This is a genomic window from Nesterenkonia marinintestina (assembly GCF_025420485.1).
GTDB classification, from domain to species: domain Bacteria; phylum Actinomycetota; class Actinomycetes; order Actinomycetales; family Micrococcaceae; genus Nesterenkonia; species Nesterenkonia marinintestina.
On record NZ_JAOEFD010000001.1, the window covers coordinates 115343 to 346028 of the forward strand.

At 70.6% G+C, this 230686-nt stretch carries 193 protein-coding genes, 9 tRNA genes and 1 riboswitch (2 of these 203 cut by a window edge); of the genes, 42 read left to right on the forward strand and 160 right to left on the reverse strand.

What is annotated here, in order from left to right; genetic code table 11:
- Positions 1–247 carry the 5' end (the start) of an endolytic transglycosylase MltG gene (gene mltG / locus N7E59_RS00470; RefSeq protein ID WP_261622944.1) on the reverse strand. It extends 1271 nt beyond the left edge of the window, so 247 of the gene's 1518 nt are visible here — the first part of the coding sequence; the start codon lies at positions 245–247; the stop codon falls past the left edge of the window.
- Between the two features lie 161 nt (positions 248–408).
- Positions 409–1686 carry a DUF349 domain-containing protein gene (locus tag N7E59_RS00475; RefSeq protein ID WP_261622945.1) on the reverse strand — a complete coding sequence of 426 codons (1278 nt, stop codon included), beginning with the start codon at positions 1684–1686 and terminating at the stop codon, positions 409–411.
- 174 nt (positions 1687–1860) lie between these two features.
- Here N7E59_RS00475 and hisS point away from each other — a divergent pair, with 174 nt between their 5' ends.
- Positions 1861–3207 carry a histidine--tRNA ligase gene (gene hisS, locus N7E59_RS00480; protein WP_261622946.1) on the forward strand — a complete coding sequence of 449 codons (1347 nt, stop codon included), beginning with the start codon at positions 1861–1863 and terminating at the stop codon, positions 3205–3207.
- A 138-nt stretch (positions 3208–3345) separates the two neighbouring features.
- Entirely contained in the window at positions 3346–5112 is a 1767-nt protein-coding gene (gene aspS, locus N7E59_RS00485) for an aspartate--tRNA ligase (RefSeq protein WP_261622947.1), read from the forward strand.
- Positions 5113–5115: 3 nt separating this feature from the next.
- Here the strand turns inward: aspS and dtd are convergent, their stop codons facing one another.
- Entirely contained in the window at positions 5116–5601 is a 486-nt protein-coding gene (gene dtd / locus N7E59_RS00490; RefSeq protein ID WP_261622948.1) for a D-aminoacyl-tRNA deacylase, read from the reverse strand.
- A gap of 84 nt (positions 5602–5685) precedes the next feature.
- Here dtd and N7E59_RS00495 point away from each other — a divergent pair, with 84 nt between their 5' ends.
- Positions 5686–7083 carry a replication-associated recombination protein A gene (locus N7E59_RS00495; RefSeq protein ID WP_261622949.1) on the forward strand — a complete coding sequence of 466 codons (1398 nt, stop codon included), beginning with the start codon at positions 5686–5688 and terminating at the stop codon, positions 7081–7083.
- A gap of 110 nt (positions 7084–7193) precedes the next feature.
- On the opposite strand, the gene qcrB is transcribed toward N7E59_RS00495, so the two are convergent.
- From qcrB to ctaE, 4 genes are all read right to left on the reverse strand, one after another.
- Entirely contained in the window at positions 7194–8912 is a 1719-nt protein-coding gene (gene qcrB / locus N7E59_RS00500) for a cytochrome bc1 complex cytochrome b subunit (protein WP_261622950.1), read from the reverse strand.
- Positions 8909–9967: a cytochrome bc1 complex Rieske iron-sulfur subunit gene (gene qcrA, locus N7E59_RS00505; protein ID WP_261622951.1), complete on the reverse strand. Its 1059-nt coding sequence runs from the start codon at positions 9965–9967 to the stop codon at positions 8909–8911. Before qcrA ends, qcrB begins: the two co-directional genes overlap by 4 nt.
- A 73-nt stretch (positions 9968–10040) precedes the next feature.
- Entirely contained in the window at positions 10041–10835 is a 795-nt protein-coding gene (gene qcrC, locus N7E59_RS00510) for a cytochrome bc1 complex diheme cytochrome c subunit (RefSeq protein WP_261622952.1), read from the reverse strand.
- Positions 10836–10950: 115 nt separating this feature from the next.
- Positions 10951–11598 (reverse strand): aa3-type cytochrome oxidase subunit III, encoded by a 648-nt coding sequence (ctaE, locus tag N7E59_RS00515; RefSeq protein ID WP_261622953.1) that lies wholly within the window; start codon positions 11596–11598, stop codon positions 10951–10953.
- A 344-nt stretch (positions 11599–11942) separates the two neighbouring features.
- Here ctaE and trpD point away from each other — a divergent pair, with 344 nt between their 5' ends.
- Positions 11943–13028, forward strand: a complete 1086-nt coding sequence (gene trpD, locus N7E59_RS00520; protein ID WP_261622954.1) for an anthranilate phosphoribosyltransferase — start codon at positions 11943–11945, stop codon at positions 13026–13028.
- Here the strand turns inward: trpD and def (N7E59_RS00525) are convergent, their stop codons facing one another.
- The 5 genes from def (N7E59_RS00525) to N7E59_RS00545 form a co-directional block, all read right to left on the reverse strand.
- Positions 13029–13652 (reverse strand): peptide deformylase, encoded by a 624-nt coding sequence (gene def / locus N7E59_RS00525; RefSeq protein WP_261622955.1) that lies wholly within the window; start codon positions 13650–13652, stop codon positions 13029–13031.
- A gap of 121 nt (positions 13653–13773) precedes the next feature.
- On the reverse strand, positions 13774–14175 hold the full coding sequence (locus N7E59_RS00530) for a cytochrome c oxidase subunit 4 (protein WP_261622956.1): 402 nt from the start codon (positions 14173–14175) through the stop codon (positions 13774–13776).
- The gene (gene ctaD / locus N7E59_RS00535; RefSeq protein WP_261622957.1) at positions 14175–15899 is read right to left on the reverse strand and encodes an aa3-type cytochrome oxidase subunit I; all 1725 of its coding nucleotides are present in this window, start codon (positions 15897–15899) and stop codon (positions 14175–14177) included. The genes N7E59_RS00530 and ctaD overlap by 1 nt, the downstream gene beginning before the upstream one ends.
- Before the next feature lie 2 nt (positions 15900–15901).
- Complete coding sequence (ctaC, locus tag N7E59_RS00540) at positions 15902–16771, reverse strand: aa3-type cytochrome oxidase subunit II (RefSeq protein ID WP_261622958.1); 870 nt, start codon at positions 16769–16771, stop codon at positions 15902–15904.
- A 354-nt stretch (positions 16772–17125) separates the two neighbouring features.
- Entirely contained in the window at positions 17126–17515 is a 390-nt protein-coding gene (locus tag N7E59_RS00545; protein ID WP_261622959.1) for a HesB/IscA family protein, read from the reverse strand.
- 159 nt (positions 17516–17674) lie between these two features.
- On the opposite strand from N7E59_RS00545, the gene N7E59_RS00550 reads away from it, so the two are divergent.
- Positions 17675–18271: a DUF3043 domain-containing protein gene (locus N7E59_RS00550; RefSeq protein WP_261622960.1), complete on the forward strand. Its 597-nt coding sequence runs from the start codon at positions 17675–17677 to the stop codon at positions 18269–18271.
- Between the two features lie 2 nt (positions 18272–18273).
- Here the strand turns inward: N7E59_RS00550 and N7E59_RS00555 are convergent, their stop codons facing one another.
- On the reverse strand, positions 18274–19410 hold the full coding sequence (locus tag N7E59_RS00555) for a quinone-dependent dihydroorotate dehydrogenase (RefSeq protein ID WP_261622961.1): 1137 nt from the start codon (positions 19408–19410) through the stop codon (positions 18274–18276).
- 69 nt (positions 19411–19479) lie between these two features.
- Between N7E59_RS00555 and N7E59_RS00560 the strand changes: the two genes are divergently transcribed.
- On the forward strand, positions 19480–20493 hold the full coding sequence (locus tag N7E59_RS00560) for an alpha/beta hydrolase (protein ID WP_261622962.1): 1014 nt from the start codon (positions 19480–19482) through the stop codon (positions 20491–20493).
- Between the two features lie 43 nt (positions 20494–20536).
- On the opposite strand, the gene N7E59_RS00565 is transcribed toward N7E59_RS00560, so the two are convergent.
- From N7E59_RS00565 to hrcA, 10 genes are all read right to left on the reverse strand, one after another.
- Positions 20537–21352 carry an isoprenyl transferase gene (locus tag N7E59_RS00565; RefSeq protein ID WP_261622963.1) on the reverse strand — a complete coding sequence of 272 codons (816 nt, stop codon included), beginning with the start codon at positions 21350–21352 and terminating at the stop codon, positions 20537–20539.
- A 62-nt stretch (positions 21353–21414) separates the two neighbouring features.
- Positions 21415–22149: a DNA repair protein RecO gene (recO, locus tag N7E59_RS00570; RefSeq protein WP_261622964.1), complete on the reverse strand. Its 735-nt coding sequence runs from the start codon at positions 22147–22149 to the stop codon at positions 21415–21417.
- Between the two features lie 21 nt (positions 22150–22170).
- Entirely contained in the window at positions 22171–23913 is a 1743-nt protein-coding gene (gene leuA / locus N7E59_RS00575; protein ID WP_261622965.1) for a 2-isopropylmalate synthase, read from the reverse strand.
- A 279-nt stretch (positions 23914–24192) separates the two neighbouring features.
- Positions 24193–25173 carry a GTPase Era gene (era, locus tag N7E59_RS00580; RefSeq protein ID WP_261623277.1) on the reverse strand — a complete coding sequence of 327 codons (981 nt, stop codon included), beginning with the start codon at positions 25171–25173 and terminating at the stop codon, positions 24193–24195.
- Positions 25174–25238: 65 nt separating this feature from the next.
- Positions 25239–26636, reverse strand: a complete 1398-nt coding sequence (locus N7E59_RS00585; RefSeq protein ID WP_261622966.1) for a hemolysin family protein — start codon at positions 26634–26636, stop codon at positions 25239–25241.
- Positions 26633–27178 carry an rRNA maturation RNase YbeY gene (ybeY, locus tag N7E59_RS00590; protein WP_261622967.1) on the reverse strand — a complete coding sequence of 182 codons (546 nt, stop codon included), beginning with the start codon at positions 27176–27178 and terminating at the stop codon, positions 26633–26635. Before ybeY ends, N7E59_RS00585 begins: the two co-directional genes overlap by 4 nt.
- Complete coding sequence (locus N7E59_RS00595; RefSeq protein ID WP_261622968.1) at positions 27175–28254, reverse strand: PhoH family protein; 1080 nt, start codon at positions 28252–28254, stop codon at positions 27175–27177. Before N7E59_RS00595 ends, ybeY begins: the two co-directional genes overlap by 4 nt.
- 14 nt (positions 28255–28268) lie before the next feature.
- Complete coding sequence (locus N7E59_RS00600; RefSeq protein WP_261622969.1) at positions 28269–29063, reverse strand: 16S rRNA (uracil(1498)-N(3))-methyltransferase; 795 nt, start codon at positions 29061–29063, stop codon at positions 28269–28271.
- A complete protein-coding gene (gene dnaJ / locus N7E59_RS00605) occupies positions 29060–30181 on the reverse strand; it encodes a molecular chaperone DnaJ (protein WP_261622970.1) in 1122 nt (373 codons plus the stop codon). Before dnaJ ends, N7E59_RS00600 begins: the two co-directional genes overlap by 4 nt.
- Before the next feature lie 95 nt (positions 30182–30276).
- Entirely contained in the window at positions 30277–31302 is a 1026-nt protein-coding gene (hrcA, locus tag N7E59_RS00610) for a heat-inducible transcriptional repressor HrcA (protein WP_261622971.1), read from the reverse strand.
- 263 nt (positions 31303–31565) lie between these two features.
- Between hrcA and N7E59_RS00615 the strand changes: the two genes are divergently transcribed.
- Complete coding sequence (locus tag N7E59_RS00615; RefSeq protein WP_261623278.1) at positions 31566–32393, forward strand: DUF3097 domain-containing protein; 828 nt, start codon at positions 31566–31568, stop codon at positions 32391–32393.
- A 210-nt stretch (positions 32394–32603) separates the two neighbouring features.
- The gene (locus N7E59_RS00620; protein ID WP_261622972.1) at positions 32604–33038 is read left to right on the forward strand and encodes a DUF4870 domain-containing protein; all 435 of its coding nucleotides are present in this window, start codon (positions 32604–32606) and stop codon (positions 33036–33038) included.
- Positions 33039–33066: 28 nt separating this feature from the next.
- On the opposite strand, the gene hemW is transcribed toward N7E59_RS00620, so the two are convergent.
- The 7 genes from hemW to N7E59_RS00655 all read right to left on the reverse strand — a co-directional run bounded on the left by hemW (position 33067) and on the right by N7E59_RS00655 (position 41570).
- Complete coding sequence (gene hemW, locus N7E59_RS00625; protein ID WP_261622973.1) at positions 33067–34323, reverse strand: radical SAM family heme chaperone HemW; 1257 nt, start codon at positions 34321–34323, stop codon at positions 33067–33069.
- Between the two features lie 4 nt (positions 34324–34327).
- Positions 34328–36184 carry a translation elongation factor 4 gene (gene lepA, locus N7E59_RS00630; protein WP_261622974.1) on the reverse strand — a complete coding sequence of 619 codons (1857 nt, stop codon included), beginning with the start codon at positions 36182–36184 and terminating at the stop codon, positions 34328–34330.
- Between the two features lie 118 nt (positions 36185–36302).
- Positions 36303–36563 carry a 30S ribosomal protein S20 gene (gene rpsT, locus N7E59_RS00635; protein ID WP_261622975.1) on the reverse strand — a complete coding sequence of 87 codons (261 nt, stop codon included), beginning with the start codon at positions 36561–36563 and terminating at the stop codon, positions 36303–36305.
- 244 nt (positions 36564–36807) lie between these two features.
- Positions 36808–37830, reverse strand: coding sequence for a DNA polymerase III subunit delta (gene holA / locus N7E59_RS00640; protein WP_261622976.1), 1023 nt, complete (start codon positions 37828–37830; stop codon positions 36808–36810).
- 26 nt (positions 37831–37856) lie between these two features.
- Complete coding sequence (locus N7E59_RS00645; RefSeq protein WP_261622977.1) at positions 37857–38819, reverse strand: MaoC family dehydratase; 963 nt, start codon at positions 38817–38819, stop codon at positions 37857–37859.
- A 94-nt stretch (positions 38820–38913) separates the two neighbouring features.
- Entirely contained in the window at positions 38914–40266 is a 1353-nt protein-coding gene (locus tag N7E59_RS00650; protein ID WP_261622978.1) for a 3-oxoacyl-ACP reductase, read from the reverse strand.
- Positions 40267–40277: 11 nt separating this feature from the next.
- The gene (locus N7E59_RS00655) at positions 40278–41570 is read right to left on the reverse strand and encodes an acetyl-CoA C-acetyltransferase (RefSeq protein WP_261622979.1); all 1293 of its coding nucleotides are present in this window, start codon (positions 41568–41570) and stop codon (positions 40278–40280) included.
- A gap of 158 nt (positions 41571–41728) precedes the next feature.
- Between N7E59_RS00655 and N7E59_RS00660 the strand changes: the two genes are divergently transcribed.
- The gene (locus N7E59_RS00660; RefSeq protein WP_261622980.1) at positions 41729–43840 is read left to right on the forward strand and encodes an acyl-CoA dehydrogenase family protein; all 2112 of its coding nucleotides are present in this window, start codon (positions 41729–41731) and stop codon (positions 43838–43840) included.
- Between the two features lie 47 nt (positions 43841–43887).
- Here N7E59_RS00660 and N7E59_RS00665 read toward each other — a convergent pair whose 3' ends face one another.
- Genes N7E59_RS00665 through N7E59_RS00675 form a run of 3 tightly spaced genes read right to left on the reverse strand, consistent with a single transcriptional unit; the run spans position 43888 to position 47344 of the window.
- Positions 43888–44736 carry a transglutaminase family protein gene (locus N7E59_RS00665; protein WP_261622981.1) on the reverse strand — a complete coding sequence of 283 codons (849 nt, stop codon included), beginning with the start codon at positions 44734–44736 and terminating at the stop codon, positions 43888–43890.
- Entirely contained in the window at positions 44736–45671 is a 936-nt protein-coding gene (locus N7E59_RS00670; protein WP_261622982.1) for an alpha-E domain-containing protein, read from the reverse strand. Before N7E59_RS00670 ends, N7E59_RS00665 begins: the two co-directional genes overlap by 1 nt.
- Positions 45665–47344 carry a circularly permuted type 2 ATP-grasp protein gene (locus tag N7E59_RS00675; protein WP_261622983.1) on the reverse strand — a complete coding sequence of 560 codons (1680 nt, stop codon included), beginning with the start codon at positions 47342–47344 and terminating at the stop codon, positions 45665–45667. Before N7E59_RS00675 ends, N7E59_RS00670 begins: the two co-directional genes overlap by 7 nt.
- Positions 47345–47447: 103 nt before the next feature.
- Here N7E59_RS00675 and pepN point away from each other — a divergent pair, with 103 nt between their 5' ends.
- Positions 47448–50174 (forward strand): aminopeptidase N, encoded by a 2727-nt coding sequence (gene pepN / locus N7E59_RS00680; protein WP_261622984.1) that lies wholly within the window; start codon positions 47448–47450, stop codon positions 50172–50174.
- Positions 50175–50225: 51 nt separating this feature from the next.
- On the opposite strand, the gene tatC is transcribed toward pepN, so the two are convergent.
- The 12 genes from tatC to N7E59_RS00740 form a co-directional block, all read right to left on the reverse strand.
- Entirely contained in the window at positions 50226–50993 is a 768-nt protein-coding gene (tatC, locus tag N7E59_RS00685; protein ID WP_261622985.1) for a twin-arginine translocase subunit TatC, read from the reverse strand.
- Positions 50994–51094: 101 nt separating this feature from the next.
- The gene (locus N7E59_RS00690; protein WP_261622986.1) at positions 51095–51385 is read right to left on the reverse strand and encodes a twin-arginine translocase TatA/TatE family subunit; all 291 of its coding nucleotides are present in this window, start codon (positions 51383–51385) and stop codon (positions 51095–51097) included.
- The gene (locus N7E59_RS00695) at positions 51382–53598 is read right to left on the reverse strand and encodes a helix-turn-helix transcriptional regulator (protein WP_261622987.1); all 2217 of its coding nucleotides are present in this window, start codon (positions 53596–53598) and stop codon (positions 51382–51384) included. Before N7E59_RS00695 ends, N7E59_RS00690 begins: the two co-directional genes overlap by 4 nt.
- 8 nt (positions 53599–53606) lie before the next feature.
- A complete protein-coding gene (locus N7E59_RS00700; protein WP_261622988.1) occupies positions 53607–54011 on the reverse strand; it encodes an FKBP-type peptidyl-prolyl cis-trans isomerase in 405 nt (134 codons plus the stop codon).
- A gap of 15 nt (positions 54012–54026) precedes the next feature.
- Complete coding sequence (locus N7E59_RS00705; RefSeq protein WP_261622989.1) at positions 54027–55136, reverse strand: FKBP-type peptidyl-prolyl cis-trans isomerase; 1110 nt, start codon at positions 55134–55136, stop codon at positions 54027–54029.
- A gap of 121 nt (positions 55137–55257) precedes the next feature.
- The gene (gene pafA, locus N7E59_RS00710) at positions 55258–56775 is read right to left on the reverse strand and encodes a Pup--protein ligase (RefSeq protein ID WP_261622990.1); all 1518 of its coding nucleotides are present in this window, start codon (positions 56773–56775) and stop codon (positions 55258–55260) included.
- 4 nt (positions 56776–56779) lie between these two features.
- Entirely contained in the window at positions 56780–56983 is a 204-nt protein-coding gene (locus tag N7E59_RS00715) for a ubiquitin-like protein Pup (protein ID WP_261622991.1), read from the reverse strand.
- Positions 56984–56997: 14 nt separating this feature from the next.
- On the reverse strand, positions 56998–58710 hold the full coding sequence (dop, locus tag N7E59_RS00720; protein WP_261622992.1) for a depupylase/deamidase Dop: 1713 nt from the start codon (positions 58708–58710) through the stop codon (positions 56998–57000).
- Positions 58707–60437 carry a proteasome ATPase gene (gene arc / locus N7E59_RS00725; RefSeq protein ID WP_261622993.1) on the reverse strand — a complete coding sequence of 577 codons (1731 nt, stop codon included), beginning with the start codon at positions 60435–60437 and terminating at the stop codon, positions 58707–58709. The genes dop and arc overlap by 4 nt, the downstream gene beginning before the upstream one ends.
- The gene (locus tag N7E59_RS00730; protein ID WP_261622994.1) at positions 60427–61473 is read right to left on the reverse strand and encodes a tRNA (adenine-N1)-methyltransferase; all 1047 of its coding nucleotides are present in this window, start codon (positions 61471–61473) and stop codon (positions 60427–60429) included. The genes arc and N7E59_RS00730 overlap by 11 nt, the downstream gene beginning before the upstream one ends.
- A 152-nt stretch (positions 61474–61625) precedes the next feature.
- Positions 61626–62429 carry a site-2 protease family protein gene (locus N7E59_RS00735; RefSeq protein WP_261622995.1) on the reverse strand — a complete coding sequence of 268 codons (804 nt, stop codon included), beginning with the start codon at positions 62427–62429 and terminating at the stop codon, positions 61626–61628.
- Positions 62426–63097: an HAD family hydrolase gene (locus N7E59_RS00740; protein ID WP_261622996.1), complete on the reverse strand. Its 672-nt coding sequence runs from the start codon at positions 63095–63097 to the stop codon at positions 62426–62428. The genes N7E59_RS00735 and N7E59_RS00740 overlap by 4 nt, the downstream gene beginning before the upstream one ends.
- A 64-nt stretch (positions 63098–63161) precedes the next feature.
- Here N7E59_RS00740 and N7E59_RS00745 point away from each other — a divergent pair, with 64 nt between their 5' ends.
- The gene (locus tag N7E59_RS00745; protein ID WP_261622997.1) at positions 63162–64109 is read left to right on the forward strand and encodes a PAC2 family protein; all 948 of its coding nucleotides are present in this window, start codon (positions 63162–63164) and stop codon (positions 64107–64109) included.
- An 80-nt stretch (positions 64110–64189) separates the two neighbouring features.
- On the opposite strand, the gene mshC is transcribed toward N7E59_RS00745, so the two are convergent.
- Genes mshC through N7E59_RS00760 form a run of 3 tightly spaced genes read right to left on the reverse strand, consistent with a single transcriptional unit; the run spans position 64190 to position 66699 of the window.
- Positions 64190–65485 carry a cysteine--1-D-myo-inosityl 2-amino-2-deoxy-alpha-D-glucopyranoside ligase gene (gene mshC, locus N7E59_RS00750; RefSeq protein WP_261622998.1) on the reverse strand — a complete coding sequence of 432 codons (1296 nt, stop codon included), beginning with the start codon at positions 65483–65485 and terminating at the stop codon, positions 64190–64192.
- A 51-nt stretch (positions 65486–65536) separates the two neighbouring features.
- Positions 65537–66364 (reverse strand): undecaprenyl-diphosphate phosphatase, encoded by an 828-nt coding sequence (locus N7E59_RS00755; protein WP_261622999.1) that lies wholly within the window; start codon positions 66362–66364, stop codon positions 65537–65539.
- Positions 66365–66387: 23 nt separating this feature from the next.
- Positions 66388–66699 carry a primosomal protein gene (locus N7E59_RS00760; protein WP_261623000.1) on the reverse strand — a complete coding sequence of 104 codons (312 nt, stop codon included), beginning with the start codon at positions 66697–66699 and terminating at the stop codon, positions 66388–66390.
- 98 nt (positions 66700–66797) lie between these two features.
- On the opposite strand from N7E59_RS00760, the gene N7E59_RS00765 reads away from it, so the two are divergent.
- Entirely contained in the window at positions 66798–67016 is a 219-nt protein-coding gene (locus tag N7E59_RS00765) for a DUF5703 family protein (protein WP_261623279.1), read from the forward strand.
- Positions 67017–67063: 47 nt separating this feature from the next.
- Here N7E59_RS00765 and N7E59_RS00770 read toward each other — a convergent pair whose 3' ends face one another.
- Both N7E59_RS00770 and N7E59_RS00775 read right to left on the reverse strand, forming a co-directional pair.
- Positions 67064–68236: an acyl-CoA dehydrogenase family protein gene (locus N7E59_RS00770; protein ID WP_261623001.1), complete on the reverse strand. Its 1173-nt coding sequence runs from the start codon at positions 68234–68236 to the stop codon at positions 67064–67066.
- A gap of 33 nt (positions 68237–68269) precedes the next feature.
- On the reverse strand, positions 68270–69598 hold the full coding sequence (locus N7E59_RS00775; RefSeq protein ID WP_261623002.1) for a M20/M25/M40 family metallo-hydrolase: 1329 nt from the start codon (positions 69596–69598) through the stop codon (positions 68270–68272).
- A gap of 230 nt (positions 69599–69828) precedes the next feature.
- On the opposite strand from N7E59_RS00775, the gene N7E59_RS00780 reads away from it, so the two are divergent.
- Positions 69829–69914, forward strand: a tRNA-Leu gene (locus tag N7E59_RS00780).
- A gap of 78 nt (positions 69915–69992) precedes the next feature.
- On the opposite strand, the gene N7E59_RS00785 is transcribed toward N7E59_RS00780, so the two are convergent.
- The 6 genes from N7E59_RS00785 to N7E59_RS00810 all read right to left on the reverse strand — a co-directional run bounded on the left by N7E59_RS00785 (position 69993) and on the right by N7E59_RS00810 (position 74606).
- A complete protein-coding gene (locus N7E59_RS00785; RefSeq protein ID WP_261623003.1) occupies positions 69993–70538 on the reverse strand; it encodes a hypothetical protein in 546 nt (181 codons plus the stop codon).
- Positions 70535–71599 carry a lipoate--protein ligase family protein gene (locus N7E59_RS00790; RefSeq protein ID WP_261623004.1) on the reverse strand — a complete coding sequence of 355 codons (1065 nt, stop codon included), beginning with the start codon at positions 71597–71599 and terminating at the stop codon, positions 70535–70537. The genes N7E59_RS00785 and N7E59_RS00790 overlap by 4 nt, the downstream gene beginning before the upstream one ends.
- A 131-nt stretch (positions 71600–71730) precedes the next feature.
- A complete protein-coding gene (locus N7E59_RS00795) occupies positions 71731–71988 on the reverse strand; it encodes a type B 50S ribosomal protein L31 (protein ID WP_261623005.1) in 258 nt (85 codons plus the stop codon).
- A 157-nt stretch (positions 71989–72145) separates the two neighbouring features.
- Positions 72146–73018 carry a TrmH family RNA methyltransferase gene (locus N7E59_RS00800; RefSeq protein ID WP_261623006.1) on the reverse strand — a complete coding sequence of 291 codons (873 nt, stop codon included), beginning with the start codon at positions 73016–73018 and terminating at the stop codon, positions 72146–72148.
- Complete coding sequence (locus tag N7E59_RS00805; protein ID WP_261623007.1) at positions 73015–73824, reverse strand: sulfite exporter TauE/SafE family protein; 810 nt, start codon at positions 73822–73824, stop codon at positions 73015–73017. Before N7E59_RS00805 ends, N7E59_RS00800 begins: the two co-directional genes overlap by 4 nt.
- On the reverse strand, positions 73824–74606 hold the full coding sequence (locus N7E59_RS00810; protein ID WP_261623008.1) for an ABC transporter ATP-binding protein: 783 nt from the start codon (positions 74604–74606) through the stop codon (positions 73824–73826). Before N7E59_RS00810 ends, N7E59_RS00805 begins: the two co-directional genes overlap by 1 nt.
- 52 nt (positions 74607–74658) lie before the next feature.
- Here N7E59_RS00810 and serB point away from each other — a divergent pair, with 52 nt between their 5' ends.
- The 7 genes from serB (at position 74659) to pgl (ending at position 84129) form a co-directional block, all read left to right on the forward strand.
- A complete protein-coding gene (gene serB / locus N7E59_RS00815) occupies positions 74659–75651 on the forward strand; it encodes a phosphoserine phosphatase SerB (protein ID WP_261623009.1) in 993 nt (330 codons plus the stop codon).
- Between the two features lie 104 nt (positions 75652–75755).
- Positions 75756–77897, forward strand: a complete 2142-nt coding sequence (tkt, locus tag N7E59_RS00820) for a transketolase (RefSeq protein WP_261623010.1) — start codon at positions 75756–75758, stop codon at positions 77895–77897.
- Positions 77898–77966: 69 nt separating this feature from the next.
- Positions 77967–79091, forward strand: coding sequence for a transaldolase (gene tal / locus N7E59_RS00825; RefSeq protein WP_261623011.1), 1125 nt, complete (start codon positions 77967–77969; stop codon positions 79089–79091).
- A gap of 51 nt (positions 79092–79142) precedes the next feature.
- Entirely contained in the window at positions 79143–80774 is a 1632-nt protein-coding gene (locus N7E59_RS00830) for a glucose-6-phosphate isomerase (protein WP_261623012.1), read from the forward strand.
- Positions 80775–80783: 9 nt separating this feature from the next.
- Positions 80784–82328: a glucose-6-phosphate dehydrogenase gene (gene zwf, locus N7E59_RS00835; RefSeq protein ID WP_261623013.1), complete on the forward strand. Its 1545-nt coding sequence runs from the start codon at positions 80784–80786 to the stop codon at positions 82326–82328.
- Between the two features lie 28 nt (positions 82329–82356).
- Complete coding sequence (locus tag N7E59_RS00840; protein WP_261623014.1) at positions 82357–83295, forward strand: glucose-6-phosphate dehydrogenase assembly protein OpcA; 939 nt, start codon at positions 82357–82359, stop codon at positions 83293–83295.
- A gap of 36 nt (positions 83296–83331) precedes the next feature.
- The gene (gene pgl / locus N7E59_RS00845; protein WP_261623015.1) at positions 83332–84129 is read left to right on the forward strand and encodes a 6-phosphogluconolactonase; all 798 of its coding nucleotides are present in this window, start codon (positions 83332–83334) and stop codon (positions 84127–84129) included.
- A 30-nt stretch (positions 84130–84159) separates the two neighbouring features.
- On the opposite strand, the gene secG is transcribed toward pgl, so the two are convergent.
- From secG to uvrA, 11 genes are all read right to left on the reverse strand, one after another.
- Positions 84160–84411 carry a preprotein translocase subunit SecG gene (gene secG / locus N7E59_RS00850; protein ID WP_261623016.1) on the reverse strand — a complete coding sequence of 84 codons (252 nt, stop codon included), beginning with the start codon at positions 84409–84411 and terminating at the stop codon, positions 84160–84162.
- Positions 84412–84481: 70 nt separating this feature from the next.
- Positions 84482–85297: a triose-phosphate isomerase gene (gene tpiA, locus N7E59_RS00855; protein ID WP_261623017.1), complete on the reverse strand. Its 816-nt coding sequence runs from the start codon at positions 85295–85297 to the stop codon at positions 84482–84484.
- 49 nt (positions 85298–85346) lie between these two features.
- Positions 85347–86573, reverse strand: coding sequence for a phosphoglycerate kinase (locus N7E59_RS00860; protein ID WP_261623018.1), 1227 nt, complete (start codon positions 86571–86573; stop codon positions 85347–85349).
- A 106-nt stretch (positions 86574–86679) separates the two neighbouring features.
- Entirely contained in the window at positions 86680–87684 is a 1005-nt protein-coding gene (gene gap / locus N7E59_RS00865) for a type I glyceraldehyde-3-phosphate dehydrogenase (protein ID WP_261623019.1), read from the reverse strand.
- A gap of 217 nt (positions 87685–87901) precedes the next feature.
- Entirely contained in the window at positions 87902–88534 is a 633-nt protein-coding gene (locus N7E59_RS00870) for a superoxide dismutase (protein WP_261623020.1), read from the reverse strand.
- Between the two features lie 75 nt (positions 88535–88609).
- Positions 88610–89590 carry a DNA-binding protein WhiA gene (gene whiA, locus N7E59_RS00875; RefSeq protein ID WP_261623021.1) on the reverse strand — a complete coding sequence of 327 codons (981 nt, stop codon included), beginning with the start codon at positions 89588–89590 and terminating at the stop codon, positions 88610–88612.
- 112 nt (positions 89591–89702) lie between these two features.
- Positions 89703–90710, reverse strand: coding sequence for a gluconeogenesis factor YvcK family protein (locus N7E59_RS00880; protein WP_261623022.1), 1008 nt, complete (start codon positions 90708–90710; stop codon positions 89703–89705).
- On the reverse strand, positions 90707–91600 hold the full coding sequence (gene rapZ, locus N7E59_RS00885; RefSeq protein WP_261623023.1) for an RNase adapter RapZ: 894 nt from the start codon (positions 91598–91600) through the stop codon (positions 90707–90709). The genes N7E59_RS00880 and rapZ overlap by 4 nt, the downstream gene beginning before the upstream one ends.
- 11 nt (positions 91601–91611) lie before the next feature.
- Positions 91612–93585 (reverse strand): excinuclease ABC subunit UvrC, encoded by a 1974-nt coding sequence (gene uvrC, locus N7E59_RS00890; protein WP_261623024.1) that lies wholly within the window; start codon positions 93583–93585, stop codon positions 91612–91614.
- Entirely contained in the window at positions 93585–94262 is a 678-nt protein-coding gene (locus N7E59_RS00895) for a lysophospholipid acyltransferase family protein (protein WP_261623280.1), read from the reverse strand. Before N7E59_RS00895 ends, uvrC begins: the two co-directional genes overlap by 1 nt.
- A gap of 178 nt (positions 94263–94440) precedes the next feature.
- Positions 94441–97365, reverse strand: coding sequence for an excinuclease ABC subunit UvrA (uvrA, locus tag N7E59_RS00900; protein WP_390904988.1), 2925 nt, complete (start codon positions 97363–97365; stop codon positions 94441–94443).
- A gap of 140 nt (positions 97366–97505) precedes the next feature.
- Between uvrA and N7E59_RS00905 the strand changes: the two genes are divergently transcribed.
- Genes N7E59_RS00905 through N7E59_RS00915 form a run of 3 tightly spaced genes read left to right on the forward strand, consistent with a single transcriptional unit; the run spans position 97506 to position 102081 of the window.
- Entirely contained in the window at positions 97506–98183 is a 678-nt protein-coding gene (locus N7E59_RS00905; RefSeq protein ID WP_261623025.1) for an MBL fold metallo-hydrolase, read from the forward strand.
- Positions 98184–98194: 11 nt separating this feature from the next.
- On the forward strand, positions 98195–100768 hold the full coding sequence (locus N7E59_RS00910; protein WP_261623026.1) for a DEAD/DEAH box helicase: 2574 nt from the start codon (positions 98195–98197) through the stop codon (positions 100766–100768).
- Positions 100765–102081, forward strand: a complete 1317-nt coding sequence (locus N7E59_RS00915) for an alpha/beta hydrolase (RefSeq protein ID WP_261623027.1) — start codon at positions 100765–100767, stop codon at positions 102079–102081. Before N7E59_RS00910 ends, N7E59_RS00915 begins: the two co-directional genes overlap by 4 nt.
- Before the next feature lie 10 nt (positions 102082–102091).
- Here the strand turns inward: N7E59_RS00915 and N7E59_RS00920 are convergent, their stop codons facing one another.
- From N7E59_RS00920 to N7E59_RS00950, 7 genes are all read right to left on the reverse strand, one after another.
- Positions 102092–103348 carry a TerC family protein gene (locus N7E59_RS00920; protein WP_261623028.1) on the reverse strand — a complete coding sequence of 419 codons (1257 nt, stop codon included), beginning with the start codon at positions 103346–103348 and terminating at the stop codon, positions 102092–102094.
- Positions 103349–103553: 205 nt separating this feature from the next.
- Entirely contained in the window at positions 103554–104843 is a 1290-nt protein-coding gene (locus N7E59_RS00925; protein WP_261623282.1) for an MFS transporter, read from the reverse strand.
- Positions 104844–104856: 13 nt separating this feature from the next.
- The gene (locus tag N7E59_RS00930) at positions 104857–105543 is read right to left on the reverse strand and encodes a hypothetical protein (RefSeq protein ID WP_261623029.1); all 687 of its coding nucleotides are present in this window, start codon (positions 105541–105543) and stop codon (positions 104857–104859) included.
- The gene (locus tag N7E59_RS00935; protein WP_261623030.1) at positions 105540–106202 is read right to left on the reverse strand and encodes a SatD family protein; all 663 of its coding nucleotides are present in this window, start codon (positions 106200–106202) and stop codon (positions 105540–105542) included. The genes N7E59_RS00930 and N7E59_RS00935 overlap by 4 nt, the downstream gene beginning before the upstream one ends.
- 58 nt (positions 106203–106260) lie before the next feature.
- A complete protein-coding gene (uvrB, locus tag N7E59_RS00940; RefSeq protein WP_261623031.1) occupies positions 106261–108387 on the reverse strand; it encodes an excinuclease ABC subunit UvrB in 2127 nt (708 codons plus the stop codon).
- A 33-nt stretch (positions 108388–108420) separates the two neighbouring features.
- Positions 108421–109017: a dephospho-CoA kinase gene (gene coaE, locus N7E59_RS00945; RefSeq protein ID WP_261623032.1), complete on the reverse strand. Its 597-nt coding sequence runs from the start codon at positions 109015–109017 to the stop codon at positions 108421–108423.
- On the reverse strand, positions 109014–110804 hold the full coding sequence (locus N7E59_RS00950; RefSeq protein ID WP_261623033.1) for a BCCT family transporter: 1791 nt from the start codon (positions 110802–110804) through the stop codon (positions 109014–109016). Before N7E59_RS00950 ends, coaE begins: the two co-directional genes overlap by 4 nt.
- 134 nt (positions 110805–110938) lie before the next feature.
- Here N7E59_RS00950 and N7E59_RS00955 point away from each other — a divergent pair, with 134 nt between their 5' ends.
- Together N7E59_RS00955 and N7E59_RS00960 are read left to right on the forward strand one after the other, a co-directional pair.
- Positions 110939–111634, forward strand: a complete 696-nt coding sequence (locus N7E59_RS00955; RefSeq protein WP_261623034.1) for a YigZ family protein — start codon at positions 110939–110941, stop codon at positions 111632–111634.
- The gene (locus N7E59_RS00960) at positions 111631–112812 is read left to right on the forward strand and encodes a class I SAM-dependent methyltransferase (protein WP_261623035.1); all 1182 of its coding nucleotides are present in this window, start codon (positions 111631–111633) and stop codon (positions 112810–112812) included. The genes N7E59_RS00955 and N7E59_RS00960 overlap by 4 nt, the downstream gene beginning before the upstream one ends.
- A 78-nt stretch (positions 112813–112890) precedes the next feature.
- Here N7E59_RS00960 and rpsA read toward each other — a convergent pair whose 3' ends face one another.
- The 3 genes from rpsA to polA form a co-directional block, all read right to left on the reverse strand.
- Complete coding sequence (gene rpsA, locus N7E59_RS00965) at positions 112891–114369, reverse strand: 30S ribosomal protein S1 (RefSeq protein WP_261623036.1); 1479 nt, start codon at positions 114367–114369, stop codon at positions 112891–112893.
- Between the two features lie 262 nt (positions 114370–114631).
- Positions 114632–116005 (reverse strand): GNAT family N-acetyltransferase, encoded by a 1374-nt coding sequence (locus N7E59_RS00970; RefSeq protein WP_261623037.1) that lies wholly within the window; start codon positions 116003–116005, stop codon positions 114632–114634.
- Positions 116005–118833, reverse strand: a complete 2829-nt coding sequence (gene polA / locus N7E59_RS00975) for a DNA polymerase I (protein ID WP_261623038.1) — start codon at positions 118831–118833, stop codon at positions 116005–116007. Before polA ends, N7E59_RS00970 begins: the two co-directional genes overlap by 1 nt.
- Before the next feature lie 18 nt (positions 118834–118851).
- On the opposite strand from polA, the gene N7E59_RS00980 reads away from it, so the two are divergent.
- Together N7E59_RS00980 and putP are read left to right on the forward strand one after the other, a co-directional pair.
- A complete protein-coding gene (locus tag N7E59_RS00980; protein WP_261623039.1) occupies positions 118852–119367 on the forward strand; it encodes a hotdog fold thioesterase in 516 nt (171 codons plus the stop codon).
- Between the two features lie 62 nt (positions 119368–119429).
- A complete protein-coding gene (putP, locus tag N7E59_RS00985; RefSeq protein ID WP_261623040.1) occupies positions 119430–120938 on the forward strand; it encodes a sodium/proline symporter PutP in 1509 nt (502 codons plus the stop codon).
- Here the strand turns inward: putP and N7E59_RS00990 are convergent.
- Both N7E59_RS00990 and N7E59_RS00995 read right to left on the reverse strand, forming a co-directional pair.
- Positions 120922–122115 carry a glycosyltransferase family 4 protein gene (locus tag N7E59_RS00990; protein ID WP_261623041.1) on the reverse strand — a complete coding sequence of 398 codons (1194 nt, stop codon included), beginning with the start codon at positions 122113–122115 and terminating at the stop codon, positions 120922–120924. The genes putP and N7E59_RS00990 overlap by 17 nt on opposite strands.
- A 42-nt stretch (positions 122116–122157) precedes the next feature.
- A tRNA-Gly gene (locus tag N7E59_RS00995) sits at positions 122158–122228 on the reverse strand.
- Between the two features lie 134 nt (positions 122229–122362).
- On the opposite strand from N7E59_RS00995, the gene N7E59_RS01000 reads away from it, so the two are divergent.
- Positions 122363–125365 (forward strand): glycosyltransferase, encoded by a 3003-nt coding sequence (locus N7E59_RS01000; protein WP_261623042.1) that lies wholly within the window; start codon positions 122363–122365, stop codon positions 125363–125365.
- Positions 125366–125387: 22 nt separating this feature from the next.
- On the opposite strand, the gene N7E59_RS01005 is transcribed toward N7E59_RS01000, so the two are convergent.
- The 8 genes from N7E59_RS01005 to coaD all read right to left on the reverse strand — a co-directional run bounded on the left by N7E59_RS01005 (position 125388) and on the right by coaD (position 132956).
- Positions 125388–127589, reverse strand: coding sequence for a glycosyltransferase (locus N7E59_RS01005; RefSeq protein WP_261623043.1), 2202 nt, complete (start codon positions 127587–127589; stop codon positions 125388–125390).
- Positions 127586–128794, reverse strand: coding sequence for an LCP family protein (locus N7E59_RS01010; RefSeq protein ID WP_261623044.1), 1209 nt, complete (start codon positions 128792–128794; stop codon positions 127586–127588). The genes N7E59_RS01005 and N7E59_RS01010 overlap by 4 nt, the downstream gene beginning before the upstream one ends.
- 108 nt (positions 128795–128902) lie before the next feature.
- A complete protein-coding gene (mutM, locus tag N7E59_RS01015; RefSeq protein WP_261623045.1) occupies positions 128903–129802 on the reverse strand; it encodes a bifunctional DNA-formamidopyrimidine glycosylase/DNA-(apurinic or apyrimidinic site) lyase in 900 nt (299 codons plus the stop codon).
- Positions 129795–130544: a ribonuclease III gene (gene rnc, locus N7E59_RS01020; protein ID WP_261623046.1), complete on the reverse strand. Its 750-nt coding sequence runs from the start codon at positions 130542–130544 to the stop codon at positions 129795–129797. The genes mutM and rnc overlap by 8 nt, the downstream gene beginning before the upstream one ends.
- Before the next feature lie 16 nt (positions 130545–130560).
- The gene (gene rpmF, locus N7E59_RS01025; protein WP_070161041.1) at positions 130561–130764 is read right to left on the reverse strand and encodes a 50S ribosomal protein L32; all 204 of its coding nucleotides are present in this window, start codon (positions 130762–130764) and stop codon (positions 130561–130563) included.
- Between the two features lie 43 nt (positions 130765–130807).
- Positions 130808–131380 (reverse strand): YceD family protein, encoded by a 573-nt coding sequence (locus N7E59_RS01030; RefSeq protein WP_261623047.1) that lies wholly within the window; start codon positions 131378–131380, stop codon positions 130808–130810.
- 135 nt (positions 131381–131515) lie between these two features.
- On the reverse strand, positions 131516–132412 hold the full coding sequence (galU, locus tag N7E59_RS01035; RefSeq protein ID WP_261623048.1) for a UTP--glucose-1-phosphate uridylyltransferase GalU: 897 nt from the start codon (positions 132410–132412) through the stop codon (positions 131516–131518).
- A gap of 37 nt (positions 132413–132449) precedes the next feature.
- Entirely contained in the window at positions 132450–132956 is a 507-nt protein-coding gene (coaD, locus tag N7E59_RS01040; protein ID WP_261623049.1) for a pantetheine-phosphate adenylyltransferase, read from the reverse strand.
- 104 nt (positions 132957–133060) lie between these two features.
- Here coaD and N7E59_RS01045 point away from each other — a divergent pair, with 104 nt between their 5' ends.
- Together N7E59_RS01045 and N7E59_RS01050 are read left to right on the forward strand one after the other, a co-directional pair.
- Positions 133061–134386: an aminotransferase class I/II-fold pyridoxal phosphate-dependent enzyme gene (locus N7E59_RS01045; RefSeq protein WP_261623050.1), complete on the forward strand. Its 1326-nt coding sequence runs from the start codon at positions 133061–133063 to the stop codon at positions 134384–134386.
- Positions 134386–135171 (forward strand): spermidine synthase, encoded by a 786-nt coding sequence (locus N7E59_RS01050; RefSeq protein WP_261623051.1) that lies wholly within the window; start codon positions 134386–134388, stop codon positions 135169–135171. Before N7E59_RS01045 ends, N7E59_RS01050 begins: the two co-directional genes overlap by 1 nt.
- Before the next feature lie 70 nt (positions 135172–135241).
- Here the strand turns inward: N7E59_RS01050 and rsmD are convergent, their stop codons facing one another.
- From rsmD to N7E59_RS01070, 4 genes are read right to left on the reverse strand one after another with little or no spacing between them, the layout of a single operon-like run.
- Entirely contained in the window at positions 135242–135793 is a 552-nt protein-coding gene (gene rsmD, locus N7E59_RS01055; RefSeq protein WP_261623052.1) for a 16S rRNA (guanine(966)-N(2))-methyltransferase RsmD, read from the reverse strand.
- Between the two features lie 9 nt (positions 135794–135802).
- Positions 135803–138040, reverse strand: a complete 2238-nt coding sequence (locus tag N7E59_RS01060) for an ATP-dependent DNA helicase RecG (protein ID WP_261623053.1) — start codon at positions 138038–138040, stop codon at positions 135803–135805.
- Positions 138037–139053, reverse strand: a complete 1017-nt coding sequence (locus N7E59_RS01065; RefSeq protein WP_261623054.1) for a DAK2 domain-containing protein — start codon at positions 139051–139053, stop codon at positions 138037–138039. Before N7E59_RS01065 ends, N7E59_RS01060 begins: the two co-directional genes overlap by 4 nt.
- Before the next feature lie 20 nt (positions 139054–139073).
- Positions 139074–140108: an LCP family protein gene (locus N7E59_RS01070; protein ID WP_261623055.1), complete on the reverse strand. Its 1035-nt coding sequence runs from the start codon at positions 140106–140108 to the stop codon at positions 139074–139076.
- A 141-nt stretch (positions 140109–140249) separates the two neighbouring features.
- Between N7E59_RS01070 and N7E59_RS01075 the strand changes: the two genes are divergently transcribed.
- Positions 140250–140720, forward strand: coding sequence for a DUF3515 domain-containing protein (locus tag N7E59_RS01075; protein WP_261623056.1), 471 nt, complete (start codon positions 140250–140252; stop codon positions 140718–140720).
- A gap of 30 nt (positions 140721–140750) precedes the next feature.
- On the opposite strand, the gene N7E59_RS01080 is transcribed toward N7E59_RS01075, so the two are convergent.
- From N7E59_RS01080 to leuC, 6 genes are all read right to left on the reverse strand, one after another.
- Positions 140751–141902 (reverse strand): D-alanine--D-alanine ligase family protein, encoded by a 1152-nt coding sequence (locus N7E59_RS01080; protein ID WP_261623057.1) that lies wholly within the window; start codon positions 141900–141902, stop codon positions 140751–140753.
- Positions 141903–141906: 4 nt separating this feature from the next.
- Positions 141907–142953: an NAD(P)H-dependent glycerol-3-phosphate dehydrogenase gene (locus N7E59_RS01085; RefSeq protein WP_261623058.1), complete on the reverse strand. Its 1047-nt coding sequence runs from the start codon at positions 142951–142953 to the stop codon at positions 141907–141909.
- The gene (locus N7E59_RS01090) at positions 142953–143738 is read right to left on the reverse strand and encodes a lysophospholipid acyltransferase family protein (protein WP_261623059.1); all 786 of its coding nucleotides are present in this window, start codon (positions 143736–143738) and stop codon (positions 142953–142955) included. The genes N7E59_RS01085 and N7E59_RS01090 overlap by 1 nt, the downstream gene beginning before the upstream one ends.
- A gap of 8 nt (positions 143739–143746) precedes the next feature.
- A complete protein-coding gene (gene murA / locus N7E59_RS01095) occupies positions 143747–145069 on the reverse strand; it encodes a UDP-N-acetylglucosamine 1-carboxyvinyltransferase (protein ID WP_261623060.1) in 1323 nt (440 codons plus the stop codon).
- A 144-nt stretch (positions 145070–145213) separates the two neighbouring features.
- Positions 145214–145813 (reverse strand): 3-isopropylmalate dehydratase small subunit, encoded by a 600-nt coding sequence (leuD, locus tag N7E59_RS01100; RefSeq protein ID WP_261623061.1) that lies wholly within the window; start codon positions 145811–145813, stop codon positions 145214–145216.
- A gap of 61 nt (positions 145814–145874) precedes the next feature.
- Positions 145875–147347, reverse strand: coding sequence for a 3-isopropylmalate dehydratase large subunit (gene leuC, locus N7E59_RS01105; protein WP_261623062.1), 1473 nt, complete (start codon positions 147345–147347; stop codon positions 145875–145877).
- Positions 147348–147482: 135 nt separating this feature from the next.
- Here leuC and N7E59_RS01110 point away from each other — a divergent pair, with 135 nt between their 5' ends.
- Entirely contained in the window at positions 147483–148331 is an 849-nt protein-coding gene (locus N7E59_RS01110) for an IclR family transcriptional regulator (protein ID WP_390904984.1), read from the forward strand.
- Between the two features lie 27 nt (positions 148332–148358).
- A complete protein-coding gene (locus tag N7E59_RS01115; protein ID WP_261623063.1) occupies positions 148359–149696 on the forward strand; it encodes a UDP-glucose dehydrogenase family protein in 1338 nt (445 codons plus the stop codon).
- Positions 149697–149708: 12 nt separating this feature from the next.
- On the opposite strand, the gene thiL is transcribed toward N7E59_RS01115, so the two are convergent.
- The 14 genes from thiL to N7E59_RS01185 form a co-directional block, all read right to left on the reverse strand.
- Positions 149709–150776, reverse strand: coding sequence for a thiamine-phosphate kinase (gene thiL / locus N7E59_RS01120; RefSeq protein WP_261623064.1), 1068 nt, complete (start codon positions 150774–150776; stop codon positions 149709–149711).
- Between the two features lie 86 nt (positions 150777–150862).
- Positions 150863–150935, reverse strand: a tRNA-Glu gene (locus tag N7E59_RS01125).
- Positions 150936–151016: 81 nt separating this feature from the next.
- Positions 151017–151088 (reverse strand) — tRNA-Gln (locus tag N7E59_RS01130).
- Between the two features lie 151 nt (positions 151089–151239).
- Positions 151240–152772 (reverse strand): glutamate--tRNA ligase, encoded by a 1533-nt coding sequence (gltX, locus tag N7E59_RS01135; RefSeq protein WP_261623065.1) that lies wholly within the window; start codon positions 152770–152772, stop codon positions 151240–151242.
- Positions 152773–152818: 46 nt separating this feature from the next.
- Positions 152819–153592, reverse strand: a complete 774-nt coding sequence (locus tag N7E59_RS01140) for a fumarylacetoacetate hydrolase family protein (protein WP_261623066.1) — start codon at positions 153590–153592, stop codon at positions 152819–152821.
- 48 nt (positions 153593–153640) lie between these two features.
- Positions 153641–154723 carry a branched-chain amino acid aminotransferase gene (locus N7E59_RS01145; protein WP_261623067.1) on the reverse strand — a complete coding sequence of 361 codons (1083 nt, stop codon included), beginning with the start codon at positions 154721–154723 and terminating at the stop codon, positions 153641–153643.
- Between the two features lie 66 nt (positions 154724–154789).
- The gene (locus N7E59_RS01150; protein ID WP_261623068.1) at positions 154790–155860 is read right to left on the reverse strand and encodes a 3-isopropylmalate dehydrogenase; all 1071 of its coding nucleotides are present in this window, start codon (positions 155858–155860) and stop codon (positions 154790–154792) included.
- Between the two features lie 8 nt (positions 155861–155868).
- A complete protein-coding gene (metG, locus tag N7E59_RS01155; protein WP_261623069.1) occupies positions 155869–157473 on the reverse strand; it encodes a methionine--tRNA ligase in 1605 nt (534 codons plus the stop codon).
- Complete coding sequence (serA, locus tag N7E59_RS01160; RefSeq protein ID WP_261623070.1) at positions 157473–159074, reverse strand: phosphoglycerate dehydrogenase; 1602 nt, start codon at positions 159072–159074, stop codon at positions 157473–157475. The genes metG and serA overlap by 1 nt, the downstream gene beginning before the upstream one ends.
- A gap of 118 nt (positions 159075–159192) precedes the next feature.
- Entirely contained in the window at positions 159193–160218 is a 1026-nt protein-coding gene (gene ilvC, locus N7E59_RS01165) for a ketol-acid reductoisomerase (RefSeq protein ID WP_261623071.1), read from the reverse strand.
- Positions 160219–160295: 77 nt separating this feature from the next.
- Entirely contained in the window at positions 160296–160832 is a 537-nt protein-coding gene (gene ilvN / locus N7E59_RS01170; RefSeq protein WP_261623072.1) for an acetolactate synthase small subunit, read from the reverse strand.
- Entirely contained in the window at positions 160819–162675 is a 1857-nt protein-coding gene (locus N7E59_RS01175) for an acetolactate synthase large subunit (RefSeq protein WP_261623073.1), read from the reverse strand. Before N7E59_RS01175 ends, ilvN begins: the two co-directional genes overlap by 14 nt.
- A gap of 366 nt (positions 162676–163041) precedes the next feature.
- Complete coding sequence (gene ilvD / locus N7E59_RS01180) at positions 163042–164784, reverse strand: dihydroxy-acid dehydratase (RefSeq protein ID WP_261623074.1); 1743 nt, start codon at positions 164782–164784, stop codon at positions 163042–163044.
- Positions 164765–165745 carry an EamA family transporter gene (locus N7E59_RS01185; protein ID WP_261623075.1) on the reverse strand — a complete coding sequence of 327 codons (981 nt, stop codon included), beginning with the start codon at positions 165743–165745 and terminating at the stop codon, positions 164765–164767. The genes ilvD and N7E59_RS01185 overlap by 20 nt, the downstream gene beginning before the upstream one ends.
- A gap of 70 nt (positions 165746–165815) precedes the next feature.
- On the opposite strand from N7E59_RS01185, the gene N7E59_RS01190 reads away from it, so the two are divergent.
- Positions 165816–167021, forward strand: coding sequence for a LysR substrate-binding domain-containing protein (locus N7E59_RS01190; RefSeq protein ID WP_261623076.1), 1206 nt, complete (start codon positions 165816–165818; stop codon positions 167019–167021).
- A 40-nt stretch (positions 167022–167061) separates the two neighbouring features.
- Here the strand turns inward: N7E59_RS01190 and N7E59_RS01195 are convergent, their stop codons facing one another.
- Positions 167062–167685 carry an ANTAR domain-containing response regulator gene (locus N7E59_RS01195; RefSeq protein WP_261623077.1) on the reverse strand — a complete coding sequence of 208 codons (624 nt, stop codon included), beginning with the start codon at positions 167683–167685 and terminating at the stop codon, positions 167062–167064.
- Positions 167686–167785: 100 nt separating this feature from the next.
- On the opposite strand from N7E59_RS01195, the gene N7E59_RS01200 reads away from it, so the two are divergent.
- Positions 167786–167866, forward strand: a tRNA-Leu gene (locus N7E59_RS01200).
- Between the two features lie 223 nt (positions 167867–168089).
- Here N7E59_RS01200 and pyk read toward each other — a convergent pair.
- From pyk to N7E59_RS01315, 22 genes are all read right to left on the reverse strand, one after another.
- Positions 168090–169604: a pyruvate kinase gene (pyk, locus tag N7E59_RS01205; protein ID WP_261623078.1), complete on the reverse strand. Its 1515-nt coding sequence runs from the start codon at positions 169602–169604 to the stop codon at positions 168090–168092.
- 121 nt (positions 169605–169725) lie between these two features.
- Positions 169726–171192, reverse strand: coding sequence for a glutamate synthase subunit beta (locus tag N7E59_RS01210; RefSeq protein WP_261623079.1), 1467 nt, complete (start codon positions 171190–171192; stop codon positions 169726–169728).
- The gene (gene gltB / locus N7E59_RS01215) at positions 171185–175813 is read right to left on the reverse strand and encodes a glutamate synthase large subunit (protein WP_261623080.1); all 4629 of its coding nucleotides are present in this window, start codon (positions 175811–175813) and stop codon (positions 171185–171187) included. The genes N7E59_RS01210 and gltB overlap by 8 nt, the downstream gene beginning before the upstream one ends.
- A 216-nt stretch (positions 175814–176029) precedes the next feature.
- Positions 176030–177106, reverse strand: coding sequence for a prolipoprotein diacylglyceryl transferase (gene lgt, locus N7E59_RS01220; RefSeq protein ID WP_261623081.1), 1077 nt, complete (start codon positions 177104–177106; stop codon positions 176030–176032).
- Between the two features lie 48 nt (positions 177107–177154).
- The gene (trpA, locus tag N7E59_RS01225; RefSeq protein WP_261623082.1) at positions 177155–177958 is read right to left on the reverse strand and encodes a tryptophan synthase subunit alpha; all 804 of its coding nucleotides are present in this window, start codon (positions 177956–177958) and stop codon (positions 177155–177157) included.
- A complete protein-coding gene (gene trpB / locus N7E59_RS01230; RefSeq protein WP_261623083.1) occupies positions 177955–179244 on the reverse strand; it encodes a tryptophan synthase subunit beta in 1290 nt (429 codons plus the stop codon). The genes trpA and trpB overlap by 4 nt, the downstream gene beginning before the upstream one ends.
- 29 nt (positions 179245–179273) lie before the next feature.
- Complete coding sequence (gene trpC / locus N7E59_RS01235; protein ID WP_261623084.1) at positions 179274–180077, reverse strand: indole-3-glycerol phosphate synthase TrpC; 804 nt, start codon at positions 180075–180077, stop codon at positions 179274–179276.
- A 7-nt stretch (positions 180078–180084) separates the two neighbouring features.
- The gene (locus tag N7E59_RS01240) at positions 180085–180429 is read right to left on the reverse strand and encodes an HGxxPAAW family protein (protein ID WP_261623085.1); all 345 of its coding nucleotides are present in this window, start codon (positions 180427–180429) and stop codon (positions 180085–180087) included.
- Between the two features lie 136 nt (positions 180430–180565).
- A complete protein-coding gene (locus tag N7E59_RS01245) occupies positions 180566–181177 on the reverse strand; it encodes a Trp biosynthesis-associated membrane protein (protein WP_261623086.1) in 612 nt (203 codons plus the stop codon).
- On the reverse strand, positions 181177–182757 hold the full coding sequence (locus tag N7E59_RS01250) for an anthranilate synthase component I (RefSeq protein ID WP_261623087.1): 1581 nt from the start codon (positions 182755–182757) through the stop codon (positions 181177–181179). The genes N7E59_RS01245 and N7E59_RS01250 overlap by 1 nt, the downstream gene beginning before the upstream one ends.
- Positions 182757–183146, reverse strand: a complete 390-nt coding sequence (hisI, locus tag N7E59_RS01255; protein ID WP_261623088.1) for a phosphoribosyl-AMP cyclohydrolase — start codon at positions 183144–183146, stop codon at positions 182757–182759. The genes N7E59_RS01250 and hisI overlap by 1 nt, the downstream gene beginning before the upstream one ends.
- 58 nt (positions 183147–183204) lie before the next feature.
- Positions 183205–183987: an imidazole glycerol phosphate synthase subunit HisF gene (gene hisF, locus N7E59_RS01260; protein ID WP_261623089.1), complete on the reverse strand. Its 783-nt coding sequence runs from the start codon at positions 183985–183987 to the stop codon at positions 183205–183207.
- A gap of 10 nt (positions 183988–183997) precedes the next feature.
- On the reverse strand, positions 183998–184849 hold the full coding sequence (gene hisG / locus N7E59_RS01265) for an ATP phosphoribosyltransferase (protein ID WP_261623090.1): 852 nt from the start codon (positions 184847–184849) through the stop codon (positions 183998–184000).
- 53 nt (positions 184850–184902) lie between these two features.
- Positions 184903–185166 carry a phosphoribosyl-ATP diphosphatase gene (locus tag N7E59_RS01270; protein WP_261623091.1) on the reverse strand — a complete coding sequence of 88 codons (264 nt, stop codon included), beginning with the start codon at positions 185164–185166 and terminating at the stop codon, positions 184903–184905.
- Positions 185167–185225: 59 nt separating this feature from the next.
- Entirely contained in the window at positions 185226–185717 is a 492-nt protein-coding gene (ribH, locus tag N7E59_RS01275) for a 6,7-dimethyl-8-ribityllumazine synthase (RefSeq protein WP_261623092.1), read from the reverse strand.
- A complete protein-coding gene (gene ribB, locus N7E59_RS01280) occupies positions 185714–187789 on the reverse strand; it encodes a 3,4-dihydroxy-2-butanone-4-phosphate synthase (RefSeq protein WP_315942969.1) in 2076 nt (691 codons plus the stop codon). The genes ribH and ribB overlap by 4 nt, the downstream gene beginning before the upstream one ends.
- Before the next feature lie 4 nt (positions 187790–187793).
- Positions 187794–188954 (reverse strand): bifunctional diaminohydroxyphosphoribosylaminopyrimidine deaminase/5-amino-6-(5-phosphoribosylamino)uracil reductase RibD, encoded by a 1161-nt coding sequence (ribD, locus tag N7E59_RS01290; RefSeq protein ID WP_261623093.1) that lies wholly within the window; start codon positions 188952–188954, stop codon positions 187794–187796.
- On the reverse strand, positions 188951–189673 hold the full coding sequence (gene pnuC, locus N7E59_RS01295; RefSeq protein ID WP_261623094.1) for a nicotinamide riboside transporter PnuC: 723 nt from the start codon (positions 189671–189673) through the stop codon (positions 188951–188953). The genes ribD and pnuC overlap by 4 nt, the downstream gene beginning before the upstream one ends.
- A 143-nt stretch (positions 189674–189816) precedes the next feature.
- Positions 189817–189959, reverse strand: a riboswitch (FMN riboswitch).
- 97 nt (positions 189960–190056) lie between these two features.
- Positions 190057–190130, reverse strand: a tRNA-Gly gene (locus N7E59_RS01300).
- Positions 190131–190162: 32 nt separating this feature from the next.
- A tRNA-Val gene (locus N7E59_RS01305) sits at positions 190163–190234 on the reverse strand.
- A gap of 43 nt (positions 190235–190277) precedes the next feature.
- Positions 190278–190348, reverse strand: a tRNA-Cys gene (locus tag N7E59_RS01310).
- An 82-nt stretch (positions 190349–190430) separates the two neighbouring features.
- A tRNA-Gly gene (locus tag N7E59_RS01315) sits at positions 190431–190504 on the reverse strand.
- Positions 190505–190668: 164 nt separating this feature from the next.
- On the opposite strand from N7E59_RS01315, the gene N7E59_RS01320 reads away from it, so the two are divergent.
- The 5 genes from N7E59_RS01320 to rpe are packed head-to-tail and all read left to right on the forward strand — an operon-like array spanning position 190669 to position 195623.
- Positions 190669–191565, forward strand: a complete 897-nt coding sequence (locus N7E59_RS01320) for a cytochrome (protein ID WP_261623095.1) — start codon at positions 190669–190671, stop codon at positions 191563–191565.
- A gap of 10 nt (positions 191566–191575) precedes the next feature.
- The gene (gene def / locus N7E59_RS01325) at positions 191576–192193 is read left to right on the forward strand and encodes a peptide deformylase (RefSeq protein WP_261623096.1); all 618 of its coding nucleotides are present in this window, start codon (positions 191576–191578) and stop codon (positions 192191–192193) included.
- A gap of 46 nt (positions 192194–192239) precedes the next feature.
- A complete protein-coding gene (locus tag N7E59_RS01330) occupies positions 192240–193292 on the forward strand; it encodes a methionyl-tRNA formyltransferase (RefSeq protein WP_261623097.1) in 1053 nt (350 codons plus the stop codon).
- Positions 193285–194898: an RsmB/NOP family class I SAM-dependent RNA methyltransferase gene (locus tag N7E59_RS01335; RefSeq protein ID WP_261623098.1), complete on the forward strand. Its 1614-nt coding sequence runs from the start codon at positions 193285–193287 to the stop codon at positions 194896–194898. Before N7E59_RS01330 ends, N7E59_RS01335 begins: the two co-directional genes overlap by 8 nt.
- A 2-nt stretch (positions 194899–194900) precedes the next feature.
- Entirely contained in the window at positions 194901–195623 is a 723-nt protein-coding gene (gene rpe / locus N7E59_RS01340) for a ribulose-phosphate 3-epimerase (protein WP_261623099.1), read from the forward strand.
- 101 nt (positions 195624–195724) lie between these two features.
- Here rpe and nrdR read toward each other — a convergent pair whose 3' ends face one another.
- From nrdR to dinB, 24 genes are all read right to left on the reverse strand, one after another.
- Complete coding sequence (gene nrdR, locus N7E59_RS01345; protein ID WP_261623100.1) at positions 195725–196228, reverse strand: transcriptional regulator NrdR; 504 nt, start codon at positions 196226–196228, stop codon at positions 195725–195727.
- A gap of 124 nt (positions 196229–196352) precedes the next feature.
- On the reverse strand, positions 196353–199907 hold the full coding sequence (gene dnaE / locus N7E59_RS01350; protein ID WP_261623101.1) for a DNA polymerase III subunit alpha: 3555 nt from the start codon (positions 199905–199907) through the stop codon (positions 196353–196355).
- On the reverse strand, positions 199904–200860 hold the full coding sequence (locus N7E59_RS01355; RefSeq protein WP_261623102.1) for an RluA family pseudouridine synthase: 957 nt from the start codon (positions 200858–200860) through the stop codon (positions 199904–199906). The genes dnaE and N7E59_RS01355 overlap by 4 nt, the downstream gene beginning before the upstream one ends.
- A complete protein-coding gene (gene lspA, locus N7E59_RS01360; RefSeq protein WP_261623103.1) occupies positions 200857–201453 on the reverse strand; it encodes a signal peptidase II in 597 nt (198 codons plus the stop codon). Before lspA ends, N7E59_RS01355 begins: the two co-directional genes overlap by 4 nt.
- Positions 201454–201460: 7 nt before the next feature.
- Positions 201461–202459, reverse strand: coding sequence for a DivIVA domain-containing protein (locus N7E59_RS01365; protein WP_261623104.1), 999 nt, complete (start codon positions 202457–202459; stop codon positions 201461–201463).
- A gap of 144 nt (positions 202460–202603) precedes the next feature.
- On the reverse strand, positions 202604–202891 hold the full coding sequence (locus N7E59_RS01370) for a YggT family protein (protein WP_261623105.1): 288 nt from the start codon (positions 202889–202891) through the stop codon (positions 202604–202606).
- 55 nt (positions 202892–202946) lie between these two features.
- Positions 202947–203615: a cell division protein SepF gene (locus tag N7E59_RS01375; protein WP_261623106.1), complete on the reverse strand. Its 669-nt coding sequence runs from the start codon at positions 203613–203615 to the stop codon at positions 202947–202949.
- Between the two features lie 62 nt (positions 203616–203677).
- Complete coding sequence (locus N7E59_RS01380) at positions 203678–204460, reverse strand: YggS family pyridoxal phosphate-dependent enzyme (RefSeq protein WP_261623107.1); 783 nt, start codon at positions 204458–204460, stop codon at positions 203678–203680.
- A gap of 32 nt (positions 204461–204492) precedes the next feature.
- Positions 204493–205233, reverse strand: coding sequence for a polyphenol oxidase family protein (locus N7E59_RS01385; RefSeq protein ID WP_261623108.1), 741 nt, complete (start codon positions 205231–205233; stop codon positions 204493–204495).
- 73 nt (positions 205234–205306) lie between these two features.
- Positions 205307–206605 carry a cell division protein FtsZ gene (gene ftsZ / locus N7E59_RS01390; RefSeq protein WP_261623109.1) on the reverse strand — a complete coding sequence of 433 codons (1299 nt, stop codon included), beginning with the start codon at positions 206603–206605 and terminating at the stop codon, positions 205307–205309.
- A 419-nt stretch (positions 206606–207024) separates the two neighbouring features.
- On the reverse strand, positions 207025–208071 hold the full coding sequence (locus N7E59_RS01395; protein WP_261623110.1) for a cell division protein FtsQ/DivIB: 1047 nt from the start codon (positions 208069–208071) through the stop codon (positions 207025–207027).
- Positions 208068–209540 carry a UDP-N-acetylmuramate--L-alanine ligase gene (murC, locus tag N7E59_RS01400; RefSeq protein ID WP_261623111.1) on the reverse strand — a complete coding sequence of 491 codons (1473 nt, stop codon included), beginning with the start codon at positions 209538–209540 and terminating at the stop codon, positions 208068–208070. Before murC ends, N7E59_RS01395 begins: the two co-directional genes overlap by 4 nt.
- A complete protein-coding gene (locus tag N7E59_RS01405) occupies positions 209537–210670 on the reverse strand; it encodes a UDP-N-acetylglucosamine--N-acetylmuramyl-(pentapeptide) pyrophosphoryl-undecaprenol N-acetylglucosamine transferase (RefSeq protein WP_261623112.1) in 1134 nt (377 codons plus the stop codon). The genes murC and N7E59_RS01405 overlap by 4 nt, the downstream gene beginning before the upstream one ends.
- Positions 210667–212151: a putative lipid II flippase FtsW gene (gene ftsW / locus N7E59_RS01410; protein WP_261623113.1), complete on the reverse strand. Its 1485-nt coding sequence runs from the start codon at positions 212149–212151 to the stop codon at positions 210667–210669. The genes N7E59_RS01405 and ftsW overlap by 4 nt, the downstream gene beginning before the upstream one ends.
- 42 nt (positions 212152–212193) lie before the next feature.
- The gene (gene murD, locus N7E59_RS01415; RefSeq protein WP_261623114.1) at positions 212194–213762 is read right to left on the reverse strand and encodes a UDP-N-acetylmuramoyl-L-alanine--D-glutamate ligase; all 1569 of its coding nucleotides are present in this window, start codon (positions 213760–213762) and stop codon (positions 212194–212196) included.
- Positions 213744–214850, reverse strand: coding sequence for a phospho-N-acetylmuramoyl-pentapeptide-transferase (gene mraY, locus N7E59_RS01420; RefSeq protein WP_261623115.1), 1107 nt, complete (start codon positions 214848–214850; stop codon positions 213744–213746). The genes murD and mraY overlap by 19 nt, the downstream gene beginning before the upstream one ends.
- Entirely contained in the window at positions 214844–216355 is a 1512-nt protein-coding gene (locus tag N7E59_RS01425) for a UDP-N-acetylmuramoyl-tripeptide--D-alanyl-D-alanine ligase (RefSeq protein WP_261623116.1), read from the reverse strand. The genes mraY and N7E59_RS01425 overlap by 7 nt, the downstream gene beginning before the upstream one ends.
- Positions 216352–218019: a UDP-N-acetylmuramoyl-L-alanyl-D-glutamate--2,6-diaminopimelate ligase gene (locus N7E59_RS01430; protein WP_261623117.1), complete on the reverse strand. Its 1668-nt coding sequence runs from the start codon at positions 218017–218019 to the stop codon at positions 216352–216354. The genes N7E59_RS01425 and N7E59_RS01430 overlap by 4 nt, the downstream gene beginning before the upstream one ends.
- 65 nt (positions 218020–218084) lie before the next feature.
- The gene (locus N7E59_RS01435; RefSeq protein ID WP_261623118.1) at positions 218085–219866 is read right to left on the reverse strand and encodes a peptidoglycan D,D-transpeptidase FtsI family protein; all 1782 of its coding nucleotides are present in this window, start codon (positions 219864–219866) and stop codon (positions 218085–218087) included.
- Positions 219867–219924: 58 nt separating this feature from the next.
- Positions 219925–220563, reverse strand: coding sequence for a septum formation initiator family protein (locus N7E59_RS01440; RefSeq protein ID WP_261623119.1), 639 nt, complete (start codon positions 220561–220563; stop codon positions 219925–219927).
- Positions 220560–221681, reverse strand: a complete 1122-nt coding sequence (gene rsmH, locus N7E59_RS01445) for a 16S rRNA (cytosine(1402)-N(4))-methyltransferase RsmH (RefSeq protein ID WP_261623120.1) — start codon at positions 221679–221681, stop codon at positions 220560–220562. The genes N7E59_RS01440 and rsmH overlap by 4 nt, the downstream gene beginning before the upstream one ends.
- A 190-nt stretch (positions 221682–221871) precedes the next feature.
- Positions 221872–222303, reverse strand: a complete 432-nt coding sequence (gene mraZ / locus N7E59_RS01450; protein ID WP_261623121.1) for a division/cell wall cluster transcriptional repressor MraZ — start codon at positions 222301–222303, stop codon at positions 221872–221874.
- Positions 222304–222787: 484 nt separating this feature from the next.
- Positions 222788–223201 carry a DUF3040 domain-containing protein gene (locus tag N7E59_RS01455; RefSeq protein ID WP_261623122.1) on the reverse strand — a complete coding sequence of 138 codons (414 nt, stop codon included), beginning with the start codon at positions 223199–223201 and terminating at the stop codon, positions 222788–222790.
- A 173-nt stretch (positions 223202–223374) separates the two neighbouring features.
- Entirely contained in the window at positions 223375–224613 is a 1239-nt protein-coding gene (gene dinB / locus N7E59_RS01460) for a DNA polymerase IV (RefSeq protein WP_261623123.1), read from the reverse strand.
- A 131-nt stretch (positions 224614–224744) separates the two neighbouring features.
- Here dinB and N7E59_RS01465 point away from each other — a divergent pair, with 131 nt between their 5' ends.
- Together N7E59_RS01465 and N7E59_RS01470 are read left to right on the forward strand one after the other, a co-directional pair.
- Positions 224745–225827 carry a polyprenyl synthetase family protein gene (locus N7E59_RS01465; protein ID WP_261623124.1) on the forward strand — a complete coding sequence of 361 codons (1083 nt, stop codon included), beginning with the start codon at positions 224745–224747 and terminating at the stop codon, positions 225825–225827.
- 57 nt (positions 225828–225884) lie between these two features.
- Positions 225885–227498 carry a protein kinase domain-containing protein gene (locus N7E59_RS01470; RefSeq protein ID WP_261623125.1) on the forward strand — a complete coding sequence of 538 codons (1614 nt, stop codon included), beginning with the start codon at positions 225885–225887 and terminating at the stop codon, positions 227496–227498.
- On the opposite strand, the gene N7E59_RS01475 is transcribed toward N7E59_RS01470, so the two are convergent.
- Together N7E59_RS01475 and N7E59_RS01480 are read right to left on the reverse strand one after the other, a co-directional pair.
- Positions 227465–228832: a class II 3-deoxy-7-phosphoheptulonate synthase gene (locus N7E59_RS01475; protein WP_261623285.1), complete on the reverse strand. Its 1368-nt coding sequence runs from the start codon at positions 228830–228832 to the stop codon at positions 227465–227467. The genes N7E59_RS01470 and N7E59_RS01475 overlap by 34 nt on opposite strands.
- A 156-nt stretch (positions 228833–228988) precedes the next feature.
- Positions 228989–230686, reverse strand: the 3' portion of a protein-coding gene (locus tag N7E59_RS01480; RefSeq protein WP_261623126.1) for an AMP-dependent synthetase/ligase. It continues 111 nt past the right edge of the window; 1698 of the gene's 1809 nt are visible here — the last part of the coding sequence; its start codon lies off the right edge, out of view; its stop codon occupies positions 228989–228991.

Consider the following 230686-nt stretch of genomic DNA (forward strand, 5'->3'; position numbering starts at 1 on the left):
CATAGAAGAGCTCGGAGTCACGACCGCGGTCCGGAGCCGCAGCAGCCTCAGCATGGTCGTCCGTCGGGGCGTCCGCGGTGGGAGCGGGATCCTCGTCCAGCATGTCGTGCACGCCGGCGGACTCCTCATGGGGTCTGCCGGGCTCGGATCCCACGTCCGGGTGAGAGGCAGGCTCGGACCAGGCGGCGTCTTCGTGCCGCCGGTCGCCGGAGCCGGGCTGCGGCTCCGGGTGCTTCTCATCGCTCACGCGGTTCCTCACTGGTGTTCGACTGACGGGGTCGGCCCTCCGGTGCAGTCCACCGACGGCCCGCGACGTCCGTCCCGCATTCCCTCACCGGACGTCGCATTGATTGTAATCCATCCGTGATCCCGTATCTCGGAGATTCCACGGCGGAGAGTCCCCGCCGGTCAGGATCCCCGCGCGACGATGTCCCTCCAGGTCAGACGCGCATCGAGATCCTCCTGGGCCTTCCGGCGGGTCGCCTCGTCGCCGGCCTCCGCGGCTCGGCGCACCTTCTCCTCGAGGGAGGCGACGGAGGCGTCGATCTGAGCGAGCACGGAGTCCTGCCGGGCCTGGGTCTCCGGGTCCCCCCGGTGCCATCGCCGCTGCTCGGCCTCCCGGAAGGCGTCCTGGATCCGCGCGACCGCATCCTCGGTGCGACGCATCTCGCTGCGCGGCACCCTGCCCGCGGCGTCCCAGCGGTCCAGCAGGTCGTGGTAGCGCTCTCGGACCGCGTCGGGGTCGGTGAAGGGCATGAGGGCCTCGAACTCCGCCAGCAGCCCCTGTTTGACCTCGAGATTCCGGGCGTACTGACGATCGGTCTCGGCATTGGCGGCCTCGCGGGCCGCGAAGAACTCGTCCTGCGCGGCCCGGAACCGAGCCCACTGGGCGTCGTCCGTCCGACGGGACCCCCGCCCGGCGGCCTTCCAGTCCTCCATCAGGCGGTGGTAGGCCTTCGTCGTGGGACCGAAGTCGGTGCTGGTGCGCATCCCCTCGGCCTCCGCGATGAGGTGCTCCTTGGTCCGACGGACTTCAGCCTGCTCCTCGTCCCGTCGGCTGAAGAACGCACGACGACCCTTGTCGAAGGTCGTCCGGGCGGCGCGGAACCGCTTCCAGTACGGGTCCTCCTGCGCCTTGGTCAGCCGCGGAGGTCGCTTCTGCTCGGCCTTCCAGCGCTGGAAGAGCCCGTCCATCCGTGACTGGGACTCCTTCCAGTGGGTCTTGGCGGGGTCCTGGGCCGCGATCGCCTCGGCCTCCGCCACGATCTCCTCACGCCGGGCCAGATGTGCGTTCATGGCCTCTTCGGAGGCACGGCGCTCCTCTCCGCCCAGCTCAGCCACCGCTGCGCCGATCTCGGCGAGCACGGTGCGCACCGAGGCGACGTCGCCCACCCAGGCCTGCGCCTCGAGTTCGGACTCCAGGGCGTCGCGGCTCCGGCCCAGCGCCTCGGCCGAGTCGCTGCCGGCCCGGACCCGTGCCCGCAGCAGCAGCGCACGGTTCGCCAGTTCGTCGAACTTGCGGCTGAAGTACCGCAGGGTCTCGTCCTCGGAGGCTCCCGGGTACTGGCCGATGTAGGTCTGCTCCGCATCCCGGGCGTGGACGTGGCCCTCGGCGTCCACCGCGGCGGCCGCCCGCGCCTCGGCGAGTGTGGTCTCGTGATGGCCTGGTCTGACTGCGGCGCTCATGGAACCACCATACCGACCCGACACCGACCCGACACCGACCCGACTGCCGGGCGGGCCTGCGGATCGCTATGATGGTCGGGTCCGTCGCACCGGGTGATCGCCCGCCGTCGGGCGCCGCGCACCGCGACGCGCACCCCCACGATCCGTCGACGACCGAGGAGTCTCCCCTCCCCCATGGCACGCAAGAGCTCCCTCTCCGGCTTCACCGAATGGCTGCCCGAAGAGCGTCTGGTCGAGCTGCATGTGCTCGACACCCTGCGTGAGGTCTTCGAGCGACATGGATTCGCCTCCTTGGAGTCTCGGGCGGTGGAGACCGTCGACACCCTGCTGCAGAAGGGGGAGATCGACAAGGAGATCTACGCCGTCTCGCGGCTGCAGGAGGACGAGGCCGCGGCCGGGGAGGCCCGACTGGCCCTCCACTTCGATCTGACGGTGCCCTTCGCCCGCTACGTCACCGACAACGCCGGGCACCTCCACTTCCCCCTCCGCCGATACCAGATCCAGAAGGTCTGGCGCGGAGAGCGGCCCCAGGACGGACGGTACCGGGAGTTCACCCAGGCCGACGTCGACATCGTGGGCGACGGCTCCCTGCCCTTCCGCGCCGACGTCGAGCTCGCCGTCGTGATGGCCACGGCACTGGAGGCCCTGTCCGTCGGTGACTTCCGGATGCGCATCAACAACCGACGCCTCTCAGAGGGCTTCTATCGGCTCATCGGTCTGACCGACCCCGCCCCGGTGATGCGGGCGATCGACAAGCTGGAGAAGATCGGGGAGGAGAAGGTGGCTCAGGAGCTGCGTGAGCAGGCCGGAGCCGACGACGAGCAGGCCGGACTCGCCCTCGCCCTGGCCGGAATCCGCAGCGAGGGGCTGGGATTCGTCGACCGGGCGCGTCAGCTCGCCGCCGGGATCGAGGGGGACTCCTCCCAGTTCGAGGAGGGGCTGGCGGAGCTCGCAGACGTCATCGCCGCACTCGAGCGCCGCGTGCCCGGTCGGGCCGTCGCCGACCTGTCCATCGCGCGGGGGCTCGACTACTACACCGGAACTGTCTACGAGACGGTGCTCGTCGGCCATGAGGACCTCGGATCGATCTGCTCGGGGGGCCGCTACGAGTCGCTGGCCTCCAAGGGGTCCCGGACCTTCCCCGGCGTCGGGCTCTCCGTGGGCGTCACCCGTCTGGTCTCGCGCCTGCTCAGCACCCAGGGCCTGCGGGCCGACCGCTCGGTGCCGTCGGCGGTCTACGTCGCGCTGCGGGACGAGGACTCCTGGGCCGAGGCCCAGGACGTCGCCGCCGCCCTGCGCGACCGCGGCATCGCAGCGGAGGTCGCGCTGTCGGCCGAGAAGTTCGGGAAGCAGATCCGCCACGCCGACCGACGAGGCATCCCGTTCGTCTGGTTCACCGACGCCTCCGGCGCCCACGAGATCAAGGACATCCGATCCGGCGAGCAGGTCCCGGCCGACCCTCGGACCTGGGAGCCCCCGGCCGAGGACCGCTCGCCGCGGATCATCGCCGACCGTCCCTGAGACCACCGTCCCTGAGACCACCGTCCCTGAGACCACCGTCCCTGAGACCACCGTCCCTGAGATCACCGCTGCTGAGACCACCACCGAGACCACCCATGGAGCGCCCCGGCCGACGACCCGGGGCACAGGAAGGACATCGTGCTACGCACCCTGCACACCGGAGAGCTGAACGCCGCACACATCGGAGAGACCGTCACCCTCGCCGGATGGGTCGCCCGTCGCCGTGACCACGGCGGTGTGGCGTTCCTCGACCTGCGGGACGCCTCGGGCCTCGCGCAGGTCGTCGTCCACGACGAGGAGGTCTTCGACCCGCTGCGCAACGAGTACGTCCTGCAGGTGACCGGTGAGGTCCGCCGCCGCCCCGAGGGCAATGAGAACCCTCAGCTGGCTTCGGGCGAGGTCGAGGTCGAAGCGGAGTCCGTCACCGTGCTCAGCACCTCGGACGCGCTGCCGTTCCAGGTGGACGAGCATGTCGAGGTGGGCGAAGAGGCCCGACTGCGCCACCGCTACCTCGACCTGCGCCGCGAGGGACCCCAGCGCGCCCTGCGACTGCGCTCCGAGGCCAACCGCGTCGCCCGCGAGTACCTCCACGGGGAGGGCTTCACCGAGATCGAGACTCCGACGCTCACCCGCTCGACCCCCGAAGGTGCGAGGGACTTCCTGGTCCCGGCCCGCCTGTCGCCGGGCTCCTGGTACGCGCTGCCGCAGTCTCCGCAGCTGTTCAAGCAGCTCCTCCAGGTCGGCGGCTTCGAACGGTACTACCAGATCGCCCGGTGCTACCGCGACGAGGACTTCCGCGCCGACCGGCAGCCGGAGTTCACCCAGCTCGACGTCGAGGCGAGCTTCGTCGACCAGGAGGACGTGCTCGGCTGGTCCGAGGAGCTGGTGCGCCGCCTCTGGTCGCTGATCGACGTGGAGCTGTCCGCCGAGATCCCCCGCATCACCTACTGGGAGGCGATGCGCCGCTTCGGCACGGACAAGCCGGACCTGCGCGTCGACCTCGAGCTGACCGAGCTCGCCGACTACTTCTCCGACACCCCGTTCCGGGTCTTCCAGGCCGACTACGTCGGGGCCGTGGTCATGCCCGGCGGAGCCTCGCAGCCGCGCCGAACCCTGGACGCCTGGCAGGAGTGGGCCAAGCAGCGCGGCGCCAAGGGACTGGCGTACGTGCTCATCGGTGAGGACGGTGAGCTCGGCGGACCGGTGGCCAAGAACCTCTCGGAGACCGAGCGCGCCGGACTCGCCGAGGCGGTGGGTGCCTCACCGGGTGACTGCGTGTTCTTCGCCGCCGGTGAGGCCGCCGCGTCCCGCGCCCTGCTGGGAGCGGCCCGCGTGGAGATCGCCCACCGGACCGGTCTCATCGACCAGGCCGAGTGGTCGTTCGTCTGGGTGGTCGACGCTCCGATGTTCGAGCCCGCCGCCCAGGCCGCGGCCGCCGGCGACGTCGCCGTGGGTTCGGGGGCCTGGACGGCCGTCCACCATGCCTTCACCGCACCGAAGGCGGAGTTCGCCGACTCCTTCGACGCCGACCCGGGTGCCGCGTTGGCCGACGCCTATGACCTGGTCTGCAACGGCAACGAGATCGCCGGCGGCTCCCTGCGTGTGCACCGCCGCGACGTGCAGGAGCGGATCTTCGAGGTCATGGGCATCGGCCAGGAGGAGGCCGCCGAGAAGTTCGGATTCCTGCTGGAGGGCTTCCGCTTCGGCGCTCCCCCGCACGGCGGCATCGCCTTCGGCTGGGACCGCGTCGTCGCACTGCTGGCCGGTGAGGAGTCCATCCGAGAGGTCATCGCCTTCCCCAAGACCGGCGGCGGTTTCGACCCGCTCACCGCGGCGCCGGCCCCGATCACCGCACAGCAGCGCAGGGAGGCCGGCGTCGACGCGACGCCCGAACCCAAGGGCTGATGCTCACCGGCTCCGGGGTCGGCGCAGCTCGTCGGTGTCGACCACGAGGGTCACCGGCCCGTCGTTGACCAGGTCGACCTCCATGGCCGCACCGAAGTCGCCGGTGTGCACCTGGGCACCGCCGGCCCGGAGCCGCGAGACGAACTGCTCATAGAGCGGTCGGCTCACCGCGGGCGGTGCCGCCGCGCTCCAGGAGGGACGTCGGCCCCGACGCACATCTCCGTAGAGGGTGAACTGACTGACCACCACGAGCGGCGCGTCGGCATGGGCGCAGGAGCGCTCGCCGCGCAGGATCCGCTGGCCCCAGACCTTGTCGGCGAGCAGGTCCGCCTCCTCGACACCGTCGTCGTGCGTCACTCCGAGCAGCACCACCAGGCCCTCGCCGTCGAATCCGCGACGGGCGACGACGGCACCGTCATGGTCCTCCGCATCGGACTCGGACAGGATTCGGACCTCAGCGCGGCTGACCCGCTGGACGACTGCTCGCATGTCTGCCAGTCTCCCAGATCGCCGCTCCCCGGCAGGGATAGAGTGGTGGGGCCGAGGCGGTACGTCCGTGGGAGGGAGCCCGAGATGACCGGAGATCTGTTCTCCGCCGAGCACGGCGCGGACGAGGACGACTCCGAACCCTCACGTTCCGGCTCGGGCGGTCGTCCCCGGCGTCACGCGCCCCTGGCCGTGCGCATGCGGCCGCGCAGCGTCGACGAGGTCGTCGGACAGCAGCACCTGCTCGATGACGGCTCTCCGCTGCGCGTGCTGGCCGAGGGCGCACACGGACCCGCCGGCGCCTCCTCGGTCCTGCTCTACGGACCGCCCGGGACGGGCAAGACGACTCTCGCCCACGTCATCGCGCGCTCCCCCGACCGCAGATTCGTCGAGCTCTCGGCCATCCGCGCCGGAGTGAAGGATGTGCGCACGGTCATGGACCGTGCTCTGGAGGACCGGGACCTGCACGGTGTGACCACCGTGCTCTTCCTGGACGAGATCCACCGGTTCAACAAGGCCCAGCAGGACGCGCTGCTTCCGGGCGTGGAGAACGGGTGGGTCATCCTCGTCGCGGCGACCACTGAGAATCCCTCCTTCTCGGTGATCGCCCCGCTGCTCTCCCGTTCGCTGCTGGTGACGCTGCGCCCGCTGACCGAGTCGGACCTCGACGGACTCCTCGACCGGGCACTGCGCGAGCCGCACGGACTCGACGGCGCCTTCATCCTCGAGGACTCCGCCCGCAGCCATCTGCTGCGGATGGCCGGGGGCGACGCCCGCCGAGTCCTGACCACTCTGGAGGCCGCCGCGGCGGTCGCCTCAGGTCGGGCGGGAAGTGACGCGGAGGGACCCGTCCGCGTGGCCGCCGCAGACGCCGAGCAGGCCATGGACCATGCCGTCCAGCGCTATGACCGTGACGGCGACCAGCACTACGACATCGTCTCGGCGTTCATCAAGTCGCTGCGCGGCTCCGACGCCGACGCCGCCCTGCACTATCTGGCGCGCATGATCGTCGCCGGAGAGGACCCCCGCTTCATCGCCCGGCGCCTGGTGATCGCCGCCGGCGAGGAGGTCGGTATGGCCGACCCGTCGGCCCTGCAGACGGCCGTCGCCGCCGCCCAGTCGGTACAGCTGATCGGAATGCCCGAGGCGCGGATCCTGCTCGCTGAGGCGACTGTGCACATCGCCACCGCTCCGAAGTCCAACGCCTCCTACCAGGCTCTGGACGCGGCGATCGCCGACGTCCGCTCCGGTCGGGGCGGGGCGGTGCCTGCGCACCTGCGTGACTCCCACTACGCCGGAGCCGAAAGGCTGGGCCACGGAGCCGGCTACCGCTACGCCCACGACGCGGAGCACCATGTGGTCGGTCAGCAGTATCCGCCGGACGAGCTGGTCGGAGTCGACTACTACCGTCCCTCGACGAACGGCGCCGAGCGCACCGTCGCCGAGCGTCTGGCCCGACTGCGCTCCATCGTCCGCGGGGACTGACGAGGCGGCCGGTCTCCCCCGGAACGTGTGGCGAACCCACGACGACGGCGGGCCGCCTCCGAGCTGATGCTCAGGGGCGGCCCGCCGCATCGGTGCCGTCGGCCGAGGGGTCAGTGGTGTCGTGCACCGACCTGACCCTGGGAGGCCGACGCCTCGATGCCCGCGTCGTGGGGCTCGTGGTGGTCGTGGGAGAGCGCCTCGAGGTACTCCTCCCGCGACACCGGGGCCACACGGTCCTCGAAGAACCAGCGGTTCAGGCTCGCCCGCATCTTCTCGGTCCGGGTGACCTTGCCCTTCGCGTTCGGCACCGGGCCGCTCGGCTCCGGCGACTCGAAGGCCACGAGGGTGTACAGCTCGTAGTCGTTGAGGCGGCTGTGCTTCTCGCGGAACTCGCCGTGCGGGAGCACCTCGATCACACCCGCCTCATTGCCGTGGAGGACGATCTCCCGATCCTTGCGCTGCAGTGCCAGGCACACGCGCTTGGTCACGATGTAGGCGATGACCGGTCCGACGAAGATCAGCACCCGCGACCAGTAGGTGATGTCGTTCAGCGACAGCTGGAAGTGGGTGGCGATCAGGTCGTTCGCGCCCATGCCCCACATGATGCAGTAGAACGTGGCGACCGCGGAGCCGACGGCCGTACGGGTGGGCACGTTGCGCGGGCGGTCCAGCACGTGGTGCTCCCGCTTGTCTCCGGTGATCCAGGCCTCGACCCACGGCCAGATGAACAGGCCCAGGAACATGACGGCCACGGGGATCATCGGGATCAGCACCGGCAGGGCGAGGTTGTTCGCGCCCCACGGCATCGGCAGGAGCCACTCCAGGGAGAAGTCGCCCAGGTAGCCCGGCATCAGACGCAGCACACCTTCGAACGGACCGATGTACCAGTCCGGTTGGGCGCCGGCCTGGACCGGGGACGGGTCGTAGGGTCCGTAGTTCCACAGGGCATTGATCTGGAACGTCCCGGAGATGCCGGCCAGGATGCCGAAGACGATGAAGAAGAAGCCTCCGGCCTTGGCCGCGTACACGGGCCCGACGGGGTATCCGACCACATTGGTCTCGGTGCGGCCCGGGCCCGGGTACTGGGTGTGCTTGTGGATGACCACCATGAACAGGTGGATCGCGATGAGCACGAGGATGAGCGCTGGGATCACCATGATGTGCAGGGCGTACAGGCGCGGGATGACCTCGTTGCCCGGGAACTCCCCGCCGAAGAGGAAGAACGAGATGTAGGAGCCGACCACGGGCAGCGCCTTGATCATGCCGTCGATGATCCGCAGGCCGTTGCCCGAGAGCACCTCGTCCGGCAGCGAGTAGCCGGTGAAGCCGGCACCCATGCCCAGGATGAGCAGCGAGCAGCCGACGACCCAGTTGAGCTCACGCGGCTTGCGGAAGGCGCCGGTGAAGAAGACGCGCAGCATGTGGATCGCCATGGCGGCGACGAACAGCAGCGCGGCCCAGTGGTGCAGCTGTCGCATGAACAGGCCGCCCCGGACGTCGAAGGACAGGTCGAGGGCCGTGGCGTAGGCCACCGACATCTCCACGCCCTGCAGCGGGGCGTAGGAGCCGTCGTAGGTGGTCGACGACATCGACGGGTCGAACCAGAAGGTCAGGAACGTGCCCGAGAGGATCAGGATCAGGAAGCTGTAGAGCGCCAGCTCACCGAACATGAACGTCCAGTGGTCCGGGAAGATCTTCCGACCGAACTCACGGACGATGCTCGTCCCGCCGACCCGCTGGTCGACGTAGTCGGCGATCCGACCGGTCCGCGTCGCGGGCCGGTGCTCCTCCGCGACGGCCCCAGGAGACTCAGATGTGTGGGTGCTCATTTCTCGCCTCGCTCCCAGTATGTCGGGCCGACAGGTTCGGTGAAGTCGCTCTGCGCGACCAGGTAGCCCTCATCGTCCACGGAGATGGGCAGCTGGGGCAGCGGGCGCCCGGCCGGTCCGAAGATCACCTTGAACTCGTTGGCCGCGTCGAAGGTGGACTGGTGGCAGGGGCACAGCAGGTGGTGGGTGTGGCGCTCATACAGCGCCACGGGGCAGCCGACGTGGGTGCATACCTTGGAGCAGGCGATGATCCCGTCGTAGGTCCAGTCCTCGCGGCCCTCCGACACGGTCTCGATGTCGTCGGGGTTCATCCGCATCAGCAGCACGACGGCCTTGGCCTTCTCGGTCAGACGGTCACCGTGGCCGGGGACGTCGCGGAGGTTCTCAGGCACCACGTGCATGCTGGACCCTACGGTCATGTCGGCGGCCCGGATCGGAGTGCCGGTGGGGTCGCGGACGAGCCGGACCCCCTCGTCCCACAGCGAGTGGCGCATACGCTCGACGCCGAAGTCGTCGGACTGGTCGAGGTCGCGGAACATGACGATGCCCGGCAGCGGGGCCAGGAGCACCGCACCGATCAGCGTGTTGCGGATCAGCGGGCGCCGCTTGATGCCGGACTCCTCGAGCACGTCGCCGACGATCTTCTCCGCCTCCTGGCGCTCGGACTCCTTGCGCAGCGGCTTGCGGGCCTCCACCAGCTCGTGGTCCGGCATCAGCGTCTTCGCCCAGTGGACGACGCCGAGGCCGATGCCGAGCATCGACAGGGCGACGCCGACGCCCAGCAGCGTGTTCTGCAGGCGCAGCATCTGGAGGTCCTCGGTCAGCTCGATCGCGAAGTAGGCGACGAACACCGTGATGGTGCCGATGATCGAGAGGAGAAACAGCACGAAGACCTGGCGCTCGGAACGCTTGGCGACCTGCGGGTCTTCGTCGGCCAGCCGCGGACGGTGCGGCGGCAGCCCGGGGTCGGCGATGGCGTATCGGCCGGGATCCCCCTCACCGGCTCTGATGACGGCGCCCGGCTCGTTCGGGTCGCCGTGACCGTGCTCGCCCATATGGTTCTCGTCCTTTGCTTCAGTGTGTGCAGTGCGGGTGCGTGTGTGCGGTGCTGGTGTCCGCCGAGGGTGCTCAGGAGGAGCGTGACGTCAGCCAGACCATCGAGGCGATGATCACGGCGATGCCCCCCGTCCAGAGGAACAGGCCCTCGGAGACCGGACCCAGCGAGCCCAGGGAGAATCCGCCCGGCGTCCCCTGCGACTCGTAGGTCTTCAGGAAGGCGATGATGTCCTGCTTGTCCTCCGGCGGGATGTTCGCGTCGCTGAAGACCGGCATGTTCTGCGGCCCGGTCGTCATGGCCTCGTAGATGTGGCGCTCCTCGACGCCGTGGAGGCTGGGGGCGAACTTGCCCTCGGTCAGCGCACCGCCGGCCGCCGCCGCGTTGTGGCACATCGCGCAGTTGATGCGGAACAGCTCACCGCCGCGGGCGGGGTCGCCCTGGTCCACGTCGAGGTACTCGTCGTCCGGAACCGCAGGGCCGGCGCCGAGGGACGCCACATAGGCGGCCAGCTGCATGGTCTGCTCGTCGTTGAACTGCGGCGGCTTCTTCTGAGCCTGCGGACCGTGCATCTGCATCGGCATGCGCCCGGTGCCGACCTGGAAGTCGACCGAGGCCGCGCCCACACCGACCAGGGAGGGTCCGTTGTCGGTGCCCTCGGCGTTGATGCCGTGGCAGGTGGCGCAGTTGGCGACGAAGAGCCGCTCACCCTCGTCGACGTCGGCGCTGGAGTAGTCCTCGGTGCTGCTCGCCTGGGCCTCGTTGATCGTCGTGGCGGCGGCGTAGAGCCCGCCGGTGATCAGCAGTCCCAGGAGGAGCAGCGCCACTCCGGCGAACGGGTGGCGGCGCCTCTGCGAAAGTGCCTTCACGTGCCGTGTCCTAACTTCTCGGTGCGAGGTCCGTCTGTCAGCTCAGCGGCTGCGCTGCGGGCCGGGTGTGCGGTTGTCTGCGTCTGCGTCGGAGTCTCCGGGCTCCCGTCCGGTGCTAGACGAAGAACGGCAGGATGTAGACGACGCCGAAGAGTGCGATCCAGACGACGTCCACGAAGTGCCAGTAGTAGGAGACCACCACGGCGGCGCTGGCCTCCTTATGGGTGAACTTCACGCTGAAGTACGCGCGGGCGATCACGAAGAGGAAGGCCACCAGGCCGGCGATGACGTGGATGCCGTGGAAGCCGGTGGTGATGTAGAAGGCCGAGCCGAACGCGTCCGCCGGAATGGTGATCCCCTCGGACACCAGGACGGCGAACTCGTAGGTCTGCCCGGCGATGAACAGGGAGCCGAGGATGAAGGAGAGGATGTACCACTCGACCATCCCCCAGTGCTTGATGCTCATCATGGACCCCGTCCGGCGCGGCTGGTGGCGCTCGGAGGCGAACACCCCGAACTGGGCGGTGACCGACGAGGAGACGAGGATGACGGTGATGGTCAGGGCAAGCGGCACGTCGAGCAGCGCGCTGTTCTCGGCCCACATCTGGGGCTCTGCGGAGCGCAGGGTGAAGAACATCGCGAAGAGGCCGGCGAAGAACATCAGCTCGCTGGTGAGCCAGACCATGGTTCCGACGGACACCATGTTCGGGCGGTTCGGCAGGGTGCGAGCCGGAACATTGGGAGCTTGGGTTGCAGACGTCACGGACTCATTATGGCCCGAACCGTGACGTGTTCGCTAACGACGCACTGCGGCGTGGCGCGGCGACCGGGTCCGACACCGGGCCCGGTGCCCCGTCATTCCCAGCATCCGCCCAGCTCTCGCGCCCTCCGGGAGGCGCAGAAATTTCTACGAAACGTAGTAGATCGACCGATTGTGACGTCTCGGAGACCTTCGGCGACCGACGACTCTGCCGCCTCCCCGGGCGGCTCGGACCATCAGTGTGCCCGGCTCCCCTGGACATCGGCTGACGGACCGCTGATCCTCAGCTGTCGGCGCACCGTGCCTCACGGCCGGGCATCCGCGGCACGCGTACTAGGCTGGTGGCCGTGACTTCCTCCACCCCTGAAGGTCGTGGTCCTGTCCCGACGGCCGAGACCGCAGCCGTCGAGACCTGGCCGGGCCTGCTCGAACATCTGCTGCGCGGTCGGGACCTCTCGGAGTCCACCGCCTCCTGGGCGATGGACCGTCTGATGTCCGGCGAGCTCGGCGACGTCGAGGTGGCCGGGTTCCTCACCGCCCTGCGCGCCAAGGGAGAGACCCCTGAGGAGCTGCTGGGTCTCAGCACGGCCATGCTCCGTCATGCGGTGCCGATCAGCGTCGCGGGTCCCACTCTGGACATCGTCGGCACCGGCGGCGACGGCCTGGGCACGGTGAACATCTCGACCATGTCCTCACTGATCGCGGTCGGAGCCGGTGCCCGGATCGTCAAGCACGGCAACCGCGGCGCCTCCACCACCGCCGGCGCCGCGGATGTGATCGAGGCCCTGGGCGTGGACCTCTCGCTGTCCGCCGAGCGGCTGGCCGACTGCGCCGAGCAGACGGGCATCACCTTCCTCTTCGCCCAGCAGTTCCACCCGTCGATGCGGCACGTCGCCCCGGTGCGTCGTGGTCTGGGGGTGCGCACCGTCTTCAACTTCCTGGGTCCGCTGTCGAATCCCGCCCGGGTCTCGGCCCAGGCGCTGGGCTCGGCCCATGAGCGGCTCGCGCCCCAGATGGCCGAGGTCATGGCGCGGCGCGGGATCCGAGGGATGGTCTTCCGCGGCCGTGACGGCCGGGACAAGATCACCACATCCACCGAGACCGATCTCTGGGAGGTCCGCGGCGAGGGGGTGACCCACCACGTCATCGCTCCGGAGGACTTCGGACTCCCCCGCGTGGAGGTCGATGCGCTGCGCGGAGGCGACGGTGACCACAACGCGGCAGTGGTGCGCGGACTTCTGGCCGGTGAGGCGGGTCCGGTGAGGGATGCGGTCCTGCTCAATGCGGCCGCCGGCCTCACCGCGTGGTCACCAGACGCCGACGCACCCCTGACGGAACGCCTGCGCACCCATCTCGACGTCGCCGCGGAATCGCTGGACTCGGGGGCCGCGGCCGCCGTCCTCGACTCGTGGGTACGGTTCAGCCGAAGCTGATCACTGCCCGCCCGCGGATGCGGCGGACTCCTCGGGACGGTCAGGATCGTCATGGCCGAAGGGGTCCGGGTCCTCCCCCGGCATCCAGCTCAGTCCCGGAACTCCCCAGCCCTCTCGGCGACGGGCACGACGCCAGCGCCTGGTCCACTGGGGGTTCAGCCGGTCGACGTAGAGGAAGCCGTCGAGGTGGTCGTACTCGTGCTGCATGATGCGCGCGAACCATCCCTGCGCCTCGAAGCGCACCGCCGTCCCGTCGAGGTCGGATCCCATCAGCTCGACGTGCTCGCTGCGGCGCAGCGGGAAGCCGAGCCCCGGCACGGAGAGGCAGCCTTCGGTGTCTTCGTCGGCGTCGGGAGCCGTCTGTGCGGGTTTCGAGATCATACGCAGCCGCGGGTTGATGAGCACCCCCTGCTCGGGAACGTCCCCGGTCTCGGCGTAGCGATAGGTGAAGATCCTGAGCCCGACGCCGATCTGCGGCGCCGCCAGGCCCACGCCGTTGGCCGCGTCCATGGTCTCGTACATGTCGCCCACCAGACGCCGGATCCCGTCGTCGATCTGGTCGACCTCGTCGGCGCGGCGATGCAGGACAGGTTCGCCGCAGACGGCGATGGGACGGATGGTCATGGTCCACGATCCTATCGGCTCTGCGCGGCCCGGCGGACTCCGTCGGGCCGCGCAGGACGGCGTCGGGGCCGCCGAGGGCTCAGATGCCCTCGACGACCCCGACGGTCGACGGACCGAACGCTCAGTGTGCGTAGTGCTTGCGGTTGTACTCCATGACCCAGCCGACGGTGAAGAACAGCGTCGGCACCAGAGCGATGCCGACCACCCACCAGTCGTATGCCAGGCCGAGCACGAGGAACGCGCATGAGGCGCCGAGGCCCAGGGGCCACCAGCTCCACGGCGCGAACTCGCCGTAGTTGCCGCTCATCTCATAGATCTCCCCGTCGCTCCGGTCCGAGTCCATGACCTCGTGGTTCTTGGCCGTCATGCGGAGGTAGTACCAGAGCATGAAGCCCAGACCCGCGCTCAGCAGCAGCAGCGGGAAGCCGGCGAGCTCGTCGAACCCGGTGACGAATCCGTAGATGAACGCGACGATGAGCAGGAAGACCCCGAGGCCCAGGAAGACTGCGATGTTCGTCCTCATCAGATTCCTCCCTTGTCCTTCTGGTCAGCCGGTCCGAAGACCTTGCCGGCCGGTGACTGCAGCGTATGCCGTTCGGCGAGCTCCGGGTGGTGCAGGTCCAGAGCCGGACGCTCCGAGCGGATGCGCGGCAGCGAGTAGAAGTTGTGCCGGGGCGGCGGGCAGGAGGTCGCCCATTCGAGCGACCCTCCGAAGCCCCACGGGTCGTCGACCAGGACGCGGCGGCCCTTGCGGTGGGTGACCCACACGTTCCAGAAGAACGGGATCATGGAGGCGCCCAGCAGCATGGAGAACACCGTGGAGAACTGGTTCATCGCAGTGAACCCGTCCTCGACGAGGTAGTCCGCATACCGACGGGGCATACCCATCACGCCCAGCCAGTGCTGGATCATGAACGTCCCGTGGAAACCGATGAACAGCATCCAGAACTGGATCTTGCCCAGACGCTCGTTGAGCATCTTCCCGGTCCACTTCGGCCACCAGAAGTAGAACCCGGCGAACATCGCGAAGACCACGGTGCCGAAGACCACGTAGTGGAAGTGCGCGACCACGAAGTAGGTGTCGGAGAGGTGGAAGTCCAGCGGCGGCGAGGCCAGGATGACACCGGTCAGTCCGCCGAAGAGGAAGGTGACCAGGAAGCCGATGCTCCAGAGCATGGGGTTCTCGAAGGTGATCGAACCCCGCCACATCGTGCCGATCCAGTTGAAGAACTTCACTCCGGTCGGCACTGCGATGAGCATGGTCATCAGCGCGAAGAACGGAAGCATCACAGCACCGGTGACGTACATGTGGTGCGCCCACACCGTCACCGACAGCGCCGCGATGGCGATCGTCGCGTACACCAGGCCCTTGTAGCCGAAGATCGGCTTACGGCTGAACACCGGCAGGATCTCGGAGATGATGCCGAAGAACGGCAGGGCGATGATGTACACCTCGGGGTGGCCGAAGAACCAGAACAGGTGCTGCCACAGGATCGCACCGCCGGCCTCCGGGTCGAAGATGTGGCCGCCGAGGCGACGGTCCATGCCGAGGCCGAACAGCGCTGCGGCCAGCGGCGGGAACGCCATCATGACCAGGATCGAGGTGATCAGCGTGTTCCAGGTGAAGATCGGCATGCGCCACATGGTCATGCCCGGGGCCCGCATGCAGATGATCGTGGTGATGAAGTTGACTCCACCCATGATCGTGCCGAACCCGGTCAGGCCGAGGCCGAAGACCCACAGATCTCCGCCGACCCCCGGCGAATAGGTCGTATCGGACAGCGGCGCATAGGCGAACCAGCCGAAGGCGGCCGCACCCTGTGGGGTGAGGAAGCCGACCATGGCCACCAGCGAGCCGAAGAGGAAGAACCAGAAGGCCAGCGCGTTCAGACGCGGGAAGGCCACATCCGGAGAGCCGATCTGCAGCGGCATCATCACGTTGGCGAAGCCGGCGAACAGCGGTGTGGCGAACATCAGCAGCATCACCGTGCCGTGCATGGTGAACAGCTGGTTGTACTGCTCCTTGGTCTGCAGCAGCTGCATCCCCGGCTCGAAGAGCTCGGCCCGGATCAGCAGCGCCATGACGCCGCCGACGCAGAAGAAGATGAAGGAGGTGATCAGGTACATGTACCCGATGACCTTGTGGTCGGTGGTCGTCAGCCAGCTGACGACGATGCTGCCCTTGGAGCGGGGCACCACGCGCGGTCCGACCGCGCCGTCATCCGTGGTGTATTCCAGAGTCGCCACGATCAGTCCCCTTCGTCCGTGGTCACGTCGTCGTCCAGGTTCGGGTTGCGGTCGTACTCGTCCCCGAGCTGGCCCTCAGGCAGGGTCTGGAGGTACTGCTGGAACTCGTCGGCGGAGACGACCTCCACGTTGAACAGCATCTCCGAGTGGAACTCGCCGCAGAGCTCGGCGCACTTCCCCTGGAAGGTGCCCTCCTCCTGCGGAGTCAGGTCGATCCGAGTGGTCTTGCCCGGGATCATGTCCCGCTTCTGCAGGAACGCCGGCACCCAGAACGAGTGGATGACGTCGCGGGAGTTCAGTTCGAAGGTGACCGACTCGTCCACCGGCAGGTAGAGGGTCGGCAGGGTGTCCTCGACTCCCTCCTCACCGGTCAGGTGGGCCTGCACGCCGGCGTAGTACCGCTCTTCGTCGCCGTACTGGTAGTTGAAGTCCCAGGCCCACTGCTTGCCGCGGACGTCCACGACGAGGTCCGGGTCCTCGTTCGGCTCGTCCACGGAGCGCTGCACCTGGTCGGTGAAGTAGAAGAGCACGCCGACCATGATGATCGGGACGATCGTGTACATGATCTCCAGCGGGACGTTGTAGGCCAGCTGGCGGGGGTAGCCGGTCTCGCCCCTGCGGCGGCGATAGGCGACCATGCACCACAGCATCAGGCCCCACGTCAGCAGGCCCACGCCGAGTGCGGCGATCCATGAGTTGACCCACAGGTCCGTCAGCTCTGCGGTGTTGCTGGTGGTCTCCCGGCTCCCGGGCAGCCAGCCCCGCTGGACCTGCTCCGAGCATCCGGTCAGGACCAGCGCCGCTGCCGCGGCGGCCGTGATCCCTCGGGCTGCGCGGCGGCCCCGGCTGACGGTTCGCTTCTCCGAACTCACAGACGGCCCTTCCTCTTCTTGGTGTGCGATGTGATCGACGCGCCCGGTGCCGTGCTCCGCCCGCCTGAAGCGGTGCGTGCCGCGGGGTGGAGTGCGCCCCCGCACGTGTCGAGAACAAGATTACTACCAACTGTAGACGTTCGCTCCGACCGAACACATGCTGTGACACGGCTGAACGCGCAGCGCTGCGGTGTGTTCCGCAGCGCCCACGGAGGGGCCTGACACACGGAGAGGCCGCCGACCGCACCCCGCTCGGGGTTCCGGTCGGCGGCCTCGTCGTCGGCGGGCGTCGGCGGCGGCCGTCCCTCGTCGACGAAGATGTCGCGACTGTGACGGCGCCGACGCCGGGACGGCTCAGTGGAAGGAGTCGCCGCAGGCGCAGGAGCCGCCCGCGTTGGGGTTGTCGATGGTGAAGCCCTGCTTGGAGATCGAGTCTTCGAAGTCGATGGTGGCACCCTCGAGGTAGGGCACCGACATCTTGTCCACGATGACCTCGACGCCGCCGAAGCCGCGCACGGCGTCTCCGTCGAGGAGCCGCTCGTCGAAGTAGAGCTGATAGATCAGTCCGGAGCATCCGCCCGGCTGGACCGCGACGCGCAGACGGAGGTCCTGACGTCCCTCCTGCTCCAGCAGTGCGGCGACCTTCGCGGAGGCGGCGTCGGTGAGCTCCACCTGGTGGGACTTCAGCTGCTCGTCCAGCTGCCCGGTCTCGGCGCCGGCGGTGTCCTGGGTGGGAGTGGTCATGGGAGGTGCACCTCTCTCGGTTCGGCTCATCATCCCGTGGGGCATCTCGTCTTCACGGTATCAGGAGGTCCAACGCCTCACCGGCCGTCTCCATTCCCGCCGGACCCGACGCGGAGCGCCGCGGGGCCGGGGCGCCGCGGCACCGATAGACTGGGCCACGTGTTTGGACGTAAGAGGAGAACGGAAGAGCCCGCGCAGCCCGTCGAGGAGGAGTCGGTCGAGAACCCGGCAGCCCGCCGCGGACCCGAGCCGAAGGGCCGCCCCACCCCGAAGCGACGGGATCAGGTCGCCGCGCGCAAGCGACCCCTGGTGGCCGACGACCGCCGCGCGGCCCGAGAGTCTCAGAAGCAGCACATCCGCGAGATGCGCCAGAAGCAGCGGGTCGCGCTGGAGACCGGCGACGACCGCTACCTCCCCCCGCGGGACCGCGGGCCGCAGCGGCGCTTCGCCCGGGACTGGGTCGATGCACGCACCGGGCTGGGCGAATGGATGCTGATCCTGGTGCTGGTCTTCCTGTTCACCTCGCTGCTGTTGCCGGAGGACGCCCGGATCGTGATGAGCCAGGCCCTGTGGCTCCTGGTGCTGCTGGTCCTGGTGGAGTGCTGGTACGTCGCCCGGTCGGTCCGCAAGCGCGTGGAGGCGAAGTTCGGCGGGATGGAGCGGGGCATCCGCTTCTACGCGGCGATGCGGGCGCTCCAGATCCGTCGCCTGCGCCTGCCGAAGCCGCTGGTCGCCCGCGGCGAGTTCCCGGCCTGACCTCAGGTGCGCCGGCGCAGCCGGACCAGTCCCCGATTGATGCGGTGGGCCCACAGCGGCCCCCGGTAGACGAATGCGGTGTAGCCCTGGACCAGGTCCGCACCGCGGGCCAGCCGTTCGGCCACGTCGTCGGCATCGGTGACCCCGCCCACCGAGACCACCGCGACCTCCTTCGGGAGACGGTCGCGCAGCCGAGCGAGCACCTCCAGGGACCTTGCGGCGAGCACAGGGCCGCTGAGACCTCCGGCCCCGGCGTCGGCCACCGTGACGTCCGAGGCGGTGAGCCCCTCCCGCGAGACGGTGGTGTTGGTGGCGATGATGCCGTCGAGCCGCAGGTCCGTCGCCAGGTCCGCCACGGCGTCGACGTCGTCGTCGGCCAGGTCCGGGGCGATCTTCACCAGCAGGGGGACGTGGCGTGAGGCCGACCGGCGGGCGGCGTCACGGACCGCACCGAGGAGGGGACGAAGCGCCTCGATGTCCTGCAGCCGGCGCAGCCCGGGCGTATTCGGCGAGGACACGTTGACGACCAGATAGTCGGCCCACGGCGCCAGGGTCCGAGCCGAGGTCAGGTAGTCCTCGGCGGCCTCGTCGAGCGGAGTCGCCTTCGTCTTGCCGATGTTCACCCCGACCACCGGCGCATGACGCCCGGCGGCCCGCCGAGCCTCCGTCCGCGCACGCAGGGCCCGCAGCCTGCGGCCGACGGCCTCGGCGCCGTCGTTGTTGAACCCCATGCGATTGATCAGGGCCCGATCACCGATCAGCCGGAACAGCCTCGGCCGATCGTTGCCGGGCTGCGCATGGGCGGTGACCGTGCCGACCTCGATGTGACCGAAGCCGAGGGCCGCCAGGGGGAGGACGGCGTCGGCTCCCTTGTCGAATCCGGCGGCCAGGCCGAAGGGCGAGGGCCACCGCAGGCCCATCGCCTCGACCTCGAGATCGTGGGCGGGCCGGGTCATCCGCTCCAGCGGGCGCAGGGCCCCGCACTGCGCGGCGGCCCTGAGTCCGGCCACGACCAGCCGATGTGCGCTCTCAGCCTCCATCCGGGCGAACACCCGGCGGAACAGCACCCCGTAGATCCGCCCCCCATCCTCCGGGGGGCGTCGCAGGGACGGAGGCGCGTCGTCGATGCGGGCACTCATGGGTCCATCCTATGACCCGAAGAGGCCCTCTCCTCCGCCCCTCCACGGCGTCGTCCCTAGGATGGAGCCATGGAGGACCCTGAGACGCAGCTGTGGGAGGACTCGCCCGCCGGCGAGTGGGTGACCGATCTGCTGCCGGGGTGCTCCCGGATGACCCTGCCGCTCGGAGAGGATGATGAGGGGCCCGTCTCAGCCACGCTGGTGCGCCTGGACTCCTCGGTGACGTCGGCCGACTCCGCGACGGCGCCGGTGCTGCACCTGCACGGATGGACCGACTACTTCTTCAACCTGCCGATGGCCGAAGGCCTCGCGGCCGCAGGGCGACCGTTCTACGCCCTCGACCTCCGGAAGTACGGCCGCAGCCTCCGACACCACCAGACCCCGGGGTACGTCGACGATCTGCGGACCTACCAGGTCGAGCTCGAGGCCGCGGCCGAGGTCATCGCCGCCGCGCACCCCGGCGCGCCGGCGCCGATCGTCCACGGCCACTCCACCGGAGGACTCACCGCCGCACTGTGGGCGGCCGACCGTCCCGAGCGCCTCAGCGCGCTGATCCTCAACGCACCGTGGCTGGAGCTGCCCGGCGACGTGGCCGCTCGCACCGCGGTCGAGGGCCTGCTGGCGCCGCTGAGCCGCCTGGACCCCAAGCGCGCCCTGCATTCGCCGCCGGTGTCGACCTATTGGATGTCGCTCTCGGCGGAGTCGCACGGCGAGTGGCGGGTCCACCCGCTCTGGCGTCCGCCGCAGTCGTTCCCCATGCGGCCGGGCTGGCTGCGGGCCGTCCTGGCCGGCCACGGAGCGGTGTACCGTGGGCTCGGCGTCGCCGTGCCCGTCCTGGTGCTGCTCTCGGACCGGACCGTCTACCGCCGCGGATGGACCGAGGACATGCGGCACAGCGATTCCGTGCTCGACGTCGATCTGCTGGCCCGCCGGGCTGTTCGGCTCGGCCCCACGGTGACTGTGGCGCGCCTCCCCGGAGCCATGCACGACGCCTTCGCCTCGTCCGAGCCGATCCGGACGCAGGCCCTCGACGCCGTCCGCCGCTGGCTGCGCGCCTACGGCCCAGAAGTCACGCGGCCCTGACACCACGCGACCCTGGCACCACGCAGTGCTGGTCCTCGGCGCCTCAGGCCTGGGCCGGGACCTGGTCCACCGCGCCGCCGTACCGACGGTCGCGTCGTGCATAGATCTCCAGGGCCTGCCACAGGGTTCGGCGGTCCACATCCGGCCACAGCACGTCGAGGAACACGAACTCGGCGTAGGCCGACTGCCAGAGCAGGAAGTTGGAGATCCGCTGCTCGCCGGAGCTGCGGAGGAAGAGGTCCACGTCGGGGAGGTCGGGCTCGTCCAGGTGTGCGGCGATCGTCGCCTCTCTGATCCGTGCGGGGTCGAGGGTGCCCGCGGCGGCCCGGCGCGCGATCTCCCGGACCGCGTCGGTGATCTCCGCCCGTCCCCCGTAGTTCACGCACATGGTCAGGGTGCAGGTGGTGTTGTGTCGGGTGAGCTCCTCGGCCGCCTCGAGCTCGGCGATGACCGAGCGCCACAGCTTGGGCCGTCGTCCGTTCCACCGGATCCGCACGCCCCACGAGTCCAGCACATCGCGCTGGCGCCTCAGGACGTTGCGGGAATAGCTCATGATGAAGCGCACCTCCTCCGGAGAGCGCTTCCAGTTCTCGGTGGAGAAGCCGTAGACGCTGACATGCTCGACGCCGGCTTCGACGGCCCCGGCGACGACCTCCATCAGCGCGTCCTCGCCCGCCCGGTGACCCTCGGTGCGCGGCAGTCCGCGCTGATTGGCCCAGCGGCCGTTGCCGTCCATCACCACCGCCACATGGCGGGGCACCAGCTGGGCCGGGAGCCGCGGGGCGGTCTCACCCGACGGGTGGGGCGGCGGCGGGACGGGCGCGGCGGCGGATCCGGTGCGGGTGCGAGCAGAAGGCATGCGCCCCATTATGCCGCCCGGAGCCGGGCCCGCCGGCCCGGCCTCGCGGCGGGCGCGTCCGCTCATCGGACGCCGAGCCGCCGCTCCAGCTGATGCTGGGCGTAGCCGAGGACGACCTCGGCGGCCTCATGACGATGGGCAGGACCGGCCCCGCGGGCCCCGACCCAGTCCCCGGCCTGCAGCGCCCGCAGGAGCACCACCGTGCCGTGATCGACCCGAGGCGCGCCCGGAGGTCGGCAGTCCTCACAGGTGGGCCCGCCGAGGGCGGGGCTGAAGGCCGGCTGCTCCCCCGGAGTCCCGCAGGCCACGCATGCGTCCCAGGAGACCGCCCACCCGGCACGGGCCAGGGCGCGCAGCAGATAGGAGCTCTGCACCGCATCAGGGGGGTGGACGCCCCGCGCGAGCGCAGACACCGCTCCGTGCAGCAGGGCGAACTGTGCGCGGGAGTCGTCGACGTCGGTCTCGGAGAGTCGTTCGGCGGCCTGGGCCAACGTGTGCGCGGCCAGGTACTTCTCGTAGTCTGCGACGATGGCCGCCCCATAGGTGCCCTTCGACACGGCCTGGGTGACGATGTCCAGGCTCCGACCGTGCACGAACTGGACGTCGGCGGCCATGAACGGCTCCAGCGTGGCCCCGAACTTCGAGGTCGTCCGGCGCACACCTCTGGCCACCGCACGCACCAGGCCGTGACCGGGTGTCAGAGCGGTGATGATCCGGTCGGCCTCCCCCAGGTCGTGGGTGCGCAGGACCACTGCGGCGTCGCGGTAGCTGCGCGAGGCGAACGTGGTTCCGGCCATCGGTCCCGGCGCTCCTGAGCCTCAGACCTCGACGGTGCGCAGCGCCCGATTCGCCGCGGACACCACTGCCTTCAGCGACGCCGTCGAGGTGTTGTGGTCGAGGCCGACGCCCCACAGGACACGGTCGCCGATCGCGCACTCCACGAAGGCGGCGGCCTGGGCGTCTCCGCCCTGGCTCATCGCGTGCTCGGAGTAGTCGAGCACGCGCACGTCCACCCCTTCCCTGCCCAGCAGCTGGACCAGGGCGTCGACGGGCCCGTTGCCCTCGGTGCTGCGGCTTCCCCACTCGCCGTCCACCTGCAGGTCGAGCTCCATGGAGAACCGGCCCTCGGCCGTGGTGGTGGTCTCGACCCGGCCCAGGCGGAACCGTCCCCACTGCGGCTCGCCGTCGGAGGCCGGGAGGTACTCGTCGGTGAACATCCGCCAGATCTCGTCACCCGAGACCTCACCGCCTCCGTCGTCGGCGCGGCGCTGGATGACCGCGGAGAACTCCACCTGGGCGCGGCGCGGCAGGTCGATCCCGTGCTCGGACTTCAGCAGGTAGGAGACCCCGCCCTTGCCGGACTGGGAGTTCACCCGGATGACGGCCTCGTAGCTGCGGCCGACGTCCTTCGGGTCGATGGGCAGGTAGGGCACCGCCCACATCGTCTGCTCCACCGCCCGGCCGTCCGCCTCGGCCTTCCGTTCGAGATGCGCCAGGCCCTTGTTGATCGCATCCTGGTGGGATCCCGAGAAGGCGGTGAAGACGAGGTCGCCCCCGTAGGGCGAACGCTCCGGGACCGGCATCTGGTTGCAGTACTCCACGGTGCGCCGGATGTGCGCCATGTCCCGGAAGTCGATCTGCGGGTCCACACCCTGGCTGAAGAGGTTCATTCCCAGGGTCACCAGGTCCACGTTTCCGGTGCGCTCTCCGTTGCCGAACAGGCAGCCCTCGATGCGGTCGGCGCCGGCCATGTATCCGAGCTCGGCTGCGGCCACACCGGTCCCGCGGTCGTTGTGCGGGTGCAGGGACAGGATGACGGAGTCCCGGTGGCGCAGGCTGCGGTGCATCCACTCCACGGAGTCGGCGTACACGTTCGGCGTGGCCATCTCCACCGTGGCGGGGAGGTTGATGATCATCTTCTGCTCCGGTGTGGCCCCGAAGACCTCGATGACCTCGTCGCAGATCCGGGCGGCGAACTCCAGCTCGGTCCCGGTGAACGACTCCGGGGAGTACTGGTAGACGATGGGCGTCGACGAGGTCATCTGCTCCTGATACTTCAGGCAGAGCCTGGCGCCCTGGGTCGCGATGTCGACGATGCCGTCCTCGTCCTGGCCGAAGACCACCTCACGCTGCAGGATCGAGGTGGAGTTGTAGAGGTGCACGATGGCCCGGGGCGCCCCCTCGATCGCCTCGAACGTCCGCTCGATGAGGTGCTCACGTGCCTGGGTGAGGACCTGGATGGAGACGTCGTCGGGGATGCGGCCGCCGTCGATCAGCTGACGGACGAAGTCGAAGTCCGTCTGCGAGGCCGAGGGGAACCCGACCTCGATCTCCTTGTAGCCCATGGAGACGAGCAGTTCGAACATCCGGTGCTTGCGCTCCGGCGACATCGGATCGATGAGCGCCTGATTGCCGTCGCGCAGATCGACCGCGCACCACCGGGGTGCGTCGGTGATTACCCGGTCCGGCCAGGTCCGATCCGGCAGGGACACCGTGATCTGGTCCTGGAACGGCAGGTACCGGTGGTACGGCATCGGGGAGGGCTTCTGGTGGTTGCGCATGATCGTCATCCTAATGCGGTCGGTCCGTACGAGGTGGGGCCGAGCAGGGACTCCGGCGGGCCGGCGGGGTCCGCGGATCCGGTGGGGCTCCGCAGTCGGGGATTCGGCCGGGCAGGCGGCGCGTCGTCCGTCGGGGCGTGGGGCTCAGCGGCCCGGACGCATGCGCACCTGCGCATCCCCGCTGCGGCGGAGAAGTTCGCGTAGTCGTAGGGTGCGCAGGTGGTGACTCACAGGCGCCACGCTAGCATGCCGGGTGCGCGGTGCGGGACGCGGCGGCCCTCAGAATCCGAGGCGGCCGAGCTTCTTCGCGTCGCGCTGCCAGTCCTTGGAGACCTTCACGTGGACGTCGAGGTGGACCGGAGTCCCCAGCAGTCGGGTGATCCCCTGCCGGGCCTGGGAGCCGATGGCCCGCAGCCGGGAGCCCCCGCGGCCGATGATGATCGCCTTCTGCGAATCGCGTTCGACGTGGATGCTCACATGGACGTCGAGGAGCGGACGGTCGGCCGGACGACCGTCGCGGGGCAGCATCTCGTCCACGGTGACGGCGATCGAATGCGGCAGCTCGTCGCGCACGTCCTCCAGCGCCGCCTCACGCACCAGCTCCGCGACCATCACCGCCTCGGGCTCGTCGGTGAGCTCCCCCTCGGGGTAGAGGGGCGGGGACGTCGGAAGCATGGACACCAGCTCCTCGGCGACGACGTCGACCTGCTCGCCGGAGACCGCCGAGACGGGGATGATCGCGGCGAAGCCCTCGGACTGGGCCCTCTCGCCGGCCAGGTGCTCGCGGCCGAGCAGGTCGGCGGCGAGGAGCTGCTCGGCCAGGCGGTCCTTCGGGACCGTGTCGGTCTTGGTGACCAGGGCGACGACCGGCTGGTGGGGCACCTTGGTCAGCTGGGCGGCGATGAACCGATCGCCCGGACCGATCTTCTGGTCGGCCGGCAGGCAGAAGCCCACCACGTCGACCTCGGAGAGGGTGTCCACGACCAGATCGTTGAGCCGCTGACCCAGCAGCGTCCGGGGTCGGTGCAGCCCGGGGGTGTCGACGAGGACGAGCTGCGCATCCTCCCGGTGCACGATCCCTCGGATGGTGTGCCGCGTGGTCTGCGGCTTGGACGAGGTGATCGCCACCTTCTGTCCGACCAGCACGTTGGTCAGGGTGGACTTCCCGGCGTTGGGACGGCCGACGAAGCTGGCGAAGCCGGCTCGGAAGTCCTCCCCGTGCTCGGCGAACCGAGGGGCGGGCCCGAGGGCGGCCTCCATGCGGGCGTCGAGGCTCGCCGCCTCCGCCTCGCCGTCGGATCCCGAGGTGTGCTCTGCTCCGGTGCTCATCGTGCGCGGTCCTCCCCCGCCGTCGTCTCCTGCAGCGGCCTCTCGGCGTCGGCCGGAGCCTCCTCGTCCTCCGATGCGATCAGTCCCGTGCGCGCGCCGCGGTGCTCGTCGACCTCCCAGGCGAGGACGTGGCTGACCCTGTTCCGTCGTCCTTCGAGCCTGTCGGCCCGCAGCACCACACCCTGGATCTCCACCTCGGAGCCTGCGATGGGGACGCGTCCCAGGGACTTCGCCAGGAGGCCGCCGACGGTGTCGACCTCCTCCTCGTCGTCGAGGCGCAGGTCGTAGATCTCGGCGAAGTCGTCGACCGACATCCGGGCGGAGATCCGTCGACGTCCGTCCTCGAGGTCCTCGACGGGGACGTCCTCGGTGTCGTACTCGTCGACGATCTCGCCGACGATCTCCTCGATGAGGTCCTCCAGGGTGACCAGCCCGGCGGTGCCCCCGTACTCGTCGACCACCACGGCGACGTGTGTGGACTCCCGCTGCAGCTCGGAGAGCAGCTCGGAGACGGCCTTGGACTCGGGGACGAACCGCACGTCGCGCTGCAGCTCGTCGACGGGGATGTCGTCGGGGCTCCGCCCCTGGTGCTCATCGGGCGCCTCCCCCAGATAGAGACCGTGCTCCAGGAAGGCCACGTCCTTGAGGTAGACCATGCCGGTGACGTCGTCGGCGGAGTCGCCGACCACCGGCACCCGGGAGTAGCCCGAACGCAGGAACAGCTGCATGACCTCGGACATGGTGGTGCCCGCATCGACGGTGACCATATCGGTCCGGGGAACCATCACGGCGCGCACCCTGGTGGCCGAGAGGTCGAACACCGACTGGATCAGCTCCGCCTCGGCGTCCTCGATGATGTCGGTCTCGGACGCGCGGGCGACGAACTCGCGGAACTCGTCCTCGTCGTCGAAGAACCGATGGGCCGCACCCGAGGCTCCCGGGGCGATGCGCCGTCCCAGGTTCGGCAGCCAGCTCGGCAGCGGTCCCAGGATCAGCCGGAGGACGCGGACCAGCGATGATGTGGAGCGTGCGACGACGAGGTGGTGCTGGCGTCCGAGCCGGCGCGGGGAGACCACGGCCAGTCCCAGGCACAGCAGCGCCAGGGCTCCGACGACGACCAGTCCGGCGGCCGGGAGGCTCTCGAGCCCGCGGACCGCGGCCAGCGTCAGCAGCACCACTGCGGCCACGGTGCACAGGGCGCGCCAGATCTGCAGGGCCACGGTGTGGGTCTCGGGCTCGCGCAGGATCTTCGTCACCGCGGAGGCGGTGCGGTCGGCGGAGATCTCCTCGGCCTCGCGGCGACCCAGGCGCATGAATGCGGCCTCGGCCAGGGAGAGCACGGCCGCGGCGACGGCGCTCAGCGCGGCGCCCACGATCAGCAGCGTCAGGGTCATCGGCGGGCTCCGCCCTCTGAGTCGGTCGGAGCGCCGGCCGGGCCCGCCTCCGGCGGTGCACCGGCCTCGGTGGGCCGAGGCGCGGGCCGGCCCAGGAACTCCTCGAGGAGGGCCGTCTGCAGTGCGAACATCTCGGCCCGCTCCTCGGGGGTCGCGTGGTCGTGGCCCAGCAGGTGCAGGACGCCGTGGACGGCCAGCAGGGCGAGCTCGTCGTCGAGCCCGTGGCCGGCCGCATCGGCCTGACGTGCGGCGACCTCGGGGCTGATCACCACATCGCCGAGGACTCCCCCGTCGACCGGTCGCTCCGCGGTGCCCGGGGCGAGCTCGTCCATGGGGAAGCTCATGACGTCGGTGGTGCCGGAAAGGTCCATCCAGTCGAGGTGGAGCCGCTCCATGGCGTCGTCGTCGATCAGGGTGACGTCCAGCCGGACGGAGCGGTCCAGGTGGAGGCTGTCGAAGAGGAACGCCGTCAGGTCCTCCAACCGACTCAGGTGCTCGCCGGTCACCCGGGACGACCCGGAGGCGTCGGAGACGGTGATCATCCGCGGGTCTCCCGTCGGGCCGGCTGGGCCGCCCGGTGCGCCTCATAGGCGTCGACGATCCGCCCCACCAGCGCGTGACGGACCACGTCCTCGCTGCCCAGTCGGGAGATGGTGATGTCGTCGACGCCTTCGAGGATCCCCAGCACCGTGCGCAGCCCCGAGTCGGTGCCCCGCGGCAGGTCCACCTGGGTGATGTCGCCGGTGACCACGATCTTCGAGCCGAAGCCCAGACGGGTCAGGAACATCTTCATCTGTTCGGCGGTGGTGTTCTGCGCCTCGTCGAGGATGATGAACGAGTCGTTGAGCGTGCGTCCGCGCATATACGCCAGCGGGGCGACCTCGATGATCCCGGACTCCATGAGTCGCGGGATCGAGTCCGGGTCGATCATGTCGTGCAGCGCGTCGTAGAGGGGCCTGAGGTACGGGTCGATCTTCTCGTTGAGGCTGCCGGGCAGGAATCCGAGCCGTTCCCCGGCCTCCACCGCCGGCCGGGTGAGGATGATCCGGTTGACCTCTTTGGCCTGCAGTGCCTGCACGGCCTTGGCCATGGCCAGGTAGGTCTTGCCGGTGCCGGCGGGGCCGATGCCGAACACCACGGTGGACTCGTCGATGGCCTCGACGTACTCCTGCTGGTTCGCGGTCTTCGGACGGATGGTGCGCCCGCGATGGCTGAGGACGTTGGTCGTGACCATCTTCGCCGAGGCGCCGGCGCGGTCGGCGCGCACCATGGAGACGACCTGTTCGACCAGGTCCTCGTCGACGGTCGTCCCGGAGGCGGCCAGCGACTTCAGCTGGTCGAGCACCTCCACGATCCGCAGCACGTCGGCCTCGGAGCCGACCACGGTGAGGCGCTGGTCCCGCAGTCCCAGCGAGACGGCCGGCCAGACGCCCTGGAGGATCCTCACGGCGAGGTCCCGGGGCCCGAGGGTGCGGAACATGGCGTCGGAGTCGGGGAATCCGACGCTGCGTTCGATGCTGCCGAGTCGGGCGGCCGCAGCTCCGGCGGCGACCCCGCTGCGCTGGTCGGTCCGCGTGGTGGGACCCTGTTCTGGTTCCTGGTGAGGAGGCTGAGTCATCTCAGTGGATCAGTCTACCGCCCGGGCACGGTGCCGACGTCCCAGCGGCCCAGCAGGATCTGGACGGCGGCGAGCGCGGCGGGACCGGCGGTGGAGGTGCGCAGCACGTGGGGCCCCAGCAGCATGGGGACGGCTCCGGCCCGACGCAGCCGGTCGAGCTCCTCCTCGGAGACCCCGCCTTCGGGTCCGACGATCAGCATCAGCCGCCGCGGGCCGTCCCCTTCGGCGACGCCGAGGGACTCCAGGACCTGGCCCGGGCCCCGGTCGGCCTGCTCGTGGAGCACCGCCGCGGCGGTCCCGTCCACGTCGAGACGGTCCTGGATCAGCGCCCGGGTGCTGTGCAGCGCCTCGACCGGGGGGAGACCGGTGCGGCGGCTCTGCTTCGCGGCGGTGCGGACCGTGTTCTCCCACTCCGCGTGCTTCTTCGCCTCGCGCCCGCTCGGCCACCGGGCGACCGAGCGCGCGGCGCTCCAGGGGATGATGCGGTCCGCTCCGAGCTCCACGGCGGTCTCGACGGCCTGGAGGTCCCGACGGTCCTTCGCCAGGGCCTGCACGAGGACCAGCTCCGGGTGCGGTCGTCGATGTTCCTCCACGGACCGCACCTCGACCTCGAGTCCGCCGTCGACGAGACCGGACACCACCCCTGAGACACGGATCCGTCCGGTGTCGCTGAGGTCGATCCGCTCCCCCGGGCTGAGCCGCATCACCGTGGCCGCGTGGTGGCCCTCGTCGCCGTCGAGGGTCAGCCGGACCCCGACGGCGGCCAGGTCCAGACTCCCCGGAGGGAGGTGGAACAGCGGCGCCGTCACAGGGCGTCCCAGCGCTCCCGCAGTCTGGAGAAGACTCCGCGATGCTCGGTCCGACCCGGCAGCTGCTCCTCGCCGCGGACTTCGGCGAGCTGACGCAGCAGGTCGCGCTCGACGTCGGTGAGCTTGGAAGGGGTCTCGACCTTCAGGTGGACCTTCAGCGCTCCCCGTCCCGAGCCGCGCAGGTGGGTGACCCCGCGATCACGCACGGTGAGGACCTCCCCGGACTGGGTGCCGGAGTCCACGGTCAGCTCCTCGGTGCCGTCGAAGGACTCGAGGGACACCGAGGTGCCCAGGGCCGCCGCCGTCATCGGCAGCGTCACCGTCGCGTGGAGGTCGTCGCCGCGGCGGGTGAAGACCTCGTGGGCCCGGACGTCGACCTCGACGAAGAGGTCGCCGCTCGGACCGCCGGCCGGTCCGGCCTCGCCCTCGCCGGCCAGATGGATGCGGTTGCCCTTGTCGACCCCGGCGGGGATCTTCACCTTCAGGCTGCGGCGCTCGCGCACCCGTCCCTGACCGTCGCACTCCTGGCAGGGGTCCTCGATGACGGAGCCGAAGCCGGAGCATCGGCCGCACGCCTCGGTCTGGAGGACGGTGCCGAGGATCGAACGCATGGGGCGCTGGATGTGCCCCTGGCCGTGGCAGTCCCCGCAGGTGGCCGGCGCAGTGCCGCGGCGCGTGCAGGAGCCCTCACAGACGGTGCAGGTCACCGCGGTCTCGACCTCGATCTCCTTGGTGGTGCCGAACACCGCGTCGCGCAGGTCGATCCGGACGCGGATCAGCGAGTCCTGCCCGCGGCGCGTCCGGGAGGCCGGACCGCCGGCACCGCCTCCGAAGAACGTCTCGAAGATGTCGGAGAAGCCGCCGAAGCCGCCCTGCCCGAATCCGGCGCCGCCGAAGCCGGCCCGGCCGTTCGGGTCACCCGTGGTGTCATAGTTGCGTCGCTTCTCCGGGTCGGAGAGCACCTCATAGGCCTGGCCGAGGATCTTGAACCGTTCGGCGGCCTCCTCGGACGGGTTGACGTCCGGGTGCAGCCTGCGGGCCTGCCTGCGGTAGGCCTTCTTGATCTCGTCGGCCGACGCGTCCCGGCCCACGCCGAGCGCCTCGTAGTAGTCAGTCACCGTTCACCCTTCGATGATGGTCGTCTCGATGATGGTCGTCTCGATGATGGTCGTCTTCGTGCGGACGAGCGACCGTCCGATCACCCGGAGGATGATCAGCCGTCGTCCAGGATCTTGGACAGGTAGCGGGCCATGGCCCGCACCGCGGACATCGTGGTCGTGTAGTCCATCCGGGTGGGGCCCACGACGCCGAGCTTCGCACTGTCCCCGCCCTGCCGGGGGCCGTACTCCGCGGCCACGACCGAGGTCTCGAGCAGCGAGTCGTGCCGATGCTCCGACCCGATGAGGACCGACAGACCGCGGCGGTCCTCCTGCATCTCGGTGAGCAGCCGCAGCAGCACCACCTGCTCCTCGAGAGCTTCGAGGATGGGCCCGATGGCGGGTCCGAAGTCGCCTCCGGACCTGGCGAGGTTAGCAGTACCGGCCATGATGATGCGATCCACGCGGCCCGCCTCGAGGATGGATTCCACAGCGTGGACCACCAGGGCCGCCGCTGCGCGGAGGTCCGGGCTGACCGTCTCGAGGAGGTCCTGGACCGGCAGCGGCAGCGCCGTCGCGGAGCGGTCCGCCAACGAGGCCAGCAGCCGCATACCGACCGCGTGCAGGGAGTCCTCCTCCACCGGTTCGGGGAGGGTGACCATCCGCTGCTCGACCTTTCCCGAGGAGAGGATGACCACCACGAGGGCGCGGTGGGCGGACATCGACAGCACCTCGAGGTGCCGAATCCGAGCCCGGGAATGCTGCGGGTGCTGCAGCACGGCGACCTGATTGGTGAGCATCGCCAGCAGCCGGACCGTCTGCTCGAGCATGGCGTCGTGGTCGTCCGCGTTCTCCAGCAGCACGTCCATCGCCCGCCGTTCGGCCCTGCTCAGCGGACGGACGTCGCTGACCCGATCGACGAAGAGTCGGTAGCCGAGGTCCGTGGGGATGCGGCCGGCCGAGGTGTGCGGCGCCGCGATGAGCCCCTCCGCCTCGAGCTGGGCCATGTCGTTTCTGATGGTGGCCGGAGACACCTCGAGGTTGTGCCGTTCGACCAGAGCCTTCGAGCCGACCGGCTCACGGGTCTGGACGAAGTCCTCGACGATCGCCCGCAGGACCTGCAGGCGGCGCGTCTCAGACATGCTGCACTCCCTCCTCATCCGTCCGGGCACCTCGCCGTCCGTCGCACGCAGCGCATGACACAGCACGACGCTGCACGGCGCTGCACGGCGCGGGACTTCACGGCAGATGTCGAGTCTACCGTCGAATCCCATGCGGCCCCCTCGGACCGCCGGGTCCGACGCCGGCGGTTCTCCCAGAGCGGACGCGACGACGGTGCTAGGCTCCCCGGACTGTGACGCCCCCTCAGTTCCCCACCGACTGGTCCTCCTGGGGTCCCAGCCCCATGGAGGACCGTCGTCGTGCGCAGCGCCGTCAGGTGACGAGGACCCCGGCGGAGCGGGGTCTCGTCGTGGAGGAGACGGCCAGCGGCTGGGTCGGCGCGGTCCTCGGCGTGGAGGCCTCGGGCGGAATGCTCGTCGTCCGCCTGGAGGATCGTCGCGGACGCGTCCGCGCGTTCCCGATGGGGCACGGCTTCCTCTGCGGCGGAGACCCCGTGGAGCTCATCGCTCCGACTGCTCGGACCGCCGGCCCCTCGTCTCCCCGCCGCACGGCATCCGGCTCGCTGGCGGTCGACGGCGCCCGGGCCCGCACGGCGCGCGCCTCACGCATCTGGGTGGAGGGCCTCCACGACGCGGAGCTCGTCGAGAAGGTCTGGGGCGAAGATCTCAGCCTGGAGGGTGTGGTGGTCGAGCCGCTCCACGGCGCAGACGACCTCTCCGGAGCCCTCGAGGAGTTCGCCCCCTCGCCGCAGCGCCGTGTCGGGGTGCTCCTCGACCATCTCGTCCCCGGCTCGAAGGAGTCCCGGATCGCGGAACAGGCCATGCGCTCGCCCGGCGCCCGCGGCAACGTCCTCGTGCTGGGCCACCCCTACGTCGACGTCTGGCAGGCGGTCCGTCCGCACCGGGTCGGCCTCGACGCATGGCCGCCGATCCCCCGCGGCACGGACATCAAGGTCGGCACCCTGCAGGCGCTGGGATGGCCCCACCGCACGCGCGCCGACGTCGCGCAGGGCTGGAGACGGATCCTGGGCACCGTCCGCACCTATGCCGATCTGGAGCCTGCGCTGCTCGGTCGGGTCGAAGAGCTCATCGACTTCGTCACCGGCTCGTGAGCGTCGGGCACGAGCTGACACGAGCTGACACGAGCTGACACGCTCCGACACAGGGTGACATCAGGGCTGACATGAGGCGAAGCGGCGCCGCGATTCGCTAGAGTTGGACGATGGGTGTGACCTCGCACCTGCTCCGCAGCACCCGCATCGCAGCAACACCACGACAGCACCCGCGGCACATCAGCAGCCCAGACCCAGACCGGAGGATCCGTGGCGCAGTCCGAAGACCCCTCGGCAGGCAGGCCCCCTCGTCAGCGGCCCGACCGCAGCAGCTCGGAGCACCTTCAGGGCTCCTCGTCGGAGGCCCTCCCCCTCACGCCCGCCGAGGACCGCCGCTGGGCCACGCTGGCCCACTTCGGCGGCCTGATGGGCTGCGTGCCCTCCCTGATCATCTTCCTGATCTTCCGCGACCGCGGCCCGTTCACCGCCCAGGAGTCCAAGGAGGCGCTGAACTTCACGCTGCCCCTGACCGTCCTGCTGCTGGCCAGCTACATCCTCGCCCTGATCCCGGCCATCGGGTGGATCTTCGGCCTGACCGCAGTGCTGATCTGGATCATCCTCGCCGTCTCGGGACTCATCGCCGGCATCGAATGCAACAAGGGCCGCCCCTACCGCTACCGCTTCAATCTGCGGCTGATCCACTGAGCACGGCCGCACCGTCGTGCGGCACGGCTCAGAATCCGGCGAGCCGCCTGGTCACCGCGTCGGCCAGGAGCCTGCCGCGCAGGGTCAGCACCACGCGCCCGGCCTCCAGGGCCCCGGCCTCCGCCAGCCCGTCGTCCACCAGGGCCCGCAGCTCCGACTCCGCCAGCCGTCCGGCGCCGGGGAGCTCCCGATGGGCCTCGACGTCCAGCCCGTCGGCGATCCGCAGCCCGAGCATCAGATGTTCCAGAGCGGCGGCCTCCGCATCAGGGACCTCACGCCCGTGTCCGGGACTCAGGTCAGCGCTCAGCCGCTGGGCGTAGGCCGCCGGGTGCTTCACGTTCCACCAGCGCACTCCGGCCACGTGGGAGTGCGCCCCGGGACCGGCGCCCCACCAGTCGGTGTCGGTCCAGTAGTGCATGTTGTGGCGAGAGCGGGTGTGCTCCCCGGTCGAGTGGTTCGAGACCTCGTACCAGCGGTAGCCCGCACGACCCAGGAGAGCATCGGTCATCAGGTACTTCTCGGCCTGGTCGTCCGGGTCGACGTCGGGCAGCTCCCCACGACGGACCTTCGCCGCCATCGCCGTGCCCTCCTCGACGATGAGGGAGTATGCCGAGACGTGGTCGGGGGCCAGATCCACCACCGTCTCCAGGGTGTGCCGCCACTGCTCGAGGGACTCCCCCGGAGCTCCCGAGATGACGTCCAGACTCACCTGCATCCCGGCCGCGCGGACGGCGTCCACCGCACGTGACACGTTCGCCGGGTCATGGGTGCGATCCAGCGTCGTCAGGACCTCGGGGACTGCGGACTGCATACCGATGCTGACCCGGGTGAATCCGGCCTCGGCCAGGACGGCCGCAGACTCGGGGTCCAGGGTGTCAGGATTGGCCTCGGTGGTGACCTCGGCATCGGGCTCCACCCCGAAGAGGTCGCGCGCCGCACCCAGGATGCGGGCCAGGTCTTCGGCCGGCAGCAGCGTCGGGGTCCCGCCGCCGAAGAACACCGTGGACAGCGCGCGTCCGACGTCACCGGCCTCCGTGAGGACCCGTCGCGCCAGGCGGAGCTCCGAGATCAGCGTGTCGGGATAGGAGACGCGCGAGGCGCCGGGGCCGAGGTCCTCGGCGGTGTAGGTGTTGAAGTCGCAGTACCCACAGCGCACCGAGCAGAACGGGATGTGCACGTAGAGGCCCAGCGGCCGATTCCGACGGCCCGGCAGCCGAGCGGCCGCGGCCGACGGGAGGGATCCGTCCGCGGGGACCGGGTCCCCGACCGGCAGTGCGGAGGGCACGGGGCTACTTCTTGCCCTTCTCCGCGGCCGGCTCGTCCGAGGACAGGGCCGCGATGAAGGCCTCCTGGGGGACTTCGACGGTGCCGACCATCTTCATCCGCTTCTTGCCCTCCTTCTGCTTCTCCAGCAGCTTGCGCTTACGGCTGATGTCGCCGCCGTAGCACTTGGAGAGGACGTCCTTGCGGATCGCTCGGATGTTCTCACGGGCGATGATGCGCGAACCGATGGCGGCCTGGACCGGAACCTCGAACTGCTGACGCGGAATGAGGTCCTTGAGCCGTCCGGCCATCTTCACCCCGTAGGAGTAGGCGTGGTCGCGATGGGTGATCGCCGAGAAGGCGTCGACCTTGTCGCCCTGCAGCAGGATGTCCACCTTCACCAGATCGGCGGCCTGGTCTCCGGTGCCCTGCCAGTTCAGCGAGGCGTACCCCTTGGTCCGTGACTTCAGGTTGTCGAAGAAGTCGAAGACGATCTCTGCCAGCGGAAGGCGGTAGCGGATCTCCACCCGCTCCTCGGAGAGGTAGTCCATCCCCTGCATGTCCCCGCGCCTCGACTGGCACAGCTCCATCACGGGACCGACGTACTCGGCCGGGACGATGATCGTGGCGTCGACGATGGGCTCACGGATCTCGGAGAGCTTGCCCTCGGGGAACTCGCTCGGGTTCGTCACCGTATGGACCTCGCCGTCCTCGGCGGTGACCTCGTAGATCACGTTGGGCGCGGTGGAGATGAGGTCGAGGTTGTTCTCGGCTTCGAGACGTTGGCGGGTGATCTCCAGATGCAGCAGACCCAGGAAGCCCACACGGAATCCGAAGCCGAGGGCGGCCGAGGTCTCCGGCTCGAAGCTGAGGGCGGCGTCGTTGAGCTGAAGCTTCTCCAAGGCCTCGCGCAGCACCGGAAAGTCCGACCCGTCGATCGGGAAGAGACCCGAATAGACCATCGGCCGCGGCTCCTGGTAGCCCCCGATCTCCTGATCCGCCGGCCGGTTCAGGAGGGTGACGGTGTCGCCGACCTTCGACTGGCGCACGTCCTTGACGCCGGTGATCAGATAGCCGACCTCTCCGACCCCGAGTCCCGCGGTGGGCTCCGGCTCCGGAGAGGACACGCCGATCTCCAGCAGCTCGTGGTGGGCGCCGGTCGACATCATGCGGATCTTCTCGCGGTGGCGGAGCTTGCCGTCCATCACCCGGACGAAGGTCACCACGCCGCGGTAGGTGTCGTAGACGGAGTCGAAGATCATCGCCCGCGGCGGCACGTCGGCCTCGCCCTCCGGAGCGGGGATCTCGGCGACGATCCGGTCGAGGACGGCCTCGACGCCCTCACCGGTCTTCCCGGAGACGCGGAGCACGTCGTCCGGGTCGCCGCCGATCAGGTGGGCGATCTCCGCGGCGTACTTGTCGGGCATCGCCGCGGGCAGATCGATCTTGTTCAGCACCGGGATGATGGCGAGGTCGTGCTCCATGGCCAGATACAGGTTGGCCAGGGTCTGAGCTTCGATCCCCTGCGCCGCGTCGACCAGGAGCAGCGCCCCCTCGCAGGCGGCCAGGGAGCGGGAGACCTCGTAGGAGAAGTCGACGTGCCCCGGGGTGTCGATCATGTGGAATGCATAGGACCGGCCCTCGTACTCCCACGGCATCCGCACCGCCTGGGACTTGATGGTGATGCCGCGCTCCCGCTCGATGTCCATCCGGTCGAGATACTGATTCTTCATCTCGCGCGGCTCGACGACTCCGGTGAGCTGGAGCATGCGGTCGGCGAGGGTGGACTTCCCGTGGTCGATGTGGGCGATGATGCAGAAGTTGCGGATCGCCGAGGGATCGGTGTCGGCAGGCACCAGGGGGGTGCGGGCCTTGGGAGACACGGGTACGGACCGTCCTTCGCTCGATGGTCGGGCCCGTCGGGGTCGGGCCGGGGTCGGATGTGCGTAAGGCCCCGCGCCGTCGTCGGGACGGGCGGGGCCTTGCGGGGTCAGTCCTCGCTCAGAGGGCGTTGACCCGGGCCGCGAGGCGGGACTTGCGGTTGGCCGCCTGGTTCCTGTGGATGACGCCCTTGGACACGGCCTTGTCGAGCATGCGGGAGGCGTAGCGGTGGGCCACCACAGCCTCGTCCTTGTCGCCGGCGGCGACGGCGTTGCGGACCTTCTTGACCGCGGTCTTCAGCTGAGTCTTGACCGCCTGGTTGCGCTGGCGCGCCTTCTCATTGGTGATGACGCGCTTCTTCTGGGACTTGATGTTTGCCACGGGGACTCCTTCTGTCTCGTGTCACTTCTCTGGTCAGGGTCTCCCCTGAGCGCGGCAGAAGACAGACTTCAGAGGCGTGGGGTTGCCATGGCGAATGCACGGACGCCGTTCGGCCGGAGGGGACCTCGACGTCGTGCAAGAGAGCTCTCTGCCGCTCGGCCCGCGGAACTGTGCCGCGGGCACGACCCTCCATGCTACCAGAGGAACGTCGGGCGGGGGTCCATCGGCTCCCGGGCCGCGTCGGTCAGCGCCCGGCCGCCGCCGCGACGACGCCCAGGGCGCGTTCGACGGCGAACTCCGGGGTGCGCGAGGCGCCCTTCGCCTCGGCATCAGCTCGGGCGACCGCCTCCAGCGCACCGGCCGCCCGCTGCGGCTGCCACCGTCTCGCCGTCTCCGCCGCCTGCCGCAGCTGCCAGGGCGGCGCCCCCAGCACGGCGGCCAGCGAGTCGGGACTCCCCCGATGGTCGGAGAGCGCTGCGATCTGGCGTCCCTTCCGCGCCAGAGCCGCCGTCACCCAGATGGGTGAGACGCCCGTCGCCAGGGCATGCCGGTACAGACGCACGGCGGCGTCGGCACGACCCTCGAACGCCGCGTCGGCCACCTTGAAGGCGGTCGCCTCCACGCGGCCGCCGTGGTAGGTGTCGACGTGCTCCTCGGTGATCTCCCCGGGCACGTCGCGCAGCAGCTGTCGCAGGGCGCCGCCCAGGTCTGAGAGGGTGCCGCCGGCCGCGGCGAGCAGCGCCCTGGCCGCGTCGGGCCGCATGTCGCGCCCGGCCGCTCGGATCTCGCGGCGGAGGAAGTCCATCTTCTCGGCGTCGCTCTTCACCGCGGCGCAGTCGACCACGACGGCGCGGCCGGTCAGAGCGTCCAGCAGCTTCTTGCCGCGGTTCCCGCCGGTGTGCCGGAAGACCACCGTGACGCCCTCGGAGGAGTCCTCGAGGAACGCCAGGGCGTCGTTCAGCAGGGCGTCGGTGGTCTGCGCCAGGTCCTCGACCACGATCAGCCGATCCTCGCCGAACAGCGACGGCGAGGCGAGGGTCGGCAGCTCACCGGCGGCGGCCTGGGCGGCGTCGAGGCGCGTGTACTCCAGATCCGGGGTCCGCTCCCGCAGGGCCGACCTGATCCTGTCGACGGCGCGGGACGCGACGTAGTCCTCAGGTCCCCTGAGGAGCATCAGCGGGGCGGGCTCCACCGTGCGGAAGTCTTCGCCGACCGGAGCCCCGCGACCGCTCCCGCGTCCTCCGCGCCGCTGTGACTGTGCCGCCATGGGCACCATCCTACGGTCTGCCGCGCTCAGTCCGTCCCGACGGTCCCCAGGCTGAGGCGGCCTGTGAAGTGCGGGCGACCGGACTTGGGCGACCAGCCGGCGAACTCCGTCGCTCCGGGGCCCGCCGGACGCGCGGAGAACACGACGGCGGAGGGCAGCTTCACCGGCGCGGCGAAGCTGATGGACCACCGATGTCCGGCCTCCTCAGGCTCACGGCCTTCGAGCATCCGGGCCGCGGAGTACATCCCGTGGACGATCGCCCGAGGCATGCCCAGCGCCTTCGCCGTCGGGGCCGAGAGGTGGATGGGGTTGTAGTCCCCGGAGACCTTGGCGTAGCGACGGCCGACGTCTGCGCCCAGACGCCACAGCGCGGTCTTGCTCGGCGGGGCGAAGTCCGAGGCCGACGGAGCGGAGCCCCGTCCGGCGGACTCCGACCCGCCGTCGGCGGCACCCTCGGAGTCGGTCAGGCGGACGGCCCGCGACATGTAGGTCGAGACGCCGCGCCAGAGGACCTCTGCAGACTCCGAGGTCGGATCGGCGGAGTCGTCGAGCACTTCGGTGACCACGTCGAACTGCGCGCCCCGGCGGTGCGGCCGCAGCCCTTCGGCTCCGACCCGGATCTGGACGGGCTCATCCACGGTCAGGGGCCTGCGGTGGTCGACCTCGTTGTGCAGATGGACCATTCCCATCAGCGGCAGCGGGAAGTCCTCGGACCCCAGCAGCCCCATCTGGACGGGGAACCCCATGGTGTGCACGAACACCGACGGCAGCGACCGCCGGTGGGTGCCGTCGAAGGCCTCTCCCCCGAGCAGCCGCCGATAGGCCTCGACATCGGACCGATCGGCGCCGGGGTGGCGTGCCACCACGCGACGCTCGGGCAGCGCCGCGGTGGCTCCGCGGCCGCGCAGCCGGTCCAGGGCGGCGTCCGCCGCGGCGCGGCGGTACACGGCCCCGAGGCGGGGCATCTCGATCGCAGCGGTCGTCCTCACGTGTTCCTCCTGGTCGTCAGCGGTCTCGTCGTCAGCGGTCTCGTCGTGGTCGTCGTGGTCGTCGTGGTCGACCGTGCCGTCGGCGGTCGGAGCCTCAGGCCCCGACCAGGTTCTGACCGCACACCCGCAGGGTGAGTCCCGAGGTCCCACCGGCCGACGGGGAGGCCAGGAACGCGATGGTCTCGGCGACGTCGACCGGCAGTCCTCCCTGGTTCAGCGAACTGAGCCGACGGGCCACCTGCCGGGTGATCGGCGGGATCTTGGCGGTCATCTCCGTCTCGATGAAGCCCGGAGCCACAGCGTTGATGGTCCCGTGCCGGGATCCGAGCAGGTCCTGGGAGGCGGAGACCATGCCCATGACTCCGGCCTTGGAGGCCGCATAGTTGCTCTGACCGCGGTTGCCGGCGATGCCGGAGGTCGAGGCCAGCGAGACGATGCGCGGGCCGTGGTCGAAGAGCTCGGAGGCCAGCAGAGCACGGTTGATGCGCAGCTGAGACTCGATGTTCACGGCGATGACGGAGTCCCAGCGGTCCGGCGTCATGTTCGCCAGCAGCTTGTCCCGGGTGATCCCCGCATTATGGACAACGATGTCGAGCCGACCGTGGTGCTGGGCCGCGTGGGCCACGAGGCGTTCGCCGGCATCCTGGACTGTGACGTCGAGCTGCAGGGCCGTGCCCCGCACGCGGTTGGCCGTGGCCGCCAGCTGCTCCCCTGCGGCCGGGACGTCGACGGCGATGATCTCCGCGCCGTCACGACGCAGGACCTCGGTGATCGCCGCGCCGATGCCGCGGGCGGCTCCGGTGACCACCGCGACCTGTCCGGCCAGCGGACGGTCCCAGCCCTCGGCGCGTCGCGGCAGCTCGCCGTTGACCGTGTCCACGGTGAGGAACTGACCGGAGACGTAGGCCGAGCGCCCGGAGAGGAGGAAGCGCAGGGCTCCCGCCACGCCCGGCGCGTCGGCGTCGAGGTCCTCGGCGAGCTGGATTCCGTTGGCGGTCGCACCGCGGCGCATCTCGTGGGCCAGTGAGCGGGTGAGTCCCTCCACTCCCTGCCGGGCGGCGCGCGCGGCGGGGTCCGACGTGGCCCCCGGCCGACGGGACACGGTGATGACGCGCCCGGACGGGCCGACCTGCCTGAGCAGCCCGGAGAGCTCCATCACCGGTGCCGAGAGGTCGCCGGGGGCGGCGACGTCGTCGAAGCAGGCGACCACGGCGGCGATCCGTTCGCCGGGGTCCGGGTGGCGCCGGACGTCGAGGCCCCAGCCGAGCAGGACCTCTCCGATCCGGTCGGCCACGGTGGAGCGGCCCACCAGGGCCACCGGCCCGTCGATGACCGGGGCTCCCGGGCGGTGGCGGCGCAGCCTGCTCGGCTGCGGAAGGCCCAGGGCGCCGGAGATGCGGCGCCCCAGCGGAGTGTTGACGAGTTCGGTGTAGGTGTCGCGTGCCATCGTCGGTGGGTTCACCGTCCTTCCACGATCGCAGTGATGCCCTGGCCGCCCGCGGCGCAGACGGAGATGAAGCCCAGCTTTCCGGGCCGGCCGTGGAGCATCTTGGCCAGCGAGGCGACCACACGACCGCCGGTGGCCGCGAAGGGGTGGCCGGCGGCGAGCGAGGAGCCGTTGACGTTGAGCCGGGCGGGATCGATGCGTCCCAGGGGACGGTCCAGGCCCAGCTTGTTCCGGCAGAAGTCGGCGTCCTCCCAGGCCCGCATCTGGGCGAGCACGGTGGAGGCGAACGCCTCATGGATCTCGAAGTGCTCGAAGTCCTCGAAGGTCAGGCCGTTGCGCGCGAGCATCCGTGCCGCGGCGTAGGCGGGGGCCATGAGCAGACCCTCAGCACCGTCGACGAAGTCCACGGCGGCCAGCTCGTAGTCCACGAAGTTCGCCAGCTTGGGCAGGTCGTGCTCGTCGGCCCACTCCTCCGAGCCCAGCAGGACCGTCGAGGCGCCGTCGGTGAGCGCCGTGGAGTTGGCCGCGGTCATGGTCGCCTCGTCGCCCAGGTCGCGACCGAAGACCGGCTTGAGCCGCGCGAGCTTCTCTGCGGTGGTGTCGGGGCGCATGATCGTGTCCCGCTGGACGCCGCGGAACGGAGTGATCAGGTCGTCGAAGAATCCGCGGTCGTAGGCGGCCGCGAGGTTCTGGTGCGAGGCCGCGGCCAGCTCGTCCTGCTCCCCCCGCGTGATCCCCCACGCGTGGGCGGTGATCGCCATGTGGTCGCCCATGGAGAGTCCGGTGCGCGGCTCGGCGACGCCGGGGGCCTGCGGGGCCAGGTGGCCGGGCCGGATCTTGGCCAGCGCCTTCAGCCGCGCGCCGGTGGTCTTGGCCCGGTTGGCCTCCATCAGGATGGAGCGCAGCCCGTCGGTCACCACGATCGGAGCGTCGGAGATGGTGTCGACGCCGCCGCCGACCGCGGAGTCGATGCGGCCCATCCGGATCTTGTCCGCCAGCGATCCGATGGCCTCCATGCCGGTGGCGCAGGCCATCTGCACGTCGTATGCGGGCGTGTGGGGGTCCAGCGGCGAGCCGAGGACCGACTCCCGCATGAGGTTGAAGTTCTTCGAGTGCTTCTGCACCGCGCCGCCGGCGACGGCTCCGAGACGCTGCTCCTGCAGGCCGAAGCGGGCCACGAGGCCGTTCAGCGCCGAGGTGAACATGTCTTGGTTGGAGACGTCGGTGTAGGCGGTGTGCGCCTTGGCGAAGGGGATGCGGTTGCCGCCGACGATGACGGCGTCGCGAGCGTTGGCCTGAGCCATGGGGACCCTCCTGTGGGCGGTCTCGGGATGGGCCACGACGGAGCGTCGTGGATTTATTACTCGTCAGTACCTTAGACTAGCTGTGGCTGCGGTCACTGTCATCCTGACAGGCCGCAGCAGTCCGTCGGAACGCCCCAGGAACTGAAGGAGCGCAGGCCATGAGCCAGTCCACCGCACCGCTGAGCACCGACCCCCGGCCTGACCTCGACGCCGACGACGTCCCCCCGAGGATCGACGCCCCGGACGTCGCCGTCCTCGAGGAGCTGCTCCTCGGCCGTTGGGCCGAGGACCGCAGGGCCTCGCGGAAGCTGGCCGGCCAGGAGAGGTTCCACAAGATCGAGGGCATGAGCAGGGACGACCACCGCGAGAGGGTGCTCGGTCAGCTCTTCGACCTCGTCGCCGAGGGTGCCGTCCACCGCGCCTTCCCGGAGGAGTTCGGCGGCCGCGACAACCACGGCGGCAACATCGCCGCCTTCGAGGAGCTCGTCACCGCAGACCCCTCGCTGCAGATCAAGTCCGGAGTCCAGTGGGGCCTCTTCGGATCGGCCGTCCTGCACCTGGGCACCGAGGAGCACCACCGCCGGTTCCTCCCGGGCATCCTGGACCTCTCCGTCCCCGGTGCGTTCGCGATGACCGAGATCGGCCACGGCTCCGACGTCGCCTCGTTGGGCACCACGGCGACCTATGACCCGGAGGCCGAGGAGTTCGTGGTCCACACGCCCTTCGAAGCGGCCACCAAGCGATACCTCGGCAATGCGGCGCTGCACGGCAGGGACGCCGTCGTCTTCGCCCAGCTGATCACCCGCGGTGTCAACCACGGCGTCCACGCCTTCTACGTGCACCTGCGCGACGACCGGGGCGAACCCCTCCCCGGAATCACGGTCGGCGACGACGGCCAGAAGGGCGGGCTCAACGGCATCGACAACGGCCGACTCGCGTTCGACCGCATCCGCATCCCGCGGACGCATCTGCTCGACCGCTACGGCGCCGTCGCCGTCGACGGCACCTACTCCTCCCCCATCGAGTCTCCGGGCCGCCGCTTCTTCACCATGATCGGCACGCTGGTCCAGGGTCGCGTCTCCCTGACCGGGGCCGCCGTGGCCGCATCGAAGGTGGGGCTCTACGGCGCGATCACCTACGGCAACCAGCGTCGCCAGTTCAACGCCTCCTCCCCGATCGAGGAGGAGGTCCTCATGGACTACCAGCTGCACCAGCGGCGCCTGCTGCCGCGGCTGGCGACCACCGTGGCGCTCAACTTCGCCCATGAGGAGCTGCTGGCCAAGTTCGACGACGTGTTCTCCGGCGCCGACGACAGCGACGAGAACCGGCAGGAGCTCGAGACTCTGGCGGCCGCCCTGAAGCCCACCGCCACCCATCACGCTCTGGACGTGCTGCAGGAGTGCCGCGAAGCCTGCGGCGGGGCCGGGTACATCTCCGAGAACAGGTTCACCTCGCTGTACGCCGACCTCGACATCTATGTGACCTTCGAAGGCGACAACAACGTGCTGCTGCAGCTGGTCGCCAAGCGCCTGCTGCAGGACTACGCCGCCGAGTTCAAGGACGCCGACTTCGGCGTGCTCTCCCGCTACGTGGCCTCGCAGGCCCAGTCCACGGTGATGCACCGCTTCGGGCTGCGGCGGGCGCTGCAGTCGGTCCAGGACACCGGGGACGAGCGCCGCAGCGCCAACTGGTTCAAGCAGGCCGACGTCCAGCGGGAGCTGCTGGCCGAGCGGGTCCGGCAGTCGGTCGCCGACGTCGCCGGTGAGCTGCGCAGCGCGGCGAAGCTCCCCCAGGCGGAGCAGGCCCGCGTGTTCAACCGCCACCAGGCGGAGCTGATCGACGCCGCCCGAGCCCACGCCGACCTTCTGGTCTGGGAAGCCTTCGACGACGGGCTCTCGAAGGTCGAGCACGAGGGTACCCGTGAGACGCTGACCCGCCTGCGGGACCTCTACGCCCTGACCCGCATCGAGGACAGCCTCGACTGGTACCTGCTTCACGGGCGGATCTCGGTGCAGCGCGCCAGGACGCTGAGTCCGTACATCAATCGGCTGCTGGAGCGGCTGCGTCCGCACGCCCAGGATCTCGTCGAAGCGTTCGGATACACCCAGGACGAGCACGTGCGCATGGAGGTCTCCTCCGGTGCGGAGGCGCGCCGACAGGACGAGGCCTCCGAGTACCACCGGAAGCTGCGCGCCTCCTCCGAGGGTCCCGTCGACGAGAAGGTGCTGCAGCGACGGGCGGCGAAGCAGCGACGCGGCGCCCGACGCTGAGGAGGCGGTCGGCGCCGGCCCCGGCGTGTTGGCCCCGACGCGCCGGGTCAGGCGTGCCGGGTCACCTTGACCTCGGCGGTGAGCTGGGCCCGGCTCCCCGAGCCGGCCAGGATGCCCTTGAACGGCGTCACGTCGGCGTAGTCCCGCCCCCGACCCACGATGACGTGGTGGTCGGTGGCGGGGGTGTGGTTCGTCGGGTCCCAGCTGTGCCACCGGCCGTCCCACCACTCCAGCCAGGCGTGGGACTCGCCGCTGACCGTGGCGCCGAGCTCGGCCTGCGGGCGGGGATGGATGTACCCGGACACGTAGCGGGCCGGGATGCCCAGGCTCCGCAGCGCCCCGATCCCGAGGTGGGAGAGGTCCTGGCAGACGCCGCGGCGCTCGGCGAAGGCCGCCTCGGCGCTGTGATGGACGCCCGTGGCACCGCGCTCGTAGGTCATCTGCTCGCGCAGCCATTCGAACACCCCCGCCGTCGCCTCGGCGGGGGTCCTGCCGCTCAGGATCTCTGCGGCGGCCCCCCGGACCTCGTCGCCGGGCTCGGAGAGCCGGGTCTGCGGCAGATAGTCGCTGAAGCGGTCCACCACCTCCGGTGAGGCCAGGGCTTCGATGTCGAGGGAACCCTCGGCGTCGTCCTCGCGGCGCGAGACCTCGACCACGGAGGTGGCCACCACTTCGAGGTGGGCATGTGGGACGTGCAGATCGAAGGTGTGCACCTGAGTGCCCCAGTAGTCCCGGTGCACCTCGACGGCCGGCGGATGGGGGTCGATCCGCAGCGAGGACTCGAGCACCTTCTGCTCGGCGTCCGAACGCGGAGTCATGCGCGCCTCGCTGTAGGTGACGGACACCGCGGGGTCGTAGGTGTAGCGGGTGCGGTGCTCCACAGAGATCCGAGTCATCAGATGAGCTCTCCTGTCCAGGCCTGGGCCACGTCGTGGGAGAAGTACTTCGAAGTGATCGCGTCGGAGGCCTCCGCGCAGGCGGAGCGCACCCTGTCGAGGTGCTCCGGCAGCTCGCCGAGCAGATCCTCGGTGTGGTGGAACTCCAGGAAGGAGCGGGCCTGGCCGATGATCCGCAGCGAGGCGTCCATGTGTCCCAGTCGGCTGGGCACCGGGTCCAGGGAGATCAGCGACTTCTCAGCCCCGCGCAGCGAGGAGACGATGGAGCGGGGGAACAGGCCGTCCAGGAGGAGGAACTCCGCGGCGCTCGACTCGTCGAAGCCGGCCGGCCGGCTGCGCAGGAAGGACTCGTAGGCGCCGGCGCAGCGCAGCATGTTGGCCCAGGAGAGTCGGAAGGACTGCTCGTCGCCGGTGGCGAGCATCCGCGCGGTCATGTCCGCGCGCTCCAGGCACCGGCCCAGGGAGAGGAACTGCCAGGAGTCGTCGCGGCTCATAGTGGAGTCGGCCATGCCGCGCACCGTCGCGGTGCGCTCGACCACCCAGGTGCAGAGCCGGTAGGTGCCCACGACGTCCTGACGGTGGCCGCTGAGCCCGTTCCACGTGGTGTTCAGGGCCTCCCACACCGATGAGGAGACGGTCTCCCGCGCCCGTCGGGCATTCTCCCGCGCGGCGCCCAGGCTGCCGGCGATGGAGCTGGTCCGGCCGCGGTCGAACGCCAGACGGTGCAGCACTTCGCGCAGCCCGTCACCCTCGTCGCGGTCCTCCTCAGGGTCCGCCCCCATCACGGCCATGAGGTTGTCGGAGACGGTGGCGCGCTCCTCGGCCGTCAGCTGGTTCAGCCGCTCCAGGTGGACGTCGAGGATGCGGGCCGTCCCGTCGGCCCGCTCGACGTAGCGGCCGATCCAGAAGAGCGATTCGGCGATGCGGCTCAGCATGTCGGGGATCCTCCTGCGGCGTCGTCGGTGGTGGGGGCGTGCCGCCGGTCAGGCGCATCGGGCCCAGACGGTCCCGACGGCGCCTCGGAGAGGCCCTGCTGCTGCTGTTCGTCGTGGGGGTCGGGTCCCCGGTCCACGCTCTGGTAGGCCGAAGGCCACACGCGCGGCACCGTGCTGACCGGCCGCGGAGTCCACGGCACCGCGGACTGCGGCTCCGTGCCGTCGTCGGGGTCGCCGGCCAGCACCCAGGTGTCCTTGGACCCGCCGCCCTGCGAGGAGTTGACCACGAGGCTGCCCTCCTCCAGAGCCACGCGGGTGAGTCCGCCGGGGAGCACCCAGACGTCGTCGCCGTCGTTGACCGCGAAGGGCCGCAGGTCGACGTGGCGCGGACCGATCGCCGAGTCCGAGAGCGTGGGGACTGTCGAGAGCTGGAGGACCGGCTGGGCGATCCATCCTCGCGGGTCCTCCGTCACCCGGGCGCGCAGCTCGTCCAGCTCCTCCCGACTGGCCTGCGGGCCGATGACCAGGCCCTTGCCTCCGGAGCCGTCGACCGGCTTCAGCACGAGCTCGTCGAGACGGTCCATGACCTCCTCGCGCGCCTCAGCCTCCTCGAGCCGGAAGGTGTCCACGTTGGGGATGATCGGCTCCTCCCCCAGGTAGTACCGGATGATGTCCGGGACATAGGTGTAGACGAGCTTGTCGTCGGCCACACCGTTGCCCAGCGCGTTGGCGATCGTCACATGACCGGCGCGGGCGGCGTTGACCAGGCCCGGCACTCCGAGCATGGAGTCGGCACGGAACTGGAGCGGGTCGAGGAAGTCGTCGTCGAGGCGCTTGTAGATGACGTCGACGCGCTGCTCGCCCTCCGTGGTGCGCATGTAGACGCGGTTGCCCCGACAGACCAGGTCCCGACCCTCCACCAGCTCCACGCCCATAAGGCCTGCCAGCAGGGTGTGCTCGAAGTAGGCCGAGTTGAACACCCCGGGCGTCAGCACCACGACGGTGGGATCGTGCACACCGTCCGGGGCGGTGCGGCGCAGCGCGGAGAGGAGCCGGCGCGGATACTCCTCGACCGGTCGGATCGCCGTGCCGGAGAAGACCTCGGGCAGACCCTTGGCGATGGCGGTCCGGTTCTCCAGCACGTAGCTGACCCCGGAGGGGACGCGGACGTTGTCCTCCAGCACGCGGAAGTTCCCGGCGTCGTCGCGCACCAGGTCGATCCCCGAGATGTGCACGCGCACGCCGGCAGGGGTGGAGAAGCCGTGGACCTCCCGGTGGAAGTGTGCCGAGGAGGTGATCAGCGTGCGCGGGACCACCCCGTCGCGCACGACCTCCATCCGACCGTAGACGTCGTTGAGGAAGGCCTCCAGCGCGCGGACCCGCTGGGCCACGCCGACCGAGAGCGTGCTCCATTCACGGTCGGGGATGACCCGGGGCACGATGTCCAGGGGCCAGGCCCGCTCCTCGCCGGCGAAGTCGAAGGTGACCCCGCGGTCGAGGAAGCTGCGCGCCATGGTCTCCACGCGGGCCTCCACGTCGGACACGCTGAGCGTGGAGAGCACGTCGTCCACCCGGCGGTAGTCCTCACGCAGAGTCCCCTCACGGGTGAACATCTCGTCATAGGCCGTGGACCGCGCCATCCCGGCCGGATAGTCAGCGAAGAGATCTCCCATGGCTTCACCTTTCCATGTCCGCCGAACGATGTCATGTGGGCCGGCGCGCCGTCGGCAGCGTGTCGCACCGACGGTTTGATCCCGACGCAGGACCGCGGCTTGAATGAGCATCATGGTCACCGACGCACACCCCGCCGCAGAGCACGGCCCGCCCCCGTTCCCCCGCGCCGACGAGGAGAACCTCAGCCGTGACGAGGCCGCCGAGCGCTCCGCCCACCTGACCGTCCACGACTACGAGGCCGAGATCGACCTCTCGGGGGCCGCCGGGGCCGAGGCGCGGACCTACCCGGTGAGGGTGCGGATCCGCTTCGCCTCCGCCCGGCCCGGGGACTCCACGTTCCTGGACCATCTGGGAGAGGGCGTCGACTCCCTGGTCCTCAACGGCCGACCCCTGGACCTCGCCGAGCACGTGGGCTCCGCCCGGATCCTGCTGCCGGACCTGCAGGAGGAGAACGTCGTGGAGGTGCGGGTGCGATCCCGGTTCTCACGCTCCGGGGAGGGGATGCACCGGTTCGTCGACCCGTCGGACGGTCGGGTGTACCTCTATACGCAGTATGAGCCCGCGGACTGCCGTCGGGTCCTGCCCGTCTTCGAGCAGCCCGACCTGAAGGCCCGATTCCGCTTCTCCCTGATCGGCCCCGCCTCCTGGGAGCTGCGGTCCAACGGTGCCGAGAGCTCCCGCGAGGAGGTGCCTGGGACCGCGGCCGGCCTCGACGAGCCGCTGGTGCGCGTCCGATTCGCCGAGACCGAGCGGATGTCTACCTACATCACCGCCCTGTTGGCCGGGCCCTACCACCGAGTCGACGGGGTCTGGTCCGGCCGGGCGACGTCGGAGGCCCCCGCACGGCCGATCGACCTCGCGGTGCTCTGCCGCGCCTCCATGGCTCCGCACCTCGACGATGAGGAGATCCTCCGCCTCACCTGCGCAGGACTCGACCTCTTCCACGACGAGTTCGACGTGCCCTACCCCTGGGGCAAGTACGACCAGGTCTTCGTCCCGGAGTACAACCTCGGCGCGATGGAGAACCCCGGTCTGGTCACCTTCACCGAGGCCTACGTCTTCGACGCGGTGCCCACCGACGCCCAGCGGGAGACCCGCGCCAACACCCTGATGCACGAGATGGCGCACATGTGGTTCGGGGACCTGGTGACCATGCGCTGGTGGGACGACCTCTGGCTGAAGGAGTCCTTCGCCGACTACATGGGGTCCCTGGCCGTCGACGAGGCCACCTCCTGGGACACCTCCTGGATCAGCTTCGCCAACGCCCGCAAGGCGTGGGCCTACGTCCAGGATCAGCTGCCGACGACGCACCCCATCGTCGCCGACATCACCGACCTCGAGGCCGCCGACCAGAACTTCGACGGGATCACCTACGCCAAGGGCGCCTCGGTGCTCAAGCAGCTCGCCGCCTTCGTCGGACGGGATGCGTTCCGGGAGGCGGCGCGCCGCTACTTCCGGCGCCACGCCTTCGCCAACGCCTCCCTCGACGACTTCCTCGAGGTGCTCGAGGAGGTCTCCGGACGGGACATGCGTGCCTGGTCACGCGCCTGGCTGCAGACCGCCGGGGTGCCGGTGCTCGCGGCGGAGGTCGAGGACTCCGACCGGGGCCGCCGGGTGGTGGTGCACCAGCGGGGGACCGACCCGGCCACCGGTGAGGAGGTCGCCCGCCCCCACCTCGTCGAAGTCGGAGTCCATCTCCTCGACGAGCGGACCGGGACCCTTCGGCGCGCCGACTCGGTGCGCCAGACCCTCGACGCCGAGGCTGAGGGCGGACGCACCGTGGTCGAGGGTCTCACCGCACCCGAGGCCGAGGCGGTCCGGCTGATCCTGCCCGATGAGCAGGACCTCACCTACGCCAAGCTCAGCCTCGACCCCGAGTCGGTCGCGGCGGTCCTCCGCCACCCGGTCGAGGACCCGCTGGCGCGCGCCACGGTCTGGGCCGCCGTGTGGTCCATGGTCCGGGACGGCGAGCTGCCCGCCCGGGAGTTCGTCGAGGCCGTGACGACGCTGGGGCTGCGGATCGACGAGATCGTGGTGGTGCAGTCCCTGCTCCGTCAGGCCGACGCCGCGGTCGAGCGGTTCGCGCCCGTCGAGGAGCGTCGGGAGCTGACCGATCGGCTGGCGTCCCGACTCGCCGAGTTCATCACGGAGGTCGACGGCGGGGACCGACAGCGGGCGGCAGCACGCACACTGGCCTCCCTGTCACGCCGCACCGACTCCCAGCTGGACCTGCTGGGCGTGCTCCTGGACGGGGACGGCCCCTCCTCCGGGGTCACCGGACTCGAGGTCGACGACGAGCTGCGGTGGGCCTTCCTCCAGGCCTTCGCCGTGCACGGGCGGGTCGACGCCCGCCAACTCGACGCCGACCTGTCACGTCGCACCACCGCCCGGACCAGGATCGCCCATCGGCTGGCCCTGGCCGCCCGCCCTGAACGGCGCGTCAAGGATGACGCCTTCGAGCAGGCGGTCAGCGGCACCGACGCCGAGGGCGAGGAGCTCTCCAACGACCACCTCACCGCCGTGGTGGACGGGTTCCGTTGCGGTCCGCCCGAGCTCACCGCCGCCTACGACGAGGACTACTTCACCGTCCTGCGGGACGTATGGGATCGGATGAGTCAGGGGCAGGCCACCCGCGTGGTCGACGGACTGTTCCCGCTCGCCCAGGACCTCCCCGCAGGCACCGATCCCGTCGACCACCCCGTGGCCCGGCGCACCGCCCGATGGCTGGAGGAGCACCACGACGCCCCGGCTGCGCTTCGTCGGCTGCTGATCGAGTCCGAGGACGCCCTGCTGCGGAGCCTGCGGGCCCAGCGGGCCGCCCGGGGCTGAGACCCCCGGCCCTCCCCGGGAGCGGCGGACGAGGCCCGGAATCCGGCGCGGTCAGCGTCGGATGAGGGCCTCGTTCTCCTCCTCCCGGCGACGCTCGCGCTTGGCGCGACGCCGGTCGTTGAGCAGGCAGATCCCGATGGCGAGCGCGAACAGCAGGGTGAGCGGACCCATGATGAAGAACATCGTCATGGCCTCGCCGCCGGGTGCCGCCAGCGCGGAGACGATCGCGATGAACATGACGGTCCCCCGCCAGCTCTTCAGCACGCGCCGGCCGGTGATGAGTCCCATCATGTTCACCCCCACCAGCACCACGGGGATGATCATGGCGACCCCGAAGGCCAGCGCGAAGTTCAGCACGAAGGTGAAGTACACGTCCGGGGCGATGATGTTGTCGGTGCCCTCGGGATTGAGGCTGAAGAGGAACCGGACGGCCCGCGGGAGGACGACGTAGGCGAGCACCACCCCGCCGACGAACAGCGGCACGGCGGCGGCGATGAAGCCGATCGCGTAGCGCTTCTCCGTCTTGCGCAGCCCCGGCATGATGAAGGCCCACAGCTGGTAGAGCCAGACCGGCGAGGACACGACGATCCCCACGAAGATGGAGATGCGGATCATCAGGTCCAGCGGCTGACCGATGGTGTTGAAGGCGATCGCGGTGTTCCGGTCTCCGCCGACGTCGCCGTAGCGCAGCACGGGCTCGGTGATGAGCTGGAAGAGCTCGTCGTAGAACAGGAAGCCCACGACGGCGCCGGCGACGATGCCGATCGCGGCGACGATGAACCGATTGCGCAGCTCACGGATGTGCGCGCGCAGAGGCATATTGCCTTCGGGATCCCGCCTTCTGCGGCGACGGCGTCGTCCAGCGGGGAGCGGAGGACGTTCCTCTGAGGTGCCGGCGGTGTGGGGGGCGGACATCAGCCTCAGCTGTGCCGGCGGTGCCGCTCAGCCTCTGTGGGCTCCGCCGGCTCCGGCTGCTCACCGTCGACCACCGGACCCTCGACGGTCCGCCCGCGTCGAGGCTCCTCAGCCTCGGTGTCGTGCTCCCGGCCCTCGGTGCCGCGCTCGTCGTCCTCGTTGAGGGAGCGCACCTCCGACTTGAAGATGCGCATCGACTGGCCCACCGACTTCGCCAGGCCCGGCAGCTTGGGCGCACCGAAGAGCAGCAGGATCAGCAGGGCAACGATGGCGAGCTGCCAACCGGTGATGTTCATGGCGCGGTCCTTTCGTCTTCGTCCTCCAGCATACGGGACGACTCCGGGTCCTCGGCGAGCCGGCGCAGTCCGCGGTCGATGCGCCGTGTCAGCGACTCGACGGCCTCGGGAGGCGCGAGCAGCGCGACGTCGCCGTCGGCCTCGATCACCAGTCGCTCCAGGGCTCGGCGGGACGGAAGCCGCAGCTCGGCGAACAGCCCGGAGCCCTCGGACTCGGCCGCGGCCGCAGGATCCCAGCACAGGACCTCGGCGACGGCGGCGGGGGCGGCCCACACCACGGCCCGCAGGGCGCCGTCGCCCGGCGCGCGCGGCGGGCGCGGGACGGAGTCGGCCAGTCGTGCCGCCTCGGAGCCGATCGGATCGTCCGGCCGGGGCTCTGCGTCCAGGATGCGACTGAGCCGGAAGTGCCTCTCGGCCCGGGACGAGCGGCACCAGGCCTGCAGGTAGCTCCGGTCCGCGTCATGGATCAGACGGACCGGCTCCACCACGCGGGTGCTGCGCCGGTCGCTGCGGTCCTCGTAGCGCAGCTCCACCGCATGCCCCGATCCGGCGGCCGCCGTGAGCATCGCGCGCAGCTCCGGATCGCCCTCCGTGCGCCACGCGACGCTGAGCGAGTCGGCCGCCTCGGCCAGAGGCCGGGGGACGATCTCCCGCACCTTCCGTCTCAGCCTCAGCGCGGCGGAGTCTCGGTGCTCGGCGGAGGCGAGGAGCCCCTCGAGTCCGATGAGCAGGGAGAGTGCGCCCGGCGCTGTCAGGCGCAGCGGACGCGCCATCGCACCACGCATCTGGCCGGCCGGCAGACGGATGCTGACGGTGGGGTCCGTCGCCAGCATCTGCTCGGTGAACTCCGTACGGCTGAGCGGGATCTCGGGGTCGAGGTCGATGAAGTCACCGAAGCGGTCGGAGTCGAAGCTGCCGGCCTGCTGCAGGGAGAGCAGATCACGGTGGAGCTGCCGCGGCGTGACGTCGAACCGCGCCAGAAGGGCGGACAGCTCCGTACCGCCGGTCGCCTCGAGGTGGGCGGCCATGTTGAGCAGTCGGGCGATCTTGTCCGGGGCGGAGTCGCCGCGCCGCTGCGGACGGCGCCGCGGCAGCGGATCCGGTGCCGCCGGCGCCGCGGCCTGCGCCGTCGCCACCGCCCGCAGCCGCCGCAGGACCAGGGCCCTCAGCCGCGGATCCGGAGGCTCGCGGAGCGCCTCGAGGTGTCGGCACACCGTGCTGACGAACTGTTCGTCGAGTCGTGTCGTCAGGCGCAGCCGCACGCGCCCCTCGGTCTCCTCCGACGCCTCGGCCGAGGACGCCGCGGCACGCAGAGTCTCCGCCGCGTCGGAGGACACCGCCAGCTCCGTCGTGATCGGATCACGGAGGCTCCCCAGAGCGTCGAGGCGCTCCTCGACGGCGGCCTCGTCGAGGGGGACCTCGGGGATCCCGGAGGTCTGAGGCGGCTCCGGCAGGGGACGCATCTCTCCGACGATCCGGTCCAGACGGAAGGTCCTCGGCTCCCCGCGGTCGAGGTCGTGGGCCACCAGGTACCAGTGGCCGCGCAGCCCCCACCCGGCCAGGATGACTCGGCGACGGGCGGGAGCCCGGGCTCCGCGCGGCGCGTAGTCGAAGGTGACCGCGGCACCTGCCCCCCGCTCGAGCAGCGTCTGGAGCAGCTCGAGGTCACGGTCCCGTCCCAGACCCGTCCGGTGGGAGCGCACAGGCGCGGTGAGGACGTCGGCGACCCCGTGCCCGCCTCCAGCACGTCCGGCGTCGACCAGGGCGCCGGCCACCTCCCGGATGCTCTGCTGTGCGCGGCTGTCCGACCACAGCAGCGTGACGCGGCGCAGGACCTCGGCCTCGTCGTCGGAGAGGTCCAGGACGGGCAGTCCGTAGGTCGCCGGGTCGATGACGTAGCGGTGCTGCCGGTCTCCGCGGCCCCTGCCGGAAGAGCCGGAGGGGAGGTGCTCGGCGATCTCGACGCCGTTGAGGCGCAGGTAGCGCTTGTCACGGCTGAACATCTGCTCGAAGGCCGACCCCGAGGCGTCGGCCTGCTCCCGGTAGAGGTCCACCCGGGAGAGGATCTCCGCCTTGGTCAGCCCCACCGGTGCGGAGTCGAGCAGAGTGGCGGCCAGGGACAGTGCTCGGCTGACTCCGAGATCGGCCGAGACGTCCTGGATCGGGTCCTCAGAGTCCTCTGGGGGGTTCTCCGGGACCGCCTCGCCGCCCATGCGGATCCTCAGCCGGCCCTGCGCACGCCGACCAGGTCCACCACGAAGATCAGGGTCTCCCCCGGACCGATGGCCTCACCTGCGCCCTGGTCTCCGTAGGCGAGGTGCGGCGGGATCTCGAAGCGGCGCCGTGCGCCCTCCTGCATCCCGATGAGCCCCTGGTCCCATCCGGAGATGACCTGTCCCACTCCGGCGGTGAAGTCGAGGGGCTGTCCGCGGTTCCAGGAGGCGTCGAACTCCTCGCCGGTGGACCAGCTGACCCCGACGTAGTGGCAGGACACGCCGTCTCCGGGCGCCACGGCGGGGCCCGATCCGGCGATCAGCTCCTCGACGACGAGCTCCTCCGGCGGAGTCTCGCCGGGGAAGTCGACCTCGGGGCGGCTGCGGTCATATGTGCGCTGTCCGAAGGACATGGTGGTGCCTTCCTCTCACTCGTCGTTCTCATCGGCGTCGGCGGAGTCGCCGCCGCCCTGCTCCTCCTCGAGCTGCTCCTGGAGCTCCTCGAGCTGCTCGAGCTCCTCCTCGCTGAGGTCGGACTCGTCGGGCGCCTGCTCCGGGCCCTCCTCCGGCTGCCCCTCGCCCTCGGGCTGCTCCGGGACGTCGACGGCGGCGACGATGTCCACGACGAAGATCAGCGTCTCGTCCTGCAGCTCGTTGCCCTCGCTGTCGCCGTAGGCCTCCTCGGGCGGGATCACCAGCACGACGCGGTCACCGACGCTCTTCCCCTCCAGTCCGGAGGTCCACCCGTCGATGACCTGGTCGAGCATGAACGGGGTGGGCTGACCGACGTCGTCGCGCTCGGCGTCGCCCTCCTCGCCCTGGGCCTCCTGCTGGCCGATCGGCCATGAGGAGTCGAAGACCTCACCGTCGGACCAGCGCCACCCGGTGTACTGCACCGCCAGCTGGTCGTCGGTCTGCACCTCGTCGCCCTCACCTTCGATGATGACCTCGGAGACGGTGTCCTCGGGAGCGTCCTCGTCCTCTCCGGGCGCCTCCTCGAGGTCCGGCGCCTCACCCTCGACGGAGTCGATCGCCGGGAGGTCGCCGCTCTGCTCGACCTCCTCACCCTGGGCGTAGGCCGGGATCTGTCCGTCGATGCGCAGCACGATGAGCGACTCGGGCGACATGGCCTCCTCGTCCGCCGGCTCGTAGAGGGCCACCTCGCCGCCGACTCCCAGGTCGGACTCGGTGAGGGCGTCGAAGATGAACTCGTTCTGCTCCCGGATGGTCGGCAGATGGAGGAGCGAGGGTTGGCCGGCGGTGAAGGTCTCGTCCTGGACCTCGCCGCTCTCGGGGTCCACCATCGCCGAGGAGACCTCGAGGATCTGGTCGGGGTCGACGTCGTCCCCGTCGCCGTCGCTGATGACTCGGGAGGACTCCTCCTCGGCCTCGACCGGGCTGTTGAGCAGGACCTCGGGTGCACCCTCCTCGGTGTAGTGGACCTCCATGCCTTCGAGGGCGTCGGTGTCTCCGAGGCCGTCCGCACCGCATCCGGTGAGCACCAGCAGGGCGGGGGCGGACAGGGCGAGATGCTTCATGCGCACAGGGAGGACCTCCGGTGGGGACGGCTGGTGAGCCTCGTGATGAGCCTCGGACGTATCGGCCTCGACTGTACCGGCTCCGGCTGGGCCTCTGCTGGGCGCCGCGCGGCCCGGCCGCTCAGATCACCGGCGGCGGGGGGACGGATCCGGCCGTGACCTCGTAGCGTTCGCTCAGGGCCGGCGGCACGGGCTGGTCGAGACGTTCGGCGACCGTGAGTTCGCGCAGCACGGCCTCGCGGTCGCCGAGGGTGTCCAGCAGCGCCTCAGCCCGGAACGATTCGGTCTCGAACGGATCCTTGAGCATGATGGCCTCCAGCGGGCGGTCCACCAGCTTGTGGTGCACCCAGTCCACCGCGTGGCCGGCGCCGAACGCCCGGGCGGTGGAGAGGAAGCGGCCGCGGACCGCGGCGCGGGTGCCCGTCGGCGGGTTCAGCACCGCCGCGTCGATCCGCTCATCGCTCAGCAGGCTCTGGGAACGGCCCCGTCGGACCAGCATGTGGTGCAGTCCGCGGTCGGGTCGGATGTCGTGGTAGGCCATGTCGATCTGCCCCAGCCGCGGGTCCCCGAGTCCGAGGTCGCCGCGGCTCGCCACATCGTCGATCAGGCGACGTTTGATCGCCCAGTCGATCTCCGTGTCGACGGCGGAGTGGTCCCCCGAGGCGACCGCCTCGACGGTGCGGCCCCAGAGTTCGAGCACCTGCTCGAGGTGGTCGTGGTGGGCGCCCTCCCGGTCGACGAACCGTCGCGCCCGCTCGAGCAGGCCCGACTGGACGTCGACGGCGGTCAGCTCCCGGCCGTCGCGGGTCTGCACCGTCGCGGCGCCGGTGATGTCGTGGGAGATCGCACGGATCGCACGGATCGGATTCTGCAGCTCGAAGTCGCCCAGGGGCACCCCCGATTCGATCATCCGCAGGATCAGGTCCGTGGACCCGTAGCGCAGCAGCTGCGTCGTCTCGGACATGTTGGAGTCGCCGACGATGACGTGCAGCCGACGGTGGGCCGACGCGTCGGCATGCGGCTCGTCACGGGTGTTGATGATCGGGCGGGCACGGGTCGTGGCCGAGGAGACGCCTTCCCACATGTGGTCGGCGCGCTGGGAGAAGGCGTAGTGGGGACCGAGCTCGCGGCCGGCCTCCTCCGCCTCGGTGACCACTCGACCGGCTCCGCAGAGGATCTGCCGGGTCACCAGGAAGGGCAGCAGGATCGTCGAGAGACGACGGAAGTGGGTGGTCCGCGGGATGAGGTAGTTCTCATGGGACCCGTAGGAGTTCCCCTGGGAGTCCACATTGTTCTTCAGCAGGTAGACCGTCCCGTCCAGGCCGTCGGCGGCCATGGCCTGCTCGGCTCGCCGAGCGAGGTCGTCCATGATCCGCTCCCCGGCCCGGTCGGCGGCGATCAGCTCCAGCAGGTCGGCGCACTCGGCCGTCGCGTACTCCGGGTGGGAGCCCACGTCGAGGTAGAGGCGCGATCCGTTGGGGATGAACACGTTGGAGCTGCGCCCCCAGTCGACCACGGGGCGGAAGAGGTAGCGCGCCACCTCGTCGGGCGCCAGACCCCGGCTCGGCGCGCCGTCGACGGCCGTGGCCCGGTGCGCGATGCCGAACTCCGTCTCGACGCCGTAGACCCGACGGTCCATGGGCCTACTGTCCGCCCTTCTGCACGAAGCCGCGTACGAACTCCTCCGCGTTGGACTCAAGGACCGAGTCGATCTCGTCGAGCAGACCGTCCAACTCCTGCGCCTGCTGTGTCGCCTGCACGTTCCCCGCGGCGGGGACGTCCTGGTCGGCACCCTCCTCGTCGCCGGGCCCGTGGGCGCTTCTGCCTCTCTGCGGCTGTGTCGACATGGTGTCTCTCCTCCTCAGTCGGACGGACGGCGGGGCGGGGCCTCCCGCTGGTCGGGCCCCGTCTCGAGGATCTCACGCAGGCCGGCGATCAGCGCACGGGGATCCTCGGCTCGGGTCACCGGGCCCTCGGTCTGGGCGCGGGTGCCGTCGGTGGGTTCGGGAAGCGCGAGCCGGGTGATAGGTGCGTCCGGGTGCGGCCGCAGCAGGATCTGGTCCCAGCTGGCGCCGGCCAGCAGCTCGGGCCGCCGTGCCACCAGGGTCCCGCGCAGCCAGGCCCGGGTCTCCTCCGGCGGATCCTGTGCGGCACGCGCCACCTCCTCATCGGTGAACAGGCGTCGCATGCGCCCGGCACGCACCAGCCGGTGGTACAGACCCTTCTCGGGCCGGACGTCGGCGTACTGGAGGTCGATCATGCCCAGCAGCGGAGCATCCCAGTCCAGGCCGTCCCGACGGCGGTAGGACTCCAGCAGTCCGAGCTTCGCGACCCAGTCGACGCGGTCGGCGGCCGAGGAGACGTCGGCCTCCAGGTCGTCGAGCAGGTTCGACCACGCGGCCAGGACCTCGGCGGTCTCGGTGTCCGGCGCCAGGCCGGGACCCTCCGGACCGGCGGCCTCGTCGGCCCGGGCGCGGGCGGCCTCGAGGTAGAGCCGATGGATCTGGAGGGCCGTGAGCGGGCCGCGGTCGGTGGCCACCCGGGTGCGCAGCGTGGGGTCGTGCGAGACGTCCTTCAGCGCCCGCACCGGGTCGAGCAGCGTCACCTCCGGCGCCGTGCCGGATTCGATGAGGTCGAGCACCAGCGCCGTCGTCCCCACACGCAGCCAGGCCGAGTACTCGCTCATGTTGGCATCGCCGATGATGACGTGGAGCCGTCGGTGCCTGTCGATGTCGGCATGGGGTTCGTCGCGGGTGTTGATGATGGGACGCCGGACGGTCGTCTCCAGCCCGACCTGCTCCTCGAAGAAGTCGGCCCGCTGGGAGATCTGGAACCCGGGGCGGGCGCTCGTCGGGCCGATGCCCACCCGCCCGGCGCCGCAGATCACCTGGCGGACGACGAAGAACGGGATCAGCCCGGCCGTCAGGGCGTCGAAGCTCACCGAACGCGGGACCAGGTAGTTCTCGTGCGCCCCGTAGGAGACGGACTTGGAGTCGGTGTTGTTCTTGTAGAGGAGCAGCTCGGGGCTGCCCTCCTCCCGGGACAGCCGCTGTGCGGCCCGGCGCACGACGAGGTCGCCGGCGACGTCGTAGAGCACGGCCCGGCGGGCTCCGAGGGTCTCCGGGGCGGAGTACTCCGGGTGCGCGTGGTCCACATAGAACCGGGCGCCGTTGGTCAGGACCAGGTTCGTCAGGAGCCGGGGCTGCCCCTCGCGGAGGGTGAAGAAGTCGCCGCGCCACTCGGCGGTGCCGGGCGGATGGAACTCGGGCTCCTCGACGGCGACGTCCGCCGGGGCGGCGTCCGGTCCGGAGACTCCCTCGAGGGCCGAGGCCGAGTCGGTGAGCTGGCTGGGGTGGGCCGCCGAACGCGGCAGCACCCACCCGCGGGCGTCCACCAGCGGCGACTCCGACCGGTAGTCCCATTCGGCGCCGGCCACCGTGCCGCCGTCCTCGGTGACCGCGGCCGCGTAGGCGTTGACCAGCTCGATGGACAGGGCGACGTGGCTCGCCCGGGGATTGGCCGGCGCGTGGATGCCGTATTCGGTCTCCATGCCGATCAGGCGGCGCACGCTCATGCCCCGCCCTCCTGCCGGGCCAGGTGCTCCACCGAGACCACGGGAGCCGCCGAGGCGCCGATCACCCGGGCCCACTCCTGGGGGTCCGCGGTATTGACCAGATCCTCCTGGTCCCGCATCTCCTCCTCCACGGCGGCCCGCACATGGGCGACGGTCACACCCTTATGGGCCGGGTCCTCCCCCGAGGCCAGGAAGTCCTTGATGGCGGTCTTCTTCGCCCGGTCCACCACGTTGGAGAGCACCGCACCGGAGACGAAGTCCGAGGCGCGGAACTGCGTGGTCGACCCGTCGGCGTGGCGAAGCCGCAGCCGCGCCCGGCCGTCCCTGGGGAAGACGGCGTCGACGGCGGCGTCGACCAGCATCCGCCGCGCCTGGTCACGGCCCTCGGCGGCGACGTCCGCATCCCGCAGGGGGAGGTCCTGGCCGAGATGGATGCCGAGGATCTCCCGGGCCCCCTCGGACCCGGGACGCTGGACCCGGATCTTCACGTCGAGGCGTCCGGGCCGCAGGATGGCCGGATCGATCATGTCCTCCCGGTTCGAGGCGCCGATGACGATCACGTTGTCCAGCGACTCGACGCCGTCGATCTCGGCCAGCAGCTGCGGCACGATGGTGGTCTCCACGTCGGAGGACACCCCCGATCCTCGGGTGCGGAACAGCGCCTCCATCTCGTCGAAGAAGACGACGACCGGGTGGCCGGCGGTGGCACGCTCCCGGGCGTGGGAGAAGATGAGCCGGATGTGCCGCTCCGTCTCCCCCACGTACTTGTTCAGCAGCTCGGGACCCTTGATGTTGAGGAAGAAGCTGCGCGGACCCACGGCGCCTCCCTCCCCTGCGCGCTCGGTGCGGCGGGACTCGAGGGACGCGGCCACCGCCTTGGCGATCATGGTCTTGCCGCAGCCGGGCGGACCGTAGAGCAGGATGCCCTTCGGCGCGCGCAGACCGTGCTCGCGGTAGAGGTCCGCGTGCAGGAAGGGCAGTTCGACGGCGTCGCGGATCTGCTCGATCTGACCGGAGAGCCCGCCGATGTCGGCGTAGGAGACGTCAGGAGTCTCCTCCAGGACGACGTCGTCGACCTCGGAGAGTCGGATCACCTCGGTCGCCGTACCGGTGCGCAGGTCCACCGTGACCGCGTCACCGATCCTGACGGGGCGGCCGGTCCCCTCCGCGGTTCCGGAGAGCCGCACGAGCCGTTCGTCCTCCCCGCGGGTGAGCACGAGCAGGCGTTCGTCGTCGAGCACCTCCCGCACCCGGGCGATCTCCCCGGTGCGGTCCGACCCCAGGGCCGCGACCACTGTGAGGTTCTCGTTGAGCAGGACCTCGGTGCCGGCGTGCAGGTGTTCGACGTCGAGCAGCGGCGAGACGCTGACGCGCATCTTCCGTCCGGAGTGGAGGATGTCGACCCCCGCGGCGGCCGCGGCCTCGATCTCACGCCCGTCGACGGGATCATGCCCGGGCCGATATCCGATCACGGTGCCGAACGTGAACGGCGCCTGCCCGTCGGCGTGCAACGCCGCCCGCAGCTCGGTCATCTCTCCGCGGGTCACCTCGAGGAGCTCGGCCATCCGCCGGTTGTTGCGGCCGGCGGTGCTCAACTGCCGCTCCAGGTCTCGGGCACGGCTGCGCAGCGAGTCGACCTGACCCTCGGAGCGCCGCAGCCGGCGGCGGAGGTCGTCGGTCTCGGGAGTCTCCGGGCGGTCCGGAGTCACCGGCGGCTCATCGGTCATCAGAGCCCTCCTCCTCGTCGGCCTGATCCTGTGCTCCGGTCACCGGCGCGGCGGCCCGGGCGTCCTCGGCCATCCGGTGTGCATGGGCCGCGGCCTTTCGTGCCTTGCGGCCGGTCACACCACGGGTCTTGAGCGCCTCCTCGCTCCAGGCGTCCTCATCCCGAGGCAGCCAGGCGGCCATGTCCTCCTCGGTGACGTCGGACTGCTTCTCCCGGCGGCGCAGCTGCAGGGGCGTCTGGTCGTCGGCGAGTCGGCGTGCCGACAGGAGGAAGCCGGTGTGGGCGACCATCCGATGGTCCGGCCGGACGGCCAGGCCGTCGAGGTGCCAGGTCCTCAGCATGGTCTCGTGTGCCTCGGGCTCGGTGAACCGGCCCGAGGCGCGGATGGCCTCGGCCAGTCGGGAGAGCTGGGTGACGGTGGCGACGTAGCTGACCCAGACTCCGCCGGGCACCAGGGCGTGGGCGACGGCGTCCAGGCACTCCCAGGGGGCCAGCATGTCCAGCACGACTCGGTCCGTCGCGCCGGTCTCCTCGATCTCGGGCGCCCGCTCCTGCAGGTCCCCGACGACGACGTCCCACCCCGGGTGGGGCTGTCCGAAGAACGCCTCCACGTTGCCGCGGGCGATGTCGGCGAAGTCCTCCCGCCGTTCGTACGAGCGCAGCGACCCCCGGTCACCCACCGCACGCAGCAGCGACAGCGACAGGGCTCCGGAGCCGACGCCGGCCTCGATGACGCGCGCGCCGGGGAACACGTCGGCCACCTGCACGATCTGAGCCGAGTCCTTGGGATAGACGACCGTCGCGCCGCGGGGCATGGACAGGACATAGTCGTTGAGCAGAGGCCTCAGGACCTGGTACTCCACCCCGGCCTCATTGGCCACCACGACACCCTCGTGCTGACCGAGCATCAGGTCGTGCCGCAGGACGCCCTTGTGCGTGTGCCACTCCCCGCCATCGCGCAGCGTGATGGTGCTGAGCCTGCCTCGTCGGTCCGTGAGCTGCACCCTCTGCCCCGGACGCAGCGGTCCGCGCCGCATGTGGACTCCGATCGGCTCGGAGTCCGCCGATCCGGATCGGTCTGTCGGTTCGCTGGGCGCCACCGGGCCTCGCTCTCTGCCTCGCCGCGCCGGAATGCACCGGCCTCGGAATGGATCGGGGGTCTCGGCCGCACGGGCCTCAGGGTCCGAGCCTATCGCTGTCGGTCGGCATCCTCACGATGTGTCAGCCTCCGGCGGGCGCCGCGCACGGCCTCGCCGGCGCCCTGCCAGAGGACGAAGGCCATCATCACCGCCAGGACGACCAGCAGCAGGGAGCGTCCGGGGTCGAGCAGGACCCAGATCGCGACGGCGGCCAGCAGCCCAACCACCAGGAGCCGTCCGGCCCATCCGGCCGCGAGGGTGCCCCTGTCCTGGTCCCCGGTGGCGGCCCAGACCGCCGACTCCACGAGCCGTCCGCCGTCCAGCGGCAGGCCGGGCAGAGCGTTGAACCCACCCACGAGCAGGTTGAGCACCACCACGACCCACAGCAGCAGGGCGGCCACCCCGGTGACCGTCTGAAGCTGCAGCACCGCCGCACAGAGGCCGGCGACGGCGAGGTTCGCCGCGGGGCCCGCCATGGCCACGGCCACGGATCTGCCCGGGGTGGCCCCGCGGGCGACGAACTCGGTGTGTCCGCCCCAGATGTTCAGTTCGACGGCCACCGGGGGCCAGCCGAAGGCTGTGGCCGTCAGTGCGTGGGCGGCCTCATGGATGAGGACGGAGAGCAGCAGGGCGGCGGCGTAGCCGAGTGCGACCGCATAGGCCAGCGCGCCGAGCTCGGGGAAGATCCGCGCCACCTGCGGTCCGAAGAGCAGGACCAGGGCCGCGGCCACCAGGAACCAGGAGGGGCGCAGGAGGACCGGTGCTCCTGCGATCCGACCCAGCGTCAGGGCGCCCCGCCGGCGCGCGCCTCCGGCCCGTGGACGCCCCGAGCGTCTCGTCGGTCGACGCCTCATCGGGCGAGCAGCCGCTCCATCGCGGCGACGTCGAGACCCTCGAGGCCGGAGATCAGCTGATACCGGTCCGAGTCCGGCAGCGGCATCCAGTGCGGGACGGCCACCGTCACCAGTCCGGAGTCCGCCGCCGAGGTCACGCCCGGGACGGAGTCCTCGAAGGCCAGGCACCGCTGCGGATCCAGCGGTTCGGGGTGGGTGCGCGCCATCGTCTCGAATGCGGTGAGGTAGGCCTCCGGGTCGGGCTTCCCCCGAGTCACCGTGTCCCCGGTGACCATGAACTCGATCTGACCCGGCGGCAGCGCCTCGACCACCGCCGCGGCGAGGCCGGGTTCGCTCATGGTGACCAGGGCGCAGCGCACACCGGCCCGTTCGAGGGCGTCGAGGGCCGCGCGCCCCCCAGGGCGCCAGGGCATGTCGTTCCGCACACCTGCGGCGACCCGGGTGATGAGGTGGTCGATGATCTCCCGCACCGACAGATCCACCCCGACCTCCTGCATCCGGGCGGCGGTGAAGGGCAGGGCCTGCCCGACGCAGGCCGCGGCGTGTTCGTCGGTCCATCGGGCCCCGTGGGCCTCGACCAGGGCCGTCTCCTCCCGGATCCAGTGCGGTTCGGTGTCGACGAGAGTGCCGTCCATATCCCAGAAGACGGCCTGCAGAGTGCGAGACATGACCCCATCCTAGGAGGTCGGGGGTCGCTTCCCCTGGCCCTGCCCCGGGGCTAGGGTGAGGAACGTGACCGACGAGCACGCCAGCGATCAGACTCCCGAGGACGCCGGCGAAGACGCGCCGGGCCGGACCGAGGAGCCGTCCCGCGCCGCCCGCTTCGCCGCCCATCTGCGCGACGACGAGGTCTCCCCGGAGGTCGAACGGCCGGCAGTCATGGTGATCGCCTTCGAGGGCTGGAACGACGCGGGCGGGGCGGCCTCCTCGGCGGTGCGGGCCCTCGGGACCGCCTTCGGCGCGGAGCTGGTGGGTCGGCTCGAGGACGAGGACTACTACGACTACCAGTTCACCCGGCCGCGGATCCGGAGCACGGACTCGCACCGGGAGATCGTGTGGCCCTCGACCAAGCTCTATCGGGCCTCCGCCGACGGCGCCGAGGTGGATCTGCTGCTGGTCACCGGGGTCGAACCGAGCTTCCGCTGGCAGGCGTTCACCGCCGACATCCTCACCCGGGCCGCCGAGCACGACGTCGCCGGCATCGTGCTGGTCGGCGCTCTGCTGGCCGACGTGCCGCACAGCCGACCCATCCCGGCCTCGCTGTCGGCCCAGGACGCGGCCCTGGCGGACCTCCTGGACGTCGACGAGCCCAGCTACGAGGGTCCCACCGGGATCATCGGAGTGCTGGCGCACACCGCGTACCAGGCCGGCATTCCCGCGGTGTCCCTGTGGGCGGCGGTCCCCCACTACGTGGGCCAGGCCCCCTCCCCGAAGGCCCAGCTGCGCCTGATGCGCGAACTCGAGGATCTGCTCGGGGTCTCCCTCGACGTCGAAGAGGTCGCCGAGGAGGCGCAGGCCTGGGAGCGCGGAGTCGACGAGCTGGCCAAGGAGGACACCGACATCGCCGAGTACGTCCAGCGGCTCGAGGAGGCCACCGACACCTCGGAGCTGCCTCAGGCCAGCGGCGAGGCCATCGCACGGGAGTTCGAACGGTATCTGCGACGGCGCCGTCGCGGATGACTCCCGAGGCGGACCGCTGAGGACCCGCCCTCCCGCCGTGTGGTGGTTCGGGCGTCGTGCGGGCGGAGGCGGTCAGGCAGTCAGGCGGTCAGGTCGACTCCGAGCAGAGCCAGGACCACGGTGCGGACGCGCCGGGCCGAGGTGGTCGTCGCGAGCTCCCCTGCGGCCCACCGATCCACCGTCCGCAGTGCCGCGGGGGCGTCGAGACCGTCGGCGAGGGCGGTCTGGATGCCGCGCTGCAGGTCCTCGGGCTCGTCAGCGGCCCGGTCCTCCTCCTCGGGGGCGCGGGCCAGCGCCTCCTGCCACCGGGCCAGCCGCCGGGTCGCCCGGTCGAGCCGGTCACGGGTGAAGCTCCAGTCGGTGCGGGCGTGCTCGGACAGGATGAGGATCCGCACCGCCCGAGGGTCCGCCCCCTCAGCCAGCAGCCCCGAGACCAGCACCAGATTGCCCTTCGACTTGGACATCTTCTCGCCGTCCAGCCCCACCATGCCGGTGTGGAAGTACACGTCCGCCAGAGGGACGCCGTCGGCCGCAGTCGCATGGGCGGCGGAGAACTCATGGTGTGGGAATCGCAGGTCCGAGCCGCCGCCCTGCACGGCGAAGGGCGCCGGGAGGTGGCGTCTGGCGATCACCGAGCATTCGATGTGCCATCCCGGTCTGCCCCGCCCCAGGCTGCGACCGTCCCAGTGCGGCTCGTCACGGCGCCGGGCGCGCCACAGCAGCGGGTCGAGGGGGTCGCGCTTCCCGGGACGCTCCGGGTCGCCGCCGCGATCCGGGAACAGCCGCTCCATGGTGAGTCGGTCGTATCCGCTCACCGCACCCAGCCGCCAGTCCGTGCCCGTCTCGGCCGCGCCGTCGTCGAAGTACACGTCGTCCGCCTCCGAGGTGCCCTCGGGGAGCTCCTCGGGGTCCGCCGGCACGCGATAGGCCATACCCCGCTCCAGCAGCCGCTCGACGTCCTCGACGACCTGGGGCACCGTCTCCACCGCACCGAGGTAGACCCCGGGCGGGATCACCCCGAGCGCGGCCATGTCCTCGCGGAACAGCTCGGTCTGCTCCTCGGCGAGGTCCCTCCAGTCCACGCCGACGGCCGCGGCACGCTCGATGAGAGGATCGTCGACGTCGGTGACGTTCTGCACGTACTGCACCTCGAGGCCAGTCCCCAACCAGTGCCTGACCAGCACGTCGAAGTGCACGTAGGTGTTGGCGTGGCCCAGGTGGGTCGCGTCGTAGGGAGTGATGCCGCACACGTACAGGGTGCCGCGGCCGGTGCGCACGGGCACCTCTACGACGGCGTCGCGCGCGGTGTCGTGGAGGTGCAGGGACGCGGAGAGCGCGGGGATCTCGGGCACCTCAGGAGGGGTCCACGATCGCACGGCGGTCCTTTCGGGCTCAGGGGCGGGTGACTGCGGTCCGCTCGACCGGGATCACGGGTTGATGATGCCGAGACCGAGCATCACGAAGACGAACAGCCCCAGCAGGATCCGGTAGTTGACGAACAGCGTATAGGTGTTGGTGGAGACGAAGCGCAGGAACCAGCCGATGATCACGTAGGCCACGACGAAGCCGATGAACGTGGCCAGCATGGTCTGACTCATCGTGTACGGGGCGTCGGTCTCACCGATCGCGCCGATCAGCTTGTAGAACCCGGACCCGAAGACGGCGGGGATCGCCAGAAGGAACGAATACCGGGCGGCGGCCTCACGGGTGTACCCCATGAGCAGGCCGGCGGTGATCGTTCCGCCGGAGCGCGAGACTCCGGGGATCAGCGCCATCGCCTGGGCGAAGCCGTAGAGGATGCCGTCCCTGACGGTCAGCTGGTCCAGCGGTCTGCGCTGCCGACCGTACGCGTCGGCCACGCCGAGGAGCACGCCGAACACGATGAGCATGGTCGCCACCAGCCACAGGGTGCGGAAGGTGCTGGTGATGTAGTCCTCGAGCAGCAGGCCCAGCACGACGATCGGTATCGAACCGACGATGATCAGCCAACCCATCCGCGCGTCGGGGTCGCTGCGCGGGACGTGGCCGAACAGCGCGCCGAACCACGCCTTGAGGATGCGGACGATGTCGCGCCAGAAGTAGACCAGCACCGCGGCCTCGGTCCCCAGCTGGGTGATCGCGGTGAACGCCGCTCCGGGGTCCGCCGCACCGGGGAGGAACTCTCCGACGATGCGCAGATGCGCGGAGGATGAGACCGGGAGGAACTCAGTCAGGCCCTGGACCAGGCCGAGGATGATCGCTTCGAACCACTGCACCTGCCTGAGCCTAGGCCATCAGGTCAGCGGTTCAGCTCCGCCTCGCCCAGAGGGTCGGAGTCCTCCTCGGAATCGGCGTCGTCCGCCTCGTCGCCGCCGTCGAAGTCCTCGTCCTCTTCGTCGTCCTCCTCGTCCTCGTCGTAGAGGTCGAGCGGGGTGACCTCGCCGGAGGCCGCGAAGAGGGCGTCCTCATAGGCCTCGAAGGCGTCGGCGACGCCGTAGAACGCGGACTCGACGGCGGGATCCTCGTCGCCGCGACGGGTCATCGCCGCGTTCAGGTGCTCTTCGAGGGCGTTGGTCAGAGACGCGAGCGCGACACGCGGATCGATGTTCATGGGTTCACGGTACCAACGGCTGGGGCGGCGGGTAAGAGGGGCCGGTGCGTTAGGGTGCAGACATGGCTCAGCACGTCTCGGGAGACGGACCGCTCCGCATGGCCCAGCACTACGTCGAGGAGTCCGGTGCGGGCAGCACCTGGGAGTACATGGTGGTCACCTGCCAGCCGCGGGAGTCTCTGGGCGAGGTCCGACGACGACTGATCGACCATGCCGAGTACGGGAAGTGGGAGCTCCGCCGGACCCGCATCTACTCCGGGGGCACGCGGCGATACTGGCTGCGACGCCGGGTCATGAAGGTCCGGGCCACCCTCTGACTGCCGCGCGAGTCCGGGGCGTGGCTCGTCCTCCCGCCGAGAGACGCTCAGGTGAGACGACCCAGCAGCGCATCGGCCACCGTCCGATGCGCCGACTCGTCCTTCGACGGGTGGTGCAGCCCGGCCAGGGCGTCGCGATGTAGCCGACTGAGCTCCGAGCCCCGCCCGTATCCGGCGGCTCCGGCGACGTGCAGTGCAGCCTCGAGCACGCGCCTCGCGGTGCGCGTGGCCTGCGTGCGCAGCGTCACCAGCCGCGGGAACCACTCGGGCCCGTGGTCGGCGCCGGATTCGATCTCGGCGACGAGGCCCCGCAGCTGTGAGTCCAGGGAGAGCTGGTCCATCTTGGCCTCCGCGAGCCGGTACCTCACATCGGGGTCCCGATCGAATGTCTCCCCCGTGGTCAGCGCGGCGCGCCGCGCGGCCTCCTCCGCCCCGAGCTGCAGCGCCCGATCACCCAATCCGGTGTAGACCGAGGCGATGAGGCTGAGGAACGCCGAGAAGATCGAGAAGACCAGCGGATCGGGGTTCGGACCGGTCGGCAGGCGCCTCACGATGCGTCCGGCCGGGATCCGCGCGTCGTCGAGCCGGGTCGCATATGAGTGGGTGGCCCGCATGCCCAGGACGTCCCAGTCTCCGAGGGTCGACCAGCCGCCGGCGTCCCGTGGGAGGAATCCGAAGATGAGCGGGGCGTCGCCGCCTGCGACGTCCTTGCCGAAGATCCCCAGGCGGGTCCAGACGGGGGTCAGCGTGGTGAAGACCTTGGTGCCGGTGAACCGCACGGCACCGTCGCCGTCCGCCCGCGCCTCAGTGGTGGAGTCGAAGAGGACCGCGTCGTTGCCGGGCTCGGAGATCCCGAAGGCGAAGATCTCGCCGACGGCGGTCTCATCGAGCACCTGGTCGAACTCATGGTGGCCGCGGGCGACCATCTGCCCTGCGGCGGCGACCCACACCTGGTGCATGTTCACCGCGAGCGCTGTGGCCGGGGCGTAGGCGGCGAGCAGACGTTGGGCCGCCGAGAGGGTCGGCAGGTTCCAGCCCAGACCGCCCCGCTCCTCCGGCACGTGGGCCCGCAGGTATCCGGCGTCGACGAGGTCGGCCAGATCCTCGTGGCAGAACGCGTTGGCCTCGTCGTAGCCGGCGGCACGGCCTCGGATGCGGGTCAGGAGGTCCTGGGTGAGCACGGCGTCGATCGCCGGGCGATCGATGCTGTCAGGTGTCATGATGCCCTTCCGGTCGGAGACGGATCTGCGGCGTCACTGGGCGGCGAGGAACCTGTGCAGCACACGGACGCCGAACTGCAGGGCCTCGACCGGAACCCGCTCGTCGACCCCGTGGAACATCCCGGTGAAGTCGAGGTCGGCCGGGAGCCGCAGCGGTGCGAATCCGTACCCGGTGACGCCGAGTTTGGCGAGATGCTTGTTGTCGGTCCCGCCGCCGAGCATGTACGGCAGCACCACGGCGTCGGGGTCCTCGTCGCGGAGGGAGGCGACCATCTGTTCCACGAGCGTGCCGGAGAACGGGACCTCCAGGGAGGCTCCGGAGTTCAGCAGCTCGAATCGGATCTTCTCCCCGGCCAGCTCCCGCAGCACCGCGGCGACCTTCTCCTCCTGCTCGGGCAGCGTCCGCGCATCGACCAGCGCCTCGGCGGAGCCGGGGACCACGTTGTGCTTGTATCCGGCCTTCAGCGCAGTGGGGTTGGAGGTGTTCTGCAGGGTGGCGGCGATGAACTTGGAGGCCGATCCGGTGGCTTCGAGCAGCGGCGCCGGATCCTTCTCGTCGAAGGGGATCCCCGTGAGCTCGGAGAGCTGCTCCAGCAGCGCGCGGGTGGTTTTGGTGTACTCCAGGGGCCACTCGTGCTCTCCGATGGCCTGCACCGCGCGGCCCAGGTCGACCACCGGATTGTCGTACTGCACCGCGGAGCCGTGTCCGGCGGTGCCCTCGGCGATGAGGCGGGTCCAGTGGATGCCCTTCTCACCGGTCTGGATGAGGTAGGCGCGGCGACCGGCGACATCGGTGGAGAACCCTCCGACCTCGCTGATCGCCTCGGTGGCGCCGTCGAACACCTCGGGATGGTTCTCCACCATCCAGGACGCGCCGTAGGTGCCGTTGTCCTCCTCGTCGGCGAAGAACGCGAAGATGATGTCGCGCTGCGGTCGGTGCCCCTCGCGGGCGAAGCGCAGCATCACGGCCAGGATCATGGCGTCCATGTCCTTCATGTCCACCGCGCCCCGGCCCCAGATCATGCCGTCACGCAGCTCGGCGGCGAAGGGGTCGACCTGCCAGTCCGCCTCCTGGGCGGGGACGACGTCGAGGTGGCCGTGCACCACCAGGGCGCCCAGGGACGGGTCCGCGCCGCGCATCCGCGCCACGACCGAGGTGCGGCGGTCGGCGGACTCATAGAGGACGGGCTCGAGACCGGCCCGGCGCATGATCTCCGCGCAGTACTCGGCCGCCTCCCGCTCACCGTTGGAGCGCCCCTCACCCCAGTTCTGGGTGTCGATGCGGATCAGGTCGCGACAGAAGTCCACGACCTCCGTCTCCGCCTGCGCGGCCGGGTCGACGGTGCCGTCCGTGCTGCTCATGGAGCCTCCTGGTGCGGTGATCGGTCGGGGCGTTCGCCCGTCCAGCCTATCCCCCGCCCGGCCGCTCCGTCCCGGACGCCTCAGCGTCACATCCATAGCTGACGCACTGCGCGGCATCTCAGCCGGGGGTCCAGGACCCGCATCCGTGATTGGAGCAGGGCGCGACCACCGTGCTACTGTCTACAGGCGTTGCTCAGCGGCCATCTCAGGGGGCCGCGTGCTGACCACCTGCGCGGGTGGCGGAATAGGTAGACGCGCTAGCTTGAGGTGCTAGTCCTCGCATAAGAGGGTAGGGGTTCAAGTCCCCTTCCGCGCACGCACAGAGCCCGTCTGACTAGCATGAACAGGTCAGGCGGGCTCTCGCGCGTCCGGCGACCATGTGTACCAGACCGGCTCAGCGGCCGGGCTCCTCGGAGGGCTCGGAGGACTCGGCGGGCTCGTCCATGAATCCGTAGCCGTAGGCGTGCAGGACGGTCTCGTGCTCGATCGGTGCGGGCGGCCCCGACTCCTCTCGGCGGGCGTCGAACACTGCGGTCCCCAGCGCGGCCGCGGCGCTGAAGAGCATCAAGATCCCGGCGGGGTTGCTGAGGGCCGCCGACGCACCCCGCGCCCCGTCGCCGGCGAGCACGGTGACGACGCTCGCCGCACCGGGCCCGAGGTCGGGAACTGAGGCGCCGAAGATCGCCCCGAACACCCAGGAGGCGGTGAGCAGCGCCAGGGCACGGGTCGAGGGCCGCACCGGCTCGCCGGTGTCGTGACGTCGCCGGCGACCGGGCAGGTGCAGGGTCAGCAGGTAGACGACGATCATGGCCGGCGCGGCGGTGAGGGCGAGGACCACGCTGAGCTGGCCGGCGCTGTCGGTGAGCACGCGGGCGCCCGAGAACCAGATCGGCACCAGGACGGCGGGGAGGAGTCCGAACCGGACGACGACGGCCCTCATGCCACCCGAGAGGTCCATTCGGCGGTGCCGAACTTCTCGTCGACCAGGTGATGCGCCCGCTCGAGTTCGTGTGCGCGCACCGCGGCGACGTCGGCACCGTAGCGGCCGGCGAACACGTCCGCGAAGCTCTCCAGGATCTCCGCACGCGACATCCCGGTCTGTGAGCGCAGCGGGTCCACCCGCTTCACCGCTGAGGCGATCCCCTTGTCGGAGATCTTCTCGCGGCCGATCCGCAGCACCTCGGTCATCTTCTCGGCGTCGATGTCATAGCTCATGGTCACGTGGTGGAGCATGCCTCCGGAGGCCAGCCGCTTCTGGGCCGCACCGCCGATCTTCCCCTGTGCGGAGACGATGTCGTTGAGCGGCCTGTATTCGGCCGCCACGCCGATCCGCTCCAGGGCCTCCATGGCCCAGGAGTCGAGGAAGGGGTAGGAGTCGGCGAAGCTGAGGCCGTCGACCAGGGACTGCGGGAAGCAGAGGGAGTACGTCACGCAGTTGCCGGGCTCCATGAACATGGCCCCGCCGCCGGAGATCCTCCGGACCACCTGCACCTCATGCTCGGCCGCTGATTCCGCATCGACCTCGTTGGCCAGGGACTGGAAGGAGCCGATGACGACGGCCCGCTCATCCCAGTCCCAGAGTCGGAGCAGCGGCGGCCGGCTCCCCCGGCCGACCTCTTCGGTGAGGACCTGGTCGAGGGCCACGTTGACGGCGATGGGCAGGCGGACCGGAGGCAGGACCTCCCACCTGTGGTCCGCCCAGGTGGTGGCATGGCCCAGGGCTCGTCGGACGGCGGAGGCCACGGCGTGCTCGTCGAACCCGATGAGCTGGGCCTCGGCACGCAGGCCGTCACGGATCCGTCGGGCGACCTCATGGTGCGCGGCGTCGACGTCGACGCCGCGCAGCGCGGAGTTGAGGTCCTCCAGGGCCTCGTCAGGCTCGAGGAAGAAGTCGCCGTTGACCGAGACGTCGGTCAGGCGTCGGCCGTCGTGGGACAGGTCGACGACGACGAGCTTGCCGCCGGGGACCTTGTACTCGCCGTGCAGATCAGCTGCGGACATGGGTCCATCCTAGGAGAACGGGCGAAACGCCTGTGGGACCGGCCCTGCGCACGCAGGAGCCCCCGGTCCGGCGCGTCGCAGTCGACGGCGCACGGGACCGGGGGCTCCTGCGGAATGTGCGGGGTGAAGCCCTACTTCTTGCCGCCGAAGCCCTTGAAGCGCTGGTTGAAGCGCTCGACGCGGCCGGCGGAGTCCATGATGCGCTGCTTGCCGGTGTAGAACGGGTGCGACGCGGCGGAGATCTCGACGTCGATCACCGGGTAGGTGTTGCCGTCCTCCCACTCCATGGTCTTCTCAGAGGTGGCGGTGGACCGGGTCAGCACCTTCTGGCCGGACGACATGTCATTGAAGATGACCGGCTGGTACGTCGGGTGGATGTCTGACTTCATAATCGTGGGTGTCCTTCGTCTGTGCCGCTGGATTTTGCCAGAAGCTCGCGGATCGGGGCGGCCCACACATGGGCCAGCGTGCCATGGTATCGCATGCGACGCGGAGTCGCACCTCGGCCGCTCCTCCTCCGCTCCTCCTCCGCTCCTCGGCCGCACCTCACCCGTGCCGGCGCCCGAGCTCCCAGCACGCCACGGCTGCGGCGGCCGCGACGTTCAGCGAGTCCAGTGACACCTCGTGACGACCGGTCCTCCCGGCCATCGGGATCTCGACCGCGACATCCGCAGAGGCCAGCGCCCCGGCCGTGACGCCCGGGCCCTCCGCACCGAGGATCAGGGCCACCCGTTCGGCCCGTCGGATCGTCGGGTCGTCCAGCGCGACGGCCCCGTCGGCCACCTCCAGGGCGCCGAGGAGGAAGCCCGCCTCACGGATGCTCCGCGCCCCGGACGCCCATGCACCGTCGGAGGAGTCCCGGGGCAGCCGCGCCCACGGCACGGTGAACACGCTGCCCATGGACACTCGGATGCTGCGCCGGTACAGGGGGTCGGCGCAGGTCGGCGAGAGCAGCATCCCGTCCACGCCCAGGGCCGCGGCCGATCGGAATATCGCTCCGACGTTCGTATGGTCGGTGATGCCTTCGAGCACCAGAAGCGTCCGCGCGGCGTCGAGCAGAGCCTCCGGCTCCGGCGGGACCGGTCGGTGCATCGCCGCCAGCGCGCCGCGGTGCAGGTGGAATCCCGTGATGGACTCGAGCACGGCGTCGTCTCCGAGGATCACCGGCGCATCCGGGTGGGATGAGATCGCCTCGGCCAGCTCCGGCAGGTGCCGCTCGGTCATGAAGAAGGAGCGCGGCCGATGCCCGGCGGCCAGGGCCCGGGCGACGACGCGCGACGACTCGGCCATGTACATCCCATGCTCGGCGTCACGACGTCGGCGCAGCGCCGCATCGGTCAGCTCCCGGTAGTCGGCCACCAGCGGGTCCTCCGCCGCGTCGGGCTCGGAGAGCCGGAGCACGGGATTCGGAAGCCTCATCCCGCCACCAGGTTGCGGATCATCACGATCAGAGCGACGACGCCGAGCACGACGATGACCGCCCGCAGCACCGTGGGCGGCAGACGCCGGCCCACCCACGCCCCGGCGAATCCGCCGATGGTCGAGCCGACCGCCACGATCAGCACCGCGGCCCAGGCGATCCGGTCGAAGGCCAGCAGCAGGTAGCTGACGGCGGCGACCACGTTCACCGCGAGCACCAGGGCGTTCTTGACCGCGTTCGCCTGCTGCAGCGTCGCGGTCAGGAACACGCCCAGGATCCCGATCAGCAGCACCCCCTGGGCGGCGACGAAGTATCCGCCGTAGACGCCGGCCAGCAGCACCAGGGCGGCGAGCAGCACGCCGATGCGGGGTACGGCCGACGGGGCGGGGGTCGGCTCTTCGGCCTTGCGTGCGCGGACCCAGCGCTGCAGCCGCGGCTGGAAGACCACGAAGGACAGGGCGACGACGATGAGCGCCGGCGCCACCCGCTCGAAGACCTGCTCGGGCAGGACGAGCAGCAGCATCGCTCCTGCGATGCCGCCGAGGACGGACAGCGGAAGCAGCCTCAGCAGGGTGCCCCGCACCTGGGCGATCTCTCGGCGGTACCCCCAGGTGCCGGTGATGTTGCCGGCGATGAGCCCCATCGCATTGGAGATCGTCGCGGTCACCGGGGGGAAGCCCATGGCCACCAGCACGGGGAAGGTCACCAGCGTGCCGGAGCCCACGACGACGTTGATCGCACCGGCCCACACGGCGGCCAGCGCGATGAGCAGGACCTGGTCGACTCCGAGGCCGAGGAGCTCCATCAGGCGGCGAAGGCGGAGTACCGCCCGTCGCGGCGGTGCAGGCTCAGCGGGGCGTCGAAGGTCGCCGTCAGGGACTCCGAGGTGAGGGTCTCCCCGATCGGGCCGGCGTCGACGACCTTCCCGTCGCGCAGCAGGAGCACATGGGTGAAGCTCGCCGGGATCTCCTCGAGGTGGTGGGTCACCAGGATCGTGGTGGGAGCCCCGGGGGCCGAGATGAGCTCGTCGGTCCTGGAGACCAGCGATTCGCGACCGCCGAGGTCCAGGCCGGCGCCCGGTTCGTCGAGGATCAGCAGCTCGGGATCCGTCATCAGGGCGCGGGCGATCTGCACCCGCTTGCGCTCGCCCTCCGACAGGGTGGAGAAGGGCCGGTCGAACACGGTGCCCACGCCCCAGTCGTTGAGCAGACCGAAGGCGCGCCATTCGTCCATCCGCTCATACTCCTCACGCCACCGGCCCGTGACGCCGTAGGCGGCGGTGACCACCATGTTCAGGGCGGTCTCCTGCGGCGGCACAGTTCCCGCCAGGGCGTTGGAGCTGAAGCCGATCAGCGGGCGCAGTTCGAAGACGTCGACCTTTCCGAGCGTCTCGTCCAGGATCCGCACCTCGCCGGCGGTGGGGTGCATCCGTGCGGCGGCCAGCTGCATCAGCGTGGTCTTGCCGGCCCCGTTGGCGCCGAGGACCACCCAGCGCTCCTCCTCCCGCACCTTCCAGGAGACGTCGTCGAGCAGGCGGTTTCGGCCGCGGCGCACCGAGACGCCGCGCATGTCCAGGACAGCACTCATGCGCTCCACACTATCGAAGGTCGCGGCGGCGACCGGCTAGGCTGGATCGGTGATGTCACAGTCCTCCAGGACCTCCTCCGACGCCCCCCGCGAGCCCCTCCCCGAGGGTGCGGTCGTGACCCTCGCCGCCGTCGAGGTCCCGCCCGACCTCATCGGCTCGCTGGGCGCCGAGCTCTCCGACGTCGGGGACGCCTCGCAGGCTCAGACGGCCCACATCCCGACCCGCGACCCGGGCAGGGATGACCATGTGCAGGTCGTCGCCGCCCGCTGGTCCGTCCGCTCCGAGGGCGGCGGCGGGGACCCCGATCTCGACGCGGTCCGCGCCCTGGTCGACGACGCCGCCGCGAGCCTGGGCGCCGGGGAGACCGGAGGCCCCGTCACCTCCACGGTCCTGCCGTCGTCGAGCCGCCCGGGCCCGAACAGCATGCTCCTGACCGACGTGGACTCCACCCTGATCGACGAGGAGGTCATCGACCTCATCGCCCGCCGGGCCGGCCGCGAGTCTGAGGTCGCCGCGGTCACCGAGGCCGCGATGCGCGGGGAGCTGGACTTCGCCGGATCCCTGCACGCCCGCGTGGCCGCGCTGGAGGGCCTGCCGGCGTCGGTCTTCGACGAGGTCGTCGCCTCCGTGCGTCCCAGCTGCGGCGCCGAGCCGCTGCTGGCCGAGTTCGCCGCCCACGGCTGGCCTCGCGCCGCCGTCTCCGGGGGATTCCTCCAGGTGCTCACGCCGCTGGCGGCCCGACTCGGACTGACCGACCACCATGCCAACACCCTCGGCGTCGGCGACGGACGGCTCACCGGCACCGTGGAAGGCGACGTCGTCGATCGGGCGGCCAAGGCGCGGTTCCTGCACGACTGCGCCGCGGCCCACGGGATGACGGCCGAGCAGGTGGTCGCGGTGGGCGACGGGGCCAATGACATCGACATGGTCCTGGCCGCCGGGGTCGGCGTCGCCTTCTGCGCCCACGAGGCGCTGGAGACCCGGGCCGACCTGGTCATCCGGCACCGTTCGATGCGCCTGATCGGCTGGGCGCTCGGACTGTGAGACCGCGCAGGCCCCGGGAGACACCGTCGGAGGCCCGGCGGTAGTCTGGTCGCAGATGCGGCACGACGGCGTGCGCGCCCGCGGACCCCACCGATGAACCGATGATGGAGGAGACCCCTGTGACCGACTCTGCCGTGCACTCGCCCGAGACGTTCTCCGACGCCGACCGTCGGGCGGTGGACACGCTGCGGGTCCTGGCCGCCGACGCCGTCGAGAAGGTCGGCTCCGGCCACCCCGGGACCGCGATGGCGCTCGCTCCGGCCGCCTACCTGCTGTTCCAGCGCACCATGCGGCACGACCCGACCGACCCGCGGTGGATCGGCCGGGACCGGTTCATCCTCTCCCCCGGCCACACCTCGCTGACCCTGTACCTGCAGCTGTACTTCTCCGGCTACGGCCTGGAGCTCGACGACATCGTGGGACTGCGCAGCTGGGACTCGCTGACCCCCGGGCACCCCGAGTACGGGCACACCGCCGGTGTGGAGATCACCACCGGGCCGCTGGGGCAGGGGCTGGCCTCCGCCGTCGGCTTCGCCTACGGCCAGCGCCGGATGCGCGGACTGCTGGACCCGGAGGCCGCCGTCGGCGAGAGCCCGTTCGACCACACCGTCTGGGTCATCGCCTCCGACGGGGACCTCCAGGAGGGAGTCACCTCCGAGGCCTCCTCCCTGGCGGGGCATCAGCAGCTGGGGAACCTGGTGGTCATCTACGACGACAACAGGATCTCCATCGAGGACGACACCGAGATCGCCTTCTCCGAGGACGTCTCCGCCCGCTATGCCGCCTACGGATGGCACGTCCAGGACGTGGACTGGACCAAGACCGGCGAATACGTCGAGGACGTCGACGAGCTGGCCCGAGCCCTCGATGCGGCCAAGGCGACCACGGACCGCCCCTCGCTGATCAGCCTCCGCACCATCATCGGATGGCCGGCGCCGACCAAGCAGAACACCGGAGCGATCCACGGCTCCAAGCTCGGCGGCGAGGAGCTCGCCGCCGTCAAGGAGTTCCTCGGCTTCGATCCGGAGCGGCACTTCGTGGTCGAGGACGAGGTGATGGAGCACTCCCGCCGGGTGCTCGAGCGGTGTCGGGAGACCCGCTCCCGGTGGGACGAGCAGTACCGGGCCTGGCGCGACGCCAACCCGGAGAACGCCCGGCTGCTCGACCGCCTGGAGGCCGGACGGCTGCCGGAGGGCTGGGAGCAGCACCTGCCGGAGTTCCCGTCCGGCGAGGCCCTGGCCACCCGGGCCGCCTCCGGCAAGGTCCTCAACGCGATCGGAGAGGTGCTTCCCGAGCTCTGGGGCGGCTCCGCGGACCTGGCCGGATCGAACAACACGCTCATCGAGGCCTCACCGTCGTTCGTGCCCGAGCACCGTCAGACGGAGAAGTTCGCGGGCGGACCGTACGGCCGGAACCTGCACTTCGGCGTGCGTGAGCATGCGGCTGCGGCCATCATCAACGGGATCGCGCTGTCGACCCCCACCCGTCCCTACGCAGGCACGTTCCTGATCTTCAGCGACTACCAGCGTCCCTCGGTGCGGCTGGCCGCACTGATGGGCACCGGAGCGATCTTCGTCTGGACCCACGACTCCATCGGCCTGGGCGAGGACGGACCGACCCACCAGCCGGTCGAACAGCTGGCGAGCCTGCGTGCGATCCCCCACCTCGACGTCGTCCGCCCCGGTGACCCCAACGAGGTCGCGGTGGCCTGGCGCGAAGTGCTGCGCCGTGCGGACCGACCGGCCGGCCTGGCCCTGACCCGCCAGGGAGTCCCGACCTTCGCACGCGGTGACGGCGAGGCCTCGGCAGAGGAGTTCGGCTCCGCCGAGGGGACGGCCCGGGGCGCCTACGTCCTGGCCGAGGCCGTGCGCGACGGAGAGGTCGTCGCACCCGACGTCCTCCTGCTGGCCACCGGATCGGAGGTCCAGCTCGCCGTCGAGGCCCGCGAGAGCCTCGCCGCCGAGGACGTCGCCGCCCGAGTGGTCTCGATGCCCTGCCAGGAGTGGTTCGCCGAGCAGGACCCGCAGTACCGGGAGGCGGTGCTGCCCGCGGCCGTGCGGGCCCGCGTCTCCGTCGAGGCCGCCCACCCGATGGGCTGGCGGGAGTGGGTCGGCGACGCCGGACGCACCGTCGGCCTCGACCACTTCGGCGCCTCGGCGGACTACCAGACCCTGTACCGGGAGTTCGGAATCACCGCCGACGCCGTCGTGGCCGCCGCGCGGGAGTCCCTGCGCGAGGCCGGCTGAACCGCCCCGCCGACCACGCACCCGACCCCTCGGGCCGACCGCCCGGCCCCCACTCCAGGAGGAGCTGAGATGACAGCCAACCCCAACACTCAGGCGCTCACCGACCTGGGCGTCTCGATCTGGCTCGACGACCTGTCCCGCGAGCGTCTCGACTCGGGTTCGCTGCGCGGACTCATCGAGACCCGCAACGTCGTCGGCGTGACCACGAATCCGACGATCTTCGAGAACGCCCTGAAGCACGGCGAGGCCTATGAGGACCAGCTGCGGCGCCTCGCCGCCGAGGGTGCCGACGCCGAGCGCGCCGTCGCGGAGATCACCGTGGACGACGTCCGTGCCGCCTGCGACGTGTTCGCCGACGTCCACGCCGCCACCGGCGGCGTCGACGGCCGGGTCTCCATCGAGGTGGATCCGCGGCTGGCCCGCGACGCCGACGCCACCATCGCCCAGGCCCGTGAGCTGCACCGAGCAGTCGGGCGGGACAACGTCATGATCAAGATCCCGGCGACCGTGGAGGGCATCGAGGCCATCGCGGCGGTGCTGGCCGAGGGCATCAGCGTCAACGTGACCCTCGTGTTCTCCCTGGAACGGTACCGCGCGGTCATCAACGCCTTCATGCTGGGCCTGGAGAAGGCCCACTCCGACGGGTACGACGTCTCGACGATCCATTCCGTGGCCTCGTTCTTCGTCTCCCGGGTGGACTCGGAGGTCGACCGTCGTCTGGAGCTGGCCTCGGAGGCGGGACGCCCGGGCACCGAGAAGCTGCGCGGGGCCGCCGCGATCGCCAATGCGCGCCTGGCCCACCAGATCGCCGCCGAGACCTTCAGCTCCGAGCGGTGGCAGCTCCTCTCCGACCGCGGCGCCCACCCCCAGCGGCTGCTGCTGGCCTCCACCGGGACCAAGGATCCGAACCTCTCCGACACGATCTACGTCACCGAGCTCGTCGCCCGCGACGTGGTCAACACCATGCCGGAGAAGACGCTGGAGGCGCTGGCCGACCACGGCATCGTCGACGGCGACTCCATGACCGACACCTATGTGGACTCGAACCGGGTGCTCGACGGCATCAACGCCGCCGGCATCAGCTACCGGGGCGTGGTCGACACCCTCGAGCAGGAGGGCCTCGAGAAGTTCGAGACCTCCTGGGAGGGTCTCCTGGAGACGGTCGACGAAGGTCTGCGGCGCAACGCCGGCTGACCGATACGCCGAGATCCGGAACGGACGGGAACCGAAAGGACACCGACGACCATGAGTTCGCTCTCCCTGGTCCTGCGCGGAGCCGCGCGCGAGGCCGTCGACACCGAGGTCCCCGGCCTGGTGGACCATGAGTTCGCCTCGCGGCTGGCGGCGAAGGACGCCGCCCTGTGGGGCCCCGCCGCCCGGGACGAGGCCTCGAAGCGGCTCGGCTGGGTCTCGCTGTTCGAGGACTCCCGGGCGCTGCTCCCCCGCATCGAGCGGCTGCGCGGTGAGCTCGCCGCAGAGGGCGTCGACCGTGTGGTGCTCGCCGGGATGGGCGGCTCCTCCCTGGCGCCCGAGGTGATCTGTGCGGTGCATCGGGTCGCACTGACGGTCCTCGACTCCACCGATCCGCAGCACGTCCGCTCGGTGATCGATCAGGACCTCGACCGCACCGTGCTCGTGGTCTCGTCCAAGTCGGGCTCCACGGCGGAGACCGACTCGCAGCGCCGGATCGTCTCGGAGGCCTTCGAACGTGCCGGCATCGACCCGGCCTCCCGCACCGTGGTCGTCACCGACCCCGGTTCGCCGCTGGCCGAGGCGGCGACGGCGGAGGGCGTGCGCGCCGTGGTCGAGGCCGATCCGACCGTCGGAGGCCGCTACTCGGCGCTGACGGCCTTCGGCCTGGTGCCCTCCGGGCTGGCCGGCGCGGACCTCGAGTCCCTGCTGGACGAGGCGGAGGACGCCGCGGCGGTGCTCACGGAGGACGACCCGGCGAACCCCGGGCTGCAGCTGGGGGCCGCTCTCGGCGGCACCCGTCCGCCGCGCGACAAGATGGTGCTCACCGACCTCGGTTCTCCGCTGACCGGTCTGGGCGCCTGGATCGAACAGCTCGTGGCCGAGTCCACCGGCAAGGACGGCACCGGCGTGCTTCCCGTGCTGGTCGGCGACGGCGAGCCCGAGCTCACCCGCACCGCCGACGACGTGCTGGTCGTGGCCCTGGTCGACCCGGACGACGACGATTCCGACGAGGACCTCATCTCCTCCGACGACGTCGTGCGCACCGGCGGGAGCCTGGGCGCCCAGTTCCTGCTCTGGGAGGTCGCCACCGCGGTGGCCGGCTCCCTCCTGGGCATCAACCCCTTCGACCAGCCCGACGTCGAGTCGGCCAAGACCGCCGCCCGGGGCCTGCTCGACGCTCCGGCGCCCGAGGCTGAGTCGGCCGTCACCGACGGCGCGGTGGAGATGAGGGGCCGCGGAGGTGCTCAGGTCCCCGACTCCGTGGTCGAAGCGCTGCGCGGTCTGGCCGCCGCAGTGCCCCAGGACGGCTATCTGGCGGTCATGGCGTATCTCGACCGCACCGCCGAGCAGCGCCTGGAGGCCGTCCGGGCCCAGCTCTCCGCACTGACGGGACGGCCGGTCAGCTTCGGATGGGGGCCGCGGTTCCTGCACTCCACCGGCCAGTTCCACAAGGGTGGTCCGCACGTCGGAGCCTTCTTGCAGATCACCGCGGACACCGCCGCAGACGACGACCTCTCCGTGCCGGGACGGCCGTTCACCCTGGGTCGGCTCATCACCGCCCAGGCCGACGGCGACGCCGAGGTGCTGGCCGCCGCCGGCATGCCGGTGCTGAGCCTGCGCCTGGACGACCGACGGACCGGGATCGACCAGATCCTCGACGCAGTCGACGAGATCACCGGCTGAGAGGTGCCGATGCCTGCCGAGCAGACCACGGCCAATCCTCTGCGCGACGTCCGGGACCGACGGCTCAGCCGCATCGCCGGACCCTCCGTGCTGGTCATGTTCGGCGTCACCGGGGACCTGGCGCGGAAGAAGCTGCTCCCGGCGATCTATGACCTGGCCGATCGGGGGCTGCTGCCGCCGTCGTTCTGCCTGGTGGGCTTCGGCCGTCGCGACTGGAGCGACGAGGAGTTCGCCGAGCAGATGCTCACCCATGTCCGAGCATCGGCGCGCACTCCCTTCGACCGGCGGGTGTGGGACCAGCTCCGGGCGGGACTGCGCTTCGTCTCCGCCGCCGGATTCGACGACGACTCGGCGTACCTGCGCCTCCGCGAGACCCTGGACGAGCTGGCCGGGACCCGAGGCACGCGCGAGAACCACGCGTTCTACCTCTCCATCCCACCGAAGTCCTTCGAGACGGTGTGTGAGCGGCTCTCCTCCCACGGCCTCGCCGCCCACCACGACGACACCGGGTGGCGCCGCGTGGTGATCGAGAAGCCCTTCGGCCACGACCTCGACTCCGCCCGTGAGCTCAACCGGATCGTCGAATCGGTGTTCCCCTCCGACTCGGTGTTCCGCATCGACCACTATCTGGGCAAGGAGACGGTGCAGAATCTGCTGGCGCTGCGCTTCGCGAATCAGCTCTTCGAGCCCCTGTGGAACTCGAACTATGTGGACCACGTGCAGATCACGATGGCCGAGGACATCGGCATCGGAGGACGTGCCAGCTACTACGACGGCGTCGGCGCCGCACGGGACGTGCTGCAGAACCACCTGCTGCAGCTGCTGGCCCTGACGGCGATGGAGGAGCCGATATCCTTCGACGCCGAGGACCTGAGGGCCGAGAAGGCCAAGGTCCTCAAGGCCGTGACCCTGCCCGAGGACCTCGAGGCCGCCTCCGCCCGCGGACAGTACGCCTCCGGCTGGCAGGGCGGGGAGAAGGTCACCGGTTTCCTCGACGAGGAGGGCTTCAACTCCGAGTCCACCACGGAGACCTTCGCGGCCCTGAAGCTCGAGATCGACACCCGTCGCTGGGCCGGAGCGCCGTTCTATCTGCGCACCGGCAAGCGGCTGGGGCGCCGGGTCACCGAGATCGCGGTGGTGTTCCGGCGGACCCCTCACCTGCTGTTCGAGGACCACGGCGGTGAGGAGTTCGGCCAGAACGCGGTCGTCATCCGCATCCAGCCGGACGAGGGCGCCACCATCCGATTCGCCTCCAAGGTGCCGGGCACCCAGATGGAGGTCCGCGACGTCACCATGGACTTCGGCTACGGCCACGCCTTCACCGAGGACAGCCCGGAGGCCTATGAGCGGCTGATCCTGGACGTGCTGCTCGGAGAGCCGCCGCTGTTCCCCCGTCATGAGGAGGTCGAGCTGTCATGGAGGATACTGGACCCGTTCGAGGAGCACTGGGCCGCACTGGGCACCCGGCCCGAGCAGTACGCCCCGGGCAGCTGGGGGCCGGAGTCGGCACACACCCTGATGGCCCGCGACGGACGCACCTGGCGCAGGCCGTGAGGGGCCGCGGGCCGGGCAGGAGGACCCGATGATCGTCGACGTCGAGCACACCACCACCGCCGAGGTGGGCAAGCGGCTCGCCGCGATCCGCGAGGACGGCGGAGTCGTCGCGCTCTCCCGTGTGCTGACCCTGGTGATCCTCGCCTCGGACGACCGGGTCGAGGAGGCGATCGACGCCGCGAACCTCGCCTCCCGGGAGCACCCCTGCCGCATCATCCTCCTGGCCGTGGGTGCCCCGACCGACGAGACCCGGCTGGACGCACAGATCCGTGTGGGCGGCGACGCCGGCGCCTCGGAGGTTGTGATCCTGCGCTGCGCCGGCGAACTGGTGGAGCATCAGGAGTCCACGATCTCCTCGCTGCTCCTCCCCGATGCACCGGTGGTCGCCTGGTGGGCCGACGAGGTGCCCTCTGACGTCAGCGCCACCCCGATCGGACGACTGGCCCACCGCCGGATCACCGACGTCACCCAGACCGACGAGCCCTATGAGGCGCTCGAGGCGCTGCGGGCCTCCTACACCGCCGGGGACACCGATCTCTCCTGGACGCGGCTGACCCGGTGGCGGATCCAGCTGGCCAGCATCCTCGACGCGGTGGACCCGGCGACCATCACGTCGGTGACCGTCGACTCCCCCGCCGAGGTCCCCAGCGCCGCGCTGCTCGCCGCCTGGCTGCATCGCCGCCTGGAGGTGCCCATCGATCTGACCTGCAACGAGCCGGGCACCGCGCTCACCGCCGTGCACCTGCACACCACGGAGGGCGACGTCGTGCTCTCGCGGCCGGAAGGGGACGTCGCCCACCTGCACCCGGCCCAGGGCCCGACCCAGTCGGTGCCGCTGCCGGTGCGCACCCTCGAGGAGTGCCTGGCCGAGGAGCTGCGTCGCCTCGACGCCGACGAGGTGTTCGGCGAGGTGCTCACCGAGGGACTGGCCGACGTCGACTTCACCGCCTGTGTTCTGAGATCCTGACAGAGAGTCCACAGCCGTCTGACCTGGAGGAAGTTCATGACGACCACCACCATCGAGCGCCACAGCGACCGAGACGCGCTGTGCGCGGCAGTGGCCGAGCGGCTGCTGGAGGTCCTCAGCGGGGCCGTGCAGGACCGCGGCGTGGCCCACGCCGTACTGACCGGCGGCGGCGCGGGCATCGGCACCCTGCAGGAGGTCGCGCGTCTGATCGACGCCGGAGAGGCGGAGACCCCGGACTGGTCCCGGGTCCACTTCTGGTGGGGCGACGAGCGTCTGCTGGCCGGCGGGGAGCCCGAGCGCAACGACGAGCAGGCCGACGCCGCCCTGCTGCGCACCCTCGTCTCCGACCACGGACTGCCGGCGGAGAACGTCCATCGGATGCCGGACACGGACCTGGCCGTCTCACCCGTGCAGGGTGCGGAGGCCTACTCGGCCGACCTGGCGGCCGCCTCCGATGAGGACGAGTCCGACTCCGAGCGGGCCGCGCTGCGGATACCGCGGTTCGACGTGCTGCTCCTCGGAGTGGGGCCCGACGGGCATGTGGCGAGCCTGTTCCCCGGCAGCGAGACGCTGGCGGTGACGGAGGTCTGCTGCGTGGGCGAGTCCGAGTCCCCCAAGCCGCCGCCCGGGCGGATCACTCTGACCTTCGATGCGATCGGCACCGCTGAGCGGGTCTGGATGGTGGTCGCCGGATCGGACAAGGCCGATGCGGTGGCCCGGGCCCACGCCGACGGCGCCGACGTCGAGGACGTCCCGGCCGTGGGCGCCGCTGGACGTGAGGAGACCGTCTGGCACGTCGACGAGGCCGCCGCGGAGCGGCTGCCCGACTCCTGAGACGCCGGCCGCGCCGTGCGGCCGGGGTGATCAGATGTCGACGTTGACCTGGATGAGCAGGCCCAGCGCGACGACGATGAGCCCCCAGACGATGCCCAGGGTGATGGTGAGCCTGTTGAGGTTCCGCTCGGCCACGCCGGAGGAGCCCAATGACGAGGTGACGCCGCCGCCGAACATGTCGGACATGCCGCCCCCGCGACCCTTGTGCAGCAGGATCAGCAGGATGAGCAGCAGGCTGGTGCCCGCCAGCATGATCTGAAGGGCGAGGGTCAGTGCGTCCACGTCGGCCTTTCTCCGTGGTCCGGAACAGGTGCAGTCTCCCAGGATACCCCGTCGTCGGGGCATCGCGGAGTCACTCGGTGACCAGGTGCTTCTCGAATGCGGCGATGTGGGCGAACTCCTCCGCCTCGAGGCTCGCGCCTCCGACCAGCGCGCCGTCGACGTCGTCGCCCCGCAGGATCGCCGCGACGTTCTTCGACTTCACCGATCCCCCGTACAGGACCCGGACGCCGTCGGCGAACTCCTGGGAGTGCTCCTCGGCCAGGTGCGCCCGGATCTCCGAGGCCATCTCCTGCGCGTCCTCGGGGCCGGCCACCTCCCCGGTGCCGATGGCCCACACGGGCTCGTAGGCGACGACCAGGTGCTCGAGCTCCTCCGCCGTCAGCCCCTCCAGGGCCCCGTCGAGCTGGGCGAGGGTGTGGGCGACGTGGTCCCCGGAGGTACGGACCTCGAGGCCCTCCCCGACGCACAGCACGGGCACGAGCTCGTGACGCAGCGCGGCGCGGAGCTTGCCGTTGAGCAGCTCGTCGGTCTCGCCGTGGACCTCCCGACGCTCCGAGTGGCCGATCAGCACCTGCGAACAGCCCAGGCGGTGCAGGAACCGGCCGGAGACGTCACCGGTGTAGGCCCCGGAGTCCTGGTCCGAGAGGTCCTGTGCGCCGTAGTCGATCTTCAGCCGGTCACCGGCCACCAGAGTCTGGACCCCGCGGAGGTCGGTGAACGGGGGGAACACCGAGACCTGGACCCGCTCGTAGTCGTGTCCGGCGTCGTCCAGGGTCCAGGCGAGCTTCTGGACCAGGGCCACGGCCTGCATGTGGTCCATGTTCATCTTCCAGTTGCCGGCGATCAGCGGCCGGCGGACGAACTGTCCGTCCTTCTGTGCGGTCATCCCTGAGGTCCTCCGTCCCGCGGCGGGCGACGCCGCGTCGAATCCGTCGTCAGCTGTTCAGCGCGTCGATCCCGGGAAGGGCTCTGCCCTCCAGATACTCCAGGCTGGCTCCGCCGCCGGTGGAGATGTGTCCGAATCCGGCCTCGTCGAACCCGAGTCCGCGGACTGCGGCCGCGGAGTCTCCGCCTCCGACCACGGTGAAGCCGTCGGTCTCGGTCAGGGCCCGGGCCACCGCCGCGGTGCCGTGGGAGAACGGCTCGAGTTCGAAGACCCCCATGGGCCCGTTCCAGAACACCGTGTTGGAGTCCACGATCTCCTTGGCGAAGCGTGCCGCGGACTCCGGGCCGATGTCGAGGCCCAGCGCCTGATCGCCGTGGGTCCCGGTCTCCAGAGCGTCGACGGGGAGCACCTCGTGCTCCGCCCCGTCCGAGAACTCGGCGGCCATGACGATGTCCGTCGGAAGGATCAGGCGGCACCCCAGTCGCTGGGCCTCCTGCATGAAGCCGCGCACGGTCTCCACCTCGTCCTCCTCCACCAGGGAGCGGCCGATCCCGTACCCGCGGGCCCTCAGGAAGGTGAACACCATGCCGCCGCCGACCAGCAGGGCGTCGGCACGGGTCATCAGGTTCTCGATGACGGCGAGCTTGTCCGAGACCTTCGATCCGCCGAGGACCACCGTGTACGGCCGCTGCGGCGCCTCGGTGAGTCGCCGCAGGACCTGCAGCTCGTCGCGGACCAGGTCCCCCTGGTACGACGGGAGCTCGGCGGTGATGTCGGCCACCGAGGCGTGCCGACGGTGCACCGCACCGAAGGCGTCGTCGACGTAGGCGCCCCCGCGGGCGGTGAGGTCCGCCAGCTCGCCGGCCAGGGCCCGCCTGTCACCCTCCTCGGAGGAGGTCTCCCGCGGGTCGAAGCGCACATTCTCCAGCAGGAGGATCGAGCCTTCGGACATCCGGTCGCTGTGCGAGCGGGCGTCCTCGCCGACGAGGTCAGAGGCGAAGGCCACCGGCACCTCGGTCAGCTCGGCCATGCGGCGTGCGACCGGAGCCAGCGAGAACCGCGGCTCCGGAGCTCCCTTCGGTCGACCCAGATGGGCGACGACGAGCACCCGCGCTCCGGCCCGGGCCAGCTTCTCGAGCACCGGCAGCGACGCGCGGATGCGTCCGTCGTCGGTGACGACGTCGCCGTCCAGGGGGACGTTGAGGTCGGAGCGGACCAGCACGCGACGTCCGGTGACGCCCTCGGCCAGCAGAGAGTCCAGTGTCTGAGCTGTCATAGGTGCCACACTACCAATCCGGAGGTGGGGAGGACCCCGTCCGTGGGCCGCGGATCGGCGGTGCCGATCCGAGCCCGGACGGGGTCCTCACAGGTTCGCAGCCGGGTCAGAGCTGGGAGCCGATGTGGGCCGCGAGGTCGACCAGTCGGTGGGAGTAGCCGAACTCGTTGTCGTACCAGCCGACGATCTTCACCGTACGCCCGATGACCTTGGTCAGGGGGGCGTCGTAGACCGTCGAATGCGGGTCGCCGATGATGTCGTGGGAGACGATGGGGTCCTCGCTGTAGTGCAGCAGACCCTTCAGCGGTCCCTCTGCGGCACGGCGGAACGCGTCGTTGACCTGCTCGGCGGTCACGCCGTCGGTCTGGACCGTGACGGTCAGGTCCGTGGCGGAGCCGTCGATGACGGGCACCCGCATCGCATAGCCGTCGAGCTTCCCGGCGACCTCGGGGATGACCTCACCGATGGCTGCTGCGGCGCCGGTGGAGGTCGGGATCATCGAGACGGCCGCGGCCCGCGCACGACGGCGGTCCTTGTGGGGCGCATCGTGCAGGCGCTGGTCGCCGGTGTAGGCGTGGACGGTGGTCATCAGACCTTCGACGATGCCGAACTCGTCGGAGAGCACCTTCACCATCGGTGCCAGGCAGTTGGTGGTGCACGAGGCGTTGGAGACCACGTCCATGGTGGAGGCGTCGTAGTCGTCCTCGTTGATCCCCATGACCAGCGTGGCGTCGATCTCCTTGCCCGGGGCCGACAGCACGACCTTCTTCGCCCCGGCCCGCAGGTGGGCCTGCGCATCCGGCCCCCTGTTGAACTTGCCGGTGCACTCGAGCACCACGTCGACGCCGAGCTCGTCCCAGGGCAGGTCGCTCGGGTCCTTCTCATGCGTCATGCGGATGCGGCGCCCGTTCACCACCAGGGCACCCTCCTCGGCCGAGATCTCGCCGTCGAAGCGGCCCATGACCGAGTCGTACTTGGTGAGGAAGGCCAGGTCCTCGACGTCGGTGAGATCGTTGATCGCCACGAGCTCGAGGTCGTCGCGCCGCTCCAGGATCCGGAGCACGGAGCGCCCGATGCGTCCGAAGCCGTTGATTGCGATGGTCGTCGCCATGTCGTCCCTTCCCGGGGTCGCCGTTCGCTTCAGGTGCAGACACCCCCGGAGACGCGTCAGGGATCAGCTCGGGACGCGGACCGAAGCGGTCCGAACCCGGCTGACCCCCAACAACGTCGTTGTCCTCAGGTTGGTCTGCAGAACACTGGATTATGAAGTTCGTAGAGTCCCCATCGTCTCACAGACGGGGCCGTTTCGGCGCGCTCCCGGCGCCCCGTCACGGAGTGACGAGCTTCGCCGCCCCGGCACGTGCCGCGGCCAGCCGCTGAGCCACATCCTCCCAGTTGACGATGTTCCAGAACGCCTTCACGTAGTCGGGCTTGACGTTGAGGTAGTCGAGGTAGAAGGCGTGCTCCCACATGTCGAGCATCAGCAGCGGAGTGGTGGCCACCGGCACACCGTTCTGCTGGTCGTAGAACTGCTCGATGACCAGGTTCCCGCCGATCGGCTCGTAGGCGAGGATCGCCCAGCCCGAACCCTGGATCGTCAGGGCGGTGTTGGTGAACTGGTCCCGGAAGCTCTCGAAGGAGCCGAAGTGCTCGTCGACGGCCGCGGCCAGCTCGCCCTCGGGACGCTCCGGCCCCTCGGGGGACAGGTTCTTCCAGAAGATCGAGTGGTTGGTGTGGCCGCCCAGGTTGAACGCCAGGTCCTTGGCGAGCTTCGGGATGGTGCTGAAGTCGCCCTTCTCCCGGGCCTCAGCCATCTGCTCCAGCGCCGTGTTGGCCCCCTTGACGTAGGTGGCGTGGTGCTTGGAGTGGTGGAGCTCCATGATGCGTCCGGAGATGTGCGGCTCCAGAGCGCCGTAGTCGTAGTCCAGCTCGGGCAGGGTGTACGTGGTCTGCTCAGCCATGGGTGACCTCCTCGTGTCGGGTACCTTCGTCGTTCATCCTATGTGCAGGTCAGGGCAGGGGTGAACCCCGCGACGTCAGTCCTCGACCATCTCCGAGGTGACGCTGGCCTCGGTGCCGGGGACGTCCAGCTCAGCGGCCTTCTTGTCGGCCATCGCCAGCAGTCGGCGGATTCGACCGGCGATGGCGTCCTTGGTCATGGGCGGGTCGGCCAGCCGCCCCAGCTCGTCCAGGGAGGCCTGCCTGTGCCGCAGTCGCAGTTCGCCGGACTGCCGCAGGTGCTCCGGCACGTCCTCCCCCAGGATCTCCAGGGCACGCTCCACGCGGGCCCCCGCGGCCACGGCCGCCTGGGCCGAGCGCCGGAGGTTCGCGTCGTCGAAGTTCGCCAGACGGTTCGCCGTGGCCCGAACCTCCTTGCGCATGCGCCGCTCCTCCCACACCAGGAGGGTCTGATGGGCGCCCATGCGGGTCAGCAGCGCGGCGATGGAGTCGCCGTCGCGGATCACCACACGGTCCACGCTGCGCACTTCGCGGGCCTTCGCGGTCAGTCCGAGCCGGCGCGCCGCACCCACCAGGGCCAGAGCCGCCTCCGGACCGGGACAGGTGACCTCCAGCGACGAGCTGCGGCCGGGCTCGGTGAGTGAGCCGTGGGCCAGGAACGCTCCCCGCCAGGCCGCCACCGCATCGGCCACCGACCCGTTGACCACCGTCGAGGGGAGCCCGCGCACGGGACGTCCGCGGACGTCGAGCAGGCCCGTCTGCCGGGCGAGCGCCTCGCCCTCGCGGACCACGCGGACCACGTACCGGCTGCCCTTCCTCAGACCCGAGCCGGTCACCACGATGATCTCGGAGGAGTGCCCGTAGACTTCGCCGACGGCGGCACGCAGTCGGCGCGCCGTGGCCGCATGGTCCAGCTCGGCCTCGATGACGATCCGCCCGGAGATGATGTGCAGGCCGCCGGCGAACCGGAGCATCGCGGACACCTCGGCCTTCCTTTCGGAGGTCGTGGTGACCTCCTGCCGGGAGAGCTCTTCTTTGACCGATTCGGTCAGGGCCATGGATGTGCGTCCTCGTAGGTCTCGTCGTCGGTGGTCGTGATGTCGTCGTCAGTTCTCGTGCCGTCAGTCTCCGTGCCGTCGGTCCTCGAGCCGCGGCCGCGTGCGGCGCCGGTCAGTCGTCGAAGACCTCGCCGAAGGCGATGGCCAGACGCAGGGGGTCGTGGACCCCCGGCTGATCGTCTCTGCGGATGTGATGGTAGCTGACGCGGCCGCCGAGCGCCCGCGCGGCCTCCTCGAAGGCCGGTCGGTCCGCCTCGCGCAGCGATCCCTCGTCGGCGATGAACCGGTCGATGCGCAGACCCGGTGCGTAGCCGGCGAGCACCTCGAGGTGGTCGGCCGGAGACAGCCCCTCCGTCTCGCCGTCGGCGCCCGCCTCCAGGTTCATCACCACCACTCGTCGGGCCTCGGTGCCCAGCAGCGCGTCACGCATGTCGGCCAGCAGCAGGTGGGGCAGCACGGAGGTGTACCAGGAGCCGGGCCCGAACACGACCCAGTCGCTGAGCTCGATGGCCGACACGGCCTCCGCGCAGGCCTCGGCCTCGGGCGGGTGGATGCGCACGTCGGTGAGCCGTCCGCGGAGACCGGCCCGCGCCAGCTCGTTCTGGGAGTCGATGCGCACCGGTTCACCGTCGTCGGGCGGATGGACCAGCCCGGACATGGTCAGCGGCAGGCGCGACATCGGCAGGACCTGACCGCGCGCACCCAGCAGCGCGCCCGCCCAGCGCAGACCCTCCACGTGGTCCCCGATCAGCTCCCACAGGGCGACGATGAGCAGATTGCCCATCGCGTGGTCGTCCAACGAACCGGACACGCCGTCGCGGGAGGAGAAGCGGTGCTGCATGACCGCCGCCCAGGTGCGGCCCCATTCGGTGTCGTCGCAGAGTGCGGCCAGCGCCATGCGGAGGTCGCCCGGGGGCAGCACGTCCATGTCCTCGCGCAGGCGCCCGGAGGATCCGCCGTCGTCGGCGACGGTGACCACCGCGGTGAGGTGTTCGGCCGCGATGACCCGCAGCGCGGTCAGGGAGGCCGAGAGTCCGTGCCCCCCACCGAGGGCCGTGACTCGGTGGGAGCTCCGCAGGGCCGTCGGCGTCGTCCGCGGGGTGAGCGGATCGATGGTCATTCTCGTCCCAGATCCCGGTGCACGACGTTGACGGTCGCATTGGGCGTCTGCTGCAGGCGGCGGGCGAGCTCCTCCGAGATGGCCACCGAACGGTGCTTGCCGCCGGTGCACCCGACGGCGATGGTCGCGTAGTGCTTGTTCTCGGCCCGGTAGCCCTCCAGCACGGGACGAAGCGCCTCCACGTAGCGGGCGACGAACTCCTCGGCGCCCTCATCCACGAGGACGTAGTCCCGCACGGCGGCGTCCTGACCGGTCAGCGGACGGAGCTCCGGCACCCAGTGGGGGTTGGGGACGAAGCGGACGTCGGCGACGAAGTTCGCGTCGGAGGGCACACCGTACTTGAAGCCGAAGCTCATCACGTTCAGCCGCAGGGTGATGGGGCCGTCGTCGGTGAACAGGTCGGTGACGGCACCTGCCAGGCCGTGGACGTTGAGGTCGGTGGTGTCCAGCACGATGTCGGCGCCGTTGCGGACGTCCCTGAGCGTCTCCCGCTCCGCGGTGATCCCGTCCAGGATGCGTCCCGACCCCTGGAGCGGATGGGGCCGACGGCCCTGTTCGAAACGACGGACCAGCAGCTCGTCGGAGGCGTCGAGGAAGAGCACCCGGTAGCTGATCCCGGCGGTGCGGATCTGTTCCAGGGCGCCCAGGATGTCCGAGTACAGCCCGCGGGAGCGCACGTCGACGACGACCGCCAGCTTCTCCACCGACCCGGGATTCCGGGCGATGAGGTCCATCATCGTGGGGATGAGCTCGGTCGGCATCCCTTCGACGACGTACCAGCCGAGGTCCTCGAGCGCGTGGGCGGCCGTGGTGCGACCGGCTCCGGACATCCCCGTCACGATCAGCAGCTCGTTCTCGGGGGGCTTCACCGGGGTCAGTCCGTCACTCATAGTCATCCAGCCTATCCGTCCCCCCGCAGGTGGTCGAGGATGCGACGAGCCGTCTCCGGCCCGACGCCCGGGACCTCGGCGATGTCCTCCGCCCCGGCCTCACGCAGCCGCGCGACGGAGCCGAAGTGCTGGACGACGGCCGCCCTGCGCGCCGGTCCCAGGCCCGGCACCTCGTCGAGCGCCGAGGCGGTCATCTCCTTGGACCGTCTGGACCGGTGATAGGCGATCGCGTACCGGTGGGCCTCGTCCCTGACCCGCTGGAGCATGTAGAGGGCCTGTGATCCGCGGGGCAGGACCAGGGGGAAGTCGTCGTCGGGGAGCCAGACCTCCTCGAGCCGTTTGGCCAGGCCGATCACGGGGACATCGGTGACGCCCAGATCGTCCAGGGCCCGGTGTGCGGCGGCGACCTGCGGCTGGCCGCCGTCGACGACGACCAGGCTGGGGGGATAGGCGAAGCGGGTCCCCTCCCGGGGGGCGGCGGTGTCCTCCCGCGGCTCGGCGCTGTCCCCGCCGTCCTGCGCCGAGGCCTGTGCCGAGTGCTGTGCAGAGTCCTGCGCCGAGTCCTGTGCCGACTCCAGCTCCGCCTGCTGCTTGAGGTGGCGGGCGAAGCGGCGGGAGACGACGTCGTACATCGCGGCCGTGTCGTCCCGGGTCGCCTCACCGCGCACGGAGAACCGGCGATAGTCGCGGCGGACCGGCAGACCGTCCTCCAGCACCACCATGGAGGCCACCACGTGGGCGCCCGAGGTGTGGGACACGTCGAAGCATTCGATCCTCAGCAGCGGCTCCGGAGCCCCGAGCGCCTCCTGCAGCTCCCGCAGCGCCTGGGAGCGGGTGGTGATGTCGGAGGTCCGGCGAGCCTTGTGCAGGCTCAGCGCCTGCTCGGCGTTCTCCCGGACGGTCCGCAGCAGGGCGGACTTGTCCCCGCGGCGCGGGACGCGCAGATCCACGGCGGCGCCCCTGCGTCGACGGAGCCATGCGGCAACGTCGTCGGAGTCCGTGGGCAGCGCCGGGACCAGGACCTCGCGCGGGATGCGGTCGGTGTCGGAGATCGCTCCGTAGACCTGCAGCAGCAGCTGCTCGACCAGACCGGCCTCGTCGATCTCCTCGACCTTCTCGACCACCCAGCCGCGCTGCCCGCGGATGCGGCCCTGCCGGACGTGGAAGACCTGCACGGCGGCCTCAAGCTCATCGTCCGCCACCGCGAAGACGTCGGCCTCGGTCTCCTCGGAGAGGACCACGGCGTTGCGCTCGAAGACCCGGCGCAGCGCCTCGAGGTCGTCGCGGCGGCGCGCGGCGTCCTCATAGCGCAGCTCGGACACCGCCTCCTTCATCTCCGACTCGAGGCGACGCATCTGCGGACCCGGACGACCGGCCATCACCTCGCAGAACTCCTCGGCGAGACGACGGTGATCCTCCTCCCCGATGCGTCCCACGCAGGGGGCCGAGCACTTGTCGATGTATCCGAGCAGACACGGCCGTCCGGAGGCCTCGGCGCGGCGGAACACTCCGGCGGAGCACGACCGGACTGGGAAGACCCGCAGCATGGTGTCCACGGTCTCGCGGATGGCCTTCGCCGGATGGAACGGCCCGAAGTACCGGACGCCTGGGCGCCTGTCCCCCCGCATCACCTGCACCCGCGGGAACCGCTCGTCCATGGTGACCGCCAGATAGGGGTACGACTTGTCGTCGCGGTACATGATGTTGAACCGCGGTGTGTGCTGCTTGATCCACGTGTACTCCAGCTGGATGGCCTCCAGCTCGGAGCCCACCAGGGTCCACTCCACCGAGGACGCGGCGTGCACCATCGCGTGGGTCTTCGGATGGAGGCCGTCCGGGTCGGCGAAGTAGCTGTTCAGACGCGAGCGCAGGCTCTTGGCCTTGCCCACGTAGACCACCCGGCCGTGCGGATCGATGAACCGGTAGACGCCCGGCCCGGTCGGGACCTCTCCGGGACGGGGGCGATAGCTGCGGGGGTCGGCCATCACCCGCGGTCGTGGGAGCGCGGCGGGGCGTTGTACCCCTCGGCCCGCTCCTGGCCGGACATCGCCGCGACGGCGTCCATGACCCGCCCGGTGGCCTCGCGGCGGACCGGGAGGGGGTGCTTCGGGCCCAGGTGCTCGAAGCGCAGCGGCGCACCGACATGCATCTCGAACCGCGACGGACGGATGGAGTGGGAGTCGGCGGCCTGGAGCTTCTCGGTCCCGACGAGGCCGACCGGCACCACCGGAAGTCCTGTGGCCAGCGCCAGCCAGCCCACACCGTTCTTGCCGCGGTAGAGTCGCCCGTCCCTGCTGCGGGTGCCCTCGGGGTAGATCCCCACGCCGAAGCCGTCCGAGGCGATGCGGCCGAGCTCATAGAGGGCCTCCACCGAGGCCGACTGCTTCTGCCGCTCCACGGGCACCGAGCCCACCGACTCGAAGAACATGCGCATGGCGTGGCCCCGCAGACCGGTTCCGGTGAAGTACTCGGACTTGGCGAAGAAGCTGACCTGGCGCGGGAAGAGCGACTGGATCAGCACCGAGTCGAGGAAGGACAGGTGGTTGCTGGCCACGATGAACCCGCCGTCGGACGGGACGTTGTCCATCCCGGTGATCACCGGCCGGCAGCTGGCCCGCACGAAGGCGGAGAAGCTGCCCCGGACCGCCCCGTGGGTCAGCAGCCGCGTCCGGCGCCGGGCCGCGGACTCGGTCGGCTCTGTGCTCACGGGATCGCTTCTCACGGGATCGGTGCTCTTAGGATCGGTGCTCACAGGATCGCTGCTCACAGGCTCTGTGCTCACGTCGCTGGTGTCCTCACTGCTGCGGGGCTGTTCGGGTCGGTCTCAGTGTATCGCCGCGTCACAGCAGCGGCGCCAGGAAGCGGCCCGTATGGGAGCCGGTCTCGGCGTGCGAGGCCGCCACCTGTTCGGGGGTGCCCTCGGCCACGACCAGGCCTCCTCCGGTCCCACCCTCGGGGCCGAGGTCGATGAGCCAGTCGCAGGACTTCACCACGTCGAGGTTGTGCTCGATGGTGACCACCGTGTTGCCCTTGTCCACCAGACCCTGGAGGACGCCCAGCAGCTTGCGTATGTCCTCGAAGTGCAGCCCGGTCGTCGGCTCGTCGAGGACGTAGATGCTGCGTCCCTTCGACCGCTTCTGCAGCTCGGCCGCCAGCTTCACCCGCTGCGCCTCGCCCCCCGACAGGGTGGTCCCGGACTGTCCCAGGCGGACGTAGCCGAGTCCGACGTCGACCAGGGTGTCGAGGTGTCGGGCGATCGGGGCGAAGGCGGCGAAGAACTCGGCCGCCTCCTCGATGGGCATGTCGAGGACCTCGGCGATGTTCCGCCCCTTGTACTTCACCTCCAGGGTCTCCCGGTTGTACCGGGCCCCGTGGCACACCTCGCAGGGGACGAAGACGTCGGGCAGGAAGTTCATCTCGATCTTCAGGGTGCCGTCCCCCGAGCAGGCCTCGCAGCGCCCTCCCTTGACGTTGAAGGAGAAGCGGCCGGGCATGTAGCCGCGGGTCTTCGCCTCCGTCGTCTCGGCGAACAGCTTCCGCACGTGGTCGAACACCCCGGTGTAGGTGGCCGGATTGGAGCGCGGTGTGCGTCCGATGGGGCTCTGGTCCACATGGATGATCTTGTCGAGGTGGTCGACGCCCTCGATGCGCCGGTGCCTGCCGGGCACCTGCCGAGCGTTGTTGAGCCGATTGGCCAGCGCCCGGTAGAGGATCTCGTTGATCAGCGTCGACTTGCCGGACCCCGAGACCCCGGTGACGCCGACGAGCACTCCCAGCGGGACGTCCACGGTCACATCGCGCAGGTTGTTCTCATAGGCGTCGACGACCCGCAGGCTGCGCCGCGGGTCGATCTCGCGCCGGGTGCGGGGCACCGGGATGAGCCGTCGCCCGGCCAGATAGTCTCCGGTGATCGAGGTCGGATTCTCCCGCAGCGCCTCCACCGAGCCGGAGTGGACGATCCGACCTCCGCGCTCTCCGGCGCCGGGGCCGATGTCGACGACCCAGTCCGCCTCGGCGATGGTGTCCTCGTCGTGCTCGACGACGATGAGGGTGTTGCCCAGGTCCCGCAGCCTCGTCAGCGTGCGGATCAGGCGGGCGTTGTCCCGCTGATGCAGACCGATGGACGGCTCGTCGAGGACGTAGAGCACCCCCACCAGGCCGGCGCCGATCTGCGTGGCCAGACGGATCCTCTGCGCCTCTCCCCCGGAGAGCGTCCCCGCGGCCCGCTCGAGGTTGAGGTAGCCCAGGCCGACGTCGAGCAGGAAGGTCAGCCGGGCCAGGATCTCCTTGAGCACCTGCTCGGCGATCGTCGCGTCGCGGGCGGACAGGGAGATGGTGCGGAAGAACGCGACGATGTCCTCCAGGGGCCATGCCGAGACCTCGGCGATGGACCGGTCCTGGACCAGCACGGAGAGCGAGGCGGGGTTGAGCCGCTGCCCGGCGCAGTCGGGGCAGGCGATCTGACGCATGTACTGCTCGTAGTGGTCCCGGGCGTGGTCGGACTCCGTCTCCTCGTACTTGCGGTGGATATAGGCGACGACGCCTTCGAACCCGGTCGAGTACTTCCGCTCGCGTCCGAACCGGTTGCGGTACTGGACCACGACCTTGTGGTTGCGTCCGTGCAGCAGCGCCTGACGGGCCTTCTTCGGCAGCTCGTACCAGGGGGTCTGCAGGTCGAAGTCCAGCTCCTCGGCCAGGCCCCGGATCAGCCGCTGCCAGTACTCGGCGGTGGCCGCACCCCGATGCCAGGGGGCGATCGCGCCCTGGTCCAGGGTGCGCGTGTCGTCGGGGATGACGAGCTCCTCGTCGACCTCGAGGCGGGAGCCGATCCCCGAGCAGGTCTGGCAGGCGCCGAAGGGTGAGTTGAACGAGAAGGACCGCGGTTCGATCTCGTCGATCGGCAGCGGGTGCTCGTTGGGGCACGCCATGTTCTCGGAGAACGGGCGGAGCTTCGGACCCGTCAGACCCTCCGGCACTCGGTCGGGCTTCTCGGCGGTGCCGTCGGCGGCGAGGTCGACCAGGTCGACGGTCGCCCGGCCCTCGGCCAGCCGCAGCGCGGTCTCCACGGAGTCGGTCAGGCGCTGCCGCATGCCCTCCCGGATCACCAGTCGGTCCACCACGACGTCGATCTGATGCTTGTACTGCTTCTCCAGCACGGGCGGGTCGTTGAGCTGGACGGTCTCGCCGTCGACGACGGCCCGGGAGAAGCCCTCGCCCGCGAGCTCGCGGAAGAGGTCCTTGAACTCGCCCTTGCGGCCGCGCACCACCGGCGCCAGGACCTGGAACCGGGTGCGCTCGGGCAGGGTGAGGATCTGGTCGACGATCTGCTGGGGGGTCTGACGGTCGATCTTCTCTCCGCACTGCGGACAGTGCGGCACCCCGATGCGCGCCCAGAGCAGCCGCAGGTAGTCGTGGATCTCGGTGACCGTGCCCACCGTCGAACGGGGGTTCCGCGAGGTGGACTTCTGGTCGATGGACACCGCGGGAGAGAGCCCCTCGATGAAGTCCACGTCGGGTTTGTCCACCCGGCCCAGGAACATCCGGGCGTATGCCGAGAGGGACTCCACGTAGCGGCGCTGACCCTCGGCGAAGATCGTGTCGAAGGCGAGGGAGGACTTCCCCGAGCCGGAGAGGCCGGTGAAGACGATGAAGGCGTTGCGCGGCAGCTCGACGTCGACGCCGCTGAGGTTGTGCTCACGGGCTCCCTGGACGACGATGCGGTCGGCCTCCGCCGAGCCTCGGCCGCCCGAGGCGGAGGACGTCAAATAGTCGTCCACGGACTGGATCACGGTTTCGGAAGACACGCGCTCCAGTCTAGGCCCGATCGCCGCTCTGCGACGTCGCCGACCAGTCGCCGACTACCGGCCCGTAGCGTCGGCACACGGCAGACCATAGACTGAACCGCATGGCTTCCGAGGGTTCACTCATCCACGACCTCCCCGCGGTGACCGTGAGACGCCTCTCCGTCTCTGAGATGAGCAACAACGTCTACCTGCTCACCTCGAAGAAGACGGGGGTCCAGGTGCTCATCGACGCCGCCGACGACGCCGCGGCGATCCGTTCCATGCTGGCCGAGGCCGAGCAGGACACCCCCTGCGGGCCCCGTCTGGAGGCGGTGCTGACCACCCACCGGCACTGGGACCACATCCGCGCGCTCTCCGCGATCGCCCGCCCCGAGGACGGAGGATCCGTCGACACCTGGGCCGGGGCCGCGGATGCGCAGGCGATCGAGGACGCCGAAGGGGTCGGCATCGACCATCGGCTCGACCACGGCGACGTGGTCACCCACGACGGCATCCGACTCGAGGTCATCGGGCTCCGCGGCCACACCCCCGGATCGGTCGCCTTCGTCCTGGACGTCGAGGACGGGCCCACCCACCTGTTCACCGGCGACTCCCTCTTCCCGGGCGGGGTCGGAAAGACCTGGTCCTCCGAGGACTTCCGCAGCCTCATCGACGACGTCGAGTCCCGCCTCTTCGACCGGTTCCCCGACGACACGGTCGTCCACCCGGGCCACGGCGATCCGACCACCCTCGGCGCCGAGCGCGATGCGCTCCCCCAGTGGCGCGAGCGCGGCTGGTAGTGCCCTCCGCAGTGCTCGCACCGCTGACCGCCCCCGACGGCGGCGCACCGGACGACGAGGTCCTCTTCGAGGGATTCCGCGACTGGGCGTCCGGGCGAGGGATCACGCTCTACCCCGCGCAGGAGGACGCCGCGCTGCACCTGGCCGCGGGCGACCACGTGGTGATGGCCACCCCGACGGGATCCGGAAAGTCGATGGTGGGCGTGGCCGCACACCTCTTCGCCCTGTCCCGCGGGCTCCGCAGCGTCTACACCGCCCCCATCAAAGCGCTGGTCTCGGAGAAGTTCTTCGCGCTGGTCGAGATCTTCGGCGCTGAGCAGGTCGGCATGGTCACCGGGGACTCCTCGGTGAACGCCCACGCGCCGATCATCTGCTGCACCGCCGAGATCCTCGCCAACGAGGCCCTGCGGGACGGCCGGGAGGCCGAGCTGGGCCCGGTGGTCATGGACGAGTTCCACTTCTACGCCGACCCGCAGCGCGGCTGGGCCTGGCAGGTGCCTCTGCTGGAGCTCCCTCAGGCGCAGTTCCTGCTGATGTCGGCCACCCTGGGCGACACCTCACGGTTCGAGCAGCGGATCGCCGCACGCACCGGTCGTGACGTCGTCACCGTCTCCTCGGCGGAACGGCCGGTGCCCCTGGAGTTCGAGTATTCGACCACCCCGCTGCAGCAGAAGCTGGAGCAGCTGGTCGCCGCCGGTCGGGCTCCGGCCTACCTCGTGCACTTCTCCCAGCGGGAGGCCGCCGAGCGCGCGGTCGGACTCGCCTCGCTCAGCGTGGTGGGACCCGAGGAGCGGGAGCGCATCCGGGAGCGTCTGGAGGGCTTCCGCTTCGCCAAGGGGTACGGACGGACCCTGAACCGACTGCTGCGCTCCGGGATCGGGGTCCACCACGCCGGCATGCTGCCGAAGTACCGCCGTCTGGTGGAGCGGCTCGCCCAGGAGGGGCTGCTGAAGGTCATCTGCGGGACGGACACGCTCGGTGTGGGGATCAACGTCCCGATCCGCACCGTGGTCCTCACCGCGCTGAGCAAGTTCGACGGCGAACGCCGTCGCCAGCTCAACGCCCGCGAGTTCCACCAGATCGCCGGGCGCGCGGGACGGGCCGGCTTCGACACCGAGGGCACCGTGGTCGTCCAGGCCCCGGAGCACGTGATCGAGAACGAGCAGGCCCTCGCCAAGGCCCGGGCCAAGCACGGCGACGATGAGAAGAAGGTCTCCCAGGCCATGCGCTCGGCCGGGCGGAGGAAGCCCCCCGAGGGGTTCGTCTCGTGGTCTGACAAGACCTTCGACCGGCTGGTCCACGCCGCGCCGGAACCGATGGTGTCCCGGATGGAGGTCACCTATGCCATGGTGCTGCAGCTGCTGCGGCGCCCAGAGGATCCCATCACGGCGATGCGGCGGATGGTGCGCGGATCCGACGAGACCCCCGCCCGGCAGACCATCCTGCTGCGGCGGGCCCTGCAGATCCTGCGCGAGCTGCTGGCCGCAGGCGTGCTCGAGCGGCTCGACGAGCCCGACGAGGACGGCCGCACCGTGGACCTCACCCTGGATCTGCAGGACGACTTCGCCCTCAACCAGCCGCTGGCGCCGTTCGCCGTCGCCGCCATGGAGCTGCTCGACCCGGACTCCGAGTCCTTCGCCCTCGACGTCGTCTCGGTGGTGGAGTCCATCCTGGAGACCCCGTTCCAGGTCACCGGCGCGCAGGTGAAGAAGCTCAACGGCGAGCGGATCGCCGAGCTGAAGGCCGAAGGCGTGGAGTTCGTGGAGCGGATGCGCATCGTCGACGAGCTCACCCACCCGCAGCCGCTGGCCGAACTGCTGACCCAGCAGTTCGAGGTCTACCGGCAGGCCCATCCGTGGGTGGGCGACCACGAGCTGGCCCCGAAGGCCGTGGTGCGTGACATGGTCGAGCGGGCCTTCAGCTTCGTCGACATGGTCAACCATTACGAGCTGGCCCGCTCCGAGGGGGTGCTGCTGCGGTATCTCACCGACGCCTACAAGGCGCTGCGGCAGACCGTACCCCGGCAGCTGGTGACCGAGGAGCTCGAGGACCTCGTCGAGTGGCTGGGCGAGATGATCCGGCAGACCGACAACTCGCTGCTCGAGGAGTGGGAGCGGCTGTCCTCCGGCGCGGAGGACGCGACCGCCGCCGACCTGGGCCTCAGCTCCGACGACCCCGGAGAGCCTGAGGGCGTCACGTCCAACCGGAGGGCGTTCCGTGTCATGGTGCGCAACGCCATGTTCCTGCGCGCCGAGCTCTTCGCCGATGAGAGGGAGTCCCGCCTCGAGGAGCTCGACGGGGAGGACTCCGGCTGGGACGCCGCACGGTGGGGTGCGGCCATGGACGCGTTCTTCGAGATCTACGACGACGTCTACGTCGACGCCCAGGCGCGCGGCCCCGGCCTCATCCGCATCGACGAGGCACCGCCGGAGGCTCCCGGCTTCTGGCGTGCGGTGCAGGTCCTCGACGACTCCGCGGGCAACCATGACTGGGGCGTGCACGCCTGGATCGACCTGACGGCCTCGGACGAGCTGGGCGCCCCGGCGGTGACCATCGACCATGTGGGAGATCTGAAGGACGCATGACTGGGACGACGCTGACCGACGGCGCACTGATGGACGGCACGCGGATGTTCGAGCATCGGATCTCCGTCCCCCTGGACTGGCGTCGGGCCGACGATCCGGAGGCCGAGCGGATCGAGGTCTTCGCCCGCGAGTTCGTCGGCCGCGACCCGGAGGCGCCGCTGCTGCTCTTCCTGCAGGGCGGCCCCGGCGGCAAGGGGGTCCGTGCCGCACGCCTGCCCGGCTGGATGGGCGAGGCCCTTCGGCGATTCCGGATCGTGATGCTCGATCAGCGGGGCACCGGGCTCTCCGCACCCCTGACGGCTCGGACGGTGGCCGCCCGCGGCGACGTCGCCGAGCAGGTCGCCCATCTGCGCAGGTTCCGCGCCGATTCCATCGTGCGCGACGCCGAAGCGCTGCGGCGGTCGATGGGTGCGGCCTCGTGGTCGGTCCTCGGCCAGAGCTACGGCGGGTTCTGCCTGCTCACCTATCTCTCCCTGGCCCCCGAGTCAGTGGACCGGGCGCTGTTCACCGGCGGCCTGCCGCCGATCGACGGTCACGCCGATCGGGTCTACCGGGCCACCTACCGCAGGATGGCCGCCCGCAACGCCGAGCACTTCGCCCGGTTCCCCGCCGACCGACGGCGACTCGACGACGTCGTCGCCCATGTCCGTGATCGCACGGCCTCCGGTCGTCCCGAACGGCTGCCCGACGGATCGGCCCTGACCGTGCCGCGGCTGCAGATGCTGGGGATGGCCCTGGGAGGGAACACCCGGGCCGACAGCCTGCACTTCCTGCTCGAAGAGGCGTTCTCCGAGGGCTCCGGGGCGCTCTCCGACACGTTCCTCGCCGGGGTGCACGAACGGCTCAGCTTCCGCGCGAACCCCATGTATGCGGTCATGCACGAGTCCATCTACGGACAGCCCGCCGAGGCCACCGACGGCCGAGGGGCGACGGACTGGGCGGCCGAGAGGGTCCGGGACGAGTTCGAGGAGTTCTCCCCGAGAGCCGCCTCTCCCCTACTGACCGGTGAGATGATCCTGCGCGAGCACATCACTGAGGATCCGGCCCTGGCCCCGCTGGCCGAGACGGCCGAGGCTCTGGCGGCCGTCGACGACTGGGAGCCCCTCTACGACGCCGACCGGCTGGGCCGGAACTCGGTCCCCGCCGCGGCCGCGGTCTACACCGAGGACGTCTACGTCGACCGCGACCTCTCCCTGGCGACGGCCGCGCGCGTGGCCGGACTCTCGGTCTGGGAGACCGACCAGTTCCACCACGACGGCCTCGGAGACGACGGAGCGCGCATCCTTCGGGAGCTGCTGCGCCGCACCGACTGACCGCGCGCCCTCAGAGGGTGGGGCCGTCCTGCTCCACGATGTCCTCCGAGACCGGGGCCTGCCGACCGGCGGCCTGGGCCGAGGCCAGCCGCGTCTCATGGGCGGTGCGGATGATCCGGGAGTAGCGGTCCTTGTGCTCGATGAGCTCGTCGCGGTACTTCGGAGCGACCTGCTCGGCCTCCCGCGTCCATCGGTCCATACGCTCCTCGGCCTTCCGACGGTCCTCGGCGTCGGCGTCCTCATCGAGCATCGTGTAGCGGTGGGCGAAGCGTTCGGCGTTCTGCAGGGCGCGCAGCGCCTTGCCCTTCGGGCTGTACAGCGAGAGCAGAACGGTGACGGTGAGGATCACCATGATGACCATCAGCGAGATGTTGGTCGGCACCTCCGCCACGGGCACGTTCTCCCCGTCGTTGACGAACGGCAGGTTGTTCTCGTGCAGCGCGTGGAGGATGAGCTTCACCCCGATGAAGCCGAGGATCGCCGCCAGGCCGTAGGACAGGTACACCAGGCGGTCGAGCAGGCCGTCGATGAGGAAGTACAGCTGGCGCAGTCCCATGAGCGAGAAGGCGGTGGCGGTGAAGACGATGTACGGCTCACGGGTCAGCCCGAAGATCGCCGGGATCGAGTCGAAGGCGAAGAGCAGGTCGGTCGCCCCGATGGCGACCATGACCAGCAGCATCGGGGTGATCAGCAGCCGGCCGTCCACTCGGGTGAAGAGCCTGTCCTGCACGTACTCGTCGTGCGCCGGCAGCACCTTCGTGGCCGCGCGGACCATGATGTTGTCGGCCTCGTCCTTCTCCTTGTCCCCGGTCATCTGGCCCTTGAGCTGCTGCCCGGCGACCAGCAGCAGCAGGATGCCGAAGAGGTAGAAGACGTCGGACCATGCCTCGATGATGGCGGCGCCGAGGAGGATGAAGGCGGTGCGGGAGATCAGGGCGAAGGTGATGCCGAACAGCAGCACCTTCTGCTGGTACTCCCGGGGCACCTGGAAGGAGGCCATGATGACCAGGAAGACGAAGAGGTTGTCGACGCTCAGCGCCTTCTCGGTGAGATAGCCCGCGTAGTACTCCACCGCGAACTGAGCGTCTCCGACGACGAAGAACATGAGGCCGAAGAGCAGGGCGATCCCCACATAGACGGCCGACCAGATCGCGGCCTCACGGATGGTGGGGATGTGCGCCTTGCGGACGTGGAAGATGTAGTCGAAGAGCAGCAGGCCGACGATCAGAGCGATCGTGATGCCCCAGAGCAGGGGGGTGATCTCCATGGACGGGGAGTCCTTCCGGGAAGGGTGTCAGGGGACGATGATGTCCCGTGAGTCTCTCCGCCCGTCCCCGTCGGCCCAGATGGTGGCCGCGTCGGACGGACCGCTGCGCCCGGCGGGTCGTCGGCGACCTGCGTGCTGACGTGCGCAGCGCGGGGGATACTCCCTCACGTCAGGGACAGCATACACCCCGCTCGGGCCGGCGCCGTCACGCCGCAGATGCCCCGCGGCGGGCCGCGGCGACCCAGACCCCGACGGCGACGACGGCCAGGAGGCACAGCAGGTTGAGACCCGGGAATCCGAGCAGCGCGAGCACGACGCCGGAGCCCGCGGCGCCGACCGCTCCGGCGGCCCCCATCATCGTGTCGGTGACCCCCTGGACCAGGACCCGGCGTCCGCCGGTGACCGCCTCCGCCACATAGGCCGACCCTGAGACCGTCGCCATGGACCACCCCAGTCCCAGCAGGACCAGGGCGACCGTCACGGCCGCCTCGTCCTGGGCCCCCGCCGCGCCGAGGACCACGGCGCCGGCGAGCACCCCCTGGGAGGCGAGCATGGTGCGCAGCCGGCCCCAGCGGTCGGAGAGCATGCCCATCAGGGGTGAGAGTGCGAACATCCCGGCGATGTGCAGCGAGATCACCAGTCCGATCAGCACCAGCGTGTCGGTGTCGGCGTGGTGGTGTCCTCCGGGCTGATGCGCCGCTCCGTGACCCGCCGCACGGGCCAGGTGGACCGGAGTCATGGACATCACGGCGACCATCACGCCGTGCGAGGCCACGACCACGGTGATGCCCAGGGCTGCGGCGGGCACGCCCACCGCCGCCCGGATCCCGTCGACCAGCCGAGGCCGGGAGGGCGCGGATGCGCCGCCGGCGTGGGCGCCGGCGAGGATCAGCGGGTCCGGACGCAGCCCGATCTGGAGGACGAGGACGGCTCCGACCATGCCCGCCAGGGAGAACAGGAAGGGCCCTGAGGTCTCGGGCAGCCCGAGGCGGGCGGCCAGCGACGCACCGGGGCCGATGAGGTTCGGCCCGGCGACCGCGCCGACGGTGACCGCCCAGACCACCAGACCGAGGTCCCGACCCCGGTGACGCTCCTCGGCCAGGTCCGTGGCTGCGAAGCGTGCCTGGAGGTTGGCGGCGTTTCCCAGACCGATCAGCGCGGCCGCGGCCAGCAGGACGAGGAAGCTCCCCAGCACCGGGGCCAGGATCATTCCCAGCGACCCGACTGCGGCGAGCACGTACGCCCCGGAGAGCGCAGTGCGGCGTCCTCTCCGCAGCGCCAGCCTCGCCAGCGGGAGCGCGCTGAGCGCGCCGGCCACCGAGATCGCCGTCGTCGTCGCACCGCCCCAGGCCTCGCTGCCGGTGAGTTCGACGGCGAGCAGGGAGCCGACCGCCAGCGACGCTCCGTTGCCGATGCCGGAGAGCAGCTGGCTCAGGGAGAGGGTGAGGACGACGCGGCGCTGGTGCGCCCGACGGGTCTCCGCGGAACTGCTGATGACTTCTCTCCTATCAGGTGATCTGCGCGGACCACAGCAGCAGGGCTCCGGCTCCGGCGAGCCCCCAGCTGGTCAGGGACCCGATCAGGAACTCCTCGGCCCGGGTGCCCCCGGGACGATCGCCGGAGATCGCCGGGAACCGAACGATGCCCTTCGCCGCCGCCAGCGCCGCCACCACGGCCTGCGCCCCGAAGAGCGCGAGGACGGTCATCAGGATGCGCTCCAGCGGTCCGATCAGCCGCCCGCCGCGCAGCCCGTCGTCGTCGGATGCGCCCCGACCGGTCAGGTCCAGCATCGCGCGGGTGATCCGATTCGAGGATTCGGTGAGGAACAGGATGACTCCTGCCCAGAGGAGCACCGGCGGCACGTGGGCCGCCACGCTCCCCCACACCGCGACCTCGACCAGCGCCCCGGCCACGACGAGCGCGCCCATCACCAGAGGAGCGGCCGACCCCCGTCCGCGCAGGACCACCCACAGGAGTCCGGCCGCCGCGGCCGCGGGACCGGCCCACCATCCCGCCGTTCCCCCGGGCGGGCCGATCGCCGCCGCGCCCAGCACGGGGAGCACGAGCGCAAGCACGAGGAACCAGGCTGCGTAGACGATCCTGCGCAGCCGCCGACCGTCGTCCGCCCGCCGCGGTGCACGCAGCAGAGGCACGAGGTCGCAGACCGCGACGGCGAGGACCAGCAGAGCGGTCACGGCGTCCGCCCCTGCGCGAAGAGCCGATCGGCCTCCAGAAGCGCCGCCGCCCCGGAACGGTGCAGCGCCTGAGAGACCGCCGACTGCGAGATGCGCTCCCGTCCTGCGACCTGCTCCTGCGTCCCCCCGGCCAGCAGATGCGCACAGATCCGACGTTCGCGGGACTTCATCCGCGACACGACGTGGTCCCGCAGCAGCAGATGGGCGTTCACCGCCGTCGCCCGGTCCTCATCGGCCCCGACGAACCAGCTGACGACCTCGCCGCGTCGTCGACCGCGCCGCGCCGCCTCCTCGACGGCCTCGCGGGCACGGAGCCATCCCTCGCCGTCCTGGATGGGACCCCGGTCGCCCTCCTCGATGTCGCGGATCGCGCCCTCCCCCAGGCCGCATCGCACGCGCAGCCCCTCCGGAAGACCGACGAGCAGGTGCAGGGACGCCCGCGCCGCGTCCCGCCAGCTGTGGTACACGGCTTGGAACTCGTCGCCCACGGTGGCCCAGGCGGGCTCCCGCGGGATGACCTGTGCGTGGGCGGACGCGAAGGCGTCATGGATCGCGTCCTGGGCGGCCGACCGGTCCCCCAGCCCTCGGGATCCGACGATGTCGGCGATCAGGCCGACGGGAAGCGGGCCGTCGTCCCGAGCCTCAGAAGTGCGTGCCATCCGATCACCATATCACTTATACAAGTCCTGATATAAGCTTTAACGCGTAAGCCTCTGCTCAGTCGTGACCGGCCTGCCGCATCTGACGGAGCTCCTTCTTCAGATCTCCGATCTCGTCGCGCAGCCGTGCCGCGACCTCGAAGTTCAGCTCCTCGGCCGCATGGTGCATCTGCCCGGTCATCTGCTCGATCAGGTCGGCGAGGTCCGTCGCCGGCGTCGTCGAGACCGCCCCCTCCCCGCTCGCGTCGGTCTCGCCGTCCCTGCGGAGCTGCGTCAGCCCCCGATGCCCCTTGCCGTACTCGAAGCCGGTGGCCAGTCCGCCCATGCCCTGCAGCAGATCCGCGGTGTCGGCGTCCTCGCGGGCCAGCTGATCGGTGATGTCGGCGATCCTCTTCTGCAGCGGCCGAGGGTCGATCCCGTGCTCGGCGTTGTACTCCATCTGCACCTGACGGCGCCGCTCCGTCTCGTCGATGGCCCGCCGCATCGAGTCCGTGACCCGGTCGGCGTACATGTGGACCTGGCCCGACACGTTGCGTGCGGCACGCCCGATGGTCTGGATCAGGGAGGTCGTCGAGCGGAGGAATCCCTCCTTGTCGGCGTCGAGGATCGAGACCAGGGACACCTCGGGGAGGTCCAGTCCCTCACGCAGCAGGTTGATCCCGACGACGACGTCGAAGGTTCCCTTCCGCAGCTCACGCAGCACCTCGATGCGCCTGAGCGTGTCGACGTCGGAGTGCAGGTACTCGACCCTGACCCCGTGCTCGAGGAGGTACTCGGTGAGGTCCTCGGCCATCCGTTTGGTCAGGGTGGTCACCAGGACGCGCTCGTCGCGGGCCGCGCGGTCCCGGATCTCGGCGAGCAGGTCGTCGATCTGACCCTTGGTCGGCTTGACCACCACCTCGGGGTCGACGAGCCCGGTGGGCCGGATGATCTGCTCGACCACGCCGTCGGACACCCCCCGCTCGTACGGACCGGGGGTGGCGGACAGGTAGACGGTCTGACCGATGCGCTCGAGGAACTCGTCCCACTTCAGCGGCCGGTTGTCCATGGCCGAGGGCAGTCGGAACCCGTGGTCGACCAGAGTCCTCTTCCGGGACATGTCCCCCTCGTACATCCCGCCGATCTGCGGGATCGTCACATGGGACTCGTCGACGATGAGCAGGAAGTCGTCGGGGAAGTAGTCCAGCAGGCAGTGCGGCGCCGAACCGGCGTCGCGGCCGTCGATGTGCCGGGAGTAGTTCTCGATGCCGTTGCAGAACCCCATCTGCTGCATCATCTCGAGGTCATAGGTGGTGCGCATCCTCAGCCGCTGGGCCTCGAGGAGCTTGTCCTGGGACTCCAGCTCCTCCAACCGGATGCGCAGCTCGTCCTCCACGGCGGTGATCGCCCGTGCCATCCGATCGTCCCCGGCGACGTAGTGGCTGGCCGGGAAGATGTACATCTCATCCTCCTCGCGCACCACGGTGCCGGTGAGCGGATGGAGGGTGTGGATGGCCTCGATCTCGTCGCCGAAGAACTCGATGCGCACGGCGAGCTCCTCGTACATCGGGATGATCTCGACCGTGTCGCCCCGCACCCGGAACGTCCCGCGGTGGAAGTCGGTGTCGTTGCGGGCATACTGCATCCCGACGAAGCGGCGCAGCAGCTCGTCGCGGTCCACCTCGTCGCCGCGGCGGACGGCGACCATCTGGGCGATGTACTCCTCCGGGGTCCCCAGACCGTAGATGCAGGAGACCGTGGCCACCACGACGACGTCGCGGCGGGTCAGCAGCGCGTTGGTCGCCGAATGGCGGAGCCGTTCGACCTCCTCGTTGATGGAGGAGTCCTTCTCGATGAAGGTGTCCGTCTGCGGGACGTATGCCTCAGGCTGGTAGTAGTCGTAGTAGGAGACGAAGTACTCCACCGCATTGTGCGGCAGCAGCTCGCGGAACTCGTTGGCCAGCTGAGCGGCCAGGGTCTTGTTCTGGACCAGGATGAGGGTCGGCCGCTGGATCCGCTCCACCAGCCAGGCCGACGTCGCCGACTTCCCCGTTCCGGTGGCCCCCATGAGGACGACGTCCTTCTCGCCGCCCTCGATCCGCTCCGCGAGCTCCTCGATGGCCCGGGGCTGGTCTCCGGAGGGCTCGTAGGGGCTGACCACCTGGAACGGTGCCACCGTGCGGGAGATCTTCGGCGCCAGGCTCATGGGGACCAGACTACTGGGTGGGACAGGTGCGGATCAGACCCGGCCGCCGAGTTCCTCCCACAGCGCATCGACCCGCGTGCGGAGTTCCTCCAGCGTGCCGTCGTTGTCCACCACGTGGTCGGCCGCCGCGGCCCGCTCCTCGTCGGAGGCCTGGGCCGCGATCCTCGCCCGGGCATCCTCCTCCGGCATCCCGCGCTCCTCGGTCAGACGGCGCATCCGCTCCTCGAGCGGGGCGCGGACGACCACCACGACGTCGAAGCGGCCGGCCTGACCGGTCTCGACCAGCAACGGGATGTCCTCCACCACGACGGCGTCCCGATCCGCCTCGGCACGTCTGGCCTCCGCGGCCCGCCGCACCCGGGGGTGGACGATGCCGTTGAGCCGCTCCCGAGCATTGCCGTCTCCGAAGACGATGGCTCCCAGCGCGGCGCGGTCCAGCGAGCCGTCCTGGTCGAGGACCTGCTCACCGAAGGCGGCGACCACCTCCTCGAGTCCCTCGCTGCCCGGCGCAAGGACCTCTCGAGCCAGGACGTCGGCATCGATGAGCACCGCGCCGAGCTCCACCAGCCGGGAGGCCGCCGCAGACTTGCCCGCGGCGATCCCCCCGGTCAGCCCGACGTCGAGGGTCATCGCGGTGTATCGTCCTCATGCTCCGAGGAGGGCACGGTCGGGTCCACGACGGGGATCTCCCCGCTGCGGATGCGATACTCCTCGACGATCTCCGGCTGCTCGGTGTGCTCCACCTCGGGCGCATTCTCCGGCTGGGTGCCCTCCAGGTAGTCCGGAGCCACCACCGCGTGGGCCAGCGACCGGTCGGACTCCTCCATCCGGCGCTCGTACTCCTCCGGCGGGAGGGTCCGCAGCCAGCGGCGGGTGCGCAGGTAACCGACCTCGCCGGCGTCCTCGCGCATCGCGCGGAGCAGGTTGAACATGATCAGGTAGCCCAGCAGGAAGAACGGCAGACCGAGCACGATGGCCACCGACTCCAGCGCCGCGAGGCCGCCCTCGCCGGTGGCGGTGAGCAGCACGGCGGCGATCAGGCCGATGGAGATCGCCCAGAAGGCCTTCTGGTGCAGCGGGGCGTCCTCCTCGAACCCGTTGCACATGTTGTCCAGCACCAGGGCGCAGGAGTCCATGGAGGTGATGAAGAAGATTCCGACGACCAGGATCGCCACTGCGGAGGTCACCGTCACCAGCGGGAAGTGCCCCAGGAACTCGAACATCGCTCCGGGGATGTCTCCTTCGTCGACGACGGTCTCGATCAGTCCCGCATCCTCACCGGACTCGATGTCGAAGACGCCGGTCCCCCAGATGCCGAACCAGACGATGGTGAACGCGGTGGGCAGGCCCAGCACGCCGGCGACGAACTGACGCACAGTCCGTCCGCGGGAGATCCGAGCGATGAAGATGCCCACGAACGGGGACCAGGTGATGGTCCATGCCCAGTAGAAGATGGTCCAGCCGTTCTGCCAGCCGGTGTCGGCCAGGGTGTCGTTCCAGAACGCCAGCTCCGGGAGCATCGACGCGTAGACGCCGGTCCATTCGATCATGCCTCGGAGGAGGTGGACCGTCGGACCGGTGACGAGGATGAACAGCAGCAGCAGGATCGCGGTCCAGATGTTGAGGTTCGAGAGCCGCTTGATCCCCTTGTTCACACCGAGGATGGCCGAGATCATCGCCACCACGGTCACCACGAGGATGATCAGGATCTGTGACAGCGCGTCCTCTCCGATCCCGAAGAGCCTGGCCAGCCCGGAGTTGATCTGCAGGGTTCCGAGACCGATGGAGACCGCGACGCCGAAGACCGTGCCGACGATGGCCAGCACGTCGATGGTCCGACCCATGGGGCCGTGGATCCGTTCGCCGATGAGCGGCTGGAAGATCGAGGACACCCGGGGGGGCAGGTTGCGCTTATAGATGAAGTACGCGAAGCCCAGCGCCGGGAGGCAGAAGATCGTCCAGGTGTGCAGTCCGAAGTGATAGAGCGTGAAGCCCATCGCCTCCGACGCGGCCTCGGCGGACGCCCCCTCGACGCCCTCGCGGGGCGGATTCGCGAAGTGGTTGACCGGTTCGGCCACCGCCCAGAACATCAGGATGGTCCCGATGCCGGCGGCGAAGAGCATGCCGAACCACGAGATGTCGGAGTGCTCGGGCTTCTCATCGTCGGCCCCGAGCCGCATCTGGCCGAAGCGGCTCAGTGCGATGAAGACCAGGAAGAGCAGGAAGATGGTGACTCCGGAGATGTAGAACCATCCGAGATGCTCGTAGATCCAACCGGAGGCGTCGCCGAAGAAGTTCCCCATCTGCGTCTGGAACAGCAGGGTGAGGACCACGAAGGTCAGGACGATCCCCGCAGAGGTGAAGAACAGGACGGGGCTTGTGCGCAGTCGGAAGAGATCGTGGATCCGCTCTAGCATACGAGTGCCTTTCAGTTCCTTCGCCCCGATCCCGGGACTCGGTGCGACTACGAGACTACGTCAGATTCCTCACAGATGCTCTTCATCTGGAGTTCAGCGTTTCGTCCCCCGCACGCTCCCGTAGACTCGCCCGGGTGAGCAGCTACACGACGATGGGCTCCGGCGCGGAGGTCACGGCCGAGGTCGAGCGCCGCCGCTCACGCTTCCTCGCCGTCCTGGCGCGTGCGTCCTCGGTCGAGGCCGCCGAGGAGCTGCCGGCGCGGCTGCGCCGACGCCATCACGAGGCCCGTCACCACTGCTGCGCCTGGGTCGTCGGGCCGGAGCGCGATCAGCGGCGCGGCGACGACGACGGCGAACCCTCCGGCACCGCGGGTGCCCCGATGCTCGAGGCTCTGAGCCGCGCGACCATGCCCTCGGGAGCGGCCGACCTCTCCGACGTCGTGGTGGTCGTCGTCCGATGGTTCGGCGGTACGCTGCTCGGCGCCGGCGGCCTCGTCTCGGCCTATTCCGACGCCACGACCTCCGTCCTCAGGAAGGCCGTCGAGGGTGGGCACCTCGTCACCCGTCGACGGCTCCGACGTCATGGGGTGCTCGCGCCGATCGCCGAGGTCGGACGGTGGGAGAACGAGCTGCGCGGGCACGGGGTGCTGGTCGAAGAGACCGACTACGCCGCCGGCGGGACGCTCGCGGGCGTCCCTGCGGCCGAGCTGCGGCTGGCCGTCGCCGACACCGAGGCCGAATCCGCCCGGCTGGACGGGCTGCTCGCCTCGCTGTCCTCCGGCGCGGCGGAGCTCCGGGCCGGGGAGACCGTCTGGACGGACCTGCCGTGACCGAATCTCGGAGCGGCCTTCCGCCGGCGGGGACGACGCCCGAGGTCGTGCCCGGCCGCCTCGCAGAGCGGGCACGGCGGGATCCGGAGCTGAGCCCGGACGCCGCCGATCTTCTGCTGCTCGACACTGCGGAGGCCTGGCTTCTCGCCGCCCGGGCCGCCGGTGCGCCCATCCGTCGTGCGGTCGTGGTCGACGACCGCACGGACAGCCTCGTCCCGGCGCTGGAGGGCGAGCTTCCCGAGACGTCCGTGGGGCGCTTCCGCGACGAGGACCCCCGGACCGCTCCGCTCGATGCGGATCTGCTGACCGGAGCCGAGCTGGTGCTCATGCCGCTGCCCCGGTCGCTGGACGCCCTGGACGAATGGGCCCAGCTGATCGCACAGTCCGCCGATCCCCGCGTCGTGCTGCTCGCCGGAGGTCGTGACAAGCACATGAACAGATCGATGAACGAGGTGCTGGCACGTCGATTCGCCGACCTGGTGCCGGGCCGGGGCCGGAGCAGGTCACGGGTGCTCACCGCGCGCTCTCCCCGACAGGACGTCCCCGCTCCTGCCGCGCGGCGGCGCGAGCACGAGGTCGCCGCGGAGCTCGGGCTCCCCCGTCCCCTCACGCTGTGCGCGGTGGGCTCCGTCTACGGCGGAACCTCTCTGGACCCCGGCACCCGGCTCATGCTGGCGACGGTGCTGGCCGACCCGGACCTGCGGGCCGAGTTCGAGACGGCCGCCGCCTCAGGAGACCGTCCCGTCGACCTGGGCTGCGGGAACGGCACGGTCGCCGCCGTGCTGGCTCTGCGGTTCCCCGGGCTGTCGGTCCTGGCGGTCGACCGTTCGGCCTCGGCGGTCGGGTCGGCACATCGGACGGCCCACGCCAACGGCGTCTCCGACCGCATCGAGGTGCTCCACGACGACGGTCTGCTGGACCTGCCGGCGGCATCCCACCGGCTGATACTCCTCAATCCGCCGTTCCACCGCGGGAACGCCGTCGACGTCACCGTCGCCCACGAGCTCATCGCGCGCGCCGGGCGCGCCCTGGCCCCGGGAGGGCGGCTCGTCTGCGTGTGGAACTCGCATCTGCGCCACCGTCGCACCCTGGAGTCGGCTGTGGGGCCGACCGAGCAGCTGGCCCGGAACCCGAAGTTCACGGTCACGGTGTCGACTCGGCGCACCGGCCACGCATGACGGAAGGCCCGCCCCGCGCGATGCGGGACGGGCCTTCCGCGGCTGCGCCCTCCGTCGGGCGGCGGGGCGATCAGCGGATCAGCTCTGGCTGCCGGTGAGCTTCTCGCGCAGGGCGGCCAGGGCCTCGTCCGAAGCCAGCGTGCCGGCGTCGGTGACCGAGTCGGAGCTGTAGTTCGACGGTGCCGGCTCGGAGGCCTTCGCACCGCCCACCGACTGCTGTGCGGCGGCGTCGGCGTCGGCGGAGAGCGCCGTGGCGACCTGCGCCTTGTGGGCCTCCCAGCGCGCCTCGGCGGCGGCGTACTGCGCCTCCCAGGCGGCACGCTGCTCCTCGAAGCCCTCCATCCACTCGTTGGTCTCCGGGTCGAAGCCCTCCGGGTACTTGTAGTTGCCCTCGGCGTCGTACTCGGCGTCCATGCCGTACATGGCCGGGTCGAACTCGGCGGCCTCGGGGTCGACGCCCTCGTTGGCCTGCTTCAGCGACAGGCTGATGCGGCGACGCTCGAGGTCGATGTCGATGACCTTGACGAAGAGCTCCTCGCCCACGGAGACGACCTGCTCGGCGAGGTCCACGTGGCGCACGGCCAGCTCGGAGATGTGGACCAGACCCTCGATGCCGTCCTCCACGCGGACGAACGCGCCGAAGGGCACCAGCTTGGTGACCTTGCCCGGCACGACCTGTCCGAGGGCGTGGGTGCGGGCGAAGACCTGCCACGGGTCCTCCTGGGTGGCCTTCAGGGACAGCGAGACGCGCTCACGGTCCATGTCCACCTCGAGCACCTCGACGGTGACCTCCTGGCCGACCTCGACGACCTCGTTCGGGTGGTCGATGTGCTTCCAGGACAGCTCGGAGACGTGCACCAGGCCGTCGACGCCGCCGAGGTCCACGAACGCACCGAAGTTGACGATCGAGGAGACGGTGCCGGTGCGGACCTGGCCGCGCTCCAGCTTGTTGAGGAAGGAGGAGCGGACCTCGGACTGGGTCTGCTCCAGCCATGCGCGCCGGGACAGGACCACGTTGTTGCGGTTCTTGTCCAGCTCGATGATCTTGGCCTCGATCTCCTGACCGATGTAGGGGGCCAGGTCGCGGACGCGGCGCATCTCGACCAGCGAGGCCGGGAGGAATCCGCGCAGCCCGATGTCGAGGATGAGGCCGCCCTTGACGACCTCGATGACGGTTCCCGAGACCACGCCGTCCTCATCCTTGATGCGCTCGATGTCGCCCCAGGCACGCTCGTACTGGGCGCGCTTCTTGGACAGGATCAGGCGGCCTTCCTTGTCCTCCTTGGTGAGGACCAGGGCCTCCACCTCATCGCCGACGGCGACGACCTCGTCCGGGTCCACGTCGTGCTTGATGGACAGCTCACGGGACGGGATGACGCCCTCGGTCTTGTAGCCGATGTCGAGGAGGACCTCATCACGGTCGACCTTGACGATCGTGCCCTCGACGAGGTCTCCGTCGTTGAAGTACTTCATCGTCGCGTCGACGGCGGCGAGGAACTCGTCCTCGCTGCCGATGTCGTTGACGGCGACCTGCGGGGCGTTGGTGGTGGTGGTCATGTAGTAGGGGCTCCGATGATGGATGGTGTGCAGTTGGCCAGCGCACGGTCACTGCGGTGCACTGAGCGACGGACAGATGACAGCCTGCAGGACCCGCTCCCGTTCGGGCGGATCCGGCGGTGGAGATGTCAGACGTCGAAATCGACTCTGTGCGCAGAATGCGCCCGCTCAGTCTATACTGCCGCAGCAATTCGGGACAAACGCCCGACGCCCTCGGCCGGAGCCGCCCCTCGGCGTCCGCCGCCGACCACAAGGCCGCAGATCAGAAGTGCGTCGCGCAGTGGGGACGGTCCGTGAGGTCCGTCAGAGCCGCCGCGGCGCGCAGGTGCTCCTGCGAGTCGGCGCGGAGCCGTCCGGCCGCGGCCAGGGCACCGAGGCCGACGTCGCCCAGATACAGCGCGGCCAGCGTCTCCGCATCGGTGCGGATCCGCGGGAGGCCCTCGTCGGAGTCCTCGTCGGAGCCATCGGCGGAGTCCTCGTCGCGCTGTTCGGTGACCTCCGCGGCGCCTCCGCGCACGGTGACCCGGTAGGTCCCGTCGATGATGCCGAGGGAGTCGTCGACCTCCAGACGGAGCTCGCCGTCGCCGACCCAGGGCCGAGCGGCCAGCGCGGCGGGGACGTCGAGGATGCGCAGCCACAGCATGTCCCTGATGCCGGACACCCGATACGCCCGGGGGTCGACCAGGGCGCGGCACAGCGGGTCCTCCACCGGCGCGGTGCGCTGAGTGACGCGGTCGACGACGTCCAGGGAGATGAGGAACCGCCACAGCTCGAGGCGGCTGACCTCGTCCGCTGCGGCCATGTCCACCACGCGCATCGTGCTGGGCTCGGTCTCCCAGCCGGCATGCTGATAGCAGACGTAGCCCCCGATCGACCCGTCGTCGCGCACATGGACCGCGGCTCGCCGTGCCCGATTCCAGGAGGTGTCGGTGAAGCTGGTCATCCGCCCGGCGGCGAGGTCCCGGACGATGTCCTGGCGCTCCACCGACCCCCGGGTCGCGGCGTGGTCGGCCGCGGCGACCTCCTCGATGACCGGGCCCAGCTTCGTCGGATCGGCCGGCAGCACACGACCCGCAGGCGGTGTGCGCAGCGCGGCTCCGGAGCTCTCAGCCCCGGCCAGGTCGAGCCGCACGGAGGCCTCGCGGACCGCCACGCCGAAGCCGAAGCGCCCGTAGATCGCACCCTCGGAGGCGGTCAGCGCGGCCATGGGCATCCCGTCGGCCACGGCGCGGGCCAGGGCGTCGGTCATCAGGTGCTTGAGGATCCCGCGACGCCGGAATCCCGGGTCGACCGTCACCCCGGTGATCAGTCGGGTCGGCAGCAGGCTCCCGGCGTTGAGCGTCTTGTCGTAGTCCACGAAGGTCCCCACCGGATGGTCCGCCGGGAAACCGATCTCCGGGGGCAGTCCGGCCTTCTCCGCGTAGACTCCGGTGAGCCGCTGCCCGTCGGCCACGAAGCTGGGCACCACCCGGTCCAGGACCTCACCGTCGAGCCAGGGCTCATAGAACCCCTGCTCGACCGCGCGGGTGAACGCCGCCGTGCGGGGGTCGGGCCGCCCCTCGGCGTCCACTCCGGCCGCGAACGTCTCCGAGCGCAGACCCTCGGCCAGCGGGGTCACCTGCGGCGGGCGGGGCATCAGTGCGCCGCCTCGTGCCAGGAGGCCCCGGCCCCGACGTTGACGTCGAGGGGGACGGAGAGGTCGGCCGCACCGGACATCCGGTCGACCAGCAGCGTCTCCACCTGCTCCCGCTCCCCCGGGGCCACCTCGAGGATGAGTTCGTCGTGGACCTGCAGAAGCATCCGCGAGGTCAGTCCCTGATCCGCGAGCGCGGCGTCGACGTCGAGCATGGCCCGCTTGATGATGTCCGCCGCGGACCCCTGGATCGGCGCATTGAGGGCGGCCCGCTCAGCCATCTGGCGCAGCTGCCGGTTGTCGCTGGTCAGGTCGGGCAGGTAGCGACGACGGCCCCAGATCGTCGAGGTGTAGCCGTCGGCACGGGCCTGCTCGACCACCTCACGCAGGTAGTCGCGGACCGCGCCGAAGCGCTCGAAGTACTCGGTCATCAGCTCGCGGGCCTCGTCGACGCCGATGTCGAGCTGCTTGGACAGGCCGAAGCTGGACAGGCCGTAGGCCAGGCCGTAGCTCATGGCCTTGACCTTCGCGCGCATCTCGGAGGAGACCTCCTCGGTGGAGACCCCGAAGACCCGGGCGCCGACGAAGCTGTGCAGGTCCTCTCCGTCACGGAAAGCTCGGATCAGGGCGTCGTCCCCGGAGAGGTGCGCCATGATCCGCATCTCGATCTGGGAGTAGTCCGCGGTCAGCAGCGTCTCCCAGTCCTCGCCGACGACGAAGGCATCTCGGATCCGCCGGCCCTCGGCGGTGCGCACGGGGATGTTCTGCAGGTTCGGATTCAGGGAGGACAGCCGTCCGGTCGCGGCGACCGTCTGGGCATAGGTGGTGTGGATCCGGTCGTCGTCGCCGACGGTGTCCATCAGACCGGTGACCGTCTGCCGCAGCTTGGTGGCGTCGCGGTGAGCCATGAGGTGGTCCAGGAAGGGGTGCTCGGTGCGGGCGTGGAGCTCGCGGAGGGACTCGACGTCGGTCGAGTACCCGGTCTTCGTCTTCCGCGTCGGAGGCAGCCCCAGCTCCTCGAAGAGCACGGTCTGCAGCTGCTTCGGCGAGCCCAGGTTCACCTCGTGCCCGATGGCGTCGTACGCCCCCTGGGCCGCCCGCTCGACGGCGGCCTCGAAGTCGGCGTCGAGGGACTCCAGCCGCTCGCGGCTCACGGCGATGCCGGTGAGCTCCATGTCGAGCAGGACCTCGGCCAGGGGGATCTCCAGGCCGTGCAGCAGCTCGGCGACGTGGCGGGCCTCGAGCTCCTGCTCCAGCGCGGCCGAGAGCGGGTGCATCAGGTGGGCGCGCAGCGCCGCAGCCTGCAGCGTCGGCAGTGCGACGCCGTCGAGGACGTCCTGAGTGCTGAACAGGTCGGGGGCGGACCCGCCGACGGCGTCACCGTCGCCGTCACCGTCGGCGCCGGCTCCCTCTCCCCCCACATAGTCGGCCGGGTCGGCCGATCCGCGGAGATGCTGTGCGACCAGCTCGTCGAAGGCGTAGTTCCGCCGGTCGGGCTGGATGAGGTAGCCGGAGATCAGCGAGTCCTCCGACGCCCCGCGCAGCGTGAGTCCGCGCCAGGCGAGCCGGCGGCCGGCGTCCTTCAGGTCATGGATCAGCTTGGGGACGGCGGCGTCGGCGAGGATCTCGGCCAGCGCCCGATCCAACTCCTCGTCCGCGGCGGTGAGGGAGACGACGACCACGGGCTCCGGCTCGTCGGAGCCCTGCTCGGACGGCGGGGCGAGGACGACGGCGAGCGCCTCGGCCCAGCGGGCGGCCTCGTCGCGCTTGGCCTTGGTGGAGAGGTCCTCCCAGCCGCGGTCCAGGCACAGGGCGACGCCGAGCGGTCCCGCGGTGAGACCCTCCAGGTCCTGCGGCGTCGTGGCCGTCCGGATCTCGGGCAGCACCCGGGTGGGCGCGTCCTTCTCCACGGAGTCGGGGAACCGCTGTGCGAAGACGTCGTAGAGCCGGTCTCGGATCTGGTCGAACTGCAGGGCGTCGAAGAGGGGGTCCACTGCGGCGCGGTCCGGGACCGACAGTGCGGCGTCCTCCAGGGACAGCGGCAGCTCGAGGTCCCGGACGAGCAGGTTCAGGCGCAGGTTGCGTTCGACGTCGTCGAGCGAGGCCCTCAGGTTCTCTCCGACCTTGCCGCCGATCTCTTCGGCGTGGTCGATGATGCCCCTGGTCGAGCCGTACTGGGCGAGCCACTTCGCGGCCGTCTTGGGGCCGACCTTCGGAACGCCGGGGAGGTTGTCGGCGGCCTCTCCGACCAGTGCCGCGAGGTCCGGGTACCGCCGCGGCGGGACCAGGTACTTCTCCTCCACGGCGGCCGGATCCATGATGGGCAGCTTGGTGATCCCCGAGGTGGGGTAGAGCAGCGAGGTCCGTTCGGTGACCAGCTGGAAGGTGTCCTTGTCCCCGGAGACCACCAGGGTCTCCCAGCCGGCCTCCTCGGCCCGCGTCGCGAAGGTCGCCACGATGTCGTCCGCCTCGTACCCCTCCACCGTGACCGCGGGGATCCTCATGGCTTCGGCGACCTGTCTGATCAGGTCGATCTGGCCGTGGAACTCCTCGGGGGTCTTCGCACGCCCGCCCTTGTACTCGTCGTAGGACTCGTGCCGGAAGGTGGGCGTGTCGAGGTCGAAGGCCAACACGACATGGGTGGGCAGCTCCTCGCGGATGAGCTTGAGGAGCATGTTGGTGAAGCCGTGCACCGCGTTGGTGTGCTGACCGGTGTCGGTCACGAAGCTCTCCACCGGCAGCGCGTAGAACGCGCGGAAGGCCATGGAGTGGCCGTCGACGACCAGCAGTCGGTTATCGGTCTCGGGTCGCGCTTCACTTGTCCGGCTCACGGTGCAACTCTAGTGGGCATGGTCGAAGATTTCATCGCACGCTCACGCCCGTCCGCACCCACTCCCCACCCCGCGCCCGAGGAGCGCGAGGCCCTGCTGCGGGCCGCCGGTGTGCCCGAGGAGCACTGGGAGCACACCGGCCCCTATGGGATCGCTCCGCTGTCGGTGCGCATGGGGATGCGGTACCTGGAGTTCTCCCCGGAGCGGGTGGTGGCGACGATGCCGGTCTCCGGCAATGAGCAGAACGTCGGGCTGCTGCACGGCGGGGCGCATCTGGTGATGGCCGAGTCACTGGGGTCGCTGGCCGCGGTGCTGCACGTGCGCACCACCCTGGGGCTCGATCGTGCGGTGGTCGGCACCGAGATCGGGGCCACCCACCACCGGGCGATCACCGAGGGGCTCGTGACGGCCACCTGCACGCCGATCACTCTGGGGCGGACCCTGACCTGCCACGAGGTCGTGATGCGCGACGAGCAGGACCGCCGGCTCTCCACCGCACGCATGACGAACATGATCCTGGCCGACAGGGGTTGACGGCGATGAGCAGATTCGTCATAATTCACCCCTCCTGACGGTGCGGTGCGATACTCGTCGGCATGACGACACATGCTGATCCGACGGTCCAACTGATCGCCGTCGGCCTCTACTTCGCCGCGATGCTGGCGATCGGCTACTACGCGTACCGCCGCACCGACGACACCGAGGACTACATGCTGGCCGGGCGCCGGCTGAGGCCCACCACCGCGGCCCTGTCGGCCGGTGCCTCCGACATGTCCGGCTGGCTGATGATGGGCCTGCCCGGCGCCGTCTACGCCTCCGGACTCATCGAAGCCTGGATCGCGATCGGACTGACCGTCGGTGCCTGGCTCAACTGGAAGTTCGTCGCTCCGCGGCTGCGCTCCTACACCGAGGTCGCGAACAACTCGATCACCATCCCCAGCTTCTTCGAGGCCCGGTTCAAGACCGGGAACCACTCACTGCGGCTGATCGCCGGAGCCGTGATCCTCGGCTTCTTCACCTTCTACGTCTCCTCCGGACTCGTCGCCGGGGGCGAGTTCTTCCGACTGGCCTTCGGCCTGGACTACACCACGGGGATGCTGATCGTCGCCGGGGTGACGGTGCTCTACACCCTGATCGGCGGCTTCCTGGGGGCCTCGCTGACGGACGTCGTCCAGGGGACGATGATGTTCCTGGGCCTGCTGATCGTCCCGATCATCGCCGTCACCGTGGTCGGAGGGTTCGGCGAGACCGAGGCCCAGATCGCGGCACTGGACGCCGTCGACGGCACGGACCGGCTGAACATCCTCACCGGCGGGACCGCCCTCGGGATCATCTCCGCCGCGGCCTGGGGGCTGGGATACTTCGGCCAGCCGCACATCATCGTGCGGTTCATGGCGCTGCGCACCGCGGCCGACGCCAAGGCCGCTCGGAGGATCGGCATCGGCTGGATGGGGATCTCCTGCCTCGGCGCGGTCCTCACCGGACTGGTCGCGATCCCCTACTTCGCCGCCGAGGGCGGCCTGGAGAACCCGGAGCACGCGTTCCTCGCACTCTCCCAGGCCATGTTCCCTTCGTTCATCGCCGCGCTGCTGCTGGCTGCGGTGCTGGCGGCCATCATGTCCACCGTGTCCTCCCAGCTGGTGGTCTCCTCCTCCGCCCTGGTCGAGGACATCTTCCGGGTCTTCGGCCGTCGCACCTCACGCCGGCAGGAGCTGATGCTGGGACGCGGGGCCGTGCTGGTGGTCTCGCTCATCGCCGGCCTGCTGGCGCTGGACAACGAGTCGACGATCCTGGAGCTCGTCGGGTTCGCCTGGGCCGGCTTCGGCGCCTCCTTCGGCCCGATCGTGCTGCTGAGCCTGTACTGGAGGCGCCTCAGCATGCCGGGTGCGGTCGCCGGACTGGTCACCGGAGCGGTGACGGTGGCCGTCTGGGGCAACGTCGACGTCCTGGCGGACACCCTCTACGAGATCGTCCCAGGGTTCGTCCTGAACCTGCTGGTCGCCGTGGTGGTCTCGCTGCTCACCCACCGTCCGAACCCCGAGATCGACGCGGAGTTCGACCGGATGAGGGCAGAGGCCCGTGAGATGGTCAGCGCCGCGAAGTGATCCGGCCGCGCCGCCGCGCAGTCCGGCGCCGACCCGTCCACCGCCTTCGGGTGCGGGCCTGCGCGGCCAGGCGCAGGATCGAGGCCTCGACGGCCTCAGCGTGGCGTTCCGCGGTGTACCGCCGCCGGACGATCTCCAGACCGCGGCGGCCCATGCGGCGCAGTCCGGAACGGTCGGCGAGCGCCTCGCGGAGCACCCGAGCCAGTCCGGTGGGGTCCGCGTGGGCGAAGAAGCGACCGGACTCCCCCTCGTGGACGGCTTCGATCTCCGGGCTCGAGTCGGGATGGTCGGCCTCGGCGATGACGGGGACGCCGAAGCTCATCGCCTGGATGACGTTGAGTCCGGCCCCGCCGATCGAGACGGCGGCATCGGTCCGGCCGTAGAGCTCCCGCAGCCGGTGGTAGTCGTAGACGGGCCCGAGGAAGTCCGCCTCCACCCCGAGTTCGGTGAACCTGCGCTCGAGCCGCGGACGTTCGTCGCCGTCGCCGATGATCACCGCATGCGGAGGATCCGTCATCTCGGCCAGCGCCTCGGCCAGGGTGTCCAGCCGGTGTCGGGCAGTGAGCCGGGCGCTGTAGAGCACCATGGGGCGATGCGGCTCCGTCTCCTCGCCGGTCGGTGTGATCTCACCGGTGTCGGCCTCGGCGTAGATGCTGTTGTAGACGACCCCGAACTTCTCCTTCGGCACGCCGTAGCTCATGCCGAGCTCGACGGCGCGGTCGCCGTATACCAGCAGGCCGTCGCACATGGCGTAGAGGCCCAGGCGCAGCAGCCGCTTGAGTCCGGTCTCCGGCCGCTTCCAGCCGTGCCCCCAGAGCAGCACCGTGCGGCCCCGCAGCCGGCCGACGGCCAGGGCCGCCCAGGCGGAGAGGGTGTAGATGCGCCCTGCCAGGACGTAGACGTCGTGGGAGCCGCGCCAGACGGCCGAGACCTGCCCCTTCTCCCACCACAGCTCTCCGACGGTGCGGAAGTCGATGGGGGTGACGCGGCTGAGCACGTCGTCGGAGGCGGCGCGGATCTCCTCGGCGGAGGTCACCTCGGTGTTGGTGAGACGCCCGTGGAGGTCGACGTCGAGGCGCTCGGAGGCCTTCAGGTGACGCAGCAGCGGTTCGCGGTAGTGGGCGGCGGTCGGCTGGACCACGAAGAAGACCCTCAGGCGACCGGGTTCCTCAGTCATGGTCACCTCTCAGCCGTCATCGGAGAAGATGACTCGATTCGGAGGGGATGACGGGAATCGAACCCGCGTCGTCGGTTTGGAAGACCGAAGCTTTACCATTAAGCTACATCCCCGCTGGTCGGCAGTCTGCCACGGAGAGGCCCCCGTCGCGGTGTGACGAGAAGTGAGTCTAGCAAGGGGCCCCTCGTGCTCCAAAACGCCGTGCGCCCCCGCCCGCACCCTGTCTCCGAGGGATACCCTCAGAGACGTGAGCCAGCAGTCCGCACAGCAGTCCGCATCCCTCGACGAGGCCTCGGCGCGCGACGCCGCGGCCTCCCATCGCGCGGCCGCACAGCAGCTGCGGGCGAGCACCCGACGGCCCGTGCACTGGGCCGGCGCCGCCGAGGCCCACGACCGACGGGCCGCCCACCTGGAGTCGGGCGGGCCGCCGGAGGCTCCGACGGCGGCCGTCTGCGCCCGCGCCGAGCTGGCCGGGATGACCGCCGCCGCCGCGGCGCTGCCCCCCGGTGAGCCGGGGGTGTCGCGTCCCCGGCTGGACCTGCGGATCGGCATCATCTGCGACCGCTTCCTGTTCGACACCTTCGCCCGACTCGCCCACATGGTGCCGCTAACGCCGGAGAACTGGCGCGACCACCTCGACGGGGTCGACCTGCTTCTGGTGGCGGCGACCTGGCGAGGCCACGACGGCCACAGCTGGGACGCCACCGCCGAGGACGCCGCCGCTCGTCGTCGGCTGCTGCACGAGGACCTCATCCCCGCCTACCGGGACGCGGGGGTGCCCACCGTGTACTACGGCAAGGAGGACCCGCCGGACTACCGCCGGTTCCTGCAGACCGCCGGAGCCTGCGAACACATCCTCACCACCGCCGCCGAGGTGGTGGAGGACTACCGGCGGGACTGTCCCGAGGCCCGCAGCGTCTCGGTGCTGCCGTTCGCCGTGGACCCGCAGCTGCACTCCCCGCTCGGCTCGCGGCCCGCGGCCTCGCCGGCGGTCCTGTTCGCCGGCTCCTGGATGGGGAGGAAGTATCCGCTGCGCGCCGAGTACGCCCGACGGATCCTCGACGGCGTCCTGGCCGCCGACCGTCCGACGGTCCTGGTCGACCGGTACTACGACGCCGAGCGTCCCACCCCCAACCAGCTGGTCCCCTACCGGTACTGGGCCCACCGCACCCCGGCGGTGGACCACACCGAGCTCATGGCCCTGCAGCGCGTGGTCGACGTCGCGGTCAATCTGAACTCGGTGCCGGACTCCCAGACGATGTTCGCCAACCGGGCTCTGGAGCTCCAGGCCTCCGGCACCGCGGTGCTCTCCACCTACAGCCAGGGGCTGAACTCGTACTTCCCGCAGGTCCACATCGCCAATTCGGCGGAGGACCTCGCCGCCGAGCTTCGGCGGCTGGATGAGGATCCCGAACGGCTGCGCCGCATCCAGTCCGACGGGATCCGACAGGTCTTCCTGGAGCATCACGGTGCGGACCTGCTGGCCCGGGCGGCCGGCGTCGCCGGAGTCGAGGTCGCCCTGCCGGCCGAGCGGGTGCTCGCCGTCGCCGAGGACGTCACCGAAGAGCTCGCCGCCGATATGGCCGCCCAGACGCACCGAGAGACCACCCTGATCACCTGGGCCCGCCTCGCCGCCGAGGGGGCGCCGTCCGGGGAGATACTCATGCCGGTCTCCCCGGAGCGGCGCTACCTCCCGGACTATGCGGCCGACCATGTCGCGGCCTTCCGCTACCAGTCCTCCCCGATCAGCGTGAAGCTCGACGGCGACGCCGCCGCCACGGACCGTGTCGCGCTGCGCCACCGGCAGGGCCTCGAGGGCCTGGACCTCACCCTGACCGCGTTCTGGCGCCCGGCGGCCCTGCGCGGGGAGCGCCCGTCACCGGAGGCTCTGCACTCCGAGGCGATGGACCGCCGCGTGTTCGTCGGCGACCACCTCAACCACGCCCCGGCCGGGCCGACCGGTCGGCCGGGGCGCGTGCACACCGACCTCCGGCAGGCCTCTGCGGCCGCCCGACGCACCGCCCGGGCTCTGGGGCTCGAGGTCTCGGTGGTGGTTCCGGTCTACGGCAACGGACGTCACCTGCGCGACAAGGCCTTCGCGTCCCTGCGCCGCAGCCCGGGCTTCGCGCGCATGCACGTGCTGCTCGTCGACGACGGCTCCACCGACGGGATCACCACGTCGATCCTCGAGGAGCTGGCCTCCGCGCACGAGAACGTCCTGGTGCTGCGGCACCCGCCGGGAGGATCGGGGTCGGCCTCGCGCCCCCGGAATGCGGGACTGGCGATGGCCGGCACCGAGTTCGTCGCCTATCTCGACCCCGACGACGAGCAGTGCGGGGACGCATACGCACAGATGGTCGACGCACTGCGCGAGACCCCGGAGGCACGATTCGCCCTGGGCACCCAGCACACCTGGAGCGACCGCCGCCGGCACCTCGACGTCCACTCGTGGCTGGACCTCGGATCGGAGGTCGACGGAGCCCTGCGGCGGCCGCGCCCCGACGTGCTCGAGGCCTCGTCCTTCCGTCCGGCCAGCATCGAGGGCATGGTCGCGCGCACCGACTGGCTGCGCGGACTGGGGCTGGTGCAGCCGGTCGGTGCGACGGGTCAGGACACCCTGTTCTTCCAGCAGCTGCTGCACCGCACCGATGCGTACCTGGCGGTGGCCGCCCCGGCGTACGTCTACTACGGGGCCGTGGACAGCTCGATCGTGAACGCGGTGAGCCCCGGCTACTTCCGGAAGTACCTGATCGTCGAGGCGGCTCGGGCGGAGTGGCTGCGCCGGGAGGGTCTCCTCGAGGCCTATCTGCACACCCGGTTCGAGCACTTCCTGGTGACCTGGTACCTCCCGCAGCTCGCGCTGGTGTCGGCAGATCGGCGGGACGAGGCCGAGGAGGTGCTGCGGGAGATCGTCGCGCTCTATGCGGAGGATCCTGCGGCGGTCCGATGGCGGACGCCCGAGGCGCTTCGATTCTTCGGACGCCGTGCGCTGCCGGACCCGTCGCGGATGCGTCCCACCCTGGGTCGATGGCGACGCCGAGTCCGCTCCGAGGCGGCCGAGCGGGCCGAGACTCTGCGCCGGACGCGGCCCGGACGGCTCGCCGGCTCGCTCTACCGACGGACGCTGAAGCCCCGTGACGCAGAGGCCGAGGCCGAGCTGGCGGACATGCGCGCCGACGAGGCGATGATCGGCTCGCCGACCTCCGCCGCGGCCGAGGCGGACCGCTGGGAACGACGGCTGCCACGCTGACCGGCCCGGCCGTGGTCCGGCGTCAGCGGCGGGCGTACTCCTCGAACCGACGGCCCCATGCGTACTCGGCCATCCCCCGACCCTCGCGCAGCCAGATCCGGTCCGCATAGCGCAGCGGACGGCGGCGCAGGCGGCGCGCGGCGGCCCGACCGGCGCCCGCGCCCAGCCTGACCGCGGCCTCGGCGAGGATGGAGGCCCGGCCGCGTCCCCGCTTCTGCGCCTTCTTCGCCCGCACATGACCGGCTCGGACGCCGCGGCGGCGCATCCAGTCCTCGGTGGCCCGCTCCTCGGGGACGTCCTCCTCGACGATCGCCTCGGGCTCCCACCAGCTGCGCGCGCCGGCGGCCTGCATGCGGGAGAACAGCTCGGAGTCCTCGCCTCCGGTCAGATTGAAGTCCGGATCGAACCGCAGCCCGTCCTCGCCGAGGAACCACCCGGCGCGGACCAGGACGTTGTTCGTCGCCGGACGACCGGCCCAGGGACCTGCCGGGAAGTCGATGCGACGGATGAAGCCGCCCGAGTCCCCCGTCGATCCGGCCGGCAGGTGTGAGACCACCGGGCCGGAGACGGTGTCCGCACCCGAGTCCTCGGCGGCGCGCAGCAGGGCGGCGAGCCACTGCGGGCGGACCCGCTCGTCGTCGTCGAGGAAGACCACCGCCTCGGCGTCGGAGGGCACGGCGTCCAGGGACGCGTTCCGCGCCGCCACGATCCCCGGCTCGGCCTGGTGGACGTAGACGGCCTCGGGGTAGAGCTCTCCGACGACGTCGCGGGCGCCCGCCTCGGGATCGTTGTCGACCACGATGAGCCGGGGGACGGAACCGGCGGCCGTGTCGAGTCCCTCCGAGGCCCGCAGCGAACCGAGGAGCTCGGCCAGGAGCCGGTTCCGCCGATAGGTGCACACACAGATCCACGTCCGGTCGGCGCGCAGCCGACCCTCTCCTTCGACCGCATCGTCCGCATCGCCCGCATCGCCCGCATCGCCCGCATGGGCGGGCGCGGTCTGCGGCGGGGCGCCGATGAGCTCACGCAGACGCTGCGAGTACCGCCGGCCCAGTCCGGGCAGGTCGGCATTCTCGGCCACCCAGCGGCGTCCGCTGGAGGACGTCGGTGTGGACTCCGGATCGCGGGCGAGCCGGTCGAACAGCGCGGCGAGGGTCTCGGCGTCGGCGTCCTCCACGACGTCCGAGTTCTCGGCGTGCCGCAGGATCTCAGCGGCCTCTCCGGCGACGGCGGCGGTGATGTGGGTGCCCAGCCCCATCAGTTCGAAGGTCTTCGACGGGACGGTCCACGCGAAGGACGGCCAGTCGGTGCGCAGGCTGACCAGCACCGAGTCGGCCCAGTCGAGATGCCCGCGCAGCTCCTCGCCGTGGGCGGGCCGGCGGAACTCCACCGCCGGGCAGTCGGCGGCGCGGGCGATGAGCCGTGACCTCTGGGTGCCCGATCCGACCATCCGGAGGGTCACCTCGACCTCACCGGCCCGATGGACGGCGCGCACGGCGTCGATGACGGTCTCGAGCCCCTGGCTCTCCCCGTGGTTGCCGTAGTAGAGCACCCGCAACCGCCCCGCACGGCGAGGCGCCGCGGCGGGCTGCGGCAGCTCGGTCAGGTCGACCCCGTTGCTGATCGTCTCGACCCGGGCGCCGCGGGCTCGCAGCCGCTCCGCGAACCCGGAGGTCACCGCGACCACCAGGTCCGCTCGGCGCTGGACTCCGGTGAGCACCGACTCCAGCACGTCGACGGCCGGGCCGGCCCGCAGCGACGCCTCTCGGGCCAGATCGGGCCAGGCGTCACGCATGTCCAGGACCAGCGGCACACCTCGCAGCCGTGCGGCGACCCACCCGGTGACCGCCAGCGGAAGCGCCGGCACCGTGGTGATCAGGACGTCGGGACGCGGGGCCGCAGCCGACCGCGGGACCAGCAGGGCCGCCGAGAGCATGTCGGCGGCGAAGCGACCCGCCCGCGAATCGCGCACCAGCGCATAGGGCACCCGCCGCACCTGCTCGCCGGCCGGACCCGGCTCCGGCCGGAGGCCGAACCGACCGAAGGCCTGCCCCGCGGCCGGAGTGTGGCGCGGATTGCGTGCCGGAGCGACGACGTCGACGGTCCAGCCGTCGGCGACGAGGGCGGCGACCAGACGCTGCCAGCGCCGCTGGGGCGGGGTCCGTTCGGGCCAGTACGAGTGGGTGATCAGCTGGACCCGGCCGGGTGAGGATCCTCGGATCACTGCTCGTCCCCGTCGTCCTGGTCGTCCCCGTCGTCCTGGTCGTCCCCGTCGTCCTGGTCGTCCTCGTCCTCCGCGTCGTCGAAGCTCATCCACGAGTCCTCGTCCATCGCCTCCTGCCGGGCGTCCAGGTAGGTGAGGAATCCGTCGAGGTTCTCCCGGCGCAGGGAGCGGCGCAGGACCTCGGTGGCGTTCTCGTCCTCCTGCAGCACATAGGCACCGCCGGAGGTGACCATCTGGTCTCCGGTCGGGATGGTGAACATGTGGACGTCGTCCGACCGCAGGCCGCGCATCTCCACGGCGTACCCGCCGACGGTCGCACCGTCGAGCCCCTCGTCCATGGTCAGATAGGGCACGATGCCCTCGACCGCGTCGTTGACCCGCTGAGGATTCGTCAGGGTGTCGGCCGAGAGGAACCGGTCGATGATCGCTTCGACCACCCGCTGCTGGTTCTGCACGCGCATGAAGTCACCCTGCACGAACGACTTGCGCTCACGGACGTAGCGGAGCGCATCGTTGCCCTGCAGCCGGATGGTGCCCTCGGGGTAGAACGTCGGATTGTGCTGCCCGGCGGAGAAGCTGTGCGGGTTGTCCACGTACACCCCGCCCAGGGCCGTGGTCAGATCCTCGAACCCGGTGAAGTCGATGATTCCTATGTGGTCGATGTGGGTGTCGAGCAGCTCTTCGACGGTGTCGACCACCAGCGGGTATCCGCCCAGGTCGAGGGCGGAGTTGATGCGGCCCTCCCCCTCGCCGGGGATGTCGACCCACAGGTCGCGCACGATCGACATGACGTAGACCCCGGAGCGGTCGGCCGGGATGTGGACGAACATCATGGTGTCCGAGCGTTCGCCGTCCTCGCCCTTGGTCTCCGCGGTGTCCATCCCCTCCCCCCGGCTGTCCGAGCCGAGCAGCAGGATGTTGAGGGTGCCCTCCTCGCTGCGGTCCTGGGAGTCGTCGTCCAGGGAGAGGTCGAGGATGTTGCGGTTGTCGTCGAAGGTGGTCTGCAGATTGCGCACGTAGAGGCCGGCGGCGACCAGGGCAACGATCACCAGGGCGGACACCGCGGCGGCTCCGATCAGCAGGAAGCGCCGACGACGACGTCGACGGGCCTCCCGCGGCTCCTCCGAGGCGTCGCCGACGTCGTCGGTCTCGTCCTCGACGACGGCACCGAGCTCCTCGGTGTCGTCAGCGTCGGATGTCGCCACGCAGAGTCCTCTCGAGCCCGGGCAGGCCTCCTCGCAGAGGCCGTGATGTCGGATGCCATGGTATAGGACACGGCCGGACGTCCAGGCGATGCGAGGCCGCCCCGATCCTCACCAGCGGCCCGCCCGGGGACGCGGCTGGCAGGACGGACACCAGAAGGAGGAGCGGCCCATGAAGGGTGTCCGACGGACCACGGCGCCGCAGCGCTCACACGGCATGCCGGCACGACCGTAGGCCCGGAGGCTCCTGTCGAAGTAGCCGGAGGCGCCGTTGACGTGGACGTAGAGGGAGTCGAAGCTCGTCCCGCCGGCCGCCAGTGCGGCCTCCATCACCTCACGGACCGCCGCAGTCAGTCGTGCCACCTCTCCGCGGGTGAGGGTCTCGGTCCGGCGGGCGAAGTGCAGCCGGGCGGCCCACAGCGCCTCGTCGGCGTAGATGTTTCCGATCCCTGAGATGAGCGTCTGGTCCAGCAGCGCGCGTTTGAGGCTGCTTCGGCGGCGCCGCAGAGCGCGGAAGAGCGCTTCGTCGTCGGCCCCCGGCTCCAGCGGGTCAGCGCCGATGTGTGCGGCGGCGGTCGGCACCGACCCCGAAGGGTGCCCCGAGGGCACCAGCGGGGAGAGCTGCAGACCCCCGAAGATCCGCTGATCCACGAAGCGCAGCTGCTCCGGCAGCCCGGGTGCGGAGCTGAGGTCCATCACGACCTTCAGGTGCTTCTCCGGCGGTGCCTCGGCGTCCTCCATGAGGACCTGGCCGCTCATGCCCAGATGGATCATCAGCGCCGTCGTCGGGGAACTCGGGGCCGGTCCCTCCAGAGGGATCCACAGGAACTTCCCACGACGCCGGGGTGCGGCCAGCCGGGTGCCGACTGTACGTCGGAGGAAGTCCTCCGTGCCGCCCTCGTGCCGGCGCAGGCTGCGGGCGTCCAGGACGGTGACCTGCTCGACGGTCCGGCCGGCGGCCCATGCGTCCACGCCGCGTCGGACCACCTCGACCTCGGGGAGCTCAGGCACCGGCGGGTTCGCCGCCCGGCCGGGACGCGGCCTCGGGGTCCGAGGCCTGAGAGGGCGCCAGCTCCTCCACGCTGAGCCGTGCGGCCTCGCGCTCGGCGTCCTTCTTGGACTTGCCGACGCCGGTGCGGTAGCGGCTCCCGCCCACTGTGAGGGTCGCGGCGAAGGTCTTGTCGTGGTCCGGCCCGGAGTCCTCGATGAGGTACCGGATGTCGCCGAGGTCCCGGGCGGCGGCGATCTCCTGGACCGTCGTCTTCCAGTCGCGTCCGGCGTTCATCGCCTGCCGGTCGGAGAGCAGCGGCACGACGTGGCGCAGCACGAACTCGCGTGCGGTGTCCAAGGAGGTGGACAGGTAGGCGGCACCGATGAGCGCCTCCATGGTGTCGGCCAGGATCGAGTCCTTGTCCCGACCGCCGGTGCGCAGCTCTCCGGCACCGAGCATGATGTGCGGGCCGATGTCGAGGGAGCGGCCGATCCGGGCCAGCGCGCGGGTGGAGACCAGTGCGGCGCGCAGCTTGGCGAGGTCACCCTCGCTGTGTTCGGGGAACCTCGCGTAGAGGTAGTCGGTGACCGAGTATCCCAGCACGGAGTCCCCGAGGAACTCCAGCCGCTCGTTGGTGGGGATCCCGTCGTTCTCGTAGGAGTACGAGCGGTGCGTCAGGGCAAGACGGAGAGCCTCGGGGGCGATGTGCACCCCGAGGCTCTCCGTCAGCGTCTGTGGGTCGGCCGCGACCTCGTGAGTCATCTCCGGTCCGGAGAGATCAGGCGTCGGCGACCTTACGGCCCTTGTACTCGTAGAACAGGGGGGTTCCGGCCGAGTCGGTGACCAGCTTCGCCTGATGCGGCTGGCTGTAGACGACACGGCCGTTCTCCACCGTCTTCACCAGCGTGGGGGCCTGGGCCTTCCACTGGGAACGGCGGTGACGGGTGTTGGCACGGGACTTCTTCCGCTTCGGAACAGCCACGGTGTCTCTCTTCTCTCTCGATTGCGGGCAGGTCGTATGGGGCTCAGCCTCGGCGGCCGTCCTCGTCCTCAGATCCCTCGAGATCCTCGGCGAGGCCCGCCAGAGCGGCCCAGCGGGGGTCGATCTGTTCGTGTGCGTGGTCCGGATCGTCCTCCATACGGAATCCGCACTGCGAGCACAGCCCCGGGCAGTCCTCGCGGCACACCGGCCGGAACGGCAGCGCCGAGACCATCAGGTCACGCAGCACCGGCTCCAGCTCGACGGTGAGACCATCGGTGACGAGGCGCTCCTCCTCGTCCTCCGAGTCCGTCTCAGCCCGCTCCGGGTACGTGAACAGCTGCATCACGTCCACGGTGAGCGGGTAGGCCAGCTCGTCCAGACAGCGTCCGCACTGGCCCTGCGCGCGGGCGGAGGCCGTTCCCGTCACCAGCACACCTTCGTGCACCGACTCGAGGCGCAGATCCAGTTCGAGGTCCTCCCCCGCAGGGAGGCCGATCAGCACGGTGGAGAACTCCGCGGGCATCGGGACCGTCCGTGTGAGGGTCTCCAGGGTGCCGGGGCGCCCCCGGAGCTCCTTGACCTCGACGGACAGGTCGCCGCCCTGCTGAGCAGTCACGGTGTTCACTCCCTGCGATCGACGAACCGGATCCAGACAGACGTCAGATCTGGACCGACGTGTCAGTCTAGCCCACGAGGCGCGGGGGTGGCGAATCTTCCGGACATGCGTGTCCGGGGAGCACCGGCCGGCGACTCAGTCGAGGTCGGCGACGAACTCCTTCAGCCAGCTGCGCAGATCGGCGCCGAGGTCGTCGCGGTCCACCGCGAGCGTGACCACCGCCTGGATGTAGCTGAGCTTGTCACCGGTGTCGTAGCGCCGACCGCGGAACACCACCGCGTGGACTCCCCCGCCCTCCTCGACGGGACGGGAGGCCATCTGCTGCAGCGCGTCGGTCAGCTGCACCTCGCCGCCGCGTCCGGGGGGCGTGCGCTCGAGCTCGTCGAAGATCGCCGGGTGCAGCACGTAGCGTCCGATGATGGCCAGATTCGACGGTGCCTCGTCGCTCGGCGGCTTCTCCACCAGCCCGGCCACCGGCACGACGTCCGAGCCGGCGACGTCGCCGCCGGCGTCCACGACCCCGTAGGAGCTGACCGCGTCCTGGGGGACCTCCATGACACCGATGACCGAGCCCCCGAGCTCCTGCTGGGTGCGGAGCATGGTGGACAGCAGCTCGTCGCGGGCGTCGATGATGTCGTCGCCCAGCAGCACGGCGAAGGGCTCGGCCCCGACGTGCTGGCGTGCGCAGAGCACGGCGTGCCCGAGCCCCTTGGGGTCGCCCTGCCGCAGATAGTGGATCTCCCCGAGCTCGGTGGCCCGGCGCACCGCCGCCAGCTTGGCGTCGTCCCCCTTGGCCTCGAGGGTGGCCTCCAGCGCCGGCACCCGGTCGAAGTGGTCCTCCAGCGAGCGCTTGTTCCGCCCGGTGATCATCAGGATGTCGTCCAGACCCGCCGCTGAGGCCTCGGCGACGACGTACTGGATGGCCGGCTCGTCGACGACCGGCAGCATCTCCTTGGGCATGGCCTTGGTGGCCGGCAGGAAGCGGGTGCCCAGACCGGCGGCGGGGATGACGGCCTTGGTGATCGGACTCATGGGGACCTCCTCGGGGTGGACGGGGACGGGACCTGGGTCAGCGGTCGGCGGACCGGTCGGCAGGTCGGTCGGCGGATCGGTCGGTGAGCCGGCGGTGCACGGCCCGCGGGACCATCTCGGAGACGTCGCCGCCGAGGCTGTGGACCTCTTTGATGAGGGTGGAGGACAGGTGCGTATAGCGCCCGTCGGCCTGCAGGTAGATGGTCTCCAGCCCGGAGAGGTGACGGTTCATGGTGGCCATCGGGCGTTCGTACTCCAGGTCCTGCGGACCCCTGAGCCCCTTGACCACGGCGGTCGCCCCCTGGGCCCTGCAGAAGTCGGTGAGCAGTCCGCCGCCGAGCGGCTTCACCGTGATGCCCCGGAAGTAGGAGAACGTCTCCTGGGCCATGGCGATCCGCTCGTCGAGGGAGAACAGCGGAGACTTGTGCATGTTCGCCGAGACCGCGACGATCACCTCGTCGAAGAGGTTGGACGCACGTGCGATGACCTCCACATGGCCGTTGTGGAGCGGATCGAAGGAGCCGGGGCACACTGCGGACTGCATGTAGAGGACACTACTGCACGCCGTGAGCGACCGGCGAGGAACATCGGTCATCGGACGTCTCGGTGTCGCCCCGAGGGCGGTGGGGACTGTCTACGATGGTGGTCATGTCTCCGTCGCACAGCACCGGTCCGCATCCCGACGACGCCGTCACGCGTCCCCCGTCACCCTCACGGGTTCCGCTGGAGCATCGAGAGCTGTGGACCAAGGCCGCGGTGGGTGCGAACACCTATGACTTCGACTCCGGCCGGGTCACGCCGACCATCTATGAGCGGACGACCGCCGCCGCGCTGCGGCACGATGCGCTGAACCTCGGCCAGGGCTTCACCGACCACGAGGGCCCGCAGTGGATGCTGGAGACCGCCGCCGCGGCGATCACCGATCCCCGCCGCGGGCCCGGCAACCAGTACCCTCCCGGCCCGGGACTTCCGGTCCTGCGGGAGGCCGTCGCCGAGGACCAGCGGCGCCGCTGGGACATCGACCTCGACCCGGCCTCGGAGGTGCTGGTGACCACCGGCGCCACCGAAGGCATCACCGCGGCCATCCTCGCATTCGCCGCACCGGGCACCCAGGTGCTGACCTTCGAACCGCACTACGACTCCTACGGCGCGGTCACCGCCATCGCCGGCGCAGAGCTGGTCGGCGTGCCGCTGCGGGGCCCGGACTTCCGCCCCGACGTCGACGCCCTCGAAGCGGCGGTCACCGAGCGGACCTCGCTGATCCTGCTGAACACCCCGCACAACCCCACCGGCACGGTGTTCAGCACCGAGGAGCTTCGGCGTGTCGTCGACATCGCCCAACGCCACGACCTGCGGATCATGTGCGACGGCGTCTATGAGCAGCTGGTCTTCGACGACGCCGCCGAGCCCCACCACCCGATCCTCTCCGTCCCCGGGGCCGACGAGGTGGCCGTGGCCATCGGTTCGGCCGGCAAGTCGTTCTCCCTGACCGGGTGGAAGGTCGGCTGGGTCATGGGTCGGGCGGAGCTGGTCAATCAGGTGCTGGGGATCAAGCAGTTCCTGAGCTTCTGCTCCGGGCCCGCGTATCAGTGGGCCGTCGCCGCGGGCCTGCAGGACGACCGCGGCTTCTACGCGGAGAACGTCGCCGGACTGCAGGCCGGCCGGGACATGCTCCACTCCGGGCTCGAGGCCGCAGGACTGCGGCCCAACCGGGCCGAGGCCGGCTACTTCGTCGTCGCCGACGTCCGGGGCCTCACCGACGTCGGCGACGTCGAGTTCTGTCGGATGCTGGTCGAGGAGGTCGGAGTCGCCGCGATCCCCGTCTCCTCGCTGACGGTGCAGCATCGGGCGAACCCGCAGGACGAGCTGCAGAACCTGGTGCGCTTCGCCTTCTGCAAGCGCCACGAGACCATCGAGGCCGCCATGGATCGGCTGGCCGAGCGTCTGCCCGCCGCCCTGGACCGCCTCGCGTGATGCCCGGCTCCCCCACCCCCTCCGCGGCGGGCGGGCGCATCCGGCTGGTGCCGGACGGACTCACCGACCGGGGCATGGTGCTGCTGCTCGACGGCGCCGAGCAGTCCCATGTGGACCCGGAACACCCGGACTTCCTGCTGCATGACTACGCCCTGAGGATCGCGGCCGCACTGGAGACCCTGCACCCGCAGGGGCCCGGGGCGGTGCTGCACCTGGGCGCCGGCGCACTGACCCTGCCCCGCTGGATCGACCATCGGTGGCCGTCGGCCGCTCAGACCGCGGTGGACCTCGAACCGGAGCTGATGGGATTCGTGCTGGAGCACCTTCCCATGGCCCGACCGCCGCGTCGGCTCGTCGGCGATGCGGCCGAGGTCCTGGTCGAGGACGGTCTGCTGTCCGGTGAGACCTTCGACGTGGTCGTCGCCGACCTCTTCAACTCGGCGCAGGCCCCCGCCGCACTGACCGCGCCGCCGTTCCTGGCCTCGCTGCTGCGTACCGCCCGGGAGGGCACGGTCATGATGAACCTCGGCGACGATCCGCCCATGGAGTTCGCCCGCGGTCTGGTGGCATCAGCGGCCCATCAGCTGCGCGGCCGCTGGGACCATCTCGTCCTCAGCGCACCGGCCGACGTCCTGGCCGCCGAGGCCGAGGGGAACCTCGTGCTGGTCGCGGCTCCGGGTCCGGAACCGATCCCGGAGGTGGCGATCGACGCCCTCTGGGCGCGCGGACCGCATCCGGGCGAGGTGCTCACCGGCGAGGACCTGCACATGTGGAGCCGCGGCTGAGCGTCTGAGGGACCTCCGTCCCGACACACACCGGCACACACCGGCACACACCGGCACACACAGAGGCGCCTCACTCCGGCTCGGCCATCCAGATCCGGGTGCTTCCGTAGGTCTTCTCGTGGAACCGGGAGACTCCCGACGGCCAGGTGGGCTCCGGGGCGGCCGCGTCGCGCTCCACCACGATCGTGGCCGCCCGGTGCAGCTGGGGCGCGGCGGCGGCCAGCACCTCAGCGAGCTCCCGCTCGGCCACGCCGTAGGGAGGGTCCAGGAAGAGCAGCTCGATGGGCTCACCGTCGCGCTGCCGGAGGTAGGTCAGCGCCCGGCCCTTGTGCACGCTCACCGAGCCCGGCTCGAACAGTCCCGCACTGCGACGAAGGACCCTGACCGCGCCCTCAGCCAGGTCCACCGCCTCCAGCGACCGCGCTCCCCGGCTCAGCGATTCGAAGCCGAGCGCCCCGGAACCGGCGTAGGCGTCGACGACGACGGCGTCGACGAGCGCGTCATAGCCCTCCAACCGGGAGAACAGGGACTCCTTGACCCGGTCGCTGGTCGGCCGGGTGCCGTCCCCGGGGACGGACGCCAGTCGACGGCCCCGGTGGGTGCCGGAGATGATGCGTGCCATGGTGAGCTCCTATCCTCGGGTGACGAAGTCGCCGGCGTGGTCGCGCTCCGCGGTCCACGCCTCCACGGCGGCCCGCAGTTCCGGGTGCCCCTCCCATCGGGGGTCTCGGTCCGTCAGGTCCCGCACATGGTCGGCGGTGCGCAGGATGAGCTCCTCGTCGCGGAGGACCCGGAGCAGCCGGAGGCTCGACCGCGCTCCCGCCTGCGAGGAGCCGAGCACGTCGCCCTCCCGTCGGCGCTCGAGATCGAGGCGGGCCAGCATCATGCCGTCGGTGTGCTCCGCGACCTCGGTGATCCTCTCGAGTGAGGGGTGGTCGTCCGGCAGCCGGGTCACCAGCAGACACAGGCTGGCCGCGCTCCCCCGCCCGATGCGTCCGCGCAGCTGGTGCAGGGTGGACATCCCGAAGGCGTCGGCGTCGAGGACGGCCATGAACGTGGCGTTGGGGACGTCCACGCCGACCTCGACCACGGTGGTGGAGATCAGCACGTCGATCTCTCCGCGCTCGAAGGCCGTCATCACGCGCTCCTTCTCAGCGGCCTCCATGCGCCCGTGCAGCGTGCCCAGACGCAGCCGCCCGATCAGGGGGTGCTCGGCCAACCGGGCGGCGAGGGTCTCGACCGAAGCGTCCTGCTCCACGGCCACTCCGCTCTCAGGATCCTCGCGGCGGTCGGACTCGCTGATCTTCGGGCACACCACGTAGCCCTGGCGTCCGGCGGCGACCTCCTCGGCCAGACGCTCCCACACCCGGCCGATGACCCGCGGCCCATGGGTCATCCGTGCCACATGGGTCTCGATGGGACGTCGCCCGTCGGGCAGGCCCTCGAGCACGGTGAGCTCGAGGTCGCCGAACACCGTCATCGCCACCGACCGCGGGATGGGGGTGGCCGACATGACCAGCATGTGCGGGACCGGTGCGCCGCGGCGGCGCAGGGCGTCACGCTGCTCCACTCCGAAGCGATGCTGCTCGTCGACCACCACCAGCCCCAGGTCCGCGAACTGCACCTGTTCCCCCAGCAGGGCGTGGGTGCCCACCACGATGTCGGCGCGTCCCGAGGCGATCTCCAGCAGCGCCTCTCGGCGATCGGCCGTACTCAGAGACCCGGTGAGCAGCCGCAGGCGTGCGGTCGGCAGGTCCGACCCGTCGTCGTCCCTCGCCGCGGCGGTGAACAGGTCCCCCTCGACGAGTCCGCCGAGAAGACCCTGCAGCGACCGCATATGCTGGGCGGCCAGCACCTCGGTGGGCGCGATGAGAGCCGCCTGACCCCCGGCGTCGACCGTCTGCAGCATGGCGCGCAGGGCCACGACCGTCTTGCCGGAGCCGACCTCGCCCTGGAGCAGCCTGTTCATGGGTCGGGCGGCGGTGAGGTCGTCGGAGATCAGCCCCCCGGCCTCCCGCTGGCCCGTGGTGAGGGCGAAGGGGATCCGCTCGTCGAAGGCCGACAGCAGGCCCGTCCGAGAGGTCGGTCGCGGCGTCGACTGCCCCACCCCGGCCTCCGCCCGCCGGCGAGCGATCAGGGCGTTGAGCAGGTACGCCTCGTGCAGGCGCAGCGAGTGCAGGCCGCGGCGGGTGTCCTCGAGGGTGTCGGGGCGGTGCACCAGTCGATACGCCTCGGCCAGGGGGTCCGCCCCCTCAGAGAGGAGGAGGTCGGCCGGCACCGGATCGGGCCAACGGGTCAGGTCCGCGACCTCGAGCAGGGTCAAGACCGCGGATTCGATCTGCCACGACGTGATCCGTGCGTTCGCCGGATACAGCGGGGTGGGTCCTTCGCGCAGGCTCGCGTACAGTCCCGCCGCAGCGGCCTGCTCCTGTGCGGCGCCGACGTCCTCGGTCACCTGGGTCAGCACCGCGTACTGGGGGTTGTTCAGGGTGAGCCGCCCCCGGTAGCTGCCGACCTTCCCGTGGAACGTGGCCAGCGTCCCCCGCTGCAGCTCCCGGTGGGCCCGGTGCCCCTGGAAGAAGGCCATCTGCAGGGTGCCGCCGGCGTCGTCCTCCACCACCACTTCGGTGAGGAAGCCCCGACGCCGCTGCATCTTCCGCTTGCTGCTGCTGTGCACCCGCGCGACGAAGCTGACGTGCTCGTCCTCGCGCAGCTCGGCCAGCGCGGAGAGCCGACCGTATTCGACCCACCGCCGCGGAAGGTGGTCCAGCAGCTCGCCCGCGGTCCGGATGTCCAGGGCCTCGGACAGGCCCGCGGCGCTCTCGCCGCCCAGCACGGAGTCCAGCGGCGTCTCGGGCCCGACGGTCACCGGGCGGCCCCGCCGGAGTGCAGCGGGCTGACGGTGCAGCCCTCCAGCCGTCCGGCGGCGGCCAGGGCCTCACGGGCGGCCTCCGGCTCCTCGGTGTGGACGTGGATCCGCCAGCGGTAGGTCCCGTCCCCCTCAGGTTCGGAGTCCACCGGGGTGACGATCACGGAGTCGCCCAGCTCGTCGAGGCGGTGGCGGACGCCCGCCGCACCCAACGGGTCCAGACGGACCGTGGCCATGAGCTCGCACGCGGCGTCGTCGTCCGGGTCGGCGGGGCCCTCCTGCGCACCGCTGCGGCGAGCCCCGCCGTCGTCCGCCCGGTGCCGTGCCGAGGCCCCGACGCCGTGCAGGCCGTCGAGCAGATCCTCGGTGAGGTCCTCGCCGCGGACCGCGGCGCGCAGGGCGTCGAAGACCAGCAGCAGACCCGTCCCCCCGGAGTCGACCACGCCGGCGGTGCGCAGCGCATCGAGCTGAGACTCTGTGGCCTCGACGGCGCGCCGCGCCTCGGCGACCACCTCGGGCAATGCGTCCTCCAGAGCCGCACGGCTCTCCGGCTCTTCGACCTCGGCGGCCCGGCGCGCGGCGAGGTCTCTGACGGCGTCGATGATCGAGAGCATGGTTCCCGACACGGGGCCGGAGAGCGCCGACCAGGCACGCACGGAGGCCGAATCCAGGGCTGCGGCGAACGTGGTGATCGTCAGACGGTCGCATCCGCGCAGCGGTGCGGCCAGGCCGGTGAGCAACACGGCCAGCAGGGTGCCCGAGTTGCCCCGAGCCTCGACCATGGCCTCGGCACCGGCGCCGGCCAGCAGCTCGCCGAAGTCGTCCGAGTCGACGACGGCGGCCGCACGTCGGCTCGCCACGGCGGTGGCGAGCATGTTGTCCCCGGTGTCCGAATCGGGCACGGGGAAGACGTTGAGGCGGTTCAGCGCCGTCCTGTGGTCACCCAGTGCCTGCTCGCTGAGGTCGAACCACCGCAGCATCGCCGCTCGGCCGCGGAAGCGCCGCTTCGCCATGGCCGGTCCCTCCTCGGATCTCAGAGGTCGTTGTCCTCGACGTACTCCTTCAGCGAGTCCTCGCGCATGGCCTCGCCGATCTCGTCGATCGCCTGGTCGTCACGCAGCAGGATCGACTGGCCGTCGCCCGAGCGTCCGAAGCCGTCCACCGGAAGGGTGAACATGGTGACGTCGCCGGAGCGGACGCTGCGCATGTTCCAGCCCATCTGGGCCAGCTCCCAGGAGCTGAGCGTGTCGTCCACCGTGATGTACGGGGCCAGGTCGTCGACCAGGTCTTGGACGCGGGCCGGGTTCGCGAGGTTCGACGGGGTCAGGACCTCGTCCATGACTCCCTCCATGAAGGCCTGCTGGTTGCGCACGCGCTGGAAGTCGCCGTCGTCGAAGGAGTAGCGCTCCCGGACGAACTGCATGGCCTGGTCGGAGTCGAGGTCCTGCTCCCCCTCGGCGAAGGAGTAGTCGTTGGTCTCGAAGGCGGTCGGCGAGTCCACGGTGACGCCGTCGAGGGTGTCGACGAGACCGGTGAAGCCCTCCAGGTCGATCGCGGCGACGTGGTCCACGCGGACGTCGAACATCGACTCCACGGTCTCCACGGTCAGCGGCACGCCGCCCAGCGACAGGGCCGCGTTGATCTTGTGCTCGCCGTGCCCCGGGACCTCCACCCACGTGTCGCGCATGATCGACATGAGCTGCACGTCATCGCCGTCCTCAGGCACGTGGATGAGCATCATCGTGTCCGACCGCCCGCTGTTGGGGACCATCGGCAGGTCTTCGTCCTCGCCGGAGCCGCCCCCGGAGTCCGAACCGAGCAGGAGGATGTTGGTGGCCTCCCCGTCCTCGGGGCGGTCCTCCTCGGCGGGGAAGGATTCGTCGAAGTTCTGGGCCTGCTGGTCGAAGGAGCGCCCGATCGAGGTCAGGTACAGCCCGGCGGCCACCAGCGCGCCGATGACGAGCACCGCCGCGATCACCAGGACGATGCAGCCGCCCCGACGGCGACGTCGGCCCCCTCTCTCCGGGGCGTCGTCCTCGTAGTACTCGTGTGAGTCGTGGGTGGCCATGCGTCTCCTCCTGCCGGACAGGCTCATTCCCCCCGAGCGAGCCGCACCCTAGGCCGTGCTCACCGTGCTCAGGCATCCTCACCAGAATAGGCCATGGTCATCGCGACCTCCGGCAACCGGGACCTCCACTACCCTGGACCCATGCCCCAGACTCCTCCTCCCGGCGCTCGGCCTGCACGGGCGACGGCCCTCGCCGGTGCCGCCGCGCTGCTCGTCGGCTGCGGCTCCACCGCCGCGGTGGAGGCCGCACCCCACGCCGCCGATCCCGAATGCGCCGAGGTGATGCTGAGCCTTCCGGACAGCATCGGCGACTTCGACCTGCGCGAGACCACCTCCCAGGCCACCGCCGCCTTCGGCGAGCCCAGCGCCGTCGTGGTCCGCTGCGGCGTGGAGCCTCCCGGACCGTCTCCCGAGCACTGCGTCACCGCCGAGGGCGTGGACTGGCTGGCGATCGAGCGCGAGGACGACTGGCAGCTGGTCAGCTACGGACGTGATCCCGCGGTCGAAGTCCTGCTCGACGTCGACAGGGTCGCCTCGTCCACCGCGATGGTCGCCCTGGCCGGGCCTGCGGAGAACGTCGAGCAGACGCGCGAGTGCACCGTCGACGGCTGATCGTCCGGTTTCGGGTCGGCGTGCCCGCGCTCAGCGCAGCCCGGTGCTCCGTTCGGCGGCGAGGGTGATCAGCTCGGTGATCAGCTCCGGATAGGTGACGCCGGAGGCCTGCCACATCTGCGGGTACATGCTGATGGGAGTGAAGCCGGGCATGGTGTTGATCTCGTTGATGATCGGCTCTCCGGCCTCGGTGACGAAGAAGTCGACCCGGGAGATGCCCTCGGCGTCGACGGCCTCGAAGCCGACCACCGCCTGACGCCGCACCTCTTCGAGGACCGCCTCGGGCAGGTCCGCCGGGCAGGAGAGGTCGGCGGCCGTGCCGTCGGTGTACTTCGCCGAGAAGTCGTAGAACTGGTGGGACTCGCCGCCGTCGTGGACGTCGATCTCTCCGGGCAGCGAGGCCCGGGGCGCGGCGCCGTCGCGGCCGCCCAGGACCGCACATTCGATCTCGCGGCCGTCGATGCCCTCCTCGACCACGACCTTCGGGTCGTGCTCGCGGGCCTCCTGCATCGCCCGGTCGAGCTCCGCCCAGTCGTCCACGCGGGTGATGCCCACCGAGGAGCCGCCGCGGGCCGGCTTGACGAAGACCGGCAGACGCAGCCGGCGCACCCGCTCGAGGGCGGCCGAGCGGTCCTCGGTCCACTGGCGGGCGGTGACGGTCTCGAAGTCGCCGACCCGCAGGCCGGCGGCGGAGAAGGCCATCTTCATGAAGTGCTTGTCCATGCCGACGGCGGAGGCGAGGATCCCTGCGCCGACGTAGGGGACTCCGGCGGCCTCGAGCAGGCCCTGGATGCTGCCGTCCTCCCCGAACGGACCGTGCAGCAGCGGGAAGACCACGTCCACGTGTCCCCATGAGGTCGCCTCGCCGGCGGCCGAGATCTCGAGCAGCTCGGCGCCCCGCTCGGAGGTGCCCTCCGGTCCGGAATGGAGGACCACGCGGGAGTCTGCCGCGACGACCTCGGGCAGGGGCTCGCCGGGCACGAACGCATGGGTGCGCGGATCGGTGGTCGGCAGCGTCCACTGGCCGTCCCGGGTGATGCCCACCGGCACCATCTCGAAGCGGTCGCCGTCGACGGCGCCCAGCACCCCCGCGGCGGTGACGCAGGAGACGGGGTGCTCGGCGGACTGGCCTCCGTAGAGGACCAGTACGCGGAGCCGGTCAGCGGTGGACTGCTCGGTCATGGTGTCACTTTCCTTCGGACTTCAGATCTCTGGCCAGCAGCAGGGTGGCCAGGCGCTCCACGGGCAGCGCCCCGTCGAGCACGGCGACCACGGCCTCGGCGATGGGCATCTCCACCCCGTGGCGCTGGGCCAGCTCGACCACGGCCGATGCGGACTTCATCCCCTCGGCGGTCTGCGTCATCTCACGCGAGGTCTCCTCGGCGCTGAGCCCGGTTCCGAGCAGCCGCCCGGCGCTGCGGTTGCGCGACAGCGGCGAGGCGCAGGTGGCCACGACGTCTCCCAGCCCGGCGAGGCCGGCCAGCGTCTCGACCTCGCCGCCCAGGGCGGCGGTGAGGCGGCGCGTCTCGGCCAGTCCGCGGGTGATCACGGAGGCCTTGGAGTTGTCGCCGAGGTCCTGGCCGTCGCAGAAGCCCACGGCCAGAGCGATCACGTTCTTGACGATGCCGGCCAGCTCCACGCCGACGACGTCGTCGTTGGTGTAGGGCCGGAAGTATCCGGTGCTGCACAGCGCGGTGATGCGTTCGGCGGTGGTCGCGTCGGCGGAGGCCACCACCGAGGCGGTGGGCTCACCACGGGCGATCTCCATCGCGAGGTTCGGGCCGGAGACCACTGCGACCCGGGCCGGAGGCACACTGAGCTCCTCAGCGATGATCTCCGACATCCGCATGTCGGTGCCCCGCTCGAGTCCCTTGATCAGTGAGACGAACACCGTCTGTGCCCCCACGACGTCGCGGACCGCGTGGAGGTGCTCACGCAGGGACTGCGCCGGGACGGCCAGGACGACGACGTCGGCCTCGGCCACCACCGCTGAGAGGTCGGTGGAGGCGGTGACGTTCCCCGGCAGGCGGAGCTCCCCCAGGTAGGTGCTGTTGGTGCCGTGGGTGCGGATCTCCTCGGCGACCTCCTGCCGGCGGGCCCACAGGGTGATCCGGGTGGGAGCCGACGACGCCTCGGCGGAGTCGCCGAGGATCTTGGCGAAGGTCGTCCCCCAGCTGCCGGCGCCGAGCACGGCCACCCGGGCCGGAGCGTCGGCGAGGTGCGGTTCCCTCATCACCGGTTCTCCTCCCTGCCGCGCCGACGCGGTGCGTAGCCGCCTTCGGCGGGGTCCCAGATGCCCTCGGGCGGAGTCTCGCCGCGCAGCGCGGCCACTTCGTCCGTCAGGGCCGACTCGATGCGTTCGGTGGCCTCGATCAGCGTGGACCGGGTGACCGGACCTCCGCGCAGGTCCTCGAGGTCCACCGGTGCGCCGAACTGCAGCTCGTAGCGCTTCCGGGGGAACGGGCGCGGCACCTTCTCGTAGTGGCCGAGCAGCTCCTGCACCCCCCAGTGCGCGACCGGCACCACCGGGTGTCCCGTCTTCAGCGCCAGGCGCGCAGCCCCGGTCTTGGCCCGCATCGGCCACAGGTCCGGGTCCCGGGTCAGCGTCCCCTCGGGGTAGACGACGATCGCACCGCCCAGGCGCAGCACCTCATGGGCGGCCTCCAGGGAGGCGCCGCCGTCGCGGGTCCCCCGGGCCACCGGGACCTGTCGCAGGCCGCGCAGCATCCCGCCCAGTCCACGGACGCGGAAGAGCGAGTCCTTCGCCAGGAAGTGGGGCGTCCGACCGGTGCGGTACACCGCGTGGGCGACGGCGAGCGGGTCGATCATGGTGACATGGTTGGCCACGCCGATGAAGCCGCCCGCGGGCAGACGGTCGGCCCCGCGCCAGGTCTTGCCGACGCTGAGGTTCATCGTGGGCAGCACGACCGAGGCCGCGGCGCGGAAGCCGATCCGGGTGGCCAGGGGGAGCCGGTCGGCGTCCCCCCGGTCGTCGGATTCGGGGTCCTGAGTGGTCATCCGTCGTGTCAGCGTTCGGAGAGCTCGACGTCGGCGCCGAGACCGGTGAGCTTGTCCAGGAACTTCTCGTAGCCGCGGTTGATCACCTCGATGCCGGTGACCCGGGAGGTGCCCTCCGCCGCCAGTGCGGCGATCAGATGGGAGAACCCGCCCCGAAGGTCGGGGACGTCGATGTCGGCGCCGTGGAGCTTCGAGGGGCCCGAGATCACCGCCGAGTGGAGGAAGTTCCGCTGGCCGAAGCGGCAGGGGTTCGAGCCCAGGCACTCGCGGTGCAGCTGGATCGAGGCGCCCATGCGCTGCAGGGCGTGGGTGAAGCCGAATCGGTTCTCATACACGGTCTCGTGGACGATGGAGACTCCGGCGGCCTGGGTGAGTGCGACCACCATGGGCTGCTGCCAGTCGGTCATGAATCCGGGGTGGACGTCGGTCTCCAGCACGAGCGGCTGCAGTGCGCCGCCTCCGTGCCAGAAGCGGATCCCGTCGTCGTAGACCTCGAACTCCCCGCCGATCTTGCGGTACGTGTTGAGGAACGCGGTGAGGTCCCGCTGTGCGGCGCCCTCGACGTAGATGTCGCCCTGGGTCACCAGCGCCGCGGAGGCCCAGGAGGCGGACTCGTTGCGGTCGGGGATGGCGCGGTGGCGATACCCGGAGAGCCGCTCCACCCCTTCGATGCGGATGGTGCGGTCGGTGTTGACCGAGATGATCGCACCCATCTGCTGGAGGATCTGGATGAGGTCGTGGATCTCGGGCTCCACGGCGGCGTTCTTCAGCTCGGTGATCCCCTCGGCGAGGACTGCGGTGAGCAGCACCTGCTCGGTGGCGCCGACCGAGGGGTAGGGCAGCTCGAGCTTCGCCCCGAGCAGTCCCTTCGGGGCGGAGATCCGGATGCCGCTGGGCTGCTTGTCCACCACGGCCCCGAAGTTGCGCAGCACTTCGAGGTGGTAGTCGATGGGGCGGTCGCCGATGCGGCAGCCGCCGAGGTCCGGGATGAAGGCCTCACCGTTCTTGTGCATCAGGGGGCCGCAGAAGAGGATCGGGATGCGCGAGTCCCCGGCGTGGGTGTCGATCTCCGAGTAGGTGGCGTTGCGGGTCTCCCGCGGGTCCATGGTCAGGCTGCCGGCCTCGAGGTCGTGGTCGACCTTCACCCCGTGGATCGCCAGCAGGCTGGTGACGATCTCGACGTCCCTGATCTCCGGGATGTTGCGCAGTTCGGAGGGCTCACTGCCGAGCAGAGAGGCCACCATCGCCTTGGGGACCAGGTTCTTCGCACCGCGGACGCGGACGCGCCCCTGCAGCGGTTTGCCGCCCTGGATGGTGAGGAGTGTTGCCATGGTGTCTCGTCGATCCCTTCGTGGTGCGCTTCTCGCGTGCCCGCACGGACGCATGCGGACATGCCACTGTAGCGGCCATGCCACTCTAACGGAGGCTCCCCCCGCCTCACACGACGGCGTGCCGGACCGCCGACAGGTCGTGCCTCACGTCCGGGCCGGCAGCGTCTTGGGTCGGAACCGGTGCCGTGTGGCCTCGTAGGCGGAGATGGCGTCCTCGTGCTGCAGGGTCAGGCTGATGTCGTCGTGGCCCTCGAGCAGGCGCCACCGGGTGTAGTCGTCGATCTCGAAGCTCGTCTCCACGGACCCGCAGCGCACGGTGCGCTCGACCAGGTCCACGGCGACCTCCAGCCCCGGGTCGTTCTCCAGCTCCTTCCAGATGAGCTCGACCTCGGCCTGCGGCACCTGCGCGGTCAGCAGCCCCTGCTTGCCGGAGTTGCCGCGGAAGATGTCGGCGAACCGCGCGGCGATGACCACGCGGAATCCGTAGTCCTTCAGCGCCCAGACCGCGTGCTCGCGCGAGGAGCCGGTGCCGAAGTCGGGTCCTGCCACGAGCACCGACCCGTCGGCATACTCCGGACGGTTCAGCACGAAGTCGGGGTTCCGACGCCAGGAGGAGAACAGCGCGTCCTCGAATCCGGTCCGGGTGATCCGCTTGAGGTACACGGCGGGGATGATCTGGTCGGTGTCGACGTTCGAGGCCCGCAGCGGGACTCCGACGCCGGTGTGGGTGGTGATGGGTTCCATCGATGGCTCCTGTGTCGTGTGTGCCGTCGGGCCGATCGGCAGGTCCGCCGTGCGGCCCGGCTCAGGCCGGCTGCGGGGCGGGGCTGAGGACGTCGGAGGGCGCGGAGAGGGTGCCGCGCACCGCAGTCGCCGCGGCCACCACCGGTGAGACCAGGTGGGTGCGTCCGCCCTTGCCCTGCCGTCCTTCGAAGTTGCGGTTCGACGTCGAGGCGCACCGCTCCCCCTCGGCGAGCTGGTCGGGGTTCATGCCCAGACACATCGAGCATCCGGCGAAGCGCCATTCGGCGCCGAACTCCGTGAAGATCCGGTCGAGACCCTCGGCCTCGGCCTCCAGGCGCACCCTGTCCGAGCCGGGTACCACGATCATGCGCACATCGGGGTCCTTGCTCCGTCCACGGATGATCTCCGCGGCGGCCCTCAGGTCCTCCATCCGCGAGTTGGTGCAGGAGCCGAGGAAGACCGTGTCGACGCGGATGTCGCGCATCGGGGTGCCCGGCTCCAGAGCCATGTACTCCAGGGCACGCTCGGCCGCGTCGCGGGCGGCCGGGTCGTCGAAGTCGGTGGGCTGCGGGACGCTGCCCGACAGCGAGACGCCCTGACCGGGGTTGGTGCCCCAGGTGACGAAGGGCTCGAGCTCGTCGGCGTCGATGACGACCTCGGCGTCGAAGACCGCGTCCTCGTCGGTGCGCAGGGTCTTCCAGTACTCGACCGCCTCGTCCCACTCGGCCCCCTGCGGGGCGTGCGGGCGACCGGCGATGAAGTCGAAGGTCGTCTGATCCGGTGCGATCATGCCCGCGCGGGCTCCGGCCTCGATGGACATGTTGCAGATGGTCATGCGGGCGTCCATCGACAGCTTCTCGACGGCCTCGCCGCGGTACTCCAGCACGTAGCCCTGCCCGCCGCCGGTGCCGATCTTCGCGATCACGGCGAGGATGACGTCCTTGGAGCTCACTCCGGGACGCAGCGTCCCGTTCACCGTGATCGCCATCGTCCGGAACGGCTTCAGGGGCAGGGTCTGGGTGGCCAGGACATGCTCGACCTCCGAGGTGCCGATCCCCATGGCCAGGGCGCCGAAGGCGCCGTGGGTCGAGGTGTGGGAGTCTCCGCAGACCACAGTCATCCCGGGCTGGGTGAGCCCCAGCTGCGGACCGATCACATGGACGATCCCCTGGTCGGCGTCGCCGAGCGAGTGCAGACGCACACCGAACTCCTCGGCGTTGGTGCGCAGCGTGTCGACCTGCTTCCGGCTGGTCGGGTCGGCGATCGGCCGGTCGATGTCGACCGTCGGAGTGTTGTGGTCCTCGGTGGCGATGGTGTGCTCGGTGCGGCGCACGCCGCGTCCGGCCAGCCGAAGCCCCTCGAAGGCCTGAGGACTGGTGACCTCGTGGACCAGGTGCAGGTCGATGTAGAGCAGGTCCGGAGTGCGGTGCCCGTCCTGTTCGCTCCCGGCGACGACGACGTGCTCGCGCCACACCTTCTCGGCCATCGTCATGGGCGCCGGCGACACGGAGTCGGCGGTCTCGTTCGCGGCCATGGCAACCTCCTGATGTCTGCACTGCCGCTGCAGGATGTCCTTCCACCGAACCACCGTCGCGGGAGGGAGACCAGAGCCACGATCCGGTTCTCAGTATCTGAGACCCGGATCTGCGGCTCGACTACCATGGGCACCATGTCGCGACCGGCCCGCCACCCACGCCCCGCCGACCCGTCGGCCGACCCGTCCACCGATACGGCGGCGCGTCCGGCCTCCCGGTCGGTCTCCGGAAGGCCGCTGCGGTCCCCCTCGGGCATCGGCGTGGTCGACAAGTCGGTGATGATCCTCGACGCCCTGGAGGGCGGCCCGGCGACGCTCGCCCAGTTGGTGGAGATCACCGGGCTGGCGCGCCCCACCGCCCACCGACTGGCCGGGGCGCTGGTGCACCACCGCTTCGTCAGCCGCGACGTCCGAGGGCGCTACGTGATCGGCTCGCGGCTGGCCGAGCTGGCCTCCGCCGCCGTGGACGACCGGCTGGTCTCCGCGGCGGGCCCTATACTGCTCCAGCTGCGGGACTTCACCGGCGAGAGCTCCCAGCTCTACCGCCGCCAGGGTCAGTCGCGGATCTGCGTGGCCTCCGCGGAGCGGCCCATCGGACTGCGGGACTCCATCCCGGTCGGCACCCAGCTGTCGATGAAGGCCGGCTCCGCCGCACAGGTGCTGCTCGCCTGGGAGGACCATCAGCGCCTGGTGGAGGGGCTGCAGGGGGCGCGCTTCACCCCCACCGTGCTGGCCGGGGTCCGACGGCGCGGCTGGGGCGAGTCCCTGGGTGAGCGGGAGGCCGGGGTGGCCTCTGTGTCGGCCCCTGTGCGCGGCCCCTCGGGTCGGGTGATCGCCGCAGTGTCGATCTCGGGGCCGATCGAGCGGCTGACCCGCCAGCCCGGCCGACTCCATGCGGAGGTCGTGGTGCAGGCCTCCCACCAGCTGACCGAGATGCTGCGGAAGAATCCCGAGGCCATGGAACAGGGTCTGGGCGACGCCTGAGCCGGAGGGCGCCCGGCACCGCCTAGGATGTGGACCGTGGTCAAGAACATCAGCGTCATCGGCACCGGATACCTGGGCGCCACGCATGCAGCCGGCATGGCCGAGCTGGGATTCGACGTCCTCGGCGTCGACGTGGACCCCGAGAAGATCGAGAAGCTCTCCCGCGGCGACCTGCCGTTCCATGAGCCCGGCCTGCCGGAGCTCATCCGACGGCACGTGGACTCCGGGCGGCTGCGCTTCACCGCCGACGTCTCCGAGGTCGGAGACTGGGCGGACGTGCACTTCGTCGCCGTCGGGACGCCCCAGCTGCCCGGCAGCAACGGCGCGGACATGACCTACGTCGACGCGGCGATCACCGACCTCGCCCGGGTCATCACCAGGGATTCGCTGATCGTGGGCAAGTCCACCGTCCCGGTCGGCACGGCCCGACGCCTGGCCGACCTGCTGCACGAGCGCTCCCGCGACGACGTCGACGTCGCCCTGGCCTGGAACCCGGAGTTCCTGCGCGAGGGTCTGGCGGTGCAGGACACGCTCCGTCCCGACCGCCTGGTGGTCGGTGCCGAGCGGGACGAGGACGTGGAGACCCTGCGGGAGGTCTACGCCGAGGCGCTGGGTCGGGAGACTCCGTGGATCGCGACGGACTTCGAGACCGCCGAGCTGGTCAAGGTCGCGGCGAACGCCTTCCTCGCGACGAAGATCTCCTTCATCAACGCCTTCTCCGAGGTCACCGAGACCGTCGGCGGCGACATCCGCACGCTGGCCGACGCGCTGGGCCACGACACACGGATCGGCCGGAAGTTCCTCAACGCCGGCGTCGGATTCGGCGGCGGCTGCCTGCCCAAGGACATCAGGGCGCTGCAGTCGAGGGTCTCCGAGCTGGGCCTGGACCACACGATGCGCTTCCTCTCCGAGATGGACCAGATCAATCTGCGCCGACGCGAACGGGCGGTGACCCTCTCGGAGCAGATGCTCGGAGGCGACCTCGAGGACCGCAGGGTCGCCGTGCTGGGCGTGTCCTTCAAACCGCTCTCCGACGATGTGCGCGACTCCCCCGGCCTCGACGTGGCGAACCGTCTCTACGTCGCCGGAGCGCATGTCGCCGTCTACGACCCCGAGGGCGGCGCCAATGCGGCCAAGCGCTTCCCGCGGCTGGACTACTGCCCCTCCATGGAGGACGCGGTCCGTGAGGCCGACCTGGTGGTGCTGACCACCGAATGGGACGAGTTCAAGGCGCTGACCCCGGCCGACCTCGACGGTCTCGTCGCCCAGCGCCGACTCCTCGACGCCCGCAACGTCCTGACCTCGGCCGAGTGGAAGGACGCCGGCTGGGACTTCGCCCAGCTGGGGCGGCTGTACGAGGGCTGAGGCCGAGGAGCCTCAGCGCAGTGAGTCCCACCCCGTCGTCCCGAGGAGCGCGGCGGGGTCCTCACCGTCGAGCAGCACGGCGCCGGCCGGGCTCGAGTCCGTTCCCTGCACCGAGCCCACCACGGTGAGGCCTTCCGGGACCTCGGAACCGGCCGGGAGCGTCACCAGCAGGACATAGTCCTCTCCCCCGGTGAGCATCCACCGCAGGGCCTGGGCTTCGGCCGCCTCGCCGCTGGTCGCCCCGAGGGCGCGGGCGGCGGAGAGCAGGCCCCGCCCCATGGGCCGGAGGGCGGAGGACCGCAGGTCGAGCACGACGTCCGAGGCCGCGGCGAGACGCCGAGCATCCCGCAGGAGCCCGTCCGAGACGTCCATGCCCGCCGCGGCGCCGGCCCCACGGGCACGTGTCCCCGCCCCGAGGTCGACGACGGGGCGGAGCTGGGCCCGGAGCACGTCTCGATGCTCTGCGGCGTCGGCGGGATGTCCCGCCTCCAGCAGCGCCAGGCCCGCTGCGGCGCGTCCGAGGGGCCCGACGGCGATCATGTCGCCGGGGCGTGCTGCGCTGCGCAGCAGCGGTGGGTCGGCCGCCTCCCCGACGGCGGTGACGGTGACGGTCACGACGGGTCCGGATCCGAGGTCGCCGCCGGCCACGCGCACTGCGGCGTCGTCGGTCTCCAGCGCCCGTCGCACTCCGGAGCCGAAGCCCTCGATCCACTCGATCTCCAGCGCCGGCGGAAGCACGAGGCTCAGCAGCAGGGCGGTGGGGCGGGCCCCCATGGCGACGACGTCGGAGAGGTTCTGCGCCACCGCCTTGTGTCCGACCGAGGTGCCGCACGCAGAGTCTGAGGCGAACCACGCACGCCGGAAGTCCTGGTCCTCGGTCAGGGTGTCGGTGGTCAGCACGGCACGGCCCGAGGGGACCTCGAGCAGCGCCGCGTCGTCGCCCGCGCCGAGCGTCACTGCGCCGCCCTCGGATGCGACGGGCCCCAGTGCGTCGAGGAGCAGGCTGAGGATCCGGTCCTCCCCGAGGGATGCGACCGTCGCCCTCTCGCTGCAGACATGGTCACCGGCGGCATCAGACACAGTAGACATCGTGCCAGATCAGGCGAGATGGAGAATAGAGAAAGTCCCCCAGATCTCAGTCGAGATCTGGGGGACTTTCTCAGTCGTGACCCCAGCGGGATTCGAACCCGCGTTACCGCCGTGAGAGGGCGGCGTACTAGGCCGCTATACGATGGGGCCCTGAATTGTTCTTTCATCCTCGGCTCGAGGACCTATTCACCCTAGCAGGGCGAATCTCAGCTCCGCAAATCGGAGTCTGCGCTGGGCTACTAGGACTCGAACCTAGAATAACGGTACCAGAAACCGTCGTGTTGCCGATTACACCATAGCCCATTGCGGAGATCATCTATGTGATTTCCCGCACCTCGCCGCATGCACTGCGGCGGGCAACGATCCACTACTCTACACGAGCCCCGGGCCGCAGCACAAAACTGCGGACCGGGGTTCGGGCGGAGATGTTCGTCACCCCGCGGCCACGAGGCCGTCAGCTCCGCGCGGCCAGCTCTTCGCGGAAACGACGCAGGCGGGACAGCGACGACTCCCGCCCCAGCAGCTCCATCGATTCGAACAGCGGCGGCGAGACCTTCCGCCCCGAGATCGCTGAGCGCACCGCGCCGAAGGCCTTGCGGGGCTTGAGCTCCATGCCCTCGATCAGCGCCCCGCGCAGCGCCTCCTCCACCGACTCCGTGGACCACTCGGTCACCGCCTCCAGCGCCTCCAGTGCGGCGTCGACGGTCTCCACCGCCTGCTCTCCGAGTCCGGAGAAGGCCTTGTCCTCGATGACCAGCTCCTCGTCGTCCACGAACAGGAAGGCCGTCATGTCCGCTCCTTCGCGGAGCAGGGCGATCCGTTCCTGCACCAGCGGAGCCGCACCGTCGAGCAGGGCCGACTGCCGCTCCGTCAGCTCGTCGCCGACCAGGCCGAGGGCCTGCAGGTGCGGCACGAGGCGGTCGCGGAAGTCCTCCGGCTCCAGCATCCGGATGTGGGTGCCGTTGATCGCCTCGGCCTTCTTCACATCGAACCGTGCCGGGTTGGCCAGCACATCGGCGACGTCGAAGGCCTCGACGAGCTGGTCCACGGTGAAGACGTCCTCGTCGGCCGAGAGCGACCAGCCGAGGAGGGCGAGGTAGTTGAGCAGACCTTCGGGGACGAATCCGCGGTCACGATGGTGGAAGAGGTCGGACTCCGGGTCCCGCTTCGACAGCTTCCGGTTCCCCTCCCCCATGACATAGGGCAGGTGGCCGAACCGCGGCAGGGCTTCGGCGACGCCGACGGCGTGCAGCGCCCGATACAGGGCGATCTGCCGCGGCGTCGAGGAGAGGATGTCCTCACCGCGGAGCACGTGGGTGATGCCCATCATCGCGTCGTCGACCGGATTCACCAAGGTGTAGAGCGGCTGTCCGTCCCCTCGGGCGACGACGAAGTCGGGGCTGGAGCCCGCCGCGAAGGTGATCTCCCCGCGCACGAGGTCGGTGAAGGTGATGTCCTCGTCGGGCATTCGCAGACGCAGCACCGGCTGCCGTCCTTCGGCCCGGAAGGCCGCGATCTGGTCCTCGCTGAGGTCGCGGTCATAGTTGTCGTAGCCCAGCTTGGGGTCTCGACCCGCCGCACGGTGGCGCTCCTCGACCTCGTCGGGCGTGGAGAAGGCCTCGTAGACGAAGCCGGCGTCCTGCAGCCGGGAGAGCACGTCGGCGTAGATCTCCGCCCGCTGGGACTGTCGGTAGGGGCCGTGGTCTCCCCCGGCCTCCACACCTTCGTCCCAGTCGATGCCGAGCCACCGCAGCGCCCGGAGCAGCTGCTGGTAGGACTCTTCGGAGTCACGCTTGGCGTCGGTGTCCTCGATCCGGAACACCATGGTGCCCCCGGTGTGGCGGGCGTAGGCCCAGTTGAACAGGGCGGTGCGGATCAGTCCGACGTGCGGCACTCCGGTCGGCGAGGGGCAGAACCGGACGCGCACGGCGACGTCGTCGGCCACCGTGGGGATCGAGGGGGCGGCGGAGGGCGAGGGGGTGCTCATCGGTGCGGGGGTCTCCTGAAGGGTCGTGATGGGGTCCGCGGACGGGTCAGCGCCGGAAGGTGTTGGACAGGACGCCGATGCCTTCGACCTCGGCCTCGAACCGGTCTCCGTCGGTCACCGGTCCGACGCCGGCCGGCGTCCCGGTGAAGATCACGTCGCCGGGCAGCAGGGTGAAGGCCTGGGAGGCGTAGGAGACCAGCTCGGGGACGCCGAAGACCATCTCGGAGGTGGAGCTGTCCTGCACGGTCTCGCCGTTGAGCCGTCCGGTGATCCTCAGCCCCTCGGGGTCGAGCTCCGTCTCGATCCACGGGCCGATGGGCGCCGACCCGTCGAAGCCCTTGGCCCGAGCCCACTGGCCGTCGGTGCGCTGAGCGTCGCGGGCCGAGACGTCGTTGCCCACCGTGTAGCCGAAGATGACCTCCGAGACCCGGTCCAGCGGCACGTCCCTGCAGATGCGGCCGATGACCACGCACAGCTCGGTCTCGTAGTGGACCTCGTCCGAGAAGCTGGGCAGGGTGATGGGGTCGCCGGGGCCGGCGACGGCGGTGTTGGGGACGAAGAACATCATCGGGGACGCCGGGAGCTCGCTGCCCATCTCGGCGGCATGGTCGGCGTAGTTGCGGCCGATGCCGACCGCCTTCGACCGGGGGATGATCGGTGCGACCAGCCGCACGTCCTCCAGCCGGTGGGTGGTGGAGGTCTGCTGGACGCCGACGAAGAACGGATCCCCGGCGAGTTCGGTGACGGTCTCCTCGCCCGGATCGCCGGTGACGACTCCGTAGACGGGCTCTTCCTCGGTGACGAATCGTGCGATGCGCATGACGGCCAGTCTATCCGCCGCGGACCCGGCCGGTGACCGGACCGACGATCAGACGAGCCGGTGGAGCCATCCGTGCCGGTCCTCGACGGCTCCGGTCTGGATGCCCAGCAGCTCCTCACGGATGGCGGAGGTCACCTCTCCGGTGCCCGGGGAGGCGATGACCGCGTCTCCGTCGACCAGCTCACCGATCGGGGTGATGACCGCGGCGGTGCCGCAGGCGAAGGCTTCGGTGATGGTGCCGTCCTCGACCCCGCGGGCCCATTCGTCGAGGGTGACCCTCCGCTCCTCGACCGGCATTCCGCGGTCCCGACCCAGCCGGATCACCGAGTCCCGGGTGATGCCCTCGAGGATCGTGCCGGTCAGCTCGGGGGTGATGAGACGACCGTCGGAGGTGACCAGGAAGACGTTCATCCCGCCGAGCTCCTCGACGGCGTTGTCCTGCAGCGGGTCGAGGAACAGCACCTGGGCGCAGCCGTTGTCCGCGGCCTGCTGCTGGGCCACCAGGGAACCGGCGTAGTTCCCCCCGGTCTTGGCCGACCCGGTGCCTCCGGGTGCGGCACGGGTGTAGTCGCGGGAGACCCAGATCCGCACCGGCCTGAGCTCGCCGCCGAAGTAGTTGCCGGCAGGCGACGCGATCACGCGGTAGCTGACCTCATGGGCGGCGCGCACCCCGAGGAAGGCTTCCGAGGCGTACATGAACGGCCTCAGGTACAGAGCCTCTCCGTCGCCGTCGGGGACCCACCGGTGGTCCGCGGCGAGCAGCTGCTCCAGGGAGGCCAGGAAGGTGGCGTCGTCGAGCTCCGGCAGCGCCATGCGTCGGGCGGAGCGCCGCAGCCGGGCGGCGTTGGCCGTCGGGCGGAACGTGTAGATGCCTCCGTCGGAGTGCCTGTAGGCCTTCATGCCCTCGAAGACCTCCTGGGCGTAGTGCAGCACCGACGCCGCCGGGTCGAGGGAGATGGGGCCGTAGGCCTCCACCCGCGCACTGTGCCAGCGTCCCCCGTCCTCATCCCAGCTCCAGTCCACCGCGGCGATGTGGTCGGTGAAGTGGGAGCCGAAGCCCGGGTCGGCCAGGATCTCGCGGAGGCGGGTCTCGTCGACGGGCTGCGGATTCGGGGTGACGTCGAACTGCATCGGAGGAACCTTTCGCCGCCGCGCCGAGTGTGGCGCGGATCATCATGTCAGGTTCACCCTAACGCCTCAGCCGCGCAGGCGCGCGGCGACCGCCTCCCCCCGTTCGCGGGTGGACGGCGCAGGCGCCCCCTCGGGCGTCTGCGCCCATTCGGCCAGCTGTTCGTGCACGGCCCGCTCGACCTGCGCCGCCGCCTCTCCCAGGCCCAGGTGGTCGAGCATCAGCGCCGCGGAGAGGATCGCCGCCGTGGGGTCGGCGAGGTCCCGGCCTGCGATGTCGGGGGCCGAACCGTGGACCGGTTCGAACATCGACGGCGCCGTGCCCTCGGTGTTGATCGACGCCGAGGCGGCCAGTCCGATCCCCCCGGTCACCGCCGCGGCCAGGTCGGTGAGGATGTCCCCGAAGAGGTTGTCGGTGACGATCACGTCGAAGCGGCCGGGGTCGGCGACCATGTGGATGGTGGCGGCGTCGACGTGCATGTAGTCCCATTCGACCTCGGGGTGCTCGGCGGCGACCTCCTCGGTGAGGCGGCGCCACAGGGATCCGGCGTGGGTGAGCACGTTGTGCTTGTGCACCAGGGTCACGTGTCGGCGCCGCGCGGCGGCGCGGACGAAGGCGTCCTCGACGACGCGACGGACCCCGTAGGCGGTGTTCAGTGAGGTCTCGGTGGCGATCTCCTGGGGGGTTCCGCGACGGACGGCGCCGCCGTTGCCCACGTAGGGACCCTCGGTCCCTTCGCGGACCACCACGAAGTCGATGTCCGGGGAGCCCGCCAGCGGCGTGGCCGTGCCCGGGTAGGTGCGGGAGGGTCGCAGGTTCACGCAGTGGTCGAGGGCGAAGCGCATCCTCAGCAGAACCTCACGCTCGAGCAGCCCGGACGGGACCTTCTCGTCCTGGGGATGGGCCCCGACGGCGCCGAACAGGATCGCGTCGAATCCGCGGAGCCGGTCGAGGGTCTCCTCGCTCAGGGTCTCGCCGGTCGCCAGCCAGTGGGCGGCGCCGAGGTCGAACTCGGTGTACTCGAGCACCGCAGCCGCCCCGTCGCCGAGTGCGGCCTCCAGGACCCGACGGGCCTCGGTCACGACTTCCGGTCCGATGCCGTCGCCGCCGATCACGGCGATGCGGAACGTCTGGGTCATCGAAGAGTTCACTCCTCGTCCTCGTGGCGTGGGAACACCGGTTCAGGCTTGGCGATCGCAGTCCCCGGGGTCAGCGACCGCTCGAAGGCGGCGAAGCTGCGCGGCCCGGAGCCGGAGGCACCGGAGGCGCCGGCGTCGCCCGCGGCGGGCTGACCGAGCGCGTCGAGCAGCTTCGTCGCCGAGGTCGGCATGACCGGCTGGGCCAGCAGCGCCACCCGCCGCAGCACCTCGGCGGTGACGTAGAGCACGGTGGCCATCCGGTCCTGGTCGGTCCTGCGCAGCACCCAGGGCTGCTGCTCCGCGAAGTAGGCGTTGGTCTCCCCCAGGACGTACCACGTGCGCTCCAGCGCCCGGTGGAAGTCCTGCTTGGCGTAGGCCGTGCGTGAGATCTCGAGCAGTCCCGCCGCCTGGTCCAGGATCGCCCGGTCGTCCTCGGTCAGCTCTCCGGGCTGCGGGATCGCGCCGTCGCAGTTCTTCACGATCATCGACAGCGACCGCTGGGCGAGGTTCCCCAGATTGTTCGCCAGGTCGGCGTTCTTCCGCCCCACCACGGCCTCATGGCTGTAGGAGCCGTCCTGGCCGAAGGGGAACTCACGCATCAGGAAGAACCGCACGGCGTCGAGGCCGTACTCGGCGACCCACTCGGCCGGAGCGACGACGTTGCCCACCGACTTGGACATCTTCTCCCCCCGGTTGTGCAGGAATCCGTGGATCATGACCCGCTTCGGCAGCTCGAGCCCCGCGCTCATGAGGAAGGCCGGCCAGAAGATGCAGTGGAAGCGCGAGATGTCCTTGCCGATGATGTGCACATCGGCCGGCCACCACCTGTCGAACTCCGGCGACTCGGTGTCGGGGAAGCCGACGCCGGTGAGGTAGTTGGTCAGGGCGTCCACCCAGACGTACATCACGTGGTGCAGGTCCGAGTCCTCCTGGCCCGGCGCCTCCGGAACGGGGATGCCCCAGTCCATGGTGGTCCGGGAGATCGACAGGTCCTCGAGTCCGTCCTCGACGAAGCGGATGACCTCGTTGAACCGTGAGGCCGGTCCGGCGAACTCCGGATTCGCCCGGTAGAGCTCCAGGAGACGGTCCTGGTAGCCGGAGAGGCGGAAGAAGTACGACTGCTCCTCGGTCCAGGTGACCTCGGTGCCCGTCTCGGCGGCTCGTCGGACCCCGTCCTCGCCGACCTCGGTCTCGTCCGAGGTGAAGAAGCGTTCGTCACGCACCGAGTACCAGCCGGCGTAGGTGTCGAGGTAGATGTCTCCGGACTCGGCCATGCGGGTCCAGATGGCCTTCGACGCCGCGTAGTGGTCGTCATCGGTGGTGCGGATGAAGCGGTCGCAGGTGACGCCTGCGACGTCGTCGCCCATGCGCCGGAACCGCTCGGAGTTCTGCGTGGCCAGCTCCATCGGAGTGATGCCCAGCTTCTGGGCGGTCTGCTGCATCTTCGACCCGTGCTCGTCGGTTCCCGTGAGGAAGAAGACGTCGTAGCCGTCCAGGCGCTGGAACCGGGCCAGCACGTCGGCGGCGATGACCTCGTAGGCGTGGCCGATGTGCGGATCCCCGTTGGGATAGTGGATCGCCGTGGTGAGGTAGTACGGCGGGGCCGGGGTCATCAGCGGTGTTCCTCCAGGTCGATCTCGGCGGCGCGCACGGCGTCGATCTCCGCGCGGAGAGTGTCCAGGATACCGGCGGGCAGCGGGCCGTCGATCGCCAGCACCGCGAGCGCGGAGCCCCGGTCGGCCTTCTGCGAGACCTGCATCCCGGCGATGTTCACCGAATGCTCGCCCAGGATCCGCCCGAGGGTGCCGATGACGCCCGGGCGGTCCGAGTACTCCAGCATGACCAGGTGCTCGGTCAGCGGCAGCTCGAACTCGTAGCCGTCGATGCCGACGAGCTTCTCGACCTGCTTCGGTCCCGTCAGCGTGCCGCGGACCTCGATCTGGGCGCCCGAGCCCGTCGCCGCGCGGATGGTGAGCGCATTGCGGTAGTCGTCGATCCCGGCGGCGGTGATCAGCCGGGCCTCGATGCCGCGTGCGGCGGCGAGCACGGGGGCGTTGACGTGGGAGACCTGTTCGGAGACGACGTCGGTGAGGATCCCCTTCAGTGCGGCCAGCTGGAGGGCGTCGATCTTGTAGTCGGCGATCTCCCCCGCGGCCTCGGTCTCCACGTCGGTCAGCGCGTCCGGGGCCAGTGCGGTGACGGTCCGACCGAGCTTCTCCATCAGCGGGATCCCGGGCCGCACGTACTCGTCGATCGCCCCTCCGACGACGTTGACCGCGTCGGGCACCAGCTCTCCGGCCAGGGCCAGGCGCACCGAGCGGGCCACGGCGACCCCGGCCTTCTCCTGGGCCTCGGAGGTGGAGGCGCCGAGGTGGGGGGTGACCACCACGGACTCGTGGCCGAAGAGGTCGAGGTCGGTGGCCGGCTCGGACGCGAATACGTCGACCGCGGCCCCGGCGATCGCGCCGTCGGACAGCGCGGTGTGCAGGTCGTCCTCGTCGATGAGGCCGCCGCGCGCCACGTTGACCACCAGTGCGGTGTCGCGCATCTTGGCGAAGGCCTCGCGGTTGAGCATCCCGAGGGTCTCGGGGGTCTTGGGCATGTGGATGGTGATGACGTCGGCGGCCGCGTAGAGCTCGTCCAGGGTGACCAGCTGTGCTCCGAGCTGGTGGGCCCGCGCCGAGGTCACGTAGGGGTCGTAGGCGACGATCTCCATCCCGAAGGCGCGCATGCGCTCGGCGACGAGGCCGCCGATCCGTCCCAGACCGATGACGCCGAGGGTCTTGCCCTGAAGCTCGACGCCGGTGTACTTCGATCGCTTCCACTCGCCGCCCTTCAGTGCGACGGCGGCCGGCACCACGTGACGGGCCAGGCCCAGGATGTGGGCGCAGGTCAGCTCCGCGGCCGAGGTGATGTTCGAGGTCGGCGCGTTGACGACCATCACCCCGGCCTCGGTGGAGGCGGGGATGTCGACGTTGTCGAGTCCCACGCCGGCGCGGGCGACGATCTTCAGCCGCGGTGCGGCGGCGAGGACCTCGGCGTCGACCGTGGTGGCCGAGCGGACCATCAGGGCATCGGCTTCGGCCAGGTCCTGCTTCAGGCGCGGACGGTCGGTGCCGTCAGACTGGATGATCTCGAAGTCGGGGCCCAGGGCCTCGACGGTGGCGGGGGACAGCTCCTCGGCGAGTACGACGACGGGGCGGGCGGCGGTCACGGTGGGCGGGATCCTTCTGTCGGGGGAGCGTGCTGGAGGCGTGTCGGGCGGGCGCTGAGACCGTGCGGGCAGACGGACGTCGGACGGACCCGCAGGGGGCCCGTCCGACGTCGCCGGGTCACCGGGCGGCGGTGCCCTCGGTGTAGTCGTCGTCCTGGGTGATCCAGGAGAACAGCTTGCGCAGGTCCCGTCCGGTGGACTCGATGGGGTGCGACTCGTTCTTCCGACGCAGCTCCTCGAACTCCTTACGGCCGCTGCGCTGGTCGTCCATGAACCGCTGGGCGAAGGCACCGGAGGTGATGTCGCCCAGGACCTCCCTCATGTTCTCCTTCACCTGCGGCGAGATCACGCGGGGGCCGGAGACGTAGTCGCCGAACTCGGCGGTGTCGGAGATGGACCAGCGCTGCTTGGTCAGGCCGCCCTCGACCATGAGGTCGACGATGAGCTTCAGCTCGTGGAGGACCTCGAAGTAGGCGATCTCGGGCTGGTAGCCGGCCTCGGTGAGGGTCTCGAACCCGTACTGGACCAGCTGGGAGGCTCCGCCGCAGAGCACCGCCTGCTCACCGAAGAGGTCGGTCTCGGTCTCCTCGGTGAAGGTGGTCTCGATGACCCCGGCCCGGGTGCCGCCGATGGCCTTTGCATAGGCCATGGCGACCTCCTTCGCACGGCCGGACGGGTTCTGCTCCACGGCGATGAGCGCGGGCACCCCGCGTCCGGCCTCGTACTCCCGGCGGACCACGTGGCCGGGGCCCTTGGGTGCGACCATGGCGACGTCGACGTCGGCCGGCGGGTCGATGAAGCCGAACCGGATGTTGAAGCCGTGGGAGAACATCAGCACGTCGCCGGCCTTCAGGTGCGGGGCGACCTCCTCGGTGTACACCTCGGCCTGGTGCTGGTCCGGCACCAGCATCATGATGATGTCCGCCTCGGCGGCGGCCTCGGCCACCGGCTTCACGCTCAGGCCCTGCTCCTCGGCCTTCGCCTTCGAGGAGGAGCCCTCCTTCAGCCCGACGACGACGTCCACTCCGGAGTCGCGCAGGGACAGCGAGTGGGCGTGGCCCTGGGAGCCGTAGCCGATCACCGCGACCTTCCGGTCCGAGAGGACGGAGAGGTCGGCGTCGTCGTCGTAGTAGAGGTCAGTCACAGGTTCTTCTCCTCGATGTCGGTGTCGTGGTTGAGGTGGTCGGGGTGACGGTCGGGCCGGAGGCGGCCGACGGTCGGTCACTGGCGCAGCGCGCGCTCGGTCATGGACTTCGAACCGCGGCTGATGGCCAGGGTGCCGGAGCGGACGATCTCTTTGATGCCGTAGGGCTCGAGGACCTCCAGCAGGGCGTTGAGCTTGTCCTGGGCGCCGGTGGCCTCCACGGTCAGGGAGTCGACCGAGACGTCGACGATCTTCGCCCGGAACAGGTCCACCGCCTGGGTGACCTGAAGCCGCATGGTCGAGTCCGCGCGGACCTTGATCAGCAGGTGGTCGCGCTCGACGGCGCCGTCGGGCGCGAGCTCGATGATCTTGATGACGTTGATCAGCTTGTTCAGCTGCTTGGTGATCTGTTCGAGCAGCACCTCGTCGGCGTCCACGACGACGGTGATCCGCGACAGTCCGGGGATCTCGGAGGGCCCGACGGCCAGCGAGTCGATGTTGAACGCCCGGCGGGAGAACATCCCGGAGACCCGGGAGAGCACGCCCGGCACGTCCTCCACCAGGACCGAGAGGGTGTGTCGGCGGGAGAGTCGGGTGGGATCACTGGTGCTCATCGGGGGCCTCCTCGTCGTCCCATTCGGGCTTGATGTTGTGGGCGACCTGGATGTCGGAGTTCGACACCCCGGCGGGGACCATTGGCCAGACCATGGAGTCGCGGGAGACCACGAAGTCCACGACGACGGGCCGGTCGGTCACGGCCATCGCCTGGGCGATGACGTCGTCGAGGTCCTCGTCACGCTCGCAGCGCAGTCCGACGCAGCCGTAGGCCTCGGCCAGCGCCACGAAGTCGGGGATGCGCACGACGTCGGCGCCGTCGGGGGTCAGGGCGGTGTTCAGATGCGTGTGGGAGTAGCGCGAGTCGTAGAACAGCGTCTGCCACTGTCGGACCATCCCCAGCGAGGAGTTGTTGATGACGGCGACCTTGATGGGGATCCCGTTGATCGCGCAGGTGGCCAGCTCCTGGTTGGTCATCTGGAAGCAGCCGTCGCCGTCGATGGCCCACACGGTGCGCTCGGGTGCCGCGACCTGCGCGCCCATCGCCGCGGGGACCGCGTAGCCCATCGTGCCCAGGCCGCCGGAGTTCAGCCACTGGCGCGGCCGTTCGTACTTCACGAACTGCGCGGCCCACATCTGGTGCTGGCCGACTCCGGCCGCGTACACGGCCTCCGGGCCGGCGGCGTCGCTGATCCTCTCGATGACCTTCTGCGGAGCCATCCCGCCGTCCTCCGGGGGCGTGTACCCCAGCGGATAGGTCGTCTGGAAGCGACGGATCTGACTCATCCAGGGGTCGAGGTCCGGACGACCGTGGCGAGCGGTGCGGTCCTCCACTGCGGCGGTCAGCTCCGGAACGACCTCCTTCAGAGATCCGACGATCGGCACGTCGGCCCGCCGATTCTTCCCGATCTCGGCGGGGTCGACGTCGGCGTGGATCACGCGGGCGCCGGGGGCGAAGGTGTCCAGCTGGCCGGTGACCCGGTCGTCGAATCGGGCGCCGAGGGTGATCAGCAGGTCCGAGCGCTGCATGGCCGCCACGGCGGCGACCGTGCCGTGCATCCCGGGCATCCCGATGTTCAGCTCGTGCGAGTCGGGGAAGGCGCCGCGGGCCATCAGCGTGGTGACCACGGGGGCGCCCACCGTCTCGGCCAGGCGGCGGAACTCGTCGAACGCTCCGGCCTTCACCAGTCCCCCGCCGACGTAGAACACCGGCCGTCGGGACTCACCGATCAGCTTCGCCGCTTCGCGGACCTGCTTGGCGTGGCCGCGCGTGACGGGCCGGTAGCCCGGCAGGTCGACCTTTGGCGGCCAGGAGAACGTGGTCCGCGCGTTCTGAGCCGACTTGGTGACGTCGACCAGCACCGGTCCGGGACGCCCGGTGGAGGCCAGGTGGAACGCCTCGGCCATCACCCGCGGGATCTCGTCGGCGTCGGTGACGAGGTAGGAGTGCTTGGTGATCGGGGTGGTGATCCCGACGATGTCCGCCTCCTGGAAGGCGTCGGTGCCGATCACCTGGGCATTGACCTGCCCGGTGATCGCGACCATCGGCACCGAGTCCATGTGCGCGTCCGCCAGCGGCGTCACCAGGTTCGTGGCCCCCGGGCCGGAGGTGGCGAAGCAGACGCCCACCTCACCCGTGGCCATCGCGTACCCCTGGGCCGCGTGGCCGGCGCCCTGCTCATGGCGCACCAGGATGTGGTTCACCTCGGCGGAGTCCATCAGCGGGTCGTAGGTCGGCAGGATGGCTCCGCCGGGGATCCCGAACACATCGGTCACCCCGAGGGCCTCGAGGCTGCGGATGATCGACTCCGAGCCGGTCACCGGGACCGGCTCGACCGGTCGGCCGGGACCATAGATGCGCGGGGCCGCGGATGCGGTGCGGGTCGCTGCTGGGCTGCTCATGTCATCGTTCCTGTGTGCGCTCGGCGGGCCTGCGCCCGATGCCTGTGTGGACTCGTCGTCGCCCCGGGACAGAGAAACCCCGACAGAGGAGCGTCCCTGCTGGGATCTCTGCCGGGGTGAGCGATGTGCGTCGACTCGGTGCGACCTGGTCTCCTGCCCCTGACGACGAGCAGGCCCTGGGCCGCCCAGAGGGCTGTGATCGGATCACACTCCCCCGGCGGTGAGTACGGGTACTCCTCGTAGCAGGTGACGCATGACTGTCATATTTCCTGCGAGCCGCGTCACGTGTCAACGGATGGGGTGCCCGTCTCAGGATCTGGACGGTTGGTGATGGTCGGTGGTGATGGTCGGTGATGATGGTGCCTATCAGCCGCAGTAGGCGCCCTCCGCGGCCGAGCGCACCAGCTTGGCGTACTTGCCCAGCACTCCGGTGGTCACATAGGGGGCCATCGGCGTCCAAGACTCGCGTCGTCGGGCCAGCTCGTCCTCGTCCACGTCGAGTTCGATGCTGCGCGAGCCGATGTCCACCCGGATGGCGTCACCGTCGGCCAGGTAGGCGATGGGCCCGCCGTCGACCGCCTCCGGCGCGATGTGGCCGATGCACAGCCCCGTGGTCCCGCCGGAGAAGCGCCCGTCGGTGATGAGCAGGACGTCCTTGCCCAGGCCCGCACCCTTGATCGCCCCGGTGATGGCGAGCATCTCACGCATCCCCGGGCCGCCCTTGGGGCCCTCATAGCGGATGACGACGACGTCGCCGGCGCTGATCCTCCCCTCCTCCAGGGCCTTCAGCGCGCTCTGCTCACGGTCGAACACCCGAGCCGTGCCCTCGAAGACCTCGGCGTCGAAGCCGGCCGACTTCACCACAGCGCCCTCCGGGGCGAGCGAACCCCGCAGCACCGCGATGCCGCCGTTGTGGTGCATCGGGTCGTCCAGGGCGCGGATGATCTGACCGTCGATGTCCGGCGGGTCGACCTCGGCGAGGTTCTCGGCCACGGTGCCTCCGGTCACCGTGAGGCAGTCGCCGTGGATCAGGCCGGCGTCGAGCAGCGCCCGCATGACCACCGGCACCCCTCCGACCTTGTCCACATCAGCCATCACGTACTGACCGAAGGGCTTGAGGTCCCCCAGGTGGGGCACACGGTCCCCGATCCGGTTGAAGTCGTCCAGGCTCAGATCCACTCCGGCCTCGCGCGCGATGGCGAGCAGGTGGAGCACCGCATTGGTGGAGCCGCCGAACGCCATGGTCACCGCGATCGCGTTCTCGAAGGCCTCGCGGGTGAGGATGTCGCGGGTGGTGATGCCGCGGCGGAGCAGCTCGACCACGGCCTGGCCGGAGCGGTGGGCGTAGTGGTCACGACGACGGTCCGCGCTGGGCGGGGCGGCCGATCCGGGCAGCGACATCCCCAGCGCCTCGGCGATGCAGGCCATGGTGTTGGCCGTGTACATCCCTCCGCAGGCGCCCTCACCGGGGCAGATCGCCCGCTCGATGACGTCGAGGTCCTCTTCACTCATCGTGCCCCGTGCGCAGGCGCCCACACCCTCGAAGGCGTCGATGAGGGTGACCTCCTTCTCCGACCCGTCGGCGAACCGTGCGACGCCGGGCATGATCGATCCGGCGTAGAGGAACACGGAGGAGAGGTCGAGCCGCGCCGCGGCCATGAGCATGCCGGGCAGGGACTTGTCGCAACCGGCCAGCAGGATGGAGCCGTCGAGGCGCTCGGCCTGCATCACCGTCTCGACCGAGTCGGCGATCACTTCGCGCGAGACCAGCGAGTAGTGCATGCCCTCGTGACCCATGGAGATCCCGTCGGAGACGGAGATCGTGCCGAACTCCAACGGGTAGCCGCCTCCGGCGTGCACGCCCTCCTTCGTCGCCCGCGCCAGCCGGTCGAGGGACAGGTTGCAGGGCGTGATCTCGTTCCACGAGCTCGCGATGCCGATCTGCGCCTTGGCGAAGTCCTCGTCGCCCATTCCTACGGCGCGCAGCATGCCGCGGGCGGGAGCACGGGTGTAGCCGTCTGTGACCTGCCAGCTGCGCGGCTTCTCCGCAGTGGACGGGCCGGTCACGGCCTGGGGCGGGGTACGGTCCTCAGGGGTGCGCTGTGCCATGGCCAGATTCTATGCCGGTGTCAGCCTGCGCGGGGGCCCGACCACGGGGCGTCTCGGATTGTGACACCGGCCTCAGACGTCGAAGACTGTTCGGACCATGAGGACGCCCGTTGGCCCAGAGCACTCCGCCCACGACGAGCACCCCGCCGAGCACCTCCCAGCCGGTGGGCCGTTCCCCCAGCACCGCCCAGGCCGTGAGGATCCCGACCACGGGAACCAGCATGGAGAACGGGGCCACCGTGCCGGCCGGATGGCGGCCCATGAGCCAGACCCAGACGGCGGAGCCGACGAGGGTGCCCAGCACCACCGTGTACGCCAGGCCGGCCCAGGCCGGGATCGCCGCAGCCGTCAGCGACGTCGTCAGAGCCTCACGGATCGTGGCCGGGCCCTCAATCGTGAGGGACAGCGCCAGCATGGGCAGCGGCGGGACGACCGACATCCACAGCACCAGGTGCATGGGGCGCGCGGCGCGGGCCTGACGCGACGCGAGGTTGCCCAGCGCCCAGCCGAACCCGCCGAGGACGACCAGCAGGAACGGGCCCCAACCGTCCAGGCCTCCGCGGGAGACTCCCACGACGGCCAGGCCCGCTGCGGCGACGCCGACACCGATCCCACGACGCGGAGTGAGGGACTCCCTCAGCAGCAGCGCTCCGAGCAGCACGGTGAACGGCGCCGAAGACTGCAGCACCAACGACGCCAGGCCTGTGGGGAAACCCGCCGCCATCCCCAGATAGAGACCGAAGAACTGCAGGGTCCCGAAACCGAGCCCGTAACCGATCAGGAACCGCATCGGGACCTGCGGCCTCGGCACCAGCAGCAGCGCCGGCAGAGCCATCACGGCGAAGCGCACGGCGACGAGGAACATCGGTGGGAAGTGCTCCAACGACAGGTGGATGGCCAGGAAGTTCACTCCCCAGAGGACCGCCACGCAGAGGGCGAGGATGACATGACGTGCGGGCATGCGATCAGCCTAGGAAGGACCTCACTGAAGGACCAGTGACTTCTCCTACACCATCTGTGAAGCTGGACTGATGAATCAGTCCTCCGGCCGTCTGCGGATGGCCCACCTCGAGCTGCTGCGGGAGATCGCCGCGCGCGGCACGCTGGCCTCCGTGGCCGAGGCGACCCACCGTTCCCCCTCGGCGGTCTCGCAGCAGGTCCGCGCGGCTGAGCGTCAACTCGGTGTGCGTCTGGTCGAGCCGGCATCACGCAGCGTCCGTCTGACCCCGGAGGGCGAGCTGCTGGCCCGGGGCGCCGTGGAGATCGGCGAACGGTTGGCGGCCCTGAGCGCGACGCTGGACGCCGCACGCGGGGAGCCCGCGGGAGAGGTGAGCATCGGCACGCTGCCCAGCGCAGGCCAGGCTCTGCTGCCGGGACTGCTCCGTCGCACAGAGGGCGGCGAGCTGGCCCTCAGCCTCGACGACTTCGATCTGGCTGAGGACGACTTCGCCGTGCGAGCCCACGACGTCGACGTCGTACTGGCGCACAGCGCCGACCCGCAGGTCCCCCGGGGGACGGAGGGACTGGTGGTGACACCGATCGTCGTCGAACCGCTGGTGGCCGCCGTGCCCCGGAACCACCCGGTCGCCGTCTGCGAATCCCTCGGCCCCGAAGCGGCGGGCGAGGTGCCGTGGATCGGTGTCCCTGAGGGATACCCCTTCGACGGCGTCCTGATCGCGATGGAGAACACTCTCGGTCGATCGCTGGATCGCCGGATCCGGCTGCGCGACAATCGGCTGGTCGAAAGCCTGGTCGGCGCCGGCATGGGCGCCGCTCTGCTCCCGAAGTTCACCACCGCTCCGACCCCATCGATGGTGCTCCGACCGGTCACGGGCGTGCGGGCGGTGCGGACGATCGTGGCCTTGAGCAGACCGGAGCGTCACGCGCGGCTGGCTGTGGGCGCGGTGACACGCATGCTGGTCGAATCTGGGCGGGACCTGAACCGTCCGCGGGGGGAGATCCGCTGCGGGCACCACACAGGCCCCACCGATGTGCTCACCATCCGGTTCCACTGCTGCGGCGCATGGTATCCGTGCCTGCACTGCCATGCGGACCACGAGTCGCATGCGATCGAAGCGTGGCCCAGGACCATGCATCGGGCGATCGCCCTGATGTGCCGGGTCTGTGATCGTCGGTTCAGCATCGAGGAGTATCTCGGCACACCGGAGTGCCGGGGGTGCGGTGCGACGTTCAATCCGGGGTGCGAGGCCCATCATCCGACCTACTTCGAGATGTGAGCGTCACGCCGAAGGGACCCGCGGCCTACAGGTCTCGCCGTCAGGACATCTGGTCGACGACGGTCTCGGCGACCTCGCGCATCGACAGACGCCGGTCCATCGACGTCTTCTGGATCCAGCGGAACGCCTCCGGCTCCGAGAGTCCCATCTTGGAGGTCAGCAGCGACTTCGCCCGTTCGACGAGCTTTCGGGTCTCGAACTTCTCGGCCAGCGAGCTGACCTCATCCTCCAGCGCCCGGATCTCGTCGAAGCGGGCGGCCGCGACCTCGATCGCGGGGATGAGGTCGTTCTCGGAGAACGGCTTCACCACATAGGCCATGGCCCCGGCCTCGCGAGCCGACTCGACGAGGTCCCGCTGGGAGAAGGCGGTGAGCATGACCACCGGTGCGATGCGCTCCTCGGCGATCTCCCGGGCCGCGGTGATCCCGTCCTTGACGGGCATCTTCACGTCCATCACGACCAGGTCGGGGCGGTGCTCGGCGGCCAGCTCCACGGCACGTTCGCCGTTCTCCGCCTCGCCGACCACCTCGTAGCCGGCCCCGGTGAGGATCTCGACGATGTCGAGGCGGATGAGCGTCTCATCCTCCGCGACGACGACCCGCCGACGCGTCCCGCCCTCGTCGTCGACGCCGACGGGCTCGACCGACTGCTGCTCTTCGCTCACGATTCTCCTCGGGATTCGGACGGTCTCGGCACCGGCTTCGGGGCGACCGGTCGGATACGGCCTCCAGCCTATCGGGCGGTATGCTGTGGGGGCATTCTGCGCCCGAATGGCGGAATCGGTAGACGCGCCGCACTCAAAATGCGGTACCTCAGGTGTGTGGGTTCGAGTCCCACTTCGGGCACCGCAGGGCCGTGGACGGCCACCTCCACGCACGACGCCGCCCCCACTGCCTCGACGAGGTGGTGGGGGCGGATCACTCAGTGCGCGGCCGGTCTCACCCGATGCCCGTTCGGAGTCACCGGGGACCGCACCGTTCGGTTCGCACAGAAAAAGCCTAGTCAGCCGGTCATCGAATGGCCAGGGCCGCCGACCATCCGATACCGAACGGTGACCTGCGTCTCAGCTCAGGCGCTGCCGGCCGAGGGTGCCGGCCACGGACGGATGGGTTCGCGGCGGTGCGACGGGAGCCCCTCCTCCGATCCGACGGCGGCCACGTCGGGGGTCGCCGCCGCGTCACCGATCCGGTGCACCTTCACCATGTTCGTGGTGCCGGCCTGACCGGGGGGCGAACCGGCGGCGATCACCACCAGGTCGTCGGGCTGGGCCACACCCTCCTCCAGCAGCAGCTTGTCCACCTGCGCGGTCATCTTGTCCGTGTGGGAGGCGAACTCCACCCACCTCGGCTGCACGCCCCAGCTCAGGCACATGATGTTGTGGGTGTGCTCGACGTGGGTGAACGCGAAGATGGGCTGACGCGGCCGCAGACGGGACAGGCGCCGGGCCGAATCCCCGGAGCGGGTGAAGGTGGCCAGGTAGTCGATGCTCAGCTGGTCGGCCATCTGTGCGGCGGCACGGGTGATCGCCCCGCCGCGCGTCCTGGGCGTCGACCCCAGCGGCGGGATCTCCGCCAGGCTGCGACGCTCCGTGGCGTGGATGATCTTCGCCATCGTCTCGACGGCCTCGACCGGGTACTCCCCCACGGAGGTCTCTCCGGAGAGCATCACCGCGTCCGCGCCGTCGAGCACGGCGTTCGCGCAGTCCGAGGCCTCGGCGCGGGTCGGCCGCGGGTTCTCGATCATCGACTCCAGGACCTGCGTCGCGACGATGACCGGCTTCGCCCAGCGTCGAGCCAGCCGCACCGCCTGCTTCTGCACGACGGGGACCTCCTCGAGCGGAAGCTCCACGCCCAGGTCGCCGCGGGCGACCATCACCGCGTCGAAGGCGTCGACGACGTCCTGCAGCGCCTCGACGGCCTGCGGCTTCTCCACCTTCGCGATGACCGGGACGTAGCGCCCCTCCTCCTCCATCACACGGTGCACGGTTTCGATGTCGGCGGCGTCGCGGACGAAGGACAGGGCGATCATGTCGAACCCGGTGCGCAGCGCCCAGCGCAGATCCTCCTCGTCCTTCTCGCTCAGAGCGGGGACCGAGACGGCCACCCCGGGGAGGTTGATGCCCTTGTTGTTCGAGACCGTGCCGGCGACCTCCACCTCGGTGATGACTTCGGTGTCGGTGACCTCCACGGCGCGCAGGCTGACCTTGCCGTCGTCGATGAGCAGCGTGTCGCCGGGTGAGACGTCCCCGGGCAGGCCCCGGAACGTGGTGGAGCAGCGGTCCTTCGTGCCCTCCACATCCTCGACGGTGATGGTGAAGCGGTCACCGACCTCCAGGTCGTGGGCCCCCTCGGCGAACCGTCCCAGTCGGATCTTCGGACCCTGCAGATCGGCGAAGATCGCGACGGCCTGACGCAGATCGCGGGAGACCTCGCGGACGGTGCGGTAGGTCTCGGCGTGGACCTCGTGGTCCCCGTGGCTCATGTTGACCCGGGCGACGTCGACACCCGCCCCGATGAGCTCCCGGGTCTTCTCGTAGCCGGCCGTGGACGGGCCGAATGTGGCAACGATCTTCGCGTGTCTCATGACTCACCCTCGTCGTTCGGAATCTGCGGATCATCGTAGGAAGCGCATGATCGGATCAACCCTGGCACGACACTGGGCCAGCTGGTACGTCACGAGCCTATCGCAGAAGCCCGGCCCAGGATCAGAGTCCCAGCGCGATCCCGTGGTCGGAGGGACGCACCGGGGCCGGCAGGCGTGAGGAGCCCTCGAGGTACTCGTCGACCTCCTTGGCCGCCGCTCGGCCCTCAGCGATCGCCCACACCACCAGGGAGGCGCCGCGGCCGGCGTCGCCGACGACGAACACGCCCTCCCGGGTGGCCTGGTAGTCCTCCGTCCGGGTCACGTTCCCCCGCCGGTCGAATCCGAGGTCGAGCTGTTCGGTCAGCAGTTCCTGCTCCGGTCCGGTGAAGCCCAGGGCCAGCAGCACCAGGTCGGCGGGGATCTCCTCCTCCGTGCCGGGCTTCGGGCTGCGCGAGCCGTCCTCGTGGTACTCGGTCTCGGCGACCTTCAGCGCACGGACCCGACCGTTCTCGTCACCGAGGAACTCGACCGTCGACGCCAGGTACGTCCGTTCGCCGCCCTCCTCGTCGGCGCTGGTGACCTCCAGCACCTTGGGGTCCACCGGCCAGGGCTGGTGCTCGGGGCGCTCCTGGGGCGGCTCCACACCGATGGCCAGCGTGGTCACCGACTCGGCGCCGTGGCGATGTGCGGTGCCGATGCAGTCGGCGCCGGTGTCGCCGCCGCCGAGGATCACCACGTGGCGTCCCTCCCCGTGGATCTGGTCCGGCAGCTCGTCCCCGGCCAGGACCCGGTTGGACTGCACCAGGTACTCCATGGCGTAGTGGACCCCGGTCAGGCCTCGGCCCGGGATGGGCAGATCGCGCGGGACCATCGCTCCGGTGGCCGCCACCACGGCATCGTAGGAGTCGCACAGGGCGTCCCACGTGATGTCCTCGCCGACTGCGGTGGACGGGTAGAAGCGCGTCCCCTCGGCCTGCATCTGATCGATGCGGAAGTCGATGTGGTGCTTCTCCATCTTGAAGTCAGGGATGCCGTACCGCAGGAGTCCGCCGAGTCGGTCGTCGCGCTCGTACACGGCGACGGTGTGTCCGGCGCGGGTCAGCTGCTGAGCGGCGGCCAGTCCTGCGGGCCCCGACCCGACGACGGCGACGGTCTTGCCGGTGAGCCGCTTGGGCGGGACGGGTTCGACCCAGCCTCCCGCGATCGCCTCGTCGGCGATCTCCACCTCGGACTGCTTGATGGTGACCGCCGGCTGGTTGATGGCCAGCACGCAGGAGGTCTCACACGGTGCCGGGCAGATCCGCCCGGTGAACTCCGGGAAGTTGTTGGTCATGTGCAGGCGTCGGGAGGCCTCCTCCATCTGGTCGCGCCAGACGAGGTCGTTCCACTCGGGGATCAGGTTGCCCAGCGGGCAGCCCTGGTGGCAGAACGGGATGCCGCAGTCCATGCAGCGGCTGGCCTGGGTCTGGGTGACGCCTCTGTCCTGCCGCTCGTGGACCTCCTTGAAGTCCATGATGCGCACCGGGACCGGGCGCGAGGGGCGGGACCTGCGCTCACGGTGCTTGAGGAATCCGCGCGGGTCAGCCATTGGTCACCTCCAGGATCCTCTGCCACGTGTCGTCGCCGTCGGGGTCCAGACCGGAGTCCATGGCCTCGGCGCGGGCCCGCAGCACGGCGTCGAAGTTGCGCGGGAGCACCTTGGTGAGCCGCGCGACGGTCTCGTCGGGGTCCTCCAGCAGGCGCGCGGCCAGCGGCGAACCGGTCTCCTCGGCGTGGCGGCGCAGCAGGTCGAGCACGATCTGCCGGTCCTCCTCGTCGAGCTCGGAGAACAGCAGGTCGTCGGCCGTCAGCGCCTGGGAGTTGACCCGGGAGGAGTCGAAGTCCAGCACGTAGGCCGTACCTCCGGACATCCCGGCGCCGAAGTTGCGCCCGGTGGGCCCCAGGATCAGCGCCTGTCCGCCGGTCATGTACTCGCAGCCGTGGTCGCCGATGCCCTCGACGACGGCGGTCGCTCCGGAGTTGCGGACCAGGAACCGTTCGCCGACGCGCCCGGAGATCAGCATCTCCCCCGAGGTGGCGCCGTAGCCCACCACGTTGCCCGCGATGGTGTTCTCCTCGGCGACCAGCGCAGCCGTCTCGTACGGACGTACGACGATGCGTCCGCCGGAGAGTCCCTTGCCCACGTAGTCGTTGGCGTCGCCGGTGAGACGCAGGGTGACCCCGTGGGGGACGAAGGCGCCCAGGGACTGGCCGGCCTCGCCGACGAGGTCGACCTCGACGGTGTCGGTCTCCAGCTGGTCGAGCCCCTTGGCCTTGGTGATCTCGTGGCCCAGCATGGTGCCGACGGAGCGGTCGGTGTTGATGATCCGCCGCTCGACGCGCACGTGCTGTCCGTGTCGGATCGCCGACCGGGCGTCGTCGATGACGGACACGTCGAAGTGCTGCTCCAGCTCGTGGTCCTGGTCTGTGGTCCGACGCAGGGACCCGGCGACCTCCGGATCGTTCGGGTCGTAGCCGCCGAGCACGGAGTCCAGGTCCAGCCCCTCGGTCTTCCAGTGGCGGCGGGCCTCGTCGAAGTCCAGCGAGTCGATGTGTCCGATCGCCTCGTCCAGGCTGCGGAAGCCCAGTTCGGCGAGCAGCTCGCGGACCTCCTGGGCGATGAACTCGAAGAAGTTCACCACGTGGTCGGCCTGACCGGTGAAGCGGGCGCGCAGGGTGGGGTTCTGGGTGGCCACCCCCACCGGACAGGTGTCCAGGTGGCACACCCGCATCATGACGCACCCGGAGACCACCAGCGGCGCGGTCGCGAAGCCGTACTCCTCGGCGCCCAGCAGGGCGGCGATGACCACGTCGCGACCGGTCTTCAGCTGCCCGTCGACCTGGACGGTGACCCGTTCCCGCAGCCCGTTGAGCATCAGCGTCTGCTGCGTCTCGGCCAGCCCGAGCTCCCAGGGGGCGCCGGCGTGCTTCAGCGAGTTCAGCGGCGAGGCTCCGGTGCCGCCGTCGTGGCCGGAGATGAGCACCACGTCGGCCTTGGCCTTGGTGACCCCGGCGGCGACGGTGCCCACGCCCTTGAGCGAGACCAGTTTGACGTGGACCCGTGCCCCGGTGTTGGAGCGCTTGAGGTCGTAGATCAGCTGAGCCAGGTCTTCGATGGAGTAGATGTCGTGGTGCGGCGGCGGGGAGACCAGGGAGACCCCGGGTGTGGAGTGCCGGGTCTCCGCGACCCACGGATAGACCTTCTTGCCCATCAGCTGACCGCCCTCGCCGGGCTTCGCCCCCTGGGCCATCTTGATCTGCAGGTCGTCGGCGTGCGTGAGGTACTGGCTGGTCACCCCGAACCGGCCGGAGGCGATCTGCTTGATCGCCGAACGCCGCTCCGGATCCACCAGCCGCGCGGGATGTTCGCCGCCCTCGCCGGTGTTCGAGCGGCCGCCGAGGCGGTTCATCGCCACGGCGAGCGTCTCGTGGGCCTCCTGGGAGATCGACCCGTAGCTCATCGCCCCGGTGTTGAAGCGTCGGACGATCTCGCTGACCGGTTCGACCTCCTGGATCGGCACCGGTCGACGTGAGGGGCGCAGCCTCATCAGCCCGCGCAGGGTCATCAGCTCCTCGGTCTGGTCGTCGACCGCCCGGGTGTACTGCTTGAAGATGTCGTAGCGTCGGTGCTTCGTGGAGTGCTGGAGCTTGAACACCGTCTCCGGGTTGAACAGGTGCGGCGGGCCCTCCCGGCGCCACTGGTACTCGCCGCCGACCTCCAGCTCGTCGCCGCGGCCCAGGTCGTTGCCGTCGGAGCTGTAGGCGTCGGCGTGCCGGCGTCGGACCTCCTCGGAGATCTCACCGAGTCCGACCCCGCCCATCGGTGAGTGCGTGCCGGAGAAGTACTGGTCCACCACGTTCTGCGCCAGGCCGACGGCTTCGAAGGTCTGGGCGCCGCAGTAGGAGGCGACCGTGGAGATGCCCATCTTGGACATGATCTTCAGCACGCCCTTGCCCAGGGCGCGGATGAGGTTCTCCACGGCCTGCTCCTGGGTGACGCCGGTGAGCTCTCCGCGGCGCACCATATCCTCCGCAGTCTCCATGGCCAGGTAGGGGTTCACCGCGGCGGCGCCGTACCCGATCAGGGCGGCGACGTGATGGACCTCGCGCACGTCGCCGGCCTCGACGACGAGTGAGGCACGGGTGCGGTTGGCGGACTTGAGCAGGTGATGATGGACCGCCGAGAGCAGCAGAAGGGACGGGATCGGCGCCCACTGGGCGTTGGAGTCGCGGTCGGAGAGCACGATGTAGCCGACGCCGCGGTTCACCGCCGCCGAGACCTGCTCGCAGAGGTCGCGGATGCGCTGCCGCAGCTCCTCCTCGGTGCTCCCCACCCGATAGAGTCCGCGGACCTTCAGGGTGATCCGGTGTCCGTCCTCACGGATGTTGGACACCTTGGCGAGCTGGTCGTTGTCGATGACCGGGAAGTCCAGCGCGACCTGCCGGGCCCTGACCCGCCCGGGGGCGAGCAGGTTCCCGTTGGGGCCGAGGTGGATGCCCATCGAGGTGACGAGCTCCTCGCGGATGGCGTCCAGCGGCGGGTTGGTCACCTGGGCGAAGTTCTGCACGAAGTAGTCGAACAGCAGCCGAGGCCGCTCCGCCAGCACGGCGATCGGGGTGTCGGTCCCCATCGCGCCGAGCGGCTCGGCGCCGGAGGCCGCCATCGGACCGATGAGGATCTTCAGCTCCTCGTGGGTGTAGCCGAAGGTCTGCTGGCGCCGCCGCACCGAATCCCCGGGGTGCCGGACGTGCAGCCGCTCGGGCAGATCCTGAAGCTGGATGAGGTTCTCCTCGACCCACTCCTCCCAGGGCTCGGCGGAGGCCAGCGACTCCTTGATCTCCGAGTCCTCGATGATGCGTCCTTCGACGGTGTCCAGCAGGAACATCATGCCCGGGGCGACCCGGCCCTTCCGGACCACGGTGGCGGGGTCGAGGTCGACCACGCCGACCTCCGAGGCCAGCACGACGAGCCCCTCGTCGGTGACCCAGTAGCGGGCCGGACGCAGCCCGTTGCGGTCCAGCACGGCGCCGACCTGGCGTCCGTCGGTGAAGGCGATCGCGGCCGGCCCGTCCCACGCCTCCATCAGCATCGCGTGGTAGTGGTAGAACGCCCGCAGCGCAGGGTCCATCGTCTCGTGGTTCTCCCAGGCCTCGGGGACCATCATGCGCATCGACTGGGCCAGCGGACGGCCCGAGAGCATCAGCAGCTCGGCCGCCTCGTCGAAGGCGGTGGAGTCCGAGGCCTCCGGCGTGCAGATCGGGTAGAGGAACTCGGGCGACTCCCCCAGGACCTCCCCGGACATCATGGACTGCCGTGCCCGCATCCAGTTGCGGTTGCCCTGCACGGTGTTGATCTCCCCGTTGTGGGCGATGTTGCGCAGCGGCTGGGCCAGCGGCCACGACGGGAACGTGTTGGTGGAGAACCGCGAGTGGACGATCCCGAGGGTGGTCTTGAACCGAGGATCCGAGAGGTCCGGGTAGAAGGGCTCCAGCTGCGCGGTGGTGAGCATCCCCTTATAGGTGATGGTCTTCGACGACAGGGAGGGGAAGTACGCGCCGAGCCGGTTCTGCGACCGCTTGCGCAGCCGCCAGGCGCGCTGGTCGAGAGTGCCCTCGGAGGAGTCCGCGTAGGACTTGGTCTCCTCGTCGGCGTCTCCGAGGAAGAGCTGGCTGAAGAACGGCATGGATCGGCGGGCCATCGCACCGATCATCGAGTCGTCGTACGGCACGTCGCGCCAGCCGAGGACCACCAGCCCCTGGTCGGCGGCCATCTCGGCCAGGGACTCGACCATGTCGGCCCGCTCCCCCGCGTCCTGGGGCAGGAAGCAGATGCCGACGACGTACTCACCGACGGCCGGGAGCTCGAAGTCCACCGCTGCTCGGAGGAACTCGTCGGGGATCTGGGTCAGCAGGCCCGCACCGTCCCCGGTCCCCGGCTCGGCGCCCACGGCGCCGCGATGCTCCAGCTTGCGCAGCGCGTGCAGGGCGTGTTCGACGATGTCATGGCCGGGCTCGCCGCGCAGGGTGGCGACGGCCGCCATGCCGCAGTTCTCGTGCTCGTGGGCGGGGTCGTAGAGGCCGGCCTTCTCCGGGAACGCCGCGAAGCGACGGTAGGGGCTCTGCACCTCCGGGGCGCTCTGAGCCTCTGCGGTCAGCACGTGCTCGGACATGGCAGGTTCCTTCCCCGCGGTCGGCGCGGTCGACGGGAGGAGACGTCTTCGGCTCCGGGGACGGATGTGCTCCGCAGCTCGAGGCTGATGACGACACCCCTCGGGTGCGAGGGGCGGGCGGTGCGCCGCCGGTGAGGGCGACCGCCGGGGAGCTCAGCGGGTGGGCTGCTCGGGAGACCATCCTTGCGCCGGCACCGTGCCGGCGCAAATCTCATCTCAGGATGTGGAACGGCCCCGGCCCCCGGTGAGGTGCTCACCGCTCTGTTCCCCAGTGGTCCCGTCGGCGTCCTCGTCGGCGTCCTCGTCGGTCTTCTCCTCGATCTCTCGGTCGGCATCGTCAGCGGTCTCGTCGGCCGGCCCGTCGACGTCCTCCGCGGCCGACCGGTCCTGCGGGAGTCGCTCAGGCGCGTCGGGACGGTAGATCTCCGCCTCCTCGGCCCGTCCGGCCGCCGTCCGCGGCCGACGGGACCAGAGCAGCAGGATCATCACCACCGCCACGGCGAACAGGAGCAGGGAGATCCACATATTCAGCCGCCACGAGACTCCGAAGAGGCTGATCCACTGGGTGGACTTGTCGAGCTCGTCGATGCGCAGGGACTCGATCCAGAAGCGACCCAGCGAGTAGTAGGCCACATAGGTCCAGGTCAGGAGACCCGCCTTGACCTGGAACCGCCGATACAGCAGCAGCAGTCCGACCACGCCCAGCAGGTTCCAGACGCTCTCATAGAGGAACGTCGGGTGGAAGAGGGTGGCCTCCGACATGTGTCGGACGGCGCTGACCCGGGACTCGGGGTCCACGTTCAGTCCCCACGGCAGGTCGGTGGGGCGACCGTAGAGCTCCTGGTTGAAGTAGTTGCCCCAGCGGCCCACCGCCTGGGCGAGCAGCACGCCCGGGACGACCGCGTCGGTGAAGGCCGGGAACTTCATCCCGTAGCGGCGGCAGCCGATCCACACGCCGACCGCGCCCAGGATCACCGCGCCGATGATGCCGAGGCCGCCCAGCCAGATCTGGGGTATCCGGGAGATGTCGCCCCCCTCCCCGAAGTACGCGTCCGGCGAGGTGATGACGTGGTAGAGGCGCCCGCCGACGATGCCCAGCAGCACGGCCCAGATGCCGGCGTCGAGGACGTTCTCCGGCCGTCCGCCGCGGGAGGTCCAGAGGCGACGGGTCAGCAGGACCGCGAGCGCGATGCCCACGGCGATGCAGAGTCCGTACATGGTCAGCCGGAACGGACCGACGACGTCGACGCCTTCGAAGGGCGGCGCCGGGATGCCTGCGGCGATGTGGAGCACGGTGTCCTCTCGGTTCGGGGCGGGATCTCCGTCGCGGAGTCCCTCAGGTCAGTCGCGGCCCTCTCGGCCGGAGAGTTCGGCCGCGAGGCGGCCCACGGCCTCGGGGCCGCCGTCGCGCAGGGCGGCCACCAGGGCGGTGCCGACGATGACGCCGTCGGCGTAGCGGCCGATCTCCTCGACGTGCCGCCGGGCGGAGACGCCCAGGCCGACGCACACGCGGGGGGCGCCGGCGCCGTGCGCCGCGGCCACCACCCGTTCGGCGGCGTCCGAGACGCTGGACCGGGCACCGGTGACCCCCATCAGGGAGACCCCGTAGACGAAGCCCCGGGTGGCCTCGACGATGCGGGCCACCCGCTCCGGCGACGAGGTCGGCGCGGTCAGGAAGACCCGGTCGAGGCCGTAGCGGTCGGTGGCCTCGAGCCAGGGCCGGGCCTCGTCGGGGGTCAGGTCCGGGGTGATCGCCCCGGCGCCCCCGGCCTCGGCCAGCCGACGGGCGAACTCGTCGGGGCCCATGCGGTCGATGATGTTCCAGTACGTCATCACCAGCACCGCGGCATCGGTCTTCGCGGCGACGGCGGCGACGATCTCGAAGACCTCGTCGATGCGGAATCCGCGGCCGAGCACCTCCGAGGTGGCCTGCTGGATGACGGGCCCGTCCATGACCGGGTCGGAGTAGGGGATCCCGATCTCGATGACGTCGGCCCCGTTCTCGGCCAGCGCGACGGCGGCGGCGATCGACGAGTCACGGTCGGGGTATCCGGCGGGCAGGTACCCGATGAACGCCGTGCGGCCGGCGGCGCGTGCGGCCTCTATGGCCTCGGCGGTCCGCGAGGTCGTGGGCTGCGCACTCATGCCTGGACTCCCGTCTGGGGAGCGTCCCCGGTCTCGTCGGTCGGATCGTTCTCCTGTCCGGGCAGGAGCCCGAACCAGTCGGCGGCCGTGGCCACGTCCTTGTCCCCCCGTCCGGACAGGCTGATGAGGATGATCCGTTCGGCCGCCGCGTCGGCGTCCTCCGCCGTCCAGGCGGCAGAGAGGCGCCCGGCTCCGGCCAGCGCGTGGGCCGACTCGATCGCCGGGATGATGCCCTCGGTGCGGCACAGCGACTCGAAGGCCCTCATGCACTCGGCGTCGGTGACCGGCTCATAGGTGACCCTGCCGACGTCTGCCAGGTGGGCGTGCTCGGGACCCACAGAGGGGTAGTCCAGGCCTGCTGAGATCGAGTGGGAGTCCACGGTCTGCCCGTCCTCGTCCTGCATGAGGAAGGAGCGGGCGCCGTGCAGCACCCCGGACCGGCCCAGGGTGATCGCCGCGGCGTGGCGTCCGCTCTCCACCCCGTCCCCCCCGGCCTCGTAGCCGTACAGCGCGACGTCGTCGTCGAGGAAGGCGTGGAAGATCCCGATGGCGTTGGAACCGCCTCCTACGCAGGCGGCGACGGCGTCGGGCAGCCTCCCCTGAGTGTCGAGGAGCTGGGCCCGGGCCTCGTCGCCGATCACCTCGTGGAAGTGGCGGACCATCGACGGAAACGGGTGCGGCCCGGCCACGGTGCCGAGCAGGTAGTGGGTGTTCTCCACGGAGGCGACCCAGTCGCGCAGCGCCTCGTTGATCGCGTCCTTCAGCGTCTGTGCGCCGTTCTCCACGGGGACGACGGTTGCGCCGAGCAGGTTCATCCGCGCCACGTTGAGCGCCTGTCGGCGGGTGTCCTCGGCGCCCATGTAGATCACGCACTCCATACCCATCAGGGCGGCGGCGGTGGCCGTGGCGACACCGTGCTGGCCGGCTCCGGTCTCGGCGATGAGGCGGGTCTTGCCCATCCGGCGCGCGATCAGCGCCTGACCGAGCACGTTGTTGATCTTGTGCGATCCGGTGTGGTTGAGGTCCTCCCGCTTGAGGAACATCCGGGCCGCACCGTGCTCGCCGGCGAAGCGCGGCACCTCGGTGATCAGCGAGGGCCGTCCGGTGTAGTCCCGGCACAGGCGCAGATACTCGGCGGCGAAGTCCTCGTCCTCGCGCGCCGCCCGGAAGGCCTCGTCGAGCTCGTCCAGGGCGGCGACCAGCGACTCGGGCATCCACCGTCCGCCGAAGCGGCCGAAGTACGGTCCGGCGGCATGGCGGTGGGAGACGGACTCGGTCTCAGACATCGGGGCTCTCCTGTCGGGATGGGCCGGAGTCACCGGCCGCGCGAGGCCGCGCGGAACCGACGCACCGCGGCCGTGGGGTCTCCGTCACGGACCAGAGCTTCGCCGACCAGCACGGCGTCGGCACCGTCGCGCGCATAGTCGGCCACGACGCCGGGGCCGTCGACTCCGGACTCGGCCACACGGACGACGTCGTCGGGCAGGTGCCGCGCCATCGCGGCGTAGTGGGAGACGTCGACGTCGAGGGTCTTCAGGTTCCGCACGTTGACCCCGACGATGCGCGCGCCGACGTCGACCGCCTGGGCGATCTCCTCCTCGGTGTGCGCCTCGACCAGCGCCTCCATCCCCAGCTCGCGGGTCAGTCCCAGATAGTGGGCCAGTTCGTCCCGCTCCAGGGCTGCGACGATGAGCAGCACGAGGTCCGCACCGTAGGCCCGCGCCTCGTAGAACTGGTACTCGTCGACCATGAAGTCCTTGCGCAGCACGGGCACGTCGACGGCCGCGCGGACGGCGTCGAGGTCGCCGAGCGAGCCGCGGAAGCGGCGACGTTCGGTGAGCACGCTGATCGCGGAGGCGCCTCCGTCCCGGTACGAACGGGCCAGCTCGGCCGGGTCGGGGATGTCGCCCAGCTCCCCCTTCGACGGGGAGGCCCGCTTGACCTCGGCGATGATGCGGACTCCGGCGCCGTCTCCGCGTCCCCCACGCAGCGCGGCCAGGGCGTCGAGCGGGGCGGCGGCCGCGGCGGCCCGCGCCTCCATCTCCCGCTGCGGGCTCTCCGCGCGGGTCTGCTCGAGGTCCTCGCGGACTCCCTCGATGATGCTGCCGAGTACGGTCATCCGGACGTCAGGAGTCCAGGTGTGTGGTGGCGGGCCCGCGGTGGGACCGAGGGTCGTCGCCGCGGCGGAGGACGGCCTCGGAGTCCATCTCGACCCCGTAGCCCATCCGCTTCATGACCATGCCGATGATCAGGGCGACGGGGATCAGGGCGATGCCGATCCAGGCCATGACCCAGCTCTCCGCGATCAGCGACAGACCGATGAGGAGGGAGCCCAGGACCACGGTGGCGCACAGGGCCCAGGCGGCCGGTGTGGATCCGTGGCCGACGTGGTCGTAGTGGATGAAGGCGTCGGCCTCTCCGCCGGTCGTCTGCTGCTCGACGTCGACGTGCTGGGGGGCGGTGCTGCTCATCGGTTTCCTCTCTGGCGCCGGATACGTCCTGCGGACTCCCATTCTGCCACGTGGGTGGCCCCGCCCGGCCAAGGTGTCGGGCCGATGTGTTGGGCTCAGGTGTGGGGAACGTCTCTCGGGTGGGAGCTCGTCGTACTCAGGGGCCCGTGCGCCCCTCCGTCGGATCCTCACCGGCGGAGAGCCCGTCCCACAGGTCGAACTCGTCCGCCTCGTCCGCGGCTGCGTCGCCCTCGGGCTCCCCTTCGCCCGGCCCCGGGGCGGCCGAGGCCTGCGAGTCGTAGCGCCGGGACTCCTCCCATCGGGAGGAGCCCAGCAGCAGGACCAGGGCGGCGGCGAGCAGCAGGACCGAGGCCGCGAGGGCCGCCCACACGGCAGGCGCCAGCTCATAGGACTGCGCCTGTTCCGTGGTACCGGTGACTTCGCCCAATGCGGCCAGTGAGGCCTCTTCGGGTTCGAGGATCACCTGCAGGACCGACCAGCCGGAGACGACGGCGGCGCCGACCATGAGCAGACCGATGATCAACCGAGCGACGCGGCGTGCGATCGTCACCGCCACCGCGCCCGCCAGCACGACCAGCCCCATGGCGGCCACGCCCTGGGCGATGTCCGAACCGGCGATCTCCACCGACTGCAGGGCGGAGGTCTCACCGAGTCCGGAGGCGCGGACCCAGGTCTGTGTGGTGGTCAGCAGCAGGACGATGCCCGCGAGCAGAGCGGCGAGCACCACGGTGCGGCGGCTGAGGCGCATCAGGACTCCTGGTCGGTGGACTCGGTCTCGAGGATCAGGCGGTCGGCGGCCAGCACGGCCCGCAGCGGAGCCGCGGCCTTGTCGACGGTCTCCCGACGCTCGGCGTCTTCGTCGGAGTCGGCGACGATCCCGCCGCCGGACTGGACGTGGGCGAGGCCCTCCTTGAGCAGGGCGGAACGGATCGCGATGGCGGCGTCCATGCGCCCGGTGAGGTCGAAGTAGCCGACGACGCCGCCGTAGACCCCGCGGCGGGTCGGCTCCCAGGAGTCGAGCAGCTGGAGGGCCCGGGGCTTCGGCGCCCCGGAGAGGGTCCCGGCGGGGAAGGTGGCCGCCAGAGCGTCGTAGGCCGTCGCCTCGGAGTCGAGCTCCCCCTGGACGTGGGAGGTCAGGTGCATCACGTGGCTGAAGCGTTCGATCTCCATGAACCGGGTGACCTCCACGGTGCCGGGGCGGCAGACCTTGGCGAGGTCGTTGCGCGCCAGATCGACGAGCATCAGGTGCTCGGCGCGCTCCTTCTCGTCGGCGAGCAGGTCCTCCGCGAGGTCTTCGTCCTGACGGGGGGTCTGACCGCGGGGGCGGGTGCCGGCGATGGGGTGGGTCACCACCGTGCCCTCCTCCACCGTGACCAGCGCCTCGGGCGAGGCGCCCACCAGCTGATAGGGCACGCCGTCGGGCGTCTCGAAGGAGTGCAGGAACATATAGGGGCTCGGATTGAGAAGCCGCAGCATCCGGTAGACCGCCAGGCCGTCCACGTCGGTGGCGACCTGGAACCGCCGCGAGACCACGATCTGGAAGACCTCGCCGTCGACGATCGCCTCCTTGGCCCGGGCGATCGTCTCCAGGTACTCCTGCTCGTCCCAGGCATGGACGACGCGGGCCTCGAGGTCGTAGTCGACGGTATCCGCCCAGTCGGAGGGCGCTGAGGCCGGCTGCGGGGGCGCAGGATCGGCCAGAGAGCGGCGCATGCCCTCCAGACGGGCGACGGCGGCGTCGTAGGCGGCCTCCGCACCGGTGTCCCGACCGTCGGTGTTGATCGCGTTGGCGACCAGCGTCACGGTCGAGTCCCTGTTGTCGTGGACGGCGAGGTCGGCCACGAGGTTCATCGCCAGCTCGGGCACACGCAGGTCGTCCCGCGGCGGCGAAGGCAGGCGCTCCCAGTGCCGGACCATGTCCCATCCGAGGTAGCCCACCAGTCCGGAGGTCAGGTGCGGCAGCGTGGTCGCCCGAGCCCGACCGGCGTCGCCCGAGAGGTATCGGAGCGTCTCCCGCAGCACTTCGGCGGCGCCGCCCTCGGCGGGGGTGCCGGCCGGCGGATCGCCCATCCAGTGGGCGCGGCCGTCGCGTTCGGTGAGGGTGGCCTGCGACCGGACGCCGATGAACGAGTGCCGGGACCAGGCCGCGCCGGGCGCGGCGGACTCCAGCAGGAAGCTGCCCGGACGCCCGTCGGCCAGGGTCCGATAGATGCTCAGCGGAGTGTGGTCGTCGGCCAGCAGCCGCATCGTGACCGGGATGACCCGATGCTCGGCGGTCAGGCGGAGGAACTCCTCCCGCGAGGGGGTGACGACTCCGAGGGCACGCATCAGCGGTCCTCCTCGTCCTCGCCGTCGGCCGTGATCTCGCCGTCGGCCCAGATCTCGCCGTCGGTGAAGCATGTCGCCGCTCCGGTGTGGCAGGCCGGACCGACCTGGTCGACCTCGAGGAGCAGGGCGTCGCCGTCGCAGTCGAGGCGGAGCCGTCGCACCTGCTGGGTGTTCCCCGAGGTCGCGCCCTTGCGCCACAGCTCCCGGCGGGAGCGGGACCAGTACGTCGCCTGACCGGTCCGCAGGGTGGCGGCGAGGGCGGTCTCGTCCATCCACGCCAGCATCAGGACCTCCCCGGTGGCGGCCTCCTGGGCGATGGCCGGGATGAGCCCGTCGGCGGTGAGGCACAGCCGCGAGCGCAGCGCCTCGGGAAGCTCGGTGTCGTTCATCGGAGGTCCTGTGGGGTCGTGTCGGTGCGGTCTCGGCATCTCAGGGTTCGGTACAGGGTCAGCGCACGATGTGCCCGGCGGAGCGCATCGCGTCCTTCACGCGGGCGATCATATCCGTCGGCCCGAAGTGGAAGACGGAGGCCGCCAGCACCGCGTCGGCCCCGGCGTCGACCGCTTCGGGGAAGTGCTGCACCCGCCCGGCGCCGCCGGAGGCGATGAGCGGGACACGGGTCACGGCCCGGACGGCGCGGATCATCTCCAGGTCGAAGCCGGCCTGCGTGCCGTCGGCGTCGATGGAGTTCAGGAGGATCTCGCCGACGCCCCGCTCGGCGGCCTCACGGCACCAGCCCAGGGCGTCGACGCCGGTGCCGCGTCGGCCGCCGTGGGTGGTGACCTCGAATCCGGAGGCGCACCCCGGGTCATCGGTGCGGCGGGCGTCCAGCGAGAGGACCAGCACCTGGGACCCGAAGCGTGAGGTGATCTCGTCGATCAGCTCCGGGCGCGCCGCCGCCGCCGTGTTGACCGAAGCCTTGTCGGCGCCGCAGCGCAGCAGTCGGGCGACGTCCTCGACGGTCCGTACTCCCCCGCCGACGGTCAGCGGGATGAAGACCTCCTCGGCGGTGCGTGTGACCATCTCGAAGGTGGTCTCCCGGTCGGAGGATGAGGCGGTGACGTCGAGGAAGGTGAGTTCGTCGGCGCCGACCTCGTTGTAGCGTCGCGCCAGCTCCACCGGATCCCCGGCGTCGCGGAGGTTCTCGAAGTTGACCCCCTTGACCACGCGGCCGGCGTCGATGTCGAGGCAGGGGATGACGCGGACCGCCAGGGTGCTCGCTGCAGACATCCGGTGCCCCTCAGATCCGGCAGGCGTGGATCGACGAGACGAGGATGGCCCGAGCCCCGAGCTCATAGAGGTCGTCCATGAGCCGGTTGGTGTCCTCGGCCCTGATCATCGAACGCACTGCGACCCAGCCCTCGTCGGCCAGCGGGGAGATCGTCGGCGACTCCAGTCCCGGTGTGAGCTCGGAGACCTGGTCGATCAGGTGCTTGGGGATGTCGTAGTCGAGCATCAGGTACTGCCGTGCGACGAGCACCCCCTCCAGGCGCCGCATGATGCGGCTGATCCCTTCGGGGCGTTCGCCGCGGCGGGAGATGATGATCGCCTCGGAACGCATGATCGGTTCTCCGAAGGTCTCCATACCGGCCGCCTTGAGGGTGTTGCCGGTCTCCACGACGTCGGCGATGGCGTCGGCGACCCCCAGCCGCACCGCGGACTCCACGGCGCCGTCGAGGTGGACCACTTCGACGTCGTCGAGCCGCTGATCCTCGAGCCATCGGGTCAGCAGACCGTCGTAGCTGGTGGCCACCCGACGGCCGACCAGCTGCTCGGCCGCGGAGAAGCGTCCGGCCGGTGCGGCCAGACGGAAGGTCGCGCCGCCGAAGCCCAGGCCCATGACCTCTTCCGCCCCGTGGTCCACCCTCGCGTCCTGGAACAGGTCCCGGCCGGTGATCCCCAGGTCCAGGGTGCCCGATCCGACGTAGACGGCGACGTCGCGGGGACGGAGATAGAAGAACTCGACGCCGTTCGCCTCGTCGAGCATGACCAGCTCACGACGATCACGGCGCTGGACGTATCCGGCCTCGGTGAGCATGGCCATCGAAGCCTCGGACAGGGCGCCCTTGTTCGGGACGGCGACGCGCAGCATAGGGGGTGCTCCTCGGTGAGGGACGGGACGTGACGGATGCCGGGGGTGCGGACTCAGAGATGTCGGTAGACGTCCTCGGGGGCGATGCCGACGGCCAGCATCATCACCTGCACGTGGTAGAGCAGCTGGGAGATCTCCTCCGCGGCCGCCTCCTCGGACTCATACTCCGCGGCCATCCACACCTCGGCCGCCTCTTCGACGACCTTCTTGCCGATCTGATGGACGCCGGCGTCCAGTGCGGCGACGGTCCCCGAGCCCTCGGGGCGCGAGGCGGCCTTCTCGGCGAGTTCGGCGTAGAGCTGGTCGAAGGTCTTCACCCCACCAGAGTATGCCCTCGGTCCGGGAGGGCACGATTCGACGACGGCGTCCGGAGGGGTCACCGCAGGCGGGCGATCTCCGCGGCCGCGGCCACCGCCGCATGGGCGGCCTCGAAGCCCTTGTCCTCCCGGGACCCCTCCAGGCCGGCACGGTCGAGGGCCTGCTGCTCGTCGTCGCAGGTCAGCACCCCGAATCCGACGGGCACCCCTGTGGTGACGGCCACCTGGGTGAGTCCCTCCGCAGCCGCTCGGCAGACATAGTCGAAGTGGGGCGTGCCCCCGCGGACGACGACGCCGAGTGCGACGACGACGTCGTGCTCCTCGGCTGCGTGCCGCGCCAGCACGGGCAGCTCGAAGCTGCCGGGGGCGTCGATCAGGGTGAGCTCTGCGACGCCGACCTGGTCGAGCAGGCGGCGGGCTCCGGCGAGCAGCCCCTCGCGGACGCGGGCGTGCCAGCGTCCGGCGACCACTGCCACCCGCAGGCCTCGGGCGGCCTCGCGCAGCGCCCGGAGCTCTTCGTCGTCGATCGTCGGGGTTCCGGTGGCGCTCATCGTGTCTCTCCCTGTTCGTCCTCGGTGGGCAGGTGGTCGGTGCACAGATCGTCGGTGGGCAGGTGGTCCGTGGGCAGGTCCTCGGGCGGGACGTCGTCGACGGGGACTGTTCGGACGGAGGAGTCCTCGTCGAGGTCCCCCCGGTGGTCCAACATATGACGCATCCGGTCCCGCTTGGTGCGCAGATAGCGTCGGTTCTCCTCGTGGACGACGCCGTCGGAGGGCACCTGGGTGACGTCGAGTCCGGCCCGGCGCAGCGCCTCGACCTTCTCCGGGTTGTTCGTCAGAAGTCGGAGCCTGGTGATGCCCCGGCGACGCAGCACGGCCGCGGCCCCGGCGTAGTCGCGCAGCTCAGCGGCGAGCCCGAGCATCTCGTTGGCCTCGACGGTGTCGGCGCCGTCCTCCTGGAGCCTGTAGGCACGCAGCTTGTTCACCAGCCCGATCCCCCGGCCTTCATGTCCGCGCAGGTAGAGCAGGTGGCCGCCGTCGCGGTGCAGGGTCTGCAGCGCCGAGTCGAGCTGTGTGCCGCAGTCGCAGCGGTGCGAGCCCAGGACGTCGCCGGTCAGGCACTCCGAGTGCAGTCGGACCAGGGGTCCGTCGCGTCGGGCCTCGGCCTGCACACCGGGAGCGGTCAGCAGCAGGTGCTCGTGCCCGGTGGTGTGCTCGGTCCAGGCCTGGGCCACGAACGTCCCGTAGTCGGTGGGCAGGGTCACCTCCGGTCCCCCGGTGACCGGAGGGGCCTCGGATGCGCCGTCGGACACGCCGCTCGGCTCCGCACCTCCGCGGTGGGCGATGAGGTCCGCGATGGAGATGAGCGCGAGTCCGTGGGTGTCGGCGAACCTGCGCAGGGCCGGCAGGCGCATCATGGCGCCGTCGTCGTGGACCAGTTCTGCGATCACCCCGACCTCGGGGGCTCCGGCCAGTCGGCACAGGTCGATCGCGGCCTCGGTGTGGCCCGGGCGGCCCAGCACGCCGTGCGGGTCGGCGATGAGCGGGAGCATGTGGCCGGGGCGGGTGAGGTCCTCGGCCGCGGCGGCGTCGGAGGCGATCAGGCGGGCTGTGGTCGCCCGGTCCGCCGCGCTGATGCCGGTGCTCACTCCGGCGGCGGCGTCGCAGGTCACCGTGTAGGCGGTGCCCTTCGGATCCTGGTTCCGGACCACCATCGGTGGCAGGTCGAGATGTGCGGCCCGCGACGGCGTCATCGGCACGCAGACCACGCCGGAGGTGTGACGCACGGTGAACCCCATGAGCTCCTCGGTGGCCGAGGAGGCGGGGAAGACGAGGTCTCCCTCGTTCTCGCGGTCGGCGTCGTCGACCACCACCACGGGGCGCCCCGCGGTCAGCTGGGCGACGGCGTCGGCGATCGGATCCAGCGTCGGCTCGGGTGCCGGGTCCAGCATCGGATCCGACGGGCCGGTGTCACCTGCGGTCTCGGTGACGGGGGCGGCTGCGGCTCCGACCCTCTCCTCGGCCTCGACCATCCGACGGGCGTACTTGGCGAGGATGTCATACTCCACGTTCACCTCGTCGCCGAGTCCGAGCCCGCCCAGGGTGGTCTCCCGCAGCGTGGTGGGGATGAGCCCGACCTCGAACCACGGGGTGCCGTCCACGCCCACGGCCGTCACGGTCAGGGACACCCCGTCGACGGCCACCGAGCCCTTCTCGACCACGGGAGGAAGCGGGGTCCCGTCCTCTCCGGAGAGGGCGAACCGATGACGTCCCTCGGCGGTGTCACGGTCGACGAGCCGGGCGCGACGATCGACGTGGCCCTGGACGATGTGACCGTCCAGCCGCGCCCCGGCGGGGAGGCACCGCTCCAGGTTGACGCGGTGCCCCGGGGCCAGACCGCCCATCGTGGTGCGCCGGAGGGTCTCGTCGATGAGGTCCACCGCGATCTCGTCGCCGTCGATCTCCGTGGCCGAGACGCACACCCCGTTCACGGCGACGGATCCGCCCGGGGTGAGGCCGTCGGTGTGGCCGGGGGCGGCGAACCGCAGACGGACGACGCCGCGTGCGGGGTCCTCGCTGCGCTCGAGCACGGTCCCGAGGCCGGTGACGATTCCTGTGAACATGGGGTCAGTCGCTCCTGTCGGTCTGGTCGCAGGGTGTCGACGGTGACTCGGGCGTCGGCGCCAGGTGGGTGCAGACGTCCTGGTCGAGCAGCCGCACCGGGCCGGATTCCGCCGGGTCCAGGCGGAACCGCGGCGCATCGTCCAGGGTGCCGACGCCGAGGTCCCCGACGCTGGAGGGTCCGGCCCCCAGCAGCAGGGGAGCCTGGTAGACGAAGACCTCGTCGACGAGGTCGGCCGCGAAGAAGGACCCCATCACCCGGGCGCCGCCCTCGACGAGGAGATGGCGGACCGGTCGGCCCCGGTGATCGGTCTCGGCGAGCATCCGAAGAGCCTCGGAGGGATCGCGGGTGGCCAGATGGCGCCACCCCTCCCCCTCGGGCCGATCCTGACGCAGGCGCGCGGCGGCCGGAACCCCGCGCAGCCCCATCACGCACCGCAGGGGCTGCCTGTCGCTGGGCCGGCCGTCCGGCCCGCGGGCGGTCAGCCGGGGGTCGTCGACGCGGACGGTCTCGGTGCCCACGAGTATCGCGTCGATGCGTTCCCGGATCATGTGGGTGTGGCGACGCGAGGCCGGTGAGGTGATCCACATGCTGGTCCCGTCGGCGGCGGCGATCCGTCCGTCGAGGGTCTGCGCCAGGTGCACGGTCACGAAGGGACGGTCCTCGTGCTGGGCCCGGCGCCACCGATGGTTCAGATCTCGGCATCGGTCCTCGAGGACACCGGAGTCGACTCCGACGCCGGCCTCGGCGAGGAGCCGGCCTCCTCCCCCGGCCCGCCGGGTCGGATCGGTGTCGCCGTAGACGACGCGCCCGACCCCCGCCTCAAGGATCGCCTCGGTGCACGGGGGCTGCCGTCCGTGGTGCCGGCAGGGCTCCAGGGTGGAGTAGAGCACCGCGTCGGCGAGGTCCGCCTCGGCGAGGTCGGTCCCTGCGTGCTCGCCCGCAGCCTGCGACGCGGCGAAGGTCTCCAGGGCCTGCCGCTCAGCATGCAGGCTGCCGGCCCCTCGGTGGTGCCCGACCGCCAGCACGCGGTCACCGAGCGCCAGCACGGCGCCCACCAGCGGATTCGACCCGCGGTGCCCAGCCGCGGCGGCCTCCAGCGCCGCCTCCATGTGGGTCTCGTCCGCCCGGATGAGACCGGAACGGCTGTGACGGTCCGCCGTCATCCTCGCTCCCCTCCCTCGTCGGCGGGGTGGATGCGCGGGTCCAGATGCAGGGTCTCCACCTGCGGCTTGGCCCGCACGTGCGCCGACCACCAGACGAAGAATCCGACGAGGGTGAAGACCCCGTAGAAGAGGTACATGAACGCCGAGGCGTAGTATCCGGCCGACCACAGCAGGGGCACCCCGACGATGTCGACGGCGACCCAGATGAGCCAGAACTCCACCCACCCGCGCGCCATCCCGTAGGTCGCCAGGAGGGATCCCACGAACGTCCAGGCGTCGGCCCAGACCGGCTCCCAGCTGCCGAGGGCGCGGAACAGCGGGGTGAGTGCGAGGGTGCCGAGTATGAGACCGGCCGCCAGGCCGATCCGTGCCCGCGCCCCGGCCCACTGCGGGGTGATGGCGCCGGCGTCGTGCCCGTCCGCCTCGGCACGGCTCCGGTGCCAGCGCACCCAGCCGTAGACGGATACCGCGAGGAACATGATCTGACGTCCGGCCTGACCGAGGAGAGCGGGGTTCTCGTCGACGCCGAGGAAGGATCCGAGGAAGACGGTCAGCAGGATGAGGTTTCCGATGATCCCCACGGGCCAGGCCCAGACGCGTCGGAGCATCCCTCCCAGCGCGCAGGCGAGTCCGAACGCGTTGCCGATCACCTCACGGAGCAGCAGCGCTCCCCCGGCGACCGGGATCTCAGCCTCGAGCAGCCACTGGAGCACATCCATGCCGGCACCTGGTCCTCTCGGCCGCCGTCGGGCCCTCGTCCGTGTCATCGGACTCCGGGGGCGGACGACGAGGGCTCGGCAGAGCCTCGGACGCGGTGCGTCGCGGCGTGGACCGCGCGGTGAGGCGGGACCCGACGCCGCAGACTCGTGCTGCCTCCCATCCAGACTGTGACTGTCGGTACCGGAGTTCCACCGGTTCGGCCGCCGTCTGTCCCCACTCGGAGGTGACTGCGGGTCGCGGACTGTTACCGCCGGTTCGGACTTTCACCGACCCCGGAGCACGATGCGTGTCGCAGACAAGTGTGCCACACCTGCCCGATGTGGGCGGAGACGACTGCGGGGCCGGCACCCGTAGGTGCCGGCCCCGCAGTCCCGTCGTACTGAGCGGATGACGAGATTCGAACTCGCGACCCTCACCATGGCAAGGTGATGCTCTAGCCAGCTGAGCTACATCCGCATCGGAACGGCCCGTCACGGACCTCTTCCGAGTGCGCGATACTGGGATCGAACCAGTGACCTCTTCCGTGTCAGGGAAGCGCGCTACCGCTGCGCCAATCGCGCCTATTCTGCTGTCCGTCACGGGCGGGCCCGCTCCGGTCCTGCGAGGTGGGGACGGGAATCGAACCCGCGTATACGGCTTTGCAGGCCGCTGCCTCGCCACTCGGCCACCCCACCGTATCCGTGATCGGAGGATTCCCGCCGCTCGAGCAGGTCCCCCACACAACGGGGACCGCCGAGGTGAGGCGGTCCCGATGCGAGCGGATGACGAGATTCGAACTCGCGACCCTCACCATGGCAAGGTGATGCTCTAGCCAGCTGAGCTACATCCGCATCCGTCGTCTGCGATCCTCGGCGGCCCGAAGGCGGGCCCGTCTCTCGCTCCGACGAACAGTCACTCTAGCCCAGGCTCTGCAGACACGTCCAATCGACACGGAGCCCGCGCGCCGGAGGCGGACGAGCGCCCACAGGGGCGGCATGACACACTGAATCCCGCCATGACACAGCCCTCCCTCGCCCACGCCACCGCCTACGGGCGCATGTACTCCCGCTCGACGGCCTCCGCCCCCGAGGTCCCCTCGATCACCACGATCATCGGCCAGGAGGCCAAGGACCTGACCGGGTGGGCGGGGCACCTGGCGGCCTCGGAGCTCGCCGCCGACCGGCGGCTCTCGGGTGCGGTGGGCTCGGCCTCCCGGCTGCGGTCGCTGGCCCGTGACGCCTCCGATGCGGCCGCGCGCTTCCGGGACGCGGCGGCGGCGCGGGGCGACAGGGTCCACCACTATGCCGAGCAGGTCGCCCGGCGTGCCCTCGGCGAGCCGCACGAGGCCGAGTCGTCGCGGGCGCTGCTGGCCGAGCGTGGTGAGGATCGGTACGCGGACCGCTTCGACGAGTGGTGGGAGCTCTACGACGTGCGACCTCTGGCCGCCGAGGTCACGGTGTGGAACCACACCCTCGGATACGCGGGGACCCTGGACCTCGTCGCCGAGATCGGCGGACGCCGCTGCCTGATCGACTTCAAGACCAAGGGCCTGGACCGCTCGGGGCGCGCCAAGGCGCTGAGCGACTCGGTCGTCATGCAGCTGGTGGCGGGGCTGAAGGCCGAAGAGTCGCTGCACGACGCCGAGGCGGGCGTCTGGGAGCCGTGGGAGCACGGGCGGGACGCCGTCCTGCTGGCGGTGGCGATATCCGAGGCCGAGACGGTGCCGGTCCAGGCCGTCCCCGAGGTGCTGCCCCGTCACTGGCACAAGTTCTGGGCGCTGCGGCAGGTCTGGGAGCACACCCGCGGTGCGGCCGAGGCGGGCCGGGCACTTCGTCCGATTCCGCCTCCTCCGGTCCCCAGACCGTCTGCGACCGAGACGGCGGGGTCGGATGCGGCCCCCGCCGCTGGTTAGGATCGGAGCCATGACCGTGCTCAACATCCGGACCGTGGGAGACCCCGTCCTGCGCACCCCCTGCCGTCCGGCGTCCGGAACGCCGAGCGTGACCGATGAGGGCCTGCGGCGACTGGTGGCCGACATGTACGAGACCATGGACGCCGCCGGTGGCATCGGCCTGGCCGCGAACCAGGTCGGGGCCGAGGTCCGGGTGTTCACCTTCGACGCCGCCGGGCGCCGCGGGGACGTGGTGGACCCCCACCTGGAGCTCCTCGCCCCCTCCGGCCCGGTCCCCCGCGATCCCGAGGACGGCCCCGCCCAGGGCGAGAACCTCCTGCAGGAGGGATGCCTCTCGGTCGCCTCCATCCACGGCCCGGTCGACCGGGCCCTTCGGGTGCGGCTGACCGGCACCAGCGCCGCAGGTGACCCGGTGGACATCACCGCCGACGGGCTGCTGGCGGCCTGCTTCCAGCACGAGGTCGACCACCTCGACGGCCGGCTGTTCGTCGACCGACTCCGCGGGGAGCATCGCCGGGAGGCGATGCGCACTCTGCGGGCGCGGGACTACGAGTCCGCCCAGGAGCAGATGCGCTCGGCGCGCACCGCCGCGAAGGGCGGCTCCGGCAGCTCCTTCTTCGCCACCTGACCACCACGTCCGCCGACGCTGATCCCGACACCGACCCAGGAGCCTCGTGCAGCACTTCACCGCCGAGACACTCGCCGCCGCCGTGTCGGCCGCGCCGACCGGAGTCGACGGTCGGGACCCCCGGCTGTCCGGACGTCCCCTCGTATTCGCCGGAACACCGGCTGTCGCGGCGACGGCGCTGCGCCGGCTGCACGCCGCCGGGGCCGAGTTCGCCGCCGTGCTCACCCGCCCCGATGCGCCGGTCGGCCGCCGTCGTCGGCTCACCCCCTCTCACGTGGCCCAGGCCGCTGAGGAGCTCGGCCTCCCCGTGCTGCGCGCCGAGCGGGTCGACCGGCAGGTCACCGGACAGCTCGCACGGACCGGCGCCGAGCTCGGCGTCGTCGTCGCCTACGGCGCCCTGCTGGATCAGCAGGCTCTGGAGGCATTGCCGAAGGGCTGGGTGAACCTGCACTTCTCCGCGCTGCCGGCCCACCGCGGAGCCGCCCCCGTCCAACACACGATCCTGGCCGGCGACAGCGTCACCGCCGCGACCGTCTTCCAGCTGGACGCCGGGATGGACACCGGGCCGATCCATGGGGTCTGCGAGCACCGGCTCGATCCGTCGACCTCGGCCGGCCAGCTGCTCGAGGAGCTGACAGACTCGGGCACCGACCTGCTCCGGGTGCTCCTGCCTGACCTGTTGGACGGCTCGTCCTCTCCGCAGCCCCAGCAGGGGACACCCAGCTACGCCGGAAAGCTGGGGCGCGCCGACGCATACGTCGATCCCGCCGGGGACGCCTCGGAGGTGGTCCGCCGCGCCAACGCCACGATTCCGGAGCCGGGGGCGTGGACGCTGCACGACGGACGTCGGATCAAGCTCGGCCCGCTGCGCCGCTTCGACGGATCGATCCCCTCCGCCGCACCGGGAGCAGTCATGCGTGTCGGTGCAGACGGTGATGGCCAAACTCCGAGCACCGTGATGATGACAGGTTCCGGCGACGCTGTGGTGCTGAGTGCCGTGCAGCCGGAGGGCAGGAGGATGATGGAGGCCGAGGCCTGGCTCCGCGGCCAGCAGACCACGGTCGTCCTCGGGACCGGGCACGGGAGCACCGATGAGTGAGCGGACAGGGTCCTCGGCCGGCCGAGACCGCCGCAGCGCGAAGGGTCGTCAGCGCCACAGAGGCGCCTCCGGTCCGAAGCGGCACAGCCGCAGCGCGCCCTCCCAGCGCGCCCGGCAGGCCGACCCCGCCCGGCTGACCGCATTCCGCGTGCTGCGCGCGGTCTCCCGCGACGACGCGTACGCCAATCTCGTCCTACCCGCTGAGATCCGCCGGGCTCGGCTGGATCGGCGCGACGCCGCCTTCGCGACGGAGCTGACCTACGGGGCGATCCGGGGTCAGGGCACCTACGACGCCGTCATCGCGTTCTGCATCGACCGTCGGCTGAAGGATCTGGACTTCCCCGTCCTGGACGCCCTGCGGCTGGGCGCCCATCAGCTGCTGGCCATGCGGGTCGAGGACCATGCGGCCGTCAGCGAGACGGTGGCCCTGGTCCGCGCCGAGATCGGGGCCGGACCGTCGGGCTTCGTCAACGCCGTGCTGCGGCGCATCGGCGAACACGACTGGGACGGCTGGGTCGACCGGCTGCTCGCCGAGTCCCCCGTCGACGCCGCCTCGGCCGACCACGCCCTGGCCCTGCGCCACGCCCATCCCCGCTGGGTGGTCCGAGCCATGCGCCAGGCGCTGCGGCAGAGCGGGCGCCTCGGCCCCGCCGACTCGACAGACGCCGCAGGCGGATCAGGCGGCTCAGGAGCTGAAGAGGAGCTGACGGCCCTGCTCGACGCCGACAACGCCTCTCCCGAAGTGCACCTGGTCGCCCTCCCGGGGCACGGGGAGGCGCACCTGCACGATGCGGAGCAGGCGGGTGCCGTGCGCTCCGGGCTGCTCGAGGGCGCCGCCCGCTTCCGCGGCGGGGACGTCGGACGACTCCCCGGCATCCGTGCGGGCGAGCTGCGCGTCCAGGACATCGGGTCCCAGTGGATCGCCCGCGCACTGGCCGGAGCCCTCACCCCGGAGTCGGTCGACCCGGACGTGGCCGGGGAGCGGTGGCTGGACCTGTGCGCCGGCCCCGGTGGGAAGGCCGCGCTGCTCGCCGCGCTGGCGGCGCAGCACGAGGCGCATCTCACGGCCAACGAACCGGCCGAGCACCGGGCCGAGCTGGTGCGCACAGCCCTGAGCCCCGTCGAGGAGTCGGCCTACCGGATCAGGGTCGGCGACGGCCGGACCGTGGCCGAGGCGGTCGCCGGAGAGGACCTCTTCGACCGCATCCTGGTGGACGCCCCCTGCACGGGGCTGGGTGCCCTGCGCCGACGTCCCGAATCCCGGTGGCGGCGATCCCCGAAGGACCTCGGCGAGCTCGTCGCCCTGCAGGAGGAGCTGCTCGACGCCGCCGTCGACGTCCTCGCCCCCGGCGGCCTGCTGGCCTACGTCACCTGCTCGCCGCACCCGGCCGAGACGGTGGTCCAGGTCGAGGACATGCGACGCAGACATCCCGAGCTGCGTCTGCTCGACGCCCATGAGGCCATGGCCGCGGTCGCCGAGCCCGACGGCGCACAGCTGATGAGCACCGACCCCTCCGCCGGACCGACCGTGCAGCTGTGGCCCCACGTGCACGGCACCGACGCCATGTTCTTCGCCCTGTTCCACCGTCCGACACGACAGGAGTGACGATGACCCCGTCCCCGACACCACCCTCGACGCCACCCTCGACATCACCCTCTGCGGCCGCCCCCTGCATCCACCCGAGCATCCTCAGCGCCGACTTCGCAAACCTCGCCTCCGAACTGTCCCGCATCGACGGTGCGGATGCGGTCCACGTCGACGTCATGGACAACCACTTCGTCCCGAATCTGACCATCGGGCTGCCGGTGGTGCAGTCGCTCCGAGCAGCGACCGATCTGCCTATGGACGTCCACCTGATGATCGCCGACGCCGACGTCTGGGCTCCGCAGTACGCCGAGGTCGGATGCGAGTCGGTCACCTTCCACGTGGAGGCCGCGCAGGCCCCGATCCGCTTGGCCCGGACCCTGCGCTCCCACGGTTCCCGGGCGGCGATGGCGCTGAAGCCTGCGACCCCCGTCGAGCCCTACCTGGACATGCTCGGGGAGCTGGACATGCTCCTGCTGATGACGGTGGAGCCCGGTTTCGGCGGTCAGTCCTTCCTGGACGTCATCCTGCCGAAGATCCGTCGGGCCCGCCGAGCGATCGACGACGTCGGCGGGCATCTGGCTCTGCAGGTCGACGGCGGCGTCAGCGCCGAGACCATCGGACGGGCGGCTGAGGCCGGGGCCGACACGTTCGTCGCCGGGTCGGCGGTGTACTCCGCCGAGGATCCGGCTCAGGCGGTGGCCGCACTGCGGTCGCAGGCCGCCCGGGCACAGCATGGCGGCTGATCGGGCGTCCGGAGAGGGACCGGCGGTGCCCTCGACCTTCCCCTGAAGAGAGCACCGCCGGAGATGTGATGCCGCGGACCCGCCGCGCGGCCCCGCGCGGGCTAGCGGAAGCCGAAGCGCGGCTGCACCACGCGGGCCGGGTCCGCGCTGGCGGGGGTGAGCTCCTCGCGGCGCAGCTCCGAGATGGCCTCCTCGAAGTCCGAGAGCCCGTCGAACCCGCGGTAGACGGAGGCGAAGCGGAGGTAGGCGACGACGTCCAGTCGCCGGAGCGGCCCCAGGATCGCCAGTCCGACGTCGTTGGCGTCGATCTCAGCATTGCCCGAGGCGCGCACGGCCTCCTCCACCTCCTGGGCCAGGACGGCGAGGTCGTCGCTGGAGACCGGACGGCCCTGGCAGGCCTTGCGCACGCCGTTGATGACCTTGGACCGGTCGAAGGGCTCAGCCGCTCCGGAGCGCTTGATCACGTTCAGCGCCGTGGTCTCCATCGTGGTGAAGCGCTTGGCGCACTGCGGACACTGGCGGCGGCGGCGGATCCCCGAGCCGTCCTCGAGCGTGCGCGAATCGACGACGCGGGACGCGTCATGCCGACAGTAGGGGCAGAACATCGCGGCACCGCTCCTCTCGTCCTCACTCCGGGTGCGCTGTGCCTCGCACTGTGGAGCAGTCTACCCACTACATATGGGCCGCCCAAATGCCGACGGCACCACATCTTGCGGCGATGCCGTGCGGTCAGGACTCCAGACACCCGGGACCGAGCAGCACCTTGAGGTCGCCGTAGAGCGACGGCGAGGGCGTGACCTGGAAGTCCGTGCCCAGGCGCATCACCTCGATCCGGTCACCGTGGAGCAGCTTGAGGAACACATCGCTGGTGCCGCGATGGCGGCGCAGCGTCTCCCCCAGCTGTCGGACCAGGGGCTCGGCGGCCCGCTGCGACGGCACGGAGAGGACGACGGGGCCGCCGACGCCCTCGGCGTCGAGTTCGGGGACGGTCATCTCCTGGGCCGAGACGGACACCGCACCGTCGTCGCGGCGCTGCAGCCGGCCCCTGACCGCGACCACCAGGTCCTCCGCGAGGATCGTGGAGATCGGCTGGTAGGTCTTGCCGAAGAACATGACCTCGATCGTGCCGCCCATGTCCTCGATCTCGGCCTTGGCGTAGGGGTTGCCCGAGGACTTCGCGATGCGCCGCTCCAGTGAGGAGATCATCCCGCAGATGGTGACCACGGCACCGTCGGCGGGACCGTCCTCTCCGAGCAGCGAGGAGACCGACCGGTCCGCGTGCTGGGCCAGGACCCGCTCCAGGCCCTGGAGCGGGTGGTCGGAGACGTAGAGTCCGAGCATCTCCCGTTCGAAGGTCAGTCTGTCCTTCTTCTCCCACTCAGGAAGGTCGGGGACCGCGACCCCGTCGATGTCGCCGAGGTCCTCCTCCCCGGAGCCCAGGGCGCCGAAGATGTCGGTCTCGTACTGCATCGACTGCTTCTTGGCGCTGATGGCCTGGTCGATCGCCGTCTCGTGCACCGACACCAGGGCACGGCGGGTGTGGCCGAGCTCGTCGAAGGCGCCGGCCTTGATCATCGACTCCACGGTGCGCTTGTTGCACACGTGCAGCGGCACCTTCTTGAGGAAGTCTGAGAACGTCTCGTACGCACCCTTCTCCTCGCGGGCCTCCACCATGCCCGCCACGACGTTGGATCCGACGTTGCGCACGGCACCCATGCCGAAGCGGATCCGATCGTCGCCGACCGGCGTGAACGTCAGCGCCGACTCGTTGACGCTGGGCGCCGAGACCTCGATCCCCATGCGTCGGCATTCGTTGAGGTAGAGGGCCAGCTTGTCCCGGTCACCGCCGACCGAGGTCAGCAGAGCGGCCATGTACTCCGCCGGATAGTTGGCCTTCAGATAGGCGGTCCAGTAGGCGACGAGGCCGTACGCCGCCGAGTGGGCCTTGTTGAAGGCGTAGTCGGAGAACGGCAGGAGGATGTCCCAGAGAGCGGTGACCGCGCCCTCCGAGTATCCGTGGTCGAGCATGCCGCGGTGGAACCCCACGTACTGCTTGTCCAGCTCGGACTTCTTCTTCTTGCCCATCGCGCGACGCAGGATGTCCGCCTGTCCGAGCGAATAGCCGGCCACCTTCTGGGCGATGGCCATCACCTGCTCCTGATACACGATGAGCCCGAAGGTCGTGCCGAGGATCTCGGAGAGCGGTTCGGCCAGCTCCGGGTGGATCGGGGTGATCTCCTGCTGGCCGTTCTTGCGCAGCGCGTAGTTGGTGTGTGAGTTCGCACCCATCGGTCCGGGACGGTACAGGGCGATGGTCGCGGAGATGTCCTCGAAGTTGTCCGGACGCATCAGCCGCAGCAGCGAACGCATGGGACCGCCGTCGAGCTGGAAGACCCCGAGGGTGTCTCCCCGGGCGAGCAGGTCGTAGGAGGGACGGTCCTCCAGATGCAGGGTCTCCAGGTCGAGCTCGATGTCGCGGTTGGCCCTCACGTTCTCCAGCGCGTCGGAGATGATGGTCAGGTTCCTCAGACCGAGGAAGTCCATCTTGATCAGGCCGAGGTTCTCGCAGATCGGGTAGTCGAACTGGGTGATGATCGCCCCGTCCTGCTCCCGCTTCATGATCGGAATGATGTCGATCAGCGGGTCCGAGGACATGATGACGCCCGCGGCGTGGACGCCCCACTGACGCTTCAGTCCCTCCAGACCGGTGGCGAGGTCGAAGACCTCCCGCAGCCGGGGGTCCGACTCCAGCAGCTCGCGCATCTCCCCGGCCTCGGCGTAGCGCGAGGACTGTGAGTCGTGGATGTCGGGCAGCGGCATGGGCTTGCCCATGGCGTCGGGCGGCATGGCCTTGGTCAGCCGCTCACCGGTGGAGAAGGGCTCGCCGAGCACGCGGGAGGCGTCCTTCAGCGCACTCTTGGACTTGATCGTGCCGTAGGTGACGATCATCGCGACCCGCTCGTCCCCGTACTTCTCGACCACGTAGTCGATGACCTCGGAGCGGCGCCGATCGTCGAAGTCGACGTCGAAGTCGGGCATCGAGACGCGGTCCGGGTTGAGGAACCGCTCGAAGTAGAGTCCGTGCTCCAGGGGGTTGAGATCGGTGATGCGCATGGCGTACGCGACCATGGACCCGGCTCCCGAACCTCGGCCCGGTCCGACCCGGATCCCGTTCTCCTTGGCCCAGTTGATGAAGTCGGCGACGACGAGGAAGTACCCGGGGAACCCCATCTGGGTGATGATCCCGATCTCGTACTGGGCCTGGTCCCTGACGTCCGAGGGCACCCCGGCGGGGAACCGGTACTCCAATCCCCGCTCGACCTCCCGGACGAACCAGGACTCCTCGGTCTCACCCTCGGGCACCGGGAAGCGCGGCATGTACGAGGCGGACTCGTCGAACTCCACCTGGCAGCGCTCGGCGATGGCCAGCGTGTTGTCGCAGGCCTCCGGGAAGTCGCGGAACAGCTCACGCATCTCCGCCGGGGAGCGCAGGTAGAAGGTGTCGGCGTCGAACTTGAACCGGTTGGGGTCGTCCAGCGTGGAGTTCGACTGCAGGCAGAGCAGGGCCCCGTGGGACCTGTGGTCGTCCCGGTGGGTGTAGTGCAGATCGTTGGTGGCCACCAGCGGCAGGTTGAGGTCCTTGGCGAGTCGCAGCAGATCGCCCCTGACCTTCCGTTCGATCTCGAGCCCGTGGTCCATGAGCTCGCAGTAGAAGTTGCCGCGGCCGAAGATGTCCTCGAACTCGCCGGCGGCCCGCTTGGCCTCCTCGTACTGCCCCAGGTGCAGTCGGGTCTGGATCTCGCCGGAGGGGCACCCGGTGGTGGCGATGAGGCCCCGGCCGTAGTGCTGCAGCAGCTCGCGGTCCATCCGGGGCTTGTAGAAGAACCCTTCTGTCGAGGCCAGGGACCCGAGGCGGAAGAGGTTGTGCATCCCGGCGGTGTTCTCCGCCCACATGGTCATATGGGTGTAGGCACCGGCTCCGGCGACGTCCTTCTCCCCGGTCTGGCCCTCCCCCCATTTCACGCGTCGCCGTTCGGAGCGGTGGGTCCCCGGGGTCAGATAGGCCTCGAGCCCGATGATCGGCTTGACGTCGTAGTTCTGGGCGGTCTTCCAGAACTCGTAGGCCCCGAAGAGGAACCCGTGGTCCGTGGTCGCGACCGCCGGCATCCCCAGCCGCTGCGTCTCCGCGAAGAGCTCGTCGATCTTCGCGGCGCCGTCGAGCATGGAGTACTCGGTGTGGTTGTGCAGGTGGACGAAGTCTCCGGAGGTGCTGGCCATGGTCATCCGTCCTCCAGGATCGAGAGGGCGCCGGAGAGGTCCGGCGGGAGGTCTGAGGCGAAGGTCACCCGGTCCCCGGTGCCCGGATGGTCGATGCTCAGCTCGGCGGCGTGGAGCCACTGCCTGGTGAGTCCGAGCTCAGAGGCGAGGTGGGGGTCCGCGCCGTAGGTCAGGTCGCCGGCGCAGGGGTGGCCCATGGCCGAGAAGTGGACTCGGATCTGGTGGGTGCGGCCCGTCTCGAGTCGGACGTCCATCAGCGAGGCCCGGCCGTAGGCCTCCAGCAGGCGATAGTGGGTCCGGGCATCCCTCCCCGATTCGACGACGGCGAAGCGCCAGTCGTGGCCCGGGTGACGTCCGATGGGCGCGTCCACGGTCCCGTCGACGGGATCCGGCAGCCCCTGGACCAGGGCCCGATAGGTCTTGGTCGGCGTCCGATCGCGGAAGGCGTCCTTGAGCAGGGAGTAGGCACGCTCCGTCTTGGCCACCACCATGACCCCGGAGGTCCCGACGTCGAGGCGGTGGACGATCCCTCGGCGCTCCTGGGCGCCCGAGGTGGCGATCTCGACCCCGGCGCCCAGCAGACCCCCGACCACCGTCGGCCCGGTCCAGCCCGGCGAAGGGTGGGCGGCCACGCCCACCGGCTTGTCGACCACGACGACGTCGCGGTCCTGGTGCAGGATGTGCAGTCCCTCCACGATCTCGACCTTCACCTCCAGGGGGTCTGTGCGGGTCGGCCGCTCCGCGAGGAGGACCTCACCGGCGCCGAGCTTCTCCGACTTCTTCACCGTCCGTCCCGGGGACGGGCCGCCGCCGGCCGCGGCCTCCCGACGGACCAGCCCCTCTTCGAGGCGGGTCGCCGCTTCGGTCCGGGAGACCCCCAGCGCCTGGGCCAGAACTGCGTCGGCGCGGCGACCGTCGGCGGCCTCCGCGACGACGATCCGGCACAACTCGGAGCTCATCGAAGCTCCTCCTGCTCCCGGTCCTCCTGCTCGTGCCCCTCCGGGTCGTCGTGGGACGACTCGGAGCTGGTGACGCGGGTGCCGTCCAGATGCAGCCCGATGAGCATCAGCAGGCAGATCACGATCATGGAGCAGACGATGAACGAATCGGCCACGTTGAAGATCGCGAAGCGAGGTACGGCGATGAAGTCCACGACCTCGCCCAGACCGAATCCCGGCGGCCTGAAGAGCCGGTCGGTCAGGTTGCCGCACACTCCTCCCACGAGGCCGCCGAGGGCGGCCGCCCAGCGCCAGGAGCCGCCCAGGTGCCGAGCCCTCCACACGACGTAGGCCAGGACCACGACCATGATCACCGTGAACAGCCAGGTGTGGTCGGTGCCCATGGAGAACGCCGCACCCGGATTCAGGTGGTACTGCCAGTAGAGGACCGGTGGCAGCACGTCGATGCGTTCGCCCAGGGCCATCGTGGACACGACCCAGGTCTTGGTCGCCTGGTCGAGCACCCAGGCGAACAGGGCGATGAGCGCGGCCGCGGTGACGGCGGTGCGGCGCGACGGGCTGCGCCGGACCGGATGCTCCGTGTGGCTGCTCACAGACTGATCACTGCTGACCCTCGGCCGCCTCACGGTCGATCGGCCCACGGCTGGTCAGCTCCTGCAGCTGGCCCTCGATGTAGTCCTTCAGGCGTGCGCGGTAGTCGCGCTCGAAGGCGGTGAGCTCGCTGACCCGTCCTTCGAGCTCCGCCTTGTCCCGCTCCAGGTCGGACAGCGTGCGGAACGCCGTCTCCTCGGCCTCCTCCCGGACCGAGGCCGAGTGCTCCTCGGCGGCGGTGACGATCTCCTCGCGGCGCCGCTCGCCCTCGGCGACGGCCGCATCGCGGGTCTCCTCGCCCTCGGCGATGGCCGCGGCGCGCTTCTCCTCGCCCTCGGCGATGTACGCGTCCCGGGTCTGCTCGCCCTCGGCGACGTACTGGTCGTGGAGACGCTGGGCCATGGCGAGCACGCCTGCGGCGCTGGCGCCGGCGGCCTCGTGGGCGGAGGTCTGAGCCTCGGGCCCCGCATCGGACTCCGTCTCGGACTCCGGCTCGGCGGGCCTCACCTGTGCCGGACGGGTGCCCGGAGCGTACTCGGGCTCGTCCTGTGCGGCCACGTCCGCCGCGTCCTCGGTCCGGAGGGCCGCGTCGGGGTCGACCGCGACCTCAGCCTCGACCGGCTCGTCCGGGCCGACGGCGTCGTCCGCCTCGGGGAGGGCGTCGGTCTCGGGTCCGAGGTCGTGGGCGGAATCCTCGTCGGAGACGTCCGCGGCGACGACGTCGGACTCATGCTCCTCGTCGAATCCGGTGACCTCGGCGGAGCTGCCGGCGTAGCCGGAGAGGCCGGCGTCGTCGAGCTCCGCCGGCTCCACGTTGCGGGGATCGTCCTCGATCTGCTGTTCGAGGCGGCCGACCTGGTCCTTGAGCTCCTTGTTCTCCGCGATAAGGCGGGTCCACTCGTCGAAGATCTCGTCGAGGAAGTCGTCGACCTCGTCCTTGTCGTAGCCCGGACGGAACTTCGTCTCCGGGAACTCCTTGAACTTCACGTCCTCAGGGGTCAGAGCCATGGGTGTCACCTCGCAGGGATGCTGGGCGCCCACCGCTGCGGAAGCGGTCGCATCGCGACTCGGGCGGCGCCGATGGAGTCGAGTCGAGACCACCCTACCCCCTGCCGGTGACCTGCTCGAGCCGTGCCCGGTGCAGGACCCTGATCAGGCCAGTCCGGTCGCCACAGCCTTGAGGATCACCACTGCCATGAACACGATGAGGAAGCCCAGGTCGAGGGAGACCCCACCCAGGTTCAGCGGAGGTACGCGGCGGTTCAGCCACCGGATCGGCGGGTCCGTGACGGTGTACACGCCCATCGCCAGGGCCAGCGCCGGCCCCTGGGGACGCCAGTGGCGGGCGTACTGCTGGGTCATGTCGAATACGATGCGGATGACCAGGGCGAGCTGGTACAGCGTCAGCAGGAGGTAGACCGGCGCAGTGATCAGGTCCACGGGGTGATGTCTCTCCTCGTCAGGTGGATCGGCCGGGGCGGGCGACTCCCGGGGCTCAGCTCTGGTTGAAGACCTGGGCCGCGGCTCCGTGCTCGGCGGGGCTGCGCTCCTCGGCCAGCACCTCGACGTTCTTCGGGCTGAGCAGGAACACCTTGTTGGTGACCCGCTCGATGGATCCGCCCAGGCCGAAGACCAGTCCGGCGGAGAAGTCCACGAGCCGCTTGGCCTCGGACTCACCCATGTCGGTGACGTTCATGATCACGGGGATGGAGTCGCGGAACGCCTCACCGATGATCTTGGCGTCGTTGTAGGAGCGCGGGTGGACGGTGGTGATCTTTCGCATGGAGGAGCTCTCGTCGCGGGAGGAGGGGGCGCGCTTGATGGGCGTGACCGGAGCACGGTAGTCCGGGTCCACAGCCAGGTTGGAGCTGTTGAAGCCGCCGGACTCCGAGGCGCCGGCCTGCCCGCCGTCGAGGGCCACGACCTCTCCGGTGCGCCCTCGCGAGGCGCTCGTCCGTGCGGCGCCGGAGCTGCGGGCGACTGCGCCGGTGCTCTGCGGGGACGCGGAGCGCGCAGGCTCGGCGGAGGCGCTCCGGGGCGTCTCGGCCGAGGGACGCGCCGGGGCGCTGCGGCGCTCGTCGGAGGAGGAGAAGCGCTCCTGCTCGTAGTCGTCGCCGTCGGCCAGACCGAGGTAGATCATGGTCTTCTTGAATGCTCCGGCCATGGATGCGTCTCCTGGAAGTCTCAGTGGGGGCTCAGCTCGCCGTTCGCTGCGCAGTCACGAGACTATCGCGGCTCGGGACGGTGGCCGAGGACATCTCGTCCGATGCGCAGGTGTGTCGCACCGGCGGCGACCGCGGCCTCGAGGTCCCCGCTCATCCCTGCGGAGATCCAGGCGGCCTCCGGGTGCCCCCGCCTCAGCTCTTCGGAGAGCTCGGCCAGTCGGGCGAAGGCCGGTGCGGGGTCCTCGTCCAGCGGCGCGACCGCCATGAGACCGGCCATGCGCAGGCCCTCGGCCTCCGCGATCCTCTCGGCCATGGCCCCGATCCGGTCGGGGGCCGCGCCGCCGCGCGCATCCTCCGGGACCTGTCGGCGCAGGTCCACCTGGATCAGGCAGTCGACGGGGCGGTCGGCACGCTCGGCGCCGGCTCGGACCAGCGCCTTCAGCAGGGAGGACCGGTCCACCGAATGGACGACGTCGGCGTAGTTCAGCACCGAACGGGCCTTGTTCGACTGGAGCTGGCCCACGAAGTGCCACCGGGGCCTCGGCGGGGCCTCGGAGAGCGCCCCGAGCAGTTCGTCGGTCTCGGCGGCCTTGGCGGAGGCCTCCTGGTCCTTGTTCTCTCCGACCTCGCCGACGCCGAGCCGGGCCAGACGCACCACGTCCTCGGCGGGGAACGTCTTGGTCACCACCACCAGCTCGGGGCGGTCCCGCCGATCGGCCGCCGCGGCCGCGCGGTCGATCCTGGCGCGCAGCGCGACCAGGTGCTCGGCGATCTGCCGTGTGCGGTCATCGGCGTCAGCCGGAAGGTCGTCCGGAGGCGGGGTGCTCGGGCTCGTCGGTGTCACGGCCTCGACTGTAGCGGATCGGGCGGTGGTCCTCAGTCGTGACCGTTCCGCCAGACGAGTCCGGCGAAGCGTCCCCGGCCGGGGGCGCGGCGGTGGGAGAACAGGTCCTCGTCCTCGATGGTGCAGCCGGCGACGTCGGTGACGGTGACCTCCCGGGAGGCGAGCACCGCCGCGGCTTCGGCCCGCAGATCCAGAGCAGGGGTGCCCCACCTCGTCTCCGAGGCGAGGGCCGGGCGCCCCTCGGAGGATTCGGCGCGCAGCGACTCCGGGACCTCGTAGCAGCGGCCGCATGCGCCGGGACCGATCCAGGCGGAGATCTCCTGCGCCCCGGCGGTCCGCATCGCGGCCACCGTGTTCTCCAGCACCCCGCCGAGCAGACCGACCCGTCCCGCGTGGGCGCCGGCGGTCATCGGACGCTCGCCGACCCGCCCCACGAACATCACCGGCAGACAGTCGGCGACCATGATCGCCAGGGCGGCCGAGGCGTCGGTGCTGAGCCAGGCGTCGCCGATCGGCGGCTGCGGCCCGGATGCGGCCGCGGCGTCGACGACGTCGGCCGAATGGGTCTGGTGGAGGAACCTCAGGCCTCCCTGGGGCACCCCCATCGTCGCCTCCAGCCGTCGCCGGGAGGCCAGGGCGGCCCGTCGGGCGTGTGCGGGGTCGTCGGCGTCGGTCACCCCCGCGCTGAGGGAGAGGTTCCCGGCCTCCACACGCGTGAAGGCGACGCGGACTCCGTCGCCGGCATCGAGATGCCGCCAGAACGGAGCCTCCACGTCGCCTCCAGCGTCGGTGAGAGTCGGTCGTCCTCCGGACCGCGCCTGAGGTGGCCGCGGTCCGGAGCGGCCGTCACTTGAGGAAGTCGGGCACGTCCAGGTCGTCGCCGCGGGAACCGGTGTAGTCCGACTCCACGATGTCCGGGATGTCCTGCTGCTCCTGCTGGTGCGGGACCCGCTGCTGCGGAGCCGTCTGCTGCTCGTCGGCCGCGCGGCCTGCCGACGGCTGCTGCCCCTGCGGAGCGGCCTGCTGGGAGTGCTGCGGCTGGGAGTACTCCTGGCCCGACTGGTGCTGCTGCCCGGCCGCGGCGCCGGACGCCTGCTGCGGGGCGCCCCCGTGACGGTCCGTCGGTACGGTCCCGGGCACCCGCTGGGGGGCGGACTGCTGGGAGTACTGCGGTTGGGGAGCCGGCTGCGAGGTGGCGTCGACCTGGTCGAAGCCGGCGGCGATCACCGTGACCCGGGCCTCGTCTCCCAGGGCGTCGTCGATGACGGCGCCGAAGATGATGTTGGCCTCCGGGTGGGCGACCTCCTGGACCAGGCGAGCCGCCTCGTTGATCTCGAAGAGTCCGAGGTCGGAGCCGCCCTGGATGGAGAGCAGAACCCCGTGTGCGCCGTCGATGGAGGCCTCCAGCAGGGGCGAGGCGATGGCGAGCTCGGCCGCCTTGACGGCACGGTCCTCCCCGTTGGCGGAGCCGATGCCCATGAGCGCCGATCCGGCGCCCTGCATCACGGACTTCACATCGGCGAAGTCCAGGTTGATCAGGCCGGGCGTGGTGATGAGGTCGGTGATGCCCTGCACACCGGAGAGAAGGACCTGGTCGGCCGATCGGAACGCGTCGAGGACCGAGACGTTCTTGTCCGAGATGGACAGCAGACGGTCGTTCGGGATGACGATCAGGGTGTCGACCTCGTCACGGAGGTCGTCGATGCCCTGCTCGGCGGAGGACGCGCGACGGCGGCCCTCGAAGGTGAACGGACGGGTCACCACCCCGATGGTCAGCGCGCCCAGCGAGCGGGCGATGCGGGCCACGACCGGCGCACCGCCGGTCCCGGTGCCGCCGCCCTCGCCGGCGGTGACGAAGACCATGTCGGCCCCCTTGAGGACCTCTTCGATCTCCTCGGCGTGGTCCTCGGCGGCCTGGCGGCCCACCTCCGGGTTCGCCCCCGCTCCGAGCCCACGGGTCAGCTCCCGGCCGACGTCGAGCTTGACGTCCGCATCGGACATCAGCAGGGCCTGGGCGTCGGTGTTGATGGCGATGAACTCCACGCCGCGCAGACCGACCTCGATCATGCGGTTCACGGCGTTGACACCGCCTCCGCCGATACCGACGACCTTGATCACGGCCAGGTAGTTGTTCGGTGTTGCCACGATTGTTGTGTCCCTTGCTCGTCTCTCACGTCATGTGGAACGGAGGCCCCCGTCGTCCGACACAGCCACGCGACTCCTCACTGTCACGCCGCGACCCGTCTTCGCCGAAGCGGATCCGGGTGCTGCGGTCCCGTCGACGTCGTCCGTCGCCGGCCCGGTATGGTTCGCGGTCACACCGCGCCGACGGACCCCGAAGGGCCCCTGACGTCACAGCGGCTGGTCGAAGTGCTGACGAGAGCCTCCGTCACATCGGTCATTCTTTCGGCGCACGCACCCCTCAGCAACGTTCAGGTTGAACTTGAACCTGAGGGATCCCGCCCGCCTCCTCCACGGTCGCGCGCAGGTCAGCCGCGATCCGTCCTTCGCCGACCAGCCTACCCCGAGCAGCACGGCTGAGGACGGCACCCCGCCGAACACGGTCACCGCGTCACCGGCGCGTCCGGCGTGGAGATGTCGACGGTGTCGGCTTCGGCGAAGGCCGGGTCCTCGGAGTCGAGCAGCGCCTCGAGCACCGCCGCCTTCTCGCGACCGCGTTCGCTGCTGCCCCAGAGCACCGTCCGTCCGTCGGTGAGCTCCAGCTCCACCGAGTCCACGGAGGATGCGGAGGCCGAATCCATGGCCTCCCGGGCCGACGGGGGAAGCTCTCCGAGCACGGAGGCGACCGCACGGAAGACCGCACGGTCCTGCAGGGCGGACTGCTCACCGATGACCGGGGTGTGGTGCTCCTCCGCCTGGGCGACCTGCTCCTCGTCCTCGGCGTCGAAGGTGCGGATGACCTGGCCGTCCTCGTTGTAGAAGCGGATCTCGTCGTCGCTGCGCACTTCGGCCACCGGCGGATGCTCGACGACCTCGACCAGCAGCTCGTCCGGCAGCCGACCCTGGACGACGACCTGGTCGATCACCGGCTCCTCGGCCAGCAGATCCTCGACGTGTCGGTTGCCGACCTGCGGCAGGGGGCGCCCCACCACGGGTTCGAGTAGCTCCTGAGCACGGTCGTCGGTGAGCAGATCGTTGCCCTGGACCTCGACGGCGCGGATCGTCAGCAGCGGCGAGACCGTCAGCACCACCACGGTGAGCAGCAGGGCCAGCAGGCCGCCGCCGAGCAGCCAGAGCCCGCGGCGCCGGCGGCGTCGCACGCCGACGACCTTCGGCTCCGGGAACGCCAGGGTCTCTTCCTCGGCGTCCTCAGCATCCTCAGCGTCGGCGTCGACGTCGGCGTCGACGTCGTCGACCTGCGGCGTTCCCTCGGCCCCCTGCTCCCTCCGCTCTCCGGGCGCGCGTGTGGGCCCGCCCTCGGACCTCGGGGCGGTCGAGCCGGCTGCTCCCTCGGAGCGGGCGGTGCGCTCATCGCGGAGGACGACGACGTCGGCACCATCATCCGAACCGGCGCCGTCACCGGTGTCCGACGAGTCGTCCTCGGCGTCCCGGCGCCGGTCCCGGCTCTGCGGAATGCGGGGACGCTTCACCGGCTCCCCTCCGCGGAGAGCGCCTCCACGAGCCGAGGGCCCAGTGCGGTGACGTCGCCGGCGCCGACGGTGAGCACCAGGTCCCCGGGTGCGGCCGCACCGACTACGGTGCGCACCGCCTCCTCGCGGCCCTGCAGGCCTCCGCGCGGAGGCCTGTCGCCGGCGAAGAGGGGATCGGCGATGAGGGCGGCGGTGACCCCTTCGACGGGCCGCTCCCGGGCGGGATAGATCTCGAGCACCGCGACGGTGTCGGCCGTCCGCAGGGCGGCCGAGAACTCGGCGGCGAACTCCTGAGTGCGCGAGAACAGGTGGGGCTGGAAGATCACGTGGACCCGGGATCCGGGATCCACCGCTTCGCGTGCCGCCGTGAGGAGGGCCGCGACCTCGGTGGGGTGGTGCGCGTAGTCGTCGTAGACGCGCACTCCGGCCGCTTCGCCCTGCAGGTCGAAGCGCCGCGCCACTCCCCGGAAGGCGCCGACCGTGACGGCGGAGTCCTCCAGGCTGAGTCCGGTCCGGCGTCCCACCGCCACGGAGGCGAGGGCGTTGAGGGCGTTATGTCCGCCGGGGACGCTCAGGGAGGCGCGCACCGACCGACCGTCCTCCTCGATGCCGAACGTCTGCGCCGCGCCGTCGGGGATCCGACGGCCGGGCTCGGGGTCGTCGGTGAGCCGGAGGGCGGCCTCCGGTGATCGTCCGTAGGTCATCACCTCGACGCTCCGGGCGGCCAGATCGTCGGCGACGTCGGCGAGGAGCTCCCGGGCCCCCTCGTCGTCGAGACAGAGGATCAGCGTGCCGCCGTCGAGGATCCGCGCCGTGAAGTCCACGAACACCCGGTGCACGGCCTCGGGCGTGCCGTGGTGATCGAGGTGGTCGGCCTCCACATTGGTGATGACGGCGATCTCCGGACGGTAGTTCAGCAGCGAGCCGTCGGACTCGTCGGCCTCTGCGACGAACCACTCCCCCTCACCGGCCGATGCGTTGGTCCCCAGACCTGCGACGGAGGCGCCGACCGCGAAGCCGGGGCGCAGCCCCGCGGCGTCGAGCAGCGTGGCCGTCATGGATGAGGTCGTCGTCTTGCCGTGCGTCCCCGCCACAGCGACGCCGCGCCGGGCGTCCATGACCGCGGCCAGCCCTTCGGAGCGGTGCAGCACCCGCACGCCCCGGCGCACGGCCTCGTCGTACTCCGGATTTCCGGCCTGGGCCACGGAGGAGGCGATGACCGTATCGATCCGCGCCCCGGCCTCCTGCTCGACCGAGGTGATGTTCTCCCTCCGGTAGCCGACGCGCACCGGGACCCCCGAGGTGCGGAACTCGTCGAGCACCGGCAGGTCCTTGGCGTCGGTGCCGGAGATCGGCACCCCCTGCGCCTGCATGACCCTGGCCACCGCGGAGACGCCGACTCCGGCGAGGCCGAGGAAGTGGACCCGGCCGATCCGGGCCAGACGGTCGCTCGGTGCGGCATCGGTCACGATGTGCTCCCTAAGGTCTCGGAGGAGACGGCGCGGATCATCTCGCGGGCCATCCGCTCGTCGGCGTCGGTGATCCCACGTTCGCCGGCCTGCCGCTGCATGTCCGCCAGCAGGGCGGGGTCCTCGAGCAGCGGGATCACATTGCGTCGGATCCAGTCACGGCTGAGGTGTTCGTCCTTGACCAGCAGGGCGCCGCCGGCGTCCACGAGGTCCCGGGCGTTGAGCTCCTGCTCCCCGTTGCCCACCGGGAGCGGGACGAACACGGTGGGCAGCGAGACCGCGGCCACCTCGCAGACGGTCGCGGCTCCGGCGCGGGCGATCAGCAGGTCGGCGGCGGCATAGGCCCGGTGCATGCCGTCGAGGTACTCGAGCTGGTGGTAGCCCTCCCGGGTCAGCAGGGTGCCCGGGGACTCCTCGAGGGCCTTCCCCCGACCGGAGAGGTGCAGGACCTGGGCCCCGGACTCCAGGACGTCGTCGAGCGAGGAGGCGAGCGCCCGGTTCAGCGACAGTGCGCCGGATGACCCTCCGGTCACCACCAGGGTCGTGCGGTCGGGGTCCAGACCCAGGTCCTCGCGGGCCTGAGCCCGGTCGCGGCGACGGTCGAGCTGCGAGATGTCCCGCGACATCGGCATCCCGACCCACTGGGAGTGCTTCAGCGGAGTGCCCTCGAAGGCGACCCCGGTGAAGACCGCACCTCGGTTTCCGATCCTGTTGGCGAGTCCGGGACGCGTGTTGGCCTCGTGGACGAGCACGGGGACGCCCAGACGCTTCGCGGCCAGGTAGACCGGAGTGCAGACGTATCCTCCGACGCCGAGCACGACGTCGGCCTCGTGCCGTCGCAGGACCTCGGCGGCGTCGGCGATCGCCCCGCGGAACCGACCGGGGAAGCGCAGCGCGTCCTTCGTGGGACGCCGAGGCATGGGCACCTTCTCGATCGTCTCCAGCTCGAACCCGGCCTCCGGCACCAGCCGGGTCTCGAGGCCGACCTCGGTGCCGATCATCGTGATCCGGGAGTCCGGCGAGATCCTCTCGAGGGCGCGGGCCACCGCGATCATCGGGCTGACGTGGCCGGCGGTGCCGCCGCCGGCCAGGACTGCACGGACGGCGGGGGTCTTCTTCGAGGCACTCATGATGTGGTGGTCCTTCTCATGCTCGTCGTGGACACGGGCTCCTCCGCCGTGACGGAGTCGGTCGGCGGTGAGGCGGGCTCGCCCGTCCCTTCGGGCTCGGGATCCGCCGGCGGCGCCGAGCGGCGCTGACGATGGGCGAAGCTCATCACCACGCCCACGGCCAGCAGCGTGGATGTCAGGGAGGATCCGCCGTAGGAGATGAACGGCAGGGGCACCCCGATCACCGGCAGCAGGCCGGTGACCATACCGAGGTTGATGAAGGTCTGCCCGATGACCCAGGACATGATGCCCAAGGTGGTGATCTTCACGAAGCGGCTGTCGGCCCGGGCGGCGACGCGGAACATGCCGATCGCCAGGACGCCGTACAGCACGACGACGGTCAGGGCGCCGAGCAGCCCCAGCTCTTCGCCGAGGATGGTGAAGATGAAGTCGTTCTCCGCTTCGGGGATGTAGTTCCACTTCTGGCGGGACTGCCCGAGGCCGACGCCCCACCATCCTCCGGAGGCCAGCGCATAGAGGCCGTGCTGGGCCTGGTAGCAGAGGTCGCCCGACCCCTCGCAGGCGTCGCCGATGTCCAACCAGGCGCTCACCCGCGCGAGCCGGTTGGGCGAGGTGATCACTCCGATGACGGCGCCCAGGACGCCGAGGGAGGCAGCGACCACGAAGTAGCGCACCTTCGTCCCGGCGACGAAGAGGACCGTGGCGACGATGACGCCGAAGATCAGGGCGGTGCCGAGGTCGCGGCCGATCATGATGAACAGGAGGATGCTGGCGGCGCCGGGGAAGATCACCGGGATCACCGCATGCTGCAGCTGGCCGACCAGGCGTCCCTTGCGGGCCAGCACGGATCCCGCCCAGACGATGAGGGCGAGCTTCGCGAACTCCGCGGGCTGGACGTTGATCGGTCCCATCCGCAGCCAGTTCCGGTTGCCGTTGACCTCGTGGCCCAGCGGACTGAGCACGAGTGCCAGCCCCAGGACCGTGACGATCAGCAGGGGCCAGGCGATCCGCTGCAGCAGTCGCTGGGGCATCAGGACGACCGCGAAGATCCCGGCGAATCCGACCACGGCCCACATGGCCTGGCGGAGGAAGAGCCCGTATGCGGTGGTGGTGCTCCCCACGGTCTCGATGGCCGAGGAGGACAGCACCATCACTGCTCCGATGACCGTCAGGGCGAACGAGGAGCCGAACAGCATCCAGAAGGTCGTATGCGGCCGGCCGTCCTCGACGAAGGACCAGAATCGGCCCACCGCGTCGTGGACGCGGCCGCCCGTGGGGCGTCGGACCGCGGAGGCCCCCGCGGCGTCCTGACCGGGCGCAGGCTCGGCCCCTTCGGCAGGGTCCTCGACGTCCCGGGCGTCCTCGACGGCCCTCAGATGGGGGCGGGGCTCCGCTGCGGCGACCTCATCGCCGGAGCGCGGTCCCTCTCCGGAGCGCGACCCCTCATCGGAGGGGGAGGATGGCAGGCGCGGCGTGCGCATCGTGGTGACCGGCCTCCTCGTCGTCTCGTCGGTGGGTCAAGTCTAGGGCTGCTCCATCAGCTCGGCGACCGCTGCGACGAAGGCCTCGCCGCGCGCCCGGTAGGAGCCGAACTGGTCCATCGAAGCGGCGGCAGGGGCCATGAGCACCGTCTGGTGGGGCCGTACGACCCGGGCCGCTTCGGCCACGGCGGCCCGCATGGCCGCCGGCCCGTCTGGTCCGTTCAGGACGCCGGTGTCCGCCGCATCGGGCTGTCGCAGTGCCTCATCCTCCCGCACGGCCGCACCCACCACAGGGACGTCGGGCGCGTGTCGCGCCAGGCTGGCGCGCAGCTGGGAGGAGTCTGTGCCGATCAGGACCACATGCCGCAGCCGGGGCGCGACCCGGGCCACGAGGTCGTCGTACTCGACGCCCTTGGGCAGCCCGCCGGCGATCCACACCACGTCGGAGAAGCTGCGGAGCGAGGCCTCCGCGGCGTGGGGGTTCGTGGCCTTTGAGTCGTTGACCCACAGGACGTCGTCGGACTTGGCCACGGGCTGGATGGTGTGGTCGGCGGCGGAGAACCCGCGGATCGCTTCGCGGATCGCCGAAGGGTCGACGTCGGCCGCCCGGGCCAGTGCGGCGGCGGCCAGGGTGTTGGCCACCACGTGACGGGGCGCGATCGGACCGAAGTCGGCCAGCTCCCCGAGCTCCAGTGCGCGGCTGCGCCGTTCGGCGAGGAACGCCCGGTCCACCAGGACGTCCTCGGCCAGACCGAGCATAGAGACGCTCGGCATCCCCAGGGTGAAGCCGATCGCTCGGCAGCCCTCCTGCACATCGGCGTCGGCGACCATCTGCTCGGTGATCGGCTCGTCCACGTTGTACACGCAGGCCGCACGCGTGTTCTCGAAGATCCGAGCCTTGGCGGCGGTGTAGGCGTCCATGCCGCCGTGCCAGTCCACGTGGTCGCGAGTGATGTTGAGCACGGCCGAGGCCAGAGGGTCCAGCAGCTCGGTGTAGTGGAGCTGGAAGCTGGAGAGCTCCACCGCCAGGAGGTCGTACCCCTCCGGGTCGCGGATCGCGTCGAGCACGGGGACCCCGACGTTGCCGCAGGCGATCGCCCGGCGTCCGTCGGCCAGCAGCATGGCCTCCAGCATGCGCACCGTGGTGGACTTCCCGTTGGTGCCGGTGATCGTGAGCCAGTCCGGCCGCCGTGCGCCCGGTCGCGCCCCGAGCCGCCAGGCGAGCTCCACCTCGGACCACACCGGAACGTCCCGTGCGGCCGCGTCGCACATCAGCGGGGAGTCGGGACGCCAACCGGGCGAGGTGACGATGATCTCGGGCGCCTCTCCGTCGACGTCGGGCACCGACTCGGTGTGCTCGGCGCCCAGACGGACCTCGTGCACGCCCACGATGCGCAGCGTCTCGGCGTCACGGTGACGCTCCTGGGAGGTGCCGGCGTCGACCACGACGACCTTCGCCCCCAGTTCGGCGAGCGTGTCGGCGGCCGCGAAGCCGGAGAGGCCCAGCCCGGTGACCGCGACGCGCAGGCCGGCCCAGGGGGCGTCCCAGCCGCGCAGGTCGGGACGGACGGAGGGTGTGCGGACCGGTCCGGTCACTGCAGGATCACCCATTCGCCGTAGAAGAGCGCGAGGCCGAGGCCGACGGCCAGGGCACCGATGATCCAGAAGCGGACGACCACGGTGACCTCCGCCCAGCCCTTGAGCTCGAAGTGGTGCTGCAGCGGAGCCATGAGGAAGACGCGCCGACCGCCGGAGAGCTTGAAGAAGCCGACCTGGATGATGACCGAGACGGTGATGAGCACGAAGAGGCCGCCGAGGATGATGAAGAGCAGCTCGGTGTGCGTCAGGATGGCGAAGGCGGCCAGGGCTCCGCCGAGGCCGAGGGACCCGGTGTCACCCATGAAGATCTTCGCCGGGGACGTGTTCCACCAGAGGAATCCGATGAGTGCGCCGGTGATGATGCCGGCCAGGACCGCCATGTCCAGCGGGTCCCGCACTCCGTAGCAGACCTCGGGGATCGACGTCTCCAGCGAGCAGTTCTGGTTCCACTGCCACGCGGCGATGAGGGTGTAGGCGGCGGTGACCATGGCTGAGGCCCCGGTGGCGAGGCCGTCGAGACCGTCCGTCAGATTGACCGCGTTCGTCGCGGCGGTGGCGATGACGTTGGCCCACACGACGAAGAGGATCGCGCCGATCACGGGCCCGAAGAAGGCGAAGTCCAGGGCGGTCTCGCGGACGAACGACACCGCGGTGGAGGCCGGGGTCTGGCCGTCGGCGTTCGGGATGACCAGAGCGAGCACCGCGAACAGCACACCGACGATGCCCTGGCCCAGGATCTTCATCCATGGGGTCAGACCCAGCGACTGCTTCTTGGAGATCTTGGAGAAGTCGTCGGCGAATCCGACGGCGGCCATGCCCACCATCAGGAACAGCAGCAGCAGACCCGAGGCCGTCGGTCCGGTGGCGCCGTCCCGGGTGAGCGCGAGGAACAGGTGGGTGGCGAAGTACGCGATGACGGTGGCCATGACGAAGACGGCGCCGCCCATCGTGGGCGTACCGCGCTTGACGTGGTGGGTCGTGGGTCCGTCGTCGCGGATGAACTGGCCGTAGCCGCGCCTGACCAGCAGCCGGATGAACAGCGGGGTGCCCACCAAGGTCAGGATCAGCCCCAGACCGGACCCGATCACCACACCTACCACGCGGCACCTGCCTTCCCCTCATGGTCGTCCCCTGCGGGGCTGTCGTCCTCACCGTGTCCGCCGGAAGAGGTGTCGGCGGCGATGCGGTCACCCAGAAGTCTAAGTCCTGCGCTGTTCGAGGACTTGAACAACACGACGTCGCCGGGCTCCAGGATCTCTCGCAGCCGCTGCTCCGCCTCGTCGGCGGTGGCGACCCACAGGACCTCTGTCCCCCAGCTGCCCTCCGCCACGGCGCCGCGGTACAGGGGGTAGGCCTCGTCGCCGACCACGAGCGTCTGCGCGATGTTCAGACGGACCACGGTCTCCCCCAGCTGGGTGTGCCGCATGATCGACTCGTCCCCGAGCTCCAGCATGGCGCCGAGCACCGCCACCGAGCGGCGTCGCCCGGCCCGAGCGATCGTGGCCAGCGTGCGCAGCGCCTCGCGCATGGATTCGGGGTTCGCGTTGTAGGCGTCGTTGATGACGGTGACCCCGTCGGCCCGCTCGGTGCGCTCCATCCGCCAGCGGCTGGAGGGGCCGCGTCCGTCGAGCCGGGCGGCGACGTCCTCCGCTGCGACGCCGACGGCGCGGGCGGCGGCCGCGGCGGCCAGCACGTTGGTCACATGGTGGGCACCGGTGAGTCCGGAGGTCAGCCGCCGCGCCGGCGCCGTGCCCAGATGCAGGTCGAATCCCGCGCGGCCGGCCTCGTCGAGGGTGACCCCTCGGGCGGCGACGACGTCGTCCGTCGGGCCGCCGAGGCCCTCGCCGTCGACGCTCAGCCAGGTGATCGGGGCGACCGCGACCTCGGCCATGGCTCGGACCTGGGCGTCGTCGGCGTTGAGGATGACCCGACCCTGGGCGGGGACGGCCTCGACGAGCTCCTGCTTGACCGCCGCGATCCGGTCGGTGCCGCCGAACTTGCCGGCGTGGGCCGATCCGACCATCAGCACGGCGCCGACGTCGGGACAGACCATCTCCGAGAGGTACCGGATGTTCCCGGGACCGTCGGCGCCCATCTCCACCACGAGGAAGCGAGTCTCCAGCGCGGCGGTGAATACGGTCAGGGGCACGCCGACCTCGCCGTTGTAGGACCCCTGCGGCGCGACCGTGGGGCCTTCGGCCTCCAGCACCGCCCGCAGCAGGTCCTTGGTGGTCGTCTTTCCGGCCGATCCGGTGATTCCGATGACGGTGGTGGGCGAATGCGCCCGGATCCGGTCGACGATCCCGGCGGCAAGCCGACCCATGGCCAGGACGACGTCGTCGACCAGGACCGCCGGGTGCGGACCGCCGTCGGGGTCGTCGGTCTCCCGTTCGGCCAGGACGAGGCGGGCGCCCGCGGCGAGCGCGGAGTCGATGAAGCGGTGGCCGTCGGTGGTCTCCCCCGGCTTGGCGACGAACAGAGATCCCTCGGTCATCGCCCTGGAGTCGGTGTCTGCGGAGGTGACGACCAGCTCCTCGGGATCGTCCACTCCGCGCAGGGCGCCCTCGGTGAGCGCGGCGACCTCGGCTGCCGTCAGGGGGATCATCGCTCCCCCTCCTCGGCGGCGAGGACGTCGAAGCCGCGTGCCTGCAGGGCGCGGCGCAGCTCCACCCGGTCGTCGATGGCGTGGTGGGCGCCGTCGAAGTCCTGGTGCACCTCGTGTCCGCGTCCGGCCAGGATGATGGTGTCCTCGGCACCGGCGACCTCGACGGCACGGTCGATGGCCGCCGCCCGGGGGGCGACCTCTTCGAGCCGGGTGGTCAGGCGCCCCGACTCGACGGCCTCACGGGCACCCTGCATGACCTCGGCACGGATCTGAGCCGGGTCCTCGCTGTGGGGGTCGTCGTCGCTGACGATCACGTGGTCTGCCATGCGCACGGCGATCGCGCCCATGGTGGGCCGCTTGGATCGGTCCCGGTCTCCTGCCGCACCGACCACCAGGATGATCCGCCCCCGGCCCCGGGTCTGGCCGGCCGCCTCGAGGGTGCGGATCATGGCGTCGGGGTTGTGGGCGAAGTCCACGATCGCCGCCGGCGCGGTGCCGACGACCTGCATACGTCCGGGGACGCTGATGGTGAACGGCTCGGCCTCCCGGAGGGCGGCCACGACGTCGTCGCGCTCGTCCTGCAGGGCGTCGGACTCCAGCACCATCACCGCGGCCAGGGCCGCGTTGGAGACGTTGAACATGCCGGGCAGACCGGTCCGCGTGCGGATCCGCTCGCCGCTGTGCCGGTGGTGGAGGGTGAAGGCGTGGCCCAGCCCGTCGGCGACGACGTCGGTGACCTCCCAGTCCACCTCGGTCGGCTGGCCGGTGGTGGCCAGCGTGACCACGCGACCGGTGGCGGCCAGGGCCATCCGGTGGCCCCAGGTGTCGTCCACGGTGATGACCGAGGTGCGGGTCCGGCGGCGGGTGAACAGCTCGGCCTTGGCCGCGAAGTACTCCTCCATGGAGCCGTGCAGGTCCAGGTGGTCCTGGGTCAGATTGGTGAAGCCGGCGACGTCGTAGTGCAGCCCGGCCGTCCGTCGGTAGGTGATCGCGTGCGAGGAGACCTCCATCGCCGCGGATCCCACCCCGCGCTCGCGGAACAGCGCCATCAGCGAGTGCAGCTGGACGGCCTCGGGAGTGGTGAGCTGGGAGGGGATCGTGTCCCGACCCGCGCGGATCTCGATGGTGCCGATGAGCCCGGTGGTGAGCCCTCGGTGTCGCATCACCTCGTCGAGCAGGGACCGCAGGAAGTAGGTGGTGGTGGTCTTGCCGTTGGTTCCGGTCACCCCGAACAGCGCGGGTCCGGACTCCGAGGTGTTGCCGTAGACGAAGGCGGCCGCGGGCCCGGCGGCCTCACGCACTCCGGCGACCTCGATCACCGGGACCCGATATCCGACGACGTCGCGCACCCGGGCCAGCCCGTCCGCATCCGTGAGCACGGCGGCCGCGCCGGCCTCCACGGCCGCGGCGGCGAAGTCGGCCCCGTGGAACCGCGCGCCGCTGACGGCCACGAACAGATCGCCCTCGCCCACCGCCTGCGGGTTCATAGCCGCCCCGGTCAGCCGGGTCTGCAGGCTCTCTCTGCCCACGGGAGTCACGATGGGGTCGTATCCGGCGCTCTGGAGCACAGCTGCCAGGTCCTCCAGGGCGCCGCCGGCGACGGCGGACGGGCGGAACACGCTGTCCTGTTCCGCGACGGTGAGCCGGACGTCGGTCTCGGTCATGGGCTTCTCGATCTCTCAGTCGATGGTAGGGCGCGACGGCGGCGTCGCCGGGTCCGGGGTCAAGACTAGTCGTCCAGCTGGATCTCGTAGGCCTCGTCCTCGTCGCCTTCGGGAGGGACCTGGTAGGTGCTCAGCACGTGCCCCATGACGTCGGAGAAGGTGTCGGTCACCTGCCAGGACTGCCAGTGTCCCTGGGGACGGTGGATGCTCACCGACACCAGGTACTGGGGGTCGTCCAGCGGAGCCGCTCCGATGAAGGAGATGGTGTGGCCGTCGAAGCCGCCGCCTTCGCCGGCCGCCTGGGCGATCCCGGTCTTGCCGCCGACCCGATAGCCCGGGACCTGTGCTCCGTCGCCGGTGCCCTCGGTCACCACGCCCTCGAAGAGCCGCAGCATCTCCTCGGAGGTCTCCTCGCTGAACACGCGTTCCCCCTCGGCACGGTCCACGGGGTGCTCCCGGCCGTCGGGGTCGACGTAGGCGTCGATCAGCTGGAGGTCCTGGTGCACGCCGCCGTTGACCATGGCCTGGAACATGCTGATGCTGTGGAGCACCGAGGAGGTGTATCCCTGGCCGAACTGCGTGCTGTAGGGCTGGCGGGCGTCCCACTCCTCCGGCGGCCGCAGCAGCGACGTCGCCTCAGAGGGCATCCCGATGTCGATGTCCTCACCGAGACCGGTGGCACGCATGTAGTCGTAGCGGACCTGTTCGTCGACCTCGTTGCCGACCATCACGGTGCCGGTGTTGTAGGACCGGGCGAAGATGCCCGCCGCGGTCATCTCATACGTCGGATGGCGGACGGCGTCGTTGACGACCTGTCCGTCGAAGTCATAGCGGTTGGGGACGGTGAATGCGTCCGTCGGGGTCACCGCGCCCTCCTCCAGGGCGGCGGCGAAGGTGATGGCCTTTCCGGTCGACCCCGGTTCGAAGTCCTGCGTGACGGCCAGCGGACGCCGGAAGAGCTCGTCGGTCTCCCCCGGGTCGGCGGGATCCACCGTCTGTGAGTCGGCCATGGCCAGGATGTCGCCGGTCTCCGCGTCCAGCACGGTCACGTTGCCCCACTGCGCGTTGTACTGGTTGGCCTTCTCGGCCACGGCCTCCTGGGCGAACCACTGGAGGTCCTGGTCCAGGGTGAGTCGGAGGTCCTGCCCGTCCTGGGCGGGAGTCTCCTCGAAGGTGGCGGTGGGGATGCGCACCCCGTCGGCGGCGATCTCATAGGTGCGCTCACCGTCGGCCCCGGCCAGGGCGTCCTGCTGCGAGAGCTCCAGACCGTCGAGCGGCTGGCCGTCGGCGCCGACGAAGCCGAGGATCGAACCGCCCACCGAACCGGAGGGGTAGGTCCGCTGGCTCAGCGGTTCGGCGTAGAGTCCGGGGATACCGATCTCCATCGCCTGACGCCGCTCCTCCGGAGTGATGCCGCGCTTGACGACCGAGTAGGGGCTGTCTCCGACCAGCGCCTCCTCGAGGTCCTGCGGATCCTCGTCGAGGGCCTCTCCGAGGTCGGCCAGGGCGCTGTCCAGGGTCACGGTGGTCTGCAGGCCCGAGACCTCGTCCCGGTCGCGGAAGTCGTCGACGACGCGCTGGTCGACGACGAGGTCGTAGCGTTCGACGTTGGTGGCCATGGTGCGGCCCTGGGAGTCGATGATGTCTCCGCGTTCGGCGGGGATCGGCACGGTCCGCAGCCGTTCGGAGACCGCGGCCTGGGCGTGGCCGGAGGGGTCCAGCCCCTGGACGAAGACGAGTCGGATCCCGAGGACGGCGAGCAGCAGGACCAGCACCGCCAGCCCGATGCGCATCCGCTGCGACATCATGGCGCCGTGCTGGCCTCGGTGGCCGGAGGCGGGGGTCATGGCTGGTCGGGTCCTCGTGGTCCTGGGCAGGGTCCGCGGCTCGCCGCCGCGGCGGCGGTCAGTCCCAGCTCGGAGCCGGGATCGTGCCTCCATCGTATTCCGAGGAGGGCTGTGCCGCGCCCGACTCTTCGGCCGCGTCGGAGGACTCGGCCTCACCGGGAGTCGGCTGCGCGAGCAGCTCCAACGCACCGGCTCCGAGGAGACCCGAGGGTGCCTCCGCCGCGGCGGCGGAGACGTCCAGGGTGTCCACGCCCTCCGACCCCGGCTGCAGAGGGTTCTGGACGAAGCTGGACGGGCGGTCTGCCGAATCGGCGGCCTCGGCCTCCCCGGCGACGGCCCCGGACTCGAGGTCGAGGGCACCGGCCTGCCCCGGCATGACCATGCCCAGGTCCACCGCGCTGCCGGAGAGGGCCTGGGGGGACTCGAGGTACTGGTTCTGCTGGCTCAGGGCCTGGTTCTGCTGGACCAGCAGCTGGCGTTCGGCCTGCAGCTCGACCACGCGGTACTGGGTGTTCGAGACGTGGATGTTGACGGTGAGCACCATGACCAGCGCGGCCAGGAGCAGTCCGACGATGCCGATCGTCAGACCCCGGTGACGGCGGTGGAGCTTGGGCAGCGCTCGCAGCGTCGGGCGACGGACGGCGGCGGCGCGTGGGGTGCTCTGCGGCTGCGGCATCGCCGCTGCAGGTGTGCTCATACCGACCTCCTCCGTCCGACCGTTCCGTCGGGGCGCTGCGCCCCGGTGTCCGATGTGGTCCGTCGCCGCCCTGTGCGATCGTCTCTGATCCTCTCAGCCGCTCGCAGCTTTGCGGATGAGGCGCGCGGATTGCTCCCGCTTTCCTGAGGATCCGGAGTCTCGGCGCCCCGCGTCACGGCCCGATAGGTGGGGCGGTGCTCCTCGAGCTCCACGGGAAGACCTGCCGGCGCCGAGGACGTGGTGCGTGCGGTCACCGCCCGCTTGACGATCCGGTCCTCGAGTGAGTGGTAGCTCAGCACGACCAGCCGTCCGCCGAGGTCGATGCGGTCCATCGCCTCGGGGATCGCTGCCGCCAGCACCTCGAGCTCTCGGTTGACGGCGATCCGCAGCGCTTGGAAGGTGCGCTTGGCGGGGTGGCCGCCGGTGCGCTTCTTCGAGGCCGGCACCGCCGAGTCGACCAGGGCGGCGAGCTCCGCCGTTCCGGTCAGCGGCCCGTCGGCGCGTGCGGCGACGATCCGTGAGGCGATGCGCCGGGCGAACCTCTCCTCCCCGTACTCGGTCAGGATGCGCCGCAGCTCCGCCTCGTCGGCGCGTGCGAGCAGCTCGGCGGCCGTCTCGTCCTCCGAATCGGCGGAGCCGTCCATGCGCATGTCCAGCGGAGCGTCGTAGGAGTAGGCGAACCCGCGGTCGGCCTCGTCGAGCTGCAGCGAGGAGACCCCGAGGTCGAACAGGACCCCGGCGAGGCCGACGGGCCGGCCCCCGGTGCGGGCGATCTCCTCGAGCTGCCGGTCCAGGACCTCACCGAGGTGGTCGAACACGGTCCGGACCGGATGCAGACGGTCGGCGTACCCGGACAGGCGTCGAGCGGCGAGCCGCAGGGCCTCCGGGTCCCGGTCGAGTCCCACGACGACGACGTCGTCGTCGGATTCCAGGATCGCTTCGGTGTGCCCGCCCATGCCGAGGGTGGCATCGACGACGACCGGAGTCCGGCCCTGGTCGGCGACGGCCTCGATGCCGGGGGTCAGGAGCTCGACGCAGCGCCGGAGCATCACCGGCACGTGCTTCTCAGCCGGGTTCTGCTCGGCCGGGTTCTGCTCATCCCGGTTCCCCTCGACCATGGGTCCTCCTCGCTCGCTGCGGTCGCTCAGTGGTGCGGAGTGGTCGGGGCGGCTGATCGGCAGACGTCGGACGGCGGGGCGTGAGGCCCTCAGACCGGTTCCCGGCCCGCTCCGGACGCCGCCTGACATCGGGGAAGTGAAGTCAGGTGGCGCCCGGGCGGACGGAGAACCCGCCCGAGGGATCGCCCGATCAGAGGAGCCCCGGGACCGCGATCTCGTCGGTGGACGAGAACTCGGCCTCCTTGGCCTCCATGTAGGCCTCCCAGGATGCGGCGTCCCAGATCTCGGCGCGGTCGCCCGCCCCGATCACCGCGACGTCGCGGTCCAGCCCCGCATACTCCCGCAGGCTGGGCGGGATGGTGATCCTGCCCTGCTTGTCCGGCGTCTCATCGGAGGCTCCGGAGAGGAACATGCGGATGTAGTCACGTGCCTGTCGAGAGGCCAGCGGCGCCTGCCGAAGCTGCTGGTGGACGTTCTGGAACTCCGCCGCACTGAACACGTAGACGCATCGCTCCTGCCCGCGCGTGAGGACCAGGCCGTCGGCCAGCTCATCACGGTACTTCGCGGGAAGGATGAGGCGTCCCTTCTCGTCCATGCGTGGGGTGTACGTGCCGAGGAACAACGCGCCACCGCCTCACATGTTCGAAGTGGGATCACCTCCGGAAGGTCCCCTGCCCTCTGACATCCTCCACTTTACTCCACTTTCCCCCACATACAAGCCACTTCTCACCATATCTTCGGCCTGTGACGCGGACAGGAAGCCCGAGGACCCGTCTGACCTGGGGTTCTCATGGGTGGAGGAAAGTGGGGGAGCATGCCCCGACCTGTCGGTCCGACCGGGTCGGCAGGCCGATTCCGACCCTCTCTGGGAGTCCCCTGCCCGTCTGACGGGCCGCTGCGGGGAGAGGTGGAGTCACCCGTGGTGGAAAGTGGAGGGGCCCGTGGTGGGAAGTGGAGGACCCCGTGGAGAGGCCTCGGCGATGTCCGGCTCCGCGGCACCGGGCCGCACGGGTCGGCACAGACGACGGCGGGCCCCACGGTCATCCGTGGGGCCCGCCGTCGTCCGGATCCGGCTCCGCAGCGGTGCGGCGTCCGAATCGGTCGGATCAGTCCTGGCGGCGGCGCTCCTCCCAGCGCTGCTCCAGACCGCTCATGAAGGAGCCGGGGCCGGTGGAGTCCGTTCCGCCGCGGGGGCCGCCCCCACCGCCGCCGGGACCGCGGCCGTCGCCCGAGGATCCTCCGGAGGGTCGAGCCGAGGTGCTTCCGGCCGTCGCGAAGTAGACGCCGGCTCCCATCACCAGGAAGCCGCCGACCCCGACGACGATGAGCTGGCTGCTGATGCCGAGGATGAGGACGCCCAGTCCCACCACGGCGACGAGCAGGCCGATCACGAGGCTGCGCACGTTGAGGCGTCCGACGGCAGGCGACTCCTGCATGGAGGTGGCGAAGCCGGGGTCCTCCGACTGCAGCTGCTCCTCCATCTGCTTGAGCATCCGCTGTTCGTGCTCAGAGAGTGCCATGACGTGGCTCCTTGACGTATCTGTCCGGTCGGTCTCGGCCGCAGGGTACGGGACCGACGCCGCCGGCCTGCCGGTGGGTACAGCCCGGGTCACTAGTCTAGCCCCTCCCCCGCATGGTCCACCAGCTCGGCCGGGATACCGGCAGAAGTCCGGTCGAACCGAGGAATCCCAGGTCAGCGCGACGACTCGTCCTGCGCCTCGGAGTCGTCATCGTCGCGTCGGATCAGGGAGGCGGGACCGAGGCGCACCTCCGGGAATCGGCGGGCCACCGTGTCCACAGCGGCCTCGGCATCGGTCCAGCGCGACTCCGACCCGTCGAAGCTCAGCTGGACCCCGCCGTCGCCGCGGCTCAGCCTCTCCGCACGGAGACCGATCAGCCGCACGGGCTGCGGGCGGTCGCCGAGGCGGTCGAGCAGGCGCGTGGCCGCCCGATGCAGCACCGGCGCGGATCGGGTCGGGTGGGACAGTCCCGAGGAACGGGTCAGCGTCTGGAAGTCGCGGTAGCGCAGCTTGAGGCTGACCCCCGCCGCGGAGAGGTCGGCGGCCCGCAGCCTGGCGGCGATCCTGTGGCTGAGGCGCAGCAGCTCGGCCCGCAGCGCCTCGGTGGAGGTCAGATCGACCGCGAAGGTCTCCTCCGCGCCGATGCTCTTCTCCTCACGCTCGGGCTCCACCTCGCGGTCGTCGATGCCCCATGCGAGGTCGTGGAGGTGCTCCCCCACCCGCCCGAACCGAGCTCGCAGCACATCCCGGGGCGTCTCGGCGAGCTGGGCCACGGTACGGATCCCGCGGCCGTGGAGCGCATCAGCCGTCGTCCCGCCCACACCCCACAGCGCCTCGACCGGGAGGGCGTGGAGGAACGGGAGGCGTCGTGCCGGCGGCACGAGCATCAGACCGTCGGGCTTCGCCCTCGTCGAGGCGATCTTGGCGACGAACTTCCGATCGGCGATCCCCACGGTGCACGGCAGGCCGAACTCGTCTCGGATCTCCCGTCGGATCTGCTCGCCGATGCGGTCCGGGGGCCCGAGCCGACGCACCGCCCCGGTGAGGTCGAGGAACGCCTCGTCGACGCTGAGCTGCTCCACACGATCCGTGAGCGTGCCGAAGTGGGCCATGATGCGCGCCGAGAGCTCCCGGTACCGCGGCGGGTGGGGTTCGAGGATCATCGCGCCGGGACTCAGCCGCCGGGCGCGGACCAGCGGCATGCCCGACCGGACCCCGTCGGCTCGTGCCGGATACGAGGCGGAGAGCACCACGGAGCGGGGCGAATCGTGGGCCACGATCAGGCGACGACCCCTCAGCTGAGGGCGCTCCAACAGCTCGACCTCGACGAAGTACGCGTCCATGTCCGCATGAGCGATCACCGGAGAGGCGGTGCGGCGTCGTCCCCCCGGTTTCTCGTCATGGGACTCCATGGCCTCAGGCTATCGACCGCCGATGACATACGCCGCACCGGGACGACCGCCCGGATAGGGTGGAGAGCGCCCTCGGGGCCGGGGCCGACAGCCGGCGTCGACCGTCCCGGACCGACCGTCGAGGAGGGGCAATGGAGATCGAAGAGTTCATCGTCGCCGTCGAAGATGCCTGTCGAGGCTTCCTGTCCGATCGGCGCTCCGAGGTCGGAGACATCTCCCCGGACGCGGTGCCGCTGGTGGACCAGCTGGGGGACATGCTGGAGGGCGGCAAACGGCTGCGTCCGGTGCTGGCGTGGATCGGGTGGCGGTCGGCCGCCGAGGATCCGGGGCACCCGGCCGTCATGCACTCGGGCACGGCCCTCGAGCTGTTCCAGGCGGCCGCGCTCATCCACGACGACGTCGTCGACCGCTCGGATCACCGCCGCGGACACCCCAGCTTCCATCGGAGCATGGCCGCCCGGCACCGCGAGTCGGGATTCTCCGGCGACGCCGAGCATTTCGGCACCTCGTCGGCGATCCTGGCCGGCGACCTCGCCCTGTCCTGGGCGGGCGAAGCCTTCGACCGCGCCGCGGAGAGCACCGGCACCGACTCCTCGGCCGCCCGCGCCGTGTTCCGCACGATGCACACCCAGGTCATCACCGGCCAGTACCTCGACGTGCGGGCCGAGATCGCCCCGGCCCGGACGACCGAGGAGGACGCGGTCGCCGCCGCCCGCACCGTCCTGCGGCACAAGGCGGCGAAGTACTCGACCGAGCACCCAGTGGTGCTCGGTGCCGCGCTTGCCGGGGCCGAGGAGCCCCTGCGCCGGGCCTGGGCCCGCAGCGCCCTGCCCTTGGGGGAAGCCTTCCAGCTGCGCGACGATCTGCTCGGCGTCTTCGGCGATCCGGCCAGCACGGGCAAGCCCGTCGGCGACGACCTCCGCGAGGGCAAACGCACCGAGCTGGTGGCCTACGGACTCTTCCGCGCACCCCGAGGACAGGCCGAGGAACTGGAGTCGATGCTCGGCGATCCGCGGCTCGACGAGGAGGACGTGGCTCGGGCCCGCCGCATCCTGCAGGAATCCGGGGCCGTCGACGAGGTGGAGCGGAGCATCGATGCGCTGGTCGCCGAGAGCGACCGCCGACTCGACGACGTCGTCGGGCTCGGCGTCGCCTCAGACGTCGTGGAGGACTACCGGACCGTGGCCGACCGACTGGTGCGCCGGGTCCGGTGACCGCCTGCTCGGTCGTGCCTCGGAGCTCAGGTGCCGGACTTCGCTAGTGTGGGTGACGTGAGCAGGGAATCAGCCGACCCGTGGATCGGGTCGACCGTCGACGGCCGGTACACCGTGACCAGCCGGGTCGCGCGTGGAGGCATGTCCACCGTGTACCTGGCTGAGGATCACCGATTGGGCCGCAGCGTGGCGATGAAGGTCCTCTTCCCCCATATGGCGGAGGACCGCAAGGTCGTCGAACGGTTCGAGCAGGAGGCCAGGAACTCCGCGCTCCTCTCCCACCCCCATGTCGTCCAGGTGCTCGACCAGGGACAGACCCGGGAGACCGCCTACCTGGTGATGGAGCACGTGCCCGGCGCGACCCTGCGGACGCTGCTCAAGCGCGGCGCCATGACTCCGCGGCTGGCGCTGACCTACGCCGATGCGATCCTCCAGGGACTCGGGGCGGCCCATCGGGCCGGGCTGGTGCACCGAGACATCAAGCCTGAGAACGTGCTGGTCTCCACCGACGGCCGGATCAAGCTGGCGGACTTCGGACTCGCCCGCGCCGCGACCCACAATTCGGGCACCTCCACCCTGATGGGCACAGTGGCCTACATCTCCCCCGAGCTGCTCTCCGGCGAGGGCGCAGACGAGCGGGCGGACGTGTACGCCGTGGGCATCCTCCTCTACGAGATGCTCACCGGTGTGCAGCCGTTCACCGGTGACTCTCCGGTGCGGGTGGCTTTCCAGCACGTGAACTCGACGGTTCCCGCGCCGTCGCAGACGGTGCCGGGGCTCGCCGAAGGACTGGACGAGCTCGTCGCCGCGGCGACGCGCCGCGAGGTCGACCAGCGTCCCAAGGACGCCGACGCGCTGCGCCGACTCCTCACCGAGGTCCGCCGAGGGCTCAGCGAGTCGCAGCTCGACTTCAGCGGGGCGACGGACTCCGGGGCGGCCGGTCAGAAGGCCGCCGCGGACGGTGCCCACGGGGAGGCCCACACCGACCCCGACGCCACCCGCGCCTACCACCCGGGCGAGGACTTCCCCACCCGCACCGAGGCCGAAGGGTGGGACGACGACGTCGACGCGGCCATCGAGCATGCACGCTCGGGCGCCACCCTGGACGAGGAGGACCGCCAACTGGTCGCGGAGGTCCCCACCGAGGCGTTCCGCCACGAGGACACGCACCGGGGCGCGCATGAGGAGGCGTACGAGGACACGAACGGGGACACCTACGAGGACACCTGGGCGGCAGAGACCGAAGCGCTCGACGCCCGCGGCGCCGACGCGCCGGACCGGACCATGGCCATACCGGCCGCCGCCCCCTCCGCTGATGCCCCACGCGAGGTCGAGGAGACCGGCGAGTTCTCCGCAGTGGGCGAGGTCCGCTATGACCGAGAGCAGGACCCGCCGACGGAGGGTCTGAGTCTGCCCCGGTTCCGTCGCAGCGCCGACGATCCGGAGCGGGCGCGTCAGCGCGCCGAGGTCCGGTTGGCCGGCCCCAGCACGCGGCGGACCTGGGTCACAGCGGCTCTGATCATGATCGGCACCGCACTGATCGTCCTGTTCTTCTGGTACCTGGGCCTGAGCACGGAGATCATCCCCAGCCTCGGCGGAGCCTCACCGGACTCCGGCGCGGTCGACCCTCCGACGGATCAGGGGTGGGCGAGCGCCTCAGCCACGAGGTAGGCCATCTCCAGGGACTGCTTGTGGTTCAGCCTCGGGTCGCACAGCGACTCGTACCGGTCGTCGAACGCGGTCTCGTCGACCACGTCCGAACCGCCCAGACATTCGGCGACGTCGTCGCCGGTCATCTCCACGTGGAGGCCGCCTGGGTAGCTCCCCAGGGTGCGGTGGACCTCGAAGAAGCCGCGCACCTCGTCCATGACGTCGTCGAAGTGTCGGGTCTTGTACCCGTTCTTCGCCGTGATCGTGTTGCCGTGCATGGGGTCGGTGACCCACACGACCTGCGAGTCAGCGTCGCGGGCGGCCTCGATCAGCGGGGGCAGAGCCTCCCGAACGGCGCCGGCACCCATCCGTGAGATGAACGTGAGCCGACCCGGCACACGGTGCGGGTCGAGACGCTCGACCAGCTCTTCGACGTCCGATGCGGTCGTCTTCGGGCCGAGCTTCACTCCCAGGGGGTTCTGCACCCGGGAGAGGTAGTCCACGTGGGCTCCGTCCAGGTCCCGGGTGCGCTCCCCGATCCAGACGAAGTGCCCCGAAGTCACGTACGGCTTGCCGGTCCTCGAGTCGATGCGGGTGAGCGCGCGCTCGTAGTCGAGCAGGAGCGCTTCGTGGGCGGAGTAGAACTCGGTGCGGCGGAGCTTCTCGAAGTCGGCTCCGCAGGCTTCCATGAAGCGCACGGCACGGTCGATCTCGGCCGCCGTGGACTCGTACTTCGCATGCGCAGGATTCGAGGTGAAACCCTTGTTCCACTGCTGCACCGCCCTCAGGTCGGCGAAGCCGCCCTCGGTGAAGGCGCGCACGAGGTTCAGCGTGGCGGAGGAGGTGTCGTAGGCGGTGACCATCCGCTTGGGGTCCGGGATGCGAGCCTGTTCGGTGAAGTCGAAGCCGTTGACGATCTCGCCGCGGAAGCTCGGCAGACTCACCTCTCCGCGGGTCTCCATGTCCGAGGAGCGGGGCTTGGCGAACTGGCCCGCCATCCGACCCATCTTCACCACAGGGAGCGAGGCCCCGTAGGTGAGGACGACGGCCATCTGGAGGATGGTCTTCACCCGGGCGCTGATCCTGTCTGCGGTGGCGCCGCGGAAGGTCTCCGCGCAGTCGCCTCCCTGCAGGAGGAAGGCCTCCCCGTGGGCGACCGACGCCAGCCGGCGGGTGAGCTGGTCGACCTCGCCGGCGAAGACCAGGGGCGGCTTCGCCGAGAGGGTGTCGACGGAGCTCTGGAAGTCGGGGTGGTCCTGCCAGGCCGGCTGCTGACTGATCGGCAGACGACGCCACTCGTCGAGGCCCGGATACTCGGCGGCGCCGGTGTGGAGGATCTCGCCGGGGGCGGTCAGCCGGGACTCGATGTGGGTCTCTGTCGTCTCAGTCACGCCTCTCAGGGTACGACTGACGGGTGCCGCCTCCCAACCCGCGCAGCGTGTGCGTCCACATCATGGACGCACACGCTGCGCGGATCGGAGGCGACCGAGGGGTCCGAGCCGTCCTCCGGCTCAGGAGTCGTCGGAGTAGATCGCTTCGATGTCGTCCGCGTAGTCCTCCAGCACCTGGGGACGCCGGATCTTCATGGACGGGGTGAGGTGGCCCGAGTCGATGCTGAAGTCCTCGGCGATGAGACGGAACTCGCGGATGGACTCGGCCCGCGACACCGACTCGTTGGCCCGGTCGATCACCGACTGGATGTGCTGGGTGATCTCCTCCCGGCGGATCAGCTCCTCCATCGGGGTCTCGGGGTCGATGTTCCGCTTCTCCAGCCACTGGGGCAGGATCTCCGGATCAAGCGTGATGAGCGCCGCGATGAACGGGCGGTTGTCGCCGACCACGACGACCTGGCTTACGATCGCGTCGGAGCGGATCTGGTCCTCGAGCTGGTTCGGTGAGACGTTCTTGCCGGCCGCGGTCACCAGGATCTCCTTCTTGCGCCCGGTGATGGTGAGGAAGCCGTCGTCGTCGAGGGAGCCGATGTCGCCGGTGGGGAACCAGCCGTCGGAGTCGAAGGTCTCGGTCTCCAGGTCAGGCCGGTTCCAGTAGCCCGGGAAGACGCACACACCGCGTGCGAAGATCTCGCCGTCGTCGGCGATGCGGACCTCGTTGCCCGGCAGCGGGTGCCCGACGGACCCGATCCGCAGGTTCTCCGGAGTGTTGACGGTGACCGGCGCGGTGGTCTCGGTCAGGCCGTATCCCTCGAGGATCGTCACACCGATGCCGTGGAAGAAGTGGCCCATCTTGGCACCGAGGGGGCTGCCGCCGGAGACCGCGTGCTGGACCTGTCCCCCCATGCGGTCGAGCAGCTTGCTGTAGACGAGCTTGGCGAACAGCTTGTGCTTCAGGTTCAGGACCAGGGGCACGTTGCCGGCCTGCTGGGCCTTTGACCACTCGACGGCGGTGTCGGCGGCCTTCTGGAAGATGGCGCCCTTGCCGTCGCCCTCGGCCTTGAGCAGTGCGGCATTGTAGATCTTCTCGAACACGCGGGGCACCGCGAGGAGGAAGGTCGGCCGGAAGGTGCCGAGGTCGTCGACCAGGCGCTTCACGTCGGAGGTGTGGCCGACCGTCGATCCGGCGGCCACGGACATCACGGCGATGAACCGCGCGAAGACGTGAGCCAGAGGGATGAACAGCACGGTGGAGGCGTCCTTGTTCGCCACCTCGTTCAGGTTCTGCAGGGACTGCAGGGAGAGCTCGGCGAAGTTCCCGTGGGTCAGCATGCACCCCTTGGGGCGGCCGGTCGTCCCCGAGGTGTAGATGATGGTCGCCAGATCCTTCTTGGCGGCACGGCTCCTGGCGGTCTCCACGGCGGCGTCCGAGACGGACCCGCCGTCGGCGCGCAGGGTGTCCAGGTCCTCGTTGTCCAGCCGCAGGATGTGTTCCACTCCGGTGAGCTTCTCCTGGGAGATCGCTCGGTCCACGACCTTCTCGTGGGCGCCGGAGTCGACGACCATGAACTTCACGCCGGCGTCCTCGATGATCCAGGCGACCTGGGCCGGCGAGGACGTCTCATAGATGGGGACGATGACGGCGCCGGCGTACCATCCGGCGAAGTCCAGCAGAGTCCACTCGTAGCGGGTCGGGGCCATGATGGCCACACGGTCCCCGGGTTCGATCCCTCGGGAGATCATGCCCTTCGCCAGGGCGACGACGTCCTCGTGGAACTCCGCCGCGCTGACCTCGGTCCACTCCCCCTCGGTGAGCTG

Coding starts and splice junctions, on each gene's coding strand:
- N7E59_RS00475 (WP_261622945.1), bottom strand. CDS start 1,686: ATGAGCGCCGCAGTCAGACCAGGCCATCACGAGACCACACTCGCCGAG.
- hisS (WP_261622946.1), top strand. CDS start 1,861: ATGGCACGCAAGAGCTCCCTCTCCGGCTTCACCGAATGGCTGCCCGAA.
- dtd (WP_261622948.1), bottom strand. CDS start 5,601: ATGCGAGCAGTCGTCCAGCGGGTCAGCCGCGCTGAGGTCCGAATCCTG.
- N7E59_RS00495 (WP_261622949.1), top strand. CDS start 5,686: ATGACCGGAGATCTGTTCTCCGCCGAGCACGGCGCGGACGAGGACGAC.
- qcrB (WP_261622950.1), bottom strand. CDS start 8,912: ATGAGCACCCACACATCTGAGTCTCCTGGGGCCGTCGCGGAGGAGCAC.
- qcrA (WP_261622951.1), bottom strand. CDS start 9,967: ATGGGCGAGCACGGTCACGGCGACCCGAACGAGCCGGGCGCCGTCATC.
- def (WP_261622955.1), bottom strand. CDS start 13,652: ATGACCATCCGTCCCATCGCCGTCTGCGGCGAACCTGTCCTGCATCGC.
- N7E59_RS00530 (WP_261622956.1), bottom strand. CDS start 14,175: ATGAGGACGAACATCGCAGTCTTCCTGGGCCTCGGGGTCTTCCTGCTC.
- N7E59_RS00545 (WP_261622959.1), bottom strand. CDS start 17,515: ATGACCACTCCCACCCAGGACACCGCCGGCGCCGAGACCGGGCAGCTG.
- N7E59_RS00555 (WP_261622961.1), bottom strand. CDS start 19,410: ATGAGTGCCCGCATCGACGACGCGCCTCCGTCCCTGCGACGCCCCCCG.
- N7E59_RS00560 (WP_261622962.1), top strand. CDS start 19,480: ATGGAGGACCCTGAGACGCAGCTGTGGGAGGACTCGCCCGCCGGCGAG.
- N7E59_RS00565 (WP_261622963.1), bottom strand. CDS start 21,352: ATGCCTTCTGCTCGCACCCGCACCGGATCCGCCGCCGCGCCCGTCCCG.
- recO (WP_261622964.1), bottom strand. CDS start 22,149: ATGGCCGGAACCACGTTCGCCTCGCGCAGCTACCGCGACGCCGCAGTG.
- leuA (WP_261622965.1), bottom strand. CDS start 23,913: ATGCGCAACCACCAGAAGCCCTCCCCGATGCCGTACCACCGGTACCTG.
- era (WP_261623277.1), bottom strand. CDS start 25,173: ATGGAGGCCGCCCTCGGGCCCGCCCCTCGGTTCGCCGAGCACGGGGAG.
- N7E59_RS00585 (WP_261622966.1), bottom strand. CDS start 26,636: ATGACCCTGACGCTGCTGATCGTGGGCGCCGCGCTGAGCGCCGTCGCC.
- ybeY (WP_261622967.1), bottom strand. CDS start 27,178: ATGATCACCGTCTCCGACGCCTCCGGGTCGTCCCGGGTGACCGGCGAG.
- N7E59_RS00595 (WP_261622968.1), bottom strand. CDS start 28,254: ATGACTCAGCCTCCTCACCAGGAACCAGAACAGGGTCCCACCACGCGG.
- hrcA (WP_261622971.1), bottom strand. CDS start 31,302: ATGTCTGAGACGCGCCGCCTGCAGGTCCTGCGGGCGATCGTCGAGGAC.
- N7E59_RS00615 (WP_261623278.1), top strand. CDS start 31,566: ATGGAGGACCGTCGTCGTGCGCAGCGCCGTCAGGTGACGAGGACCCCG.
- holA (WP_261622976.1), bottom strand. CDS start 37,830: ATGGCGGCACAGTCACAGCGGCGCGGAGGACGCGGGAGCGGTCGCGGG.
- N7E59_RS00650 (WP_261622978.1), bottom strand. CDS start 40,266: ATGGCACGCGACACCTACACCGAACTCGTCAACACTCCGCTGGGGCGC.
- N7E59_RS00655 (WP_261622979.1), bottom strand. CDS start 41,570: ATGGCTCAGGCCAACGCTCGCGACGCCGTCATCGTCGGCGGCAACCGC.
- N7E59_RS00660 (WP_261622980.1), top strand. CDS start 41,729: ATGAGCCAGTCCACCGCACCGCTGAGCACCGACCCCCGGCCTGACCTC.
- N7E59_RS00665 (WP_261622981.1), bottom strand. CDS start 44,736: ATGACTCGGATCTCTGTGGAGCACCGCACCCGCTACACCTACGACCCC.
- N7E59_RS00670 (WP_261622982.1), bottom strand. CDS start 45,671: ATGCTGAGCCGCATCGCCGAATCGCTCTTCTGGATCGGCCGCTACGTC.
- N7E59_RS00675 (WP_261622983.1), bottom strand. CDS start 47,344: ATGGGAGATCTCTTCGCTGACTATCCGGCCGGGATGGCGCGGTCCACG.
- pepN (WP_261622984.1), top strand. CDS start 47,448: ATGAGCATCATGGTCACCGACGCACACCCCGCCGCAGAGCACGGCCCG.
- tatC (WP_261622985.1), bottom strand. CDS start 50,993: ATGCCTCTGCGCGCGCACATCCGTGAGCTGCGCAATCGGTTCATCGTC.
- N7E59_RS00690 (WP_261622986.1), bottom strand. CDS start 51,385: ATGAACATCACCGGTTGGCAGCTCGCCATCGTTGCCCTGCTGATCCTG.
- N7E59_RS00695 (WP_261622987.1), bottom strand. CDS start 53,598: ATGGGCGGCGAGGCGGTCCCGGAGAACCCCCCAGAGGACTCTGAGGAC.
- N7E59_RS00700 (WP_261622988.1), bottom strand. CDS start 54,011: ATGTCCTTCGGACAGCGCACATATGACCGCAGCCGCCCCGAGGTCGAC.
- N7E59_RS00705 (WP_261622989.1), bottom strand. CDS start 55,136: ATGAAGCATCTCGCCCTGTCCGCCCCCGCCCTGCTGGTGCTCACCGGA.
- pafA (WP_261622990.1), bottom strand. CDS start 56,775: ATGGACCGTCGGGTCTACGGCGTCGAGACGGAGTTCGGCATCGCGCAC.
- N7E59_RS00715 (WP_261622991.1), bottom strand. CDS start 56,983: ATGTCGACACAGCCGCAGAGAGGCAGAAGCGCCCACGGGCCCGGCGAC.
- dop (WP_261622992.1), bottom strand. CDS start 58,710: ATGAGCGTGCGCCGCCTGATCGGCATGGAGACCGAATACGGCATCCAC.
- arc (WP_261622993.1), bottom strand. CDS start 60,437: ATGACCGATGAGCCGCCGGTGACTCCGGACCGCCCGGAGACTCCCGAG.
- N7E59_RS00730 (WP_261622994.1), bottom strand. CDS start 61,473: ATGCGGCGCGGACCGCTGCGTCCGGGGCAGAGGGTGCAGCTCACGGAC.
- N7E59_RS00735 (WP_261622995.1), bottom strand. CDS start 62,429: ATGAGGCGTCGACCGACGAGACGCTCGGGGCGTCCACGGGCCGGAGGC.
- N7E59_RS00740 (WP_261622996.1), bottom strand. CDS start 63,097: ATGTCTCGCACTCTGCAGGCCGTCTTCTGGGATATGGACGGCACTCTC.
- N7E59_RS00760 (WP_261623000.1), bottom strand. CDS start 66,699: ATGAACATCGATCCGCGTGTCGCGCTCGCGTCTCTGACCAACGCCCTC.
- N7E59_RS00765 (WP_261623279.1), top strand. CDS start 66,798: ATGGCCCAGCACTACGTCGAGGAGTCCGGTGCGGGCAGCACCTGGGAG.
- N7E59_RS00770 (WP_261623001.1), bottom strand. CDS start 68,236: ATGACACCTGACAGCATCGATCGCCCGGCGATCGACGCCGTGCTCACC.
- N7E59_RS00775 (WP_261623002.1), bottom strand. CDS start 69,598: ATGAGCAGCACGGACGGCACCGTCGACCCGGCCGCGCAGGCGGAGACG.
- N7E59_RS00785 (WP_261623003.1), bottom strand. CDS start 70,538: ATGAGGGCCGTCGTCGTCCGGTTCGGACTCCTCCCCGCCGTCCTGGTG.
- N7E59_RS00790 (WP_261623004.1), bottom strand. CDS start 71,599: ATGTCCGCAGCTGATCTGCACGGCGAGTACAAGGTCCCCGGCGGCAAG.
- N7E59_RS00795 (WP_261623005.1), bottom strand. CDS start 71,988: ATGAAGTCAGACATCCACCCGACGTACCAGCCGGTCATCTTCAATGAC.
- N7E59_RS00800 (WP_261623006.1), bottom strand. CDS start 73,018: ATGAGGCTTCCGAATCCCGTGCTCCGGCTCTCCGAGCCCGACGCGGCG.
- N7E59_RS00805 (WP_261623007.1), bottom strand. CDS start 73,824: ATGGAGCTCCTCGGCCTCGGAGTCGACCAGGTCCTGCTCATCGCGCTG.
- N7E59_RS00810 (WP_261623008.1), bottom strand. CDS start 74,606: ATGAGTGCTGTCCTGGACATGCGCGGCGTCTCGGTGCGCCGCGGCCGA.
- serB (WP_261623009.1), top strand. CDS start 74,659: ATGTCACAGTCCTCCAGGACCTCCTCCGACGCCCCCCGCGAGCCCCTC.
- tkt (WP_261623010.1), top strand. CDS start 75,756: ATGGAGGAGACCCCTGTGACCGACTCTGCCGTGCACTCGCCCGAGACG.
- tal (WP_261623011.1), top strand. CDS start 77,967: ATGACAGCCAACCCCAACACTCAGGCGCTCACCGACCTGGGCGTCTCG.
- N7E59_RS00830 (WP_261623012.1), top strand. CDS start 79,143: ATGAGTTCGCTCTCCCTGGTCCTGCGCGGAGCCGCGCGCGAGGCCGTC.
- zwf (WP_261623013.1), top strand. CDS start 80,784: ATGCCTGCCGAGCAGACCACGGCCAATCCTCTGCGCGACGTCCGGGAC.
- N7E59_RS00840 (WP_261623014.1), top strand. CDS start 82,357: ATGATCGTCGACGTCGAGCACACCACCACCGCCGAGGTGGGCAAGCGG.
- pgl (WP_261623015.1), top strand. CDS start 83,332: ATGACGACCACCACCATCGAGCGCCACAGCGACCGAGACGCGCTGTGC.
- tpiA (WP_261623017.1), bottom strand. CDS start 85,297: ATGACCGCACAGAAGGACGGACAGTTCGTCCGCCGGCCGCTGATCGCC.
- N7E59_RS00860 (WP_261623018.1), bottom strand. CDS start 86,573: ATGACAGCTCAGACACTGGACTCTCTGCTGGCCGAGGGCGTCACCGGA.
- gap (WP_261623019.1), bottom strand. CDS start 87,684: ATGGCGACGACCATCGCAATCAACGGCTTCGGACGCATCGGGCGCTCC.
- N7E59_RS00870 (WP_261623020.1), bottom strand. CDS start 88,534: ATGGCTGAGCAGACCACGTACACCCTGCCCGAGCTGGACTACGACTAC.
- whiA (WP_261623021.1), bottom strand. CDS start 89,590: ATGGCCCTGACCGAATCGGTCAAAGAAGAGCTCTCCCGGCAGGAGGTC.
- N7E59_RS00880 (WP_261623022.1), bottom strand. CDS start 90,710: ATGACCATCGATCCGCTCACCCCGCGGACGACGCCGACGGCCCTGCGG.
- rapZ (WP_261623023.1), bottom strand. CDS start 91,600: ATGAGTGACGGACTGACCCCGGTGAAGCCCCCCGAGAACGAGCTGCTG.
- uvrC (WP_261623024.1), bottom strand. CDS start 93,585: ATGGCCGACCCCCGCAGCTATCGCCCCCGTCCCGGAGAGGTCCCGACC.
- N7E59_RS00905 (WP_261623025.1), top strand. CDS start 97,506: ATGGCTTCCGAGGGTTCACTCATCCACGACCTCCCCGCGGTGACCGTG.
- N7E59_RS00915 (WP_261623027.1), top strand. CDS start 100,765: ATGACTGGGACGACGCTGACCGACGGCGCACTGATGGACGGCACGCGG.
- N7E59_RS00920 (WP_261623028.1), bottom strand. CDS start 103,348: ATGGAGATCACCCCCCTGCTCTGGGGCATCACGATCGCTCTGATCGTC.
- N7E59_RS00935 (WP_261623030.1), bottom strand. CDS start 106,202: ATGGCACGCACTTCTGAGGCTCGGGACGACGGCCCGCTTCCCGTCGGC.
- uvrB (WP_261623031.1), bottom strand. CDS start 108,387: ATGAGCCTGGCGCCGAAGATCTCCCGCACGGTGGCACCGTTCCAGGTG.
- coaE (WP_261623032.1), bottom strand. CDS start 109,017: ATGACCCTCGACGTCGGGCTGACCGGGGGGATCGCCGCGGGCAAGTCT.
- N7E59_RS00950 (WP_261623033.1), bottom strand. CDS start 110,804: ATGCTAGAGCGGATCCACGATCTCTTCCGACTGCGCACAAGCCCCGTC.
- rpsA (WP_261623036.1), bottom strand. CDS start 114,369: ATGACCACCACCACCAACGCCCCGCAGGTCGCCGTCAACGACATCGGC.
- N7E59_RS00970 (WP_261623037.1), bottom strand. CDS start 116,005: ATGCCCCGCCCGCCGCAGGTGACCCCGCTGGCCGAGGGTCTGCGCTCG.
- N7E59_RS00980 (WP_261623039.1), top strand. CDS start 118,852: ATGGTCGAAGATTTCATCGCACGCTCACGCCCGTCCGCACCCACTCCC.
- putP (WP_261623040.1), top strand. CDS start 119,430: ATGACGACACATGCTGATCCGACGGTCCAACTGATCGCCGTCGGCCTC.
- N7E59_RS00990 (WP_261623041.1), bottom strand. CDS start 122,115: ATGACTGAGGAACCCGGTCGCCTGAGGGTCTTCTTCGTGGTCCAGCCG.
- rnc (WP_261623046.1), bottom strand. CDS start 130,544: ATGACTCACGAGGTCGCGGCCGACCCACAGACGCTGACGGAGAGCCTC.
- galU (WP_261623048.1), bottom strand. CDS start 132,412: ATGAGTCCGATCACCAAGGCCGTCATCCCCGCCGCCGGTCTGGGCACC.
- coaD (WP_261623049.1), bottom strand. CDS start 132,956: ATGCAGTCCGCAGTGTGCCCCGGCTCCTTCGATCCGCTCCACAACGGC.
- N7E59_RS01045 (WP_261623050.1), top strand. CDS start 133,061: ATGTCTCCGTCGCACAGCACCGGTCCGCATCCCGACGACGCCGTCACG.
- N7E59_RS01050 (WP_261623051.1), top strand. CDS start 134,386: ATGCCCGGCTCCCCCACCCCCTCCGCGGCGGGCGGGCGCATCCGGCTG.
- rsmD (WP_261623052.1), bottom strand. CDS start 135,793: ATGGCACGCATCATCTCCGGCACCCACCGGGGCCGTCGACTGGCGTCC.
- N7E59_RS01065 (WP_261623054.1), bottom strand. CDS start 139,053: ATGGCGAAGCGGCGCTTCCGCGGCCGAGCGGCGATGCTGCGGTGGTTC.
- N7E59_RS01070 (WP_261623055.1), bottom strand. CDS start 140,108: ATGGCCACCCACGACTCACACGAGTACTACGAGGACGACGCCCCGGAG.
- N7E59_RS01075 (WP_261623056.1), top strand. CDS start 140,250: ATGCCCCAGACTCCTCCTCCCGGCGCTCGGCCTGCACGGGCGACGGCC.
- N7E59_RS01080 (WP_261623057.1), bottom strand. CDS start 141,902: ATGACCGAGCAGTCCACCGCTGACCGGCTCCGCGTACTGGTCCTCTAC.
- N7E59_RS01085 (WP_261623058.1), bottom strand. CDS start 142,953: ATGAGGGAACCGCACCTCGCCGACGCTCCGGCCCGGGTGGCCGTGCTC.
- N7E59_RS01090 (WP_261623059.1), bottom strand. CDS start 143,738: ATGACCACTCAGGACCCCGAATCCGACGACCGGGGGGACGCCGACCGG.
- murA (WP_261623060.1), bottom strand. CDS start 145,069: ATGGCAACACTCCTCACCATCCAGGGCGGCAAACCGCTGCAGGGGCGC.
- leuD (WP_261623061.1), bottom strand. CDS start 145,813: ATGGAACCCATCACCACCCACACCGGCGTCGGAGTCCCGCTGCGGGCC.
- leuC (WP_261623062.1), bottom strand. CDS start 147,347: ATGGCCGCGAACGAGACCGCCGACTCCGTGTCGCCGGCGCCCATGACG.
- N7E59_RS01110 (WP_390904984.1), top strand. CDS start 147,483: ATGTCGCGACCGGCCCGCCACCCACGCCCCGCCGACCCGTCGGCCGAC.
- N7E59_RS01115 (WP_261623063.1), top strand. CDS start 148,359: ATGTGGACCGTGGTCAAGAACATCAGCGTCATCGGCACCGGATACCTG.
- gltX (WP_261623065.1), bottom strand. CDS start 152,772: ATGAGCACCCCCTCGCCCTCCGCCGCCCCCTCGATCCCCACGGTGGCC.
- N7E59_RS01140 (WP_261623066.1), bottom strand. CDS start 153,592: ATGCGCATCGCACGATTCGTCACCGAGGAAGAGCCCGTCTACGGAGTC.
- N7E59_RS01145 (WP_261623067.1), bottom strand. CDS start 154,723: ATGCAGTTCGACGTCACCCCGAATCCGCAGCCCGTCGACGAGACCCGC.
- N7E59_RS01150 (WP_261623068.1), bottom strand. CDS start 155,860: ATGACCCAGACGTTCCGCATCGCCGTGATCGGCGGCGACGGCATCGGA.
- metG (WP_261623069.1), bottom strand. CDS start 157,473: ATGACCCCGGCCCCGCCGTACTACCTCACCACGGCGATCCACTATCCC.
- ilvN (WP_261623072.1), bottom strand. CDS start 160,832: ATGAGCACCAGTGATCCCACCCGACTCTCCCGCCGACACACCCTCTCG.
- N7E59_RS01175 (WP_261623073.1), bottom strand. CDS start 162,675: ATGAGCAGCCCAGCAGCGACCCGCACCGCATCCGCGGCCCCGCGCATC.
- ilvD (WP_261623074.1), bottom strand. CDS start 164,784: ATGGCACAGCGCACCCCTGAGGACCGTACCCCGCCCCAGGCCGTGACC.
- N7E59_RS01185 (WP_261623075.1), bottom strand. CDS start 165,745: ATGCCCGCACGTCATGTCATCCTCGCCCTCTGCGTGGCGGTCCTCTGG.
- N7E59_RS01190 (WP_261623076.1), top strand. CDS start 165,816: ATGAATCAGTCCTCCGGCCGTCTGCGGATGGCCCACCTCGAGCTGCTG.
- pyk (WP_261623078.1), bottom strand. CDS start 169,604: ATGAGACACGCGAAGATCGTTGCCACATTCGGCCCGTCCACGGCCGGC.
- N7E59_RS01210 (WP_261623079.1), bottom strand. CDS start 171,192: ATGGCTGACCCGCGCGGATTCCTCAAGCACCGTGAGCGCAGGTCCCGC.
- gltB (WP_261623080.1), bottom strand. CDS start 175,813: ATGTCCGAGCACGTGCTGACCGCAGAGGCTCAGAGCGCCCCGGAGGTG.
- trpA (WP_261623082.1), bottom strand. CDS start 177,958: ATGAGTGCGCAGCCCACGACCTCGCGGACCGCCGAGGCCATAGAGGCC.
- trpB (WP_261623083.1), bottom strand. CDS start 179,244: ATGTCTGAGACCGAGTCCGTCTCCCACCGCCATGCCGCCGGACCGTAC.
- trpC (WP_261623084.1), bottom strand. CDS start 180,077: ATGACCGTACTCGGCAGCATCATCGAGGGAGTCCGCGAGGACCTCGAG.
- N7E59_RS01240 (WP_261623085.1), bottom strand. CDS start 180,429: ATGAGCAGCACCGCCCCCCAGCACGTCGACGTCGAGCAGCAGACGACC.
- N7E59_RS01245 (WP_261623086.1), bottom strand. CDS start 181,177: ATGCGCCTCAGCCGCCGCACCGTGGTGCTCGCCGCTCTGCTCGCGGGC.
- N7E59_RS01250 (WP_261623087.1), bottom strand. CDS start 182,757: ATGCGTGCCCTCGGAGTCGTCACCCCCTCGCGGGAGGAGTTCCTCCGC.
- hisI (WP_261623088.1), bottom strand. CDS start 183,146: ATGAACGACACCGAGCTTCCCGAGGCGCTGCGCTCGCGGCTGTGCCTC.
- hisF (WP_261623089.1), bottom strand. CDS start 183,987: ATGTCTGCAGCGAGCACCCTGGCGGTCCGCGTCATCCCCTGCCTCGAC.
- hisG (WP_261623090.1), bottom strand. CDS start 184,849: ATGCTGCGCGTCGCCGTCCCGAACAAGGGCGCCCTGTCCGAGGCTTCG.
- ribH (WP_261623092.1), bottom strand. CDS start 185,717: ATGAGCGCCACCGGAACCCCGACGATCGACGACGAAGAGCTCCGGGCG.
- ribB (WP_315942969.1), bottom strand. CDS start 187,789: ATGTTCACAGGAATCGTCACCGGCCTCGGGACCGTGCTCGAGCGCAGC.
- ribD (WP_261623093.1), bottom strand. CDS start 188,954: ATGACGGCGGACCGTCACAGCCGTTCCGGTCTCATCCGGGCGGACGAG.
- pnuC (WP_261623094.1), bottom strand. CDS start 189,673: ATGGATGTGCTCCAGTGGCTGCTCGAGGCTGAGATCCCGGTCGCCGGG.
- N7E59_RS01320 (WP_261623095.1), top strand. CDS start 190,669: ATGACACAGCCCTCCCTCGCCCACGCCACCGCCTACGGGCGCATGTAC.
- def (WP_261623096.1), top strand. CDS start 191,576: ATGACCGTGCTCAACATCCGGACCGTGGGAGACCCCGTCCTGCGCACC.
- N7E59_RS01335 (WP_261623098.1), top strand. CDS start 193,285: ATGAGTGAGCGGACAGGGTCCTCGGCCGGCCGAGACCGCCGCAGCGCG.
- rpe (WP_261623099.1), top strand. CDS start 194,901: ATGACCCCGTCCCCGACACCACCCTCGACGCCACCCTCGACATCACCC.
- nrdR (WP_261623100.1), bottom strand. CDS start 196,228: ATGTTCTGCCCCTACTGTCGGCATGACGCGTCCCGCGTCGTCGATTCG.
- dnaE (WP_261623101.1), bottom strand. CDS start 199,907: ATGACCATGGCCAGCACCTCCGGAGACTTCGTCCACCTGCACAACCAC.
- N7E59_RS01355 (WP_261623102.1), bottom strand. CDS start 200,860: ATGAGCTCCGAGTTGTGCCGGATCGTCGTCGCGGAGGCCGCCGACGGT.
- N7E59_RS01365 (WP_261623104.1), bottom strand. CDS start 202,459: ATGGCTCTGACCCCTGAGGACGTGAAGTTCAAGGAGTTCCCGGAGACG.
- N7E59_RS01375 (WP_261623106.1), bottom strand. CDS start 203,615: ATGGCCGGAGCATTCAAGAAGACCATGATCTACCTCGGTCTGGCCGAC.
- N7E59_RS01405 (WP_261623112.1), bottom strand. CDS start 210,670: ATGAGTGCCTCGAAGAAGACCCCCGCCGTCCGTGCAGTCCTGGCCGGC.
- ftsW (WP_261623113.1), bottom strand. CDS start 212,151: ATGCGCACGCCGCGCCTGCCATCCTCCCCCTCCGATGAGGGGTCGCGC.
- murD (WP_261623114.1), bottom strand. CDS start 213,762: ATGGGTGATCCTGCAGTGACCGGACCGGTCCGCACACCCTCCGTCCGT.
- N7E59_RS01425 (WP_261623116.1), bottom strand. CDS start 216,355: ATGATCCCCCTGACGGCAGCCGAGGTCGCCGCGCTCACCGAGGGCGCC.
- N7E59_RS01430 (WP_261623117.1), bottom strand. CDS start 218,019: ATGACCGAGACCGACGTCCGGCTCACCGTCGCGGAACAGGACAGCGTG.
- N7E59_RS01435 (WP_261623118.1), bottom strand. CDS start 219,866: ATGACCCCCGCCTCCGGCCACCGAGGCCAGCACGGCGCCATGATGTCG.
- N7E59_RS01440 (WP_261623119.1), bottom strand. CDS start 220,563: ATGAGCACACCTGCAGCGGCGATGCCGCAGCCGCAGAGCACCCCACGC.
- rsmH (WP_261623120.1), bottom strand. CDS start 221,681: ATGGTCGAGGGGAACCGGGATGAGCAGAACCCGGCCGAGCAGAACCCG.
- N7E59_RS01455 (WP_261623122.1), bottom strand. CDS start 223,201: ATGGCACTCTCTGAGCACGAACAGCGGATGCTCAAGCAGATGGAGGAG.
- dinB (WP_261623123.1), bottom strand. CDS start 224,613: ATGGAGTCCCATGACGAGAAACCGGGGGGACGACGCCGCACCGCCTCT.
- N7E59_RS01465 (WP_261623124.1), top strand. CDS start 224,745: ATGGAGATCGAAGAGTTCATCGTCGCCGTCGAAGATGCCTGTCGAGGC.